Origin of the sequence: Schaalia hyovaginalis, assembly GCF_014208035.1 — a bacterium.
In the GTDB taxonomy this organism is placed as follows: Bacteria; Actinomycetota; Actinomycetes; order Actinomycetales; family Actinomycetaceae; genus Pauljensenia; species Pauljensenia hyovaginalis.
The window spans coordinates 918,703-1,149,388 of the sequence record NZ_JACHMK010000001.1 but is presented as its reverse complement, the minus strand read 5'-3'; the positions used below and the strand labels follow the sequence as shown (position 1 = coordinate 1,149,388).

General features: G+C 67.9%; 209 protein-coding genes and 1 tRNA gene (1 of these 210 cut by a window edge). 75 read left to right on the top strand and 135 right to left on the bottom strand.

Annotation, left to right across the window (positions count from 1 at the left end; translation table 11 throughout):
• Positions 1–147: 147 nt before the first annotated feature.
• From miaB to HD592_RS04925, 4 genes are all read right to left on the bottom strand, one after another.
• Positions 148–1,689, bottom strand: coding sequence for a tRNA (N6-isopentenyl adenosine(37)-C2)-methylthiotransferase MiaB (miaB, locus tag HD592_RS04940; RefSeq protein WP_184452345.1), 1,542 nt, complete (start codon positions 1,687–1,689; stop codon positions 148–150).
• A gap of 10 nt (positions 1,690–1,699) precedes the next feature.
• Complete coding sequence (locus HD592_RS04935) at positions 1,700–2,194, bottom strand: CinA family protein (protein WP_184452344.1); 495 nt, start codon at positions 2,192–2,194, stop codon at positions 1,700–1,702.
• Between the two features lie 148 nt (positions 2,195–2,342).
• A complete protein-coding gene (locus HD592_RS04930) occupies positions 2,343–3,707 on the bottom strand; it encodes a Na+/H+ antiporter NhaC family protein (protein ID WP_184452343.1) in 1,365 nt (454 codons plus the stop codon).
• A 122-nt stretch (positions 3,708–3,829) separates the two neighbouring features.
• Positions 3,830–5,152, bottom strand: coding sequence for an alpha-L-fucosidase (locus HD592_RS04925; RefSeq protein ID WP_221437815.1), 1,323 nt, complete (start codon positions 5,150–5,152; stop codon positions 3,830–3,832).
• A 133-nt stretch (positions 5,153–5,285) separates the two neighbouring features.
• Here HD592_RS04925 and HD592_RS04920 point away from each other — a divergent pair, with 133 nt between their 5' ends.
• Entirely contained in the window at positions 5,286–5,987 is a 702-nt protein-coding gene (locus HD592_RS04920; RefSeq protein WP_184452342.1) for a FadR/GntR family transcriptional regulator, read from the top strand.
• 18 nt (positions 5,988–6,005) lie between these two features.
• On the opposite strand, the gene HD592_RS04915 is transcribed toward HD592_RS04920, so the two are convergent.
• The 20 genes from HD592_RS04915 to rbfA form a co-directional block, all read right to left on the bottom strand.
• Positions 6,006–6,614 carry a regulatory protein RecX gene (locus HD592_RS04915; protein WP_184452341.1) on the bottom strand — a complete coding sequence of 203 codons (609 nt, stop codon included), beginning with the start codon at positions 6,612–6,614 and terminating at the stop codon, positions 6,006–6,008.
• A gap of 6 nt (positions 6,615–6,620) precedes the next feature.
• Positions 6,621–7,712 (bottom strand): recombinase RecA, encoded by a 1,092-nt coding sequence (gene recA / locus HD592_RS04910; protein WP_184452340.1) that lies wholly within the window; start codon positions 7,710–7,712, stop codon positions 6,621–6,623.
• Positions 7,713–8,013: 301 nt separating this feature from the next.
• Entirely contained in the window at positions 8,014–8,247 is a 234-nt protein-coding gene (locus tag HD592_RS04905; RefSeq protein WP_184452339.1) for a DUF3046 domain-containing protein, read from the bottom strand.
• A gap of 11 nt (positions 8,248–8,258) precedes the next feature.
• The gene (locus HD592_RS04900) at positions 8,259–8,573 is read right to left on the bottom strand and encodes a helix-turn-helix domain-containing protein (protein WP_184452338.1); all 315 of its coding nucleotides are present in this window, start codon (positions 8,571–8,573) and stop codon (positions 8,259–8,261) included.
• A gap of 169 nt (positions 8,574–8,742) precedes the next feature.
• Complete coding sequence (gene pgsA / locus HD592_RS04895) at positions 8,743–9,372, bottom strand: CDP-diacylglycerol--glycerol-3-phosphate 3-phosphatidyltransferase (protein ID WP_184452337.1); 630 nt, start codon at positions 9,370–9,372, stop codon at positions 8,743–8,745.
• A 23-nt stretch (positions 9,373–9,395) separates the two neighbouring features.
• A complete protein-coding gene (locus HD592_RS04890) occupies positions 9,396–12,131 on the bottom strand; it encodes an FtsK/SpoIIIE family DNA translocase (RefSeq protein WP_184452336.1) in 2,736 nt (911 codons plus the stop codon).
• Between the two features lie 62 nt (positions 12,132–12,193).
• Complete coding sequence (locus HD592_RS04885) at positions 12,194–13,141, bottom strand: PfkB family carbohydrate kinase (protein ID WP_184452335.1); 948 nt, start codon at positions 13,139–13,141, stop codon at positions 12,194–12,196.
• A gap of 24 nt (positions 13,142–13,165) precedes the next feature.
• Positions 13,166–14,857 (bottom strand): ribonuclease J, encoded by a 1,692-nt coding sequence (locus HD592_RS04880; protein ID WP_184452334.1) that lies wholly within the window; start codon positions 14,855–14,857, stop codon positions 13,166–13,168.
• Positions 14,858–14,903: 46 nt separating this feature from the next.
• The gene (dapA, locus tag HD592_RS04875; protein ID WP_184452333.1) at positions 14,904–15,800 is read right to left on the bottom strand and encodes a 4-hydroxy-tetrahydrodipicolinate synthase; all 897 of its coding nucleotides are present in this window, start codon (positions 15,798–15,800) and stop codon (positions 14,904–14,906) included.
• Positions 15,801–15,899: 99 nt separating this feature from the next.
• Positions 15,900–16,451, bottom strand: coding sequence for a GNAT family N-acetyltransferase (locus HD592_RS04870; RefSeq protein WP_320657865.1), 552 nt, complete (start codon positions 16,449–16,451; stop codon positions 15,900–15,902).
• Positions 16,448–17,188, bottom strand: a complete 741-nt coding sequence (dapB, locus tag HD592_RS04865) for a 4-hydroxy-tetrahydrodipicolinate reductase (RefSeq protein WP_184452332.1) — start codon at positions 17,186–17,188, stop codon at positions 16,448–16,450. The genes HD592_RS04870 and dapB overlap by 4 nt, the downstream gene beginning before the upstream one ends.
• A 53-nt stretch (positions 17,189–17,241) precedes the next feature.
• On the bottom strand, positions 17,242–18,561 hold the full coding sequence (locus HD592_RS04860) for a M16 family metallopeptidase (RefSeq protein ID WP_184452331.1): 1,320 nt from the start codon (positions 18,559–18,561) through the stop codon (positions 17,242–17,244).
• A 1,638-nt stretch (positions 18,562–20,199) separates the two neighbouring features.
• Complete coding sequence (locus HD592_RS04855) at positions 20,200–20,535, bottom strand: hypothetical protein (RefSeq protein WP_184452330.1); 336 nt, start codon at positions 20,533–20,535, stop codon at positions 20,200–20,202.
• Positions 20,536–21,113: 578 nt separating this feature from the next.
• Positions 21,114–21,794 (bottom strand): response regulator, encoded by a 681-nt coding sequence (locus HD592_RS04850; protein WP_184452329.1) that lies wholly within the window; start codon positions 21,792–21,794, stop codon positions 21,114–21,116.
• Between the two features lie 13 nt (positions 21,795–21,807).
• Positions 21,808–23,085 (bottom strand): sensor histidine kinase, encoded by a 1,278-nt coding sequence (locus tag HD592_RS04845; RefSeq protein WP_184452328.1) that lies wholly within the window; start codon positions 23,083–23,085, stop codon positions 21,808–21,810.
• Positions 23,086–23,376: 291 nt separating this feature from the next.
• Positions 23,377–25,731 carry a polyribonucleotide nucleotidyltransferase gene (locus HD592_RS04840; protein WP_184452327.1) on the bottom strand — a complete coding sequence of 785 codons (2,355 nt, stop codon included), beginning with the start codon at positions 25,729–25,731 and terminating at the stop codon, positions 23,377–23,379.
• Positions 25,732–25,983: 252 nt separating this feature from the next.
• Positions 25,984–26,253: a 30S ribosomal protein S15 gene (gene rpsO / locus HD592_RS04835; RefSeq protein ID WP_184452326.1), complete on the bottom strand. Its 270-nt coding sequence runs from the start codon at positions 26,251–26,253 to the stop codon at positions 25,984–25,986.
• 193 nt (positions 26,254–26,446) lie between these two features.
• Positions 26,447–27,436: a bifunctional riboflavin kinase/FAD synthetase gene (locus HD592_RS04830; protein ID WP_184452325.1), complete on the bottom strand. Its 990-nt coding sequence runs from the start codon at positions 27,434–27,436 to the stop codon at positions 26,447–26,449.
• The gene (truB, locus tag HD592_RS04825; protein WP_184452324.1) at positions 27,433–28,566 is read right to left on the bottom strand and encodes a tRNA pseudouridine(55) synthase TruB; all 1,134 of its coding nucleotides are present in this window, start codon (positions 28,564–28,566) and stop codon (positions 27,433–27,435) included. The genes HD592_RS04830 and truB overlap by 4 nt, the downstream gene beginning before the upstream one ends.
• A 2-nt stretch (positions 28,567–28,568) precedes the next feature.
• Positions 28,569–29,099, bottom strand: coding sequence for a 30S ribosome-binding factor RbfA (gene rbfA, locus HD592_RS04820; protein ID WP_184452323.1), 531 nt, complete (start codon positions 29,097–29,099; stop codon positions 28,569–28,571).
• Between the two features lie 438 nt (positions 29,100–29,537).
• Between rbfA and HD592_RS04815 the strand changes: the two genes are divergently transcribed.
• The gene (locus tag HD592_RS04815; RefSeq protein WP_184452322.1) at positions 29,538–30,566 is read left to right on the top strand and encodes a hypothetical protein; all 1,029 of its coding nucleotides are present in this window, start codon (positions 29,538–29,540) and stop codon (positions 30,564–30,566) included.
• A 763-nt stretch (positions 30,567–31,329) separates the two neighbouring features.
• On the opposite strand, the gene infB is transcribed toward HD592_RS04815, so the two are convergent.
• The 4 genes from infB to HD592_RS04795 form a co-directional block, all read right to left on the bottom strand.
• A complete protein-coding gene (gene infB / locus HD592_RS04810; RefSeq protein WP_184452321.1) occupies positions 31,330–34,203 on the bottom strand; it encodes a translation initiation factor IF-2 in 2,874 nt (957 codons plus the stop codon).
• Between the two features lie 107 nt (positions 34,204–34,310).
• Entirely contained in the window at positions 34,311–34,598 is a 288-nt protein-coding gene (locus HD592_RS04805) for a YlxR family protein (protein ID WP_184452320.1), read from the bottom strand.
• 45 nt (positions 34,599–34,643) lie between these two features.
• Positions 34,644–35,705, bottom strand: a complete 1,062-nt coding sequence (gene nusA / locus HD592_RS04800) for a transcription termination factor NusA (RefSeq protein WP_184452319.1) — start codon at positions 35,703–35,705, stop codon at positions 34,644–34,646.
• A 5-nt stretch (positions 35,706–35,710) separates the two neighbouring features.
• Positions 35,711–36,181, bottom strand: coding sequence for a ribosome maturation factor RimP (locus tag HD592_RS04795; RefSeq protein ID WP_277298467.1), 471 nt, complete (start codon positions 36,179–36,181; stop codon positions 35,711–35,713).
• Positions 36,182–36,255: 74 nt separating this feature from the next.
• Between HD592_RS04795 and HD592_RS04790 the strand changes: the two genes are divergently transcribed.
• Both HD592_RS04790 and HD592_RS04785 read left to right on the top strand, forming a co-directional pair.
• Positions 36,256–37,395, top strand: coding sequence for a hypothetical protein (locus HD592_RS04790; protein WP_184452317.1), 1,140 nt, complete (start codon positions 36,256–36,258; stop codon positions 37,393–37,395).
• 125 nt (positions 37,396–37,520) lie between these two features.
• Entirely contained in the window at positions 37,521–38,012 is a 492-nt protein-coding gene (locus HD592_RS04785) for a hypothetical protein (RefSeq protein WP_184452316.1), read from the top strand.
• Between the two features lie 144 nt (positions 38,013–38,156).
• On the opposite strand, the gene HD592_RS04780 is transcribed toward HD592_RS04785, so the two are convergent.
• From HD592_RS04780 to HD592_RS04770, 3 genes are all read right to left on the bottom strand, one after another.
• Positions 38,157–38,639 carry an S-ribosylhomocysteine lyase gene (locus HD592_RS04780; RefSeq protein WP_184452315.1) on the bottom strand — a complete coding sequence of 161 codons (483 nt, stop codon included), beginning with the start codon at positions 38,637–38,639 and terminating at the stop codon, positions 38,157–38,159.
• 119 nt (positions 38,640–38,758) lie between these two features.
• Positions 38,759–40,720 (bottom strand): DNA primase, encoded by a 1,962-nt coding sequence (dnaG, locus tag HD592_RS04775; RefSeq protein ID WP_184452314.1) that lies wholly within the window; start codon positions 40,718–40,720, stop codon positions 38,759–38,761.
• 154 nt (positions 40,721–40,874) lie between these two features.
• On the bottom strand, positions 40,875–42,146 hold the full coding sequence (locus tag HD592_RS04770) for a deoxyguanosinetriphosphate triphosphohydrolase (protein WP_184454451.1): 1,272 nt from the start codon (positions 42,144–42,146) through the stop codon (positions 40,875–40,877).
• A 116-nt stretch (positions 42,147–42,262) separates the two neighbouring features.
• On the opposite strand from HD592_RS04770, the gene HD592_RS04765 reads away from it, so the two are divergent.
• On the top strand, positions 42,263–43,414 hold the full coding sequence (locus tag HD592_RS04765; RefSeq protein WP_184452313.1) for a hypothetical protein: 1,152 nt from the start codon (positions 42,263–42,265) through the stop codon (positions 43,412–43,414).
• Positions 43,415–43,573: 159 nt separating this feature from the next.
• Here HD592_RS04765 and HD592_RS04760 read toward each other — a convergent pair whose 3' ends face one another.
• The 13 genes from HD592_RS04760 to HD592_RS11885 form a co-directional block, all read right to left on the bottom strand.
• Positions 43,574–44,653: a hypothetical protein gene (locus tag HD592_RS04760; protein ID WP_221437814.1), complete on the bottom strand. Its 1,080-nt coding sequence runs from the start codon at positions 44,651–44,653 to the stop codon at positions 43,574–43,576.
• A 47-nt stretch (positions 44,654–44,700) separates the two neighbouring features.
• The gene (locus tag HD592_RS04755) at positions 44,701–45,363 is read right to left on the bottom strand and encodes an ABC transporter ATP-binding protein (protein WP_184452311.1); all 663 of its coding nucleotides are present in this window, start codon (positions 45,361–45,363) and stop codon (positions 44,701–44,703) included.
• Positions 45,354–46,388, bottom strand: coding sequence for a peptidoglycan-binding domain-containing protein (locus tag HD592_RS04750; protein ID WP_184452310.1), 1,035 nt, complete (start codon positions 46,386–46,388; stop codon positions 45,354–45,356). Before HD592_RS04750 ends, HD592_RS04755 begins: the two co-directional genes overlap by 10 nt.
• Before the next feature lie 205 nt (positions 46,389–46,593).
• A complete protein-coding gene (locus HD592_RS04745) occupies positions 46,594–47,232 on the bottom strand; it encodes a hypothetical protein (protein ID WP_184452309.1) in 639 nt (212 codons plus the stop codon).
• Positions 47,219–47,656: a hypothetical protein gene (locus tag HD592_RS04740; protein ID WP_184452308.1), complete on the bottom strand. Its 438-nt coding sequence runs from the start codon at positions 47,654–47,656 to the stop codon at positions 47,219–47,221. Before HD592_RS04740 ends, HD592_RS04745 begins: the two co-directional genes overlap by 14 nt.
• Positions 47,657–47,733: 77 nt before the next feature.
• Complete coding sequence (locus HD592_RS04735) at positions 47,734–48,372, bottom strand: hypothetical protein (protein WP_184452302.1); 639 nt, start codon at positions 48,370–48,372, stop codon at positions 47,734–47,736.
• A gap of 30 nt (positions 48,373–48,402) precedes the next feature.
• Positions 48,403–49,002 (bottom strand): hypothetical protein, encoded by a 600-nt coding sequence (locus HD592_RS04730; protein ID WP_184452307.1) that lies wholly within the window; start codon positions 49,000–49,002, stop codon positions 48,403–48,405.
• 20 nt (positions 49,003–49,022) lie between these two features.
• Positions 49,023–49,223, bottom strand: coding sequence for a hypothetical protein (locus tag HD592_RS04725; protein ID WP_184452306.1), 201 nt, complete (start codon positions 49,221–49,223; stop codon positions 49,023–49,025).
• 238 nt (positions 49,224–49,461) lie between these two features.
• Positions 49,462–49,656: a hypothetical protein gene (locus tag HD592_RS04720; protein ID WP_184452305.1), complete on the bottom strand. Its 195-nt coding sequence runs from the start codon at positions 49,654–49,656 to the stop codon at positions 49,462–49,464.
• Positions 49,657–49,665: 9 nt separating this feature from the next.
• The gene (locus HD592_RS04715; RefSeq protein WP_221437813.1) at positions 49,666–50,295 is read right to left on the bottom strand and encodes a hypothetical protein; all 630 of its coding nucleotides are present in this window, start codon (positions 50,293–50,295) and stop codon (positions 49,666–49,668) included.
• Positions 50,296–50,528: 233 nt separating this feature from the next.
• On the bottom strand, positions 50,529–51,158 hold the full coding sequence (locus HD592_RS04710) for a hypothetical protein (RefSeq protein WP_184452303.1): 630 nt from the start codon (positions 51,156–51,158) through the stop codon (positions 50,529–50,531).
• Between the two features lie 77 nt (positions 51,159–51,235).
• Positions 51,236–51,874, bottom strand: a complete 639-nt coding sequence (locus HD592_RS04705; protein WP_184452302.1) for a hypothetical protein — start codon at positions 51,872–51,874, stop codon at positions 51,236–51,238.
• Complete coding sequence (locus HD592_RS11885) at positions 51,853–52,203, bottom strand: hypothetical protein (RefSeq protein ID WP_221437812.1); 351 nt, start codon at positions 52,201–52,203, stop codon at positions 51,853–51,855. Before HD592_RS11885 ends, HD592_RS04705 begins: the two co-directional genes overlap by 22 nt.
• 341 nt (positions 52,204–52,544) lie before the next feature.
• On the opposite strand from HD592_RS11885, the gene HD592_RS04700 reads away from it, so the two are divergent.
• Both HD592_RS04700 and HD592_RS04695 read left to right on the top strand, forming a co-directional pair.
• Positions 52,545–53,690 (top strand): sensor histidine kinase, encoded by a 1,146-nt coding sequence (locus HD592_RS04700; protein WP_184452301.1) that lies wholly within the window; start codon positions 52,545–52,547, stop codon positions 53,688–53,690.
• A complete protein-coding gene (locus tag HD592_RS04695; protein WP_184452300.1) occupies positions 53,687–54,424 on the top strand; it encodes a response regulator in 738 nt (245 codons plus the stop codon). Before HD592_RS04700 ends, HD592_RS04695 begins: the two co-directional genes overlap by 4 nt.
• A gap of 265 nt (positions 54,425–54,689) precedes the next feature.
• On the opposite strand, the gene aroD is transcribed toward HD592_RS04695, so the two are convergent.
• From aroD to HD592_RS04680, 3 genes are read right to left on the bottom strand one after another with little or no spacing between them, the layout of a single operon-like run.
• Positions 54,690–55,511: a type I 3-dehydroquinate dehydratase gene (gene aroD / locus HD592_RS04690; protein ID WP_184452299.1), complete on the bottom strand. Its 822-nt coding sequence runs from the start codon at positions 55,509–55,511 to the stop codon at positions 54,690–54,692.
• On the bottom strand, positions 55,501–56,736 hold the full coding sequence (gene dusB / locus HD592_RS04685) for a tRNA dihydrouridine synthase DusB (protein WP_184454449.1): 1,236 nt from the start codon (positions 56,734–56,736) through the stop codon (positions 55,501–55,503). Before dusB ends, aroD begins: the two co-directional genes overlap by 11 nt.
• A gap of 45 nt (positions 56,737–56,781) precedes the next feature.
• Positions 56,782–58,173 carry a glycine--tRNA ligase gene (locus HD592_RS04680; protein WP_184452298.1) on the bottom strand — a complete coding sequence of 464 codons (1,392 nt, stop codon included), beginning with the start codon at positions 58,171–58,173 and terminating at the stop codon, positions 56,782–56,784.
• Positions 58,174–58,485: 312 nt separating this feature from the next.
• Between HD592_RS04680 and HD592_RS04675 the strand changes: the two genes are divergently transcribed.
• Genes HD592_RS04675 through HD592_RS04655 form a run of 5 tightly spaced genes read left to right on the top strand, consistent with a single transcriptional unit; the run spans position 58,486 to position 62,216 of the window.
• The gene (locus HD592_RS04675) at positions 58,486–59,505 is read left to right on the top strand and encodes a metal ABC transporter substrate-binding protein (protein WP_184452296.1); all 1,020 of its coding nucleotides are present in this window, start codon (positions 58,486–58,488) and stop codon (positions 59,503–59,505) included.
• Positions 59,502–60,320, top strand: coding sequence for an ATP-binding cassette domain-containing protein (locus tag HD592_RS04670; protein ID WP_184452294.1), 819 nt, complete (start codon positions 59,502–59,504; stop codon positions 60,318–60,320). The genes HD592_RS04675 and HD592_RS04670 overlap by 4 nt, the downstream gene beginning before the upstream one ends.
• Positions 60,317–61,267 carry a metal ABC transporter permease gene (locus tag HD592_RS04665; RefSeq protein ID WP_184452292.1) on the top strand — a complete coding sequence of 317 codons (951 nt, stop codon included), beginning with the start codon at positions 60,317–60,319 and terminating at the stop codon, positions 61,265–61,267. The genes HD592_RS04670 and HD592_RS04665 overlap by 4 nt, the downstream gene beginning before the upstream one ends.
• Positions 61,268–61,284: 17 nt before the next feature.
• A complete protein-coding gene (locus tag HD592_RS04660; protein WP_184452290.1) occupies positions 61,285–61,677 on the top strand; it encodes a Fur family transcriptional regulator in 393 nt (130 codons plus the stop codon).
• Entirely contained in the window at positions 61,674–62,216 is a 543-nt protein-coding gene (locus HD592_RS04655; protein WP_343058734.1) for a VTT domain-containing protein, read from the top strand. Before HD592_RS04660 ends, HD592_RS04655 begins: the two co-directional genes overlap by 4 nt.
• 24 nt (positions 62,217–62,240) lie before the next feature.
• On the opposite strand, the gene HD592_RS04650 is transcribed toward HD592_RS04655, so the two are convergent.
• The 11 genes from HD592_RS04650 to HD592_RS04600 form a co-directional block, all read right to left on the bottom strand.
• Positions 62,241–62,567 (bottom strand): DUF4176 domain-containing protein, encoded by a 327-nt coding sequence (locus HD592_RS04650; protein ID WP_184452289.1) that lies wholly within the window; start codon positions 62,565–62,567, stop codon positions 62,241–62,243.
• Positions 62,568–63,198: 631 nt separating this feature from the next.
• Positions 63,199–64,005, bottom strand: coding sequence for a hypothetical protein (locus HD592_RS04645; protein ID WP_184452287.1), 807 nt, complete (start codon positions 64,003–64,005; stop codon positions 63,199–63,201).
• A gap of 176 nt (positions 64,006–64,181) precedes the next feature.
• A complete protein-coding gene (locus HD592_RS04640; protein WP_184452285.1) occupies positions 64,182–64,496 on the bottom strand; it encodes a hypothetical protein in 315 nt (104 codons plus the stop codon).
• 183 nt (positions 64,497–64,679) lie between these two features.
• Positions 64,680–65,534, bottom strand: coding sequence for an isoprenyl transferase (locus HD592_RS04635; protein ID WP_184452283.1), 855 nt, complete (start codon positions 65,532–65,534; stop codon positions 64,680–64,682).
• Positions 65,534–66,268: a DNA repair protein RecO gene (recO, locus tag HD592_RS04630; RefSeq protein ID WP_184454445.1), complete on the bottom strand. Its 735-nt coding sequence runs from the start codon at positions 66,266–66,268 to the stop codon at positions 65,534–65,536. Before recO ends, HD592_RS04635 begins: the two co-directional genes overlap by 1 nt.
• A gap of 75 nt (positions 66,269–66,343) precedes the next feature.
• Positions 66,344–68,098 (bottom strand): 2-isopropylmalate synthase, encoded by a 1,755-nt coding sequence (leuA, locus tag HD592_RS04625; RefSeq protein WP_277298448.1) that lies wholly within the window; start codon positions 68,096–68,098, stop codon positions 66,344–66,346.
• A gap of 222 nt (positions 68,099–68,320) precedes the next feature.
• Positions 68,321–69,277 carry a carbamate kinase gene (gene arcC, locus HD592_RS04620; protein WP_184452281.1) on the bottom strand — a complete coding sequence of 319 codons (957 nt, stop codon included), beginning with the start codon at positions 69,275–69,277 and terminating at the stop codon, positions 68,321–68,323.
• 1 nt (position 69,278) lies between these two features.
• Positions 69,279–70,385, bottom strand: a complete 1,107-nt coding sequence (gene era, locus HD592_RS04615; RefSeq protein ID WP_184452279.1) for a GTPase Era — start codon at positions 70,383–70,385, stop codon at positions 69,279–69,281.
• 3 nt (positions 70,386–70,388) lie between these two features.
• On the bottom strand, positions 70,389–71,708 hold the full coding sequence (locus HD592_RS04610) for a hemolysin family protein (protein ID WP_184452277.1): 1,320 nt from the start codon (positions 71,706–71,708) through the stop codon (positions 70,389–70,391).
• Positions 71,705–72,154: an rRNA maturation RNase YbeY gene (ybeY, locus tag HD592_RS04605; protein ID WP_184452275.1), complete on the bottom strand. Its 450-nt coding sequence runs from the start codon at positions 72,152–72,154 to the stop codon at positions 71,705–71,707. The genes HD592_RS04610 and ybeY overlap by 4 nt, the downstream gene beginning before the upstream one ends.
• Entirely contained in the window at positions 72,147–73,184 is a 1,038-nt protein-coding gene (locus tag HD592_RS04600; protein ID WP_184454441.1) for a PhoH family protein, read from the bottom strand. The genes ybeY and HD592_RS04600 overlap by 8 nt, the downstream gene beginning before the upstream one ends.
• Before the next feature lie 166 nt (positions 73,185–73,350).
• On the opposite strand from HD592_RS04600, the gene HD592_RS04595 reads away from it, so the two are divergent.
• The 3 genes from HD592_RS04595 (at position 73,351) to HD592_RS04585 (ending at position 77,853) form a co-directional block, all read left to right on the top strand.
• Entirely contained in the window at positions 73,351–74,808 is a 1,458-nt protein-coding gene (locus HD592_RS04595; protein ID WP_184452273.1) for a L,D-transpeptidase family protein, read from the top strand.
• Positions 74,809–74,855: 47 nt separating this feature from the next.
• The gene (gene hrpB, locus HD592_RS04590; RefSeq protein WP_343058733.1) at positions 74,856–77,405 is read left to right on the top strand and encodes an ATP-dependent helicase HrpB; all 2,550 of its coding nucleotides are present in this window, start codon (positions 74,856–74,858) and stop codon (positions 77,403–77,405) included.
• A gap of 208 nt (positions 77,406–77,613) precedes the next feature.
• Positions 77,614–77,853, top strand: coding sequence for a hypothetical protein (locus HD592_RS04585; protein WP_184452271.1), 240 nt, complete (start codon positions 77,614–77,616; stop codon positions 77,851–77,853).
• Here the strand turns inward: HD592_RS04585 and HD592_RS04580 are convergent.
• Positions 77,850–78,731 (bottom strand): aldo/keto reductase, encoded by an 882-nt coding sequence (locus tag HD592_RS04580; RefSeq protein WP_184452269.1) that lies wholly within the window; start codon positions 78,729–78,731, stop codon positions 77,850–77,852. The two genes, HD592_RS04585 and HD592_RS04580, sit on opposite strands and share 4 nt — an antisense overlap.
• Positions 78,732–78,945: 214 nt before the next feature.
• Here HD592_RS04580 and HD592_RS04575 point away from each other — a divergent pair, with 214 nt between their 5' ends.
• On the top strand, positions 78,946–80,415 hold the full coding sequence (locus tag HD592_RS04575; protein ID WP_184452266.1) for a dihydrolipoyl dehydrogenase family protein: 1,470 nt from the start codon (positions 78,946–78,948) through the stop codon (positions 80,413–80,415).
• Between the two features lie 114 nt (positions 80,416–80,529).
• Here the strand turns inward: HD592_RS04575 and HD592_RS04570 are convergent, their stop codons facing one another.
• The 5 genes from HD592_RS04570 to HD592_RS04550 all read right to left on the bottom strand — a co-directional run bounded on the left by HD592_RS04570 (position 80,530) and on the right by HD592_RS04550 (position 86,635).
• Positions 80,530–81,885 carry a hypothetical protein gene (locus HD592_RS04570; protein ID WP_184452264.1) on the bottom strand — a complete coding sequence of 452 codons (1,356 nt, stop codon included), beginning with the start codon at positions 81,883–81,885 and terminating at the stop codon, positions 80,530–80,532.
• Entirely contained in the window at positions 81,882–82,919 is a 1,038-nt protein-coding gene (locus HD592_RS04565) for an ABC transporter permease (RefSeq protein WP_184452263.1), read from the bottom strand. Before HD592_RS04565 ends, HD592_RS04570 begins: the two co-directional genes overlap by 4 nt.
• Before the next feature lie 12 nt (positions 82,920–82,931).
• Positions 82,932–84,434, bottom strand: a complete 1,503-nt coding sequence (locus tag HD592_RS04560) for a sugar ABC transporter ATP-binding protein (protein ID WP_184452261.1) — start codon at positions 84,432–84,434, stop codon at positions 82,932–82,934.
• Positions 84,435–84,491: 57 nt separating this feature from the next.
• Positions 84,492–85,478: an ABC transporter substrate-binding protein gene (locus HD592_RS04555; RefSeq protein WP_246429984.1), complete on the bottom strand. Its 987-nt coding sequence runs from the start codon at positions 85,476–85,478 to the stop codon at positions 84,492–84,494.
• A gap of 104 nt (positions 85,479–85,582) precedes the next feature.
• On the bottom strand, positions 85,583–86,635 hold the full coding sequence (locus tag HD592_RS04550) for a LacI family DNA-binding transcriptional regulator (protein WP_184452260.1): 1,053 nt from the start codon (positions 86,633–86,635) through the stop codon (positions 85,583–85,585).
• A gap of 112 nt (positions 86,636–86,747) precedes the next feature.
• On the opposite strand from HD592_RS04550, the gene HD592_RS04545 reads away from it, so the two are divergent.
• A complete protein-coding gene (locus tag HD592_RS04545) occupies positions 86,748–87,821 on the top strand; it encodes an ATP-dependent helicase C-terminal domain-containing protein (protein WP_184452258.1) in 1,074 nt (357 codons plus the stop codon).
• 50 nt (positions 87,822–87,871) lie between these two features.
• Positions 87,872–88,813, top strand: coding sequence for an endonuclease III domain-containing protein (locus tag HD592_RS04540; RefSeq protein WP_246429983.1), 942 nt, complete (start codon positions 87,872–87,874; stop codon positions 88,811–88,813).
• A 1,493-nt stretch (positions 88,814–90,306) separates the two neighbouring features.
• Here the strand turns inward: HD592_RS04540 and lysA are convergent.
• Positions 90,307–91,752, bottom strand: a complete 1,446-nt coding sequence (gene lysA, locus HD592_RS04530) for a diaminopimelate decarboxylase (protein ID WP_184452254.1) — start codon at positions 91,750–91,752, stop codon at positions 90,307–90,309.
• Between the two features lie 5 nt (positions 91,753–91,757).
• Positions 91,758–93,437 (bottom strand): arginine--tRNA ligase, encoded by a 1,680-nt coding sequence (gene argS / locus HD592_RS04525; RefSeq protein WP_184452252.1) that lies wholly within the window; start codon positions 93,435–93,437, stop codon positions 91,758–91,760.
• A gap of 355 nt (positions 93,438–93,792) precedes the next feature.
• Here argS and HD592_RS04520 point away from each other — a divergent pair, with 355 nt between their 5' ends.
• The 7 genes from HD592_RS04520 (at position 93,793) to HD592_RS04490 (ending at position 101,527) form a co-directional block, all read left to right on the top strand.
• Positions 93,793–95,124 carry an ABC transporter substrate-binding protein gene (locus tag HD592_RS04520; protein ID WP_184452250.1) on the top strand — a complete coding sequence of 444 codons (1,332 nt, stop codon included), beginning with the start codon at positions 93,793–93,795 and terminating at the stop codon, positions 95,122–95,124.
• Between the two features lie 101 nt (positions 95,125–95,225).
• Positions 95,226–96,071: a carbohydrate ABC transporter permease gene (locus HD592_RS04515; RefSeq protein ID WP_154478331.1), complete on the top strand. Its 846-nt coding sequence runs from the start codon at positions 95,226–95,228 to the stop codon at positions 96,069–96,071.
• A complete protein-coding gene (locus tag HD592_RS04510) occupies positions 96,068–96,943 on the top strand; it encodes a carbohydrate ABC transporter permease (protein WP_184452248.1) in 876 nt (291 codons plus the stop codon). Before HD592_RS04515 ends, HD592_RS04510 begins: the two co-directional genes overlap by 4 nt.
• 3 nt (positions 96,944–96,946) lie before the next feature.
• Positions 96,947–98,449 carry a 4-alpha-glucanotransferase gene (malQ, locus tag HD592_RS04505; protein ID WP_184452246.1) on the top strand — a complete coding sequence of 501 codons (1,503 nt, stop codon included), beginning with the start codon at positions 96,947–96,949 and terminating at the stop codon, positions 98,447–98,449.
• A gap of 25 nt (positions 98,450–98,474) precedes the next feature.
• Positions 98,475–99,524 (top strand): LacI family DNA-binding transcriptional regulator, encoded by a 1,050-nt coding sequence (locus tag HD592_RS04500; protein WP_184452244.1) that lies wholly within the window; start codon positions 98,475–98,477, stop codon positions 99,522–99,524.
• Between the two features lie 9 nt (positions 99,525–99,533).
• Positions 99,534–100,217 carry a hypothetical protein gene (locus HD592_RS04495; protein ID WP_184452242.1) on the top strand — a complete coding sequence of 228 codons (684 nt, stop codon included), beginning with the start codon at positions 99,534–99,536 and terminating at the stop codon, positions 100,215–100,217.
• 50 nt (positions 100,218–100,267) lie between these two features.
• Positions 100,268–101,527 (top strand): Nramp family divalent metal transporter, encoded by a 1,260-nt coding sequence (locus HD592_RS04490; protein WP_184452240.1) that lies wholly within the window; start codon positions 100,268–100,270, stop codon positions 101,525–101,527.
• A 72-nt stretch (positions 101,528–101,599) separates the two neighbouring features.
• Here the strand turns inward: HD592_RS04490 and HD592_RS04485 are convergent, their stop codons facing one another.
• On the bottom strand, positions 101,600–102,055 hold the full coding sequence (locus HD592_RS04485) for a ribose-5-phosphate isomerase (protein ID WP_184452238.1): 456 nt from the start codon (positions 102,053–102,055) through the stop codon (positions 101,600–101,602).
• Positions 102,056–102,160: 105 nt separating this feature from the next.
• On the opposite strand from HD592_RS04485, the gene HD592_RS04480 reads away from it, so the two are divergent.
• Together HD592_RS04480 and HD592_RS04475 are read left to right on the top strand one after the other, a co-directional pair.
• Positions 102,161–102,233 (top strand) — tRNA-Arg (locus HD592_RS04480).
• 148 nt (positions 102,234–102,381) lie between these two features.
• A complete protein-coding gene (locus HD592_RS04475) occupies positions 102,382–103,782 on the top strand; it encodes a sodium:proton antiporter (RefSeq protein ID WP_184452236.1) in 1,401 nt (466 codons plus the stop codon).
• Positions 103,783–103,820: 38 nt separating this feature from the next.
• Here the strand turns inward: HD592_RS04475 and HD592_RS04470 are convergent, their stop codons facing one another.
• From HD592_RS04470 to HD592_RS04455, 4 genes are all read right to left on the bottom strand, one after another.
• On the bottom strand, positions 103,821–104,639 hold the full coding sequence (locus tag HD592_RS04470; RefSeq protein WP_184452234.1) for a glycerophosphodiester phosphodiesterase family protein: 819 nt from the start codon (positions 104,637–104,639) through the stop codon (positions 103,821–103,823).
• On the bottom strand, positions 104,636–105,499 hold the full coding sequence (locus HD592_RS04465) for a M23 family metallopeptidase (RefSeq protein WP_343058732.1): 864 nt from the start codon (positions 105,497–105,499) through the stop codon (positions 104,636–104,638). Before HD592_RS04465 ends, HD592_RS04470 begins: the two co-directional genes overlap by 4 nt.
• A gap of 108 nt (positions 105,500–105,607) precedes the next feature.
• The gene (locus HD592_RS04460) at positions 105,608–106,702 is read right to left on the bottom strand and encodes a CNNM domain-containing protein (RefSeq protein WP_184452232.1); all 1,095 of its coding nucleotides are present in this window, start codon (positions 106,700–106,702) and stop codon (positions 105,608–105,610) included.
• The gene (locus tag HD592_RS04455; protein WP_184452230.1) at positions 106,699–108,030 is read right to left on the bottom strand and encodes a hemolysin family protein; all 1,332 of its coding nucleotides are present in this window, start codon (positions 108,028–108,030) and stop codon (positions 106,699–106,701) included. The genes HD592_RS04460 and HD592_RS04455 overlap by 4 nt, the downstream gene beginning before the upstream one ends.
• Positions 108,031–108,337: 307 nt before the next feature.
• On the opposite strand from HD592_RS04455, the gene HD592_RS04450 reads away from it, so the two are divergent.
• A complete protein-coding gene (locus HD592_RS04450) occupies positions 108,338–112,072 on the top strand; it encodes a multifunctional oxoglutarate decarboxylase/oxoglutarate dehydrogenase thiamine pyrophosphate-binding subunit/dihydrolipoyllysine-residue succinyltransferase subunit (protein WP_184454432.1) in 3,735 nt (1,244 codons plus the stop codon).
• A gap of 16 nt (positions 112,073–112,088) precedes the next feature.
• Positions 112,089–112,688, top strand: coding sequence for a GDSL-type esterase/lipase family protein (locus tag HD592_RS04445; protein WP_184452228.1), 600 nt, complete (start codon positions 112,089–112,091; stop codon positions 112,686–112,688).
• A 63-nt stretch (positions 112,689–112,751) separates the two neighbouring features.
• On the opposite strand, the gene HD592_RS04440 is transcribed toward HD592_RS04445, so the two are convergent.
• The 3 genes from HD592_RS04440 to HD592_RS04430 are packed head-to-tail and all read right to left on the bottom strand — an operon-like array spanning position 112,752 to position 115,269.
• Entirely contained in the window at positions 112,752–113,531 is a 780-nt protein-coding gene (locus HD592_RS04440; RefSeq protein ID WP_184452226.1) for an ABC transporter permease, read from the bottom strand.
• Entirely contained in the window at positions 113,528–114,319 is a 792-nt protein-coding gene (locus tag HD592_RS04435) for an ABC-2 family transporter permease (protein ID WP_184452224.1), read from the bottom strand. The genes HD592_RS04440 and HD592_RS04435 overlap by 4 nt, the downstream gene beginning before the upstream one ends.
• A complete protein-coding gene (locus HD592_RS04430) occupies positions 114,316–115,269 on the bottom strand; it encodes an ABC transporter ATP-binding protein (RefSeq protein WP_246429982.1) in 954 nt (317 codons plus the stop codon). The genes HD592_RS04435 and HD592_RS04430 overlap by 4 nt, the downstream gene beginning before the upstream one ends.
• Before the next feature lie 130 nt (positions 115,270–115,399).
• On the opposite strand from HD592_RS04430, the gene HD592_RS04425 reads away from it, so the two are divergent.
• A complete protein-coding gene (locus HD592_RS04425; RefSeq protein ID WP_184452220.1) occupies positions 115,400–116,722 on the top strand; it encodes a histidine kinase in 1,323 nt (440 codons plus the stop codon).
• Positions 116,719–117,420, top strand: coding sequence for a response regulator (locus tag HD592_RS04420; protein ID WP_184452218.1), 702 nt, complete (start codon positions 116,719–116,721; stop codon positions 117,418–117,420). The genes HD592_RS04425 and HD592_RS04420 overlap by 4 nt, the downstream gene beginning before the upstream one ends.
• A gap of 139 nt (positions 117,421–117,559) precedes the next feature.
• On the opposite strand, the gene HD592_RS12585 is transcribed toward HD592_RS04420, so the two are convergent.
• From HD592_RS12585 to HD592_RS04410, 3 genes are all read right to left on the bottom strand, one after another.
• A complete protein-coding gene (locus HD592_RS12585) occupies positions 117,560–117,634 on the bottom strand; it encodes a 50S ribosomal protein bL37 (protein ID WP_407822404.1) in 75 nt (24 codons plus the stop codon).
• A gap of 89 nt (positions 117,635–117,723) precedes the next feature.
• Positions 117,724–118,035, bottom strand: coding sequence for an anti-sigma factor (locus HD592_RS04415; protein WP_184452216.1), 312 nt, complete (start codon positions 118,033–118,035; stop codon positions 117,724–117,726).
• Positions 118,028–118,642, bottom strand: a complete 615-nt coding sequence (locus tag HD592_RS04410; protein WP_184452214.1) for a sigma-70 family RNA polymerase sigma factor — start codon at positions 118,640–118,642, stop codon at positions 118,028–118,030. The genes HD592_RS04415 and HD592_RS04410 overlap by 8 nt, the downstream gene beginning before the upstream one ends.
• 144 nt (positions 118,643–118,786) lie before the next feature.
• Here HD592_RS04410 and HD592_RS04405 point away from each other — a divergent pair, with 144 nt between their 5' ends.
• From HD592_RS04405 to rsgA, 3 genes are read left to right on the top strand one after another with little or no spacing between them, the layout of a single operon-like run.
• Entirely contained in the window at positions 118,787–119,305 is a 519-nt protein-coding gene (locus tag HD592_RS04405; protein ID WP_184452212.1) for a DoxX family membrane protein, read from the top strand.
• Positions 119,302–120,606, top strand: a complete 1,305-nt coding sequence (gene aroA / locus HD592_RS04400) for a 3-phosphoshikimate 1-carboxyvinyltransferase (RefSeq protein WP_184452210.1) — start codon at positions 119,302–119,304, stop codon at positions 120,604–120,606. The genes HD592_RS04405 and aroA overlap by 4 nt, the downstream gene beginning before the upstream one ends.
• Positions 120,603–121,661 carry a ribosome small subunit-dependent GTPase A gene (gene rsgA / locus HD592_RS04395; protein ID WP_184452208.1) on the top strand — a complete coding sequence of 353 codons (1,059 nt, stop codon included), beginning with the start codon at positions 120,603–120,605 and terminating at the stop codon, positions 121,659–121,661. The genes aroA and rsgA overlap by 4 nt, the downstream gene beginning before the upstream one ends.
• A gap of 102 nt (positions 121,662–121,763) precedes the next feature.
• Here the strand turns inward: rsgA and HD592_RS04390 are convergent, their stop codons facing one another.
• Complete coding sequence (locus tag HD592_RS04390; RefSeq protein ID WP_184452206.1) at positions 121,764–123,581, bottom strand: glycosyltransferase; 1,818 nt, start codon at positions 123,579–123,581, stop codon at positions 121,764–121,766.
• 170 nt (positions 123,582–123,751) lie between these two features.
• Between HD592_RS04390 and HD592_RS04385 the strand changes: the two genes are divergently transcribed.
• Positions 123,752–124,066 (top strand): hypothetical protein, encoded by a 315-nt coding sequence (locus HD592_RS04385; protein ID WP_184452204.1) that lies wholly within the window; start codon positions 123,752–123,754, stop codon positions 124,064–124,066.
• Between the two features lie 113 nt (positions 124,067–124,179).
• On the opposite strand, the gene HD592_RS04380 is transcribed toward HD592_RS04385, so the two are convergent.
• Positions 124,180–124,332: a hypothetical protein gene (locus tag HD592_RS04380; RefSeq protein ID WP_184452202.1), complete on the bottom strand. Its 153-nt coding sequence runs from the start codon at positions 124,330–124,332 to the stop codon at positions 124,180–124,182.
• Between the two features lie 171 nt (positions 124,333–124,503).
• Here HD592_RS04380 and HD592_RS04375 point away from each other — a divergent pair, with 171 nt between their 5' ends.
• The 4 genes from HD592_RS04375 (at position 124,504) to HD592_RS12470 (ending at position 130,673) form a co-directional block, all read left to right on the top strand.
• Positions 124,504–125,394 carry an ABC transporter ATP-binding protein gene (locus HD592_RS04375; protein ID WP_221437810.1) on the top strand — a complete coding sequence of 297 codons (891 nt, stop codon included), beginning with the start codon at positions 124,504–124,506 and terminating at the stop codon, positions 125,392–125,394.
• 136 nt (positions 125,395–125,530) lie between these two features.
• On the top strand, positions 125,531–126,343 hold the full coding sequence (hisN, locus tag HD592_RS04370; RefSeq protein ID WP_184452200.1) for a histidinol-phosphatase: 813 nt from the start codon (positions 125,531–125,533) through the stop codon (positions 126,341–126,343).
• Between the two features lie 68 nt (positions 126,344–126,411).
• Complete coding sequence (locus tag HD592_RS04365; protein WP_184452199.1) at positions 126,412–127,620, top strand: exonuclease SbcCD subunit D; 1,209 nt, start codon at positions 126,412–126,414, stop codon at positions 127,618–127,620.
• On the top strand, positions 127,617–130,673 hold the full coding sequence (locus HD592_RS12470) for an AAA family ATPase (protein ID WP_184452197.1): 3,057 nt from the start codon (positions 127,617–127,619) through the stop codon (positions 130,671–130,673). Before HD592_RS04365 ends, HD592_RS12470 begins: the two co-directional genes overlap by 4 nt.
• A 78-nt stretch (positions 130,674–130,751) precedes the next feature.
• On the opposite strand, the gene HD592_RS04355 is transcribed toward HD592_RS12470, so the two are convergent.
• From HD592_RS04355 to HD592_RS04345, 3 genes are read right to left on the bottom strand one after another with little or no spacing between them, the layout of a single operon-like run.
• A complete protein-coding gene (locus HD592_RS04355; RefSeq protein WP_184452195.1) occupies positions 130,752–131,213 on the bottom strand; it encodes a DUF6912 family protein in 462 nt (153 codons plus the stop codon).
• Positions 131,214–131,217: 4 nt separating this feature from the next.
• Positions 131,218–132,537 carry a CpaE/TadZ family protein gene (locus HD592_RS04350; RefSeq protein WP_184452193.1) on the bottom strand — a complete coding sequence of 440 codons (1,320 nt, stop codon included), beginning with the start codon at positions 132,535–132,537 and terminating at the stop codon, positions 131,218–131,220.
• Positions 132,534–133,163, bottom strand: coding sequence for a hypothetical protein (locus tag HD592_RS04345; protein ID WP_184452191.1), 630 nt, complete (start codon positions 133,161–133,163; stop codon positions 132,534–132,536). Before HD592_RS04345 ends, HD592_RS04350 begins: the two co-directional genes overlap by 4 nt.
• 144 nt (positions 133,164–133,307) lie before the next feature.
• On the opposite strand from HD592_RS04345, the gene HD592_RS04340 reads away from it, so the two are divergent.
• Positions 133,308–133,520, top strand: coding sequence for a helix-turn-helix domain-containing protein (locus HD592_RS04340; protein ID WP_154478262.1), 213 nt, complete (start codon positions 133,308–133,310; stop codon positions 133,518–133,520).
• Between the two features lie 22 nt (positions 133,521–133,542).
• On the opposite strand, the gene HD592_RS04335 is transcribed toward HD592_RS04340, so the two are convergent.
• Entirely contained in the window at positions 133,543–134,109 is a 567-nt protein-coding gene (locus HD592_RS04335; protein WP_184452189.1) for a hypothetical protein, read from the bottom strand.
• A 120-nt stretch (positions 134,110–134,229) separates the two neighbouring features.
• Between HD592_RS04335 and HD592_RS04330 the strand changes: the two genes are divergently transcribed.
• Together HD592_RS04330 and HD592_RS04325 are read left to right on the top strand one after the other, a co-directional pair.
• Entirely contained in the window at positions 134,230–135,117 is an 888-nt protein-coding gene (locus HD592_RS04330) for a LysM peptidoglycan-binding domain-containing protein (RefSeq protein WP_184452187.1), read from the top strand.
• Positions 135,114–135,590, top strand: coding sequence for an Rv3235 family protein (locus tag HD592_RS04325; protein ID WP_184452185.1), 477 nt, complete (start codon positions 135,114–135,116; stop codon positions 135,588–135,590). Before HD592_RS04330 ends, HD592_RS04325 begins: the two co-directional genes overlap by 4 nt.
• A 34-nt stretch (positions 135,591–135,624) precedes the next feature.
• Here the strand turns inward: HD592_RS04325 and secA are convergent, their stop codons facing one another.
• The 6 genes from secA to mtrA all read right to left on the bottom strand — a co-directional run bounded on the left by secA (position 135,625) and on the right by mtrA (position 144,353).
• Positions 135,625–138,507 carry a preprotein translocase subunit SecA gene (gene secA, locus HD592_RS04320; protein WP_184452183.1) on the bottom strand — a complete coding sequence of 961 codons (2,883 nt, stop codon included), beginning with the start codon at positions 138,505–138,507 and terminating at the stop codon, positions 135,625–135,627.
• A 209-nt stretch (positions 138,508–138,716) separates the two neighbouring features.
• Positions 138,717–139,370, bottom strand: coding sequence for a ribosome hibernation-promoting factor, HPF/YfiA family (gene hpf, locus HD592_RS04315; RefSeq protein WP_184452181.1), 654 nt, complete (start codon positions 139,368–139,370; stop codon positions 138,717–138,719).
• Between the two features lie 199 nt (positions 139,371–139,569).
• Positions 139,570–140,274 (bottom strand): ComF family protein, encoded by a 705-nt coding sequence (locus tag HD592_RS04310; protein ID WP_184452179.1) that lies wholly within the window; start codon positions 140,272–140,274, stop codon positions 139,570–139,572.
• 104 nt (positions 140,275–140,378) lie between these two features.
• Positions 140,379–142,040: an LpqB family beta-propeller domain-containing protein gene (locus HD592_RS04305; protein WP_184452177.1), complete on the bottom strand. Its 1,662-nt coding sequence runs from the start codon at positions 142,038–142,040 to the stop codon at positions 140,379–140,381.
• On the bottom strand, positions 142,037–143,692 hold the full coding sequence (mtrB, locus tag HD592_RS04300) for an MtrAB system histidine kinase MtrB (protein WP_407822402.1): 1,656 nt from the start codon (positions 143,690–143,692) through the stop codon (positions 142,037–142,039). The genes HD592_RS04305 and mtrB overlap by 4 nt, the downstream gene beginning before the upstream one ends.
• Positions 143,673–144,353: an MtrAB system response regulator MtrA gene (gene mtrA, locus HD592_RS04295; RefSeq protein ID WP_184452175.1), complete on the bottom strand. Its 681-nt coding sequence runs from the start codon at positions 144,351–144,353 to the stop codon at positions 143,673–143,675. Before mtrA ends, mtrB begins: the two co-directional genes overlap by 20 nt.
• Before the next feature lie 147 nt (positions 144,354–144,500).
• Between mtrA and HD592_RS04290 the strand changes: the two genes are divergently transcribed.
• Positions 144,501–145,622: a DUF7847 domain-containing protein gene (locus tag HD592_RS04290; protein WP_184452173.1), complete on the top strand. Its 1,122-nt coding sequence runs from the start codon at positions 144,501–144,503 to the stop codon at positions 145,620–145,622.
• On the opposite strand, the gene HD592_RS04285 is transcribed toward HD592_RS04290, so the two are convergent.
• Complete coding sequence (locus HD592_RS04285; protein WP_184452171.1) at positions 145,619–146,095, bottom strand: DUF3499 domain-containing protein; 477 nt, start codon at positions 146,093–146,095, stop codon at positions 145,619–145,621. The two genes, HD592_RS04290 and HD592_RS04285, sit on opposite strands and share 4 nt — an antisense overlap.
• 73 nt (positions 146,096–146,168) lie before the next feature.
• On the opposite strand from HD592_RS04285, the gene HD592_RS04280 reads away from it, so the two are divergent.
• The gene (locus HD592_RS04280) at positions 146,169–146,588 is read left to right on the top strand and encodes a metallopeptidase family protein (protein ID WP_184452169.1); all 420 of its coding nucleotides are present in this window, start codon (positions 146,169–146,171) and stop codon (positions 146,586–146,588) included.
• 4 nt (positions 146,589–146,592) lie between these two features.
• Here HD592_RS04280 and HD592_RS04275 read toward each other — a convergent pair whose 3' ends face one another.
• From HD592_RS04275 to HD592_RS04265, 3 genes are read right to left on the bottom strand one after another with little or no spacing between them, the layout of a single operon-like run.
• Positions 146,593–147,993, bottom strand: coding sequence for a DUF5719 family protein (locus HD592_RS04275; RefSeq protein ID WP_184452167.1), 1,401 nt, complete (start codon positions 147,991–147,993; stop codon positions 146,593–146,595).
• On the bottom strand, positions 147,990–151,163 hold the full coding sequence (locus HD592_RS04270; RefSeq protein ID WP_184452165.1) for a glycosyltransferase: 3,174 nt from the start codon (positions 151,161–151,163) through the stop codon (positions 147,990–147,992). Before HD592_RS04270 ends, HD592_RS04275 begins: the two co-directional genes overlap by 4 nt.
• 8 nt (positions 151,164–151,171) lie before the next feature.
• Positions 151,172–151,441, bottom strand: coding sequence for a WhiB family transcriptional regulator (locus tag HD592_RS04265; protein WP_407822405.1), 270 nt, complete (start codon positions 151,439–151,441; stop codon positions 151,172–151,174).
• 161 nt (positions 151,442–151,602) lie between these two features.
• Here HD592_RS04265 and HD592_RS04260 point away from each other — a divergent pair, with 161 nt between their 5' ends.
• Positions 151,603–152,379 (top strand): hypothetical protein, encoded by a 777-nt coding sequence (locus HD592_RS04260; RefSeq protein WP_184452161.1) that lies wholly within the window; start codon positions 151,603–151,605, stop codon positions 152,377–152,379.
• A gap of 104 nt (positions 152,380–152,483) precedes the next feature.
• Here the strand turns inward: HD592_RS04260 and HD592_RS04255 are convergent, their stop codons facing one another.
• From HD592_RS04255 to HD592_RS04245, 3 genes are all read right to left on the bottom strand, one after another.
• On the bottom strand, positions 152,484–153,431 hold the full coding sequence (locus tag HD592_RS04255; protein WP_303773763.1) for a glycosyltransferase: 948 nt from the start codon (positions 153,429–153,431) through the stop codon (positions 152,484–152,486).
• Between the two features lie 3 nt (positions 153,432–153,434).
• Complete coding sequence (gene rfbB, locus HD592_RS04250) at positions 153,435–154,442, bottom strand: dTDP-glucose 4,6-dehydratase (RefSeq protein WP_184452159.1); 1,008 nt, start codon at positions 154,440–154,442, stop codon at positions 153,435–153,437.
• A gap of 105 nt (positions 154,443–154,547) precedes the next feature.
• A complete protein-coding gene (locus HD592_RS04245; protein WP_184452157.1) occupies positions 154,548–155,567 on the bottom strand; it encodes a glycosyltransferase in 1,020 nt (339 codons plus the stop codon).
• A gap of 169 nt (positions 155,568–155,736) precedes the next feature.
• On the opposite strand from HD592_RS04245, the gene HD592_RS04240 reads away from it, so the two are divergent.
• Positions 155,737–157,509 (top strand): N-acetylmuramoyl-L-alanine amidase family protein, encoded by a 1,773-nt coding sequence (locus tag HD592_RS04240; RefSeq protein WP_184452156.1) that lies wholly within the window; start codon positions 155,737–155,739, stop codon positions 157,507–157,509.
• A 200-nt stretch (positions 157,510–157,709) separates the two neighbouring features.
• Here HD592_RS04240 and HD592_RS04235 read toward each other — a convergent pair whose 3' ends face one another.
• From HD592_RS04235 to rfbA, 7 genes are all read right to left on the bottom strand, one after another.
• Complete coding sequence (locus HD592_RS04235) at positions 157,710–158,897, bottom strand: ABC transporter ATP-binding protein (RefSeq protein WP_184452154.1); 1,188 nt, start codon at positions 158,895–158,897, stop codon at positions 157,710–157,712.
• Between the two features lie 2 nt (positions 158,898–158,899).
• On the bottom strand, positions 158,900–159,808 hold the full coding sequence (locus HD592_RS04230; RefSeq protein WP_343058730.1) for an ABC transporter permease: 909 nt from the start codon (positions 159,806–159,808) through the stop codon (positions 158,900–158,902).
• Positions 159,809–159,924: 116 nt separating this feature from the next.
• The gene (locus tag HD592_RS12140) at positions 159,925–161,109 is read right to left on the bottom strand and encodes a polysaccharide pyruvyl transferase family protein (RefSeq protein ID WP_246429981.1); all 1,185 of its coding nucleotides are present in this window, start codon (positions 161,107–161,109) and stop codon (positions 159,925–159,927) included.
• A gap of 160 nt (positions 161,110–161,269) precedes the next feature.
• A complete protein-coding gene (locus tag HD592_RS04225; protein WP_184452150.1) occupies positions 161,270–162,238 on the bottom strand; it encodes a glycosyltransferase family A protein in 969 nt (322 codons plus the stop codon).
• Positions 162,228–163,154, bottom strand: a complete 927-nt coding sequence (locus HD592_RS04220; protein ID WP_184452148.1) for an NAD-dependent epimerase/dehydratase family protein — start codon at positions 163,152–163,154, stop codon at positions 162,228–162,230. Before HD592_RS04220 ends, HD592_RS04225 begins: the two co-directional genes overlap by 11 nt.
• The gene (locus HD592_RS04215) at positions 163,147–164,433 is read right to left on the bottom strand and encodes a rhamnosyltransferase WsaF family glycosyltransferase (protein WP_184452146.1); all 1,287 of its coding nucleotides are present in this window, start codon (positions 164,431–164,433) and stop codon (positions 163,147–163,149) included. The genes HD592_RS04220 and HD592_RS04215 overlap by 8 nt, the downstream gene beginning before the upstream one ends.
• Positions 164,434–164,509: 76 nt before the next feature.
• On the bottom strand, positions 164,510–165,376 hold the full coding sequence (gene rfbA, locus HD592_RS04210; protein WP_184452144.1) for a glucose-1-phosphate thymidylyltransferase RfbA: 867 nt from the start codon (positions 165,374–165,376) through the stop codon (positions 164,510–164,512).
• A 198-nt stretch (positions 165,377–165,574) separates the two neighbouring features.
• Here rfbA and HD592_RS04205 point away from each other — a divergent pair, with 198 nt between their 5' ends.
• The 4 genes from HD592_RS04205 (at position 165,575) to HD592_RS04190 (ending at position 169,648) form a co-directional block, all read left to right on the top strand.
• On the top strand, positions 165,575–167,008 hold the full coding sequence (locus HD592_RS04205) for a sugar nucleotide-binding protein (protein ID WP_184452142.1): 1,434 nt from the start codon (positions 165,575–165,577) through the stop codon (positions 167,006–167,008).
• A 23-nt stretch (positions 167,009–167,031) separates the two neighbouring features.
• Positions 167,032–168,423 carry a hypothetical protein gene (locus HD592_RS04200; protein ID WP_184452140.1) on the top strand — a complete coding sequence of 464 codons (1,392 nt, stop codon included), beginning with the start codon at positions 167,032–167,034 and terminating at the stop codon, positions 168,421–168,423.
• Positions 168,424–168,527: 104 nt separating this feature from the next.
• Positions 168,528–169,277, top strand: coding sequence for a glycosyltransferase (locus HD592_RS04195; RefSeq protein ID WP_184452138.1), 750 nt, complete (start codon positions 168,528–168,530; stop codon positions 169,275–169,277).
• Positions 169,274–169,648 carry a DUF2304 domain-containing protein gene (locus HD592_RS04190; protein WP_184452136.1) on the top strand — a complete coding sequence of 125 codons (375 nt, stop codon included), beginning with the start codon at positions 169,274–169,276 and terminating at the stop codon, positions 169,646–169,648. The genes HD592_RS04195 and HD592_RS04190 overlap by 4 nt, the downstream gene beginning before the upstream one ends.
• Positions 169,649–169,709: 61 nt before the next feature.
• Here HD592_RS04190 and HD592_RS04185 read toward each other — a convergent pair whose 3' ends face one another.
• Positions 169,710–170,825, bottom strand: a complete 1,116-nt coding sequence (locus HD592_RS04185) for a glycosyltransferase family 4 protein (RefSeq protein ID WP_184452135.1) — start codon at positions 170,823–170,825, stop codon at positions 169,710–169,712.
• Between the two features lie 150 nt (positions 170,826–170,975).
• On the opposite strand from HD592_RS04185, the gene HD592_RS04180 reads away from it, so the two are divergent.
• From HD592_RS04180 to HD592_RS04170, 3 genes are read left to right on the top strand one after another with little or no spacing between them, the layout of a single operon-like run.
• Positions 170,976–171,824 (top strand): LicD family protein, encoded by an 849-nt coding sequence (locus tag HD592_RS04180; RefSeq protein ID WP_184452133.1) that lies wholly within the window; start codon positions 170,976–170,978, stop codon positions 171,822–171,824.
• On the top strand, positions 171,817–172,695 hold the full coding sequence (locus HD592_RS04175; RefSeq protein WP_184452131.1) for a glycosyltransferase family 2 protein: 879 nt from the start codon (positions 171,817–171,819) through the stop codon (positions 172,693–172,695). Before HD592_RS04180 ends, HD592_RS04175 begins: the two co-directional genes overlap by 8 nt.
• Positions 172,696–172,703: 8 nt before the next feature.
• Entirely contained in the window at positions 172,704–173,954 is a 1,251-nt protein-coding gene (locus HD592_RS04170; RefSeq protein WP_184452129.1) for a lipopolysaccharide biosynthesis protein, read from the top strand.
• Positions 173,955–174,013: 59 nt separating this feature from the next.
• Here the strand turns inward: HD592_RS04170 and HD592_RS04165 are convergent, their stop codons facing one another.
• The 6 genes from HD592_RS04165 to HD592_RS04145 form a co-directional block, all read right to left on the bottom strand.
• On the bottom strand, positions 174,014–174,868 hold the full coding sequence (locus tag HD592_RS04165) for a LicD family protein (RefSeq protein WP_184452127.1): 855 nt from the start codon (positions 174,866–174,868) through the stop codon (positions 174,014–174,016).
• 151 nt (positions 174,869–175,019) lie between these two features.
• The gene (locus tag HD592_RS04160) at positions 175,020–175,943 is read right to left on the bottom strand and encodes a DMT family transporter (RefSeq protein ID WP_184452125.1); all 924 of its coding nucleotides are present in this window, start codon (positions 175,941–175,943) and stop codon (positions 175,020–175,022) included.
• Entirely contained in the window at positions 175,940–177,739 is a 1,800-nt protein-coding gene (locus HD592_RS04155; protein ID WP_425503078.1) for a MarR family transcriptional regulator, read from the bottom strand. Before HD592_RS04155 ends, HD592_RS04160 begins: the two co-directional genes overlap by 4 nt.
• A gap of 90 nt (positions 177,740–177,829) precedes the next feature.
• Positions 177,830–178,027 (bottom strand): DUF6541 family protein, encoded by a 198-nt coding sequence (locus HD592_RS12580; RefSeq protein ID WP_484592954.1) that lies wholly within the window; start codon positions 178,025–178,027, stop codon positions 177,830–177,832.
• Between the two features lie 28 nt (positions 178,028–178,055).
• Positions 178,056–179,387, bottom strand: a complete 1,332-nt coding sequence (locus tag HD592_RS04150; protein ID WP_184452121.1) for a nucleotide sugar dehydrogenase — start codon at positions 179,385–179,387, stop codon at positions 178,056–178,058.
• Between the two features lie 69 nt (positions 179,388–179,456).
• Complete coding sequence (locus HD592_RS04145; RefSeq protein ID WP_343058729.1) at positions 179,457–180,623, bottom strand: glycosyltransferase family 4 protein; 1,167 nt, start codon at positions 180,621–180,623, stop codon at positions 179,457–179,459.
• A 217-nt stretch (positions 180,624–180,840) separates the two neighbouring features.
• On the opposite strand from HD592_RS04145, the gene HD592_RS04140 reads away from it, so the two are divergent.
• Positions 180,841–181,986 (top strand): glycosyltransferase, encoded by a 1,146-nt coding sequence (locus tag HD592_RS04140; protein WP_184452117.1) that lies wholly within the window; start codon positions 180,841–180,843, stop codon positions 181,984–181,986.
• Between the two features lie 32 nt (positions 181,987–182,018).
• Positions 182,019–183,089, top strand: coding sequence for a non-hydrolyzing UDP-N-acetylglucosamine 2-epimerase (gene wecB, locus HD592_RS04135; RefSeq protein ID WP_184452115.1), 1,071 nt, complete (start codon positions 182,019–182,021; stop codon positions 183,087–183,089).
• Positions 183,090–183,129: 40 nt separating this feature from the next.
• Here wecB and HD592_RS04130 read toward each other — a convergent pair whose 3' ends face one another.
• Genes HD592_RS04130 through HD592_RS04115 form a run of 4 tightly spaced genes read right to left on the bottom strand, consistent with a single transcriptional unit; the run spans position 183,130 to position 187,671 of the window.
• The gene (locus HD592_RS04130) at positions 183,130–184,200 is read right to left on the bottom strand and encodes a glycosyltransferase family protein (RefSeq protein WP_343058816.1); all 1,071 of its coding nucleotides are present in this window, start codon (positions 184,198–184,200) and stop codon (positions 183,130–183,132) included.
• Between the two features lie 5 nt (positions 184,201–184,205).
• The gene (locus tag HD592_RS04125; RefSeq protein ID WP_184452113.1) at positions 184,206–185,387 is read right to left on the bottom strand and encodes a glycosyltransferase; all 1,182 of its coding nucleotides are present in this window, start codon (positions 185,385–185,387) and stop codon (positions 184,206–184,208) included.
• The gene (locus tag HD592_RS04120) at positions 185,384–186,676 is read right to left on the bottom strand and encodes a lipopolysaccharide biosynthesis protein (protein ID WP_184452111.1); all 1,293 of its coding nucleotides are present in this window, start codon (positions 186,674–186,676) and stop codon (positions 185,384–185,386) included. The genes HD592_RS04125 and HD592_RS04120 overlap by 4 nt, the downstream gene beginning before the upstream one ends.
• Positions 186,673–187,671: a glycosyltransferase family protein gene (locus HD592_RS04115; RefSeq protein ID WP_184452109.1), complete on the bottom strand. Its 999-nt coding sequence runs from the start codon at positions 187,669–187,671 to the stop codon at positions 186,673–186,675. Before HD592_RS04115 ends, HD592_RS04120 begins: the two co-directional genes overlap by 4 nt.
• 69 nt (positions 187,672–187,740) lie before the next feature.
• Between HD592_RS04115 and HD592_RS04110 the strand changes: the two genes are divergently transcribed.
• Positions 187,741–189,345, top strand: coding sequence for an asparagine synthase-related protein (locus HD592_RS04110; RefSeq protein ID WP_184452107.1), 1,605 nt, complete (start codon positions 187,741–187,743; stop codon positions 189,343–189,345).
• Positions 189,346–189,525: 180 nt separating this feature from the next.
• Here the strand turns inward: HD592_RS04110 and HD592_RS04105 are convergent, their stop codons facing one another.
• Genes HD592_RS04105 through HD592_RS04095 form a run of 3 tightly spaced genes read right to left on the bottom strand, consistent with a single transcriptional unit; the run spans position 189,526 to position 192,216 of the window.
• Entirely contained in the window at positions 189,526–190,512 is a 987-nt protein-coding gene (locus tag HD592_RS04105) for a Gfo/Idh/MocA family protein (protein ID WP_184454422.1), read from the bottom strand.
• Position 190,513: 1 nt separating this feature from the next.
• Positions 190,514–191,617, bottom strand: a complete 1,104-nt coding sequence (locus tag HD592_RS04100; RefSeq protein WP_184452105.1) for a DegT/DnrJ/EryC1/StrS family aminotransferase — start codon at positions 191,615–191,617, stop codon at positions 190,514–190,516.
• Positions 191,614–192,216 (bottom strand): acyltransferase, encoded by a 603-nt coding sequence (locus HD592_RS04095; RefSeq protein ID WP_184452103.1) that lies wholly within the window; start codon positions 192,214–192,216, stop codon positions 191,614–191,616. Before HD592_RS04095 ends, HD592_RS04100 begins: the two co-directional genes overlap by 4 nt.
• Before the next feature lie 100 nt (positions 192,217–192,316).
• Between HD592_RS04095 and HD592_RS04090 the strand changes: the two genes are divergently transcribed.
• From HD592_RS04090 to HD592_RS04070, 5 genes are all read left to right on the top strand, one after another.
• Positions 192,317–192,994 carry a glycosyltransferase family 2 protein gene (locus HD592_RS04090; RefSeq protein WP_184452101.1) on the top strand — a complete coding sequence of 226 codons (678 nt, stop codon included), beginning with the start codon at positions 192,317–192,319 and terminating at the stop codon, positions 192,992–192,994.
• 2 nt (positions 192,995–192,996) lie between these two features.
• Positions 192,997–193,464 (top strand): DUF2304 domain-containing protein, encoded by a 468-nt coding sequence (locus HD592_RS04085; protein WP_184452098.1) that lies wholly within the window; start codon positions 192,997–192,999, stop codon positions 193,462–193,464.
• Positions 193,436–194,734, top strand: coding sequence for an LCP family protein (locus tag HD592_RS04080; protein WP_184452096.1), 1,299 nt, complete (start codon positions 193,436–193,438; stop codon positions 194,732–194,734). The genes HD592_RS04085 and HD592_RS04080 overlap by 29 nt, the downstream gene beginning before the upstream one ends.
• A 188-nt stretch (positions 194,735–194,922) precedes the next feature.
• On the top strand, positions 194,923–196,257 hold the full coding sequence (locus HD592_RS04075; RefSeq protein WP_246429979.1) for an LCP family protein: 1,335 nt from the start codon (positions 194,923–194,925) through the stop codon (positions 196,255–196,257).
• A gap of 229 nt (positions 196,258–196,486) precedes the next feature.
• Entirely contained in the window at positions 196,487–198,868 is a 2,382-nt protein-coding gene (locus HD592_RS04070) for an N-acetylmuramoyl-L-alanine amidase (RefSeq protein ID WP_184452092.1), read from the top strand.
• Between the two features lie 95 nt (positions 198,869–198,963).
• Here HD592_RS04070 and galE read toward each other — a convergent pair whose 3' ends face one another.
• The 6 genes from galE to HD592_RS04040 form a co-directional block, all read right to left on the bottom strand.
• Positions 198,964–199,956, bottom strand: a complete 993-nt coding sequence (gene galE / locus HD592_RS04065) for a UDP-glucose 4-epimerase GalE (protein ID WP_184452090.1) — start codon at positions 199,954–199,956, stop codon at positions 198,964–198,966.
• A gap of 65 nt (positions 199,957–200,021) precedes the next feature.
• Complete coding sequence (purE, locus tag HD592_RS04060; RefSeq protein WP_184452088.1) at positions 200,022–200,585, bottom strand: 5-(carboxyamino)imidazole ribonucleotide mutase; 564 nt, start codon at positions 200,583–200,585, stop codon at positions 200,022–200,024.
• Between the two features lie 43 nt (positions 200,586–200,628).
• On the bottom strand, positions 200,629–201,783 hold the full coding sequence (locus tag HD592_RS04055; RefSeq protein ID WP_184452086.1) for a 5-(carboxyamino)imidazole ribonucleotide synthase: 1,155 nt from the start codon (positions 201,781–201,783) through the stop codon (positions 200,629–200,631).
• Between the two features lie 53 nt (positions 201,784–201,836).
• Positions 201,837–203,162 carry a HAMP domain-containing sensor histidine kinase gene (locus HD592_RS04050; protein WP_184452084.1) on the bottom strand — a complete coding sequence of 442 codons (1,326 nt, stop codon included), beginning with the start codon at positions 203,160–203,162 and terminating at the stop codon, positions 201,837–201,839.
• Positions 203,163–203,271: 109 nt separating this feature from the next.
• Positions 203,272–203,946 carry a response regulator transcription factor gene (locus HD592_RS04045; protein ID WP_184452083.1) on the bottom strand — a complete coding sequence of 225 codons (675 nt, stop codon included), beginning with the start codon at positions 203,944–203,946 and terminating at the stop codon, positions 203,272–203,274.
• Positions 203,947–204,034: 88 nt separating this feature from the next.
• On the bottom strand, positions 204,035–205,096 hold the full coding sequence (locus tag HD592_RS04040) for an adenylate/guanylate cyclase domain-containing protein (RefSeq protein WP_184452081.1): 1,062 nt from the start codon (positions 205,094–205,096) through the stop codon (positions 204,035–204,037).
• Between the two features lie 148 nt (positions 205,097–205,244).
• On the opposite strand from HD592_RS04040, the gene HD592_RS04035 reads away from it, so the two are divergent.
• Positions 205,245–205,970 carry a Maf family protein gene (locus HD592_RS04035; RefSeq protein ID WP_184452079.1) on the top strand — a complete coding sequence of 242 codons (726 nt, stop codon included), beginning with the start codon at positions 205,245–205,247 and terminating at the stop codon, positions 205,968–205,970.
• Between the two features lie 4 nt (positions 205,971–205,974).
• Complete coding sequence (dapD, locus tag HD592_RS04030) at positions 205,975–206,958, top strand: 2,3,4,5-tetrahydropyridine-2,6-dicarboxylate N-succinyltransferase (RefSeq protein ID WP_184452077.1); 984 nt, start codon at positions 205,975–205,977, stop codon at positions 206,956–206,958.
• Positions 206,959–207,065: 107 nt separating this feature from the next.
• Here dapD and HD592_RS04025 read toward each other — a convergent pair whose 3' ends face one another.
• The 3 genes from HD592_RS04025 to fdxA all read right to left on the bottom strand — a co-directional run bounded on the left by HD592_RS04025 (position 207,066) and on the right by fdxA (position 210,013).
• Positions 207,066–208,400 carry a citrate synthase gene (locus HD592_RS04025; RefSeq protein ID WP_184452075.1) on the bottom strand — a complete coding sequence of 445 codons (1,335 nt, stop codon included), beginning with the start codon at positions 208,398–208,400 and terminating at the stop codon, positions 207,066–207,068.
• Between the two features lie 140 nt (positions 208,401–208,540).
• Positions 208,541–209,668: a succinyldiaminopimelate transaminase gene (gene dapC, locus HD592_RS04020; protein WP_184452073.1), complete on the bottom strand. Its 1,128-nt coding sequence runs from the start codon at positions 209,666–209,668 to the stop codon at positions 208,541–208,543.
• Positions 209,669–209,671: 3 nt separating this feature from the next.
• The gene (fdxA, locus tag HD592_RS04015; RefSeq protein WP_184452071.1) at positions 209,672–210,013 is read right to left on the bottom strand and encodes a ferredoxin; all 342 of its coding nucleotides are present in this window, start codon (positions 210,011–210,013) and stop codon (positions 209,672–209,674) included.
• Between the two features lie 51 nt (positions 210,014–210,064).
• Here fdxA and HD592_RS12135 point away from each other — a divergent pair, with 51 nt between their 5' ends.
• From HD592_RS12135 to HD592_RS03960, 11 genes are all read left to right on the top strand, one after another.
• Positions 210,065–210,394, top strand: a complete 330-nt coding sequence (locus HD592_RS12135) for a putative acetyltransferase (protein ID WP_246429978.1) — start codon at positions 210,065–210,067, stop codon at positions 210,392–210,394.
• A gap of 179 nt (positions 210,395–210,573) precedes the next feature.
• Positions 210,574–210,858: a hypothetical protein gene (locus tag HD592_RS04005; RefSeq protein WP_184452069.1), complete on the top strand. Its 285-nt coding sequence runs from the start codon at positions 210,574–210,576 to the stop codon at positions 210,856–210,858.
• A gap of 7 nt (positions 210,859–210,865) precedes the next feature.
• The gene (locus HD592_RS04000; protein ID WP_184452067.1) at positions 210,866–211,657 is read left to right on the top strand and encodes an ABC transporter ATP-binding protein; all 792 of its coding nucleotides are present in this window, start codon (positions 210,866–210,868) and stop codon (positions 211,655–211,657) included.
• Between the two features lie 52 nt (positions 211,658–211,709).
• Entirely contained in the window at positions 211,710–211,994 is a 285-nt protein-coding gene (locus HD592_RS03995; protein ID WP_184452065.1) for a hypothetical protein, read from the top strand.
• A 1-nt stretch (position 211,995) separates the two neighbouring features.
• Positions 211,996–213,450, top strand: a complete 1,455-nt coding sequence (locus HD592_RS03990) for a hypothetical protein (RefSeq protein ID WP_184452063.1) — start codon at positions 211,996–211,998, stop codon at positions 213,448–213,450.
• A 41-nt stretch (positions 213,451–213,491) separates the two neighbouring features.
• Positions 213,492–214,235: a hypothetical protein gene (locus HD592_RS03985; RefSeq protein WP_221437808.1), complete on the top strand. Its 744-nt coding sequence runs from the start codon at positions 213,492–213,494 to the stop codon at positions 214,233–214,235.
• A gap of 160 nt (positions 214,236–214,395) precedes the next feature.
• Positions 214,396–215,223, top strand: a complete 828-nt coding sequence (locus HD592_RS03980; protein ID WP_184452059.1) for a sensor histidine kinase — start codon at positions 214,396–214,398, stop codon at positions 215,221–215,223.
• Positions 215,216–215,923, top strand: coding sequence for a response regulator transcription factor (locus HD592_RS03975; protein WP_343058728.1), 708 nt, complete (start codon positions 215,216–215,218; stop codon positions 215,921–215,923). Before HD592_RS03980 ends, HD592_RS03975 begins: the two co-directional genes overlap by 8 nt.
• A 121-nt stretch (positions 215,924–216,044) precedes the next feature.
• Entirely contained in the window at positions 216,045–217,094 is a 1,050-nt protein-coding gene (locus HD592_RS03970) for an ABC transporter substrate-binding protein (protein WP_184452057.1), read from the top strand.
• A 91-nt stretch (positions 217,095–217,185) separates the two neighbouring features.
• The gene (locus HD592_RS03965) at positions 217,186–218,931 is read left to right on the top strand and encodes an ABC transporter permease (protein ID WP_184452056.1); all 1,746 of its coding nucleotides are present in this window, start codon (positions 217,186–217,188) and stop codon (positions 218,929–218,931) included.
• Between the two features lie 25 nt (positions 218,932–218,956).
• Positions 218,957–220,108: an ABC transporter ATP-binding protein gene (locus HD592_RS03960; protein WP_184452055.1), complete on the top strand. Its 1,152-nt coding sequence runs from the start codon at positions 218,957–218,959 to the stop codon at positions 220,106–220,108.
• A gap of 99 nt (positions 220,109–220,207) precedes the next feature.
• Here the strand turns inward: HD592_RS03960 and gdhA are convergent, their stop codons facing one another.
• From gdhA to HD592_RS03920, 8 genes are all read right to left on the bottom strand, one after another.
• Entirely contained in the window at positions 220,208–221,569 is a 1,362-nt protein-coding gene (gene gdhA / locus HD592_RS03955; protein WP_184452053.1) for an NADP-specific glutamate dehydrogenase, read from the bottom strand.
• A 152-nt stretch (positions 221,570–221,721) separates the two neighbouring features.
• Positions 221,722–222,210 (bottom strand): hypothetical protein, encoded by a 489-nt coding sequence (locus HD592_RS03950; RefSeq protein ID WP_184452051.1) that lies wholly within the window; start codon positions 222,208–222,210, stop codon positions 221,722–221,724.
• A complete protein-coding gene (locus HD592_RS03945) occupies positions 222,203–222,619 on the bottom strand; it encodes a hypothetical protein (protein WP_184452049.1) in 417 nt (138 codons plus the stop codon). Before HD592_RS03945 ends, HD592_RS03950 begins: the two co-directional genes overlap by 8 nt.
• The gene (locus HD592_RS03940; protein WP_343058727.1) at positions 222,616–222,957 is read right to left on the bottom strand and encodes an ABC transporter; all 342 of its coding nucleotides are present in this window, start codon (positions 222,955–222,957) and stop codon (positions 222,616–222,618) included. Before HD592_RS03940 ends, HD592_RS03945 begins: the two co-directional genes overlap by 4 nt.
• 16 nt (positions 222,958–222,973) lie before the next feature.
• Positions 222,974–223,204: a hypothetical protein gene (locus HD592_RS03935; protein WP_343058825.1), complete on the bottom strand. Its 231-nt coding sequence runs from the start codon at positions 223,202–223,204 to the stop codon at positions 222,974–222,976.
• Between the two features lie 55 nt (positions 223,205–223,259).
• Entirely contained in the window at positions 223,260–224,162 is a 903-nt protein-coding gene (locus tag HD592_RS03930; RefSeq protein WP_343058726.1) for a type II secretion system F family protein, read from the bottom strand.
• Positions 224,159–225,019, bottom strand: coding sequence for a type II secretion system F family protein (locus HD592_RS03925; protein WP_184452045.1), 861 nt, complete (start codon positions 225,017–225,019; stop codon positions 224,159–224,161). Before HD592_RS03925 ends, HD592_RS03930 begins: the two co-directional genes overlap by 4 nt.
• Positions 225,016–226,230 (bottom strand): TadA family conjugal transfer-associated ATPase, encoded by a 1,215-nt coding sequence (locus HD592_RS03920; RefSeq protein WP_184454412.1) that lies wholly within the window; start codon positions 226,228–226,230, stop codon positions 225,016–225,018. The genes HD592_RS03925 and HD592_RS03920 overlap by 4 nt, the downstream gene beginning before the upstream one ends.
• A 197-nt stretch (positions 226,231–226,427) precedes the next feature.
• Here HD592_RS03920 and HD592_RS03915 point away from each other — a divergent pair, with 197 nt between their 5' ends.
• Entirely contained in the window at positions 226,428–227,519 is a 1,092-nt protein-coding gene (locus HD592_RS03915) for a phosphotransferase (RefSeq protein ID WP_246429977.1), read from the top strand.
• Positions 227,520–227,603: 84 nt separating this feature from the next.
• Here the strand turns inward: HD592_RS03915 and HD592_RS03910 are convergent, their stop codons facing one another.
• On the bottom strand, positions 227,604–230,686 hold the 3' portion of the coding sequence (locus HD592_RS03910; protein ID WP_184452043.1) for an ATP-dependent helicase. The gene runs 271 nt beyond the window's last position; the window shows 3,083 of its 3,354 coding nt (coding positions 272–3,354); the start codon falls outside the window, past its right edge; its stop codon occupies positions 227,604–227,606.

Genomic DNA, 230,686 nt, shown 5'->3' with positions numbered 1-230,686 from the left:
CCGGCGGAGCGGCCTCACACCGTTGTGAGAACCGCCGCAGTTAAAGGTAAGCCAGGCTCTCGACCGCGTCGGGCACTTCCGAGCGATCGTCACCGAATCGAAACATTCACCGTGCGGCGGGCATGCTCGTTCAGCGCCGCCCGAGCCTCAGGGCCGCCCGATCCTCAGCGTCGGCATTCCCAAGGAGACTCGTTCATCCGCCTCGGATGCTTGACGCGCCTCCCAGGCGTCGCCCGCCCGCGTCCTGCGGACCCGCCAGAGCCCGCCTTGCAGACCGGAGTCTGCGATGAGGTGGTGCGGTGCGCCGTGAGTGACGACCGCGTTCACGACGTCACCGGGACGCGGCAGATCGGAATCCGGCAGACCCGCGGGAATGCCGACGTGCACGAGGCGGTTGTCCCGGGCGCGCCCGGAGATGCGGCGGGTCGCCCCGTCCTTGCGCCCCTCCCCCTGCGCGATGAGCACTTCGACCTCGTGGCCTGCGAGGGCCGCATTGTCCTCCTCGCAGATCCTCTCCTGGAGCGCGATGAGGCGCTGATAGCGTTCGAGCGCGACCTGCGGGTCCACCTGATCGTCGCGATCAGCAGCCGGGGTTCCGGGCCGCGGCGAGTACAGGAAGGTGAATGCCGAGGCGAAACGCGCCTCTTCGACGACCTCGAGGGTCTTGAGGAAGTCCTCCTCGGTCTCACCGGGGAAGCCGACGATGATGTCAGTCGTGATCGCCGCTTCCGGGATCGAGGCGCGCACCCGGTCGAGGATGCCCATGAAGCGGTCGCGCCGGTACGAACGCCGCATCTGTCGGAGCACGGCGTCCGAGCCGGACTGCAGGGGCATGTGCAGGCTCGGCATCACCGTTTCGGTCTCGGCCATCGCGGCGATGACGTCGTCGGTGAATGCGGCCGGATGGGGGCTGGTGAAACGCACCCTCTCCAGTCCCTCGATGCCGCCCACCGCGCGCAGGAGGCCCGCGAAGGCGCCCCGTTCACCGAAGCCCACGCCGTAGGAGTTCACGTTCTGGCCGAGGAGGCTCACCTCGATGGCTCCTTGGGCGACGACCGCCTCGACCTCGGCGAGGATCTCCCCGGGGCGGCGATCGCGTTCACGACCGCGAAGATGCGGAACGATGCAGAAGGTGCAGGTGTTGTTGCAGCCGACCGAGATCGACACCCAGGCCGCGTAGGCGCTTTCGCGGTGCGTGGGCAGAGTCGAGGGGAAGACCTTGAGGGACTCCTCGATCTCGACCGCCGCCTCGCGATTGTGTTGAGCGCGTTTGAGCAGGGCGGGCAAGACGTCGATGTTGTGCGTTCCGAAGACCGCATCGACCCAGGGGGCCTTCTCGATGATGCCCTCGCGCATCTGCTGGGCGAGGCATCCGCCGACGGCGATCTGCATTCCCGGACGCTCGCGTTTGACGGCGGCGAGCTGGCCGAGGTTCCCGAAGAGGCGCGTCGCAGCGTTCTCACGGACCGAGCAGGTGTTGATCACCACGACGTCGGCACCCTGATCGCCCGCGTCCGTGGCCCGTCCGGCCAGTTCGGGGACTCGCGACACCGGTACGAGGCCGGCCTGTTCGAGCAGGCCCGCCATTCGTTCGGAATCGTGCTCGTTCATCTGGCATCCGAGGGTGCGGATGGCGTAGGTGCGCGGCATCCGGGGGGCGCGCAGGTCGTGGATCTCTTCGGCGTTCATCGCGAGCAGTCTAGTCGGCCTTCGCGCCATCTCCCGATCTGAGCGCTTCAGCGAGGAGCTCGAGGGCGCGATCCACGGTCCGTGCGCGGATCTGCGCCCGGGTTCCCGAGAGGGCCAAGAGCCGATGAGTGCTCATCGTCGGTGTCGCGATCGCGATGTACACGGTCCCGGCAGGGTGCCCGTCCTGCGGACCGGGACCCGCGACTCCCGTCGTGGCCAGTCCGAAGTCGGCTCCCATGAGGGCGCGGACGCCCTCGGCCATCGCGATCGCGACGCGCGGGTCCACGGGACCCGCGCTGTCCAGGACCTCCGGATCGACACCGAGGATCGCCGCCTTGAGGGGCGTCGCGTAAGTCGTCACACCACCCAGGAAGACCCTCGAGGCCCCGGGGACATCGACGATCCTCGCGGACAACGCTCCTCCCGTGAGGGACTCGGCCGTTGCGAGCAGCGCGCCCCCGGCCGCCAGTTCCCCCACTAATGCTCGAAGCTCCTCGTCGTTCATCCATTCAGCCTAGATCGTCGAACGCTCACACCCGCATTCCGCGGAGCCGTGATGAGAGCTCCCCGCCCGAGTCCTGGCGGATCGACCGACTCGGGCAGGGAACGCTTCAGACGGATGCAAACGGGGAGATCTGAGGGGCGAAGCGCTGTCAGCCCTCCGCTTTCGTCCGGCGAGCCTCGTTGTAGAAGCACCCGATCCCCGTGATCGCAAGGAGCGGCGCAATGATGAAGTTCGCCCATTGCAAGAACATGTAGGGCACGTATTCGGAATAGGCGACTCCCAGAGTGCCGATCATGTACACGCCGGTCGTCGTCCAGGGAAGCATCGGTTCGATGAAGGTTCCATAGTCCTCGATGGACCGTGACAGCACCTTGCGGGGGATGCCCGCTTCCTCGTACTTCGGGCCGAATGCCGTACCGACGATGAAGCTCGTGGCGTATTGGTTCGACGAGAAGCCGTTGATGAAGGCGGAGCTGATGAGGGAGGCGAGGATGATGCCCGGCCGCGACTTCACCCGTCCGAATGCCTTATCGACCACGGTGCCCATGGCCTTGATGAGATCGAGCGAGCCGATGTACATGAAGACGCACAGAGTGATGAGGACGGCACTCGCCATCGAGTACAGACCGCCCCGCTGGATGATCGCGATCGCCTGTTCTCCGACCTCAGCGCCGGTCATTTCGATCGTCACTCCGTTGATCAGCGACTGGATGACGTTCTCGAAGCTGAACCCCTGAGCGACAAGTGCGACGAGGGCGCCCGAGGCGGCTGAATACAGGAGCGTTGGCAACGGCGGCAGGCGAAGCGCTGCGCCGACGAGCATCACGAGCAGCGGCACCCACACGAGGATGTTGAAACTGAACGCCGTCGCGAGGTCCTCCGCAACCGGTTGAGTGAAGGACGAAACGTCCACGCCCGCGCTCCGAACAGGTTGAGCGAAACCGAATGCCGTCGTCAGGATGAGCGCGATGATGTATGCGGGCCCCGTGGTGTTGAGCATCGAACGCACGTGGGCGTAGAGAGGGACCCCCGCACCCATCGAAGCCATATTGGTCGTATCGGACAGGGGCGACATCTTGTCTCCGAAGTAGCCGCCCGAGATGATGGCCGCTGCAAGGAGACCGAGATTCGCGTCAGTCGCGACGCCTATGTTGATGAGGACGACGCCAATCGTTCCCACCGATCCCCACGATGTGCCGGTCAAGACGGAGAACAGGGATGTGAGGAGCAGGGCGACGACGTAGATCCACGAGGGATCGATCATGAGCATCCCGTAGTGGACGAGCATCGGGATCGTGCCGGATGCCGTCCAAGCTCCGATGAGCACGCCGATGGCCATGAGCATCCAGATGGCGGGGAGCGCCGTTCGAGTCCGGTCCGCCATCGCCTGCGTGACGTCTTCGAAGGAGAACCCCAGGTAGAAGAGCAGCAGCCATGTGCAGATCGCAGAGAAGAGGAAGGTGAACTCCAGGGGCCACGAAGGAAGGTCGAAGATGCGCGGGCCCAGAATCATGCCCCAGATGATGAATATCACCAGGAGTGCGACGGGGACGAGAGCGTGCCAGAAGCGCAGTGGTCTCGTCGCTCGCGCTTTCTTCAGCGGATCCGGCGATAGCTGATCTTCGGTGCGGGATTTCATGACAGTGTCCTTCCTTCCATCGTGCACGCCATTGCGCACGGGAGTTGTCTGTTGCGCTGGGGATGAATGCACCCTTCTTCGATCTCGATCGGCTCCCCGCTCGCAAGATCTTCAACGCGGGTGATGCCCTGCGGCAGTTCGAGCGCTTCCGGGCCATCGCTCGTGAGCAGGATGTAAAGCAAGCCATCGCGTTCCACTGCGTAAGCGCCTTCGGGCAGATCAAGATCGACCGGCATGGTGTCGTAGATCGCATCGCCGTTGGCCTTGAGCCATGATCCGATGTCGAGGAGGCGGCGCCGTTGAATCTCCGGGATCGTCCCGTCGGCCTTGGGACCGATGTTCAGCAACAGGTTTCCGCCGCGGCCGACGGTGCTGACGAGCAAATCGAGGAGTTCAGCAGCCGTTGAATAATCCTCCTCCGCTTCCGCCTGGTTGTAGCCGTAGGACTTACCGATGCCTCGGCTCTCCTCCCAAGGCTGGTGCGAGCCGTAACCTTCGATGTCGCAGTACTCGGTGGAGAAGTAATCACCGTGGTTCCCCGGCATGCCGACGTGCATGCGGTCATTGACGACGACTTCATTCCGATTCGGCGATTCCTCGTACAGCCATGTCAGAAGCTCCCGGGTGCGCGTGTACTCCTCATCGAGGTCCCATTCACCACCGTCCGTGTAAATCACCGATGGCGCATAGCGCTCGTTGAGCTCCTTCCACTGGGCGTGAAGGACCTCATCCGGATACGCGTCCGGATCGATCCCGAACTTTCTGGCATCGGCTTCGGGAATGAAGTACCCGCCATCGCAGCGGTGACTCCTGTGGGTCTCCCATTCGGGCATCGAGTAATAGAGCCCCATTCTCATTCCCTCAGCGCGGACGGCGCCGGCGAGTTCTCCGAGAATGTCCCGCCTGGGACCGACGTCCCCGGCATTCCAGTTCGTCTTGTGCGGATTGCTCGTCGGCCACATGCAGTAGCCGTCATGGTGCTTCGAGGTCAGAACGACGTAGCGGGCGCCGGCGTCCCTGAAGAGCGCCGCCCAATCATGGGGATCGAAGCGCTCAGCGGTGAGGAGAGGTGCGAAGTCGCGGTATGAGAAGCCCTCTCCCCACGTGCGCGCATGGTAGTCGCCATCGGCGTTCCGATAATTCCCGTACACCGAGGCGTAGTACCACTCCGCATAGCCGCCGAAGAGCTCGTCAGACGGCGTCCGCCAAGCGGGGACCGAGAAAGGACCCCAATGGATGAAGATTCCGAACTTCGCCGCGGGATACCACGGTGGGATCGGGCGAGCATCGAGTTGGTCCCAGGTCTGTGCCTCGATCATGCGGCGCTCCTCAACGTGCGTCTAACCTTGATTCGTTAGATTACCCACCTCTGTCCGACAAAAGCTAGATATTTCACACAACAAACATGGAATTATCGGATTCTTGTCCGACAATTCAAGCGAAAGGACTGTTTTGAGCGCCGTCGACGATGCACGATCCGCACTCTGCACGATGCTCGCGACGGGCGAGCTCGCACCGGGTCAACGCCTTCCGGGTGAAATCGAGCTCTCCGATCGTTTCGGCCTGTCTCGAAGCTCCCTGCGCGAAGCTCAAAAGATGCTCGTCGCCGTCGGCGTCCTTGAGTCCCAACCCGGCGGACGCCTCACCGTTTCGGACTTGTCCGCACCCAAGCTCATGACCGGCCTGTCAATGGTCGTTCCGCTCTTGCCCCTCGAGCGACTTCTCGAACTCTTCCCCCTCAGGCAGGTCCTGGAATCCCATGTCACGGCACAGGCGACGGTGCGCATGAGCGACGAGGAGCTTCGTCAGCTGAGCTCGCTCGCCGAAGAAGTCGCCGCTCTCAGCGTCAACGATCCTTCCTTCGAGGAACGGGATCAGGAGTTCCATTTGCGGATCATCGAAGCCGCAGGGGATCCCATGATTGCGGCGCTGCTCGGAGCCATCCACCACCGGGGAGCCGATTACCACCTTCTCGTTCACGGCGAGTTCAAGCAGCTGAGCGACGCGGCGCATCGCCGCATCGCCAAAGCGATGTCCGAGCGCGATCCCGTCCTCGCTTCAGCACTGATGACCGCTCATATCCAGGACTCGCTCGAGTGGCTCACCCACCTGCATCCCTTGCCCGATCCCACGCGCGGCGCGCGACCGCACTGAGCATCCGCGAAAAGACGATCAGTCGATCGTCGACCTTTCAAGGGCCTCCCGCATTTCCAGCGCCTCCGCGACGACTTCGCGACTGAGCCCGGGCGAGTAGCCCTTACGGGCCAGCATCCCGGCGAGGCGCCGATAGGCGGCCTCCCTCGGGACGCCGGGCATCGTCCGCAGCTTCTTGGCGACGAGCTCGGCGGCCCGCTCGCGGAGCTCCTCCTGGTCGATGGACGACATCGCACTCGCGATCGCGTCCTCGTCGAGGCCCTTGCGCCGCATCTCCTCAGCAAGTGCGCGCCCGGACTTGCCCGAACCGCGGAAGCGATCCGAGACGATCGCGCGGGCGAAGGCCTCGTCATCGATCAGCCCCACGCGCTCCAGGCGGTCGAGGACCTCGTCGGCGATCTCGGGGGCGAATCCCCTGCCTTCGATCGCCCGTCGCAGCTCCCCCTTCGACCGGGAGCGCGAATCGAGCTGCCGGAGGGCGACCTCGCGCGCCGCCTCGATCGCCTTCGCGCCCGACAGGGCCGCGTTGCGTTCGCGGATCCTCGCCAGCCGCTCGGCGGGATCCTTCCGCTTCCGCTCGGCCTCACCGAGCTCGGGATGATCCTCCGGATCGAGGTAGCGCACCATGAGCGATCAGAATCCCGCGTCCTCAAGCGGATCGATAGCGGGAACGGGATCGTCGGCGGGCCCCTCCGGCGACTCCAGGACCCCCAGGGCGACGAGGATCTTGTTCTCGATCTCATCGGCGAGCTCGGGATTGTCGCTGAGGAACTGCCGGACGTTCTCCTTGCCCTGTCCGAGTTGATCATCACCGTAGGTGAACCACGATCCGGACTTGCGGATGATCCCGGCCTCGACGCCCATGTCGATGATCGACCCCTCACGCGAGATGCCCTTGCCGTAGACGATGTCGAACTCCGCCTGCTTGAAGGGCGGCGCCATCTTGTTCTTGACGATCTTCGCCCGCGTCCTGTTGCCAACCGGCGCGCCCGATTCCTTCAGGGTTTCGATCCGTCGCACATCGATGCGGACCGAGGCGTAGAACTTCAGGGCCTTGCCGCCGGTCGTCGTTTCGGGCGAGCCGAAGAAGACGCCGATCTTCTCGCGCAGCTGATTGATGAAGATCGCCGTCGTTCCCGTGGCCGAGAGCGCACCGGTGATCTTGCGGAGCGCCTGGCTCATGAGGCGCGCCTGGAGGCCGACGTGGGAGTCGCCCATCTCGCCCTCGATCTCGGCCTTGGGGACGAGCGCCGCGACGGAGTCGATGACGATGATGTCGATGCCGCCCGAGCGGATGAGCATGTCGGCGATCTCGAGCGCCTGCTCGCCGGTGTCGGGCTGGGAGACGAGGAGGTTGTCGATGTCGACGCCGAGGGCCTTGGCGTAGACCGGATCGAGGGCGTGCTCGGCATCGATGAAGGCGGCGTTCCCGCCGGCCTTCTGGGCGCTGGCAACGGCGTGGAGCGCCACGGTCGTCTTGCCGGAGGATTCGGGACCGTAGATCTCGATCACGCGGCCCCGGGGCAGACCGCCGATGCCGAGAGCGACGTCGAGAGCCAGCGAACCGGTGGGGATGACCTGGACGCGGGGACGGGAATCGTCGCCGAGACGCATCACCGAGCCCTTGCCGAATTGCTTGTCGATCTGGGAGAGCGCGAGCTCGAGCGCCTTGTTCCGGTCATCGCCCTTCGACGCGGGCGAGCTCTTGCGGGGTGCGGCAGCCATGGTGTCCTCTCAACGGTTCGAGCCTCTCCGACTCACGGATCGTCTGGTCGGTGCGGCCTCCCCTCTCCGGGGAGACGCGACGACTGTATGCCTGACCATGGGCATCTGCGAGAGCCCCCTATCCGGACTGTGGATGGAGGATCCCGGAGTCGTCGCGCACGAGTCTACATGGAACAGGTGTTCGAGGTGCGTCGGGGCCCCGGCGTGGCGCCGGGCGCTTCCATTCCGCGGATCGATCCCGCGAGGCGGACGAGGCGACGCCCCGGCACCGCAGGAGCGGGGCCCGACGAGAGGAGGAGGGTCAGAGGAGGCTCCGCCGCGCCTTCTCATCAAGGCGATGAATCCACTTCGCGGCCTCGCCCGCGCCCGTCTCCTCGACGAGCGCGTGCCAGACCTCCAGAGGCGGCACGCCCCTTTCAAGGGCCTCGACGCAGGTGCCCGCCACGCCGGGAAGATACATGTCCGCCGCGTAGGAGCGGCCCAGACGCGGGCCGAAGACCGCGTCGACCGCGTCCCAGAATTCCGAAGACTTCACCCGGGGCGCGATCAGGAGATCAGGGTCACGGGGACCATGTCGTCGGGAACGGTGTCGGGCACGACCGTCCCCTCGAGGATCGCCATGCGATCGGACACCTCGCGCAGGACGAACCAGAGCGGAACGCCGAGGGCGGTCGCGATCGCCTCGAGGAGCTCGGACGACGCCTCCTTCTGACCCCGCTCGACCTCGGAGAGATAGCCGAGGGAGACCTGGGCCTCCAGGGAGACCTCCCGCAAGGTCCGCCCCTGGGCGCGACGGATGCCGCGCAGGACGTCGCCGAGTTCTGTGCGGAGAAGCGGCGCGGCGGCGGGAGTAGCGTTCATGGCCTCAACTCTAACCGCACATCCGGAGCATGCGCACACGGGGAGGCCATGTGAGACCGAGTGACTTCGAGCGCACCAGCCGACGCCCTCCGCACAATCGGCGAGATGCAGCCGTTTCGGGCACCTTTTTATTGAAACCTCAACCGCCTGTGAATTGCGTCCCCTCGACTCAACTCTGGGATTCGGCGCTCTTCTGAAGACGGCGCCCCTCCGCGATGTACACCCATCCGGACCACAGGGTGACGATGAGCGCGAGAACCGCAGCCGCGTACCCGAGGGCGAAACCGATCTTCGCGACGAGTCCGAGCGGGAACTCCGAGGCCCCGATGAGGTCCCAGGGGATGAGGAGGAGCCAGATCGCGAGGATCTGAAGGACGGTCTTGAGCTTGCCGCCCTTATTCGCCGCGACGACGACCCCCCTCTTGAGCAGGTCGGCCCGCCACCACGTGATCCCCAACTCGCGGATCGCGACCGGAACGGTGACGAGCCACAACCAGGGATGGGCGATCGAGAGCATGATGAAAGCCCCGAGAGTCAGCGCCTTATCGGCGATCGGGTCGACGATCTTCCCGAAATCGGTGACAAGACCCCTCGCTCGCGCAATCCTCCCGTCGAGATGGTCCGTGTAGGCCGCGACCATGAACACCGCGAGCGCCCACCAACGGGCCGAATGCGCACCGCTCACGAGGAGGAGGATGAACACCGGCACCAGGATGAGTCTCAAGACCGTCAGCGCATTCGGGAGATTCAGCGGGGAAACCCTGCGCTCCCTATCGACACGCGAGACGTTGTCGTCCATGCCCCTGTCCTTCCCTTCGATGCTCAGCGGCCCGTGAGCTGCCAGGCGTCCTCGTCTTCTTCGGGGTCTTCATCCACCCACTGGGGCGGCGCCCCGCCGAAGTCATGTCCAGCATAGGGATCCTCAGCCCCTCCGCGCGCATCGGTTCCGCCAGTCGCGCCCTCGTCCATCGCGGAGGAGGCAGCGGCCGCGGTCTCGACGCGCTCCGGCGAAGCAATCCCCTCGGACTCGCCGCGCAGCATGGCGAGCACCTCGGGGAGCTGCTCGGGCTGAACGAGCACCTGACGGGCCTTCGAGCCCTCCGAGGGCCCCACGATCTCGCGCGACTCCAGAAGATCCATGAGGCGCCCCGCGCGAGCGAAGCCGACGCGCAGCTTCCGCTGCAGCATCGAGGTCGAACCCAGCTGGGTCGAGACGACGAGCTCAGCGGCCTGGAGGAGGTCATCCAAGTCATCGCCGATGTCCTCGGCGACCTTGACGGTCTTCTGCTCGACGACGACGTCCTCGCGGTAGTGCGGCTCCATCTGGGCCTTCACATGGGCGACCACCTTGTGGATCTCCGATTCGGACACCCACGCGCCCTGCACGCGCATCGGCTTGGAGGCCCCGGCTGGCAAATAGAGCGCATCGCCCTGGCCGATGAGCTTCTCAGCGCCCGGCTGATCGAGGATCGTCCTCGAATCCGTGAGCGACGAGGTCGCGAAGGCGAGACGCGACGGGATGTTCGCCTTGATGAGACCGGTGACGACGTCGACCGAGGGCCGCTGCGTCGCCAGCACCAGGTGGATGCCCGCCGCACGGGCGAGCTGCGTGATCCTCTGGATCGACGCCTCGACGTCACGGGGCGCGACCATCATCATGTCGGCGAGCTCGTCCACCACGACGAGGAGGTAGGGGTAGGGCCGCAGCGTCCTGTCCAGACCGGGCTTGGCCTGCACCTGCCCCGAGGCGACCGCCTTGTTGAAGTCGTCGATGTGCTTGAAGCCGTAATCCGACAGGTCGTTGTAGCGCGCGTCCATCTCGCGCACCACCCACTCGAGCGCCTCGGCGGCCTTCTTCGGATCGGTGATGATCGGCGAGATCAAGTGCGGAATGCCCTCGTAGATCGTGAGCTCGACGCGCTTGGGATCGACGAGGATCATCCTCACCTGATCCGGGGTCGCGCGCATCATGATCGACGTGATCATCGAGTTCACGAAGCTCGACTTGCCCGAACCCGTCTGGCCCGCGACCAGGAGGTGAGGAGTCTTGGCGAGGTTGGTCACCACGTAACCGCCCTCGACGTCCTTCCCGACGCCGACGACGAGGGGGTGCTGATTGCGCATCGCCGCACCGGAGCGCAGCACATCGCCCAGGGACACGTTCTCGCGGTCGGTGTTCGGGATCTCGATGCCGATCGCCGATTTCCCGGGGATCGGGGCGAGGATGCGCACATCCGCCGAGGCCACCGCATAGGCGATGTTCTTCGACAGGTTCGTCAGCTTGTCGACCTTCACGCCCGAGCCGAGAACCACCTCGTAGCGGGTGACCGTCGGCCCGCGCGAGAAGCCCGTGACGCGCGCATCGATCTTGAAGTCCGCGAAGACCTGGCCGAGGGCGCGCACGACCTCGTCGTTCACCGCCGAACGCGTCTTGTGCGGCGGCCCCGCGACGAGCAGCGAGTCCTCGGGCAGCGTGTAGGAGATCGCCTCGGCGAGCTGGGGCTGGAAGCCCTCGCCGACGGGCGCCTCACCGATCTCGGGGACGTCCTGCTCCTCGGTCCCCGATTCGGGCTCCGCGTACGCATCCTCGACCGGGGCTTCAGGGACCACGGCCAGCGCCTCAGTCGGAGCATCGGCGGATTCGACGCGCGCGCGGGAGTCGGCGCGGGAGTCGAGCGGATGCGGCTCGGGGAGCGCCTCTGCTTGCACCGGAGGCGCCAGAACGGTCGTCGCCCCTTCGGTGATGTTGGGCGAGCGGAAGGACTCGTCCCCGTCGTACTGGTCGAGGAAGGGGTCGTCGCCGGCGGCCAGGCCCTCCCTCAACCGGCGCTTGGCATCACGGGCCTCTTCCGCGCCTTCGCCCTCGCCGCCCGGATCGCCGCCGCGGGAAGCGCCCGACAGGCGCGCCGCAAGAGCGCGCAGGCGATCGGGGATCTCGATGACCCTCGTGCGCGTGCCCAGCAGGAGCGAGTACACGCCCAGGAGCACGAGGATCGCCCCCGCGCCCCAGCCCGACAGCAGGAGCGCGAGAGGGCGGGCGATGAACCATCCCGCGAGCCCCCCGGCGGACTCGATCGCCGCGACGTCCTCCAGGGAGGGGTTCCCCGAGGAGACGTGCACGAGACCGCATACCGAAGCGACGAGGCCCAGTCCGCCGGCCACGTGGTGCGGCAGCGCGTGCTCATCCGTGTTCGCGCGGAAGAGTTCCACCGCGAAGGCGACGAGGGCGATCGGCACCACGACTGCGAACATGCCGACCGAACCGGCGGCCGCATGATGGATGAAGTCGCCCGCCTGTCCGGAGATCCGGAACCACTCGCGCAGGGCGACGAGGACGGCCGCCCCCAGGCAGATGAAGGCCAGGGCATCCCTCTTGATCCTCGGATCGGCCTGACGCCACGCCTGCCAGGCTGATCCGAGGCCAGCACCGATCGCGGCGAAGGCCCTCGCGAGCAACCCGGGTTGTTCGGGCTCAGCGGAGGGCGTTCGTCGGGTCGTCGCACGTGAGGAAGCGGAACCGCTCCCCTTCTTTGTCGAAGATGGGCGTTGTGATGCCATGGTGCTTCGACGCTACAGCGCCGACGCGCCGAGGGGCGGCTGCCGCGCCGGACTCGGCGCCATCAGGCGTCGTCGGACATGACCGAGCCCCGCGCGAGGACCTCTTCGATCTGCTTCATCGTCGGTACGGGCAAGGCGGATTCATGCGAGATCGCGATGGCCGCGGCCGCGTTCGCGGTGCGCAGGGCGTCGGCGATGTCCTTGCCCTTGAGGAGCTCGGCGCACATCGTGGCGATGTGCGTATCGCCCACGCCCGCGGTGTCGGCGACGCGCGTCTCGAAAGCGGGGATCGTCACGCGCTCGGCGCCCTTGGCGCGCTGGAGTTCGCAGCCCATGATGCCCGTGCGCCGCACGAGGGCGGCTTCGGGCTTCATCAGATGACGGATCCCGACCCCGGGTTCGTGAGTAGCGAGGATCGACGTGAGCGCAGCGGCCTCGCGGACGTTCATCGTCACCACGTCGGCGCGCTTGAGGAGCCTGCGCCACGACTCGACGGGCACCTGCTCGACCGCGGGCGACACCGCGACGACCAGGGTGACGGAGGGCGGCAGGGCGGCGCCCCAACCGGCGAGCACCATCGCCGAATGCGGGTTCGCCAGGTCGGAGGCGGCGATGTGGATGAGATCGCCGGGCTTGAGGACCATGCGATCCAGGGAGACCCGCGAGGGCTCCGACTCCACTCCGGCCGTCACCACTGAGGTCATGGAGCCGTCGCGTTCGATGAGTTGGATCGCCACCCCGATGTCGCCCACGAGCTCGGGGGTGAGGACCTCGACGCCGGCCTCGACGAGTTGCTGGCGCACGGCGAAGGAGTTCGGTCCTGTCCCGAGCGGCGAAGCCATCGCCGCCGCGACGCCCTGAGCCGCGACGGCCGACAGCGTGGTGAAGCCGCCGCCCGGCCTCGAGGTCGCGGCATCGGCGTGGACCGAACCGCCGCGCACGGGCGTGTGCGAAATGTGCATCGGCAGCACGAGGACGACCGAATGCGTCGAGATGAAACGACCTGCCATATCCAGCGCTTTCCTCGCCCCGGGCTACTGTTCGACGACGACCGGAACGATCATCGGGCGGCGGCGCAGCCTTCGCGCCACCCAGCGCCCGATCACGCGTCGCATCGCCTGCTGGAGGACATAGGGGTCCTTCCCGCCGGGTGCGGCCGCATCCTTCAATGCGGCATCGACATCGGGCAGGATCTCCTCGAAGACGGAGTCGTCCTCGGCCATGCCGATCGCCTTGATCGTGGGGCCCGACAGGACCATCCCGGAATCGTGCTCGACGACAGCGTAGACCGAGATGAAGCCCTCCGAGCCGAGAACGCGACGGATCTCGAGCTCCTCCTCGGAGATCTCGCCGATCGACTTACCGTCGACGAAAACGAGCTCGCAGGGGACCTGGCCGGAGATCCGCGCGCGCCCGTCCACGAGATCGACCGTGGTGCCGCCGTCGCCGAGGACCACGTGATCGGCGCCGACACCGGTGGAGACCGCGAGCTGGCCGTTCGCCACGAGGTGGCGCAGCTCGCCGTGGATCGGCATGACATTGCGCGGGGCGACGAGGTTGTAGAAGGTGAGCAGCTCGCCCTGGCAGGCGTGGCCCGACACGTGCACCTTCGCGTTGCCGCGGTGGAACACCTTGGCGCCCAGGCGGGTCAGATCGTTGATCACGCGGTTCACGTCGGTCTCGTTGCCCGGGATCAGCGAGGCCGCGATGATGACCGTGTCGCCGGCCTCGAGGTTCACGAACTTGTGCGACCCCGAGCTCATCCGGGCGAGGGCCGCCATCGGCTCGCCCTGCGAACCGGTCGCCATGTAGAGGCGTTCGTTCGCGGGGAGCTCCGCGAGAGTGCCGGCGTCGACGATGAGCCCCTCGGGGACGACGAGGTAGCCCTTCTCGGCCGCGATCCGCATGTTGCGCTCCATCGAACGCCCGACGAGGGCGACGCGGCGCCCCGCCTTCGCCGCCGCGTTCATCACCTGCTGAACGCGGTGGACGTGCGAGGCGAAGCTCGCCACGACCACCTGGCCCTCGGCCTCATCGACGATCCGGTCGAGGACAGGGCCGATCTCCCGTTCGGAGGGGATGAATCCGGGCACTTCGGAGTTCGTGGAGTCAATCATGAACAGGTCGACGCCCTCGGAGCCGATGCGGCCCAGGGCCGCCAGGTCGGTCTTGCGCCCGTCCAGGGGCTGATGATCGATCTTGAAGTCGCCGGTGATGACGACCGTCCCGGCGCTCGTGCGCACGCACACGGCGAGGGCATCGGGGATCGAGTGGGTCACCTGGATGAACTCCAGGTCGAAGGGGCCGACCTTCACGCGGTCGCCGGACTTCACGACGTGCATGTCCGCGGCCGGAAGGCGGTGCTCGCGCAGCTTCGGCTCGGTGAAGGCGAGGGTGAGATCGGAGCCGTAGGTCGGGATGTCGTCCCGGAGCTTGGCGAGGTAGGGGACGGCTCCGATGTGGTCCTCGTGGCCGTGGGTGAGGACGAGCCCGGCGACGTCATCGAGGCGGTCCGCGATCCATGAGAAGTCGGGCAGGATGAGGTCCACGCCGGGCTGGTAGACCTCGGGGAAGAGCACGCCGCAGTCCACGATGAGGAGCTTGCCCTCGAACTCGAGGACGTTCATGTTGCGGCCGACCTCCCCCAGTCCGCCGAGGGGGATGACGCGCAGTGCGCCGTCTTCGAGCGGCGCGGGTTCGGAAAGGTTCTCGTACAGGGGCTTCATGCTCCGATTCTCTCACGAACCCCGCCGGGCCCAGGCACGTCGGCGCTCAGAGAAGATCAAGATCGGCCATCACCGCGCGGAGTCGGGCGATCTCGTCCTCGGACGCCGGTACGAGCGGGAGGCGGACCGTCGGCGAATCGATGAGGCCCTGAAGATGGACGGCGTGCTTGGCCATGACCGCGCCCTGCCCCCCGCCCATGATCGCGTTCACGAGCGGGCGCAGCGAGTAGGACAGCTCCCTGGCCTCCCACACCCTGTCCGCGTCGAGGAGGTCGATCATCTCCCGGTACTTCGCGCCCGCCACATGCGCCACCACCGAGATGAAGCCCGAGGCGCCGCCGGTCATCCATGCGAAGTTCAGGCCGTCGTCGCCGGAGTAGTACTCCAGGCCCGTCCGGTGTATGCGTTCGACGCCCTGCTCGACGTTCCCGGTCGCGTCCTTGACCGCGCTGATCCGGGGATGCTCGGCGAGGAGGTCGAGGGTGTCGTCGCTGAAGGCGAGGCCCGTCCGCCCCGGGATGTCGTAGAGCATGATCGGCAGATCGGTGGCTTCGGCGATCGCGAGGACGTGCGCCCTCAGGCCCGCCTGGGAGGGGCGGTTGTAGTACGGGGCGACGACGAGCAGTCCGTCGGCGCCGTGGGCCTGCGCGCCCTCGGCGATGCGGACGGCATGGGCCGTGTCGTTCGAGCCCGCGCCCGCGAGGATGAAGGCGCGGTCACCGACGGCGTCCTTGACGGCTTCCGTCAGCGCGTTCTTCTCCGGCTGGTGGGTCGTCGGCGATTCGCCGGTCGTCCCGGACAGGAGGATCGTGTCGCAGCCGTCGTCGACGAGCTTCTTCGCGAGGCGCGCGGCCGAATCGAGGTCGATCGTGCCATCGGGCAGGAAGGGGGTGACCAACGCGGGGGCGAGGGTTCCGAACTGGCGGCGAGGGGTGTGGCTCATGCGGACCAGCATATGCGGGCGCGGCCCGCGCCACGGCGGATGTTCACCCGCTGGGAGGGCCTCGCCCGCCGGGGCGTCACCTCCGCCCCGCCGATCGCACTACGTCCGGCTCTCGAGCGCCGCCCACCACAGGTGCTGAAGGATCGGCTCGCCGCCCTCGGGCTCGAGGTAACGGCGCAGTCCCGCCGGCGCGAAGCCCGCGGATTGGAGGAACCGGAGGCGAGCCTCGTCCTCGGCGCCCGCCCAGATGCGCAGCGTCGCGGATCCGGAGGTGTCGGCGATCGCCTGGAGGAGGCGCGATCCGTGGCCCGAGCGCGCGAAGTCCGGATCGACGAGGAGTTCGGCGATTTCGCTCCCCTCCTCGATGCTCCCGGCCTCGAGCCCGAGGGCGGGAGCGGGCACGACGAGGGCGAAGCCGGCGACCGTGCTGGCGTGGAGGGCGACGAAGGTCCAGCATCCGGCGGGGGCGGGGGCCGACAGGGTCCTCCTCCATCGCTCCTCCAGCGCTGCGGCCTCCCCTTGCGAGAAGGCGGGATCGAGCCTGAGCAGCGCCCGTCCCTGGATGCGCGCGATCGCCCGCGCATCATCGACGAGGGCGGGGCGCACGGAGCGATCGGGGGCGCCGCGAAGATCGATGCCCACCGGGCTCACAGATCCATGAGGGCGTCGAGACCGATCGTCAGGCCCGGGCGCTCGGCGATCCCGCGGATCGCGAGGAGGACTCCCGGCATGAAGGAGATCCGGTCGAAGGAGTCCGTCCGGATGACGAGCTGCTCGCCCGGGTTGCCCAGGAGGATCTCCTCGGAGGCCGTAAGGCCCCGCAGGCGCACCGCGTGGACGGGAACGCCGTCGATCCTACCGCCCCTCGTCCCCTCCGGGTCGGACTCGGTGGCGTCGGGCATCGGGCCGAGGCCGGCCTCGCCCCGGGCGGCGGCGATGCCCCGCGCGGTCGCGGCCGCCGTGCCCGAAGGGGCGTCGACCTTGTTCGGGTGGTGCATCTCGATGACCTCGGCCGACTCGAAGTAGGGGGCCGCGAGGGCGGCGAACCTCATCGCGAGGACCGCTCCGATCGCGAAGTTCGGGGCGATGAGGACCGAGCGCCCCGATTCCTCGGCGTGGGAGCGCACGCGCGCGTAGGACTCCTCGGTCCACCCGGTCGTGCCGACGACGACGTCGACTCCGGCGTCGAGGAGGGCGTGGACGTTCGACTCGGTGACGCTCGGGACCGAGAAGTCGACCGCGACGCGGGCGCCCTTGAGGGTCTCGGCGCTGATCGCGTCCCCGGCGTCGAGCTCGGCGACGAGTTCCATGTCGGGCGCCGCGGTGACGGCGTCGACCACGGTCGATCCCATTCGACCCTTGGCGCCTGTGACGGCTACTGCAATCATGTCGTCCTCCTTCGCAGTCCTCTCCGATCTTGCCCGATCGACGAATACGGCGCTCACGAGTCCAGGGGCAGGACGAGGGCCCGGGACAGGGGCCGTGAGGCGAGCTCGCGCGCGAGGGCCGCGACCTCGTCGGCGGTCACCGCCTCGATCGCCTCGAGCGACTCGTCGACGCTCTTGTAACGTCCGACCAGCTCCGAACGGCCCAGGCGCATCATGCGCGACCAGTTGTCCTCGAGCCCCAGCGCCACTCCCCCGCGCACTTGGCCGCGCACGCGGAGCAGTTCGGCTTCGGTCGGCCCGTTCTCGGCGAGGTCGTGCAACTGTTCGAGCATGAGGCGCTCGACCTGGTCGATCTTGTCCGGCGAGGTGCCCGCGTACATGCCGAAAGCACCCGTGTCCGAATACGAGGACTCGAAGGCGTAGGTCGTGTAGGCCAGTCCCCGCTTCTCTCGGACCTCCTGGAAGAGGCGGGACGACATCGAGCCTCCGAGCACCGACAGGAGGACCGACATCGTCGGCCCTTCATCCGCAAGGGCCCTCAGGCCCCGTGTCCCGACCACCAGATGCGCCTGCTCGACATCGCGGCGCCTCACGAGCGAGGGCTCATGCTCGACCTCCTCCCAGGCGTCGCACGAGCGCCTCGCCCTCGGGGCCCGGCCGTTCGAGGGCGCATCCGCCCACGGCGACACCTCGATGGCCGCTTCGACCAAGTCGACCAGGCGCCCGTGATCGACGTCCCCGGCCGCGGCCACCACCAGGTTGTCCGGCGCGTAGTGGGACCGGTAGTGGGCCACGACCTCATCGCGCTGAGCGGCGCGGATCGTCTCGGGCGTCCCCCCGACCGGGCGTCCGAGGGGAACATCCCCGTGCACCGCGAGTTGGAAGGCGTCGTGGACGATCTCCGTCGGGGAGTCCTCGGCCATCGCGAGCTCATCGAGGATCACTCCGCGCTCCATGGCGAACTCCTCGGGTCCTATCGTCGCGTTCGACAGCATGTCGACGAGGACCCCGAGCGCCATCTCCAGGTCTTCGGACACGACCCTGGCCCAGTAGTTCGTGTGCTCCCGTCCCGTTTCCGCGTTCGACTCCCCGCCGACCCGATCGAAGGATTCCGCGATGTCGAAGGCCGAGCGCTTCGGGGTCCCCTTGAACAGGAGGTGCTCGAGGAAGTGCGTGGAGCCGGCGGCCTCGGGCGCCTCGTCGCGGGAACCGACGGGCACCCACAGGGACAGGGCGGCCGAACGCGTCGAGGGCGCGCGCTGGGTGAGGATCCGCGTGCCGCGTCCGGTCACCGAACGGCGCACCTCGCCCTCGTTGTCGTCGAGAAGAAGGCCCTCTTGGCGCACCAAGGGCAGATCGATCGGCGGAGTCATGGCGAACAGTTTAAATGCTGGGCTCACGGCACGGTGAAGGGCCGGGAGCGGATGCTCACGTCCTTGCTCCAGATCACCGGGATCGGGCCGCGCAGCGGCGTCGTGCCCCGTCGAAGGCCCCCTCCGAGCCCCCAGTCCCCGCGCGTGCCGAGGGCTCTTCGAGTCGGTTCACCCGTGTCCCCGACGCCTCGTCCCCGCGGACGGGGCGCTCACAGGGGGATGCGGGGGTCGGATCCTCACCCGGCTAGTTCTTCACCGTTTCTTCCCTTTCGGGCCCCACCCTCGCCGGCAAGTCCGAATGACCAGCGCCACGATCTGCGCCCCGAGGACGACCGCCATACCGTACATCCACGTCGTCCCATTTCAGACACACCCTCTTCGGCCGACTCATATGGTTCGTCGAACATAGCAGCGCGGTTCCCGGCGCGTCTATGGCTAATCCAGCCACATGGTCTTCAGCAAGATGAGCATTGCAACGCACGAAGGCCCACGACACTCACGATCCGCACTCGGAGAACCTATGCCGCTCTATCCTCCTTCTTCTTACGTCTTCGTCTCCTGTAGAGACGGACGCACAATGAAAACACCTGCGAGCTGAGGACGATGGCCGCGCCGTATACCCACGTAGATCCCATCACAGACAGACTCTCTTGGGCCAAGACGTATGATCAGCCCAATAGAGCAATGCATAGCCTGATGTACCCTCCCCGATGCCCAAGGCGTTCATGACTGCTCCCGCCGGAATCCCGACGATTGTTGCATCGACGAATCCGCCCGCACCGGCAACCAGGGCTCCATGTGCAATGAGGTACCAGCCGTATGCGACCACTGCCCACCTTGGGATCGAAATGCAAGCCCTCGCCTTGTGCCGAGCATCCGATGAAGAAGGTGACAGCCACGATATTGACGGCCCGTTTTCATTCATCGAACGATAGGCTCGCATTGCGAGCTCATATTCCTGAGCTGTGACAGCCTGTCTGTACTCTTCCTGAAGCTTCTCGACAGCCTCCAGCTGATTTGCACTCACTGCTGGAGGAAGGACACTCCCCGATGGAATCGGTTCCGCACGCGCTGACAACGGCAGAGCTAGAAGCAGGGATAGTGAAAGAACAACTGCTAGGAAAGATTTCATGAGCATCTCCCCCTCTGACGCGGATCTCAAAATAGAGCCGTGAGGACAACAATCCTTCCGACACCAAAACGCTAAACCGGACTCAAAGGAACAACTATCGACGAATGTCGAGATTCTCAACGTGGAACGGCCAGGATATACATGGCACACCACCGTTCCCGAGCCACTCTTAAATACCGGTTGCGCCGATTTAAAGAGCTTGATGCGGGGATCGAGAGTCTTGGATCCGGCGAGGCCGAACCCTTGTTGGCTGATCGTCCCTCGAGCAGAGTCCCTCAGCCTCGGCAGATGGGGCTGTTCGATGAATGCGTGTAGGGGTCCACTGGTTTTCGGTGAGTGGTTCTCTCGAACCTTCCAGCAAAGGTGATCGCGAACGCGTTCAGCGCGGACTTGCACCTGGCCATCCAGCGCACCGGCCCGCCACCGGCCCGGGCCGGGCCGGTGGCGGGCCGGTGCGACTGCGCGGCGGAACACAACGATTCGAGTCGCCCGTCACTCCCCCGCTCTCAGGCATCGCTTTCCTCGGCCTCACCGCTGCTCGTCAATCCGACCCCTCGTGTCATCATGACCAAGGCGAATACAGCCACTGCCGGAATGGCCCAGAAGGCGACGACCGACCCGGTCGCGGCCATGGCGTAACAGCAGGCGATCAGCAGACCGTCGCGAACCGCTCGACCGAGCGGCAGCACCCCCTTGCGCACAAGGAGGATCAACCATGCGACCAAGAGAAGAATGACGAGCCCGTGGATCGTGTAAAAGACCGCCGGTGCCTGTTCGTGGAATCGCTCGCGGACCTCGATCGCCGCGGCGAAGGAGAACCCGCCGACGACGCAATGAAACATTCCCGATCGATAAACGCGCATATCCCCACCCCGAAACTCCTCACCCGCAGAATAGCATCGACTCGATTCTCACTCGATCCTTGCCACAATCGGCGGAAATCCCCACTTCGCATAGAACGCAACTCCCTTTCCCTGTACGAGCGCCCCCGTGATCTTGACTGCGAGGTCCGCGAAGAATCCAATTCCCAAGAGCGATACACCCGCCGCTAGCGCACTTCCAACGGGACCGCCGATCATCGACGACACCGCAACGAACGCAGCTGCCAGCGCTTCTGGACTCGTACTCGCCGCGGTTGCAATGATGGCGAAGGCCCCGGCCTTCAGGTTCTGATTCGAAATATAGAATCGCGCCCCACTTGATGCGCTTGGTCATGCTGGGACATTCCCATTCAATGGGGCCACATGAGACTCGACAATCGGGCTTGGCGAAATATCTCCCTAGCACCAGCAGGGAGCCCGCATACCCGAAAGTCAATCGAACTCGCAGATCCCATCGCGAAAAGAGTATGGAGTAGGTGGCGATAGGAGAATCGACGTTTGTTGAGAGCTCGCCATCCGAGGCGGGCTCGCCCGCTTTCTCACTCATCCCCTAGGGCTGTCGAGGCCCGGAGAGCACGGACGGCGAGTTCGGTGCGCGTTGCACATCCGAAGGATTCGAGGAGGAAGGAGACGTACGTCCGCACTGTCGTCTCCGAGTAACCCGTTCTCGCAGCGATCTCCTTGTTCGTCGCACCTTCGATAAGATACCGGTACACCCTTCTCGACCCCTCGGAGAGACTCTCTTTTGTCTCCCGCCACCGATCTCCAGCGCGACGTTTCTCACCGAGGTCGTGAAGAATGCCGATCGCCGACGCGACGGCGCGAGGAGCAAGTGCCGGCCGTCCCTCAACCGCGTCTGCGATGGCGTCGACGATCTCGCGCGGCTCCATGTCCTTCGTAAGGAAGGCAACTGCCCCCGCCGAGAATGCCTCCATAAGTCGCGACTCGACCTCGAACGCCGTGAACATGACGATCTTCACCTCGGGATAGCGCCCTGAGATGATTCTTGCTGTCTCCACACCGTCAAGATCAGGCATTTCCACATCGAGGAGGACGACGTCTGCCCGGTGGAGTTCGAGAAGGTGAAGGACGCTCCTGCCGCCCTCCGCAGTTCCAACGATTCGAATGCGCGAATCAGCGGCGATCAATCCGGATATCCCCTCCAAGAGGGTGGGATCGTCATCCGCGTAGATCACTCGGATCACTTCAACGCTCGTCACTTCCGTCAAGTTCCTACTCATCGCGTTCTCCCCCCGGTTCACGAATGCGGGGGAGATGAAGGGAAATCATCCAATACCCGAGTACTTTGCCAGCGCTGATGTCGCCTCCTAGCGCTCGAGCCCGCGTTCGAATACCAGCGATTCCTAACCCGGAGGAGTACTCCTCGGCATTCCGAGCGTCGGAGCCCTCCACAGCGACAGATCTGACGAATACTTCGATGCGAGAGTCGCTTTCTTCCGATGAGATGACAATGGTTGTTCCTTCGTCTGCGTACTTCAGACAGTTGATCAGAGCCTCTTTGAGAAAAAGCTGCACGAAGCGATAGCCAACGTCGCCCAGAGTCCGATTGAGGGTCGTGTCATCGGCGCACGAGCATTCCACGGCGAGGTGACGGATCGTCAAACGGTTCGACATCTCGCGAACGACCTTGCAAACAGAGGACATCTCGTCCTTAGCGGAGGAGTCCACAATCTTGGCGGTCTGCCGAAGGCTGCGGAGCGCAGCGACAATCGATTCCTCGACCGCTCCGATGTCGGACGTTCGAGGTTCGTTCGCCCGGCTCCGCAGGGTGCGCGTGATGACGAGCGCTCGTGTCAGATCCGTGATCGCGGTGTCATGGAGGGCGAGCGCAAGTTGAGCTCGCGTGCGTTTGGCGACCTCTGCGACTTCCCGTTCGAGTGCGTCAACCTGTCGATCATGAAAGAGCATTGCCAATCCCAGAGGAATCGCGAGCAACAACTGGAAGACAACCGCCATCATGAGCGCCCATGTCGAGCGCACTGTCGGATCCAGCAAGTAGGCGCCGGCCAGCAAGAAAGCTGAGATTGTCGCCAGCGCGAATTGTCGCCTGGAGATTTGCTCCGCGATCGCCAAGACGATGAGGAATGGGGTGAGAATTGAACCGAATAGCCCAAAGGGCGACACGATCACCAGGCAGCTGACGAGGACGATGCCTGCACTGCCGACGACGGAGCGCCAGGCAGCGAGGATCGTCATCGCAGCGATGACTGCGGAGGCAGCAACATCTGTCAGTGGGGCGGACGCGTCGTTGATCCAGGTAGTGACATCGAACCCGAAGAATGCACTCGCCACAATCGGATAAATGATGTGCCGCGCATTCGCCGACGACACCGTCCACCGGCCCGGACGTCCGCGGCTCAGCCCGACGTTCACGGATTGTCGCGGCATCCGGGGAAGTTCGGAAACACCTGGCAGAACCGTTGGAGTGGCGAGTATTCGACGTCCGATCGAGGCCACGCGTTGACGAACGGCGAAATCGACGCACCGCATACCAAGGAGACTACCGCCATCGCCCCCACGAGGACACGTCTCACGGTCCTCCCTCCTTCCCTGAGCCGGTCATCGACCCCATACTCAACACCGCAGATCCCGAGAGGTCCATCGACGAATGTCGATGGACCTCGTCCCGTGTCGTATGTCGTGTATCGCGTGTCGAAAAGTCGTCGATGGCTGAGCACGAGGTCCGCCGAGCGCAAAACCAAACGCCGGGGGCCGGCGGGATCTCCGCCGGCCCCCAGGGTCGTTCATCGCTCGGGGCGCGCCCCGCAGCGGAGGGGAGGATCACTCCTCCGAGGCCTCCTCAGAGCCCTCGCCCTCGTCCTCGCGCTTGCGGCGCGTACGGGTGCGCGGGCGGCGCTCACGGCGCTCGGAACGCTCGCGGCGCTCCGCCCGCTCGGACTTCTCCTCGCCGGCGGCCTCGGCCTCGGCGGCGGCAGCGGCCTCATCGAGGACCGCGTGCAGGCTCAGCTTGCCGCGATCGCCGATCTCAGCGATCTCGACCTCGACCTGCTGGCCGACCTGAAGAACGTCCTCGACCGACTCCACGCGCTTGCCGCCGACCAGGCGGCGCACCTGCGAGATGTGGAGCAGGCCGTCCTTGCCCGGCGTGAGGGAGACGAAGGCGCCGAAGGAGGTCGTCTTCACGACCGTCCCGATGAAGCGCTCGCCGACCTCGGGCATCTGCGGGTTCGCGATCTGGTTGACCATCTGGCGCGCGGCCTCGGCGGACTCGCCGGAGGTCGACGCGATGTAGACGGTGCCGTCATCCTCGATCGTGACGTCCGCGCCCGTGTCCTCCTGGATCTGGTTGATCATCTTGCCCTTCGGGCCGATGACCTCGCCGATCTTGTCCACCGGGACCTGGACGGTGATGATGCGAGGAGCATTCGGGCTCATCTCATCGGGGCCGTCGATCGCCATGTTGATGAGGTTGAGGATCTCCAGGCGCGCATCGCGCGCCTGGGCGAGGGCACCGCGCAGAACCTGCGAGTCGATGCCGTCGAGCTTCGTGTCGAGCTGAAGGGCCGTGATGAAGTCCTTCGTGCCCGCGACCTTGAAGTCCATGTCGCCGAAACCGTCCTCGGCGCCGAGGATGTCGGTGAGGGTCACGGCCTTCTTCACGCCGTCGACCTCGCCGGTCATGAGGCCCATCGCGATGCCCGCGACGGGGGCGCGCAGCGGCACGCCCGCCTGGAGGAGCGACAGGGTCGACGCGCACACCGAGCCCATCGAGGACGAGCCGTTCGAACCCATCGTCTCCGAGACCTGGCGGATCGCGTAGGGGAACTCCTCACGCGAGGGCAGGACCGGGATGAGGGCGCGCTCGGCGAGATCGCCGTGGCCGATCTCGCGGCGCTTCGGGGCGCCCACACGGCCGGTCTCACCGGTCGAGAAGGGCGCGAAGTTGTACTGGTGCATGTAGCGCTTGGCGGTCACCGGCGAAAGGTTGTCGAGCTGCTGCTCCATGCGGAGCATCGCCAGGGTCGTCACGCCGAGGATCTGGGTCTCGCCGCGCTGGAAGAGCGCCGAACCGTGAACGCGCGGCAGGACCTCGACCTCGGCCGACAGCGAACGGATCTGACGCGGGGTGCGGCCGTCCATGCGGATCTCCTCGCGGAGCGTGCGCTGACGGATCGTGTACTTCTCGAGCGAGCGGAAGGCGGCCTTGAGCTCCTTCTCCTGCTCGGGGTGCGACTCGGCCAGAGCGGCGAGCATCTCGGCCTTCACGGCGTCGACGGCCTCGTCGCGGGCGAGCTTGCCCTCGGTGAGCAGCGCCTTCGCGAGCTTGTCGCCCACCCAGGACTCCACGGCCGCGTACTGCTCATCGGTGTAGTCGATGAAGAGCGGGAACTCGGCGGTCTCCTTCGAGGCCGACTTCGCGACCTCGATCTGCGCCTCGCACAGGACCTTGATGAAGGGCTTGGCGGCCTCGAGGCCGTCGGCCACGACGTCCTCGGTCGGGGCGGTCGCGCCGGCCTGGATGAGATCCCACTGGTTCTTGCCGCCGCCGGCCTCGACCATCATGATCGCGACGTCCTCGGAGCCGTCCTCGGCCGTCACGATGCGGCCGGCGACGACGATGTTGAAGACCGAGCGCTCGAGCTCGGACCAGCGCGGGAAGGCGACCCACTGGCCGTCGATGAGGGCGAGACGGGTGCCGCCGATCGGACCGGTGAAGGGAAGACCCGCGATCTGGGTCGACATGGAGGCGGCGTTGATCGCCAGGACGTCGTAAGCGTCATCGGGGTGGACGGTCAAGACCGTCTCGACGACCTGGACCTCATTGCGCAGGCCCTTGACGAAGCCGGGGCGCAGCGGGCGGTCGATGAGGCGCGCGGCGAGGATCGCCTCGGTGCCGGCGCGGCCCTCGCGGCGGAAGAAGGAGCCGGGGATGCGGCCCGCGGCGTAGGCGCGCTCCTCGACGTCGACGGTGAGCGGGAAGAAGTCGAACTGGTCCTTCGGGTTCTTGCCGACGGTGGTGGCCGAGAGGACCGTGGTCTCGTCATCCAGGTAGGCGAGGGCGGAGCCCGCGGCCTGCTTGGCGAGACGGCCGGTCTCGAAGCGCACGGTGCGCTTCCCGAAACGGCCGTTGTCGATAATCGCCTCTGCGGCGATGATGTCAGAGCCTTCCATCATGGTGGCTTTTCTCCTTTTCGAAGGGGGAAGGGACTTCGCGCCTCGCTTCGGCCTTCGATCGAAGTCCACGGCGTCGATCCCACCGATCCCAGGATCGGGGAGGTCCGTGAACCACTGTCGAAAACCGGCGGCTCGTGCGCGATCGATGAACGGGATTCGGCGGTACTTCTCCATGCGCCGGGCGCGCCGTTCACAGCGCCCCGCGCATAGTGTTCCGGCCCGGTCCCCGATGGGGGATCGGGCCGGACGGGCTCAGCGGCGCAGGCCGAGACGCTCGATGAGCGAGCGGTAGCGCTCGATATCGATCGAGGCCAGGTAGCCGAGGAGACGGCGACGACGACCGACGAGCAGCAGGAGGCCGCGACGCGAGTGGTGGTCGTGCGTGTGGTACTTGAAGTGCTCGGTCAGATCCTTGATGCGCTGGGTGAGCAGCGCGATCTGCACCTCGGGGGAACCGGTGTCGCCCTCGTGGGTCGCATACTCGGCGATGATCTGGTCCTTGACGTCCTTGCTCAGCGGCACGGGCTTCTCCTTCAGTCACTCGTTGCACGGAGCGCCGGGGCTTGTCCCCGCCGCTTGGAATCCGCGGCCGTTCTGACGGCCTTTCAAGGCTAGCACGGGCCCGGCGCCCGGTTTTGGCGCAGGTGACGCCCTTCACGGCCCAGAGCCTGTGCGATCCGACACTCGCGCGGGCGCACCGCCCTCGTCCCCCCGCTCAACGAGCGGTCACCGTAGCGGGATCCACGCGCGTCGCCACCGCGATCCCCAGGACGTAGGCCGTCTGCCTCAGATCGTCATCCATTCGCCGGAGCAGATCCTCAACGGAGTCGAAGGACATCATCGGGCGGATCCGCGCGACGAAGGTCACCGCGATCCTCTCCCCGTACAGGTTGAGATCCGAACGGCCCAGCACGTGCGCCTCGACCGTCCGCTCCACGCCCTCGAACTGCGGGTTCGTGCCCACCGAGATCGCCGCGGGGAGGAACTCCGCCGACTGGGTGCCCGGCACTGCCCGCACCAGCCACCCGGCGTACACGCCGTCACCGGGAACGACGCCCTCAATGCCGCCGCCCAGATTCGCCGTCGGGAAACCCAGCTCGCGCCCCCGTTTGAACCCGTGCTCGACCGTGCCGCGGATGCGATGCAGGTGCCCGAGCACCCGCGCGGCTCCCGCGACGTCACCGACCTCGAGCAGTTCGCGCACCCAGGAGGACGACCAGCGCCGGCCCTCCGGCGCCTCGATGTCCGTCACCATCGTCACGTCGAAACCGTAGCGGCGCCCCAGTTCGCGCAGGGTGTCGACCGTGCCCGAGTTCCCCCGTCCGAAACAGAAGTCCTGGCCGACGACGACTTCGATCGCGCCGAGGCGGTCCACGAGGAACTCCTCGACGAACTCCTCCGCCTCCAGGGAGTACACCGAGGCGTCGTAATGGACGACCAGGGTGCCGTCGAGGCCCGAGGCAGCCATCGCATCGAGCCTGTCGCGCAGGGGCGAGATGAGCTCGAGCCCCAGCTCGGGCCGGTGCACCTGGGTCGGATGCGGATCGAAGGTCACGGCCACGGCCTCGGCCCCGCGGCGGGCGGCGCGCTCCACGCAGGAGGCGACCACCCGGCGGTGCCCGTTGTGCATCCCGTCGAAATTGCCGATCGTCACCACCGAACGCTGGTCGCCCGGCACCTGTGCGAGCTCGTACCAGATCTTCATTGCGCCGCTCCTTGGAAGACGGTCAGTGTGGCGAAGCGCCCCTTGCGCGCCTCGAGCAGGCCGAGGACCTCTCCCGCCGCGTTGAAGGCGCCGATGATCCGCTCGTCGCGATGCCCGGCGATCGCGTTCGCGTCTCCTATGGGCCGCGATGGCGCCTGGCCGTGGGCGAAACGTCCCGCTTCCTCCTCATCGAGGACGAGGGCGGGGAAGAGCATCCGAACCGCATCGGCCAGAGGGATGAGTCCCGGAGCGGGCTCGGGGTCGTGCTGCGCGCCGCAGGGCGAGGGCTCTGCGCACGGGGCGGATGGGCGCGGTGCCCGAGCCCCGCCCTCGGGAATGGCCGTTTCATGGCCGGGAACGGCTGCTTCGGCGTCCGGAAGGGCTGCTTCAGCGCCGCCTCTCGCCTCCTCGTCGAGCGCGCGCCCGGCTTCCGCTTCGAGGTCCGAGAGCGGCCTCGCATCCTCGAGGGAGAAGACGCCGACGCGCGTGCGCCTCAGGGCCGTCAAATGCGCGCCGCACCCCAAAGCCTCGCCGAGGTCGCGCGCAAGCGCACGCACATACGTTCCCGAGGAGCACTCCACCTCGACATCGACATCGACCACCCCGATCGGCCCATCGGGGCCGTCGAGCACCGCGCCTCGCAGAGGCGAGACCCGTTCGAAACGGCGGATCGTCACCCTGTTCGCCGGCAGCTCGACCTCCACGCCCTCGCGGACCAGCGCGTAAGCCCTCTTCCCCGCGATCCTCTTCGCCGACACGGCCGAAGGGACCTGATCGATCGCGCCCCTCAGCTCCCCCATCGCCGACTCGAGCGCGCCCTCGTCAATGGACCCGCACCCGCGCGCCTCGACCAGCTCGCCCTGCGCATCATCGCTCAGAGTCGTCGCGCCGAAGCGGATCGTCGCCGTGTACGACTTCTCATGGCCCGTGATCCACGTCAGCAGACGGGTCGCCTTCCCGACTCCCAGGATGAGAACACCGGTCGCCATCGGATCGAGCGTGCCCGCATGACCCACCTTGCGGGTATGCGCCATCCTCCGCATACGTGAAACGACATCGTGGCTCGTCAGACCCGAAGGCTTGTCAACGACGACGATCCCGGGAACCGAGCGATCGGGGCGCTTCGCCATCGTCAGCGATCGCTGTCCTCGTGCGCGTCCGTCTCTTCGTCGTCCTCATCGGCCGTGTCGGCCTCATCCTCGTCTTCGTCTTCGTCTTCGTCTTCGGCGGCGTCCTCGGCATCATCGTCCTCGTGACGATAGGGGTCCTCGTCGCCGGCGTACCTCGCGCCTTCGGCAAGCTTGGCGATCTCCTCATCGCGAGCCTTCGCCACCGCGAGGGCGCCTTCGATCGCCGCGGCCGATTCCGGCAGCGCGTCGAGGAGGAACTCGATCGAAGGGGTCAGGCGAATGCCCAGCGCCTTGCCGATCTCGGAGCGGATGATGCCCTTCGCTGATTCGAAGGCGCGGGCCGTGGCTTTGCGATCCTCCTCATCCCCGAGCACGGTGTAGAAGATCGAGGCGTGCTGAAGATCGCCCGTCACACGCACATCGGTGATCGTGACGAAACCCAGGCGCGGGTCCTTGATCCGTCGGCCGAGCATACTGGCGACGGTCTGCTGGATCCTGTCTTGAACCTTGCGTCGACGCGATTCGTCCGCCATGTCTCCTCCTGGATAGCTGTGGCACCGGGCTCGAAGTTCCGAACCCCCATGGTACGGGCCCGCGCAGAAGTATTCATATTGCCTTTCCCGAGGGCAGGGCCTTGCTCGGGCCATCGGCCGGACCGGCGCTGGCAACAACTCGGACCCTCCCCCGGCCCGCCCGCCCTCACCTTGGCAACAAGTCGAACCCCACCCCAACCCACCCGGCCCCGCACTGGCAACAACTCGGACATTGACATGCATTTCTTCGGGTATTTCCCCAAATCCCCTTCAGTTCGTCCGACTTGTCACCACCTCCAAAATCCGGAAAGCCCGACTTGTCGCCAGACCCCGTCGGCAAAGGATCCGACTTGTCACCACCGCCTGGACGCCGGAACTTATCCACAGACGAGCGCACTCCCCTATCCCGCTTCTGTCATCCAGTCGCATCCTCGATGCATGGAAGCTCTCCCCGTCCGCGAGGTGCTTGAACATCTCCACATCACCGGTCGGTCACGGGAACGCCGAGACCGCATTCGCATCCCCTGCATTCGCATCGCTCGCGGCGCATATCTTGAAGGCCCTTATCTGGAATCCCTCGACTCCAGATGGAAGAAGCGCCGCGCCGTTGAAATCGCACGGATCTTCGCCGTTGCTCGTATGCGGCCATCGGCAATCGCCATCGGTCGCAGCGCGCTGCTCATTCACGGTCTTGACCTTCCCGAGCCTCTCGAGGCGGAGCTCCGCGGGAGCATCGCATTCGCTCGCTCATCCACATCCTCACGGGCGCCTCTCGAACTGCCCGCGGTCATCCTGGACACCGAAGTCATCGCCCTGAAGAACGAAGTGCGATTCACGGATGTCGCCCACACTCGAGTACGGGCGGCGCGCAAACACGGTATGCGCGTGCAGAGCATCGCGCACGCGACCTTCTCCGCAGCATTCCTGCACCCGCCGCGAATGGCATTCATCCTCGTCTGCCTCGGATACCGCGCACTGCTCGATCTTCGCCCCGGAGAACGGCCCCTACCAGAATCGACGCGATCCCTCAGAGCATCCGCGCTCGCCGCGCTCGCGCCTCTGCCCACTCGGTCCGCACGCGGCAAGCAGGCGAGAAGGATCCTCGCAACAGCAGACGCCGGCTGCGAATCGATCGGAGAGGCATGGCTTCTGTGGCTCCTCGTTGAAGCGGGAGTACGCGGGATCGAAACCCAAGTCCACGTCGAGGTTCGCGGGACGCATGCCTTCATCGACATCGCGATCCCCGCGCTCGGACTCGCAATCGAATTCGACGGACGAGGAAAATACGGCTCGACCATGGAGGAGGTCCACCGATCCGCAGAAGCTGAAAGGCGCCGGGAACGGCTCCTCGTCCAAGCCGGGTGGACAGTGATTCGCGTGCGCTGGTCAGACCTCCGTCACCCGGATGACGTGGTCGAGCAGATCTTGGACATCATTTCCGCACGCCGCAGGATCGCCCGAAGGTGACGGGTCGCGATAGAAACGGACTACCACTTCCACGAGTCTCGAAGCGATGAGGACTCCGTTACGCTCGTCCTCCCCGCCCGACCCGCGTCGGCAACAAGTCGGACACCTCCCCCGGCCCGCCCGACCCGCGTCGGCAACAAGTCGGACACCTCCCCCGGCTTGCCCATCCCCGCACTGGCAACAACTCGAACCTCGCTGCTCCCCTGTCCGACCCGCACTGGCAACAAGTCGAACGTTGGCATGCATTTCTTCGGGTATTTCCCCAAATCCCCTTCAGTTCGTCCGACTTGTCACCACCTCCAAAATCCAGAAAGTCCGACTTGTCGCCAGACCCCGCCGGAAGAGGATCCGACTTGTCGCCGGGCGATGACAACAGCACAGGCAAACTCGAGGGCGCGACGAGCCTGCCCGAAATGGCGAGTCGAAGGGGCTGAGCCAGACCGTAAACAGACGAGTCGGCACCCAAACGACACCCCGCCGCACCCAAATGACAGCCCCCGCCGCCCGAACAGACACCCCCGCACTCAAGGGGGGCGGAGCCCGGGGTGTCCTACAGCATCTCTGCCGAGCCACGCCCCGGCCCCAAACGGGCGGAGCCCGCTTCGCGGTCCATGATCCGGTGCAGTTCTCCGACGCCCCACCCCCGAACGGCCGGAGCCCGGTTCGCGGTCCATGATCCGGTGCAGTTCTCCGACGCCCCGCCCCCGAACGGGCGGAGCCCGGAGCACATCGTGCTCCGGGCTCCGCCGACCGATCAACGGGTTCAGTCGCGAGGCTTCTCGCGCATCTCCCAGGTCTCGATGATGTCGCCTTCGGTGATGTCCTTGAAGCCGAGGGTGATACCGCACTCGAAGCCCTCGCGGACCTCGGTGACATCGTCCTTCTCGCGGCGCAGGGACTGGATCTCGAGGTTCTCCGCGACCACGACGCCGTCGCGGACCAGGCGGGCCTTCGTTCCGCGCTTGATCGTGCCCGAACGGACGATCGAACCGGCGATGTTGCCGAACTTTCCGGAGCGGAAGACCTGGCGGATCTCGGCGGTACCGAGCGAGACCTCCTCGTAGATCGGCTTGAGCATGCCCTTGAGGGCCGCTTCAATATCGTCGATCGCCGAGTAGATGACGTTGTAGTACTTGATCTCGACGCCTTCGGCGTCGGCGAGTTCCGCGACCCGCTCGGCCGGGCGGACGTTGAAGCCGATGATGACCGCGTTGTCCACCGTGGCGAGGTTGACGTCGTTCTGCGTGATCGCGCCGACGCCGCGGTGGATGATGCGGAGCTGGACCTCATCGCCGACATCGATGCCGAGGAGCGAGTCCTCGAGTGCCTCGACGGCGCCGGAGACGTCGCCCTTGATGATGAGGTTGAGGGTGTCGACCTCGCCCTCCTTGAGGACCTTGTCGAAGTCCTCGAGGGAGACGCGCTTGCGGCGCTTGGCGAGCATGGCCTGACGTTCGGCGGCTTCACGCTTGTCGGCGATCTGGCGTGCCGTACGGTCATCGGCGGCGACGAGGAAGGAGTCGCCCGCACGCGGGACCGAGGTGAGGCCGAGGACCGCGACCGGGGTCGAAGGACCGGCCTCGGACATGTCGTTGCCGGAATCGTCGAACATGGCGCGGACACGGCCGTGAGCGGATCCCACGACGATCGCATCGCCAATGCGGAGGGTGCCGCGCTCGACGAGCATGGTGGCGACCGCGCCGCGTCCCTTGTCCAGCTTGGCTTCGATCGCCACGCCGCGGGCCGCGCTGTTCGGGTTCGCCTCGAGAGTGAGGGCGGCGTCCGCCGTGAGGAGGACCGCCTCGAGGAGCTCGTGGATGCCCTGACGCTGCTTCGCGGAGATGTCGACGAACATGACGTCGCCGCCGTACTCCTCGGCGACCAGACCGTACTCGGTGAGCTGGCCCCGGATCTTGTCGGGGTTCGCGCCCTCCTTGTCGATCTTGTTGACGGCAACCACGATCGGGACGTTGGCGGCCTGCGCGTGGTTGATCGCCTCAACGGTCTGCGGCATCACGCCGTCATCGGCCGCGACCACGAGGATCGCGATGTCGGTGACCTGCGCGCCGCGGGCGCGCATGGCGGTGAAGGCCTCGTGACCCGGCGTGTCGATGAAGGTGATCGGACGGGGCTGCCCCTCGTGCTCAACGACGACCTGGTAGGCGCCGATGTGCTGGGTGATGCCGCCGTGCTCGGTGTCGACCACGTCCGTGTGACGGATCGCGTCGAGGAGCTTCGTCTTGCCGTGGTCGACGTGGCCCATGACCGTGACGACCGGGGGACGCGCCTCCATGTTCTCGGCGTCGTCGAGTTCCTCGGCTTCGAGGTCGATGTCGAAGGACTCGAGGAGTTCACGATCCTCATCCTCGGGGGAGACGACCTTGACGTCGTAGCCGAGCTCGGCGCCGAGGGCCTCGAAGGTGTCCTGGTCGAGCGACTGGGTCGCGGTCGCCATCTCACCGAGGTGGAAGAGAACGGTGACGAGCGCCGCGGGATTGACGTCGATCTTCTCGGCGAAGTCCGCGAGGGACGCGCCCTGCCGGATCCTGATGGTCTGCCCGTTGCCGCGCGGAATCGACACGCCGCCGATGATCGGAGCGTTCTGCTGCTCGTACTCTTGGCGCTTCGCGCGCTTCGACTTGCGTCCGCGCTGGTTGCGACCGCCGCCGCGGCCGAAAGCGCCCGGTGTGGAACCGCGTCCGCCGCGACCTCCGCCGCGCGCGGGACCGAAGCCGCCTCCGGCGGGTGCTCCTGCACCTGCGCCGGCTCCCGCACCGGCTCCGGGGCGAGCGCCGCCGCGTCCGCCGCGACCTGCGCCGCGCGCGGGACGATCAGAAGGCCCCGATGCCGCATTGCGCGCGAAATTCGCCTGACCGGGCATCATGCCCGGGTTCGGGCGGGGCCCGCCGGCGCCGCCGGGGCGAGCCCCCGGACGCGGAGCGCCCGGACGAGGCGCACCCGAGCGCGCGGGGCGCTCTGCGCCGCCCTGACCGGGGCGAGGAGCACCCGGACGGGGGCCGGGGCGCGGTCCGCCGCTGCCTCCCGGACGGGGTCCGCCCGAGCCGCCGGGGCGGGGCATGCCCTGGCTGGATGCGTAAGGGTTGTTGCCCGGACGCGGGCCCGCGGGACGCGGACCGGGACGGGGACCGCCGGGGCGAGGGGCGCCCGGACGGGGCGCCGGGGCGTCCTGGGACTGGGCCTGGGTGCGCTGGGCGCCGGGCTTGGGGGCCGCGGGGCGAGGGGCGCCGGGCTTGGGGGCCGAGGGCGCGGGGGCATCGGCGCCATCCGAGAACGCCGGTGCCGAGCTCTGCGCGGCCTTCGCCGCTACGCCTTCGACGGAGGGCTGCTCCGCAGACGCGACGGTCGCCGCTTTCGCCGGGCGCGCCGCGCCCGGCTTGGGGGCGCCCGGCTTCGAGGCCGGGGCCGCCGCCTTGGGGGCCGTTTCCTTCGCAGCGGTCTCAGGCGCTGCGGCCTGGGCATTCGCTCCGTAGTGCTCGCGCACCGACCGGACGACCGGCGGTTCGAGCGCCGAGGACGACGCCTTCACGAACTCGCCGTTGTCCTTGAGGTAGGCGAGAAGTTCCTTGCTGGTGATTCCGAGCTCCTTCGCGAGCTCGTGGACACGCAACTTTGCCACTGTTCTCCTGTTCGGAAGCGCCTCCGAACGGAGACGCGTTACTGGTATTGCTGGCAGCTCATCGCTGGGTACTCATCGGGTGCCCATCGGCTTCCAACCCGCTTTCACTACTCGTTGTCGGGCGTCGATGACGCCCTGGACTTGACGACCTTCTCGAGCGCATCCCACAGGTCTTCCGGAGGGTCCTCCTGGAGGCGGAGCGCACGGCGCAGAGCCCGCGTTCGACGGGCTCGGTCGACGCACCGCGGATCCGGGTGGATCCACGCGCCCCGACCGGGTCGCACTGCTTCGGGATCGAGTGTCATGATCCCGTGTGACGCCGCGATTCGAATGAGGTCCGAACGCGACGAGCGCTTCGCGCATCCCACGCAGGTGCGCACAGGATCCGCTCCCATCGAGGCGGAAACTGTATTCAGCGCGGAATGCGTCACGTGCCCAGCTTAGTCGAGCGCCTCGTCATCTCCGGGATCGGAGTATGAGCGACTGGTCACGTCATCGGCCATCGAGGTGCGGGAGACGAGGCCCTCCTCGCCTTCTTCGGTGTCCGAATGGATGTCGATGTGGAAATCGGTGAGGCGCGCGGCGAGGCGCGCGTTCTGCCCCTCTTTGCCGATCGCGAGCGAGAGGTGGAAGTCGGGGACGATCGCCGTCGCGGTCTTGTTCTCCACGGAGTGGACGACGACGCGGGAGACCCGGGCCGGCGAGAGGGCGTTGGCGACGAAGCGCCCGGGATCCGCGGACCAGTCGACGATGTCGATCTTCTCACCGCCGAGCTCGGTCATGACGGCGCGGACGCGCGCGCCCATCGGCCCGATGCAGGCGCCCTTGGCGTTGATCCCCTCGCGGGTCGCGGCGACCGCGATCTTCGTGCGGTGGCCGGATTCGCGGGCGATGGCCTTAATCTTGACGAGGCCCTGCTGGATCTCCGGCACTTCGCGTTCGAAGAGTCCGGCGACGAGGCCGGGATGGGTCCTCGACAGGGTGATGCGGGCGCCCTTCTCGGTGCGCTCGACGTTGACGACGAAGGCGCGGATGCGGTCCCCGTGCCGGTAGGCCTCTCCGGGGACCTTCTCGGAATCCGGGAGGACGGCTTCGAAGTCGTCGCCGACCTTGACGATCGTGACCCGCCCGTCGCGCGACTGATCGACGATGCCCGTGACGACGCGCCCCTTCTGGTTGGCGAAGTCGCCGAGGACCTTCTGGTCGTCGGCGTCGCGCAGACGCTGCATGATGATGGAGCGCGCCGTGGCCTGGGCGATGCGGCCGAAGTTCTTGGGCGTGTCGTCGAACTCGCCGATCGGGTTCCCGTCCTCGTCCTCGTCGGTCGCCATGACGGTGACGCGACCGGTCTTCTTATCGATTTCGATGCGGGCCCGGGAGATCGCTCCGGGGATGTTGTGATAGGCCTTGAGCAGCGCTTCTTCGATCGCATCGACGAGCCGGTCGAGGGACACGCCCTTCTCCTGCTCGACCATGCGCAACGCCGTCATATCGATTTCCATGCGTCTCATTCCTCCGAACCGAATTCGACGCGGGCCCGCGCCTTCTTCATCTGTGCGAATTCGATCCTAGTCGCTGTGCCGTCGACGTCGAACTGGGCGCCCTCATCGTCGGCGAACATCACTTTTCCGGTGATGACGGATCCGTCGCGGAGTTTGACGCGCGCGGGCCTTCCGATCTGCTTGCGCCAGTGCCTGGGCTCGGTGAGTTCGCGCTCGGCGCCGGGGGTGGACACTTCGAGGAAGTACTCCGTTTCGATGGGATCGGCTTCGTCGACGATGGGCGAAACGGCGCGGGATACGTCTCCGAGCAGGTCGGAGTCGACGGATTCACCGGGAGCGGGCGCTTCGACGGTCACTCGGACGATCTTCATCCCGGATTCGTTGAGGGACACGACCGCATCGAGTTCGAGCCCGAATCCTTCGACGACGGGGCGAAGACGTTCTTCGAGCGCGTCGAGGCGCTGCGCGTGAGACACGATGTTCCTCCTGAGTTCCCGACACGGCACGGCGAACCCATCGTACCCGGCTCGGCGCATGGGATGATGCCCGGGTGTCGAATGCTCTTCCCTCGCCCTCCGCTCCAGTGCGCCGTGAAGGCCCGGTGGGACTGCGCCCTTCGCGCCCGATCCTTCCGGCTCTGGTTCTGACCGCCGCCCTCGCCCTGTCGTCGTGCACGCTCGGACCTGTGCGCATCGGCGCCGATGACACCGCCCTTCCCGCTTTGACGGCCATTGAGGCGATTCGCGATCAGGCGGCGCGGACGGAGGCGGCCGCGGCGACGAGGGCGGGGTCCCTCGCATCGGATACGGGCGAGTGCGAGTCCTGCCATGCGGTCTTGACCGCCGTCGAGGCCGATTCGAGACAACGCGAGACCGCGATCGGCGGAGTGTGGGACCCGTGGGCGGGGCGGCCTCCCGAAGGCGCGCAGGACGTCCCCGCGATCGCGGATGCGCCGGTCGAGGTGCCGGAGTTCACCTCGTGGCTCGCGCAGACGGCCAGGCGCGATCTGGCGATCGCTTCGGATCCGGCGCGCACGGCCCCCGAGGAGGCTCGTCTTCTCGCCGCCCTCGCCCTCGGCCGTTATCGTTCCGCGCTCGCCTTGGCGGAGGTTTACGGACTGGGGATCGAGGCCGGCGACGGACGCGTCGAGGACCTCAATGACCGGTTGCGCGCCATCACGGGGACGGATTCCCTGTCGCTCTTGGGCACCTGGGGCTTGGATTCGAAGGCCCTGGAGGAGTCGACGACGCTTCCCCCGTCGGAGCTCGAAGGGGCCCGGGAGGCCCTCGGCGGCTCCGAGGAGCTCCGCAAGGCGGTCGCCGCGTGGGATTGCGCGGCTCAGACCCTTCCTCGAGCGGCGCTCATCGACGGGTCGGCACCGGGGCCGACGCCTCGGATGAATGCGCTTTTCACCCGGGTCGATGCTCTGATCTCGGCGGGAGCCCCCGATGGACGGGCGCTGCGCTGCGAGCTCGAGGCGCGCGATGCGGATTCCTTGTCGATGACGCTCATCGCGGCGGATCTGTCGCTCTTGTCGAGTGATGAAGCGGCGGTCCGCCTCGTGGGCGCGCATGCGGCTCTCGAGGATCTTCGGGCGTTCCCGGTGGGCGCCGGGGCCTCTTCGCCGGCCCTGATCGGCGCCGAGGCGCTCCTTTCCGAATCGGCGCAGTCCGCAGCGGCCGGCGAGTAGGCGCCACTCGCGATCGGGGGCTGCGACGCCCGGTCCTTCCCGCCCTTGCGGCCCTCTGGTCGTTCTTCCGCACCCTTGCGCTCCCCGCCCGGCCCTTGTCGCCGGGGACTCGTAGAATCGGCGCCATGCCGAATGCCTCATCGTTGCCCGAGTCCGTGCGCGCCGCGCTGCCCGATTCAGACCGCAGGGCCCCAGTTGAGGCCCTCGAGTCCGGCGGCTGGGCGATCGTCGGCCGTCACGCGCTCATCGTCGCCGACGAGTCGGGGCCCGTCGATTCGGGCATGTGGTACGAGATCGCCCGGGCCTCGTGGTCCGGGCGGGATCGGGCCCTGGTCGTGGAGTGGATGGATCCGGCCCGCCCGCAGCTGAGGGTCGTCACCGAGTCGACGGATCCCAGGGCGTTCATGCGCCGGGTGTCGGATCGTGTGGATCATTCGATCGTGCGCCATCTGTCGATGCGCGTGTCGAATGGAACGCGCGTGACGGCCTGGATCCGCCGGCGCGAGGACGATCGGCTCTTCTCCGTCCTCACCGCCTTCGGCCCCTTGGATGAGCCGAGCCGCCGGGAGGCGGAGAGTTTCGAGCGCGCGATGCGCGAAGGGGTCGGCCTCGAGTAGCCCCGGTATTGCACCCCCGGTTCGGGCCCCGTCCCGGACTCGGGCCTTCCGGATGGATTCAAATCCTCGGCCCGGATCCCGGGCTCGGTCTTCTCGGCTTCGATCCGACCGCCGGGCCCGCGCCGTGGGGCGGCAGGAACCGGGTCAGGCCTCTTCCAGGGGCCTGCGCGCGAAGGGATCGGTCGAGAAGCCCTGGGCGAGGATCTTCTCGCACCATTCCTTGGCGCTGAAGAGGGAGTGGTCCCGGTAGTTCCCGCAGGAGACGATGTCGACGCCGGGAACGTCCTCCCAGGTCACGTCCTCGGCGATCGCGCGCAGCGAGGAGACGAGGGCGCGGGCGACCTCTTCGATGCCCGGGGTGCCCCACATGATGAGGTGGAATCCGGTGCGGCAGCCGAAGGGCGAGCAGTCGATGACGCCGCCGATCCGGTCGCGCAGCAAGGACGCGAGGAGGTGCTCGATCGTGTGGAGTCCGCCTGTGGGGATCTCGCCCTCGTTCGGTTGGACGAAGCGCAGGTCGAAGTTGGAGATGCGGTCCCCATTGGGGCCGGTTTCGACGCTGATGAGGCGGACGTAGGGCGCGAGAACGGCCGTGTGGTCCAGCGTGAAGCTCTCGACTTCTGCCATGGTGTCTCCTTCAGGTGCGCCCTTTCGCCCGGTGACGAGGGCGGAGGCGCCGGTCGGTCGGTCGGGGAATGCCGCGCGTGCGCATTCGTGGGTACCGTAGCCGAGCGGGGCGGGGACTGTCAGTCGCGTTCCGCGAAGGACTGTCTGCGCTGTTCGAGGATCATGAGCTCTCGGAAGGCCTCGGCGTAGGCGGGGTCGGTTTCGTCGAGGCGCTGCAACCGCGAACGCGCCTCCCCCATCTTGCGCGTGAGGTCCATCCGGACGAGGGCGCCGACGACGCCGCGGCAGTAGGCGCGCATCTCATCCTCGCGGTCCTGCGGGAGGGGCGCGACGGCGAGTTCGGCGACGGCTGCGCTGACGATCTGGCCCGCTTCTTCGCGCACGAGTTCGGCGAAGCGGCGGGTGGCGGCGTCTTTCGCCCGCTCCCCCTGGCCGAAGTGGGTTTCAGCGGAGCGCAGCAGCGCGGCGAAGGCGTCGAGCCCGCCGGTGGCTCGGACGGCGTCGTGGACGGCGCGATGCGTCGGGACGGAGAAGGAGGAACCGTCGAGCTCATCGAAGCCGGAACCGATGAGGTAGATCGGATGCTGGAGGACCGCTTCGAGGACTTGGCGTTCGAGCTTCGCGATCGGGTCTTCCGGGCCGCGCCTGGGCGCGGGGGCGGGAATGCCAGCCCCCGCCATGTCGTCGTTCTCGCCGTATCGGGGTTCGGGCGCGGGCCGCCCGGAGCGGCGGACCGAATCGGAGACCGAAGGCATGTCCATGCCGAGCCATCCGGCGAGCGAACGCGTGTACTCCATGCGCAGCGCCCGGTCCTTGATGGAGGCGACGATCGGGGCCGATGCGGCCAGGGCGGAGACCCGGCCTTCGGCGGTGCGCAGGTCGACTTGGCGGAGAACGGATTTGATGACGAATTCGAAGAGGGGGGCGCGGGAGGCGACGAGGTCGAGGACCGCCTGGTTGCCCCGGGCCATGCGCACTTCGCAGGGGTCCATGCCTTCGGGGTCGACGGCGACGAAGGTCTGCGAGGCGAAGTTCTGGTCCTCGTGGAATGCGCGGAGGGCCGCTTTCTGGCCCGCGGCGTCGCCGTCGAAGGTGAAGATCACTTCGGATCCGCGAGGACGGCCGTTCGACAGGAGGACGCCGGCGGCGGGGTCGGCGCTGTCCCCGAGCAGTCGGCGGACGATCTTGACGTGCTCGGACCCGAAGGCCGTGCCGCAGGTCGCGACCGCGCAGGCTTCACCGGCGACGTGCGCGGCCATGACGTCCGTGTAGCCCTCGACGATGACGACGCGGCGCTGCTGGGAGATCGCCTTCTTCGCGAGGTCGAGCCCGTACAGGAGCTGCGATTTCTTGTAGATGGGGGTCTCCGGGGTGTTGAGGTATTTCGGGGACTCCTTGTCCGCGTCGTCCAGGCGCCTGGCGCCGAATCCGACGGTCGCGCCCGTGATGTCGCGGATGGGCCACATGAGGCGACCGCGGAATCGGTCGTAGAGGCCGCGGTTCCCGCGCGTGGCGAGGCCCGCGATCTCGATCTCCTGGTCGGTGAATCCTTTCGAGCGCAGGTGACGCAGCAGCGAGTCCCAGGTGTCGGGCGAGTATCCGACGCCGAAGTGGGCGCACATCGCCTGATCGAAGCCCCGGCCGGCGAGGAATGCGCGGCCCGCATGGGCTTCCGGGGTGTTCAAGCAGGAGATGTAGTACTCCTCGGCGACGCGGTGGGCGTCGAGGAGGCGCTGGCGCCTGCCCGGTTCCTCGGTGCGGACCTGACGCCCTCCTTCCTCGTAGTGCAGGGTGATCCCGGTGCGCTGGGCGAGGAATTCGACGGCCTCGGCGAAGGACAGGTGGTTGATCTTCTGGACGAAGGAGATGACGTCCCCGCCCTCGCCGCAGCCGAAGCAGTGCCACATGCCGAGGTGGGGGCGGACGTGGAAGCTGGGGGTCCGTTCGTCGTGGAAGGGGCACAGGCCCTTCATCGAGCCCACGCCTGCGGACCGCAGGGCGACGTGTTCGCCGACGATCTCCTCGATCTTCGCGGCTTCGCGCACTGCGGCGATGTCCTCTTTACGGATGAGCCCTGGCACGAGGCGATTCTACCGGGGCCCGCCACCGCCTGCCGCCCCCGCCGAAAGCATCACCTTTCGCCGCTGAAAGCATCACCTTCCCCCGCCGAAAGCATCACCTTTCGCCATCGAGGGGATCCGGCCCCGCCAGCGGCCCCCACACGCCAGCGACGCCCTACAGCTGCGTCGACAGCATCCCGCACCAGCGCGCATGCCACTTCGACGCCGAGGCGTCGGTGAGCGAGGCGACCTGGTCGATGACGGCGCGCAGACGCCCGCCCTCGCCCTCGGCACTGCGCCAGGCGGCGGCGAACATCGGTTCGAGCGCGGCGGGACCGGCCTCCATGAGGGCGTCGACGAGGTCGGCGAGGAGCGTGCGCTGCTGGTAGTAGACGGGTTCGGACTCGCGCGGGCTCATGACGAAATGGACGGCGAGCCCCTTGAGGACTTGGATCTCGGCGCGCGTCGAGGGCGGGACGACGAGGTCGGCGCGGTAGCGCCCCAGCGCCCCCGGCCCGAATTCGACGCGCGTCGCGGAGACGGCGGCCGCGCAGAATCGGCCGATGAGTTCGCTCGTGAGGTCCTTCAGGGCCGCGAGGGCGGCGTAGGTGCCGTCGAATTCACGCACCCAGGCGTCGAGGCCGAGGAGGCGTTCGATCGCGCTCTCCAGGTCGGCGCGGGCGACTCCCGGCCCGTACCAGGCGATCGTCGAATCGATGACCTCGGAGAGGAGAGCGTCGTCGGCGAGCGATCCGACCGGGCACTTCCCGGTGGCGACCGCGTCCTCGACGTCGTGGACCGAGTAGGCGATGTCGTCGGAGAGGTCCATGATCTGCGCTTCGAGGCAGCGCCGACCCGCGGGCGCGCCCTCGCGCATCCACGCGAAGACGCCCAGATCGTCGCCGTAGACGCTGTACTTGCGCGAGGACTTCACCGGATCGGGGCCCTCCCCCTTCGCCCAGGGGTACTTGCAGATCGCATCGAGGGTCGCGCGGGTGAGGTTGAGGCCCGCGGCCTCGCCGCCTTCTCCGACGACCTTCGGTTCGAGCCTCGTGACCAGTCTGAGCGTCTGGGCGTTGCCCTCGAATCCCCCGCAGTCGGCGGCGAGATCGTCGAGGACGCGTTCGCCGTTGTGCCCGAAGGGAGGGTGGCCGAGGTCGTGGCTCAGGCAGGCGGCGTCGACGACGTCGGGGTTGGCTCCGAGCTCTTTGCCGAGTTCGCGCCCGACTTGGGCGACTTCGAGGGAGTGGGTGAGGCGGGTGCGGACGAAGTCGTTGGAGGCGGGCCCCAGGACCTGGGTCTTCTCGCCCAGGCGGCGAAGGCCCGAGGAGTGGAGGATGCGCGCCCGGTCGCGTTCGAAGGCCGTGCGCATCGCGGATTTCGCGGACTCCGCGACTCTGCGCGATTGGTCGGCTTCGGAGTAGACGGGCACGAGTCCGGTTTCGATGAGGGGGCGCTTGGGTGAGCTCACGGTGCCAGCCTATCCTCCGGGCGCGCAGCACACCGGAGGCGAAGCTGTGACACGATGGACCCGTGGTGGAACAGCGAGGTGTGGAAGAGTCCGTGCGCACGTCCCTCGTGCATCGTGCGACGCGGGGTCCGGCTCCCTGGTGGCATTCGAGCACGATCTTCGTACCGCCGCAGATCATGTCCGAGCGCAGCATGAACGAGGTCGAGGACTCCTGCCGGCTGGCGGTCTCCATCGGTTTCGACGCGGCGCTCCTGTCGCCTGCGGTTTCGCTGTTCACGACGACGACCGATGCTCTGCGCGCCCTCGTCGATCGGGGGCACGCGGCAGGCGCGCGGGTCATCCTCCGCCTCCCCGATCGGGTGTTCGAGGGGCTCGGCGATCCGGAGCTGGATTTCGATGCGCGTCGGGCCGCCGTGCTGGTCCTCGTGCGGGGGGCCGTTGAGGCGGGCGCCGATGGCGTGGATCTTCATGCCCGTGCGGATGGCTTGCACGGTTCAGCCGAGACGGTCCGGACCGCCCGCGGGCGTTTCAGCGAGCTCGTCCGCTTGGTGGAGGCCGAGGCGGAGGCCGCAGGAGAGGCTCCTCTGATCGTGACGGCCGCGATCGAGGGGGCGGATGCGGGCGAATTGCGTTCGCACTTGGAGGAGGAGTGGTTCCACCACCTGCGCTGGGATGCCCTGCGCGACGTCGCATTCGAGTCGGCGGCGCTTGAGGAGGCGCTCGTCGATTCTTTGGATGCCCACGACCGCCTGGGTGCGGTCACCGCGTGGGCGGTGCCCCTCCCCTGTGCTGCGGATGCCGAGGGCGCTGCCCGGTTCCTTCATGCGGTGTCGCTTCCCGGTGCTTTGCGCGCGCACGGCCTGTTCCCGATCGCCGAGGGCGGGGCGGGCGCCTCACAGGCGCAGGGGGATTCAGCGCCGGAGTCGGCCGCTTGCCCCGAGTTGACGATCATGGGGCGCGCTCTTGAGATCCGGGCGTCTGCGAAGCTCGCGACTGGTTCGCTCGGCATCGTCGAGGGCCTGCCGTGGAGCCGCGAGGGCGTGTCCGTGCATTTGAACGGCCCGGTCATGGTGGTTCTCAATTCTTGCGCCGAGCCGGTCGCGGTCCCGCGGACGGCCGCACTGCTCGTGAGTTCGGCGCCCGCCGAGACGACGGATGATGGACGGACGCTGGTTCCGCCGTGCGCCTGCGCATGGTTCGAGGCGCCGCGGGTCCGCCCGGTCGCCGCGCAGTTCTGGGACTGAATCGCGGTATCCGCGCGATCGCATGACGCCATTGCGCATTCCGCCGAGCGGAATTCATGCCTCGTTCCGAAGATCGTCGAGCCCGTCGCGGGGGGGGCGGAACCGGCCTGGCGCTCGACGATTTGAATGCGCGCCTTCCGCTTCATCGCCCGTCCTCCGCTACCGCGTCTTGAAGTAGTCGAAGAGCTTCTTCTCCCGGAGCGCCAGAGCGACGAGGAGGGCGCCCAGGAGCAGGCCTGATGCGCCGACGAGGCCGAGCAGGCCGGCGTGCGCCCACAGGGCCGGTCGGTCAGCCTCGGGAACGCGGAGGATCATCCCCGTCAGGACGGGGACGCTCAGGATCGCGGCGAAGAGGGCGATGACGGCCGTATGGAGTTCCACCTTGGCGACGAGGTCCGTTCTGGACACCCCGGCGTGCAGGTCGGAGGCCAGTTCGAGGCGGCGCCTGCGCACCGAGAGCGCACCGATGCCGAGCCCGAGCGCGAAGAGGATCCACGCGATCGGGGCGGTGATCCTCCCGGCGTAGCGCCCGGGCCCGTCGAAGGCGGCGCCGAGGGAGGCGTTCACCGAGTAGGTGTCGACCTGCTGGTGCTCGTCGCCGGGGATGACGGCGAGCCGCATGAGAGAGTCGACGGCGGGGTTGAGCGGCCAGAGCCTCACCCAGCAGGCGTCGAAGCGCCCCCGGGCGGGCACGGGCACGAGCGCCGAGTACGCGTAGCCGGTGCGGCGCCCGTCGTTCTCATCCCAGGCGTACACCCCCTTCACCGGTGTCGACGCTCCGGATTTCAGGGCGGCCTCGTCGTCGGCGGCGATACCGAGGGCGCTCGCGACCTGCTCGGCGAGGATGATGCCGGAAGCCGCCGGGTCGTGGGAGGTCATGTCGAAGACGCCCTCGATGCCACCGGTGTACTCCCAGGTCTGCAGGGATGCGGAGGGTATGGCGGCGGGGCTCAGCGCCTCTGGCGCCTTTCGGATCGCGATCGCCCCCTTCACTCCGTCGAGCTCGGCGAGCGCCCGGCATGTCGCCCCGTCGATCGCCTGGTTCGATTCGACGACGCGAACGGAGGCGAGGGAGGCTTGGTAGTCCGCTGCGGCCCTGGCTTCTCGGGCGATGACCTGCACGTCGAGGCTGATCCCTCCGCCGAGGAGGAGGGCGGCGAGGATCGTCCATATGCCGATCCAGGCGGTGCCGCTCGTCATGTCCCGCCAGGTTTCGCGCGCGAGCGCCCCGATGCTCATGCGGGCCCGTCGCCCGCTCCGGGCGCGCACTCGGGCGCTTCGGGGCCTCATCGCTCGGCCTCGTCTTCGGGGGTGTAGGCGGCGAGGTCGATGACGCGAGTGCAGCGGTCGCGCACGTGGGGGTCGTGGGTGGCGATGAGGACGACGAGCCCGCGGTCGTGAAGGGCGGTGAGCGTGTCCGCGACGTGGGCGGCGGTGCGCTGGTCGAGCTGTGCGGTCGGCTCATCGACGAGGAGGACGTCCGCTTCGGTGGCGAGTGCGCGCGCGAGGAGCATGCGTTGCGCTTCACCGCCGGACAGCGTTTTGAAGGGGCGGTCTGCGACGCGGTCGAGATGGAAGTCGGCGAGGAGGCGCCGGGCCCGCTCGTCCGCGTCCGAGGGCGCGGCTCCGCGCGCGAGGAGGGGCAGGGCGACGTGATCGAGGACGCTCCGGCCGGGTACGCCGTGGGGGTTCTGGAAGACCCAGGCGATCCGCGCTCCGCCGGGTCGGGCGCCGGTCCCGCCCTCGTCCCCCGCTGGCGCGGTGAGGTCGATGCTCCCCTCGGCGGGGGCCGCCCATCCGGCGATCATCGACAGGAGGGTCGACTTGCCCGAGCCGGAGGGGCCGACGAGGGCGACCACTTCTCCTTCTCCGATCGTCTCCGTGAGGCCGCGGAAGAGCCAGGGCCCGTCGCCGAAGCGGTGGCCGAGGGTGCGCAGGCTCACCGGCATGTGAGCCCCTCGGTGTGGAGGTCGACCGCGGTGAGGGGATCGTCGGAGGTGATGTAGGACTGTCCGAGCTGCGAGCCGATGATCTGCACCCTGTGGATGTCACCGTTCTGGGCGATGCAGGCGTCGGCGCCGACGATTCCGAACAGGGACGAGGGCGGGACGACGAGTGCGCTGATCGGGGTGGCGAGCGACCAGGGGACGGTGAAGACGCCTTCGCCGTCCCCGAGGGCCGTGGAGAAGGCTCTGTACTGGTCGGAGTCCTTGATCGCCTTCAGGGTCGCGGGGTCGGTGATGACGCCGTCTGCGGGCACGGGGAGCGCGCCCGTGGACAGGGTGAGGACGCGGTCCCCTGCGATCGCCTCTTCGGGGAGGGTGAGGACGCCGCGCTCGGAGGAGTCGGTGACGGAGAGCATGGGTTCGGCCGGATCGAGGGATTGTCCGAGGGCGATGTCGAGGGAGGCGACGGTGACCGAGGGGGCCGGGATCCAGACGACGCTCTCGCTCGGAATCTCGGCGGGTACGCCGCCGGTGCCGTCCTCGATGCCGAGGAGGTCGGCGAGCGCCCATTGGGTGTTCCAGTCGACGGTTCCGGTGACGGAGAGGGTGTAGCCGAGGCGGGCAAGTTCTTCTTGCAGGGCGGTGACGTCGTCGCCCTTCAGTCCGTTCGTGAGGGGCCGGTACAGGGGGGTTGAGGTGGCGAGGGCGATGAGGGGGCGTCCATCGATGCGCGCGATCTCGTGCCCGGATTCGAGGGGGCCTGCGAGGTTGACGGCGAGGGCGGTGACTTTCCCTTGGATCGGGGCGGAGATGCTCGTCGTCTCGCCCGTGATGAAGGAGAGGGGGATCGTCCGCGCATCATCGATGACGCGGGTTTCGACGGGGGCGGAGTCGAGTGCGGGAGGGGCGTCGAGTGAGGCGGGGACGGGCGGGGCGAGGACGAGGGCGCCGAGGGCCCCGCCCCCTGCGGCGCACAGGAGACAGGCGAAGGCGCCGATCGCGAGGGGGCGCAGCGGGATCGTCGTCATCGTCTTCTCCTTCACCACCCGTGGACGCCTCATCGCTTCCACAGGACCCACGTTAGATGGATGGAGGAGCCTCGCACACGGCTTTCGGCATTGACATTCGTCAACACTCCTCGTTGGTCATCATGAACTCCGGAATTCATCTTACACCTGCCCATGCCGGCCAGTCGCCTCTCCATCCGGCCAGTCCTCGCTCAGGCAGGAGCGGTCATCCAGGAAGGGCCTGGATCTGCACGGCCGTCAGCGACTCGCATTCCCGGTACGCGGCCGCCCCCGCCTCCTCATCGTGGAAGGCGATCATCCTTTCAGGATCTCCTTGGCGTTCCGATTCGGGCAGCGTGAAGTACCGTTCGAGGTCGCGCCCGTACTGGTCGCCCGAGTACGACGGGTCGACGGCGCCCTTCTTCACCAGGCACAGTGCCATGAGCGAATAGGGATCGATGTTCGTCGGATTGTCGCGCATCATCTGGGCGTACATCGTGAGCGTTCCCGCTCCGGCGACTTCCTCGCAAGCGTGAGTGATCGTGCGGTATTCCTCGGTATTCATCGCGGGGCCCGAGAACTCCCAGCCGCCGTCGTCCAGACTCGCAGCGCTGAGGCGCCCCGATTCGTTGACACAGGTGATGAAGCGCTTCCTCGCCTCGGCGAGCTCCGCCTCGGTGATGAGGTCGTCATCGAGTACCTCTCGGAGGAAGTCCGATTCCGTCGTTTCGCGTATGTCCGCAAAGGCGTCGGAGTATCCGGGACCTTCCAGCGCTCCCGTTTGGCTGCTGGACGTGCAGCCTGCGAGTGTGAGGAGGAGCGGGGTCACGGCGGCGATCGCGGCCCCGCCTTTACCCGCTCTCACTGGTGTCCCCGCTCGTCGGGTCATAGGAGCATTCCATGAACACCCGGATCCCCTCCTCCCGATCCCCCAGATACGTGAATGCCTCACCAGGGCTCCCGATGATCTGCTCCCCGTCATCCATCGCCTTTCTCGCGTCATTGAATCGGTCATCTGCGATCCCCCTGGAGAATCCAGTGGAACCGGTGATCGAATCGAAATAGAGACCGGGGAATCCCTGATCGGCCACGCACGAAACATATGCGTCGTGCAATTGCTCGATCTCAACTTCGTCAAGCCGATAGTCCTCAAGGATGCTTGCCGCCGGCTCGTCATCACCGACCTTCGCGATGAGTTCTTCGAACTCCGGGCGATACCGCTCTTCGGGAGTGGACGCCTCGCGAGCCGTACAGCCGGCGAGCGAAACCAGGGCGATACCAAGAAGCACTAAGGCACGAGAAGCAGCCCGCGAGGCGCCACTCCCACGCATCAGTACTGAACTTTCACCCACGGGCCGTCGCCGAGTCATTCGGTATTCGGGGTGATGGAGGGGTCGATCATGCACTCGGTGTGCATCCGCTCACCCTCCGCCTGATCGCTGTACGAATGCGCTTGGCCGGGATCACCATGGATGACTCCATCGACTCTCGGAGCACTCGCGATCCATTCCTCCTCTTCACGCATGAACTCGTCGGCCGTGAGTCCCGGATCGATGAGTTGGAATCGCTTGAGGCATTCGAGCGTCGCCTCCCCCTGCGACAGATTCTTCGGATTCGTCCGCATCCCCCAGAAGACGCCGTGAATTCCACTAAAAAATGTCGATTCCGAGCAGTCGGCGAATGCAGCGGAAGAATCGCTTCCATCCGCCGGCATTGGGATTCCGACATTCCCAGCAAGATCTTCGACGATCGCACCAGGAAACCCTGCATTCTCAACGCACGAGATAAACGCCTTGTCAACCTCTGCGATCTCCGCTTCAGTGATCACACGATCTTTCAGGATAGAAGCCGCCGGCTCAACCCCTTCCGAGCGTGCGATCAGATCATCTAACTCCAGCTTGTACGGCTCGGCCGCGCCCGTCTGCGCGGAACACGCAGCGAGGGCGAGGCCGAGCGCGAACAGGCTCAGACGGCGCCACGTCATCAGTAGGTGACCTGAATCCACGGTCCCTCCATCATTCTCGCCACCTTGCATTCACTCATCATCCGGAGTGATCGAGGGGTCGCTTTCGCATTCGCGGAACAGCTCGAGCCCCTTGGCCCGGTCGGTGTAGGTGTGCGCCTCGTTCGGGCCGCCTTGAATGACGCCGTCGATCGTCGGCGCCGACTCCATCCATGCGTCCTCCTCACGGCTGAACTGCTCGACAGTGTAATTCGGATCGATGACGTCGAAGCGCTTGAGGCAGGCGAGGATCGCTTCATCCTGGGTGAGATGCTCGGGATTCGTCCTCATCGCCCAAAAAACATTGTGGATATCAGTGAAGAGCGTCGACTGCGAGCAGTCGGCGAATGCAGCGGAAGAATCGCTTCCATCCGCCGGCATTGGGATTCCGACATTCCCAGCGAGGTCGTCAACGGTCGCACCAGGAAACCCTGCATTCTCAACGCACGAGATAAACGCCTTGTCAACCTCTGCGATCTCCGCTTCAGTGATCACACGATCTTTCAGGATAGAAGCCGCCGGCTCGATACCCGCCGAACGCGCGACGAGGTCATCGAGTTCGGCTTTGTAGGCCTCCGCCGCTCCCCCCGTCTGGGCCGAGCAGGCCGACAGGGTGAGGAGAAGGGCGGACAACCCGATCAGTCTCCGTGCCATCAATACCTGACCTGGATCCACGGTCCATCGATCACTCGTCCGACGCCCGAGTCGTTGCGAGTGCTCGAAGCGACTCCGGCGCGCTGCACCGTCGAGTGATTCATCGTCGCATGCCCCGAGTTCACCCTCGAGTGTGGCGAGGATGGGCGTTCGAGGACAACAGGAGCAATCGCGAGGGGGCGCAGCGGGATCGTCGTCATCGTCTTCTCCTTCACCACCCGTGGACGCCTCGTCGCTTCCACAGGACCCACGTTAGATGGATGGAGGAGCCTCGCACACGGCTTTCGGCATTGACATTCGTCAACACTCGAGTCTCCGACGGCCTCGGCTTGTCGTTCGTTCTCAGCGAAGATCCATCATCTGTTTCAAAGGTTGATGTCAAGCCTCCGAGGAAGCTGCCGTCCACACCGAGCCGCGTCTCGACTTCCTACGAGAATGTCACTTTTCTTTCGGATTCCCTTCGGAACTGCGCGCATACAGCATCATCCAGACTCCATGTGAAAGCAGAAGCCCGATCCCGAAGAAGAAGAGATTGAACATGTCAATCCTTCCGGAGACGAGCCAGACCATGAAAGCGACACAGGCGCACCACACGGCACCGATGAAAACGCCTTTGATGAATGCTCGAAGCATCTCCTCACCTCACTTGCACGACGCATTGAAATCCGGAAGCAGCCCAATCGCAAAGAATACGCCATCGCAGACGAATCCGGGAACCCCTCCAGCAAGATGCAACGGACCGCAAGTCATCCCCTGTGCAGCGAAATATGCAAACGCTGCAAGCCAGCCCCGCCAACAGGTTGGAACATCACGATCCTGATACAGCCTACCTTCCTCAAGGCTGATCGAAGGAGAGTTAACGGTTCCCTGAATGACAAAATGCTTCCCTTGAGTCGATTCAACAAACCGCTCAACGTCAGCTCGAGTCGAATGCTCAGCAAAGAAAATGAGATACGCATCGACGATGTCTTGATCCGAAGCTCCTATGAACAAGGACATCAATGCATCACTCTGTTGAAGCAAAGCCATCTTCTCCATCGTCACCGTAGAAATATCCTCTTTGGAGTCGAACAAGGAATAAGACAGACTAGCCCCATCACAATAAATCGAAGAGTGCGCCGAAATCGCATCTTCACGAAAACTCTTCGCGCGCGCACCAATAGGCGATATGCATCCGCCAGCAGAAGGCAGTTCCTGCACTGCATACACAGGGCACGCCGACATGATCGAAATCGTCATAGTGACAGCGCACACAACGAATAATGCCTTCATCCGAGACATCATTGCCTTTCCCTTTTACGCCATGTGAAAGCCTCCTTACTTCCACAGAGCCCATTTTAGAGGAACGAAGCGTCGTTGCACAGGGCTATCAATATTGACAAAATTCAATATTTCTCGCAGCTCACCCGAACGGCACTGGAGGCCCCGACTATTCCCCGACGAGGCAAGGACCAAAAGCTCACGCGAGAGCTCGTCCCGTCACGACATCAGACTCGCGCTTCCCATCATCCGCTCTCACTGGTGTCCCCGCTCGTCGGGTCATAGGAGCATTCCATGAACACCCGGATCCCCTCCTCCCGATCCCCCAGATACGTGAATGCCTCACCAGGGCTCCCGATGATCTGCTCCCCCTTCATCGTATGGGGCTGCGCGATCCACGCCTCGAGTTCCTTTTCAAAACGCTCAACCGTATACGACTGATCCAAAACCCCTCGACGCACCATGCAATCGATCACAACCTGATTCGGATCTTCCTTCTCAGGATTCTGGATGAGCTGAGCATAAAGATAGGTCACATCACTCGAATGAGTCGAGGTATCGCAGTCATCCATCGCCTTTCTCGCGTCATTGAATCGGTCATCTGCGATCCCCCTGGAGAATCCAGTGGAACCGGTGATCGAATCGAAATAGAGACCGGGGAATCCCTGATCGGCCACGCACGAAACATATGCGTCGTGCAATTGCTCGATCTCAACTTCGTCAAGCCGATAGTCCTCAAGGATGCTTGCCGCCGGCTCGTCATCACCGACCTTCGCGATGAGTTCTTCGAACTCCGGGCGATACCGCTCTTCGGGAGTGGACGCCTCGCGAGCCGTACAGCCGGCGAGCGAAACCAGGGCGATACCAAGAAGCACTAAGGCACGAGAAGCAGCCCGCGAGGCGCCACTCCCACGCATCAGTACTGAACTTTCACCCACGGGCCGTCGCCGAGTCATTCGGTATTCGGGGTGATGGAGGGGTCGATCATGCACTCGGTGTGCATCCGCTCACCCTCCGCCTGATCGCTGTACGAATGCGCTTGGCCGGGATCACCATGGATGACTCCATCGACTCTCGGAGCACTCGCGATCCATTCCTCCTCTTCACGCATGAACTCGTCGGCCGTGAGTCCCGGATCGATGAGTTGGAATCGCTTGAGGCATTCGAGCGTCGCCTCCCCCTGCGACAGATTCTTCGGATTCGTCCGCATCCCCCAGAAGACGCCGTGAATTCCACTAAAAAATGTCGATTCCGAGCAGTCGGCGAATGCAGCGGAAGAATCGCTTCCATCCGCCGGCATTGGGATTCCGACATTCCCAGCAAGATCTTCGACGATCGCACCAGGAAACCCTGCATTCTCAACGCACGAGATAAACGCCTTGTCAACCTCTGCGATCTCCGCTTCAGTGATCACACGATCTTTCAGGATAGAAGCCGCCGGCTCAACCCCTTCCGAGCGTGCGATCAGATCATCTAACTCCAGCTTGTACGGCTCGGCCGCGCCCGTCTGCGCGGAACACGCAGCGAGGGCGAGGCCGAGCGCGAACAGGCTCAGACGGCGCCACGTCATCAGTAGGTGACCTGAATCCACGGTCCCTCCATCACATACCCGACACCCGAGTAGTCAGGGCTGTACGAGTAGACCCCTGGGGCCTGGTTCTTCGAGAATCGAGGACCTGAATATCCCGAATTGAAGTAGATCTGGGCCTTGGCATTGTGGCTACTCACTCCGGATGCCGCGCTGCAGTACGACCAGAATACGGTTCCACTGTCGTTTACCCCCACTGAGCATCCGGCGACCGCCTGCGCCGGCGCGATCGACGCGCCTGTGATCGCCATACTCACTGCACACACACCGAGGAGTGCTGTCATTCGAGACCTCATCGTCTCATCCTTTCCTTCACCGCCGAGCATCCTCATGCCCGCACGCCCAGTCTAGGAAGACGGCGACACCGACAACAGGCCGAGCGCTATCGCAGAATGTCAACACTTGCGTTGATCGAAGCCGACCACGCTCCGTATCGGCCGACGGCCCTCTATGCTGCCGAAGCAGGAGGCACGATCGGCGAAGCCGGTCCGCGCGCATGATCCATCACGGCACCGGGAGGCACAGTGCATTCGATTCTTGTCGCTTCGCTCATCTTCTTGTCGACGCCTGCGCCCGCATATGCGATCACTCCGGCACCGGACCTCGCCTCCGTTCAACTGAGGGATGGTAATCCTCTGATCTGCGCACTCTTCCCCTGGCTCCCCGACTGCCGATGAGCCGATCCCTTCACGGCACCCACCAGGTGGAGCCGAGTCGCTTCCTCCGCGCTTTTCCCTTCCCCGCGCTGGCAGTCCTCCTCTTCCTGGCCGACGTGTTCTTCTATCCGCCCACGACCGCCGCATCGACTGCATTCCTCGCGATGATGTGCGTGGCATTGGGGTTCGCCGGACGATTCCCTCGGCTCTCAAGCGCCTCATTCCTCATCCTGCTCTTCGCCGGTCTGGCCGCACCCCACGAGCTCGCATCGATCGGCTTGAGCGCCCTCGGCGTCTACGCCGTCGCCGCACTGTGGATCTACAAGGGCTGGTACATCACCGCCGCACTCGCCCTCGCCACCTACGGGGCGATCCACCTCCCGGGCCCCTACCTTCGCGCAGGCCTCCTCGAACTCGCCATCGGGGCCTTTCTCAGCGTCCTCATCGCAGTCAGCGGCAGACGATTCACCGCGCGCCTGCGCACCGCCGATACCGCGCTCGCCCTCGAGAAGGAACGCTCGCACGCGCTGCTCGCCGAGGCCCGACAGTCGACGGCCCAGATCCTCCACGACACCGCCGCAGCGCACCTCGTTCGAGCGATCGCCGCACAGGAAGAGGCGCTCGCCACCACGAGCGACCCTCGCCTCTCCCTTCAGCTCAGGGCCGCGCTCGACGCCACACGAGCCGCGATGACCGACCTCCGCTTCGTCATCGACGCCTCGCCCGCCCCCTCCCCCGCCCCCGATACCCTGAGCGGCCTCCTGCGCGACAGCGAGCGAATGCTCGCCTCTCACGGCATCGCCCTCGACGCCGACGTCGAGGGCGACCTCGAAAACCGACTCGACGTTGAGAGACGAACGCTCCTGCTCACCCTCGTCCGGGAGGGGTGCGTCAACGTCTTCAAGCACGCGCCGAAGGACTCCACCGCCTCGCTCATCATTGAAAGCATCGACCTGCCAAGCCGGGCGGGCCTCGAACTCACCCTCATCAACGAAGTCGGAGCGAGTGCCACGACCGAGGCCTCGAGTGGACTCGGCCTGCCCGGCCTCGCCCGCCAAGCAGCCGTTCTCGGAGCGCGACTCGAAACCCACGTCATCGCAGATCGCTGGGTCCTGTCCGCACGGATCCCGCTCGCTCGAAGCGAAGACGAGGAGGAACGATGACCGCGCCGCTCACCCTCCTCATCGCAGAGGACGACGCCGAACTGCGCGCCAGACTCATCGACCTGCTCGGCCGCCACTCGGGCCTCGACATCATCGCAGCGGTCGGCGACGGTGCGGCCGCCCTCGATATCGCCCAAGACCTCCAGCCCGACATCGCCCTTCTCGACGTCCGCATGCCCGTCCTCGACGGGATCTCCACCGCCGAGCGGCTGCGCGAACTCGCACCCGGGGTCGTCGTCGTCCTCTACACGGCATTCGCCCTCCCGGATCTGTGCTCCAGAGCGCTTGCGGTCGGAGTGAACGGCATCCTCTCCAAGGATCTCCCGCCCGAAAGCCTCGCCGCCAACCTCCTCGCAGCCTATTCGGGAACCCGCATCATCTCCCCCGCCCTCGATGCGCCGCCCTCCCTCGTCCCCGCCTCGACCACCGACGGCAATTCAGCCTTCGCCTCCGCCCTCGATCGTTTACCCGATCGGCTTCGCCCCGTCCTCGTCGAGCTCGCGCAGGCGAAGTCGAATCGAGAAATCGCGAAGTCGCTCAACATATCCGAGGGCTCGGCCCGCACCTACGTGAGTCAGATCCTCAAGCACCTCGGCTGCTCATCGCGGACCGAAGTCGCGATCCGCGCACAGCGCTGCGGGATCGGAGCAGATGCCGGTGCCCGCCGAAGCGAGGGCGATTCATCCCCCCTCCCACCGGGAGCGAGGTGCCCGAGGGCGTCCTCGGAGCACTGATAGACGAGCTGCGACTGGCTGCCGCCCCCCTGGGAAAGCCACAGGCCGTTCATCTCCTCGGCCGTCCCTGCAGGAAGAAGGCCCTCCTTCACCGGGCGATCGCGCCCGCCAGCCGAGTGATCGGCATCGTCCGGATTGCATCGCGACGCGCCGTACCGGATCTGCGTCCGGGCGAGGCCCGTCGACGCTTCACGCTCATCGTGGAGGCGAAGCGACCCATCGCTCGCAGATATCACGGCTCAGGGAAGAGACCGACCGATTGGTCTCAGCCCCGCTCAAGAAGATCAAGGACTCCCCGCGTCTCCTCGACGCTCAACTGCCCGGGCGCGGAAGCCGCCCCGAGGCTCGCGAAAGTCGCCGCCGATCCGAATCGTGAGCCCGCGATGCGGGTGAGCGCGCCGACCCCGCCCATGCCGATCGCGATGATCGGACGGGAGAATTCGGCGCGCGCCCGCAGCTGCACATCGAGCAGGCGGAGCGCGTCCTGCGCGTCCCTCGCCCGGCAGGCGATCTTGAGGACGTCGGCGCCCGCCGCATCCATGCGCGACAGCACCCCGAAGACCGCCTCGCTCGGCGCAGTCGCAGAGAAGTCATGGTGCGAGGCGACGACGATCGCCCCCGCGGCCCGCGCCCCGGCGATGAGGTCCTTCGCCCCCGCACGGTCGATCTCGACATCGACGGCATCGGCGAGACGGGCGAGCACGCCGACGAGCTCGGCGTACTCCACCGCGTCCAGCGAGGCCTCTCCGCCCTCGTCGATCGTCCGGATCGTCGCGAGGACGGGCAGCGGGCTGAGACACACCGCCTGCTCCCAGGCTCGCGCGATCTCGGCTGCGGCGTCCGCCCCCGCGGGCAGCGCGGCGAGCAGCGAGTCGACCCGCCATTCGACGATATCGACCGCCGCCCCCTCGGATCCGGCGAGAAGCCTCATCTCGGCGTCCAGGGCCTCACGATCCGCGCCGAGGACCGGCGCGATGATCCGGGTGCGCCCGCCGAATCCGACGGCCCCGCGAGGCGCCCCCGCGCGTCCGATCATGACGATCCGCGAATCCGCGGACCTCGCCGTCGCATTCATCTCAGCCTCCATCCGCCCCGTCCTCGGCCAGGCGGAGCTGGGAGCGCTCGGCCTCGGTGAGGAAGGGCGAGTCGAGCCAGCCGTCGGGCAGGTGCGGGGCCTTCTCCCCGCCCGCCCGCCCGCGCGGCCCCTCGGCCGCCTCGGGGAAGGGCTGATCCAGATCGAGACTCATGAGCCGTTCATGCAGCTCATCCAGACTCGACACCATCGACAGGGCGTGCCGGGCGGACCCGCCCACCGCGAATCCTCGCAGGTACCAGCCGATGTGCTTGCGCATCTCACGCATCGCGCGCACCTCGTCGCCCTGATCCGCGACGACCCACCGCGCGTGCCGCTCGATGATCCCGGCGATCTCGCGCAGGTCCGGATCACAGAACTCGGGCCCGCCCATGAGGGTCGAGACGATGTCGGCAAAGAGCCACGGACGCCCCTGGCATCCGCGACCGACGACGACCGCGTCGCAGCCGGTCTGCGCCATCATCCGCGCCGCATCCGCCCCGGAGAACACGTCCCCGTTGCCCAGGACCGGAACCGAGACCGCCTCCTTCAGCCGCGCGATCCGCTCCCAGTGGGCATGGCCCGAATAGTGCTGGACCTGCGTGCGGGCGTGCAAGGCGATCGCGGCGACGCCGCGGCGCTGGGCGATCCGGGCCGCATCGAGGAAAGTCACATGCTCCTCATCGATGCCGACCCGCATCTTCACCGTCACCGGGACATCGCGCCCCGCCCTCGACCCCGCGCGATCCGCCGCATCAACGACCGCGTGCACGAGATCGTCGAAGAGGTCCTTCTTCCACGGCAGCGCCGCTCCCCCGCCCTTGCGCGTCACCTTCGGCACCGGGCAGCCGAAATTGAGATCGAGATGATCGACGAGATCGCGTCCGACGAGGATCTCGGTCGCCTTCGCCATGGCGGCCGGATCCACGCCGTAGAGCTGGATCGATCGGACGCGCTCGACCGGGTCGGGCCGCACCATCTCCCAGGTCCGGGCATTCCCCTCGACGAGGGCGCGGGAGGTCACCATCTCCATGACGTAAAGGCCGGCCGGCGCATCGACGCCCTTGACCGGGACGGGAGCCCCGCCCTCGTGCCCCCGATGGCCTGAAGACGCCGCGGGACGCAGGGCGCCGGGCAGGCCCTGCTCGCCGAACTCGCGGCACAGCCTGCGGAAAGGGGCATCCGTCACCCCCGCCATCGGCGCGAGGACGACGGGCGACCAGACGCGCACCGGCCCGATCTCCAGCGGGGAGATCGGGCGCGGCGCGGGCGAGGACTGGGTCACTCAGCAGGCTCCGAGCTTCTCGATGAGCCAGGTCTTCACGCTCTCGAGCGGGATGCGCTCCTGGGCCATCGTGTCGCGGTCACGGACGGTGACGGCGCCGTCCTCAACCGAATCGAAGTCGTAGGTCACGCAGTACGGGGTGCCGATCTCGTCCTGGCGGCGGTAACGGCGGCCCACCGCGCCCGCGTCGTCGTACTCGACGTTCCAGACCTTGCGCAGCTCGGCGGCGAGCTCCTTCGCGGGCCCCGTCAGCTGATCCTTGCGCGAGAGCGGGAAGACCGCGACCTTGACCGGCGACAGGCGCGGGTCGAGCTTGAGGACCGTGCGCTTGTCGACGCCGCCCTTCGTGTTCGGGGCCTCGTCCTCGTGGTAGGACTCGACGAGGAAGGCCATGAGCGAACGGGTCAGGCCCGCCGAAGGCTCGATGACGTAGGGGGTCCAGCGCTCGCCGGTCTCCTGATCGTAGTAGTCGAGCTTCGCGCCCGAGTGCTCCGAGTGGGTCGTCAAGTCGAAGTCGGTCCGGTTCGCGATCCCCTCGAGCTCGCCCCACTCACTGCCCTGGAAGCCGAAGCGGTACTCGATGTCGACGGTCCGCTTGGAGTAATGGGAGAGCTTCTCCTTGGGATGCTCGTAGAAGCGGAGGTTGCCCGGATCGATGCCGAGGTCGACGTACCAGTCGCGGCGGTAGTCGATCCAGTACTGGTGCCACTCCTCGTCCGTGCCCGGAGCGCAGAAGAACTCGAGCTCCATCTGCTCGAACTCGCGGGTGCGGAAGATGAAGTTGCCGGGGGTGATCTCGTTGCGGAAGGACTTGCCGATCTGGCCGATGCCGAAGGGCGGCTTCTTGCGGGCCGAAGCCGCGACGTTCGCGTAGTTGACGAAGATGCCCTGGGCGGTCTCGGGGCGCATGTAGTGCAGGCCCGCCTCGTCGTCGACCGGGCCGAGGTAGGTCTTGAGGAGGCCGGAGAAGGCGCGGGGCTCGGTCCAGGCGCCGGGCTGGCCGGTGACGGGATCGGGCACCTGATCGAGGGTCACGGTATCCGGATCGAGGCCCTTGCGCTCGGCGTAGGCCTCGATGAGCTCGTCGGCGCGGTAGCGCTTGTGGGTGTGCAGCGATTCGACGAGAGGATCGGTGAAGGCCTTGACGTGCCCGGAGGCGACCCAGGTCTCGCGCGGCAGGATCACGGAGGAGTCGAGGCCGACGACGTCCTCGCGCCCTCGGACCATGTACTGCCACCACTGCTTCTTGATGTTCTCCTTGAGCTCGACGCCGAGCGGCCCGTAGTCCCAGGCGGAACGGGTGCCGCCGTAGATCTCACCGCAGGGGTAGACGAAGCCCCGCCGCTTGGCGAGGGAGATGACGGAATCGAGACGGGAGGGGGCCTGTGCCACTGCTGCTCCTTGGGTTCGGTCGCCGCACCTGGCCGGCGCGGACGTGGTGCGTCGAGTCTAGCCGACCGGCCCGCACTCTCGCGTGGGGCATCCATCAGCGCTTCCCTGCGGGCGCGAGCGATCCGGCGCCCCGGCGGGTGCGACAGGGGCATGGGAAGGCGAGGCGGCGCCTTCGATCCCGCGGCCGTGCTGCGCCGCCCGGGGCGTTGCTCCCGAGCGCCCGCGCGTCTCGCCCCCGGCGGAGGGGGGAATGACGGGAGGCGCTCCTCACACTCTTTTGACAACGATTCCCAATAAAATGAGACTGGAGCCATGAAGATCTCTCGTCCCATCATCGCCGCAAGCACCCTCGCCCTCATGGCCTCGCTGTCCGCGTGCTCGCCGAGCAACAACGCGAACCCCGCGACCGAAACCGCCGAGTCCGCCGCGAAAACCGCGCTCACGGTCAAGGCCTCCTTCTACCCCCTGAAGTACCTCACCGAGCAGATCGGCGGCGACCGGGTCGCAGTCGAATCCCTCACCCCCGACGGGGCCGAACCGCACGACCTCGAGCTCTCCCCCGCCGCCCTCGACTCCCTCGCCCGCGCCGACGCCGTGGTCTACCTCAAGGGCTTCCAGCCCGCCGTCGACGAAGCGATCGAGCAGTCCTCGCCGAAGAACGTCATCAACGTCTCCACCGCGGTGCAGCTGGTCGACGTCGAAGAAGTCGGCAACCATGCGGCCGAAGAGGAGGAGCACGAGGGCGAAGCCCACGAGGAGGCGGCCCACGACGATCACGCCCACGAAGGCGAGGAGGCGCACGCGCACGACCACGGCACGACCGACCCGCACTTCTGGCTCGACCCCGAGCGCATGGCGCAGGCCGCCACGGTCATCGGACAGGCCCTGGCCACCGCCGATCCCGACAACGCCCAGGAGTACGCGGCGAACGCCGCCTCCACCGCGAAGTCGATGAAGGACCTCTCCGCCGAACTCGTGACGGCGACCTCCAGCTGCGAGCTCACGACCTTCGTCACCGCCCACTCCGCCTTCGGATACCTCGCCGATCGAACCGGACTCACCCAGGTGGGCATCGCCGGGATCGACCCCGAATCCTCCCCCTCGCCCGCGCGCCTCAAGGAGATCGAAGAGGTCATCGCCAAGGAGAAGGTCACGACGATCTTCACCGAGACCCTCGTCGACCCGAAGGTCGAAGAGACCCTCGCCCGCGACCTCAAGGTCTCGACCGCGGTCCTCGACCCCATCGAGTCCCAGTCCGATCCCTCGAAGGACTACGCGGCGGTCATGCGCGACAACATCACCGCACTCAAAACGGCATTGAAGTGCAAGTGACCCCAGCAGATCCCGGTCGAGCCGGCACCGCCCCCGCGGCGGTGCCGGCCGTCGCCGTTGAGAACCTCCACGTCGCCTGGGACGCCAACCTCGTCCTCCACGGCGTCTCCTTCAGCATTCCCGCCGGACAGACGGTGGCGCTCACCGGATCGAACGGCTCGGGCAAGTCGACGCTGCTGCACGCGATCCTCGGCACCGCCCCCATCACCCGGGGAAGCGCCTGCGTCTTCGGAATCGACAACGCGAAACCCTCGCAAGTCCCCTGGCACCGCATCGGATACGTCCCCCAGCGCTTGAACTCCTCCGGAGCGATCACCGCATCCGCACTGGAGACCGTCCTCACCGGAACACTGGGCAGACGCAAATGGTGGACGAACCGCAAGGACGAGGAACGGGCGATGAACGCCCTCAAACGGGTCGGCCTGGCCCACCGCGCCAAGGACCCCCTCGCCATCCTGTCCGGAGGGCAGGCCCAGCGGGTCCTCATCGCACGCGCAATGGTCCGCAACCCCGAGCTCCTCATCATGGACGAGCCCATGGCAGGCATCGACCGCGCCTCGCGCGAACGCCTCGCGGAAATCGTCACCGAGGCGAAAGACGCCGGAACCACGATCCTCGTCGTCCTCCACGAACTCGGCGAGCTCGCGCCCCTCCTCGACCGGGAGATCCGCATCTCGCGCGGGCACCTCGACTACGACGGGCCCGCGCGCCCCGAAGGCGAGCACCGGCCCGGCCTCGAGGACTGCCATCACCGCGCAACCCGACCGCCCGTCCCGCCCTCGTTCGTCGACGGCGCACTGAAGGAGAAGCGATGACCGGTCTCATCGACGCGATCGTCTCAATGGCGGCCTCGCCCCTCATGCAGCGCTCGCTCATCGCCGCCCTCCTCGTCGGCATGGCGGGCCCGGTCGTCGGCACCTACCTCGTCCACCGCCGCCTCGCGATGCTCGGCGACGGCATCGGACACGTATCCCTCACAGGCGTCGCCCTCGGATGGCTCGCGGGAACCGCCGCCAACATCACCCCGAAGGACGCCTGGGCGCTGCCCGGCGCCCTCCTCGTCTCCCTCCTGGGGGCCGTCGTCATCGAACTCGTCCGCCAATCGGGCCGGACCAGCGCCGATGTCGCCCTCGCCATGCTGTTCTACGGCGGGATCGCAGGGGGCGTCCTCCTCATCGGGATCGCGGGCGGGACCTCCGCCCAGCTCAACTCCTACCTCTTCGGCTCGATCGCCACCGTGTCGTGGAACGACATCCTGCTCATCGCCGTCCTCGCGCTCGCGATCCTCATCATCGGCGTCGGCATCGCGCCCGGCCTGTTCTCCGTGACGAACGACGAGGAATTCGCCCGCTCCACCGGCCTTCCGGTCAAGGCGCTGTCGATGATCATCGCGGTCCTCTCGGCGTTGACGGTGGCCGTGGCCATGCGCGTCGTCGGCTCGCTCCTCGTCTCCGCGCTCATGGTCATCCCCGTCGCCATCGCGCAGCTCGGCGCGAAGTCCTTCACGACGACGATGCGGCTCGCCATGGGGATCGGCGCCTTCGTCTGCCTCGCAGGCCTGTCCCTCACCTACTTCATAGACCTGTCCCCGGGGGCCGCGATCGTCGTCCTCGCCATCGGCATCTACGCGCTGGCCTTCCTCATCAGGACCCTCGTCGACTCCAAGCAGCGGAACAGGCGGATGCGAGCCGTCGTCTCGGAGGCCCCGCACCCCGAACGGCGCTCACCGCAGGACATCGGCTATTCTGCGACAAGCATCTGAACCGGGGGAGGACGCACATGCAGCGAATGACGAAGCAGCGCCAAGCGGTGTTCGCCGAGCTCGCCAGGGTCCCCGATTTCCGATCGGCCCAACAGATCTTCGACGCCCTCAAATCCCACGGCGAGAAGGTCGGACTCGCCACCGTCTACCGCAACCTCCAGACCCTCGCCGAGGACGAGCGCGTCGATGTCCTGCGCTCTCACGACGGCGAATCCCTCTACCGCCTCTGCGAGACCCCGCATCACCATCACCACCTCGTCTGCCGTGAATGCGGCAGGGCTGAGGAGATCGAGCAGGACGGCATCGAGGCCTGGGTCAAAGAAGTCGGAGCATCGCACGGATTCACCGAAGTCGAGCACTCCATGGAGTTCTTCGGCCTGTGCGAGGACTGCGCGAAGGCCGGGCGGTGATCCCCCACTGGGCCTCCTCGGGCCCTCCGCTCATGATCTTCCTCTTCTTCGTCGTCTTCTTCCGCGCTCAGGGGACCTATTGGCTCGGCCGCGCCGCCGCCCGCGGCGCCCTCGCCTCCTCGGGCCGCAACGGCTTCCGCGGCTCGCTGGCGCGCTGGTTCGACGGCCCCGTGCCCAGGCGCGGCGCAGCACTCCTCGACCGCTGGGGGCTCATCATCATCCCCCTGTGCTTCCTCACCGTCGGCGTGCAGACGGCCGTCAACGCGGGAGCCGGCCTCGTGAGGATGAAGTGGCGCACCTACACGATCGCGATGATCCCCGGATGCGTCGCATGGGCCCTCATGTACGGCCTCGGAATGCTCGCCGTCTGGACGGCGGCGGTCACGGCGATCGCCGGCTCCATGGGCGGCCGGATCGTCATCGGCCTCCTGCTCCTCAGTGCCGTGGGCTTCGTCCTCCTGCGTCGCTTCGGCCGTTCCTCGCCTCGCGTCCAGGGGAACGAGGGCGGGGCTGGAAGGCTCCGCCGGTCGACGGATTGACTCCAGCCCTGTCGGCAGCTTGGGTTAGGAGCGGACGTCGGCGATACTCAGTCGTTGATAACCGATTCCTCCTGAAGCCAGGGCGGACGCATACGCCGTTTGAATTGCCTGGTCGTCCTCATCAGCGAAGCCTTGAAAAAGGACCTGCGCGATATCCTCGGCGTTGAAGTATGCGATTGAATCCTCGGTGAGGCCGACGGGATACTTCACAGCCATATAGTCGAAGTAGCCAAAGCGGCTCTCGTCTCGGTAGAGGGGGACTCGTCCGATGATCATGAGCTTAATCTCGCCGTTTCGGAGAACAACGACGGACCCAAGGGGCAAAAGGGATCGCTCGGTTGAGATGGACATGACAGGTCCTTTCGGCTCGACGTTTATGAGGGTTGGACGCTCGCCAGCCAGCGGCGCGCCCATTGGCGTCTATGCTTCGCGGCGCGCGCAGCATAGACAGACATAGGGATGAGGCCGAGCGCAAAGGCGGCGCCAACCATATAGTTCGCGCGACCAGTAGAAGCCGCGAGTGAGGATAGAACCACCAGGAGAGCAAGGTGAGCAGGTGCAAACAGAGCAAGGATCCGACCCTGTCCACGTGAACGCTCCTGCAGGTCCAGAAGGGCGCGAGGGTCAAGCCTGGAACGCTCAAGCTCAAGGCGCTGTCGAACCGCTCCCAACTCGACGACCGCTGCAACTGGAAAAGCGGCTACGCAGATCACAAGAAGGACTGCTCCAACGGAAGGTGTACCTCCGAGGAACAGCGATGCAAGAAGTGAAAGACCAGGAGTTAGAATAAGCGCGCCGATCCATGCGCCGGCCATGGCTGCACGGTTCCCCGAGGATGTGCGGCTTTGCGGAAGCAAATACGGCACGCCGTCCACTGCGCCGACCAGAACCGCTCTACCGTGGAACTCTCCAAGTGGAAAAAGACCCGTTCGCCGAAGCAACAGCCGACCGGTCTCGGAGCTCGAATAACTGTTCAAAGGCTTCATCTCCACAACCCGACGATTGCATCTCCGATGCCCTTCCAGCCTCCGACTGCGTCATAGGCCGCGTCGAAGAGGCCAGACCCAGCGATTGACAAGACCGATCCAACGACGGCACCGCCGATAGCTCCGACAACAGTTCCAACTCCCGGGAAGACAGATCCCATGAGCGCACCGGCCGCCACCGCTGAACCGATGCCTATACCAGTATGGGCTGCCGTCTTGATGACGGCGTCACCAACGTTCTGGTCCCCTGCCTCGACTGCCTGCATTTGCCCCGCGAAATCGATTGCCGCGCCGATCACAACCGCACCGTGCTTCAGGACACCGCCCGCAGTCTTGACAAAGGCAGGATCTGGAATGGAAATCGTGGCAACACCCCCGCCGACGAGCGCGCCAGCGGCCGCCCAGGACGGAGTCGCGGCGGCGATCGCTGCCGCGATACCTTCGGCAATCTTCTCGGCGACATGGTCCTGTACAAGCACCTTTCCCAGTTCGAAAAGGAAGCTCCTCACCACCTGAGCGAACTCGAGACACGTTGAAGACTTGAGGAACTCAAAAGCAGAGTCCATCGCTCTTTGGACCATGCGCGCGCAGTCCTTGAGCTTGACCTGGAGAATCGCCATGTCGGCACTCACCGTCGCAGAGACGACTGACCCATCAGCATCGATCAATAGGCCGTGGGCAGAAGCGTAATCAAGCGCGCTTTGAACGTTGGACCTCGTCACTGCGACGAGCGCAGCATCCGCATCAAGGTCCCCAGCCGTCTTCTCAATGCGTGATGCGAGCTCGTCAAGAGCATTAGACAAGTCCGTGAGTTTACGATACGCAGCATTTGCACTCTGACCGCTCCACCCGTCGGCGGCCGGCCGCGCATTCGCCACATCGTCTGCAGCCGCACGGATCCTTCGCCCCAGCGCCGTCAATTCCGCTGAGCCACCGCGTAGAGGCTCCGGATCCCAACTGAGGAGGTCACTCCACGAAGTCACTGGCCGTCCCTCATACGCTGGAGCAGCGCATATCCGCGCCTTTCGATCTCGCTGTCTGCAGCCTCCATATCTAGCTCGAAGGCAGTGATCGCGTCGATGATCTCCACGAGCCGTGATGCTGACTGCGACACGAGCTCCGCGATGGCATCACGCACTCCGGCGTACTCACCGTCCCTACCTGAACCGGGAGCGGCCGCGAGAACCTCGACGCCAAGGTCCGGGACACGGAGCGAATGGAGCTCATCTGCAGCACTCTCCAATGCGTTCCGAGTACGCGCGAGCGCCGACCCGTCAACGATGAGTTCATCCATGCGTTGACAGTATCTCCGAACGGGAATTGGCTCAAGCCGGACCGAACATCGCCTCACTGAGTGCCTTGAAAGCGACCTCTCACCTATCTATCGCACTAGAACGGGCGAACCCAAAAGAGCGCGCCAAGGCTCGAATCGGGGACGTTCGCCGAGACTCTGAGAGAGCCCGCGAGCGCCACCCCCTCAGGAACCGAGGGCGTCGACCGCGCCTCCGAAGCGTCGTTCCCGGCCCGCATAGGTGAGCAGACAGTCCCACAGCGCCTCCCGGTCGAAGGCCGGCCAGGGGGTGTCGACGAACATCATCTCCGAATAGGCGAGCTGCCAGAGCAGGTAGTTCGAGATGCGCTGCTCACCCGAGGTGCGGATCATGAGATCGACATCGGGGACGTCGGACAGGTAGAGGTGGCGGGCGAAGGACTTCTCCGTCACGCCCTCGGGCTTGAGGCGGCCCGCGCGCACCTCACGCGCGATATCGCGCGCCGCATCGGCGATCTCTGCGCGCCCCCCGTAATTCACGCACATGACCAGATCCAGGGTCGTGTTCGCGCGAGTCGCCTCCTCGGCCTCCCCCAGGGCCCGGATCACCGACTTCCACAGGCGCGGCTCGCGCCCCGACCACCGGACGTGGACGCCCCACTCCTTCAACTGGCCCGTCCGCCGCGCGAGTACATCGCTCGCGTACGACATGATGAATCGGACTTCAGCGGGGGAACGCTTCCAGTTCTCCGTCGAGAAGGTGTAGACGCTCAGATAGCGCACGCCCGCATCGATCGCGCCCGCGATCGTGTCCATGAGCGCGTATTCGCCCGCCCGGTGCCCCTCGGTCCGCGTCAGTCCCCTCGTATTCGCCCAGCGCCCGTTGCCGTCCATGACGAGGGCCACGTGCGCGGGCGCATCCCCCCTCGCGAAGGACGGAACAGGACCGGGCCACTCCCCCGGACCCATCAGCCGCCCGAAAGGGTCCGCTCCTGCCCGCTCCATCGGACTGAGGGCGCGCAGTTCCTCCAAGGAACGATCGGGCCCGGCGAAGGCGACCATCACCTGCTCCTTTCCAGAACACCGAGGGAGCGGATGCGCCGCTCGACGTGCCATTGAGCATACGAGGAGACGAGGGCGTGCGCCTCGCTCCGGGCGAAGACCTCGGACAGATCGGCCCTCGCCCAATCCCCCGAGAGCAATTCGCCCATGAGGGTCATCGCCTCGACCGAGGGCGCCGCGCACCCGGCCGGCCTGCAGTCCTCGCAGACGGCGCCGCCCTCGTGAATGGAGAAGGAGGTGTGGGGCCCTGCCGCCCCGCAGACCGCGCAATCGAAGAAGGATGGCGCCCAGCCTGCGATCGCGAGGGCCCGGAGCAGATAGGAGGTGAGCACGAGGGAGGGATCGTGGCGCACGTGCGAGAGGGCGAAGAGGGCGCCGACGAGGAGCAGGTACTGGGAGCGGGCGCCCTCGTCGGAATCCTGCGTGAGCCTCTCCGCCGTCTCCGCCATGACGGACGCCCTGGCGAAGAGGCCGAAATCGGCGGCGAGGAGGTCGCCGTGCGCGATGATGACCTCCACCTGCGTGATCGTGTCCAGGCTGCGCCCCTTCGCAAGCTGCACATCGACCACCCCGAAGGGCTCCAAGCGGGAGCCGAACTTCGACGAGGTCCGCCGCACACCCTTGGCAACAGCCCTGACGAGCCCGTGATCCGAAGTGAGGAGGGTGATGATCCGATCGGCCTCCCCGAGCTTATGGGTGCGCAGGACGATCGCCTCATCCCGGTACGTCCTCAACACGCGACCATCTTCCCACGACGCGGCGCGCCCGTCCTCGTCAGCGGACAGGACGGGCGCGCCGAGGGGCAGGAGTCAGCGCAGGGCCCGGTTGACCGCCGAGATGACCGCCTTGTAGGTGGCGCGCGTGATGGACGAATCGATGCCCACGCCCCAGACGATCTGCCCGTCGACCGCGGCCTCGACGTAGGAGGCGGCCTTCGCGTCGCGCCCCTGGCTCATCGCGTGCTCGGAGTAATCCAGGACGCGGACGTCCAGGTCGAACTCGTGGAGCGCGGAGACGAAGGCGTCGATCGGGCCCGAACCGCTCGCCTTCACCGTCACCGTCTCGCCGCGGTCCTTGAGGATCGCCTCGAGCTCGACGTGCTCGTCATCGGAGCTCGAGACCTTCGAGGCCCCCAGTTCGAAGCGCCCCCAGGGCGTCAGACCCGCGGCGGCCGAGTTCGGCAGGTACTCGTCGGCGAAGATCGTCCACAGGGCGTCGCCGTCGATCTCCCCGCCGAAGGAATCGGTGTGACGCTGAACGATGCGGGAGAACTCGATCTGGAGGCGGCGCGGCAGCTCGAGGTTGTGCGCCGTCGACATGAGGTAGGCGACCCCTCCCTTGCCGGACTGGGAGTTGACGCGGACGACCGCCTCGTAGGAACGGCCGACGTCATGCGGGTCGATCGGCAGGTACGGGAGCTCCCACACGACCGCGTTCTCATCGCCGCCGGCCTCGGCCACCTTCTTCTTGCGCGCCGAGAAGCCCTTCTTGATCGCATCCTGGTGCGAGCCCGAGAAGGAGGTGTAGACGAGGTCCCCGACGTAGGGCGCCCGGGGCGAGGTCTCCATCTGCGTGCAGAACTCGACGGTCTTGCGGATCTCATCGACGTTCGACAGGTCGACGCCCGGATCGACGCCCTGGCTGAACAGGTTCAGGCCCAGGGTCACCAGGTCCACGTTCCCCGTGCGCTCCCCCTGGCCGAGCAGGCAGCCCTCGATCCGGTCCCCGCCCGCGAGCAGGCCGAGCTCCGCCGCGGCGATGCCGGTGCCGCGGTCGTTGTGCGGGTGCAGGGAGATCGCGATGTGCTCGCGGCGGCTCAGGTTGCGCGACATGTACTCGATCTGATCGGCGTACACGTTCGGAGTGGCGCGCTCGACGGTGGCGGGCAGATTGAGGATGATCTCGCGCTCGTCCCCGGGCTGCCACACGTCCATGACGGCCTCGCAGATCTCGAGCGCGAAGTCGAGCTCCGTGTCGACGAAGATCTCGGGCGAGTACTCGAAGCCGAAGACGGTCTCATCCCCGAGCCGTTTCTCCGCCTGCGCGACGACCTCGCGCGCGCCCGACACGGCCAGGTCCACGGTCTGCGCCCGGTCGTTGCGGAAGACGAGCTCGCGGAAGAGCGGCGAGGTCGCGTTGTACAGGTGGACCGTCGCGCGCGGGAAGCCGACGAGGGCCTCCAGGGTGCGTTCGATGATCTCGGGGCGGGACTGGGTCAGGACGGAGATCGTCACGTCCTCGGGGACCGCATCGGCTTCGATGAGGGAGCGGACGAAGTCGAAGTCCGTCTGCGAAGCGGCCGGGAAACCGATTTCGATCTCCTTGTATCCGCGCGCGACCAGAAGATCGAACATCTTGCGCTTGCGCAGCGAATCCATGGGTTCGATGAGGGCCTGATTGCCGTCGCGCAGATCCGTCGACATCCAGCGCGGGGCCTTCGTGATCCGATTCGAGGGCCAGCGCCTGTCGTCGAGGCGGACGGGATTGGATTCGAGGAAGGGCCGGTACTTGCCGAAGGGCATTCCGGAACCTGTCGGGGTGGGGACTGAAGCGGTGGTCTTCACGAAGATGGCTTTCTCTCGTCGTGGGCGCGCCCTCGGGGGGCTTCGGGCCGGACACGACCTCAGCCGCGACGAGGAGCCGGCCCTTTTAGGCCTCGTCGCGGCGAAGAAGAAGGAGCTGATGCGCCCTGAGCATGCCCTCACTGTAGAGCAGGCGGGCGCATCGAACGCAAGGGGCCCCGCAATGCGGACGCCCGGGCGGCCCGTCGGCTCACGAGGACGGCCTCAGGCCGTGATGAGCGTGCCAACCTCACCGCTCAGCGCCCGCGAAGCATCGGCGAGGGCGCAGATGATCGCGCGCCTGGCCCCCTTCGGAGCGCCCTCGACGAAATCGAGCGCCGCCTCGACCTTCGGACACATGGACCCTTCCGCGAACTCACCGGCCTCAACCAGGGCCCGACCGCGCGCGGCGTCGAGTGCGCTCAGCCATTCCTGACGCGGGGTGCCCCAACCGGTGGCGACCCTGTGCACGGCGGTGAGGATGACGAGGCAGGAGGCGCCGAGGTCCGCGGCGAGGAGGGCCGCCGAGCGGTCCTTGTCGATCACCGCGTCAACCGCCCGCATCGAATCGCCCGATCGCACGATCGGGATGCCCCCTCCCCCGCCTGCGACCACGAGGAAGCCCTGATCGGCGAGGGCGCGGACGGCCCCGAGCTCCAGGATCCTCCTGGGAAGCGGCGAAGCGACGAGCCTCCTGAATCCTCGGCCGGCGTCCTCGGCGTACACCTGGGAGGGGTCCTCCGCCATCCTGCGCAGCGCCATGTCCCGATTGAGGAACTGCCCGATCGGCTTCGTCGGATTCGCGAACGCCGGGTCGTCCCCGTCCACCTCGACCCGGGTGACCAGGGCCGCGACCCGCCCGGCGCGCCCCCTTAGCGTCAGCTCCTCGTCGAGGCTGCGCACGAGATGCTCGCCGATGTACCCCTGGGTCATCGCTCCCATCTCGGGAAGATCGACATTCGGGACGCCCGGATCGGCAGCCGCCCCGAGGGAGAAGGCGCGGGTGATCTGCCCGACCTGCGGCCCGTTCCCGTGCGTGACGATCAAGGGCCCGGCCTCGGCGATGTCGACCAGCGCGCCCGCGCATCGGCGCAGGAGGCGCAGCTGATCGTCCGGCGTCTCACCGAGGGCGTTCCCACCGAGGGCGACGACCGTCGTGGACGCTCCCGTGAAGATGCTCATCTCAGAAGCCGAGCCTCCCGAGCATCTTCGGATCCGACTGCCAATCCTTCGCAGTCCTCACATGCAGGTCGAGGTAGACCCGCTTGCCCAGGAGATCCTCGATGAGGGGGCGCGAGCGGGATCCGATCTCCTTGAGCCGGCTCCCCTTCCTCCCGATGATGATGGCCTTCTGCGAATCGCGTTCGACGTACACGTTCACGTGGACGTCGACGAGCGGGGGGCGCGCATCGCCCTCGCGCCGCTCGCGTTCGACGATCTCCTCGACCTGGACGGCGAGCGAGTGGGGCAGTTCATCGCGCACGCCCTCCAGTGCCGCCTCCCGGATAAACTCGGCGATGAGCGTGTCGCGCGATTCATCGGTCACCTCCCCCTCGGGATACAGGGGCGGCGAGAGCGGAACAGTTCGGCGCAGGACGTCGAGGAGGATGCCGATCCCCTCGCCGCTCTTGGCCGACACCGGGACGATCACAGCGAATTCCCCCATCTCGTCGATCGAGAGGAGGTGCTTCATGAGGCGATCACGCGGCACGAGATCCGCTTTCGTGGCGACCGCGATGATCGGGCGGCGCACGTCCTTGAGCTCGCGGGCGATGAAGCGGTCGCCCGGACCGATCCGCTGGTCGGCGGGCAGGCAGAAGACGACGCAATCGACTTCGGCCAGCGCCTCGCGGACCATGTCGTTGAGGCGCTTGCCGAGCAGAGTGCGCGGACGGTGGTAACCGGGCGTGTCGACGAGGACGAGCTGCGACTTCTCAGCGTGAACGATCCCCCGGATGTTGTGACGGGTCGTCTCCGGACGCCCCGAGGTGATCGCGATCTTCTTGCCGACCAGCGCGTTCGTCAGCGTCGACTTGCCCACGTTCGGACGGCCGACGATCGAGACGAAGCCGGCGCGGAAGTCCTCCGGGTAGTCGGGCATGAGCAGGCCCGCGCCCGCGTTCGCGTCCTTGCGCAGCCCCTTGAGGTCCTCGAGCCTGGCGAAGGCCTCCTCGGGATCGAGCTCATCCCATTCCTCCTCCTCGTCGAGGAGGTCCTCATCGATCTCGATCGGATCGGGGCCCAGGGCGTTCGGACCGGCCATGAGCTCGTCGTCACTGGGGAATCTCATCGTCTAGTCCTCACTGCTCGTCTCGGATGGTCCATTATCCTCCTCCGCGCGGGAGCACAGGACGGTCCCCACCTGACGGCGACGGCCCCGCGCCTCTTGCGCCTCCATCCGGATCCCCCCGAGGACGCCCACGGCGCCCGGCAGGGGCACCCGGCCGATCGCCTTCGCGAGGAAGCCCCCGACCGAGTCGACGTCCTCGTCCTCGAGCTCCATGCCGAAGAGCCCGCCGAGTTCACCCAGCGGATAGCGGGCGGGCACGCGCCACACCCCTCCTCCGAGGTCCTCCGCTTCGAGGACGACGCGATCGTGCTCGTCGGTGAGCTCGCCGACGACCTCCTCGATGAGGTCCTCGAGAGTGACGAGTCCCGACACGCCGCCGTACTCGTCGACGACGATCGCTTGGTGGAAGTGCTCGTCGCGCATCTGGCGCAGGAGGTCATCGGCGTGCTTCATCTCGACGGTGAACACCGCCGGACGCATCATCTGCTCCGCCACCTGATCGAGATCCGGGCCGTAGGTCTCCAAGCGCTGCACGACGTCCTTGAAGTAGAGCACGCCGCGGATGTCGTCGACGTCGTCGCCCTCGACGGGGATGCGCGAGAATCCCGAGCGGACGAAGAGCCGCAGGGCCTTGCGGGCGGGGAGGTCGACGGGGGCCGTCACCATCTCCGTGCGCGGCACCATCACCTCGCGCACCAGGGTGCGCCCGAGGTCGAGGACGCTGCGGAGCATCTCGCGGTCCTCGTCCTCGAATCCCTCGGTCTCACCGACCTGATCGACCATCTCGCGCAGGTCGTTGGCCATCTCGGCCCTCGCCTCGGCCTCCGTCTGAGCGGATTGGGGGAGCCGCCCTCGTAAACGGCTCACGAGCGGATCGAAGAAGCGCGAGGAATCCACCAGCCTGGACGCGAAGGGCGCGCCCCGCAAGGCGATCCGTTCGGGCCTGCGCGAACCGAAACGCGTCGGGATGACGGAGACGAGGACGAACTGGAGGACCGAAATCGCCGCCAGGGCGATGAGACCGGTCGCCCACCACGCCAGCCCCGCCCCCGCGATCGCCAGGGTGAGGGACACGGCGAAGACGACCTGGAAGAAGGTCCGCACACCGCGGACCGTCAAGGTCGTGCGCTTGCGGTGCTCGAGGAGCCCGGCGAGCAGGACCGCGTTCGGTCGCCCTTCTTCGACGAGGTCCTCAGCGGTGGCCACGGACATGCGTTGGAAGGCGACGTCGAGCGCATGGATGAGGGCTGCGACCGCGAGCGCGAGAGCCCCGATCGCGACGAGCGCGGGGGCGGGGATCGACTCGGCCCAGGACGCCGTCATCGGGTCGCGAGGAAGGTGAGGAGAAGACGGCGCTGAAGGGCGAACATCTCTTCCTTCTCGGCCTCTTCCGCATGGTCGTAACCGAGCAGGTGCAGCATCCCGTGGGTGGCGAGCATGAGCATCTCCTCCACCGTCGTGTGCCCGGCCTCCTTCGCCTGGGCCTCGGCCACCTGCGGGCAGATGCAGATGTCCCCGAGGGTGCCCGCAGCGGTGGGCTGCTCGGCGCTGCCCGGTCGGAGCTCGTCCATCGGGAAGCTCATGACATCGGTCGGACCGGGCAGGTCCAGCCAGCGGATGTGGAGCTCCTCCATCGGCTTCGGGTCGATGAAGAGGATGTTGAGTTCCGCATCGGTCGCCACGTGCATCGCCGTCAGCACGTGGTCGGCGAGGGCGGCGAACTCCGCTCCGTCGATCTCGTAATCCGTCTCGTTGATGACCTCAGTCATGAGCGCCCTCCTGGCCAGTTCGATTCCGATGAGCACGTGAGCGCGCATTCATCGCCCGCGTCCGCTCCTTGTGCTCCTCCCAACGGGAGTAGGCGTCGATGATCTCGCCGACGAGCTCGTGCCGCACGACATCGGCGCTGGTGAGCCGGCAGAACTCGATGCCGTCGATCCCGTCGAGGATGCGGGAGATCGCGGCGAGGCCGGATTGGCTTCCCCCCGGGAGATCCACCTGCGAGGAGTCGCCCGTGACGACGATCTGCGAATTGAATCCGAGCCGGGTCAAGAACATCTTCATCTGATTCGCCGTCGTATTCTGGGCCTCGTCGAGGATGATGAAGGAGTCGTTGAGCGTCCGGCCCCGCATGTACGCCAGGGGCGCCACCTCGATCGTGCCCGCCGCCATGAGCTTCGGGATCGCCTCGGCGTCCAGCATGTCCTTCAAGGCGTCGTACAGGGGCCTCAGATAGGGGTCGATCTTGTCGGTCAGCGTGCCGGGGAGGAAGCCGAGGTTCTCCCCCGCCTCCACCGCCGGTCGGGTCAGGACGATCCTGCGCACCTGGCCGGCGAGGAGCTTGCGCACGGCGACCGCCATCGCCAAATAGGTCTTCCCCGTTCCCGCCGGTCCGATCCCGAAGACCACGGTCGAGCGTTCGATCGCCTCGACGTAGGCGGCCTGCCCGGGCGTCTTCGGCCGGATCGTCCTGCCGCGCACGGTGAGGATGTCCTCCGTCGCGGCGGCGTTGAGGCCGCTGGAGGCCAGGAGCGAGATCGCCCGGTCCACGGCGCTCGCGTCGAGGGCCTGCCCCTTCGATGCGAGGGCGATCAGCTCCTCGACGAGCTCGCAGGCGAGATCGACCTCAGCGGGAAGGCCCGTCAATGAAACATCCCTCCCGATCACGCGGATCGCGACCCGGGGGAAGCCCTTCTCCAAGGAGCGGAGCACCTGATCGGCGGTTCCGAGGACGAGGATCGGATCGACGGTCGCAGGAATGACGACATGGCGCGTCGAACCGGCGGCGCTCGCCGCCATCGGATCACTCACCTGGCAGGCCCTTTCTCTCGTCCCTCTCCTCCGGGCAGTCTAGCGAACGGCGCGGCGCGAGCGCCCGGCTCGTTGATCCGCCGTCCCGGATCAGGGGGACTCCGGGATCTTTCGGGGTTCAGACGCGGTTTTCGAGCCGATAGAGTCGTGTTCCATGACCGCTGTTCCGCTTCACTCCGCATCGCCCCGGTCTTCCCGGTGGCGCTGGTGGGCATTGGGCCTGTGCCTTCTCGCAAGCTGCGCCTCGGCGATCGCCGTCGTGACCCTCACCTGCACGGGACGGGTCCTGCCCGGCCGCACCCTCGCAGGCCACGAGCTATCGGGAATGACCCGCGAAGAGGTCGTGGAGTTCGCGGATGCGCGTTTGAGAAGCGCCACTGTCACGCTCGTGGTCGATGGTGAGGAGCTGCGCGCGCCGCTCGCCCAGACGGGCGTCGTCGTGGATCCCCAGGCCCTCGCCGACGCCGCCCTGAAGGGCTCGGGCGATCCCATCGCCTCCGTCCTCTCCCTCGTCTCCCTCGGCCGCGCGCAGGAGGTCATCGTCCCGACCTCGATCGATCAGTCCGCCTTCCTCTCCTTCGCGGCGAAAGCGGACGCCCTGACCGGACGCGCCCCCGTTCCCGCGTCGGTCGACCTCTCCGAGGACGGGACGCGTCATGTCGCGATCGGAGGGAGCCCTGGCCAGGGAGTCGATCGCGACACGCTGCGCGAGAGGCTCGTCTCGGCGGTCTCGCGCCTGGAGAGCTCCTCGATCTCGCTGCCGTCCTCGCCCCTCGAAGCCCGTCCGACGATCACGCAGGCCCAGGAGGCCGCTCAACGGGCCGATGAGATCGCCGCGACGCCGATCTCCCTCACCGGCCCGAACGAGACCTTCACCCCGGAGGAATCCGAGAAGGCGAAATGGGTGAAGGTCGAGGAGAAGGAGGGGCGACTCGTCCCTTCGGTCGACCGGGAGGCCGTGACCGCCTGGGTCGATTCGATCGTCTCCCAGGTGGATCGTCCCGCCATCAACGGCATCAACGCGGTCGACCCTCAGGGGGTCCTGCTCCGACTCGCGCGCCCCGGGAAGGAGGGCAGGGCGGTCAAGAACGCCCAAGCCCTGCGCGAGGGGATTCTCAACGCCCTCGACGCGCATTCGGAGTATTCGGGGACGATCGAATGGGATCCCATCGCCGCGGGCATGGAGGAGCGGGTGACCCCGGCGGGGCTCGCGGGCCTGGCCTACCGTCCCTCGCCGGGCGAGAAGTGGGTCGAGGTCAACCTCACGGACTCGACTCTGACTGTCTTCCGCGGTCAAGAGGTCGCCTACGGGCCGATCCTCATCAATCACGGGGGCGTCGGTCATGAGACCGTGACCGGGACCTATCGCGTCTATCTCAAGTTCAAGGCCCAAGACATGGGCTGCACCCCGGAATGGCCCTATTGCGAACGCGGGGTCCCCTGGGTCGCCTATTGGCACCAGAGCTACGCCCTTCACGGAGCGCCGTGGGTCAAGGAGTTCGGGATCGGCACCGATGAGTCCTCGCACGGCTGCATCAACATCCCCGTGGAGGATGCGCACTGGATCCACGATTTCGTCGAGATCGGCACCGTCGTCGTCACCCACTACTGAACCCCGGGCGCCGGATCGCCGGCACGGGGGCGGGTCATACTGGAGGGGTGGATCCCTTCGCCCGTCTGCTCGCCGCTCCGCCCGCCCTCCCCGTTGCCTCCGGTCTCGGACGGATCGGAGAAGTCCTGGCCCCCGGACGCGCCCTCGTCCTCTCCGCGCCTCCGGGATCGGGCAAGACGACCCTCGTCCCCGCCCTCCTCGCCCGCGAATTCAAGGGGAGGATCCTCGTCGCCGAACCCCGCAGGATCGCCGCGCGGGCGGCGGCGCGCCGCCTCGCCCATCTGCTCGGGCAGGACCTCGGCGATCTCGTCGGCTTCGCAGTGAAAGGCGAGGCCAGAAGGTCGGCGGCCACTCGCGTCGAGTTCGTGACCCCCGGCGTCCTCGTCCGACTGCTCCACTCCGATCCTTCGCTCGAGGGGGTGTCGGCGGTCCTCCTCGACGAATTCCACGAACGCCACCTCGACAGCGATCTGGCGCTCGGCATGCTGCTCGACGCCCGATCAGTGCTACGCGAGGACCTCCACCTCTGCGTCGCCTCGGCCACGCTCGATGTCGGGAGGATCCGCTCCCTGCTGGGGACGAGGGTTCCGACGGACGCCGTCGAGGTGCCGGGAGCCGCATTCCCCCTCGAGCTGCGCTACGCCCCGCCGGCCCGTGGGGTCGAGCCACTCGAGGCCGATCCTTGGGGAGCGGTCCGCGTCCCGCGCGCATTCCTCGCGCACGTCGCCTCTTGCGCCGCGCAGTGCCTTCGGGGAGGCGAGGGCGATGTCCTGGTCTTCGTCCCCGGCGTCAGGGAGGTGAACGAGGTCGTCGCCCGCCTGCGCGAGGGATCCTTCGGGGAGGGCGCGCACGACTTCGAGGTCCTCGCGCTGCACGGAACCCTTCCGCCCGCACTTCAGGACGAGGTCCTCAGCCCTCCGGCGACGGGCCCGCGCCGGATCATCGTGGCCACGCCGATCGCGGAGTCCTCGCTCACGGTTCCCCGAGTCTCCTGCGTCATCGATTCGGGCCTCGCCCGTGAACCGCGCCTCGATCTCGCGCGCGGCGCTTCAAGCCTCGCCACCGTCCGCGCCGCGCGCTCACGGTGCGAGCAGAGGGCCGGCCGTGCGGCCCGCCTCGGTCCCGGCCTCGCGATCCGCTGCTTCGATGAGGTCGACTGGGCCAGGCGCGCAGCGCACGCCCTTCCGGAGATGCTCGTCGCCGACCTCAGCGATGCCGAATTGCAGGCTCTGCGCTGGACGCCGAAGGGGCTTGCGGGGCTTGCGCTCCTGGACGCGCCTCCCTCGGCGGCCCGGGAGGCGGCGCGCACGGCCCTTCACGCCCTCGGCCTTCTCGAAGAGGGGCGCGTGACGCCCCTGGGCGAGACCGCGGGGAGCCTGCCGATCGATCCCGCCCTCGGCGCCGCCCTGCTGCGCACCGCGCCCCGCATCGGCCTCGAGCGGGCGGCCTCCTTCGGCGCGCTGCTCGCAGAAGGCCCACGGGTCAAGGACGCCGATCTCGCGACCTTCGCGAGGCGCATGGCACGCCTCGATCCCGCACTGGCCAAGACCGTGCGCCGAGGCGCAGCGCGCTTGAAGCGGCAGATCGCGCCGCTCATCCCGCCGAGCCCAGCGGGCCTCCAAGCCCCGACAAGCGACGAGGACGCCCTCGCGGCCGTCGTCGCGCACGTGAAACCCTCTTGGATCGCACGCTCGCGACAGGGCGGACGCGCCTACCTGCTCGCCGATGGCCAAGCCGCTGCACTCCCCGAGGGCTCGCCTCTGGAAGGCGTCGAATGGCTGGCCATCGCAGAACTCACCAGGTCTGCGAGCGCCGACGGATTCATCCGGGCCGCAGTTCCCCTGGCACCAGACGAGGCCCTCGTCATCGGCGCGCCGCTCGTGACCGAAGTGCGGACTTGCACCCTGGAATCGGGAAGGATCCGGGCGGTCTTAGCGCGCTCCCTCGGCGCGATCCCCCTCGGGGAGCGCCCTGTCGAGGCGAGCGCGCAGGAGGCCCTGGAGACGCTCCTCAACGCCCTGCGGGACTCGGGCCCGCCGATCATGACGTGGTCCGATTCGGCCCGCTCCCTGCGCTCGCGCATCGGCGCACTACACGGGGTCAATCCCCGGCTCTGGCCCGATGTCGGCGACGAGGCCCTGATCGCCTCGGCACCCGTCTGGCTCGCGGCGGAGCTGGACTCGCTCGCCAGTGGGGCGCCGCTGGCATCGGTGGACATGGCGGCCGCTATCCGCTCCCTCCTCGACTGGTCGGCGCTCCGCCGACTCGATGCGCTCGCCCCCTCCGAGATCGAGATCCCCACAGGAGCAAGGCGGAGGATCGATTGGTCGAGCGGACGCCCCGTGCTCGCCCTACGCGTTCAAGAGGCCTTCGGATGGGTCGACACCCCCGCATTCGCCGACGGGCACCTCCCCCTGGTCCTCCACCTCACCGACCCCGCCGGACGCCCCGCAGCCGTCACCTCGGATCTCGCGAGCTTCTGGACGGGCCCGTATCAGCAGGTGCGCGCGCAGCTGCGCGGGCGCTACCCGAAGCACCCCTGGCCGGAGGATCCCTTCTCCGAAAGGCCGACCTCGCGGGCCAAGCCGCGGCGCTGAGCCACTCCTCCGGTGCATGCGCACGCGGAGGGCCCCGAAAGCGTGAAGCTCCTATGCCGTGATACCCCGGTGCGCGAACACGCCCCGCCGGAGCGCCGCGCGGGGGACACTGGGAGCGGGCCCGCATCCCCGGGTCCGGTCCGCGTCCCGCGTTCGCCCTCGCGTTCAGGGACGGGGCCAGGGACATTCTCGACGAGGAGGACTCCTCATGACCCGCGCACAGCTCGACGACCTGCGCTCCGACCACTGGTGGGATCAGCGCCACCGCTCACCGGGCTTCGCGATCGCCGCCGCCGTCGCGAGCACCCTCCTCGTCATCGCGTGGGGCGTCACCGGATGCCTCGGGCAGGCACATCCGCTGCTCGCGTTCGTCTCAGCCGCCTTCTTCACCGCCAACGCGGTGCGGGAGGCGCTCCTCGCCCGTCGTCTCCTCGCCGAACGGTCCTAGTCCTCCAGGGATTCGCCGCGGGCCTTCATGTCCTCGAGGGTCTGCGGGAAGGCGAAGGTCGCGGGGTCGCCTCCGACCCGGCCCTCCTGCGAATGCAGCGCATCGAGCGCCCCGAGTTCCGCCGCCCCGAGGTGGAGCGAGGCCGCGCGGAGGTTGAGCGCCATGCGCTCGGCGTTCACCGTCTTCGGGATCGCGACGTGCCCGCGGGCCACGTGCCAGGCGAGGACGACTTCCGCGGGCGAGACCCCGTGCGCCTCAGCGATCCCGGCCACCGTCGGCTCCGCCAGATCCCGGCCCTGGCCGAGCGGGGAATAGGCTTCGATGGCGATGCCTAGTTCGACGCAGCGCTCGCGCAGCGCGGGACGGTGGAACAGCGGATGGGCCTCCACCTGATCGACTGCGGGGATCACCCCGGTCGCCTCGACGATCCGGTCGAGGTGCTCGGGGAGGAAGTTCGCGACCCCGATCGAGGAGGCGAGCCCCTCGTCCCTCAGCTCGATGAGGGCCTCCCAGGTCTCGAGGTAGAGGTCCCGCGCGGGAACCGGCCAATGGATGAGGTAGAGGTCGACGCGATCGAGGCCGAGCTCCTCGAGCGAGGAGGCGAGCGCCCGGCGCGCCGACTCGCGGCCCTGGTCGGCGTTGCGGAGCTTCGTGGTGACGAAGAGGGCGTCGCGGTCGAGTCCGCTCGAGCGGATGGCCTCGCCGACCCCGGCCTCGTTGTAGTACCCCGCGGCCGTATCGATGTGGCGGTAGCCGATCTCGAGGGCGCGACTCACCGCCTCCGCCGTCGCCGAGGGCGGGATCTGGAAGGTGCCGAAGCCGATCTGGGGGATGCGGACGCCGGAGTTGAGGAGGAGTCGGGGAGTCGGAGCGCTCATGGCACGAGGCTACACCCTCGCAGGCTGTACGGTGGCGTCCGCCACAACTCGCGCGCCGGGGGAATGCGCGGTGCCTCCTCGGCGTTGGAGATGCGCGGACGAGGATCCGGTGGCCCCGAAGCCCGATCCCTCACTCCCGCCCCACCCCTATTCGTCTCCCCGACCCACCCCTGTTCCTCTCCCCCGACCCCGCCCGAGCCCCCGAAGGATCCCCATGAACGACCAGCCCGCCCTCGCCGCCGCCCCCGCGCCCCCGGCCTCCGCCGCGCATGCACCCGGGGCCCCTCCCGCCCCCGCCGCACTCGAAGAGGTCGACCTCCTCGTCGTCGGAGGGGGCAAGGCCGGCAAGTCCCTCGCGATGGACCGCGCGAAGAAGGGCATGCGCGTCGCGATGGTCGAACGCCGCTACATCGGCGGCACCTGCATCAACGTCGCCTGCATCCCGACGAAGGCCCTCGTCGCCTCGGCCCGCAGGCTCGAAGCCGCCCGCTCTGATGCGCGATTCGGCGTCACCGGCACCGGGGCCGCCGCCGTCGACCTCGAAGCGCTGCGCGCGCACAAGGAGGGCATCGTCTCGGCGATGGTGGCCGCGCACGAGACGATGTTCGCCGCCCCCGGCCTCGACTTCCTCAAGGGGGAGGCCCGCTTCATCGGCGAACGGAGCGTCGAAGTCGCCCTCGATGAAGGCGGGACCCGGTGCATCCGGGGCGAACGGGCCCTCGTCAATCTCGGATCGCGGCCCGCCCGCCCGGAGATCCCCGGACTGTGGGAGGCGGGGGCGATGACGAGCGAGGAGATCCTCCGCCTGGAGGCCCTCCCCTCCTCGCTGGCGATCATCGGCGCCTCCTACATCGGCGTCGAATTCGCCTCGATGATGGCCGCCTTCGGCGTCGAGGTCGTGCTCATCGCCTCCGGCGCCCACGTCCTGCCCCGCGAGGACGCCGATATCGCGGCCGAGACGGAGGCGGGCCTGGCCGAGCTCGGCGTCGAGATCCGCCGCGGCGCCCGGGTCGTAGCGGCCGCGAAGGAGGAGGGGCGCATCCGCCTCGCCCTCGACGACGGAGGGTCCCTCGCCGCCGAGGCCGTCCTCGTCGCCGCCGGCCGCGTGCCGAATACGGAGGGGATCGGCCTCGAGGAGGCGGGGATCCGCCTCAACGCCTCGGGTTTCATCGCCGTCGACGACTCCCTGCGCACGAGCGCCCCGGGGGTGTGGGCGGCGGGCGATGCCGCGGGGACCCCGATGTTCACGCACGCCTCCTGGTCGGATTTCCGGATCATCCGCGCCCAGTTCGACGGCGCCGAGCCCGCCTCGCCCTTCGCCTCGACCACGGGCCGGCTCCTCCCCTCCGTCGTCTTCACCTCGCCGGAGCTCGCGAGGATCGGCATGAGCGAGGGCGAGGCCCGCGCCTCGGGGCGCGAGGTCCTCGTCGCCTCCCTCCCCGTGCAGGCCGTCCCGCGCGCCAAGACGATGCGCGCGAGCCGCGGGCTGTGGAAGGCGGTCGTCGACGCCTCGACCCATGAGATCCTCGGCGCCGCGATCCAGGGGCCCGAGGCCGGCGAGGTCATCGCCGCCGTCCAGGTCGCCATGCGCGCCGGCATGCGCTACGAGGAGCTCCGCTTCCTGCCGATCGCCCATCCGACGATGGCCGAGGGCCTTCAGCTCCTCCTCGATCAGCTGCCCTGATCCGACCGCCGCTCGAGCATTCCGAGCGGCCCGGCCCGTCCGGGGCCCTCGATGCGCGCAGCGCCCGGCCCCGGGCCGAGAACCCGGGACCGGCCGCTCCTGGCGGATCGGCGCTCACCGCGTCGCGACGCGCACCTCCGGGGGCGCGCCCAACTGCGCGGCGACCCTTTCCCAGGTGCCGGCGAAGCGGCCGTAGGCGGTCTTGATGAGCGCGCCGACGGGCAGCTCGGGGCACTCGTTCTCGCCGTTCGTCCCCCAGTTCACCCAGCCGGATTGGCGCCGCTGAACGATCTGGAACTGTCCGGAGGGCTCGGAGGTCCACCAGATCATCGCGCGTCCCTGCTCGGAGTGGTATTCGACGCTCGCCTGCGCGGCCCCGGGGAAGATCGTCTCATGGGGGACTCGCTGGACGTCGACGGCCTCCCGGGCGATCCTCCACGGACGCTCCGGCAGATCGGCGAGCCGATGCGAGGCGGCGCGCACGCGCCCGAGGCGCTGAGCGATCTCCTCGTCGGAGAGCGCGCCCTCCCATGCGCTGAAGAGCCGCCAGTAGAGGTCCCAGTGCGCGGACTCGATGTCGTCGGTGAGCGCCTCGCGGAAGGCCCGGAACTTCTCATTGCGCGCCCCCGGGGCCGCCAGGGTCTCGGCGACCATGCCCGCCAGCTCCCCCGCATAGGGGTCGCCATCGCGGTAGCGGACCCCTCCCGGGGTGTCGAAGCGGTCGAAGACGAGTTCGCCCTGCCCGCCCTCGAACTCGTCGCCGACGGTGATCTTGTTGACGATGGAGCGCCCGTTGATGACCGTTGCGAAAGGATCGACGAGATAGCGGCGGGAGAACCAGGGCGTGCCGTAGGTGAAGCGCCATTCGATGGAGAAGCTCTTCCCCTTCAGCTCCTCGAGCAGGCCGTCGGGGATCGTGCCCGTCATCCGGAGGGCGACGAGCACGGGCCCCCATTCGAGGACCTCCACCGTGACGGGGGTGTGCTCGGGCGGGTTGATGAGCCCGTTCTCGGGGGTGAAGAAGGGGCCGTAGAAGCCGCCGATGGCGTTGTTCCCGGAGGGCAGGAGGTCGATCCCCTCCTCCCGCGTGGAGAAATGCCGGATCCCCCATTTCGAGGCGCCGTCGCCGCGGGCGGTCCCGGTGCACAGTTCGAGATCGAAGTACCCGGTGTCGAGGCGCGCGTAGGCGTCGGCCTCGCGGGGCTCCAGGGCGGTGATCCCCTCCGTCGGCGTCCCTTTGGGCAGGGGCTCCTCGAGGGTGAATTCGAGGCGGCCGTCGACGGAGGCGACGGTGATGAAGGAGGTGGCGCCCTCCCGCTCCTGGTGCTCGAGCCGTTGGCACAGCAGTTCGGCGCCGCTGTCGGTGCGCGCCCTCCACAGGGCGCCCTCGAGCGCTTCCTCGACGGTGAACTCGATGGGCTCGTTGAGCCTCGGGCCGAGGGGATCGGTGATGACGATCGTCCGGCTCATCGCGCGCCTCCTTCCTTCGCCGCCGCATCGAGGAGCGGTCGGACCGCCGCGGCGGTGGACCGGTGCTTGAGGGAGTCGATGGCGACGGCGAGGATGATGACGATTCCCTTGATGAGGAGCTGGGTGAAGAACTGCACGTTCATGAGGATGAGCCCGGTGGTGAGCACTCCGAGGATCACGGAGCCGACGAGCGTGCCGAGGATCCGCCCCTTCCCGCCGGCGAGGCTCGTCCCGCCGAGGACGACGGCCGCGATGGCGTCGAGTTCGTAGCCGTTGCCGGCGGTGGGCTGGGCCGAGACGACCCGCGCCGCGAAGATGACGCCTGCGAGGCCGGCGAGGGCGCCGGCGATGACGTACACGGAGGTGAGGACGCGCTTGACCCTGATGCCCGCGAGCCGGGCGGCCTCGGGGTTGCCGCCGACCGCGTAAACGTGGCGTCCGAACTTCGTGCGTTCGAGGACGAGCCAGGACACGAGGTAGACGCCGATCATCACGACCACGGGGACCGGGATGCCGAGGAGGTAGCCGTTGCCGAGATCGCGGAAGGACAGGGCGCTGTCGACGATCGGCTGCCCCTCGGTCATCGTGTAGGCGAGACCGCGGAGGAAGGTCATGAGTCCGAGGGTGACGATGAAGGGCGCGAGGGCGAGATAGGCGGACAGGGCGCCGTTGACCAGGCCGGCGAGCGCTCCGGCGCAGACCCCGATGAGGATCGCGATGAAGGAGGGCATTCCGGTCATCGCCGCGAGGACGGCGGTGACGCCGGCGACGGCGACCGTCGAGCCGACGGAGAGGTCGATCCCGGCGGTGATGATGACGAAGGTCATCCCGGCCGCGATGATCGCGTTGATCGAAATCGCCCGGGCGATGTTGAGGAGGTTGTCGACGGAGGCGAAGTTCGGTGCGGCGACCGCCATGAACACGGTGAGCAGCACGAGGACGGCGAGGATCCCCGCACGGTCCCACCATGTCGCGAAATCGAAGTGTCGGGGGTGCACGCGGAGCTGTCCCGCTCCGGAGGCGTGGTTGGTCATCGTGATCGGTTCCTACTCGGCTGTTCCTGTGGCATGGCTCATGACGTCTTCTTCGGATGCGGTCGCGGACGGGAGGTCCGCGACGATCCGCCCGTGACGCATGACGAGGATCCTGTCGGAGCACCCGATCGCCTCGGGCAGGTCGGAGGAGATCATGATGATCGCCTTGCCCCGGCGGACCAGTGCTTCGATGAGTTCGTAGATCTCCCGCTTCGCCCCGACGTCGACCCCTCGGGTGGGCTCATCGAGGATGAGGAGATCCGATTCGGTGAGGAGCGTCCGGGCGAGGACGGCCTTCTGCTGGTTGCCCCCGGACAGGCTGCGCGTCGGCAGCCCGATGGCGGTGCAACGCAGGTGGAGGAAGTCCATCATGTCGAGGACGGCCGCGCGGATCCGCCCGCGCCTCAGGACGCCGCCCCGGGAGAAGCGGTCGAGGGAGGACAGGGCGATGTTGTCCTCGACGGAATGCTCGAGGAACAGCCCCTGCTCCTTCCGGCTTTCCGGCACCATGGTGACGCCGCTGCGGATCGCCGATCGGGGGTCCGGCGCCTCGTAGGGCTCGCCGCGGAGCCGGATCGTGCCGCCCTCGGGCCTCTCGGCGCCGAAGATGAGGCGCGCGACCTCGGTGCGGCCGGATCCGATCAGTCCGGCGAAGCAGACGATCTCCCCCGCGCGGACGCTGAAACTCACGGGGCCGACGCCGTTGCCCTTCAGGCCCTCCGCCTCCAGGACGGTATCGCCCGGGGGCCGGGACTCGTGGACGTACAGATCGCGGATGTCGCGCCCGACCATCATCCGCACGATGTCGGTGGGCTCGATGTCGGCGCGCTCATGGGTGCCGACGAGGCGCCCGTCCCGGAAGACCGTCACCCGGTCCGCCAGGCGCCAGACCTCCTCCATCCGATGCGTGATGTAGATGAGGCCGACCCCCGTCGAGCGCGCCTGCTCGATGATGCGGTAGAGCTCCTCGGTCTCCGCGCGCGACAGGGCCGCCGTCGGCTCGTCGAGGACGAGGATGCGCGCCTCCTCGCTCGCGGCTCGGGCGATCTCCACCATCTGCTGCATGCCGATGCTCAGCGAGCCGAGCGGACGGGAGGGGTCGACGCGGAGCCCGATGAGCGCGAGTTTGCGCTCGGCGTCGCGCCGCATCGCCTTCCGGTCGAGGAGCCCGAAGCGCGTGGTCGCTTCGGCGCCGAGGGCGAGGTTCTCGGCGACGGTCATGTCGGGGACGGTGCTGATCTCCTGATGGATGATCGCGATCCCGTGCGATCGGGCGTCGGCGGGGTCGGCGATCTCCACCGTGCGGCCGTCGATGAGGATCTCGCCCCCATCACGCGCGATGTTGCCCGCGAGGATCTTCATCAGCGTCGACTTGCCCGCGCCGTTCTCGCCCATGAGGGCGTGCACTTCACCGGGGCGCAGGTCGAAGGAGGCTCCGTTGAGCGCCATCGTGGCGCCGAATCGTTTGCTGATCTCGCGGAGCTCGAGCAGCGGCGGACGGGTTGATGTGGTCATGGATCGTCTCCTCGGGAATCGGGCGGGGCGGGCGCGACGCCGCCCCGCCCGTTCGCGTCACCAGCCGGGGTATTCGTCGACGGAGTCGCGCGTGACGATGACGCTCGGGATGAGGATCGTCGTGTCGGCGGGCGGGTTGCCGTCGACCATCTGCTGGGCGACGGCCACGGCCTGACGCACCATCTCCGCCGGGTTCTGCGTGGCGGAGGCGATGAAGGGCGAGCCCTCCCTCTTCAGTTCGGCGACTCCTTCGGGGCTCGCGTCGATTCCGACGACGATGATGTCCGAGGCCCGTCCGGCCTGTTCGACGGCGAGGGTCGCGCCGAGGGCGGAGGGGTCGTTCATCCCGAAGATGCCCTGAACGTCGGGGGTCGCGGTGAGCATGTCCGTCGTCACCGTCAAACCGGAGGCGCGGTCGTTGCGCGAGGCCTGATGCCCGACGACGGTGATGCCGGGGAATTCTTCGAGGACCTTCGTGCAGCCGGTGATCCGGTCGATGATCGTCTGGATCGGGGTGCCGTCGACGATGAGGATGTTGCCCTTGCCGCCCATCTGCTCGAAGAGGTGGCGGCAGGCGACTTCTCCCGCTTCGACGGCGTCCGTCATGACGACGGCGTCGGCTCCCACCGCGGGGGTGTCGACGGCGATGACGATGACGCCGGCAGCGCGGGCGCGCTCGATGGCGGGCGCGATGCCGTCCTCGTCGACGGCGGAGATGACGATGAGGTCCACGCCCTGCTGGATGAAGGCGTCGATCTGCGTGTTCTGGTTGGCGAGGTCGAGCTGGGCGTCCTGGACGTTGAGGGTCGCGCCGAGCTCGGCTGCCGCCTCTTCGGCGCCGGTGGTCATGGCGGAGAAGAAGGGGTTCGACATGTCCTGGACCATGAGCCCGATCGATTCGATCGCGGAGGGGAGGGCGGCGCCCTCCGCCCCCGTTCCGCTCATCGCCCCGGCGTTCGGGGAGTCGCCGGAGGTGCAGGCGGTGAGCGCGAGCGCGAAGGTCGCGAGGATCGAGCCGGCGATGGCCGTCGTGGTGTGCTTCATTGCATTCCTTCACTGGGTGGGGCCGCCGATCGGCGGCTCCGTCTTCGGAGCCGCGGCCTGGGCGGCGGTGATGATGCCGGCGTCGCCGAGGACGCCGACCGCGGTCAGCAGCCGCAGGAGTGGCGGACGAGGAGGGTCGCTGTCACCTCCTCGCGGTCCTCCGCGGTGTAGCTCGGCACCACCGACGCCGCCTCCTTGTCGGAGCTCGTGCGGGCAATGATGGCGAGGAGTTTGCGGGCGGCGAGTTCGCCGATGGATCGCGAGTCCTCGTCGATGACCGTCATCGGCGGATCGAGGAGGGGGGCCCAGGCGAATTCGTCGAAGCCGATGACGGCGACCTCGTCGGGGATGCGCAGCTCCCGTTCCCTCAGGGCGGTCAGGGCTCCCTGCAGGAGGGGGTTGTTGCCCGCGACCAAGGCGAATCTCCCGCCCGTCCCCCGTTGCGCGAGATGCGCGTCGAGGACCTCGCGGGCGGAGCGGGCGTCGTTGTCGCACTCGAGCACGGTGAGCCGCGCGCCGTGCTCGTGCGCGGCCGCGCGGAATCCGCCCTCGCGGGCGGCGCGCGACGACCACAGACGGGGGTAGATCATCAGCACCCATTCGTCGAGGCCGTGGAATGCGAGATGGCGTCCGATCTGGGCCGAGGCGTCGGCGTTGTCGGTGGTGACGGATGCGGCGCCGAAATGCGAGTCCGGAGCCTGCGAGTCGACGAAGACCGCGGGGATCCCCCATTCCGTGAGCTTCTCGTAGTTGTCGGGGCTCAGGGTGAGGGTTGAGATCACGCCCTTGGCCCGCGACTGCATCGCCTCCTGGATCGCGGCGTCCTCGAGATCGCGGTCGAAGCGCCCCGAAGGGGCGACGTCCGTGAATCGCATCGCCGTGTTCGCCTCGCGCAGTCCCGACTGGATGCCGTCGATCATGTCGATGTAGTAGGAGTTCGATGTGGAGGCCGTCATCACCATGACCGGTCCCGGCATCTGCGTGCGCAGGGCGCGGGCGGCGGTGTTGGGCACGTAGCCGATACTCCTCGCGGCCTCGAGCACTCGCCGTCGGCTCTCATCGGAGACCCCCTCGGCGCCGTTGAGGGCGCGGGAGACGGTGAAGATCGACAGGCCCGACTTCGCCGCCACATCGTTCAACGTGGGCTTCTTCGCCATGATGAGCGCTCCCATCCAATTGACCTAAAGGTTTAGGAATCTGTCCGACCTCGATGTCGAGGACTCCTAAACGATTAGGCGCCAATTTAGCACCGGAGCGTCCGCACTGTCAATGCCCCGTCACCGCACGCGATCGCTTCCGGGACGGCCCCCGCCCTCGCCGATGCGGCGCACCCGCCGCCGGGAGCCCATCAGCCGCTCAAGACGATTCCGCAGCCCCCTCGGCCCGGACGGCGGCGGCGCGCTCTCCGGACGGATCCTCGCCCTCATCCCGCCGCTCCTGCGCATCGATGAGCATGCCGAGATCGAGGCCGCCCGGGGCGAGAAGAGCGTCGAGGCGGCGCCCGCCGCATGGACCGCTGAGGCGAGCGCCCCGAGGGCGCTCATCCAACGCCCGGCGCGAAGAGCCCCTGAGGAGTGCTCCCCGTCGCACAGGAGGCCCCACCTCGCGAGCACCCAGAGCGCGGAGTTCCACGCGAGGATCAGCACTCCCATCGCCCGGCTCTCCGTCCGATCGGCGGCGAGGAGCGCCGATGCCGCGATCCCCCTCGGGGAGCGCCCTGTCGAGGCGAGCGCGCAGGAGGCCCTGGAGACGCTCCTCAACGCCCTGCGGGACTCGGGCCCGCCGATCATGACGTGGTCCGATTCGGCCCGCTCCCTGCGCTCGCGCATCGGCGCACTACACGGGGTCAATCCCCAGCTCTGGCCCGATGTCAGCGACGAAGCCCTGATCGCCTCGACACCCGTCTGGCTCGCGGCGGAGCTGGACTCGCTCGCCAGTGGGGCGCCGCTGGCATCGGTGGACATGGCGGCCGCTATCCGCTCCCTCCTCGACTGGTCGACGCTCCGCCGACTCGATGCGCTCGCCCCCTCCGAGATCGAGATCCCCACAGGAGCAAGGCGGAGGATCGATTGGTCGAGCGGACACCCCGTGCTCGCCCTACGCGTTCAAGAGGCCTTCGGATGGATCGACACCCCCGCATTCGCCGACGGGCACCTCCCCCTGGTCCTCCACCTCACCGACCCCGCCGGACGCCCCGCAGCCGTCACCTCGGACCTCGCGAGCTTCTGGACGGGCCCATATCAGCAGGTACGCGCGCAGCTGCGCGGGCGCTACCCGAAGCACCCCTGGCCGGAGGATCCCTTCACGGAGCGCCCCACGTCCCGGGCCAAGCCGCGCCCTTGAGCGGGCCCCAGCATAGACTCACGGCATCGGCCACCGACAGGGAGGATGCGATGAATCGATCGCCTATCGCCGAGCCGGGCTCCGGGCGTCCTCGGACGGGGCCCGCGCTCGCCGGGCGCGGTGCGATGCGGGAGCTGTTCACCGCGCTCTTGGAGCAGATCGATCCCGGTCCCTGGTGGTCGGCCGATACTCGCTTCGAGATCCTCGTCGGCGCGATCCTCGTCCAGAACACGGCGTGGACGAACGTCGAACGCGCCCTCGCCCGCATGAGGTCCGCAGGCCTGCTCGACCCCGAGGGGATCGAGTCCTCATCCCCCGAGCATCTCGCCTCCGTCATCCGCCCCTGCGGGTACCACCGCGCGAAGACGGCTTATCTCAAGGAGGCGACGGCATGGTTCCTCCGTCGCGACGAGGAGGCGAGGAGGTCTTCGACTCCGGATCTTCGCGCCGAACTCCTCGCGATTCGCGGGATCGGGATGGAAACGGCCGATGTCCTGCTCCTCTACGTCTACGAGCGCCCGCTCTTCATCTACGACGCCTACGCCCGTCGGCTCCTGAGCGCCGCGGGCATGGGCGCTCATCCGGATTACGCGAGGGCGAAGACCGCCCTCGATCCCCTCGTCGACGAGGCGGGGTTCAGCCTTGAGGAGCTCGCCCTCTTCCATGGCCTCATCGTCGAATCGGGGAAGATCGCCCGGATGCTGGGCGGGTGGGAGGAGTGCCCCCCTGCTCGAATCCGGCCGCCTCGGGGCCGCGGCACGGGCAGGGGGACGCGCGCTTCAGTCGAGCTGATCGCTTTCTTCGCCGCTCTTCGAGGACTCGAACTCGACGAGTTCGCCGAGGGCGAGCCCTCCTCCGGCGAGGGTGTCGTTCAGACGGCGCACCGCGTTCGCGCGCGATGCGCGCAGGTCCTGTTCGAGGCGGAGCGGGAGGAGGCCGACGAGGCGCGCAAGGCGGGTCTGGGCGGGTGCCCGGCCGACCGGGGCCGATGAGTTCGGCGCGCCGAGCCTGAGCCGCGCCGAGGCCGCTTCGAAGACGAATGCGGGTGCGAGGAGCAGCACGATCAGGAGGATCGTCGTCGGAGTCGGGCCGAGTCGGCCCATCAGTCGGGCCGCCGCCGCGATGAACCCGAAGCAGGCGATGAGGCGCCCGGCGCGAAGGGCTCCCGAAGCCCAGCGCTCGTCCCGCAGCGCGCGGCGGCCGAGAAGCATCCACATCGAGACGTTCCAGGCGACGAGGAGCGCATCCGGATTCGACTGCGACGAGATGAGGAGGCCGCCCCCGAATACGAGGATTCCGATGAGGAGGGGCGCGCAGGCCCAGGAGATGATCCCGGTGGAGCGGCGTCCCGCTCGCTCGTCGAGGGCGGAGGCGTCGGCGTGCATCCGCTTGAGCCATCCGAGCGGATCGTTCACCCCGCGCCAGGCCCCGTGGCCCTTGAGAACCGCATGCCAGAGGGGGAGGAGTATGAGGAGGAGGCACGCGATGAGGGGCGCAGCGATCATGACGACGCCCTCATCGATGGTGGACAGCGGGGAGGAGAAGATGAGGACGAGGCCCGCAGCGAACCACAGTCCGACGAGGGTCATGACCCTCGAGGCGAAGTCGGAGCGCGAAGAGAAGAGGAGGAGGGGCTCCTTGCGCTCGGCGATGAGGATGAGCGGGGCCCACAGGGCCGACTGGATCGCCGCGGAGGCGAGGCCGGCGCCGATCCCGCCCTCCCTTCCCTCCATGACGGCGATGCCCGCCGCGCCGAGGAGCAGGGGGGCCGCTTCGAGCGCGAGGAGGCGCGCGCGGGGCATGCGCCTCTGCGAGCTCAGGGAGTGCCAGGTCGCGAGGATCTCGAAGCGCCGCAGGGCCGTTCCCAGGGTCGGCGAGGAGTCGAGGTCGAGTTCGGCGCGGACGGTGAGCATCGTGGCGAAGACGCCGATCCCCGCGGACAGGAATGCGGTGATGGTCTTGCCGCCGCTCGCGAGCACCCAGGCGGACAGGTATGCGAGTGCGGAGACGAGGACGAGGCTGAGGAAGGTCGGGTAGGCCAGCCTGTCGTAGGCCGAGAAGCGCCTCCAGTCGACTCCGCCGTGATCGGTGTCGGCGAGGTCCTTCGCCTCGCGGTCCGCGATGGGCTCCACGAAGCGGTTCGTTATGGTCCCGACTTCTCCGAGGAGGACCGCTGCGGGGAACATGATGGCCGTGAGGATGCCGAGCAGGCCGAAGGCGCGCTCATCCGAATCGAACCATGCCGAGATCGTCGAGAGGATCCTGTGGAGGCGTTCGATCGGGGAGCCCCCCGGGGAGGAGGACGAGAGGGAGTCCGAGGCGAGGGCGAGGGCGAGGATGACGAGCGCGCACACCCCGGTCATGAGGAGGGAGCGGGTGAGCGCGGCGCGCACATCGACCCGGCCGCGTCTTCTCAGTTCCTCGACCCGCGCGGCCGCGCGGATCTCCTCCTCTCGGATCCCCTTGTGCACGACGGGCGCTCCCTTCATCGGCATCCCGGGTCGAGGGCGAGAAGGTCCTCGATCGACTGGGGACGCATGATCCATTCGGCCTCACCGTTCTCCACGGCGAGGACCCCGGGCTTGGTGAGCATGTTGTAGTTCGAGGCCATGGAGTAGCCGTAGGCGCCGGTGACCGGGACGACGAGGAGGTCGCCGGCGGCGGTGTCGGCGGGAAGATCGACGTCCCAGACGATGACGTCTCCGGATTCGCAGTGCTTGCCCACGATCCGCGAGCGGACGGGCGGGGCGTCGGAGACGCGATTCGCGAGGGTCGCCGTGTAGCGGGCGCCATAGAGGGCGGGCCGGATGTTGTCCGACATGCCGCCGTCGACGGCGATGTAGCGACGGCGTCCGTGAAGGGCCTCGGCCGCGTCCTCGCCGAGGGTGGCGTCCTTGACGGCCCCGACCCTGTAGAGGGAGACCATGGCGGGGGCGATCGTCGAGCGTCCCGGCTCCACCGAGACCCGGGGGATCGGCATGCCCAGCTCCTCGCAGGCGCCCCTCACCGCAGCGGCGATCGCGCGGGCCGCCTCGACCGGGGAGGTCGGGACGGGGTCGTCACCGGTGTAGGCGACGCCGACTCCCCCGCCGAGGTCGATCTCGGGCAGGGGGCGGCCGATGCCGGTGCTGATCCTGGCGGCGAGTCCGCAGATGATGCCCGCGGCCTCCTCGAAGGCCGCGGTCCCCTGGATCTGTGAGCCGATGTGGGAGTGCAGGCCGCGCAGCTCGAGGTGGGGGGATGCTTCGACGGCCGCGATCACCTCGTCGAGTTGGCCGTCGAAAGCGCCGACGCCGAATTTCTGGTCCTCGTGGCCGGTCGAGACGTACTCGTTGCCTCCCGCGTGGACGCCGGTCTTGACGCGGACCATCACGCGGGCGGTCGTGCCGAGGGCGGAGGCGATGCGCTCGATCTGGGCGACTTCGGCGAGGGAGTCGATGAAGATCCGCCCGATTCCCGCGCCGTCGCCCGCGGTCAGGGCGAGTTCGATCTCGGAGTTGAGCTTGTTGTTGCCGTGCAGGCCGATTCGGGAGGGTTCGGCGCCCGCGCGCAGGGCCATCGTGAGCTCGCCGAGGGAGGCGGTGTCGACCCCCATCCCCTCGCCGGTCACGGTGCGCACGACGTCGGAGCTGAGGAAGGCCTTGCCCGCGTAGAAGGCGTCCGCCCCGGCCATGCCGTATCCGTCCCAGAACTCCTCGGCCATCGCGGTCGCCCACACGCCCGCCCGCCCGCGCAGGTCGGCGCGGTCGAGGATGAAGGCGGGGGTTGCGAAGTCCCGTGCGAGATCCGGCAGGGCGGCGCCCCCGATCTCGAGGGCGCCGTCCTCGCGCCTGCGCGCGCTCCACGGCCACAGGTCCGGACGCTCATCCGGTTCCGGGCAGAGGAGGTCGCCGAGGGGACGGTGGTCCATCGACTCGGGGGCGCCGCTCATCGCCGTCACATCCTTTCGGGGGCGGCGACGCCGAGCAGTCCGAGGCCGGTCGCGAGGACCTGCGTGACGGCGTCATTGAGCCAGAGGCGGGCGACGTGCCCGGTGTCGACCGGGTCGTCTCCGCGCGGGGTGACGCGGCACTGGCCGTACCAGGTGTGGTAGGCCGCGGCGAGAGACTCGAGGTAGCGGGCGACCCGGTGGGGTTCGCGCAGTTCGGCGGCCTGGGCTACCTGTGCGGGGAACTGGGCGAGGACGCCGAGGAGTTCGGCGTCCGCGGGGGCGTCGAGGGCGGCGGGGTCGAAGCCTGCGTCGCGGGAGACTCCGTGTTCGGCCGCGTTCCTGGCGACGTTGCGGGTGCGCGCGTGGGCGTATTGGACGTAGTAAACCGGGTTCTCGTTCGTGTGGGACGCGAGCAGATCGAGGTCGATGTCGAGGTTGGAGTCCATGGAGACGCGCACGAGGGCGTAGCGGGCCGCGTCGACCCCGACGGCGTCGACGAGGTCGTCGAGGGTGACGATGGTGCCGGCGCGCTTGGACATGCGGACGGGCTTGCCGTCCTTGACGAGGTTGACCATCTGCCCGATGAGGATCTGCATGTTGACGCCGGGCTCGTCGCCGAAGGCTTCGCACATCGCCATCATGCGGCCGATGTAGCCGTGGTGATCGGCGCCGAGCAGGTAGATCGCCGCGTCAGCCCCGCGCTGGCGCTTGTCGAGGTAGTAGGCGACGTCCCCGGCGAAGTAGGCGGCCTGGCCGTCGGATTTGATGAGCACGCGGTCCTTGTCGTCCCCGTAGCTCGTCGTGCGCAGCCACACCGCGCCGTCGCGGTCGAAGACCTCGCCGCGTTCGCGCAGGGTCTCGATGGCGCGCGCGACCGCTCCGGAGTTGTGCAGGGAGTCCTCGTGGAAGAAGACGTCGAATTCGGAGCGGAAGTCGCGCAGGCGCTCCTTGATCTCGCCGAACATGAGCTCGACGCCGCGGGCGCGGAAGGCTTCGACGGCTTCGGCCTCGGGCAGGGTGACCGGGTCCGGCTCGCCGGCGGCCGCGGCATCGGCTCGGACCTGGTCGGCGATGTCGGCGATGTACTGCCCGCCGTAGCCGTCCTCGGGGGCCTCGCGGCCCATGGCCCGGGCGTAGAGGGAGTTCGCGAAGCGGTCGATCTGGGAGCCGTGGTCGTTGAAGTAGTACTCGCGGACGACCGCGGCGCCCGAGGCGCTCATGAGGCGCGCGAGGGAGTCGCCGACGGCGGCCCAGCGGGCGCCGCCGAGGTGGACCGGTCCGGTCGGGTTCGCGGAGACGTATTCGAGGTTGATCGTGGTGCCCGCGAGGCTCTCGTTCGTTCCATAGACGGATCCGCCCTCGACGATCGTCCGGGCGAGTTCGCCCGCGGATGCCGCGCCGAGGCGGATGTTGATGAAGCCGGGGCCGGCGATCTCGACCGCGTCGATCCCCTCGGCCTTCGCGAGGGAGTCGGCGAGGATCTCGGCGAGGGCGCGGGGGGCCGTGCCCGCCTTCTTCGCGAGCTGCATGGCGACGTTGGTCGCCCAGTCGCCGTGTTCGCGGTTGCGGGGGCGTTCGACCTTGACGGTTTCGGGGACCGCGCCGGTTTCGAGGGCGAGGCGCCCCTCCTCGATGGCGGTGAGGATCGCGGCGCGGATGACGAGTGCGAGTTCTTCTGGAGTCACGTTCCCTAGCGTATGGCGTGGCGGGCCCGCGGGGCGAATGCGCGTGCGCGCGCGAGGGCGTTTTCACAGGGGCGTTGCTCCAGGTCAGATCGGAAACGTTACCGGAACGTCACATCGAGCATCCTCCGAACGACAGGAGGCGGCGAGCAGAAATCGCGGAAATTCAAGGATTCTTTGTAATCGAATTGTGATCATGTTCACCCTCAACCCCTTGCGCGGCCGCACCCCGGCCTCCTATAGTCCTCAGTAACGGAAACGTTACCGGTCCACTTCCGGACCGCAGCGCTCCGCAATCGCACCCCCGCTCGAGCGAAGTCGCAAGAGCACACACACTGTCCAAAGGAGGACATCAGCGATGTCGAAGTTCATGAAGGTCGCGGCGGCTTCCGTCGCCGCAGCCGCCGCGCTCACCTCGCTCGCGGCATGCTCGTCGGGCTCGGACAAGGCCGCCGACGACAAGGGCTCCGTCTACTACCTCTCCTTCAAGCCCGAGCAGGACGCCATCTGGCAGGAGGTGGCCAAGGCCTACACCGCTGAGACCGGCGTCGAGGTCAAGGTCGTCACCGCCGCCTCCGGCACCTACGAGCAGACCCTCAAGTCGGAGATCGCCAAGTCCGACGCCCCCACCCTCTTCCAGATCAACGGCCCCATCGGCCTGAAGAACTGGAAGGACTACACCGCCGACCTGACGGACACCGATTTCGCCAAGGCACTCCTCGATCCCTCGATGGCCGTCACCGCGGACGGCAAGGTCTACGGCGTCCCCTACGTCGTCGAGGGCTACGGCATCATCTACAACCAGAAGATCATGGACGCCTACTTCGCCCTCGACGGCGCCAAGGCCAAGTCCATGGACGAGGTCACCAACTTCGAGACCCTCAAGGCCGTCGCCGACGACATGCAGGCGAAGAAGGACCAGCTCGGAATCGACGGCGTCTTCGCCTCGACCTCGCTCAAGCCGGGCGAGGACTGGCGCTGGCAGACCCACCTCGCCGACCTCCCGGTCTACTTCGAGTACCAGGACAACAAGGTCGACGACATGACCGACCTCACCTTCTCCCACAACGAAGAGTTCAAGAACATCTTCGACCTCTACCTGACCGATTCGACGATCGATCCGAAGCTCGCCTCCTCGAAGGCCGTCACCGACTCCATGGCCGAGTTCGCCCTCGGCAAGGCGGCGATGGTTCAGAACGGCAACTGGGCCTACGGCCAGATCGCCGAGGTCGCCGGCAACACCGTCGCGGCCGAGGACGTCAAGATGCTCCCGATCTACACCGGTCGCGAGGGCGAGGACAAGCAGGGCCTCAACATCGGCACCGAGAACTTCTTCTCGATCAACTCCCAGGCCTCCGAAGCCGACCAGAAGGCCTCGATCGACTTCGTCAACTGGCTCATCTCCTCCGAGAAGGGCAAGAAGTTCATGGTCGAGGACCTCGGCTTCATCCCGCCGTTCAACACCTTCACCGAGGCCGAGCAGCCGACCGATCCGCTCGCCAAGGAGGTCATCCGCTACATGTCCGACACCGAGAAGGAAACGGTTCCGTGGGTCTTCACGACCTTCCCGAGCCAGACCTTCAAGGATGACTTCGGCGCCGCCCTCTCCCAGTACGCGGCCGGCCAGATGGACTGGGACAAGGTCGTCGAGCTCTTCAAGACCGAGTGGAAGGCCGAGAAGGGCGCCTGATCGCCCCTTCGAGTCCGACCTGATTCCTTAGGAGGCGGGTGCGCGGGCAATCCCGCCCGCGCACCCGCCTTTCCCGTACCCAGCCCCCAGGAGCAGCGACCATGCTGAAGAGCCTCAAGAGATTCGGGCCAGTCTTCCTCGGCCCCACACTATTCGCATTCACCCTCGCCTTCCTCGCCCCATTCGCGATCGGCCTCTACCTGTCACTGTGCAAGTTCACGACGGTGACGAACGCGTCCTTCGTCGGCATCGCCAACTACATCGACGCCTTCTCCGCATCGCAGGGCTTCGTCCGCGCGCTCATCTTCACCGCCGCCGTGACGATCCTGTCGGTCATCACCGTCAACGTCTTCGCCTTCGCGATCGCCTACGCCCTCACCCGCAAGCTCAAGGGCACCAACTTCTTCCGCACCGTGTTCTTCATGCCGAACCTCATCGGCGGCATCGTGCTCGGCTACACCTGGCAGACGATCATCAACGCGGTCCTCCTCCACTGGCAGACGACCCTCGTCACGAACGCGACCTACGGCTTCATCGGCATCATCATCCTGCTCAACTGGCAGATGGTCGGCTACATGATGATCATCTACATCGCGGGCCTGCAGGCCGTGCCGAAGGACCTCATCGAAGCCGCCGAGATCGACGGCGCCGGCAAGTGGCTGATCCTCAAGAACGTGACCATCCCGATGGTCATGCCCTCGATCACGATCTGCCTCTTCCTCACGCTGAGCAACTCCTTCAAGCTCTACGACCAGAACCTCGCCCTCACCAACGGCCAGCCCCTCGACATGACGGAGATGGCCGCACTCAACATCGTCAACACATTCTTCTCGCGCGTCGGATACGAGGGCGTCGGCCAGGCCAAGGCCGTGGTCTTCTTCCTCATCGTCTCCCTCATCGCATTCATCCAGCTGCGCGCCACCCGAGGCAAGGAGGTCGAGGCATGAGCGCCGTCACCGCATCCGCAATCCCCAACAAGACGCGGAGCAACCCCGTGGGCAAGGCAGTCCTCTACCTCGTCCTCGTCGCCCTCACGCTCGTCTTCATCGGGCCGCTCCTCTTCATCCTCAACAACTCCTTCAAGGGCCGCTTCTTCATCTCCGACGACCCCTTCGCCCTCCCCCTGAGCGAGTACTGGGTCGGCGTGGAGAACTACATCAACGGCCTGAACACGACCAACTTCTTCGCAGCCGCCGGCTGGTCCTTCTTCATCACGATCGGCTCGGTCATCGTCATCGTCTTCTTCTGCGCGATGACCGCCTACTACATCACCCGCGTGAAGACCTGGTGGACGAACGCCCTCTACCTCCTCTTCGTCTTCTCGATGGTCGTCCCCTTCCAGATGGTGATGTTCCCGACCGTCAAGATCGCCGACATGCTCCACCTCGACAACCCGCTCGGCATGATCCTCCTCTACCTCGGCTTCGGCGCCGGCCTGTCGACCTTCATCTTCTCCGGCTTCGTCAAGTCGATCCCGGTCGAGATCGAAGAGGCCTCGATGATCGACGGATGCGGGCCGCTCCAGAACTACTTCCGCATCGTCATGCCGATGCTCAAGCCCGTCATGATCACGGTCGCGATCCTCAACGCGATGTGGGTGTGGAACGACTACCTCCTCCCCTACCTCATCATCGGCCTGTCGACGCCCTACAAGACGATCCCGGTCGTCGTCCAGCAGCTCGTCGGCTCGCACGGCTCGAACGACATGGGCGCCCTCATGGCGATGCTCGTGCTCGCGATCATCCCGATCGTCGCCTTCTACCTCTCGAGCCAGAAGTACATCATCGAGGGCGTCGTCGCCGGCGCGGTGAAGGGCTGAGAGGTGTTCGAGGCACGCCGTTCCGGCATTCTCATGCCGATCTCCTCCCTGCCCGGGCCGTGGGGAATCGGATGCTTCTCGGCAGAGGCCGAGGGCTTCATCGATTCCCTCGCGGCCGCGGGCCAGGAGATCTGGCAGATCCTGCCCCTCGGTCCCACCGGTTACGGGGATTCGCCCTACTCGAGCTTCTCCACCTTCGCCGGCAACCACTACTTCATCGACCCCGAGCGCCTGGTCGAAGCCGGTCTGCTCGTGCCCTCGGAGTTGGAGGGGATGGAGTGGGGCGATGACGTCGAGCGCGTCGACTACGGCGCCCTGTACGCCTCGCGCAACGCGGTCCTGCGCATCGCCTTCTCGAGGGCGCTCGACCTCGGCCTCAACTGCGAATTCCTCGAATTCGAGGAACGCGCGAGCGCCTGGCTCGACGACTTCGCCCTCTTCATGACGGCCAAGGGCCTGAACGATCAGGCCCCGTGGACGACGTGGCCCGAGGGCCTTCGCCACCGCGATCCGCGCGCGCTCGAGGAGCTGCGCAACGATCATCCCGAAGAGATCCGCTACTGGAAGTGGCTCCAGTGGGTCTTCGACTGCCAGTGGCGCTCCCTCCACGCGCGAGCGGCGGCGGCCGGCGTCAAGATCCTCGGCGACATCCCGATCTACGTCGCCGCCGACTCCGCCGACGCATGGGCCCACCCCGAGCTCTTCGACCTCGATGAGGATCTGGCGCCCCGGCGCGTCGCCGGCGTCCCGCCGGACGGATTCTCCGCGACCGGCCAGGTCTGGGGGAACCCGCTGTACGACTGGGAGCGCCACCGCGAACAGGGCTATTCCTGGTGGATCGAGAGGATGCGGCGCCAGCTCGAACTGGTCGACGTCGTGCGCCTCGATCACTTCCGCGGCCTCGAGTCCTACTTCGCCGTTCCGGCGGGCGAGGACACCGCGGCCAACGGGGTCTGGGAGGCGGGTCCCGGCATGGAGCTCTTCTCGGCGCTCACCTCCGCCCTCGGCCCCCTGCCCCTGATCCTCGAGGACCTCGGCTACCTCACCCAAGAGGTCATCGACCTGCGGGAGGCCTCGGGATACCCGGGTATGCAGATCCTCCAATTCGCCTTCGACTCGCGCGAGCCCGCCGACTACCAGCCGCACCGCTTCCCCCGCGATTCGGTCGTCTACACGGGAACCCACGACAACAACACCCTCGTCGGCTGGTACCGCACGCTCTCCCAGGCGGATCGTGAGAAATCGATCGTCTACCTCAACAACGCACGCACGCCGGAATCCGAACGGCCCTGGGACTTCATCACGAGGGCGATGACCTCGGTGGCGAATACCTGCATCGTGCCCATGGCCGACTATCTTTGCCTCGACGGCGACGCCCGGATGAACACCCCCGCCGTCCCCGAGGGCAATTGGCAGTGGAGAATGGCCCCCGGGGCCTTCGACGAAGCGCTCGTCGACAGAATCCGCGCGCTCACCGAGGTGAGCGAACGCGCCGCAGGGAACTGACGAGGAAGACGGAAGGAGACGCGACGTGCCCCCCGAAGTGAAGCGACCGACGATCAAGGACATCGCCAAGGCCGCAGGAGTCGGCGTCGTCACCGTCTCGCGGGCCCTCAACGACAAGCCCGATGTCTCGGAGGCGACCCGCGGGCGGATCCTCGCCCTCGCCGAGGAGATGGGATACCGCCCGAACCGGCATGCGCGCTTCCTCAAGCTCACGCACAACCCCGCCATCGCCGTCATGATGAAGGGCATCGACAACCCCTTCTTCGGCCGGATGCTCGACACGATGGAGACGGCCGTGCGCGAGCGGGACCACCTCCTCACGGTCGTCAAAGTCCCCCACTGGGGGGACGAGGTCGAGGAGGCGATCACCCTGGTCGATGAGGAGATGGTGGCGGGGGTGATCTTCCTCGGGGGGTCCTTCTCGCACGAGGCCCGCGTCTTCGAGCGCATGCGCGTGCCCTTCGTCCTGTCGACGGTGTCGCGCCTCGACAAGGTTCCGGACGGCATGTACTCCTCCGTCTCGGTCGACGACGAGCTCGAGGCGGCGAGGGCCGTGCGCCATCTCATCGACCTCGGCCACCGGCGCATCGCGGTCCTCGGCGTCGACCCCGCGGACGTGTCCGTCGGCGCCCAACGGGTCTCAGGGTACCGCCACGCCCTCGAGGAGGCGGGGATCGCGGTCGACGAGGAGCTCGTCCGCTACGAGGTGCTCGACCAGGAGGACCCCTACACCTTCGAGCACGGGTACCGCCTCGCCCAGCGCCTCCTCGCCGAACGCCCCGATGTCACCGCGGTCTTCGCCATCGCCGATGTTCTCGCGATCGGCGCCCTGCGGGCGATCAGGGAGGCGGGTCGGCGCGTCCCCGAGGATCTTTCGATCATCGGCTTCGACGGCATCACGATCGGCGACTTCGTCGAGCCGCGCCTGACGACCCTCGCCCAGCCGCCCGAGCGGATCGCGCAGCTCACCTGCGACATCCTCTTCGATCAGATGGCCTCCGGCCCCGTCCAGCACGTCTTCGTGCCGGGGATGATCCGCGAGGGCGGATCGACGGCCCCCGCCCCCGCGCTCTAGGAGGAGCCCATGGCCTCGCGCCTCGGACCCGATTCCCCGATCCATGCGACGCTCAGCTGGATCGCAGCGCTGATCCTCGCGAATCTCGTCTGCGTCGCAATCTCCCTCCCGATCCTCACGACGGGCATCGGCCTCCTCCTCACCGCCGTGGTCGCCGTGCGCCTCATCGATTCGGAGTCCACGGCGGTGCTCCCCGCGCTCGTCCGGGTCGCGCGCGGGGCCGGGCTCGCCGCCTCGCTCCTCTTCCTCGCAGAGGCGCTTCTCGCATTGCTGCTCGCCTGGGAGTGGGTCCTCGCCTCCCGCCTCGCCGGCGGCCCCGCGCCCCTCCTGGCACGCGCAGTCGTCGTCTTCGTCGTCTTCGCCCTCGCGATCATGCACGTGTGGGTGTGGCCCCTCATGGCGTATCGCCTCATCGAGAAGGACCGCATCGCGGTGCGCGAGCTCCCGATGCTCGTCCGCGCCTCGATGATCGTCGGCCTGGCGAAGATCCCGCGGACGATTCTCGCCCTCCTCGTGACCGCGGCTCCGATCGTCCTGGCGACCGTCTCCCTCCCCTGGGCCATTCGCGCGGCCTTCTGGTTCGCGGTCTTCGGGATCGCCTTCGCGATGTACGTCTCGGTCCTCGCGGCGCATCCGGTTCTGCGCTCGGCGATCACTCCCGATGAGGATCCGCACCCCGATTCCCGGGAGTAGTCCGCATCCGCTCCTTGGCGCGATCCCGTGCGGGCGACTAATGTTTCGGTGTGCCGAAGTCTTCTGCTCCGCGGTCAGCGCCGCCACCCAAGGACCGACGACTCCTCCCCCTCCTCGGCCCCGCCTTCGTCGCCGCCGTCGCCTACGTCGACCCCGGTAACGTCGCCGCCAACATCACGGCGGGCGCCAGATACGGCTACCTCCTCGTCTGGGTCCTCATCGTCTCCAACATCGCGGCGATGCTCATCCAGTACCTCAGCGCGAAACTCGGGCTCGTCACCGGCGACTCCCTCCCCCGCCTCCTCGGCGAACGCCTCGGACGCCCCGCGCGCCTCGCCTTCTGGATCCAGGCCGAACTCATCGCCGCCGCCACCGACCTCGCCGAGGTCATCGGCGGCGCGCTCGCGCTCCACCTCCTCTTCGGCACCGACCTCCTCCTCGGGGGGATCATCGTCGGCGCCGTCTCCACGCTCCTGCTCACCTGGCAGGGCAGAGGGCGCCAGCGCCGCTTCGAAGGCATCGTCATCACCCTCCTCCTCATCATCACCATCGGCTTCCTCGGCGGCCTCGTCGCCGCCCCGCCCTCGGCGAGCGGAATCGCATCCGGGATCGTTCCGCGCTTCGCCGGGCCCGACTCGGTCCTCGTCGCCGCCTCGATGCTCGGCGCGACCGTGATGCCGCACGCCGTCTACCTGCACTCATCCCTGGTCAACGACCACCACGAGGACCGGCCCCCGCAGGAGGCCCTTCCGCGCCTCCTGCGCGCGACCCGAATCGACATCGGATGGGCGCTCGGACTCGCAGGACTCGTCAACATCGGTCTGCTCCTCCTCGCCGCCTCCGCCCTCGCGGGCGTCGAGGGCACCGACACCATCGAAGGCGCGCACGCCGCGATCTCCTCGGCCCTGGGCCCCGCGGTCGCAACGGTCTTCGCGATCGGGCTGCTCGCCTCCGGACTGGCCTCGACCTCCGTCGGCGCCTACGCCGGCTCCGAGATCATGTCCGGCCTGCTCAAAGTCCGCATCCCCCTGGTCTGGCGCAGGCTCATCACCCTCGCCCCCGCGCTCCTCATCCTCGCGCTCGGCGCCGAACCCACCTGGGCGCTCGTCGTCTCCCAGGTCGCCCTCTCCTTCGGCATCCCCTTCGCGATCATCCCCCTGATGGCGCTCACCCGCGACCGGCGGCTCATGGGGGAATTCGCGGATTCACGGATCATCCGGATCGGCGCCGACCTCGTCGCCGCCCTCATCATCGGGCTCAACCTCCTCCTCATCGGATTGACCCTCGCCCCGGGCTCAGGGGCCCCGTAACCCGAAACACGACGCGCCCGAAACACGACGGGACCTCCCCTTGCGGGGAGGTCCCGTCCGTGGCGCGGCGCCTCAGGCGCGATGCGACTCCTCGTAGGCGCTCATGAGGTCGATGCGGCGCTGATGGCGCTCGTCCTCGGAGAAGGGCGTTTCGAGGAAGGCGTCGATCAGGGCGAGGCACTCCTCGACGGAGTGCTGACGCGCGCCCACCGACACGACATTCGCGTCGTTGTGCTCGCGGGCGAGCCTGGCCGTCGACTCATTCCACACCAGGGCGGCGCGCACGCCCTTCACGCAGTTGGCGGCCATCTGCTCACCGTTGCCCGACCCGCCGATGACGACGCCGAGCGAACCGGGATCGGCGACGACGGCCTCAGCGGCTTCGAAGCAGAACGGCGGGTAGTCGTCGAGGGAGTCGTACTCATGGGCGCCGTGATCGACGACCTCATGACCCGCGTCCCGCAGATGAGCGACCACGCGCTCCTTCAGCTCGAACCCGGCGTGATCGGTTCCAATATGAACTCGCATGAAAACCCTTCCTTGGGTGGATGTGGCGATCAACACTTCCATTATCGCATCACCGGACAGGTGCGACACGGGACCGGGCAGCCCTGCTAGACTGTCCGACTGTTGGCCCCGATAGCTCAGTGGATAGAGCGTTCGCCTCCGGAGCGAAAGGTCGCAGGTTCGAATCCTGTTCGGGGCACTCTGTGACCTCCCGGAATCCCGTTCGGAGAGCTCCCCCTCCCCGCGCCCCTGCGATGCGCCGATCCCGATGGAACGCCCGGACTCGGCCCGCCCCGGAGCGCTAGGGTGAATCCGTCCCTAGCGATCGTTGACGGAACAGGTGTCCCATGACCTTCCCCTGGTGGTCCCTCCTCCCCTTCGTCGCGATGCTCGCCTGCATCGCCCTCCTCCCCATCATCCCCGCGACCTCGCACTGGTGGGAGAAACGGTCCAGCCAGCTCATCATCGCACTCGCACTGGGCATCCCGACCCTCGTCTACATGCGGATCATGGCCGGAACCGGGGCGCTCATCGAAACCGGCGTCGAGTACGTGCAATTCATCGCCCTGCTCCTCGCCCTCTTCGTAATCTCGGGCGGCATCCACCTCGAGGGCGACATCGAAGCCACTCCCCGGAACAACACCGCCTTCCTCGCCGTGGGCGGCGTCCTCGCCTCCTTCGTCGGGACCACGGGCGCGGCCATGCTCCTCATCCGCCCGATCCTCGCCACCAACAAGGAGCGCGTCAACCGAGTCCACACGGTCCTCTTCACGATCTTCGTCGTCGCCAACTGCGGCGGCCTCCTCACCCCCCTCGGCGACCCGCCGCTCTTCCTCGGCTTCCTCCAAGGGGTGCCCTTCACATGGACCCTCGGACTGTGGAAGGAATGGCTCTTCGTCCTCGTCCTGCTGCTCGTCTCCTACTACTCCATCGATTCCATCGCATACGCCGCCGAGCCCTCCACCGCGATCGAACGCGATGAATCCGAAGTCACGCCGCTGCGCCTCGAAGGCGCGGTCAACCTCGTCTTCTTCGCGGCGGTCATCCTCGCGGTCGCCTTCGTCCCCTCGTGGGACGGCAAACTCCTCGCCGAGGGCCACGCGCACGGCGCCCAGCTCGTGCCCTGGAGGGAGATCGTGATGCTCGGCGCGGCCGCCGCCTCCTACGCGCTCGGCGACTCGAGGGTCCGCTTCGAGAAGAACGCCTTCACCTGGGCGCCCATCGCCGAGGTCGCAACGCTCTTCATCGGCATCTTCTCGACGATGGCGCCGGCGCTGCGCTTCCTCGAGCAGGTCGCCCCCTCGCTTCCGCTCAGCAGGATCACCTTCTTCCTCTTCTCCGGATCCCTCTCCTCCGTGCTCGACAACGCGCCCACCTACCTCACCTTCTTCGAAATGGCGAAGTCCCTCGGCGGGCCCGAACCGCTCATCGCCGGCGTGCCCGAGCACTTCCTCGTCCCGATCTCGCTCGGCGCCGTCCTGTGCGGCGCCATCACCTACATCGGGAACGGCCCGAACTTCATGGTGAAATCGGTCGCCGAATCCGATGGGGTCCCCATGCCCTCCTTCGGCGCCTACGTCGTCAAGGCCTTCGAGCACCTGGTGCCGATCCTGGCGGCCATGACCCTGATCTTCGTAGCGGAGACGCCCGTTCCCCGCATTCTCGGAGTCGTCATCGCACTCGCGATCCTCGCGCTCGCGGGAGTCCGGATCGCGCGCGCAAAGCGGTCGACCCGCCGCGGGGCCTGAACCTGAGGCGGAGAGGCCGCCGGCCCGGGTCGGTCGCGTCAGTCGCGGGCGCCCTGGCCCTTCGGGGCACCCGGAGGGGCGGGCCGGTCCCACAGTCCGCGTTCGGAGAGGAAGTCGCGCACGAAACGGGGGCGGTTCGTCACGATGCCGTCGACGCCGAGGCCGATGAGGCTCATGATCTCCTCGGGCTCGTCGACCGTCCACACATGGACCGCGAGCCCCAGGGAATGCGCGGCGGCGACGAAACGGCGATCGACCACGGTGATCGGACCGAAAGACTGCGGGACCTGGGCGGCGACGACACCGAGGTGGGGGCCGGGCACGCGCCAGCGCGCGGGATGCGAAGCCGTCTTCGCGGCCCCGACGAGGCGCACGACCGCACTCATCCCCAAGGAGGTGGCGACGCGGGCCCGGGTCGCCTCGCGCATCCGCCGGACCCGTGATTCATCGAAGGAAGTGACGAGCACGCGATCGAGGGCCCGATTCTCGGAGAGCACCTCGAGCAGCGGCCCCTCGACGCCCTTCGCCTTCGCATCGATGTTGAAGTACATCGCCGGGAAGGCCGTCAAGGCCTCGGCGAGCAGGGGCATCTGATGGCCCTGGGCGTCGCGCAGGCGCGAGATCTCCCGGTAGGTCATGTCCGAGATCCTCGCCTGCACGCCGAAGCAGCGCTCGAGGGTCGGATCGTGACTCACCACGACGAGCCCGTCGGCCGTGAGGTGCACATCGGTCTCGATGTGCCGGATCCCCAGTGAATACGCGTAGGAGAAGGCTTCGAGCGTATTCTCCGTGGCCTTCTCATCGCCGCCCCTGTGGGCGAGGATGATCGGTCCGACACGCGAAGCGACGGGGATCATGAACAAGCCTCTTGGTTGATGTCGATCGCCCCGTTGGCGGCGAGCCACGCATCCGGATCGACCGGATCATCGGAGGCGTTGTGGATCTCCAGGTGCAGGTGAGGTCCCGTGGACCTGCCGTTCGAACCGACCGCGCCGATCACCTGGCCCGCCTCGACGTTCTGGCCCTTCGTGACGACGATCTGGTTCGCGTACTGATGCAGGTAGAGGGAGTAGAAGACCGTGCCGTCCGGGAACTCGTGACGGATCTTGACAATGTCACCGCCGTAGGGGTCGAAATAGACATCGGCGACCACTCCGGAGTACACCGCGTGCAGCGGGGTCCCCAGGGGGGCGGCCATGTCGGTCCCCGTGTGGAAAGTCAACGAGCCGTTCACGGGATGGATGCGCGGCCCGAAGGGCGAAGTCGACTGGAAGCGCCCGACCTCGATCGGCATGTAGACGGTCCGCCTCTCCACCGCGACGGAGCGCTCGCCGTTCGCCGAGGTCTCGACGGGGATGCACTGGGTGACGGTGAGCGGCGCGCGGAAGCGCGCCCGGGACACGGCCGTCGCCGAACCCGCGAGCGAGCTCGACATGACCGTGCGCGTCCCCTGCATCCAGGTGGTGCCGACCGCCGTCCCCATCGCGCGCGACGGCAGGGAGATCGACGCGTCCGAACCGACGAATCCCGACAGGGGGACGACGACGGTCATCGCGAGCAGCGACGTGAGCACGCCCGCTTTGGCGACGGCGAAGACGGACGACCCCTTCGGGCTCCGGGAGGACTGCCGCGCGGAAGCGCTCGAAAGCCGACTCGCCTCACGTTCGCGGATCTCGCGGCGCGAGGGCAAAGGGCACGGGTCAACGGCCTCTGACACGCCTTGTTCCTCCAGATCGACGTCGACGGCCGCGCTCGGCCCGGACTCCCAACAAAATACCCCGGATCGCCCCGGGCGCGCCAGGCCTCCGCGGATTCGGAAGAATGATCACAGGCGGGCGCCGTCGGAGAAGGGGCCCGCCTCGGCCTCGCGCTCCCAGGCGGATTCCTCGCGCTGAAGCGAATCGCGGACCTCGCCGACGAGTTCTTCGAGGACGTCTTCGAGGAAGAGCACGCCGATCACCTCCCCCGCGTCGTCGGTGACGAGGGCGAGGTGGGCGCCCGTCGCCTGCATGTGGCGCAGCGCGTCCTCCACTTCATCCGCGGCGCGGACGGCGCCCATCTTCCGGATCCGCCACGGCGTCACCGGCTGGTCGCGTTCATCGGCGTCGGCGTAGAGGACGTCCTTGAGGTGCAGGTAGCCCCGGATGCCCCCCTGCTCGTCCGCGACGGGGAATCGCGAGAATCCCGTGACGGCGACCTCCCTCTCCACCTTCGCGGGGGTGATCGACGAGGGCAGGACGACGAGGTCCGACAGCGGGACCATCGCCGAAGCGGCGGTCTCCTCGGAGAACTCCAGAGTTCCCGAGAGCAGCCCGAGGTCATCGCTCAGCGTCCCCTCCGCCGCGGACAGTTCGACGATCGAGGCGACCTCCTCGGCCGTGAAGGTCGCGGCGATCTCAGCCTTGGGCTCGACCCCGCGCCACCGCAGGATCGCATTCGCCACATGGTCCATCGCGTGGATGATCGGGCCGACGAGGCGGCCGATCGCGACGAGGGGCGGGGCGAGGAGGAGCAGGAGGCGGGCGGGGGCGGCCAGGGAGATGTTCTTCGGGACCATCTCGCCGAAGACGACGTGGAGGAAGAGGACGATCACCAGGGCGATCGCGAATCCGAAGACGTGGCTCGTCGCCGAGGACACGCCGAGGCGCTCCAGGGGGCCCTCGAAGAGACGGGCGATCGCGGGTTCTGCGACCACGCCGAGCGTCGTCGAGGCGACGGTCACGCCCAACTGGCAGATGGCGAGCATCAGGGACACGTGCTCGAGGGCGTACATGGCGTGGGCGGATCCTCGCGCGCCCTCGGCGCGCAGGGGCTCGATCTGGGAGCGCCGCGACGAGGTCGTCGCGAATTCCCCGGCCACGAAGAAGGCGTTGAGCGCGAGGAGGAGAAAGGTGATCGTCAGTCCCCAGCCGATGCTCACAGTTCGACCTCCTCGTCTCGGACCCCGATCGGCGGTGTGACCGCGATCTGCGTGATCCTCCGCCCCTGCATGGCGATGACCTCCAGGGCCGCGCCTTGCGCGGCGAAGGCGTCGCCGACCTGGGCGACGCGCCCGAGGCCGGACATGATGAGGCCCGCGATCGTGTCGTAGGCCGGGTCCTCGGGCAGGGCGATGCCGGTGCGTTCGAAGAGCTCATCGGGGCGCAGGGTGCCCGGGATGAGGATCGCCCCGTCCGGACGGGTCCGGATGCCGAGCCTGCGCCCGTCGTGCTCGTCCGACACCTCGCCGACGATCTCCTCGACGACGTCCTCGAGCGTGACCACCCCCGAGACCCCTCCGTATTCGTCCACGACGATCGCCATCTGGAGCCCCTCCTCGCGCAGCTGGACGAGGAGCGGGCCGATCGGCGCGGTCTCGGGGACCGAGGGCGCCTCGGCCATGAGGGAGGCCGAGACGACCGGGACCTCGGAGCGCTTCTCGTAGGGGACGCCGATCGCGCGGCGCAGGGAGACGAGGCCGAGCACGTCATCGGAGTCCTCGCCGATGATCGGGAATCGGGAGTGCCCGGTCTCGTGCGACAGGGCGACCACGTCCTGGGCGGAGGCCCGCGAGTCGAGGAAGTGGACGCGCCCGCGGTCGGTCATGACGTCGACCGCGGTCAGGCCCGAGATGCGCATCGAGTTCGTGAGGAGCGAAGCCGTCGAGGTGTCGAGCGTCCCCTCTTCAGCGCTGTGGCGCACCATGGCGGCGAGTTCGGAGGCCGAGCGCGCCGAGGAGAGCTCCTCCTGCGGTTCGATGCCGACGAGCTTGAGGACCGCGTTCGCCGATCCGTTGAGCACCACGATGATCGGCTTCACGAGCGTCGTGAAGGCGGCCTGGAAGGGGACGACCAATCCCGCGGTCCTCAGGGGATGCGCGAGGGCGAGGTTCTTCGGGACGAGCTCGCCGAAGAGCATGGAGAAGGCGTTGATGAAGACGGCGGCGATGATCACCGCCGCGCCCGCGGCGATCGCCTCGGCGAGCCCGACCGCGCCGAGGGCCGCGTAGAGCAGGTCCGAGATCGTCGATTGAGTCGTGTAGCCCAGGAGGATCGTCGTCAAGGTGATCCCCACCTGGGCCCCCGACAGCTGGGTGGAGAGCGTGCGCGTCGCCTTGAGGACCGATTCCGCGGACTTGTCGCCCGCACTCGCGCGCTTCTCGACGACCGCCTGGTCGAGGGCGACGAGCGAGAACTCGGCGGAGACGAAGATGAAGGTGCCCGCGGTGAGGACGACGCCGAGGAGGAGCATCAGGACGTCAACGATCATCGCGACCTTAGGGCGTGCGCGAATCGGGCGGGCGGGGAGGAGGGCAATCGGCCCGTACTGTCAGAGTCCATCGTGGTGGCAGTCTACAAGGAAGGGGCTCCCGAGTCCCGGCCGGGGGCATTGCCCTCGCTCACGCGGGTGCGGGCCGACCGCGCGGGGACCTTCGCCAATGAAGGGTTTTCACTCGGGAAAGAATCCCTCCTGAGCTCATCGAATCTCGACCAAGTCGGGCCTAAAGGCCTAGAAGGGTTCTACACTTGGCCCGATGGTTCGATGACGAGCAAGGGAGGCGGCCCGCGTGGCACCCATGGACTCTCAACCCGAGGCGGAGAACTGGTACGTCGCTTCAATGCGCGAACTCTTCCTCCGCGATCCGAACGCCCTCGATGATTCCTGGCGGCGCTACTTCGAGACCGAGGACGCGCCGCTCCAACTGCGGAGCCGACGCCCCCCAGTTCCGCCCGCCCCCTCGAGCGCGCAGGTCGCCGCCGACGCCGCCCTCCCCGCCGACGATCCCGAACGGGCCCCCCTCGACGTCCCCAACACCGAATCCGTGACCCGCTCCGATCTGCCGCCCGCCCCGCCCTCGGCGATCGCCGAAGCCACTTCCCCCTACACGCGCCAGCTCCACGGGCGCCCCGCCACCGCCCGGCAGGCCGAAACGACGACCGAGGACGGGGCCCTGGCGCTCAAGGGCGTCGCCCGCGCCACCGCGAAGAACATGGACGACTCGCTCTCCATGCCGACCGCCACCTCCCAGCGCCAAGTCCCGGCGAAGCTCCTCATCGAGAACCGCACCCTCATCAACGCCCACCTCGCGCGCACCACCGGCGGCAAGATCTCCTTCACCCACCTCATCGCCTACGCGATCATCGAGGCCCTGTGCGAGATGCCGGACCTCAACGTCCGTTACGAACTCGACGGGGGCAAGCCCCTCATCCGCCGTTTCGCCCACGTCGGCATCGGCATCGCGATCGACGTGACGAACAAGAAGGGCGAGCGCACGCTCATGGTGCCCGTCATCCGCGAAGCCGACACCCTCACCTTCTGGGAGTTCGTCGACGCCTACCAGGACCTCGTCGCCAGGGCCCGCAAGGGCGAGCTCGGCGCGGCGGACTTCCAGGGCGCGACCGTGTCGCTCACCAATCCCGGCACCCTCGGCACGACCACCTCCGTGCCGCGCCTCATGCGCGGACAGGGCCTCATCATCGGCGTCGGCGCCACCGACTACCCTGCCGAATACCGCGGCGTCTCCCCCAGGAAGCTCGCAGCGCTGGGCATCTCGAAGACGATGTATATGTCCTCGACCTACGACCACCGCATCATCCAGGGCGCGGCATCGGGGCAGTTCCTCGCCCTCGTCGACAAGAAGCTCTCCGGACTCGACGGCTTCTACGAGCGGGTCTTCACCTCCCTGCACGTCCCGCACTACCCCTACACCTGGGAGCAGGACCACGAATACGATCCCGAGCGCGAGAAGGGCAAGCCCGCCCGCATCGCCGAGATCATCCACGCCTACCGCTCGCGCGGGCACCTCGCCGCCGACACCGACCCCCTCGCCTACCGGGTGCGCCGCCACCCCGACCTCGACATCACCCGCTACGGATTGGGCGTGTGGGACCTCGAGCGCTCCTTCCCCACCGGCGGCTTCGGCGGCGAGGACCACATGGTGCTGCGCGACATCCTCGCCCGCCTGCGCGACACCTACACGCGCTCCGTCGGCATCGAGTACATGCACATCCAGGACCCCGAGCAGCGCACCTGGGTCCAGCAGCGCATCGAGGGCCCCTACGAGGCGCCGACCGCACAGGAGCAGCGCCACATCCTCGACACCCTCATCCGCGCCGAAGCCTTCGAGGAGTTCCTCCAGACGAAGTTCGTAGGCCAGAAGCGCTTCTCCCTCGAAGGCGGCGAGTCCCTCATCCCCCTGCTCGACGCGATCCTCGCGACTTCCGCGAGGAGGGGCATCCACGAAGTCGCGATCGGCATGGCGCACCGCGGCCGCCTCAACGTCCTGGCCAACATCGCGGGCAAGTCGCTCGCCCAGATCTTCTCCGAATTCGAGGGCACCGAGGACCGCTCGACCGTCCAGGGCTCCGGCGACGTCAAGTACCACCTCGGCACCTGGGGGGTCTACTCGCTCGACGACGGCGTCGCCACGAAGGTCTACATGGCCGCGAACCCCTCGCACCTGGAGGCCGCCGACGGCGTCCTCGAGGGCATCGTGAAGGCCAAGCAGGACCAGCTCGGCGACGACGACCTCCCCATCATCCCCGTCCTCATCCACGGGGACGCGGCCTTCATCGGGCAGGGCGTCGTCCAGGAGACCCTCAACATGTCCCAGCTCACCGGCTACAAGACCGGCGGCACGATCCACGTCATCGTCAACAATCAGATCGGCTTCACGACCGGCCCCACCGCCGGCCGGTCCACCCGCTACCCGACCGACCTGGCGAAGGGCCTGCAGGTGCCGATCCTCCACGTCAACGCCAACGATCCCGAAGAGGTCGTGCGCGTCGCCCGCCTCGCCTGGGAGTACCGGCAGACCTTCCACAAGGACGTCATCATCGACCTCGTGTGCTACCGCCGACGCGGGCACAACGAGGGCGACGACCCCTCGATGACCCAGCCCGTCATGTACGGGCTCATCAACCGGATCCCCTCGACCCGCGCGGTCTACATCTCCAACCTCGTCGGCCGCGGCCGCCTCACCGAGGACGACGCCCGCGACCTCACGACCGAGTACGAGAACGAACTGTCGCGCATCCTCGGCGAAACCCGCGAGAACGGCGGATGGCGCCCCGCCCCCGCCGCCGACGGCGCCTCCCCCGATTGGGTCATGCCCGAATCGCAGCTGCCCGGCCAGGGCATGATGATCGGCTGGACCTCGGCCACCTCCCTGGAGGAGATCCGCCGCATCGGCGACGCCCACGTCAACTTCCCCGAAGGATTCACCCCCCACCCGAAGATGGCGCAGCTGTGCGAGCGCCGCCGCGACATGGCCTACGGGAAGCGCCCCATCGACTGGGGCTTCGGGGAGCTCCTCGCCTTCGGCACCCTGCTCATGGAGGGCACGCCCGTCAGGCTCTCCGGCGAGGACGCGCGCCGCGCGACCTTCGTCCAGCGCCACGCGGTGCTCCACGACCACCTCGACGGGCGCGAATTCACCCCCCTGCAGTTCCTCACGCCCGCCCAGGCGAACTTCGACGTCCTCGACTCGCCCCTGTCCGAGTACGCCGTCCTCGCCTTCGACTACGGCTACTCCGTGCAGCGCCCCGAAGCGCTCACCCTCTGGGAGGCGCAGTTCGGCGACTTCGCGAACGGCGCCCAGACGGTCATCGACGAGTTCGTCTGCTCCGCCGAGCAGAAGTGGGGACAGCGCTCCTCGCTCGTGATGCTCCTCCCCCACGGCTACGAGGGCCAGGGGCCCGACCACTCCTCCGCCAGGATCGAGCGCTACCTCCAGCTGGCCGCCGAAGACAACATGCGGATCATCCAGCCGTCAACCCCGGCGAACCACTTCCACATGCTCCGCATCCAGGCCTACTCCCGCCCGCGCAAGCCCCTGATCGCGATCACGCCCAAGCAGCTGCTCCGTCTCGGAGCGGCGACCTCCTCGGTCGAGGACTTCACGCACGGGACCTTCCTCCCAGTCATCGGCGAGACCGACCCCTCGATCGACCCCGCGGCGGTCACGCGCGTCCTCATGTGCACGGGCCGCGTCTACTATGACCTCGTAAGAGAGCGCGAGGCCCGCCAGGATCGCCGTACGGCGATCATCCGGCTCGAACAGCTCTACCCCCTGGCCAACGACGAGGTCCTCGCGGCCCTCGCCCCCTACGGATCGGCCGAACTCGTGTGGGTTCAGGACGAGCCGAAGAACCAGGGGGCATGGCCCTTCCTCGCGCTCAACATGTTCATGGAGTGGTCGGAGCCGGTCCGCCTCGTCTCGAGGCCGGAATCCGCGACGACCGCGGCCGGACGCGCATCGCTTCACAAGGAGCAGAACGCCGAGTTGCTGCGGCGCGCCTTCGACCGCTGATCCGAAGGGGGGCGCCATGCGCTTGGCCGTCATCGGCGACGAACTGGTCGCCGGGACCGGGGATTCGCGCGGTCTGGGCTGGGTCGGACGTGTTCTGGCACGCTCGGAGTTCACCGATCCGCCCACCCTCATGCCCCTGCCCTGGCCGGGTGAGACGACCCGGGAGCTGTCCGCGCGCTGGGAGGGCGAAGCGGCGGCGCGCCTCGCGCAGGGCGGCCCTCGGGGCCTGATCGTCGGCATCGGCGCCGCCGACGTCACCGCGGGCACGAGTTCAGCGCGCTCCCGCCTCAACCTCGCCAATATCACGGATCGCGCGACGACCCTGGGGATCCCCTGCTTCGTCGTGGGCCCGCCTCCCCTGGCGGGGGCGGACTCGCAGGCGACGAAGGAGCTGTCGCGCTCGTGCGCGGAGGTCTGCCTCAGGCGCGGACTGCCCTTCGTCGACCTGTACGCGCCGCTCGTCACGCACGATCAATGGTTCGAGGACATGGCCGCCTCGAGGGCCCGCACGGAATCTGGCGTGACCCTTCCGGGCCAATCCGGCTACGCCCTCATGGCCTGGCTCGTCCTGCACTCGGGGTGGTACGAATGGACGGGAGCGGCCCCGCGCGAGTGAGGGGCCCGGCGCCCCGCCCTCGCCCCCCGAACGCGGGGCGCCGCCCTAACGCCTGAGCGACCCTCAGCCGCGCTTGGGACCGCCCACCAGGGCGAGGAGCCCCCAGCACACGAGGCTCGAGGCCGCGCTACCGGCGAGGACCGGGGCGATGCCCGCCCAATCGAGGCTTCCCGCATCGGAAAGGGCCGAGGAGCCGAGGGTGAGGGCGCTGGTGAGCAGGGAGGGCGGCCAGAGGAACGCCGCGATGAGCCCCTTGCCGAGCATGCCGACGCCGACGACCGCGCCCACGAGGCCTGCGGCCGGGGAGGCGATGAACACGGGCAGGCGCGAGGCGACGGCGGACTGGAGGGCGATCAGGGGGAGTGCCGCGAGGACGCTGATCGCATTGGCGCCGACGAAGGCGAGGGGCATCGTCCCGTCGATCTCGAAGAGGAAGGTCCCGACGGCCCAGGTGAGTCCTGTGAAGACGACTTGGGCGAAGGCGAAGGGCACGAGGACGACCAGGCTCTTCGCCCCCACGAGCGCCCAACGCGGGTGCCCGGAGGAGGCAACGAGGTTCCACGTGCTCGTCCGATGCTCGGGGCGCCACACCGCGGCGGCGAGGAGACTGATCGTCAGGGTCGCGAAGACGAGTCCGTAGAAGAGGGTCGTCTGGCTCGTGTAGGCCACCCACGTGGCCTCCAGGTGAGCTCCGGCGTTCTGCGAGAAGTTGATCGCGCCCGTGGCGACCGCCATCGCGGGGATGAGGGCGGCGAGGAACCAGGCCGGGCTGCGGCGCAGTTTGAGGAGCTCTGCTCCGACGAGGGAGGCCGGCCGGGCGCCGGCGCGGGGAACGGGGGTCATTGGGTCACCTGCTTGCGATCGAATCGGGCGCAGACGGCGAAGAAGACGACTGCGATGAGGATGAGGTATCCGGCGATCCAGGGCCATTCGGGCTCGACGAGGACGACGCGGGCCGCCCCCGCCCCCTCGTAGACCATGGAGGTCCGCGAGATCATCGCCCAGTAGCCCCAGGGCAGGAGGCGGGCGACGCCGGAGGGGAAGAGGAACATGTAGAAGGCGACGAGGGAGCCGATGAATCCGATGCCGACGCTCACGACCTGGTTGTCGACGGCCGCAGACAGGAGGATGTGGAGGGCCGCGAGCGCGAGGTCGACGCCGATGAGGCACGCCGTGTACCCCGCCCACACGCCCGCGTCGAGGGGCTGGACGCATCCGAGGGCCTTGACGATCCCGACGAAGCCGAGGCTCTGGATGCTGACGCCCGTCGCCACGAGCAGGGCGAGGAGGGCGAACTTGATGCGGCACAGGCGCCCGATGCCGACCCCCTGGGCGGCGTGGAAGGTCCAGCCGCGCCCCGAATGCTCGACGTCGACGAGGCGCGAGGAGACGAACGAGATGAGGATCGGCGAGATGAGGCTGTTCATGATCGTGTAGGACATGAGGAGGCTCTGCCAGATGTCCGGTTCGAGCAGGCGCGCCCGTTCGGAGGGGCGCAGCGGCAGGGAGAGCATGTAGCCGACTGCGATGCACACGGCGATGACGAGGGGCAGTCGAAGACGCCGGCTCTTGGCGGCTTCCGAGGCGAAGAGGGCCCGCCCGGAGGGCAGGGCACGCGTCGAAGCGCTCATCGCAGTCCGCCCTCCGCTCCGGTGAGGTCCATGAAGACCTCCTCGAGGGTGCGCCCGGCGCGCCGGGCCTCGTACACCTCGACACCGGCGAGGGCGAGGCGGCGCAGGAGCTCCGCCCCGCCCTCGCGCGTGAGATCGGCCAGCCGGACGCCCTCGTCCTCGTCGGGCACGATTCGCCCGCCCAGACCCGCGAGCATCGCGGGGTCTGCGACTAAGACGGGGTCGGAGGAGACGATGACGAGATCGGGGATGGAGCGGGACATGAGTTCGGCGCGAGTGCCCTGGAAGACGAGCCGCCCCTGGGAGAGGATGCCCAGGACGGTGCAGGTGCGGTCGATCTCATCGAGGAGGTGGCTGGACACCATGATCGTCACCCCCTCATCGGCGAGGCCCCTCAAGAGGGCCCGCATGTCCTCGATGCCCGCGGGGTCCAGGCCGTTGGTCGGTTCGTCGAGGACGAGGAGATCGGGGCGGTGGGCGAGCGCCATGGCGATGCCGAGGCGCTGCTTCATGCCGAGGGAGTACGCCTTGACGAGCTTGCGGCGGTGCTCGGACAGGGAGACGAGGTCGAAGGCGCGGTCGATATCCGCGTCGCTCAGGCCGCGCAGGCGCTGGACGATCCTGAGGTTCTCCTCGCCGGTGAGGTGCCCGTAGCCGGGCGGCTGCTCGATCATCGACCCGGTGCGGGCCATGAGGGCGGGCAGGGTGCGCCTGTCGACGCGTCCGCCGAATGCCTCGACGTGCCCGGAGCTCGGGTTGAGGAGGCCGAGGAGCATCTTCATCGTCGTCGACTTGCCGGAGCCGTTGGGGCCGATGAAGCCGTAGACCGCGCCCCTCGGGATCGTCAGATCGAGGGAGTCGACGACGGTCCTGCCGCCGAAGGCCTTCGTCAGGCCGTGAGTGGTCAGTGCGGGGGCGCCGATTCGCGGCGCTGCGTCGTGTTCGTTCATGCCTCCCATCCAAGACGCCCGGCCGGCGCGGGTCATCGGACGGGGGTCTGATCTTCGCCCTCCCCTTTCTGCGCGCTTCTCATACCGGGGGATGAGGAGAGCGGGTGCACGAGGGGCTAGCGTAAGGGGCGTGCCCCTGCCCCGCCTCCCCCGCCTGCGCACCGCGGACCTCGTGACCGCGTGCCTCTTCGCCTTCGTCACCGCGGCGAATCCGCGCGCCTTCATGCCCGACGGCACCTCGATCGCCGCAGCCCTCGGCTCGACGGGGGCCATCGGCTGCCTGTTCTGGGGCTTCACCCTCACGTGCTGCGCCGCGACCGCGGTGCGCACGAGGCGGCCGCTGCTCAGCGTGATCGCCGTCGAAGCGGCCCTGGCCGCCCATCTGCTCCTCTTCGACTCCCTGTCGGTCCTGGCGGTCGCGAGCTGCCTCGTCGCGGCCGAGACCATCGGCTCGAGGATCTCCCGCCCGTGGTCCTGGGGCCTGCTCGCGGTCATGGCCCTCGGCTCGGCGGCGACGGTGCTGCGCATCTCCCCGCTGTTCAACGAGGAGGTGGAGACGTGGTCCAGGCTCATGTTCGTCCTCGTCACCGCCTGGTCCCTCATCGGAGCCGCCTACCTGTGGGGCCTGAACCGCAGACGCGCGCGGGACCGCGTGGAGCAGATGATCGCCCGGGCCGAAGAACTCGCCGTTCACGCCCAGGAGACCGCCGCTCACGCGGAGGACCGCAGGCGCCTGGCGGTCATCGAGGAGCGCCAGCGGATTGCGCGCGACGTGCACGACGTCCTCGGCCACTCCCTGGCGGTGATCGGGATGCAGGCCGAGGGCGCGAAGGCCGTGCTCGGGAACGACCCGGCGCGGGCAGAAGCGGCCCTGACGACCATCGGGGAGATGAGCCGGGTCGGCGTCGACGATGTGCGGCGCCTGGTCGACGTGCTGAGGGATGACGCGCCCGGGACGGCCCCCGATCCGCGCTCTTCGACCGGGGCGGACGCCGGATGCGAAGAGGAGGGGGCTCTCTCCGCCTCCCCTCCCCCGGCGCCGCGGAACGGGCTCGCCGAGCTCATCGTCCTGGCGGAGGCCCTCCGCTCGGCGGGCCGCGAGGTGATCCTCCGCATCGGGGCCTCAGCGCCGATCCCGGCTGTTGCGGAAGACGCCGTCTCGGGGATCCTCCGGGAGGCCCTCTCGAACGCGGCGAGGCACGGCGCTGACCCGATCATCGTCGATCTGCGCGTCGACGATGCCGGGATCGAGCTGTCCGTCTTCTCCGAAGAGAAACGATCCCCCGGGGCCTGCGCACCCGCTGCGAGGGCCGGGGCGGGCCTGGAGACGATGCGCGAGCGCGCGGAATCCCTGGGCGGGTCGCTCCACGCGGGGCGCGGCAGCGATGGCCGTTGGCTCGTTCACGCCCGTCTTCCCGTCCCGGGCCCGGCGACGGCGGGGGTGAGGGGATGATCCGTATCGGAATGGCCGACGACGAGCCGCTCTTCTCCGCCGGACTGGCGATGCTCCTCGACGCCCAGGAGGGCATGGAGGTCGCCTGGCAGGCGCGCGACGGCGGCGAGGCGCTCGAGTTCGCCGCCCGGACGCCCGTCGACGTCCTCCTCCTCGACGTGCAGATGCCCGTCTGCGACGGATTGGAGGCGACCCGGGGCGTCGTCGCCAGGGGCCTTCCGGGCAGGATCGTCATCCTCACGACCTTCGACACCGAGGGCTACGTCCTCGGCGCCATCGAGGCGGGGGCCTCGGGATTCCTCCTGAAGAACACTCCCCCGGCCGTCCTCATCGATGCGATCCGCACCGTCGCCTCCGGCGACTCCGTGATCTCGCCCGGGCCGACCCGTCGTCTCATCCGGGCGATGCGGGAAGCTCCCCCTTCGAGCACCGGAAGCTCGGCCCGGGTGCGGGCCGCCGGGGGCGAGGCCCCCTCCGAGGACCTCACCGAACGGGAGCTGGAGGTCCTGAGCCTCATCGCTCAGGGCTTGACGAATCAGGAGATGTGCGACCGGCTGTGGGTGTCGATGCCGACCATCAAGACGCACGTCTCGCATCTGCTCCTCAAGACCGGGGCGCGGGATCGCGTCCAGCTCGTCCTGTACGCCCTGCGCACCGGCGTCGTGGATCTCGATGCGCTCCTGATCGGCAGGCCCTGACCCCTGGCGCCTGTTGCGGGCGTGGCGCAGAAGCGGGACGAAGGGCGCCAAAGGAGAGGAGCGGCGATCCGACGGGCTGGGCCGGATATGCGAAGACCCGGCGACAAGGGTCACCGGGTCCTGCGCGATCCTCTTCGGCTCAGGCGTTCGGACGCTTGCCGTGGTTCGCGCCGCGCTTGCGACGATCGCGACGCTTGCGGCCCCTCTTCGACATTTCGATCTCCCATCGGTCGGATTCAACCCGGACAGTGTCCCACATATCGCGACCCGAGGCCAACAGCCCGCGCCCCGCGGCGACGCACATCACTGGAAGGATTCCGCGCCCGCGCCTTCGGGCATCGCGCTCAAGCGGGCGAGGATCCTCTCTTCGAGGTCGCTCGGCCCGGCCTCCGCCAGGCAGGAGCGCACGAGACCCCGCAGGTGCCTCTCGGCCTCAAGCGCGTCCGCGCAATCCGGGCAGCCCCGCGCGTGCGCGAGGAGCAGGAGGCGCTGAGACGAAGAAACGCCCTCGAGCTCCCCGGAATCGAACAGCGCCGCCGCATCCTGGCACTCCTCGCAATCGACGATGTCCTCGAGCGCCGCACGGAGCTGCTCGCAGGGGTTCGCGTCACTCATCGCCGTCTCCTCCGATCCCGTACTCCCCGGCCAGGCCCGCCAGCGATCGCCGCAGATTCGCCCGCGCCCGATGGAGGCGCGACATCACCGTTCCGAGCGGGATGCCCAATGCGGACGCGATCTCCCTGTAGCTCAGGGAATCGACATCGGCCAGCACCAGGACCGCCCGCTGGTCCTCGCTGAGCGAGAAGATCGCCGAACGTATCGCCTCGGCGGGCATGCGGGCGAGCGCCTCCACCTCGGCGGACTTGAGGCCGATCGGATCGTGGGAGGCCGCTTCGACGAGCTGCCAATCCTCCAGGCCCTCGTCCGAGGCGATGAGCGGTCCTCGTTTCTCCTTGCGGTACGCCGAGATGAAGGCGTTCGTGAGGATCCTGTACAGCCATGCGCGGATGTTCGTCCCCTCCTCGAAGGTCTCGAACCTCGAGAACGCCCTGAGGAAGGTCTCCTGCACGAGGTCCTCGGCGTTGTGGGGGTCGCGCGTCATCGTGAGCGCCGCCGCATACAGCTTGCGGGCGTGCGGGAGCGCTTCGCGGGCGAAGCGCTCCCGCAGCGCGCCGCGGCCGTCCCCGGGCGAGGCTCCCCCGTCCTGACTGATCTCCTTCATCGCGCTTCAGCCTAGCGCCCGTCCCGCGGCGGTTCACGGTCAGCGGATCCCTCATGCCCCGTGAACGCCCCGGCCCGCGCCCCTATTCCGCGCACGCGCGCGTTGTGGTCGACGAAACAGCCCCGGGGGCTCGACAATGGAGGCATGAACATCCTGAGAACCGTTGCGCGCCCGCTCCTGGCCGCCCCCTTCATCCACGACGGGATCTCCGCGCTGCTCAACCCCGCCGATCACGTCGCCAGGGCCTCCTTCGTCCTCCCGATCGCCGAGCGCATCGCCCCCGGGGCCGGGCTCGAGGAAGAGGATCTTCGCCTGATGACCCGCGTTCTCGGGGCCGCGTCGATCGCGGCGGGCGTCGCCTTCGCCACCGGCCGGGCACCGCGGACCTCCGCGGCCCTCCTCGCCGGGATCGGTCTTCCCATGGCGCTCGTCAACGCCCCCGTGTGGAGGGGCGAGAACCGCGAGGAGCGCGTCGCCCTCGCCTCCGAACTCGCGCGCCGCCTCGCCCTCGTCGGCGGCCTGGCGATCGCCTCGACGGACCGCGTCGGCGAGCCTTCGGTCGCATGGAGGATGTCGAACCGGAAGGTGCAGCGCGAGCGCATCGCGGCGGTGCGTGAAATCGAGCGACGCCGCTGCGCCCCGCGCGCGGAAGCGGCTCGATGACGCACTGGACGGCGCCGGCATCCCAGGGCCCGATCCGCGCGACCGTGCGCCTGCCGGGCTCGAAGTCCCTGTCGGCGCGCGCCCTGCACCTCGCGGCGATCGCGAGCGGCCCCTCCCGCCTTCACGGCGTCCTCGACTCGCGCGACACGCGCCTGTTCGCCGCGGGCCTGGAAGCCCTGGGGGCCGTGCTCTCCCCCGTCGGCCGCGATCCGCTCAGCGTGACGCCCCTCGACGGCGAGCGCGAGGGGAGCGCGAGCATCGACTGCGGCCTCGCGGGCACGGTCATGCGCTTCCTTCCCCCCCTCGCCGCCCTCTCGGCGGCCCCGGCCCGCTTCGACGGGGACAGTGCCGCCCGTGAACGCCCCCTCGCCCCCCTCCTCGCCGCCCTCGAGGACCTCGGGGCGCGCATCTCCTTCGAAGGCGCCCCCGGGCGCCTCCCCTTCACGATCCGAGGGCCGCTGCGCGTCCCGGAGTGCGGATGGGTCGAAGTGGACGCTGGGGAGTCCTCGCAGTTCCTCTCCGCCCTCCTCCTCACCGTTCCGCTGCTCGACGCGCCCCTGGAGGTGCGCGCCCCCGGGCGCCTGGTCTCCGCGCCCCACATCGAGATGACCGTAGCCGCCCTCGTGCGCCGCGGCTGCCGGATCGAGAGGATCGCCGCCGAACCGCACTCCGCCTGGCGCGTCGAACCGGGCCGGCCCGCCCCCCTTGACGAGGTCATCGAGCCGGATCTGTCGAACGCCGGGCCCTTCCTCGCTGCGGCGATGGTCTGCGGAGGCGAAGTGAGGATTCCCGACTGGCCCGAAGCGACGACGCAGGCGGGCGACGCCTGGAGGCGCATCCTCACCGCGATGGGGGCGCGCTGCGAACGCGAAGGGGCCGGGCTCGTCCTGCGCGGCCCCGAGGCCGATGCCCTGACGGGGATCGACATCGACATGTCCGACATCGGGGAGCTCGCGCCCTCACTGGCGGCGATCTGCGCCTGCGCGAAGACCCCCTCGCGACTGCGGGGCATCGCCCACCTCCGCGGTCACGAGACCGACCGCCTCAAGGCCCTCGCAAGCGGATTGCGCGCCGCGGGCGCGCGGGTCGTCGAGCACGATGACGGACTCGAGATCGCCCCCGGCCCCCTGAAGCCCGCCGCGCACCGCGCGTGGGGCGATCACCGGATGGCGACCTTCGCCGCGATCCTCGGCCTTCGCGCTCCGGGGACGACCCTCGACGACGTGGCGGCGACCTCGAAGACCCTCCCCGATTTCCCCGAGCTCTGGCGGGCGTGCGTGTCATCCGGGAGGAGCGCATGAGGCGCGATATCGGAACCGATGATCCGCGCGTCAAGGTCCGGGCGGGCAAGTCCTCGCGTCCGCGCACCAAGGTCCGTCCCGATTGGTCGCGCGAGCCGCTCGCCCGCGTCATCGGCGTCGATCGCGGCCGCTACACGCTTCGCCTCGAGGAGTCGGAGGTCCGCGTCTTCGCCGTCCGCGCGAAGGAGCTGCGCCGCGGTTCGGTCATCATGGGCGACCTCGTGCGCGCCACGGGCGATCTGTCGGGCCGCCACGACACCTTGGCCCGGATCGTCGCCGTCGAGGAGCGCGCCTCGGTCCTGCGCCGCTCCTTGGAGGACGCGCCCGACGCGAAGGGCGAGAAGGCGATCGTGGCGAACGCGGAGATCATGTGCATCGTCGTGGCCCTGGCGGATCCCCCGCCGCGCACGGGCATGATCGACCGCTGCCTCGTCGCGGCCTACGAGGCCGGTCTGGAGCCCCTGCTGTGCCTCACCAAGGCCGACCTCGCCTCCCCCGACGGGCTCCTCGACGCCTATTCCCCCTTCGGCCTGCGCACGATCGTCACACGTTCGGACGCGCCCGGGGAGGGGCTCGAGGACCTGCGCGGGGCTTTGAAGGACCGCTTCTCCGTCCTCGTCGGCCATTCGGGCGTGGGCAAGTCGACCCTCATCAATGCGCTGGTGCCGGACGCGAATCGCGCCGTCGGGCACGTCAACGAGGTGACGGGCCGGGGGCGCCACACCTCGACCTCCTCGCAGGCCTTCGAGCTTCCCGAGGGCGGCTGGATCGTCGACACGCCCGGCGTCCGCTCCTTCGGCCTGGGCCACGTGGAGGTGTCGGACGTCCTCGGCGTCTTCCCGGAGGTCGATGAGGCGACCCGGTTCTGCCTCCCGCTGTGCTCCCATGCGGCCGAGGAGCCGAGCTGCGCGATCGACGCCTGGATCCGCGGAGACGCCCCCTGCGCTGCGGCGGATCCCGCTGAGAGCGCGCGCAGGTCCGCCCTCGCGGCTTCGGTTCGGCGCCTCCTCGAGGCCGTGGCGACCGCCGAGGCCTCGGCGAAAGCGGCCCGCTGACCCCGCGCCCGCGGGCGCCCCACTGCTGCGGGCGCTGAATCCCGGCGGCGGGGCGCGATCACCCGGCGGGCCCCGATCCGAACGGGCTCAAGCCGACGGGCTCTACCGGAACCAGACGATCCTGCCGACGTTCTGATACAGGGCCTTGCGAAGGGACGCGGGTACCAGACGGTAGCCGCCGCGGACCGCGACGTTGCGCGCCCACCGCAGCGGTCCGATGAGGCCGCGCTCCACGAGGAGGCGCTGGAGCGCCATCTCGGATCGGAACATGGACGCCCCGCCGCGGCGCGTGTAGGCGCCGTCGCCGATCCGGTAGAGGACGAGAGGCTGCTGGATGTTGCAGCACGCGGCGCCCCCTAAGACCATTCGGGCGAAGAGCCAGTAGTCCTCCATGCGGTCGACGTGCTCATAGCCCCCGGCCTTCGCGACCGCGCTCTTCGTGTAGACGACGGTCGGATGGTTGAAGGGATCGCGCACGGTGATCGTCTCGCGGATCTCGCGCGCTTCGAGCGGCATGCGCCGGACCAGGCCGGTCTCGGCCTCATCGGCGTCGAACTCGGCAATCGCCGAGCCGATGAGTTCGAACCCCTCCTCGATGAGCGGCAGCTGCATGGCGAAGCGATGCGGGAGGGAGACGTCGTCGGCGTCGACTCGGGCGACGACCTCGTAGGGGCAGGCTTCGAGGCCCTTGTTGAGGGCGTTCGCCAGCCCCCGGTTCTCGGCGATGCGGACGACCTCGACCGGGACTCCCCCGGTGAGATCCTCGCGCGCCCCCGACTGGCAGTCGGACAGGATCTCGTTAATCCTCGCGTCGACCGGCCCGTCGGCCACGATGAGGAGCAGGGACGCCTTGCGCGTCTGGTCGGCGCCGACCGATCGCAAGGAGCGCTCGAAGTACTCGGGGGCGTCCCCCGCCCACACGGGCAGCAGGACCGCGAAATCGACGGGGCCCTGGGCCCTCCTCGGCGGGATCCGCGTGGCGGCCCCCGCTTCGAGGACCGCGGCCTGGCGGCCGACGGGCGTGTTCCAGAGAACCTCAGCGGTCGGCCGGGGCGTCCTCGACCCCCTGACGATCCCCTCGCGCAGGTCGCGGAGCCTCTCGCGGCGCTGCGCGGACTTCGCGATCATCCGGATCCACCGCAAGGCGGTGGCCGGGCCGAAGACGAGGGTGTCCACCGGGCTGAAGGCCCTGGAGCGGGTGAAGGCCCAGACCTTGTTGCGCACCTCGTTGACGAAGCGCGGTCCCGGATCGACGTCCGTGGAGTTGGCGAAGGCGTTCGTCCGGTGCTCGACTCTGGCCGCATCGACGTAGAGCCCCACGCGCCTGCGCAGCAGGCGCGCCGTGTACTCGAAATCGTCGTTCCAGAGGAAGTAATCGGCAACGGGCAGGCCCTCCTCGCGAATCGCGCGCGCGTCGATGAGGATCGCGACGAAGGAGGCCGTGCGGATCTGCCGGGCCCCCGCGATCGCCGCGCGCCGGCGCAGGAGCGGGTCGACGAGGAAGCGCTCGCGCAGCGTGTTCATGGGGTGCTCGCGGCCGTCGATCCAATCGGCGCGGCAGGCGAGGACCGCCGGTTGACCGGGGTAGTCCCTGTGCGCGCGGCACAGCTCCGCCAGGGCGGTCGGCGAGGGGACGGTGTCGTCGTCCATGAGCCACACGAATTCGGCGCCGCGCGCGATCGCCCGCGCGATTCCGACGGCGAAACCGCCGGCCCCGCCGATGTTGCGCTCCATCGGCACGACGTCGGTGACGACGCGGTGCCCGCGCGCGACCTGGGCGGACTCGTCCGAGGAGGCGTTATCGACGACGATGACGTCATCGAGTCGCCGTGTCTGGGCCGCGAGCGCGTCGAGCGTGTCGCGCAACATCGTGGCCCGGTTGAAGGCAACGACGACCGCCGCGATCGAAGCATGGGTCATGCGTTCATGAGTATCCATTCGGGCCGCGGATTCGTCGCACAACGCGGTTTTTCGGACGTGCGCCCCGATTCGCAACCGTTCCGTGATCGCTTCCCTTTCCGGGAGCGCGGGGCCCTCCCGCGTATAATCGCCGGAGGTTCCGTCGTCGGGAAGGGGCCCTGTTCGCTCCTATGGTTACTCGTGTCCTCCCGCCCCTGGCCTCCTCCCGTTTCGAGGTCGTCGGCGTCTCCTGGGAGCGCGTCCTCCTGCGCATCGACGTCCGCATGGCGCCCCGGGCTCGGGCGCATGACGAGGCTCCGCGCGCTCCGGACGACGAGCTGGACGTGGATCCGGTCGTGGAAGCCGCCCCTGCGGCTTTCGGCCTCCGACGCGAGTGCGACGCCCTCCGCCCCGTCGAAGCGCATCGGGTCGATCCCGATACATGGCACCTCACGATCAATGTGACGAACTTCGAGCAGCGCAAGCCCCTTCCGGATGCGACGTGACGGATCGCGGCCTTCGACGGCGAGGGCTGGCACCGCGTCGGATGCGACTTCGCCCTGCTGGGCTCCCTCGACGATGCCTCCCGGCCCTTCCTCCACGATGCGAACCGCCGCGCCTACGTGGTCGAACCGGGGATCGGAGCGCTCGAACCCGAGTTCGTCCTGCGCGTCTTCTCCTTCGTCCGCCCGCCCGCCGGCTCCGCGCTTCGGACGAGGGCGGGGCTCTTCGCCGCCGGGGCCTGGAGGGCCGTGAAGCGCTCCTGCCTCATCGCGGCCTATCGCGCCTCGATCGCGCTCCACCCGGATCGGGGCGGGACGATCCTCTTCGCCTCCGAGGCCCGCCCCGGCCTTCAGGGGAATCTGCGGACGATCCGCGACCGGATGTCGAGCGGGACCTCGACGAGCGCTTCGAGTTCCTCTACTCCTTCCGCACCGAGGCGATGTCGGATCGCAAGTCCGCCCTCAGGCTCGCCTGGCTCATGGGATCGGCGGGGACGATCATCGTCAACGACTACTTCGTCCTCCTCGATTCCTTCCCCGTCGACGGGAATCACACGATCATCGAGGCGTGGCACGCCGGATCGGGGTTCAAGGACGTCGGCTATTCACGCTTCGGGAAGTGGGGGTCGCCGAACCTCACGAACGCCCACCGCCACTACACCTATGCGATCTGCGGATCCGAGCCCCTGCGCGACGTGTCCTTCACCGTGGAACCGGGGGAGGCCATCGGCGTGGTCGGCCGCAACGGCTCGGGCAAGTCCACGCTGCTCAAGCTCGTCGCGGGCGTCATGATCCCCGACGAGGGCACGATCGAGGTGCGCGAGGCGACCGCGCCGCTCATCGAGATCACCGGGGGCTTCGTCCCCGAGCTCACCGGGAGGGAGAACATCTCCTTGTCCGCGGGCCTGCACGGGATGAGCCCGAAGGAGATCGCGGAGCGATTCGACGAGATCGTCGAGTTCTCCGGCGTCGGGGAGTTCCTCGACACGCCCTTCCGCCACTACTCCTCGGGGATGAAGGTCCGTCTCGCCTTCTCCGTGATCTCGAGCCTGGACGCGCCGATCCTCATGGTCGATGAGGTCCTGGCCGTCGGCGACCAGGCCTTCAAGGACAAGTGCTACGCGCGGATCCAGGAGCGCCTCGATCAGGGCTGCACCCTCTTCCTCGTCTCCCACTCGGCGAAGGACCTCAAGCGCTTCTGCACGCGGGGCCTGTACCTCAAGGGCGGGAGCCTCGTTCACGACGGCCCGATCACCGAGGTGATGGCCCGATACGAGGGCGACACCCTGGACAGGGGGGGAAGTGAGCGGACCGCCCTCGCCCGCCCGTGATCGCCTTCTCGGCGCCCTTCGCGGGCAGTCGGCCGCCGCGTCGAGCGTTTGCCGATCCGGCTCCGGCTCCTCGCGATCTGCGGCGTCATCGGCGCTTGCGCGAGGGCAGCGGGCCCGGAGGCGCTAGCGTGAGGGCATGAACACCGCGCCGTACAACGACGATCTTCGGCTCGCCCACGTCCTGGCGGACCAGGCCGACAGCATCTCCCTCGCGCGCTTCGGCGCATCGGACCTCGTGGTGGAGGCGAAACCGGATCTCACGCCCGTGACCGACGCCGATCGCGCGGTCGAGGACGCCTTGCGCAAGCAGTTGTCGCACGCGCGCTCGCGGGACGCGATCCTCGGTGAGGAGCGCGGCGTTTCGGGGCGCTCCTCGCGCCAGTGGATCATCGATCCGATCGACGCCACCAAGAACTTCGTCCGCGGGGTTCCGGTCTGGGCGACGCTCATCGCCCTGGTGGAGAACGGGGAAGTCGTCGTCGGAGTCGTCTCGGCTCCGGCGCTCAAACGCCGCTGGTGGGCGGCGAAGGGGCAGGGCGCCTGGACGGGCACCTCCCTGTTCACGGGCAGGCGCATCTCGGTCTCCGGCGTCGCGAGGGTCGAGGACGCCTCGCTCTCCTACTCCTCCCTCGACGGGTGGCTGCACGCCGATCGCGGATCGCAGTTCCTCAGGCTCCAGTCGGCGTTCTGGCGGACTCGCGCCTACGGGGATTTCTGGTCCTACATGCTGGTCGCCGAGGGCGCGGTCGATTGCGCGATGGAGCCCGAGCTCGAGGTGTACGACATGGCCGCGCTCGTCCCGATCGTCGTCGAGGCCGGCGGGCGCTTCACGTCCTTGGACGGCCAGGACGGCCCCTGGGGCGGATGCGCGCTGGCGACGAACGGCCTCGTGCACGACGAGGTGCTCGCGGCCCTCGATTGGCCCTCGCGCGAGCGCGCGGAGGACTGAGCGCGCTGCAGCCGGGCCGGCGCATGCGCGGTGCGGCAAATGCCCATGGCTTGGGCGACACTTGGGGCATGCGGATTCTCCACACTTCGGATTGGCACATCGGTCGGACCCTCCACGGCGCCGACCTCGCCCGATCCGTTGACGCCTTCTTCGCCCAGCTGCTCGAAGCCGTCGAGGAGCGCGCGGTCGACCTCGTGCTCATCAGCGGCGATCTCTTCGATCGCGCGGTCCCTCCCGTGGAGGCGATCTCGCAGACGAACGCCCTTCTCGAGCGCCTCACCGGGCGTGCCAGGGTCATCATCACCTCGGGGAATCATGACGGCCCGGCCAGGCTCGGGCTCTTCGCGAAGCTATTGTCGGATCGTCTCGTCGTCGTGACCGACCCCGAGACGATCGGCACGGCGGTCGAATGCGGGGACCCGGACGACGGCTGCCTCGTCTACCCGATCCCCTATCTCGAACCCGACCTGGTCCGCCATGTCCTGGCCGATCCTCCGTCCTCGGAATCGGAGCGGCCCGATCCGCTCCCGCGCTCCCACGAGGCGGTCGTGTCCGCGGCCCTGCGCAGGGTCCGATGCGATCTCGTGCGGCGTCGCGGCCTCGGCGATGCCCGGCCCGCGGTCCTCATGGTCCACGCATTCCTCACCGGGGGGACCGCTTCGGATTCCGAGCGCGACATCGAGGTCGGCGGGGCATGCGCGGTCCCCGCGGCCGTCTTCGACGCCCTCGGCGGCGAGGAGCCCGTCGACCTCGGGGTCGTCTACGTCGCGGCGGGTCACCTCCATCGTCCTCAGGAGATCCGCGGGGCCTCCATGCCGATCCGCTTCTCCGGCTCGCCGATCGCCTATTCGTTCTCGGAGGCGGGCGCGGACAAGTCGATGGTCCTCATCGACACAGGCTCCGCGCCCGTGACCCCCGAGCTCATCACCCTTCGCGCGCATCGCCCGGTCGTCCGCCTCCAAGGATTCATGGACGACCTCCTGGCCTCCCCCGATCCTCAAGCGCCTCGCGCCTACTGCTCGATCAGCGTGCTCGACGCCGCCCGGCCGGAGAACATGATCGCGCGTCTGCGCGAGGTGTACCCCCATGCGCTCGTCATCCAGCACCTCGGCTCCGCCGATCCCCAGAGCGCCCCCCGAGCCGCTCGCAGCGACCGGGAGCCCTCCGAGGTCGCCTCCGAGTTCTTCGCGACGGTCGGCGGGCGTGCGCTCAACGATGAAGAGGCCGCCGTTCTCGACGGCATGTGGGCCCGCATCCGCATCGGGAGGACCAAGTGAAGCTCCACCGCCTCGCCTTCACCGCGATCGGCCCCTTCGCCGGCACTGAAGTCATCGATTTCACCGCTTTCGACGATTCGGGCCTCTTCCTCCTGGAAGGGCCCACGGGGGCCGGCAAGTCGACGCTCATCGATGCGATCACCTTCGCCCTGTACGGCGACGTCGCGCGTCTGAAGGATTCCTCCAAGGACCGGCTGCGCTCCGATCTCGCGGCGCCCAGCGTGCACTCCGAGGTCGATCTCGTCTTCGAGGTCTCCTCGGGGATCTATCAGGTGCGCCGCTTCCCCTCCTACATTCCGAAGGGCCGCAAGAGCCCCAGAAATGAGCCCGTGACCCTCGTCAGGGTCGTGGAGGATCCGGACGCGCAGGACGGCTTCCGCACGGTCGGGGCCGTCGAGCGCGGTGCACGCCAGGTGGACCCCGCGATTCGCGACCTCGTCGGCTTGAGCAAGGAGCAGTTCCTCCAGACGGTGGTCCTCCCCCAGGGGAAGTTCGCAGAATTCTTGACGGCCTCCTCGAAGGACCGTGAAGCGGTGCTCTCCGATATCTTCGACACGCGCATCTACAGGGAGCTGCAGCGCGATCTCGTCGCCGCCGGAAGCAATTCGAAGGCCCTGGTCGCCGATGCGGAAGCGCGCTGCCTCAACGCCTTCCTCCACGTGATGTCCCAGGCCGGGGGCGGTGAGGACGATGCGCCCCCTGAGGCCGGCCTCGCCCTCGCCCAGGACGGCGAGCCCTCACGCCGGGCGGCCGCCGGCGTCGCGCGATCCGCGAGGGAGCGCGAAGCCGCGGCGCGGGCCGAGCTCCCCCGAGCCCAGGAGCGCCTCGACGGGGCCCGCGGCGCACTCAGTGCGGCTGAGGCCCTCAACGCCCTGATCGTCCGGCGCGCCGAGCTCGAGGTGAAGAAGGAGGCGCTTGAGAGCAGGACGGAGCGGGTCAACGCGGCGAGGGCGGCGCTCGCGCATTCGCGTTCAGCCGCCCCGATCATGCCCCTGCTCGATGCCGAGGAGAGGGCCCGCGAGCGCCATGCGAGTTCGGCCGCCGCTCTTGACGAGGCGATCGAAGCAACGCATCGCCTCGCCCCCGAGGTGCTTCTTCCCGAGGGCGCTCCCGATGCCCCATGGGCGGAGTCGGCGCGTCGGACGATACGGGAGTCATCCCTGCGAAGGACCGAGCGCCGCAGCGCGATCCGCGAGCTCCTCGGACTCGAAGCCGGGCTCGCCGCACGCCGCGATCAGGCGGATGAACTCGATGCGCTGATCGTGAAACGCGAAGAGGAGAGGCGCCGCATCGCCGAAGGACTCGAATCGATCCCCCTGGTGCTCGCTGAACTCGAGGCCCGGGAGCGCGCCCTTCGACTCGAGCGCACGAGCCTTGAAGGCGCCCCCGAACGCCTCAAGAGCCTCGCCCCGCGCGTGCAGGCGGCGGAATCACTCCCCGGCCTGCTCGAGCGCGTAGAAGAATGCGCTGCGGGTAGCGCCGCCGCCCGCACCGCCTCTCGCGAGGCCGCGGCGCGCGCCCACGAGGCCCACGAGGCCTGGCTCCGGCAGACGGGCGCCGTGCTCGCCGCCGAGCTCGAAGACGGCGAGGCCTGTCCCGTCTGCGGTTCGACTGCGCATCCGGCGCCCGCGGCCCCCATCGACACGGCGCTGCTCACCAGAGCCGATCTCAAGGCCCTGGACCATGCGCGCGATGAGGCGGACGCCGCACTCGGCGAAGCGAATCGCCGCGAGGCCGAGGCGAGGAGCGAAGCCGCATCGGCCTCGGAACGCGCGGGAGCGCCGGCCGAGGAACTCGCGCGACTCGCGGCGGACGCCGAGGCCGACTCCGCGCGTCTGAACGCGATCGATGAGCGTCTGAGCAGCATCGCCGAGGAGCTCGCATCCCGGCGCGACGCGGTCGAGAAGCTGCGCCCCGAGCTCTCAGCGGTGAGCGAGCTCCTCGTCGAAGAGCGCACGCGCCTTCAGGCGCTCCGCGAGGGCATCGACGAGGACGCCGCGAGGTGCGCCGCCGCTCACGAGGGATTCGACTCGCTCAGCGATCTCGACGAGGGACTGTCGGGAGTGCTCGCTCAGCTCGAAGGCGCGAACGGGGCCATCGACGAATGGTCGCGCAGCGCCGAGGCGCGCGATACCGCGAGGGCTGATGCGGCCCGCGTTCTTGAGTCTTTGGGCCTCGCCGATTCCGAGGAGGGCCGGGCCGAGGCCAGGAGCAGGGTCCTCGATCCCCCACGCCTCACCGAGCTCGAAGCGCTGATCTCGAACTTCGAGGCCGAATCCGCTGCGGTCCGCGAGGCCCTCGCCTCCGAGCCGCTGCAAAACATCCGCGACGCGGAGCCCGTGGACACGGCGCCCCTTCAAGCGGCGCTCGCCGAGGCGCGCGGCCTGCAGGAACGGGTGAGCATCGAGTTCGGCAAGCTCTCGGAGGCCGCCGATTCCGCTCAGCGCGCCCTGGACGAGTTCCTGGCCGCGCGCGCCGACCTCGAGGCCGCGCGCGCCGAGGCCGGCCCTATCCGGCGTCTCGCGGGCATCGCGGACGCCTCCTCCAAGGAGAATCTCATGGCGACGCCGCTCGCCTCCTGGGTCCTCATCTCCCGCCTCGAAGAGGTTCTCGCGGCGGCGAATCCGCGCCTCCTCGCGATCTCCGCGGGGCGCTACGAATTGATCGGCGCTGCGGACGACGGCACGAGTTCGAGGCGCCTGGGATTGGGGCTCAAGATCCTCGACCACGAGACGGAGGAGGAGCGCGCGACACGGACCCTGTCGGGCGGCGAGACCTTCTACACCTCGCTCGCGCTCGCCCTCGGCCTCGCGGACGTCGTCGCGTCCCAAGCGGGCGGCATCGAACTGCGGACGATGTTCATCGACGAGGGATTCGGCTCCCTCGATTCGGCGACGCTCGACCTCGTCATGGCCCAGTTGCACGCCCTGCGCGATTCCGGGCGCACGGTCGGCGTGATCAGCCACGTCGATGAGATGGCCCGTCAGATCCCCGACCAGATCCGCGTCTTCCGGAAGGGGGAGCGCGGATCGACGCTCGCCCTGCGGGTGTGAGGGCGCCGGCCGGGTCGGGAACGGACCCGCTCAGGAGAAGGGCTGATCAGGAGGGGGAGCGGTCAGAAGAGGATCCGCTCAGGAGAGGGACCGGGCGATGAAGCGAGCCATCGATTCACGCTCGGAGACGTCGTACCAGCCGAGGGAGAACTCCCAGAGATCGGCGACGGCGGCGTCCGCCTCATCCTGCTCCTCGGCGTCGAGGACTCGTCGTACGGCAGGCGCAGCCTCAGGCTCATCGGAGAGGATCGCGGCGACCGCATCCCAGACGATCGCGAAGTCGCCGGCCTCCACGACCCCCTCCCCCTTCGGCTGCGGCGCGTTGACGTCCTGGGCGACCACCATGCGCAGCGGCCTCTCGCCCTCCTCTTCACGCATGAGCGAGAGCGCGAGAAGGGCCGCCTCGGTCTGGGCATCGTCCTCGAGGACCTCCACGCCCTCACGATCGCAGTCAGCCGGCGCAACGACGGTGAAGCCGCTGCGCGGACGGGGGGAGTCGTCGAGGAGTTCAGAAGGGAGGAGCGGAAGGTAGACGCGCATGCCCCTAGTGTTTCACACGCCGGCCACGACGTGTTCCCCGCGGAGCACGCGCCCCCGCCCCTCCGAGGCTTCGCGCCGCATCGGACAGCGCCTGCGCCGCGGGGGACTTCGGAGAGGCCGCGACAACGCTGCGCCCTTTGAGGAGCCCCTTCGCGACCATTGCGTCCTCGGGGATCAGGTGCGCGCTGCGCCCCGGGATGATCGCCTGCAGCGCCGCCCCGATCGCGCCGGAGGGCCTGGGACCCGTCGCCGCCGAGTCGACCCTGTTGATCACGATGCGCGGCTGCGCCGAGGCGCCCAGTTCCTCGAACCACGCGAGAGCGTGCGCGAGACGTGAGATCCCGAGGACGTCCGCCCTCGCCACGCAGAGGATCTCGTCGGCCCGCCGAAGGATCGCGGCGGTCGTGTCGTCCCGGTCGCCGATCTGCCGGGTCTCATCGGCCACTTCGTCGAGGCTCACCGCCGCGAGATCGACGACCACCCAGGGGCTCATGCGCGCGGCCGCCGTGACGATCGCGTCGAGGGCGGCGGGCCCGACCTCCCTCCACCTGTGAGGGGTGGTCAATCCGGTGAGTATCGAAAGATGATCCGTATAGGGGGTCAGCGCGCCCTCGAGGCCGAGGCCGTCGAGGGCCCCGCGCAGGGCGGCGCGGGAAAGCGCGGCGATGCCGGAGGAATCGACGGGGATCCCGGCCATGTGCGCGAGGGAGGGATTCCTCAGATCGCCGTCGATGAGGATCGTCGGAGAGTCTTCGGCGAGCGCGTGAGCGATTCCGAGGGCGAGCGTTGAGCGCCCCGGCGCGCCCGAGGTTCCCCATACGGCCACGATCCTCCCCTGCGGCCCTTCCGTCCCGGCCTTGTCCGAAGGCGGGGCATCAGGGCCGAGTCCGGCGTCAGAGCCGAGGTCGCGCGCCGGGCATGCGGCTTCTTCGAAGGGGTCGGGCGGCATGGAATCACTCGTCACCAGGCCGATCCCACCGCGAATGCGGGCCTCCAGCGCCTCGACGATCCCTTCGGCGTCGTCCTTTAGCGCGAGCGCGTCGGCTCCCAGGCTGCGCGCCTGCGCCCGAGTCGACGCATCGACGAGCAGGACGACACCGGCTCCGCCGATGCGGAGCTCTTCGATCACGAGGGCGTCGAGGTCGGGCTCGGCCGCGCGAAGAACGACGAGGTCGGCGATTCCGGCCCGTACTGCCGCTCGGACTTCGGGAAGGTCCGCGCATCTGCGCACCACCTTCAGATCGGCCCGCGCGTCGACGGCTTGAACGATGCGGCCCTCGTCCTCGGGATCGGCGAGGAGGGCCACGGAGTGCCGCGGGCTCATGCCGGACCGATCGGCACGGCTGCGAGGACTCCCCGACCGCTCATGGCGTCGAGCACATTCGGCAGATCCGAGGATTCGACGAGGACTTCGATCCTCGAAGCGCTCCTCGTCAATGACGAGTCGGACTCGAGGATCTTCACGAGTGTGACGGAGGCGGCGATCCTGACGGATCCGGGGCGCCCCTCCTCGTGACGCTCATCGACCGGCAGGGACCACAGCTCGAGCGCATCCCCGGGTGAGGCGCTCGAGGGCAGGCCCTCGGCGACCGCGATGACGAGTCTGCGCGTGCGCGAATCCGCTTCCGTGGTGACCGCCGATTCCGCGAGGAGCTCCTGAGCCCCCATCGAGTGCGCGGCGAGGGCGCCGTCGGGCAAGGCGCCCTCGAGGACGTAGGCGCTCGATTCGGTCCGGGCGTCGACGATCTCGATGTTCGTTTCGTCGAGCCTCTCGCCGATCGCGATCGCCCTCGTCGTCCGGTACACGGCCTCGCCGGCGCGCGCATCGGCGACGAGCCATGCGCAGGCGAGAACGGACAGGGCGATCAGTGCAATGCCGCCGAGGAATCGCGGGTCGCGCCGCAGTCGGCGCGGTGCGGATACGCGCAGAACGCTTCTTCGAGTTCTCACGGGGTCAATATTGATCGAAATGCGCGCCTCGCGCCGACATTCCACAACGTGAATTCCCGGTAGGCTCGATCGGGGCGAACGCGCACCATCCACACCCAACGCGCCCATACGGCGCGGACTTCGACGAAGTGGGATAATCGGATCATGAGCCCTCGATTCCTCACCCTGGCCGATGTCGCCGAGACGCTGAACCTCACGATGTCGGCGACTCGTTCGCTCGTCTCCTCGGGGGAGCTGCCCGCGATTCAGGTGGGCGGCAAGAAGGTGTGGCGCGTCGAGGAGTCCGCTCTCGAGAAGTACATCGAGGACCAGTACGCCGCGACGCGCTCACGGATCGAGGAGAACCTCTCGGTCTGAGAGACGGGCCCGTCTCGCGGGCTCACATGTCGATGTAGCTCCTCACCCCCGCGGTCCGCACGTACCTGATCCCGCTGTGGGCGAGGCCGAAGCGGCCGCCCGGACTCCGATCGCGCGAGTCGATGACGGTCTCGGGGGCGTTGGCCTCCATGTCGAAGTGATCGGCGAAGACGCCTAGGATCACTCCCGCGTGGCGTCCGGCGTCGTGGTCGACGACGACCGGCATCCTCTCGTTCGCGAGCGCGCGCAGGACGGAGGAGATCGCGATGCCCGCGGTCGCGCGCGAGCAGTCCGCGCTCATCCCGAGGGGGCTCGCCGCGACGATCGCGCTCAGGGGGATCAGCGCGTCCCCGAGATCGTCGCGAAGGAGGATCCAGCCCTTCCGCGCGCGCACGAGCAGGCCTTCGAGGGGTTCGCCTCCGCGCACGATGACGCGCAGGGCCTCGCCTTCGCGCGCGGCGATCCGATCGGCGAGGGCGAGGGCGACGCGCTCGGCCTGCGCGAGTTCATCGACCAGGGCATCGGCATCGGCGCGCCGTCGCGCGTCGAACTCGGATTCTAGGGAGCGCAGGAAGAGGTCGAGGTCCACGGGTACAGAGTGCCACTGAGAAGACCTTCCGGGCGGCTATTGACAGTCGACGAATCCTGATTCACACTAAGTGATACGAACCGATTCGTTCCGATACGTTAATGCAGCAAAAGAGGCGATATGATGCCGACTGATCGATCTCGCGACCTGAGGATCGCCGCCGCGACCGCGGTGCTCGGGGGCGCCGGAGCCGCAGTCCTCCTCCTCGGGGCGCACTGGGTCCGGCCCCTGATCTCCTATGCCCGCCCCGAGCTCGCCCTCGCGTTCCTCCTGGCGCTCGTCGGAGCGGTCGTCCTGGCCTGGAATGCGCTGTGGGCGATCGCGGCCCTGCTGTCCCAGGCGCATGCGCTTCCCGAGCGCGCCCGAAGGGGCCTCCTGAGGGCGGCGAGGGCATGCGGAACCGGACGGGCCCGAAGGATCATCTCCCGCTCCCTCGCCTCTTCAGCGATCGGGGCGAGCGCCCTGGGCCTGGGGATGGGCGCAGCTGGCGCGGAGCCCCGGAAGGAGCCGGCGCCTGCGGATCCCGCATCACTCACGTGGATCTGGGAGGCGAGCGACTCCGCAGACGCTCGGGCCCGCGACTCCGGGGCAGCGCACGACTCCGAGATGAGCGCCGGCTCGCAGTCGAGCGCCGCCCCCGCTGCGCGCCCGGATTCCGCCCCCGCATCTGCCCCTGCCCCGTCGGGGACGCGCACTCCCCCGGCGCCCTCCGGGGGCGAGGGGAGGCCCACGGACGAACGGCGTCCCACGGCCGGGCGGGGCGCCCTCAACCCCGAGGAGGGATCCCCCGACTCCGAAGAGGGATCCCCCGCCGCGCCCACCCGCATCGTCTTGCCCGGCGACAGCCTGTGGGAGATCGCGCGCGCCCAGCTGCCTCCCGGGGCCAACGCGGCGACGATCGACGAGACCTGGCGCGCGATCTACGCGCTCAATGCCGATGCCATCGGTTCCGACCCGAATCTCATCCGCCCCGGACAGACCCTTCTTCTTCCCCAGGAGTCGAAATGAGCGGCCCTTCCCGCGCGCGATCCCTCGATCGCTTCACTCAGACCAGGCGCACCTTCCGCTGGGACATGACCCAGGACGTCTCCGCGACCGAGCTCGCCGACATGAGGCTGTGGCTCGACTCCCGATCCGAGGGCGGTCGGCTCGACCCCGACGTCCCGGACGCGTCGACGTGGTCGGCGGGCCTCGCCCGGGCGATCGTCGAGTCCCTGCTCGGGATGCGCGACAGGCGCCAGCTGGAACGCTGGATGATGCCCTCCCTGTACGCGGCGCTCAAGCACCTCCGCCTCGACTCGGCCTCGACGGGGCGTTCACGGCGCTCCTGCTTCCCCTCGGCCTGGCGGAGCGATGAAATCGCACCGGGCGTCGCGGAGTCCGCGGTCGTGGTGCGCGGCCCGCAGCGCTCCTACGCCGTCGCTCTGCGCCTCGAGGCGTTTCGAGGGCGATGGATGACCACCGCCCTCGAAATCGCCTAGCGCGCCGCGCCGCCGCGCGCGTTCACGAAGATGCTCAACGCCGCTTCCGCGCCTTCTTCGCCGCCGCACGACGCTGCTCACGGTTCGACGACCCCTGCGAAGCAGCAGGAGCGCCCTGAGCCGAGGCCTCGCCCTCGGAGGAGGAGTAGCGCAGGGCCGCGGTCGTCCTCGCCTGGCCGAGGTCGCCCATGACGGAGGCGGCGCGAGCCGTTCGCGCCCGCTGCTCGGCGTGCTTGGCGGCCTGCACGGCCTTCTCGGCGGCCTTCGCCTCAGCCGCGGCCTCAGCCGCGGCGACAGCGTCGAGGGAGGGGGAATCCGAGGCTTCGGGCGCGGTCTGCGCCCCCTGATCGAAGAGGCCCTTGTCCCGGGCCTGCTCGAGCGCCTTGTCGAACTGCTTGGCGAATGCGAAGACCTGCTGAACGGACTCCTCGCGAATGCGCTCCATCATCGCCTGGAACATCTTCGCGCCCTCGTCCTTGTATTCGACCAGGGGGTCGCGCTGGCCCATCGCGCGCAGGCCGATGCCCTCCTTGAGATAGTCCATCTCGTAGAGGTGCTCGCGCCAGAGGCGATCCACCGTCGCGATGACCACGCGGCGCTCGAGGTTGCGCATCGGGTCCTCGCCGAGCTGGGCGAGCGCCAGGGGGTTCTCCTTCAGGGCGTCCTCCGCGTCCTCGTACACGGCGTGAATGTCGCCGACGAGCTCCGTGATGAGGTCATCGCGGACGAGGGAGCCCCGACCGCCGTGCTCGGCCTCGACCTCGGCGTAGGAGACCGAGGGCGGGTAGTACGCGCGCAGCGTGTCCCAGATGACGTCGAGATCCCACTCGCGCGGGGACAGGCCGCCGGTCTTCTCGTCGACGATCCCCGCGATCAGCGTCTCCATGAAGGACTTCATCTGCGGTTCGAGATCCTCGCCCTCGAGGACCCTTCGGCGCTCCTCGTACACGAGCTCGCGCTGACCGGTCATCACGTCGTCGTACTTGAGGACGTTCTTGCGGATCTCGAAGTTGCGCGCCTCGACCTGATGCTGCGCGGACTGGATCGAACGCGAGACCAGGCGGTTCTCCAACGGGAGATCCTCGGGGTAGGCGCCCGAGGCCATGATCCGCTGCGCCATGCCCGAGTTGAACAGGCGCATGAGGTCGTCTTCCATCGACAGGTAGAAGCGGGATTCACCCGGATCGCCCTGACGGCCGGACCGGCCCCTCAGCTGATTGTCGATGCGCCGGGACTCGTGGCGCTCGGAGCCGAGGACGTAGAGCCCGCCGAGTTCACGGACCTCCTCGCGCTCGGCTTCAACCGCGGCATCGGCCTCGGCGAGGGCGAGGGGCCAGGCGGCGCGGTACTCCTCGGGGTTCTCCTTCGGATCGAGCCCCTGGGCGGCGAGGTTCGCCTGCGCGATGAACTCGGAGTTGCCGCCGAGCATGATGTCGGTGCCGCGCCCGGCCATGTTCGTCGCAACGGTCACGGCGCCCTTGCGGCCCGCCATCGCGACGACGGCCGCTTCACGGGCGTGCTGCTTCGCATTGAGCACCTGGTGGGGGATCCGCTTCTCCTTGAGCAGCTGCGAGAGGAGCTCGGACTTCTCGACGGAGGCGGTGCCGACGAGGATCGGCTGGCCCTTCGCGTGCCGCTCGGCGATGTCCTCGATGATCGCGTTGAGCTTGCCCCGTTCGGTCGGGAAGACGAAGTCGGGCTGATCGACGCGGATCATCGGCTTGTTCGTCGGGATCGGGATGACGCCGATCTTGTAGGTCGAAGCGAATTCCGCCGCCTCGGTCTCCGCGGTGCCCGTCATGCCCGCGCGCGAGCCCTCGGGGTAGAGGCGGAAGTAGTTCTGGAGCGTGATCGTGGCGAGGGTCTGGTTCTCGGCCTTGATCTCCACCCCCTCCTTCGCCTCGATGGCCTGGTGCATGCCGTCGTTGTAGCGGCGCCCCGGCAGGACGCGGCCGGTGTGCTCATCGACGATGAGCACCTCCCCCTGATCGACGATGTAGTCCTTGTCGATGTGGAAGAGCTCCTTCGCCTTGATCGCGTTGTTGAGGAAGCCGATGAGCGGGGTGTTCGCCGCCTCGTACAGGTTCTCCACGCCGAGCTGGTCCTCCACCGCGTCGATGCCGGGCTCGAGTACGCCGATCGTCTTCTTCTTCTCGTCGACCTCGTAGTCGACGTCGCGGGTGAGGAGCTTCGCGATGCGCGCGAATTCCACGTACCAGCGGTTGACGTCGCCCGATGCAGGGCCGGAGATGATGAGCGGGGTGCGGGCCTCGTCGATGAGGATCGAGTCGACCTCGTCGACGATCACGTAGTTGTGGCCGCGCTGGACCATGTCCTCGACGCGCTGGGCCATGTTGTCGCGCAGGTAGTCGAAGCCGAACTCGTTGTTCGTCCCATAGGTGATATCGGCTTCGTACTGCTTGCGGCGCTCGTCGGGGCGCTGGCCGACGAGGACGCAGCCGGTGGTCAGACCGAGGAAGGTGTAGACGCGCGCCATGATGTCGGACTGGTACTTGGCGAGGTAATCGTTGACCGTGACGACGTGGACGCCCTTGCCGGTCAGAGCCCGCAGATAGGCCGGCATGGTCGCGACGAGGGTCTTGCCCTCACCGGTCTTCATCTCCGCGATGTTGCCCTGGTGCAGGGCGATCCCGCCCATGACCTGCACGTGGAAGGGCCTCATGTGGAGGATACGCCACGCGGCCTCCCTCACGGTGGCGAAGGCCTCGACGAGCAGGTCGTCCAGGGTCTCGCCTTCGGCGAGGCGGGCCTTGAACTCCTCCGTCTTCGCCTGGAGCTCCGCGTCGCTCAGCGCTTCGAAATCCTCTTGAAGGGCGTCGACCTGACTGGCGAGCTGGTCGAGCTTCTTGAGGGTGCGTCCCTCGCCTGCGCGAAGGATCTTGTCGATGAAGGACACGAGGACTCCTGTGGGTTGAATCGGGGCGAGGGCCCCGTGCGCGTGGCGCGCACCCGTTCAGTTTACGGAGTTCGCGGCCCGGACTCGACCTGACGCGGGCGCGACTCGTCTCATTCGCCTAACTTCCGGAGGCGAGGAGGGGGATCCCCGCACTCAAGGGCCCGCCGGAGAGCGCTCCGGCGGGCCCTTGGGCTCAGCGGACGAGGGGTTCAGGCCTTGATCGTCGTGTTGAGCCTGAGGACGCCGTAGGTCCAGCCGTGGCGGTGGTAGACGACGCAGGGCTGCATCGTCTCCTTGTCGATGAAGAGGAAGAAGGGGTGCCCGACCATCTCCATCTGGTCGAGGGCCTCGTCGACGCTCATGGGTTCGGCTTCATGGACCTTCTGCCGCACGATGATCGGCGAGTCCCCGAGCTGTTCCTCGCGGGCTTCGCCGACCTTGAGGTCTTCTGCGGAGCGCAGCGACGCGGGGGCGGGAGGGGCCTCTTCGGGGGCCCCGCCGTCGAGGGCGACCTCTTCGAGGAGTTCGACGTCCTCGATGTCGCGGGGGTAGCGCCGACGGTGATCCTTGTCGCGGTCGCGCATGCGGCGCAGACGTTCGAAGAGCTTGCCCGCAGCGATGTCAACGGCTGCGTAGCGGTCGGCGGACTCCGCTTCAGCGCGGATGATCGGCCCCTTGCCGTAGACGGTCAGCTCAATGCGCTCCGCGGTGTCGGCTTGGCGGGGGTTCCGCTCGTGGGTGAGTTCGACGTCCACCCGCTGAGCGCGGGGGTAGAACTGGGTGACTTTCGAGACCTTCTCTTCGACGTAGGCGCGGAAGTTCGGGTGGATCTCCGCATTGCGCGCGACGACAGTGATGTCCATGTTTCCTCCAGAGGAAGTCGGCGGGCTCCTTCGCCCGCGAATCGAATGCCCGAACGCATCGCCGCTTCGGGCCGTGATCTGAGCTATCACCTCCTCCGATCGCGCGGGGAGCGGTTTTCGTCTTCACCGCCTCCCGCGCGGTGGCTATGGGAGGAGTCTACCCCAGAACGTGATGCGCGTCATAGGATGCGCATTCCTTTCACCTGCTGCGACCCGCCCCCGCCTGCGCGAGAACGGCCCCGGCCCGGGCTCCTGCGCACACCCGCGTAAGCTCCCTCAGAGTCGCACCGGTCGTGATGACGTCGTCGACGAGGATGATCCTGCCCGGATCGGGCAGGCGGACTCGGGCCCGCATGATCCCCTCGCGCCCCCGTCTTCGCGCCGCCCCTCCCCTGCCGGCCTGCGAATGGGCGCCGATCCTCACGGCGATCGCATCGACGACGAGGACGCGGGCGCCGCTCGCGCAGGCGAGGCCGCGCGCGACGCCGCGCGCGAGCACGTCCGTCACCCGAGTCCCCGCCAGCCGGCGTTTCCAGCTCGGAGGCGCGGGAACGACCCACCACGGCTCGCCCGAGCGGGGATCCTCCCCCTCCCGGAGGGCGACGATGCCCGCGAGCGCGCGGCCGAGGGTGAAACCGGCTTCCTCGAGGAAGGCACTCCCGTCGAACGCGGGCGAGTGCTTCGCCGCGAGCAGGATCGAGCGGAGCTCGCCCTCGTACGCGCCGGAGGCGATGAGGGGGATCGACTCGCCCGCCCGGGGCGCGTCCTCGAGGAGGCCGACGACGGGCGGCCTCCTGGCGAGCGCCGCGCAGGCGGGGCACACGACTTCGTCCCAGGCCCCGCAGCCGAAGCACTGGGTCGGCCACAGGAGCCCCTGAGCGGCCCTGAGGAGCGTCGCGGTCATGCCCCGATGCTCGCACCGGGATGCGTCCTGGGCGGCGCGGGGCGGGGGCGCCTGTGGACGGGCCGGCGATCCCGACGCCCCTGGATGAAGGCGCCGGGTCCTGCTCATCCGGGGAAGCGGATCTCCTTGAAGGTCGCGGGCACGTCCTGCCAGAGCGCCCCGGATCGGCAGTGGACTCCCCCGCGCGAGTCGAGCATGCACAGATTCATCGCCGATGAGCCGGCGCTCAGCGAAACGATGTCCTCGGGGGTGGAGATCGCCGATCCGAATCCCCCCAGGTCGACGTCGATGAGGCCGCTCCCGCCTCCGCGAGCCTCATCCGCGCGGGCGACGGCGACCACGAAGGAGGTGCCGTCCGTCCAGGCCGCGTCGATCACGCCCGTCGCGTAGGAGCCGCCCGACTCGAGTCCGACGATGCTGCGGGGCGCCCCCTCGGTATCCCGCAGGACGGCGCCGATCCACAGCGCGCCGCCTTCTTCGCCCTCGCGGACGATGAGGGCCCTCGCCCCGTCGGGCGAGATCGCGACCGAGCGGACGGGGACGTCCTCGCCCCCTTCAACGGGGACTTCGATGACCGACCCGTCCGAGCGCGCGGCGATCGCTCCCGCCGACGCTGCGGCCCAGACGTAGCCGAATCGGTCGATCGAGGGCGCTCCCGAGGACTGGTGCGCCACCCGGGCGCTCTCGGGTTCCGCCCCGCCTTTTTCGATGCGCAGCTCGCCCTCGTGCCGCCACGCGACGAGGTCGTGAGTGACCGGGGACATCGCCGGGGAGCCCGCCCCCTCGAGAGGCTGTTCGGCGAGGTTGAGGGGGACCACCGTCATCGCCGAAATCGTGCCGATCGCGCTCTCATTGAGCCCGACTCGCGTGTCGAGGGAGAAGGCGGGTCCCTCGGGCAGGGGCGAGTCGCTGAGGTCGATCCCCGAGACCTTCAGTTCCACCGCGGAGATCGAGGCGTCCTGGGCCAGGGTGCGCGCGATCTGCCAGTGGAGGAGGGATCGGGCCGTGGAGCTCTCGGGGACGGGCGCTTCTAGGGAGACGCTGGCGACTCCTTCGCGCACCTCGATCCCCTGGGAGGGGATGGTCGTCCCACCGGGGATCGCGTTGGTGACCGCCTGGGAGATCCCCTTCTCGGGCCCGCCGACGAGGCCCTTGAGGAGGTGCGTGGACAGGCGCCTCGACGGGTACCAGCGCGGATCGGGGACGAGGGCGTCCCCCGTCGTTGCGGGGAAGTAGAGGTTCGTCAACTCGTACGAGGCGCTGAAGGAGGCCTGGGAGATGATGTAGGCGTTCTCGGGGGCGTCGATCCGCCACTGCCCGTTCTCCTTGACGAGGGCGAGGCTCGCGGTGATCTGGGAGTCGGTGCTGCGCGTCAGGATGCCGTTGGCGTCGACGGAGGCCACGCCCTGGGCGCTGACGGTCACTGAGACGCGGTCCCCGTCCTCCGCCCCGCTCTTGACGAGGGGGCGCGTCGCCGTGTCGTAGATGAGGACTTGCTCCGCCGGATTCCATTCCTGGGCGCTCCCCGAGGTGAGGAAGAGGCGCGCCGTGGCGAAATCGTCGTTCGCGCCCGCGGCGCATGCGAGGAGGAAGTCCGTGACGAGGGTGCTCGGATCGGAGTCGGGGGACGGACCGTCCGCCGCGAGTTGGATCGGCGCGGAATCGGGGATCGACACGTCGAAGGGCTGCGGGGCGGAGGCGTCCGGCAGGGAGGTGCACCCCGTGAGGAGCAGGAGGGCGAGGGCGAGGGCGAGGAGGCGTTTCATGCGTCCTCCCACAGGCCGAGCGGCCCCGGTCCGATGGGGGCCCCGGGTTCTTTCGGGATCGTCATGAGGAAGGAGGAGCCGTTGCCGGGCTCTCCCCGAGCCGTCAGGATCCCCCCGTGCAGTGCGACGTCCTCGGCGGCGATCGACAGGCCCAGGCCCGTGCCGCCCGTGGTGCGCTTGCGCGAGGCGTCGGCCCGGTAGAAGCGGTCGAAGACGCGGGCCGCCGTCTCCTCGGTCATGCCGACCCCGTGGTCGCGCACGCGCACGGCGACCGCCTCCTCGTTCTGGGCGATGGTGATGTCGACGCTGGTCCGGTCGGCGAACTCGAGGGCGTTCACGAGGAGGTTCCTCAGGACGCGTTCGATCCGACGCGCATCGATGGATGCGGCGCAGCGGTGATCGGGCTCGCGGACCGTCACTTCGACCCCCAGTCGCTGGGCGAGTTCGGCGTTGGCCTTCACGACCTTCGCGACGACGGCGCGCAGATCGGTGAGCTCCGCGGCGAGATCGGCCGATCTCGCGTCGTAGCGGGAGATCTCGAGAAGATCGGTGAAGAGCGAGTCCATGCGGTCGGTCTGCTCGTGGAGGAGTTCCGCCGAGCGCTTCGCGGCAGCCGGGAGCGATTCGCGATTGTCCCAGATGATCGAGTCGGCCATGCGGATCGTCGTCAGCGGCGTGCGCAGTTCGTGCGACACGTCCGAGACGAAGCGCTGCTGGAGTTGGGAGAGTTCGTCGTATTCCTCGATCTTGTCCTGCAGGGAGGCCGCCATGTCGTTGAAGGCGCGGGACAGGTCCGCCATCTCGTCTTCGCCGTGGACGTCGACTCGCGCGTCGAGGTCCCCCGAGGCGAGGTGCTTGGCGGCGTCGGCCGTGCGGCGCACCGGGAGGAGGAATTTGTAGAGCATCCAGAACACGGCGAGCGGGAGGCCGAGGACGATGGGGATCGCCGCGACGAGGAGGACCCGCATCGCCATGTCGACCTGGCGCTGGTCCGAGGCGAGGGAGTAGACGATGTAGAGCTCGTGCGGGCCGGCCCTGGGGATTTCGACCTCCATCCCGACGAGGATCCCGGGGGCCCCGGAGGAGTCGCTGAGGCGGATCGAGACGGACTGCCATTGCGCGGAGCCGGAGTCGCGGACAGCTTGCCTCATGGTGCGGTCGATGAGGTCGAGGACGTCGGCGTCGACGATCTGGTTGATGCGGAAGGAGGTGAGGGAATCGGGCGAGCGGAGGAGTGCGACTGAGACGGCGCCCGCGCCCGCGGCCGAGGAGCGGATCGATTCGACGACCTGTCGGGCCGTTTCCTGAACCTGATCGGGGGTGCTCGCCGTCGATTGATCGAATGTCTGCCGGGCCGAGGAGAATCGGACCGCCGCGTCGTCGAGGACCAGGTCCTTGCGGGATTCGAATGCGGAGGTGCGCAGTTGCGCCGAGACGGTGAGCGCGAAGACCGACATGAGCGCCAGCGCGGCGGCGGTGACCGCGAGGGCCGAGCGGATGGACAAGGACCTGCGCACGGCGGAGGCGGGCTTCGATGAGAGGAGGCGGGCTCCGACGCGGGAGCGCTTCCACGCGCCGACGAGCGGGGCGAGCAGGCGCCGTGACGGGACCGAGCGCGCGCGCCCTCCCGATTCAGGCCCCTGTTCCCGCACGGTACCCGACGCCCCTGACGGTGACGACGATCTCGGGGTTCTCCGGATCCCGTTCGATCTTCGAGCGGAGCCTTTGGACGTGGACGTTCACGAGTCGTGTGTCGGCCGCGTGCCTGTAGCCCCACACCCTCTCGAGCAGCTCTTCGCGGGTGAAGACCTTCCAGGGCGCGCTGCCGAGGGCCACGAGCAGATCGAATTCGAGGGGCGTGAGGGCGATCGGCTCCGGGCCCCGATGGACGGCGTGCCCGGGCACGTCGATCACGAGGTCGCCGAGGACGAGGCGCGCGTCCCCCGATTCCTCGCGGCCGCGCAGACGGGCTCGGATGCGCGCGATGAGCTCCTTCGGCTTGAAGGGCTTGGGCACGTAGTCGTCCGCGCCCGCTTCGAGGCCCGCGACCACGTCCGCCGTATCCGAACGGGCCGTGAGCATGACGATCGGAACGTCGGATTCACGTCGGATGAGGCGGCACACCTCGATGCCGTCGAGTCCGGGCAGCATGAGGTCGAGCAGAACGAGATCGGGCGTGCTCCGATGGAAGGCGTCGAGGGCGAGGGAGCCGTCCGGGCAGGTGTCGACGGCGAAGCCCTCAGCCCCGAGGACGATTCCGATCATCTCGGCGAGCGCCGCATCGTCGTCGACGACGAGGATCCGCGAATTCATGTCACGATAGTGTCACGAATTGCGTGATCGCGGGGGCAGACTCGCGGACTTGTCCGACCCAGAGGCGGGAAGCCCCGGGCCGCTCCCCGTGGACACCCCGCTGCCCATGCGCAAGACTGAGGGCGACCCGGACCAGGAAGGACTGTCGTGACCGATCCGCAGATCCACCCGCTGAACGACTCGTATCACGTCGAGGGGGCGCCGGGCTGGGGGCCGGCGGTGCCTCCGGGGGCCTCTTTCGGCTGGACGCCCTCGGCCTCTCCCGAGGCGGGGGAGCCGGAATCCTCGGGGATCATTCCGCTCCGCCCCCTGTCGATCGCGGATATCTTCTCGGGCACGCTGAACGCGATTCGCGCCAACCCGCTGCTCCATCTCGGCCTGACCGCCTGCGTGATGGCCCTCGTCGGGGCGGCAACGGGCATTCAGGTCGCGGGCGTGTCCCGGGCGCTCCGCCTCGTCGAGCACGCGTTCGTCGTTTCGAGCGGCGCCGATCTCCTCGGGGGTCTCAGCGGCGTCCTCGTCCCCTCCCTGTCCTTCTTCGCACTCACCCTCATCCTCTCGATCCTCGCGTCCGTCCTGCTCACCGGGATGCTGTCGCTCGCGGTCGCCGATGCGGTGATCGGTCGCAGGCCGACGGCGCGCGAGACCTGGGACCGGCTGCGGCCGCGCCTCGCGCCCCTGCTGGGGACGACCCTCCTCATCTGCCTGCTGTCCTTCGCCTTCGTCGCGCTCATGACCGTGCTCATCCTGACGGCAGTCTTCGGGGTCCTGGCCCTGGCCCCTGAGTTCGAGGGCTCCGTCTTCGCCTGGATGATCATGCTCGCTCTCGTGTGCCTCGTCATCATCGCCGTGTCCTTCGCCGCGCTCGTCGCCCTCGCCGTCCGGCTGTTCTTCGCGCCGATCGCCTGCGTCCTGGAGGAGCGCGGGCCCGTGGAGTCGATCTCACGATCGTGGGCGTTGACCAGGGGCGCTTTCGCCCGCCTGCTCGGGCGCTACCTCCTGATGATCCTGGTGGTCAACACCCTTGTCGGCGTCCTGGTCGGGGCGGTCACCGGGGTGATGACGAGCATCATGATGCTCCTGAACTCCCCGGTGTTCGACGGCGCGGCCAGCGGCTTGACGGTGGTGCTCGCGGGCATCGCGATCCCGGTTCAAGTGGCGTGCACGGTGCTCATGTACACCGACGAGAGGATGCGGACCGAGGGCCTGGCCCCTGTCCTCGCGGCTGCGCGGGCGAGTGCGGCCGGCCGCTCCCCGATGGGCTCCTAGTCCTGCGATTCCGGCCCTTCGGCGTCGATGACCCGGAAGCGGGCGCGCCGCTTCGCGAAGGCCGACTCGGGATCGAGGGGGTTGTCTTCGGCGGCCCGCGCCCGGGTGGGGGCGAAGGGCCCCCGCTCGGGCTCCCCGGCCCGGCCCGGCTGGGGAGCCGCTTGCGCGGCCGGACGGGCCGCCTTGTCGGTTTCGGGGGTTTCGCTGGCCGCGCGTCTCACGGCGTCGACGAGGGCGAGCAGGTCGTCGCCCGTGGGAGCGGCAGGCTCGAAATGCGTTTGGAGCCGGACGACCTGCCATCCCTTCGGCGCGGTGAGCTGCTGGGCGTGAATGTCGCAGAGATCGTAGGCATTGGGTTCGGCGACCGTTGCGAGGGGTCCCAGGACGACCGTCGAGTCGGAGTAGTCGTAGGTGAGCGTCGCAACGCCGGGGCGCTGGCACCCGGGCTTGGAGCAGTGTCTGGCCGAAATCACTGGACCAGAGTACGGCACGGCGGGCGCGCCTTGCGATTGAGCGTTCGGTGCGTCACCTCGCTAGGCTGGGCGGGTGCCCCTTGCTATTCATCGTCCCGCGCGCGACCGTCACGGCCGCGGCCCCCGAGGCCCCCTCTTCTTCCCGGGCACTCCCGCATGGCGGACCCGCCGGGAGGCCTTCGACGAGCTCGTGGGGACGATCGTCGATGAGTTGACGCGCAGGTGGCCGGCGGTTGCGCGGATCGAGTTCGCCACCGAGGACGTCCCGCCCTCCGATCCGGCCCCGTGGGAGGATCATTCCGAAGTGCTCGCCCGCGTGTTCTTCGCGGATCGGCGCCGCGGCCTTTCCGATCGGATCGTGGTCTACCGCTTGCCGATCGTGCTGCGTTCCGAGGGCGGGGATTACGCGGAGGCGGTGCGGCGCGTCCTCGTCGAGCGCATTTCGCACGTCATCGCGCTCGGCCCCGACGAGATCGACGACGCCTTGAGGTAGGGCCTCACGGGCCCAGTCGGACCTCGGCTTCGCGCGCGACGAGCCCCGCGGTGCCGATCGGCCAGGCGGAGTGCAGTGCGCCCGAGGGGGTTTCGACGCTGATGAGGAGCGCGGCCCGGACGGGGCCGTCGGCGCGGAGCCGGGCGCCCTCTTCACCGAGCCGGATCAGCGCCGAAGCGCCTGCTGCAAGGTCGAGGCGCTCGGATCCGAGGCTCACGGCGACGGGCGCCCCGCCCTCGGGCGCCGGGTTCGCGATGAGCAGGGAAGCGTCGACGCTCCCGCTCCCGGAGGGGGTGGCGATGGAGGTGGCGCGCAGCGGTTCGGCCAGGAGCTGCTCATCGACCAGCGAGCGCAAGGAGGCCAGGCCGGGCAGATCGGCCGTCATGACCGCGGATGCGGGAACGAGCGAGGAGATCACCTCCCGCCGCTCCTGCGACCCGGGCCAGGCGGCGGCGATCCGGGTCTGGATCGCGGTCGCGACGATCGCCTGGTCGGAGTCGATGCGGATCCCGATCGCGTCCGTCGAGGCGCCGGTCAGGGGGATCGAGAGCACTCCCTTGGCGTCGATCCTCACGTCCCCGCCCTCGAGGGCCCGGGGGCCCGAGGGGGTGAGCAGGGTGATCGACAGGGCGGCGGGCTCCTCGCCGGGAACCGCGACGAGGAGCGAAGAGGAGTCTTCGCCGCCGACGCCGAGGATCGTCGTGCTCTTGAGCGGCGTCGTCGAGGGGATCCAGGTCGTCCCCTTGGGGATCTCCCCGTCCATCTTCGATACCTGCGCGAAGGCTGCGACGCCTGCGCCGTCGGCGCGGACGCGCAGGACGAGCCTTTCCTCGTCTGCGAACCATCCGGCGGGCAGGAGCGCCACGGAGGAGTTCGCGGGCACGGTGACGGCCTGGCCCGCCTCGCCGAGGGGCCCCAGGGCCCCGTAACCCTCGATGGTCACCTGGGAGGGGGTCGGCGTCGGGTTGGACAGGAGCAGGACGGCATCGGATCCGACGGTGGTCGGACCGATCGCGAGCCATTGGTCGAGTGAGGGGACGGCGCAGCCGGTGGTCGTGAGGCCGAGGAGGTCGCCGCCCCCCTGGCCCGCGAGGATCATCGCGCTCGGGATGGTCAGCGCCTCTCCCCCTCCGGCTTGGGCGGTGAGGGTCTCCGGCGCGTTATGGCCGGCGTCGAGTCCCGTGGACGACCAGATCCCCGCTAAGGCCCGCCGGGTCGTGTCGAAGGGGTCGATGGTGCCGGTGGGGCAGGCCAGCGCGACGCTCCTCGCGTTCGCTTCGACGAGGGCGGCGGGCGCCTCTCGAACGGGTTCCGCGGGCAGGACGGCGTCCGTCAGGGCGGCCGCGCCGAGGAAGACGGTTCCGAGGAGCACGAGCCCGAGGGGGATGATGCGTGCGGGTCTCATTTGCCGGACCTCCAGGGGATCGCGGCGAGGGCCGTCAGAGCGAGGACGAGCAGGACGGCGATCTGCCAGGTGAGCGTCCGGGCGCGGGCGTAGGAGACGACGAGCGTCCCCGGGCCGAGATCGGTGAATCCCTGGGCCCAGCCGTCGACTGTGGTGGGGGCGAGTTCGACGCCGTTGAGGCTCGCCCGCCATCCGGCATCGGCGCGTTCGGCGAGGACGAGCGTGCCCTGCGCCTGCCCGTCCAGTTCGACTCGGACGCCCTCGGCCGTCGAGTCGACGGGCTCCGGCCCGCCCTGGGCGTCGATGCGGACGCGCGAGGGGGCGGTTCCTCGCGGTCGGACCCGCCAGACGATCCCGGCATCGGTCTGGCCGATGCGTTCGAGGCCGACGGCGCGATCGAGGCCTCCGGCGATGAGGGGCAGTCCCGGTGAATCCGCGGGGACCAGGACCGTATCGACTCCGTGCGCGGCGATGTCGGCGACGACGTCCTCGTCCGGGTAGACGACGAGGGCGAGGGCGGCGCTTTCGAGAGCGGCGGTGGCGGGATCGGCCTCCGTGCCGCCGACGAGCGCACGGGCCCGGGAGAGGGGGGTGGAGTCGGTGAGGGAGGGACCGGCTCCGCGCCACAGGGCGATGTCGAGGCGGGCGAGGCCCTCGTCGGCGTCGAGGACGAGGACGCGGGCCTGACGCGAGGAGATCTGCCCCTGCTCGCTCACGGCGGCGATCAGGGGCGCGGAGGCGTGGACGCCTCGGGAGAGGGGGGCGCTCGCGTCCGAGGGGGCGGAGGCGGCCCCGACGCGGTCGATGAGGGGGGTCGCCCCGGCCGCCAGGGCGCACAGGGCGAGCAGTGCGCCGAAGCGGCCGGCGCGGCGCATCCCGGGCGCCCCGATCTCCGGCAGGGTGGGAACGGCGAGGAGTCCCGCCGTCATGAGAGCGAGGGCGGCAAGTGAGAGCATCGGCGAGATCCACGCCGTGGTCACCTGCGAGTCGACGACTCCCGCGTCCACGCGGCGCACGACGGCCGCGAGGAGGAGGAAGAGGGCGGCGAGGGCGACGAATGCGGGGGCGGAGGCGAGGCGCGCGGAGTCCGTCTTCGCCCTGAGCGCCCGCGGCATGAGGAGGCAGGCCGAGATGAGGAGGGCGACCATCGGGATCGCCTGCAGGATCAGGCGGAGCGGGTCCGATTCGAGGACGGGGAGCCCGAGGAGCACCTCCCACGAGCGCGCCATCATCGTCGCGGCGTCGGGGCCCGCGACGGTCGCGAGGGCGCGCCAGGATCCGGGGCTCGTCACCGCATCGACGGCGAAGGGCGCGAGGAGCACTAAGGAGGGGATGAGGACGAGGAGGGCGAGTCGGCCCCCGCCCCGCCGCAGGAGGACGATGACGGCGACGAGCACGAGGAGGAAGGCCCAGGGGACGCAGGCGACGAGGGCTGCGGAGAGGATCGCGAAGCGCGCGAGGCGGCCCGAGCGCTGCCCCGGTTCGAAGGCGACGGTGCCGAAAGCGCCGCGCAGGCGCAGCGGGATCGCCGGTGCCGCGAGGCCCGCCCAGACGCCGGCGGCGAGGGGGAGCAGGACGTGGAAGAGGGCCGGGGCGAGCCTGCCCTGCTCGAGGCTGAGTCCGAGTGCGGGCAGCGCCGCCCAGGTCAGGGCCGTCGCGCTTCGAAGGCCCGGACTGCGCGTGAGACGGCATGCGAACACCCAGGCGGTCCCCGCGGCCGCGGGGATGGCGAGGACGAGGATCCATGCCAGCACCGCGTTCATGGGGACGCTTGCGAGCCCGAGGGGGACGAGGACGAGGGCGATCGGGAGGAGGAAGGGGTCGGGGGCGCCGGCGAGGCCGTCTCCTCCTGCGATCCACCATGAGAAGGCCGCGTGCCACAGGTCTGCGGGCGCCGTCGGGGCGGCGGCCCAGGCTCCTCCCGCGAGGGTCGGGCCGATCCCCCACCAGCGCAGGAAGGCGAGGGCGGAGGCGAGGATGAGAGTGGCGATGAGCACCCAGGCGTTGCGGGCGGCGTAGGAGGCCCTGGCCCTCACGACGATCGGATCGTCGAGGTCCTCGGAGGAATCATCGGCGCGCTTGAGATCCTTCTTGAGGGCGCGCAGGCGTTTGCCCCGGACTTCGAGGGGGTGCAGCGCGGAGCGGGGAACCCGCGCGATCCGCCGCATGCGCAAGCGCTCGACGAGCAGATGAGGGGTGAAACGGATGAGGCGGAGCCAGGCCGCGATCTCGGGCAGGAAGAGGCGCCCGCGACCGCTCAGGAGGCGCGCGAGGGCCCGCAGGGGCGTCCAGAGGAGCAGCCACGCCATGAGGAGGGGCATGAGGGCCGAGGGCGCCGCCTTCGCCCAGTTGTACAGCTGGGCGAAGCGCCTGGCGCCGAAGCTCGGGTCCGCCGGATCGCCCTTGGGAGTGCGCGCTCGCACCGCCGAGTCGGGGCCGGCTCCCCGGCTCGCGCCCTCGGCGGGGGGTGAAGCGGGGCCGCGCGGGACCAGGGAGGCCCTGGCGTGCCGGATCCTGGCCCCGGGGACCACGACGACGCGGAAGCCCGCGCGGTGCAGGCGGCGCGAGAAGTCGAGGCCGTCGCCGAAGGGGCCGAGGGCGGGATCGAAGCCTCCCACCGCCTCCCAGGCCCCGGGGTCGACCAGCATTCCCGCGGTGCCGATTCCGAGGACATCGCTGCGGCCGTCGTACTGGCCCTGGTCGATCTCGCCGGGGAGGATCGATTCGAGGCGGCGCGCGCTCGCCGTCGCCTCGATGCCGACCTCGAGGATCCTCACGCCCCGCGCGTCGAGCTGCTTGGGGCCCGCGGCCGCGATCGTGCGACCGAGGTCGGCGACTTCCCACAGCCTCTCCAGGCAGGTCGCCTCGGGCTCGGAGTCGTCGTGAAGGATCCACCACCAGCGGGCGGACAGGAGGCCGGGGTCGACCGCGCGCACTGCGGTGTTGAGCGCGTCGCCGAGGTTCTTCGCACCGGGGGTCGCGATGGTGCGCACGGGGGGATCTGCTCCGTCGATGCGCGCCGCCGCGGGCGCGCCGGGAGAAGCGGACCCGGAGCAGTCGAGGATGAGGATCTCATCGGGTGCGAGCGTCTGCTCGCGAGAAGCCTCGAGGACACGCGATGCCGAATCGGAATCGCGTGCGACGATGAAGGCGAGGATCCGGGGCTTCACCAGATGGCTCAGCCCGCCATGCGACGAATCCGGCGCCGCTCCCTTTCGGAGAGCCCGCCCCAGATGCCGAAGCGCTCATCGTTGGCCAGCGCGTATTCGAGGCACTCCTCGCGGACCTCGCAGGATTGGCAGACCGCCTTGGCTTCGCGCGTGGACCCGCCTTTTTCAGGGAAGAAGGCTTCGGGATCCGTCTGCGCGCACAGAGCATGCTGCTGCCACGCGAGGGGACCGTCGACGAGGGCGAAGAGGTCGGCGTCGTCGGCTCCCGACCATGCGATCGGGCCGTCGCCCAGGATGTTCCACACCGCGCCGTCTCCTCACAATTCGTGCATCGATATGAGAATTACACGCGTGTCATACGCCTAAGTCAAGCCGGAAGGAGTAAATGAGAAAGTCTTTGCAATCGCCGATCAGAGGGCGCGCGGCTATTCTTCCGAGCATGACCGACCTGTCGGAATTCGTCACTCAGATCACGAATCGACCGTCTCCCCTGCTTACCGTGTATTCGACGGAGCGCGTCGAGCTCAACGGCGCGGTCGTGGCCCGCTGGTTCGCCAAGATCGCGAATCTCCTCGGCAATGAACTCGGAGCCGACCTCTTCTCCGGAGCCGATCCCGCGGGGGCGCCCGGCGCCTTCCGGATCTCCCACGAGCTCTGGGCGCAGCTCGTGTGGGGCGTCCCCCTGCGCGCGATGGGGTGGACCCCCCTGGGGGCCGAGGAGGAGCCCGGCCCCTCGGATCTGCTCCTCACCGCCGCGATCGACGAATCTGCGCTCGAGGCCATCGGAGCGGGCGCCTGGGTTCTCGCCCAGTCCCGCGAGTACCTCTCCTTCTCCTGGACGGGCTCCCCCCTGCCCGCCGGGGCCCTGGACGCCCTTGCGGAGACGATGGCCCAATCGGATGCCCTGGAGGTCGCTCCCCCGCCGTCCGCCCCCTCTCTCGAGGAGGTCGTGCGCGCATGCGGATCCGCGGACGCCCGGGCGCAGCGCGGGGCGCGCGACGGACGCGATGCGGGGGCCGACGCCGCTTCGACCAGGACGGGGAGGCGCCTGATCACGGTGGACCGGAGCGAGGGCCCCTCCGCCCCGCCGCAGGTGATCGGCGAGTGCCTGCGCGCCTGGCTCGAGGGCGCCTCCGTCGTCCTCGTGGATTCGGCGCTGTTCGGGCCCGAGGAGATCGCGCGGATCGCCGAGGCCGAGGGGGCGGCGTCGGCCTAGCCGCCGCGCACGGGCCTCGTCACCGCCGACGGCGGGTCACCACGGGTAATGGGGGCGGGTCACCACGGGCAATTGGGGAATCCCTGTCGCCGTCGCGCTCGGGCTCACCACAGCGCCGCGAGGCGCGCGCCTGCGAGTTCGAACCCTTCGAGGCGACTGCGGCGGATCTGGGGCCAGCGCGCGAAGAAGGCGAGTCGGGAGGGGAAGGACCCGGATTCGAGGAGGCCCAAGAGGCGCTCGAGATCGCGGCGCTCCCCCTCGGAATAGGTGTTGATCCGCCGCACCGCCCTCGCAGTGAGGATGAACTGCCGCAGGTAGAAGCCGTCCTTCAGCTTCGACACGCGCGCTCGGCGCGCGGCCGTCCCCGAATTCGCGCCCTGAACGTTGCCCTCGTGCTGCCGGTAGTCCAGCGTCGGCTCCGACAGGATGCGCCACCTCAGTCCGATCGCCCGGGCGAGGGCGTAGAGGTACCAGTCGTGAACGCCGATCTCGGAGTAGTCGAGCTCCTCCAGGACCGCGCACAGCCGCGAATGAGCCTCGGGACTGAAGACGTATGTCGATCCCGGGCCCGCCGCTTCGAAGATGTGATCCCACTTCCGCTGAGGACGCGACTTGCGGATGAGGCGACGCGTTCCATCGGCTTCGACGGCGACCACATCCGATGAGCAGACCTCCGCCTCGCCTCCGAGGAGGGGGGCGAGTTCCCTGATGAGCTTGTCGGCGTGCCAGACGTCATCCTGGTCGCAGAAGGCGACGAAGGAAGCATCCGGCACGTGGCGGACGAAGAGATGGAGGAAGTTCGCCGTGACCCCGGGAGGTCCTTGCCGCGGCTCGAGCACCTCGATCCGCGGATCGCGCGAGGCGCGTCCGAGCAGATGCTCCCGGGTGCCGTCCGCCGAGCCGTCATCGGAGACGACGAGGCGGACATCGACGTCGCGCTGCCCGAGGATCGAATCGACCTGGGCATCGATCCACCGCCGACCGTTGAAGGTCGCCATGAGGACGGTGACGCGCGGACGCGATCCCGTCGCGGCGGAGTGTGCCTCGGTCACCGATCAGTGCCCCTCGGCCGCGTACTTCGCCTCGACCTCGTCCTTCAGCGGGGCCCACCAGGACTCGTGCTCGGTGTACCAGGCGATCGTGTCGGCCAGGCCCGAGCGGAAGTCCGTGAAGAAGGGCTCCCAGCCGAGCTCCTCGCGCAGCTTGGTGTTGTCGATCGCGTAGCGCAGATCGTGACCGGGACGGTCGGCGACGTGATCGAAATCGTCTGCGGGGAAGCCCATGAGCTCGTTGAGGATCTCGACGACCTCACGGTTGTTGGTCTCCCCGTCGGCGCCGATGAGGTAGGTCTCCCCGATGCGGCCGCGCTGGAGGATCTCCCACACCGCGGTGTTGTGGTCGCGCACGTGGATCCAGTCGCGCACATTGAGGCCGTCCCCGTACAGGCGGGGGCGCACGCCGCGCAGACGGTTCGTCACCATGCGCGGGATGAACTTCTCGATGTGCTGGTAGGGGCCGTAGTTGTTCGAGCAGTTCGAGATCGTCGCCTCGACGCCGAAGGAGCGCACCCAGGCGCGCACGAGCATGTCGGAGCCCGCTTTCGACGCCGAATAGGGCGAGGAGGGGTTGTAGGGGGTGGTCGGGGTGAACTTCGCCGGATCGTCGAGTTCGAGATCGCCGTAGACCTCGTCGGTCGACACGTGGTGGAAGCGGACCTTGTGCCTGCGCACCGCCTCCAGGAGGGTGAAGGTGCCCACGAGGTTGGAGCGGATGAAGGGCGAGGGATCGATGAGCGAGTTGTCGTTGTGCGACTCCGCGGCGAAGTGCACGACCGCGTCGGCGTCGGCGACGACGCCGTCGACGACGTCGGCATCCGCGATATCGCCCTCCACGATGCTGAGGCGGGCCGCCTGCTCCTGCGTGACGTCCTCGAGGGAGCCCCGATTGCCCGCGTAGGTGAACTTGTCGAGGACGATCACGTCGACATCGCCGTGATCCTCAAGCAGCGTATGGACGAAATTCGCGCCGATGAACCCGGCACCACCTGTGACCACGACCTTCACGACGACTCCTCACGATGACTCGGTCTGTTCCCCCCCCATTATGCCGCACCCCGTTGCTCACGCACGGCGAGCCGGGCCGGTCGGCCCCGATACGGCGATCCTCACTCACTTGACCTGGAGAAGATCGCGGCAGAAGGTGAGAAGGCCCCGGGAGCATCTTCCGTATCGGCCGCTCAGCCCTTCTGCGAGGATCGCGGGGATCCTCTCGATTCGGCCGCTCGGCATGAGCGAGCGAGCGCGCTGATGCCGCGCCGCTTCCGCGATCCGCGCGCGGTCGGACGCGCTCCCCCGCCCCGTGCGCGAGGCGAATTCGGAGGCGCTGAGCGCTCGGACGAGTCTGCGCCTGTCGTCATCGGGATCGGGGGCGAGCATCCGCATGACCCGATGGATCATCGACTCCCGACGAGCGCCGATCTGGTTGTTCGCATGCTGTCGGTACGAGGTGAGGCCTTCGGGGAGCAGGCGCAATGAACGGTCGATCGCGGCGAGCATGCCGAGCCATTCATCGTGGATCCACCCCTCGGGCACCGGCATGGCCGCACGGGCGAAGTCGCCCCTGACCGCCGCCGTCGCACCGGTGACGAGGTTCCGTTTGAGGAGCACGGCGAGCGCATCGCCGCGCTCGAGGTTCTCCCTCTCCCACGCGGAGACGCGGAGCTCGCCCAGGAGCGTCGTCCCCAGGGGCGCCCCATCGGAGTCGATGAGCACGGCGTCCGTGTGCACCAGTTCGACCTCGTCAAGGTGACGGACGAGCCGTTCGGCCTTGTCGCGCGCCCACACGTCGTCTTGATCGCACAGGAGGATCACGTCGCCCGTCGTCGAGGCGATCGCATCCGAGAAGTTGTCCTTGACCCCGAGGGCGGGGCGGTGACGCCGGATCACCAGATCCACCGGAGCATCGGCGAGCATGGATTCGACGATGCGGATCGTCGTCTCATCCGGGGAATCATCCCCGAGGACGATCTCATCAACGGGGAGGGTCTGATCGAGGATCGATGCGATCTGATCGGCGATGAAGGCCTCCCCTCGATAGGTGCACAGGGCGACCGAAATACGAGGAGGCCGCGGGATCCCCGGGAGGGGATCCGCATTCCACCCGGCGCTCTCCGACTTGCCCTGAACCATGCCGCCCTCACCTCGACCTTCAACCGCGGACAGCGGGAACCCTACCGGAGCCCGGCCCATCGGGAGAAGCGGGGCCCGGGCGGGAAGCGGGAGCGCCTACACAATCGCCTCAGTTCATGATAGTTTACATGGGTCCGCCTCAGGCGACTCAAACGAAACAGGAGCATCAATGCGGCGCACCGCTTTCACCCGATTCGGCACCGCCCTCGTTCTCGGCGCGGCTTTGTCCCTCGCCCCCGCGTGCCTGAGCCCGGCCCGCGCCCATCAGGGGATCGCCTCGGCCCCCGCCCATGCGATCGTCCACGAGCCGGCCCGTCCGGCCTCCGCGCTCCGCTCAGCCGCTCCTCCCGCGCCCTCCGGCCAATGGGTGTTCTCGGGGACCTCCTGGTACTGGCTGATGCAGTCCGGCGACTACGCCCGCGAGGCGTGGTACGAGATCAACGCGAGGACCTACTCCTTCGCCGCGGACGGGACGATGAGGACGGGATGGCATCACCTGTCCGGCGAGTGGTACCACTTCGCCGATTCCGGCGCCCTCAGCCGGGGCTGGGTCAACGACCGCGGCACCTGGTACTACCTCGACCCCTCCTCGGGAGCGATGAGAACCGGCCTCCTCAGCGAGTCCGGGTCCACCTACTACCTCGAAGCGAACGGCGCCATGGCGCTTTCCTGGCGGCTGATATCCGGGAGCTGGTATTACTTCGACCCCGATCGCGGAGGCGCGGCGGCGACGAGTCGCATGAGCATCGCGGGAGCCGTCTATTCCTTCAACGCCGAGGGCCGGATGATCACCGGCTGGTCCTCCTCGCCTGAGGGCTGGCGCTACTACGGCGCGAACGGACCCGAAGCGAAAGGATGGCTGAACCTCGGCGCCTGGTACTACCTCGATCCCTCCACGGGCCTCATGCGCACGGGCGAACTCCGCCTGCCCTCGGGCGTCTACTTCCTCTCCGCATCGGGATCAATGGTCACCGGCTGGAACCCCGAAGAGGGCTCGTGGCGGTACTACGACTCCTCGGGGCGCAGATCCTTCGGCTGGATCAGCACGGGCGGCGCCTGGTACTACCTCGACCCGTCGAACGGACTCATGCAGCGGGGGTGGGTCGCGGTGCGGGGCGTCTGGTACTGGTTCGACGACTCCGGCGCCATGGCGACCGGCTCACGGTCGATCAACGGCGAGATCCACCGTTTCGCAGCCTCCGGCGCATGGATCCCCACCGGTCAGACCGAAGCCTTCACCCCCGGTCTCATCATCTCCGACGCGAACATGTTCGACTCCTCGAGCATGACTGCGACATCGATCCAGGCCTTCCTGCAAGCCCGCAACCCCTCCTGCCGGAGTGGAGCCGATGGGACACCCTGCCTGTCGCGCTATCGGGTGACGACGCAGACGATGGACACGCCCTACTGCGCGCCCTACGTCGGCGCAGCGAATGAGACGGCGGCATCGGTCATCGACAAGAGCGCCCGGGCCTGCGGCATCAATCCGAAGGTGCTCCTCGTCATGCTCCAGAAGGAGCAAGGACTCGTGACGGCATCCGGAGCGAGCCTTAAATCCTACGACCCCGACCTGAGTCGCTACGATAAGGCGCTCGGCTACGCCTGCCCCGATTCGGCCCGCTGCAGTCCGACCTACCGCGGCTTCGCGAAGCAGCTGTATCACGCTGCTTCTCAGCTCGTGAAATATGGCGAACGCCCGGAGGCCTTCCGCTACAGGGCGGGAGCAACCTCAGCGATCGCCTACCATCCCAATGCGGCTTGCGGATCATCGCAGGTCTACCTTGAGAACCGGGCGACCGCGGCCCTGTACAACTACACGCCCTACCAGCCGAATGCCGCGGCACTGGCGAATATGCGCGGAATCGGCGATTCCTGCTCCACCTACGGCAACCGCAATTTCTGGAGGATCTACAAGGACTGGTTCGGCGATCCTCGTCGTTGAGCCCGCCTGAGCCCGCCGTGCAGCGGCGACCTCGGCGCCCTGGATCGAGCACCTCGGAGTCCAAGAGAACCCGAACGGCACCGGATGGGCGACCGCGAAGAACTACGGCTACGACCTCGTCTCGATGATCGACGCCTATTTCTGAGCGGGGGCCGGGGCGGGTGCGGCGGGATTCCGGGCGCACCCTGCCAGGGGGTGCATCATTTCGAGACGCTGAGAGTCGGGGTCATGGCGATCGGACCGGTTCCCGCGTAGGGGCCCGCGACGACCAGGTCCCAGGCCCCCGCCTTCCTGTCGAGGGTGCGTCCGACGTGATCGCCGATCCCGACGTTGATCCGGAAGGACCCGTCGCCCAGAGGGAGGTCGGGGATGGTGAAGCTCACTATCGCCGCACCGTCGATGGGGGGCAGAGTCATACCTGCCGCCTTGGAATCGAATCGGAAGAGCGACTGACCGAGATTCGTCTCGATGGAGAAGGCCGCGACCCAGTGGTCGAGTCTCTCCGTCGAGGAGACGTGGATGCGCGCCGACAGGGTCTGGCCCGTCGACACGGTATGCGCGGGCGCCCCCGCCGAGTCGACCACCTCGACCCGGTCGATCGTCACGAGCCCCCTGCCGGGATGAGCGTCACCGGCCTGGAGACGGCGGGCCTCCTTCTCGAAGCCCTCCCGCAGAATATGGATCGCGTCGGGGGTCTCCCCGTCGTAGACGACCTTCCCGTGATCGAGGACGATGCCGCGATCGCATACGGAGCCGACTTGTTCGGCCGAGTGGGACACCAGGACGATGGATCTGCCTTCGCCTTGGAACTCGCGGATCTTGTCCATGCATTTGCGCTGGAAGGGCTCGTCTCCGACGGCGAGGACTTCGTCGACGAGCAGGACGTCCGGATCGGAGTGGACGGCGACGGCGAAGGCGAGCCTCACGTACATTCCGGAGGAGTAGAACTTCACCTGGGAGTCGATGAAGGGCTCGATGCCGGAGAAGGCGACGATCTCATCGAACTTCGCCGCCGTCTCCTTCTTCGACATTCCCAGGATCGAGGCGTTGAGGAAGACGTTCTCCCGTCCGGTGAGGTCCTGGTGGAATCCGGCGCCGAGCTCGAGGAGGGCCGCCATTCTCCCGCGCGTCGTCACCCGGCCCGTGGTGGGCTGGATGATCGACCCCATGACCTTCAGCAGGGTCGACTTGCCCGATCCGTTGTGCCCCATGAGTCCGACGGTCGAGTTGAGGGGGATCGACACCGAGACGTCGTCGAGCGCGGTGAACTCCTCGACGTGCTTGCGCGAGGATCTGATGATGCGCTCCTTGATCGAGGTGTCCCTGTGGAGCTTGAAGACTTTGGAGACGTTCTCAACTCGGACGACATCGGGGAATTGCTGAGTCATGATCACAGCTCCTGTGCGAAGTTGCCCTCGAGTCGGATGAAGATCCGGTGCGTTCCGAAGAGCAGGAGGAGGCCGACGAGGAGGGAGACCCCCATGCGCATGAGCATATGGGAGGGGTAGGGCTGGTCCGCGCCCGCGGCCCAGAGGGATCGTTGGAACCCGAGGACCGCCAGCGTGACGGGGTTCGCGAGATACGCCTCGAGGAGCCAGCCGGATACGGCGTTGGCGACGTAGGCGTAGCTGTAGACGATCGGCGACGCCCAGAAGGCGAGGAAGGTCGCGACCTCGACGAGGTGCTGGATGTCGCGCATGTACACGTTGAGCGCGCTCAGCGCGAGGGCGGCTGCGAGCCCGTAGATGATGAGGAGGAGGATCGCCATGGGGAGGTAGGCGAGTGAGCCGAGGGCCGGGATCTGCCCGGTGACGAGGACGGCGACGACGAGGATGGCGAATTGAACCGCGGAGTTGACGGCCGCAGTCCCCACAGTGGCGAGGGGGAAGACTTCCCTGGGCAGGTAGACCTTCTTGATGAGCCCGGCGTTCGCCACGAGGGTCCCGGTCCCGCCGTTGACCATTTCGAGGAAGAAGCCCCAGGCCGTGAGCCCGGAGAAGACGAAGATCGCGAACTGCGGGATGTTGCGGGCCACGCCGAGGAACTGGCCGATGACGATGAAGTAGATGAGCAGTTGCGCCAAGGGCTTGACCATCGACCAGGCGAATCCGACGCTCGAGTCCTTGTACCGGGCTTTGAATTCGCGGTTGATCAACAGGCCGAGCAGTTCGCGGCGCCGCCAGATGTCGAGGAGCGCGGTCCTGGTTCCGCGGATGGCGCCCTTCTTGTCGCCGAGCTGCTTGAGCGGTTCGAGCGCCAGGCGTTGCGCGCGTTCTTCAACGATGGTCTGTGAACTCACCACTGAAGTATTCCACACGGTTCGCGTGCTGCAGCGGAGGTGAAGCGGTGAGATGCGAGTCGGAGCGGGTGACCGGGATGCGGCCTCCACCGTCCGTGTCCGACGGCTCGCCCGGCTCAGGGCCTTCTCCTCGTCCTTCCCCTCATGGTCTTCTTCGCGGCTGCCAGGAGTTCGCGGGTGCTCAAGGGACGTTCGAGCTCCTCGATGAGGCGCGCATTGCCCGCCCTCTCGCCCTCGAGGAGCAGGCGCAGCGCATCCCGTTCGGCGCTGGCGTGAATGAGGCTGTTGATGAGCATGTCCCGGCCGGAGAGCACGTGGGACACCTGCTCGAGGCGCAGCTCCCATCGCGTCTGCTCGGGATCGGCGGACATGGGGGCGAGGACGACCCGTTCCGCGAGCCGGTCCTTGAGGATCCGTGCGATCGCGGAGTACTCGTCGACGACTCGAGTCGCGTCCTCGCGTCCGATCCTGGCGATCTCCTCGCCCATCGACCCCGCATTCGCAATGGCGCGCTCGAGTGAGTCGTCGTCGGTGAAGAGCAGGTCCCCGAGCCCGCGGTCCTCGAGATAGGCGCGGACTTTCGGCTGCCCGTAGGAGATGAAGGGGATGCCGGCTGAGAGGGCGAAGAGCGTGAGGTGCAGGGAGGAGGCGACGATGAAGGACATGCGGGCGACTGCGCCGCGCAGTTGAACGGGAGTGAGCGCCGTTGAGAGCCATACGTTGTCCCGATCGCCGATGGGCAGGGCGCTGAGGAAACTCGCGTCGTGGAGGTACCTGGTGAAGGGGATCATCACCTTGCGCCCGGGAATCCCGTTGAGGCGGGTGATCAGCGAGGGGACGTCCCGCAGGGAGGAGGGGACGACGTGAATGCCGATGAGGGCCTCATCCCCGGGCAGGTCGACGGAGCGGTCATCCGTCGGCAGGGCCATCGTCGGGCACGGCAGGACGGCTGCGGACGCCCCTGAGCGGGCGAGCACATCGGCTTCAACGCGGGTCCTGGCCGAGACGAAGTCGTAGCCCCTCAAGTAGTCGAGGTCGTCGGCGTCCTGCCATACGCCAACGGCGGCGAGGACTGTCGCCTCCTCTTGACGGAAGCGGTCGTAGAAGAGGCTCCCAGTCGGGCGGATCAGCTCCCCCCCGCCGATGAGGACCGAGGAGTAGGACTGCTCGGAGGTGGCGAAGAGATCCACCGGGACGACGTCGTCGACTCCGTGATGGGCGAGGAGGCTCCGGTTCGCAGCCAGCATCGCGATGTCGCCGACGTTGTCGGAGAAGGAATCGAAGAGGATTCCCACACTCATGCTGCGGCCCTCCGGAAAGATGCACGAAAGACGCGACGCTCGTTCAAGCGACGTGCCAGGCGCTCGCGCGGGGATGTCAGTCGATCATAGCGCACGGCGGAAGGTCGACGAGGTGTTGTGAGCGTGGAGCGGACTCCACGATCACGCGGCCTGGGGCCGTTCAGCCCCCGTAGCGCTTCAGGGGCGAGCGGACTCCCCGCCTCACGCCGCGCCAGCGCTGGATGTGATAGGCGGGATTCACCGCCAAGCCCCAGAGCTTGCGCTTGACGGACAGCTCGCGGTCGCGGACGAGTCGTGCGGCATCCCTGAGGACTCCGCCGACGACCATGCGCGTCACCGTTGTCATCGAGGGCATCGCGACCTCGATGCCGACTTCGCGCAGGCCCTGAGTCTCCTCGAACATGCGATCGTCGTATTCCCTGACGCTCAGCTCGTTGGAGTGCAGCACCAGGGCCCTGGGCGCATAGGCCTTGATGAGGCCCGCGTCGATGACGTCGCGCCCGAGGAGCTGGTCCTCCGCATAGGAGACGTCCCGATAGGGGATGTCCCCCGTGAGGATCGATCGGCGGGCCGCGGAGTTGACGTCGGAGTAGAAGGTGACGGCGTTGCGCACGCCCTCATCGCGGATGAAGTCGTCGTCGTAGAACAGGGTCGTCCCGTAACCGGGTCCGAATCCGGAGAACATCGTGCGGATCTCATAGCGCAGCAGCGGGAAGGCGTCGGGGCGGGGGGCTTGGGCCCCCATGACGGCGACGATCCTGTCGCTGATCGCGAAGGGCGCGGTGATCTCGTGGAGCCACCGGTCATGGGCGGGGGTCGCATCATGGGTGAGGTAGACGACGATCTCCCCCTTGGCGAGGTGGGCGGCGAGGTTGCGGGTCTTGCCGTGCCCGAATTCGCTGTTCGGGATCTGATGGAGCCTGACCCCCGGGTGCTTCGCGATGATGTCGAGGGTGGAGTCCGTCGAGCCCGAGTCGATGACGAGGGTTTCGAATCGTCCTTCGTAGCGCTGCGCTTCGAGGGAGGCGAGGATCTCGTCGATGTGCTGCTCACCGTTGTAGGTGAGGATGACGACGGTCGCGTCGATCTGCTCGGTCGTGCCGATCTGCTCGCTCGTATCAGAAGCCATGGTCTTGGATCTCCTGCCAGGTTCGCATGATCCCCTCGTCGAGCCCCGTCATGGTGAAGGGCCCGAACTCCTCGGTGATCCGGGTGATGTCGAGTACTGATCCGTGCACATAGGTGGAGGGCGTGGGGAGGTGCTCGATCCGCGGCTTCGCCCCCGTCACCCGGATGATCGAGTCGACGATCTCATTGACGCTCGTCGCGCGTCCCGAGCCGAGGTTGTACACATTGGAGGCGGCCCCCTTCGTCACCATCGTCGCGACGATCCGGGCGAGGTCATTGACGTAGATGTAGTCGCGGTACATCGTGCCGTCGCCCATGACCGTCAGGGGCTGGTCGTTGAGGATGCTGCGCAGGAAGATCGGGATGATCCCCTGTCGCTTGTGGGGGTTCTGCCTCGTCCCGTAGGGGTTGGCGATCCTCAGGATCGTCGATCTCAAGCCGTGGGCCCGCTCGAAGAAGCCCATGTAGTTCTCGATCGCGACTTTGCCGATCCCGTAGGGCGACACGGGCGCGGTCGGATCGTCCTCACGGAAGGAGGCCGCTGAGCGATCCCCGTACACGGTGCCGCCGGAGGAGGCGAAGTAGAGGTGCTCGACCCCCTCGTCGACGCAGATCTTGAAGAGTTCCACGGAGCCGAGGATGTTCGTTCGGATGTCGAGAGTCGGATCGTTCTCGGCGGTGGCGGGGTCCGTCGTCGACAGGAGGTGGAGGACGATCCGGTGCCCCCTCACCGCACTGCGCAGATCGCCGACGTTGAGGAAGTTCCCGTCGATGACGCGGATCCCCTCCGAGGTCCAGTGGATGTCGCCGGTGAACATGTCGAAGGCGGAGATCCGGTGCTCGGGATTCGCGGCGAGGGCGTCGACGATGTGGGAGCCGAGGAAGCCGTTGCCGCCGATGACGAGGATGTCAGCCACGCATTGCCTCCTCGAAGGCGCCGATGAATTGGCGGCCCGAATCCTCCCAGGAGAGGTCTCCGACGGATCGGGCGGCGAGTCGCGAATGCTCGACCTGCTCGGGGTCGTCGAGGATCTCGATGATCCGCCTGGCGAGGGCGCCCGCCGACAGGGGGGTGTAGGCGATGTTCGGATTGTCGGAGACGAGGCGGTTGTTCGGCGCGTCGTTGACGACGGGGATCGTCCCGCAGGACAGGAGTTCGAGGGGCAGCAGCGACATGTTCGTCAGCGACATGACGAGGGCGGCCGCGCACTCGTTGTAGAGGGGGCTGAGCTCGTCGATCGTCATGGCCCCGTGGTTGACGTAGTCGAAGGGGATGTCCCAGTCCGCAACATTCCACCCCGCCATGTGGATCCTCGTGCGGGGCCGGAGGCGCTTGACCTCGGCGAGGGCCATGATCCCCAGTTCGAATCCGCGGCGGGTCGTGACGGGCCTCGCGTAGAAGAAGACGTCGTCGCGCCGCGAATCGTTGCTCCGTTCGTAGAGACCGGGGTCGGTCGCGAAATCGAAGGGGTGCGTCGTCATCATGTAGTCGTCGGAGAGCTTCTTCGCGAGCCATCGGCCGGCGGTGAAGCCCTCGAATCCGAAGCGGTAGGAGTTCTCCGCGAGTTGATTCTCAGACCCGACGGGGTAGAAGGAGGGCTCGAAGTCCTGGACGAAGTAGCAGCGCTTGGCGTCCGAGGGGTCGAGGTAGGCGGGGTAGGCGGTCTCCCAGCCGGTGGCGAACAGGGCGTCGACGTCCGGACCGACGCCGACCTCGGGCCGGTACGCCTCGATGGAGGCCTTGAGATCCGGGTAGGCGACGGATGCGGAGAGCATCTCGCGCAGGGCCTCCATGTCGATGGGCATCGGGTCGGTGGAGTAGAGGAAGATCTTCACGCGATGGCCCGCCCCTTCGAGGAAGGAGAGGAATCGGAAGATGTTCTGGTGCCCGCCGGAGGATTTCCCGGGCGGGGACATGATCCACGCAGTGGTGTACGGGCCCTCGCCGAGGCGACGGGGGTGTTCGCGCCACGGCGGCGTCCTCGTCCAGTCCACCGCTGCGGCATCCGTGAAGGAGACGAGCATGTGGAGTGGCCTGCGCCTGGGGTGCCCCTTGGCGGGGGCGGACGGGCGGGGCTGCGAGAGGCGGGATCCGAGGCCGAGGAAGAGGCGGGCGGCCGTCAGACGCGCACCGTTCTTCTTGAAGTAGGCGGCTCCGCGTCTCGCATAGCTCCCCACGCTGTCAAATGCAGTCATGAAGGTCATCCTATCCGCCCGACCGATGTTTCAAGCCATCGGCGGCGCACCGACCCTGCCTCCGCGCCGTCCGCGGTCAATCCCGGTTGAGAAGATCGAGGAGGTATTGGCCGTATCCGGACTTGACGAGGGGTTCGGCGCGTTCGCGCAGCCCCTCGTCGTCGATGAAGCCCATGCGCCAGGCGACCTCTTCGGGGGCGCCGATCTTCATGCCCTGGCGCGCCTCGACGGTGCGCACGAATGCGGTGGCGTCGGCGAGGGAGTCGAAGGTGCCGGTGTCGAGCCAGGCGGTGCCCCTGGGGAGGACCTCGACCTTGAGCCTGCCGGCCTCCAGGTAGGTGCGGTTCACGTCGGTGATCTCATACTCCCCGCGCGCCGAGGGCTTGAGGTTCTTCGCGATCTCGACGACGTCGTTGTCGTAGAAGTACAGGCCGGGCACCGCGTAATTCGACTTCGGATGAGCGGGCTTCTCCTCGATGGACAAGGCGGTGAAGTCCTCGTCGAATTCGACGACGCCGTAGGCGCTCGGATCGGACACGTGGTAGGCGAACACGGCGCCCCCGTCGGGGTCGACGTGGCGACGCAACTGGGTGCCCATGCCCGGCCCGTAGAAGATGTTGTCACCCAGGACGAGGGCGGCCGCCTCGGAACCGATGTGCTCGGCGCCCAGGACGAAGGCCTGGGCGAGGCCGTTGGGCACCTCTTGAACCGTGTAGGTGATGTTCACGCCCAGTTGCGAGCCGTCCCCCAGGAGGCGGTGGAAGCTGGGGGCGTCGTGCGGGGTCGTGATGACCAGGACGTCCTGGATGCCTGCGAGCATGAGAGTCGACAGGGGGTAGTAGATCATCGGCTTGTCGTAGACGGGGACGAGCTGCTTGGAGGTCCCCAGAGTGATCGGGTTCAAGCGCGTGCCCGAACCTCCGGCGAGGATGATGCCCTTCATCGTGCGGCTCCTTTTCAGCGTCAACGGGTCGTGGGGGTCGTGAAAACCATTATGCCCAGCTCGGGTGGGGGCCGGACCCGTCGGGTTCGGCGAGTCCGGCGCCGACCGCGGAGTCTTCACCGGCTCCGGGCGAGTCCACTACTATCCTGGGATAGGTTCTGCCGCGTCTGGAGCGGCCGATGTCGTCGAGGAGTGTTCATGTCTGATTCCATCACCGGGAAGCCCCTCGGAATCGAGGAGACGCCGATCCCCGGCTTCTTGAGGATCGACCTGACGGTTCACGGCGACAACCGCGGGTGGTTCAAAGAGAACTGGCAGCGCGAGAAGATGGTGGCACTCGGATTGCCGGATTTTGGACCCGTGCAGAACAATATCTCCTTCAATGACGAGGTCGGCGTCACCCGGGGCATCCACGCCGAACCCTGGGACAAGTTCGTGTCGGTGGCGACCGGCCGGGTCTTCGGCGCCTGGGTCGACCTGCGCGAGGGCCCCTCCTTCGGGACCGTCTACACGACCATCATCGACCCCTCGGTCGCGGTCTACGTGCCCAGGGGCGTCGCCAACTCCTATCAGACCCTCGAGCCGAACACCGCTTACACCTACCTCGTCAACGACCACTGGTCGCCCGAGGCGCGCTACACCTTCCTCAACCTCGCCGATGAGACCGCGGCGATCGACTGGCCGATCCCCCTTGAGGAGGCGATCATCTCCGACAAGGACAAGGCCCACCCCCGGCTCGGGGACGTGACCCCCTTCCCCGCCCCCGCGCCCGCGGGCAAGAGGGTCCTCGTCACCGGCGCGAACGGGCAGCTCGGCCGCGAGCTCATGCGTCAGCTCCCTCGAGCCGGATTCCAAGCGAGCGGCGTGGACCTGCCCGAGGTCGACATCTCCGACGCGCGCGCGATGAGCGCCTTCGACTGGTCCCGTTTCGACATCATCATCAACGCCGCAGCATGGACGAACGTCGACGGCGCGGAGACGCCGGAGGGACGGCCGCTCGCCTGGCGCGCCAACGCCACCGGTCCGGCGAATCTCGCCAGGGCCGCCTCCGTTCACGGCCTCACCCTCGTCCACATCTCCAGCGAATACACCTTCGACGGGACGAAGGAGATCCACTCCGAAGACGAAGACCCCTCCCCCCTGGGCGTCTACGGCCAGTCCAAGGCGGGCGGGGACGCCGCGGTCGCCTCCGTCCCCGCGCACTACCTCGTGCGCACCAGCTGGGTCGTCGGCGACGGCAAGAACTTCATCAAGACCATGGTCGGCCTCGCCGATCGGGGGATCCGCCCCTCGGTCGTCTCCGATCAGAGGGGGCGCCTCACCTTCACCACGGACCTGGCGGCGGGAATCATCCACCTCCTGTCCTCCCGCCCCGATTACGGCGTCTACAACATCTCCGGCGAGGGTCCCGTCGTCTCCTGGGCCGAGGTCGCCACGCGCGTCTACCGGCTCCTGGGGCACGACCCCGACGAGGTCTCCCCCGTCACGACTGCGGAGTACTACGAGGGCAAGGAGGGCATCGCCCCCCGCCCCCTCAACTCCGCCCTCGACCTGTCCAAGATCGAAGCCACCGGCTTCACCCCCGGAAACTCCATGGATCGTCTCGACTCCTACGTCGAGACCCTGGGCTGAGTCACGTCGGCAGCCTTGCAGTGGTGAGAAACATGCTTCCTTCCCTGTCCGCACTGGAGGACTCGGCCGCAGCCGTCTCCTCGACGATCACGAGACGGATCGAGCGCCGCCCGATGTGGGTGAGGACCCTCGTCCTCGCCCTCGTGTTCACCGTCCTGTCGACAATCGTCGCCTATCGATTCATCGCCGCGCACGCCGCGCTGTCGTTCCAGGACGAATACGTCTACCTCGACGCGGTGGACAAGGCAGCACGTGGCATCGTCACGAGGACCAACGCGACGGTCGACGAATACGCGATGCGCATCATCTCGTGTCGCGGAGTCGAACTCTTCGGCTATCAGGGGAGCGCATGCGGCGCCCCCCTCGATCCCGCTCAGTTCCCCTACGACGGTTATACGACGGCGCCGATCCACTCCCCCCTCTACTTCTTCCTCACCGCCTGGCTGGCGAAGGGCATTCTCTTCTTCTTCCCCGGCGAGGAGCTCGTCCAGGTCGCCCGAGTGACGGGGGCCCTCTGGCTCGGCCTCGGGCTCACCGCCTCCTGGCGCTTCATCCGGGCATTGAAGGGCAGCCGAACGATGGCGCTAACCCTGTGCCTGCTGATCCTCGCGAGTCCTCAGATCCGCTGGTCGAACTTCTACATCACGCCCGATGCCTTCAGCCTCCTCGCGGGCGCCCTCATCATGCTCGCGGCCCTCAAACTCGTGCGCGGCGAATGGTCGGCGTGGCCCCTCGTGCTGATCTCGCTCTTCATGACGATGATCAAGTTCCAGATGGTCTTCGCCACCGGAGCCGCGCTCCTCTTCGTCATCGTGTGGCAATTCCTTCACCGTGCGGATCGGCCGCGCTGGTGGAAGCCGATCGCCTGGTCCGGCCTCGCCACCCTCCTCGCCCTCGCCGCGCAATTCTCATACCAGAAGCTGCGCTACGTGTATGCGCTCCCCTACTCCGGCGACAACGACCCCGTTGATCCCGTCGGGGACTATTCGCTGCGCTTCGCCGCCGAGCAGCTCGACAATTTCATCCTCAATCTCTACATGGGCACGGGGGCGCGGCATCAGGCCTACACCTTCTACGTCGGGCTCCCCCATGCGATGGTCACCCTCGCCGGTCTCCTGCTGGTTTCGGGCGTGGTGGCCGTCTGCTTCTTCCGGATCGAAACCTCGCGGGAAGTCCGTACTCTCGCTCACACGCTCCTGTTCAGCACGATCATCATCGGACCGCTGTTCTACACCTATATCAATGTGACCACGGGATCCGAGTTCGATCTGCCGCCCCGGTACGCCGAGGCCCTCTTCCCCCTCTACTGCGTCGGACTGCCGATGGTGGTGAAGAATCGGTGGACGCAGTGGGCCATGCTCGTCTTCTCGCTCCTGGTCCTCGCCTCCGCCCTCATCACGAACGACCTCCTCTGAGGCCCGAGGGCGGCTCATCCCGGCTGACGCGCCGGACGCCCCTGGTGATCCCCGAGGCGCCCCCGCGATAAGATCCACGTGTCGTCATCGTCGTTGGGAGCACCGTGTCCAAGACAGAGCCCCGTCTCCTCGTCATCATCCCCGCGTGGAATGAGCAGGCCGTCATCGGCCCAGTACTCGGCGAAGTTCTCTCAAGCGTCTCCGGATTCGCCGATGTCCTCGTCGTCTCCGACGGTTCGACGGACGCCACAGCCCGGATCGCACGCGAGGCCGGGGTCGAGGTCCTCGACCTCCCCCTCAATCTCGGCGTCGGCGGCGCCATGCGCGCAGGATACCTGTACGCCTTCCGCAATGGCTACGACTACGCCGTCCAGCTCGACGCGGACGGTCAGCACGACCCCGCCGAGATCCCGACCCTCCTCGAACGCGCTCGCCAAGAGGTGGCCGACCTCGTCGTCGGGGCGCGTTTCGCGGGCAAGGGCGACTATTCCGTGAGGGGGCCGCGCATGTGGGCGATGAAGCTCCTCTCCGTCATCCTGTCGAAGGTGTGCCGCACGCGGCTGAGCGACACCACCTCCGGCTTCAAGCTCTCCGACAGGCGCGCGATCGCCCTCTTCAGCCGTGATTACCCGGCCGAATACCTCGGCGACACGATCGAGGCGCTCGTCCTCGCCTCTCGCCGCGGCCTCGTGATCCGCCAGGTGCCCGTCGAGATGCGCCCGAGAGCGGGAGGGGAGCCCTCACACAATCCGATCGAGGCGGCGGTGTTCCTCTTCCGCGCATTCCTCGCCCTCGGGGTCGCGCTCTCGCGCCCCCGGCAGTCCTCTCCCGTCGATCCGGAGGTCCGCGGATGAGCTCGACCTATTGGCTCGGAGTCCTCTTCGGCCTCATCGTCCTGGTGGCCGTCTTCCTCAGGATGCGCAACTCCGGGATGAAGGAGCGCTACGCGACCTGGTGGATCGTCATCGCGATCGGAGTCGCCGCCCTCTCGATCTTCCCCGGCAGCCTCAAGGCGATCGCCTCCCTGATCGGCGTGCAAGTCCCGCTCAACCTCGCCCTCGTCATCGCGGCGACGGTCCTCCTGCTGCTCACCCTGCGTTTGAGCGTCGACCTCTCGCGTGGGACGGAGGAGCGCAGGCGCCTCGCCGAGGAACTCGCGCTGACGAACAACCGTGTCGAGGGGCTCACCGCCAGGCTCTCGCGACTCGAGGACGAGCAGCGCTGAGCCTGAGGACGCACTCCCGCGTCCTGCGCGCCCGAGTGCTTCCGCCTCCCGCCGACTGCGCCTAGTGCTCGCCGCCTCCTCCGGCGAGCACCTCCTGGGCGATTCGCGCGTACTGGCGGGAGCGCACCGGCCAGGTCCACTCCGTGATGAGCTCCGCTGATGCGGGCGCAGCGGGTTCGGCGAGCATCCCCTCGAGGGCCTCGACCAGCGATTCGCTCGTCTTCTCCGTGCAGATGACGACGGGCGCCCCGGAGTCGCGCAGGAGCTCCGCGCCGGGAACGGAGTAGGTGGCGACCCGCCCCCGCTCCGCCAGGGCCTCCAGGAGGGTCGTCTGGAACCCTTCGGAGAGCACCGTCGGATTGACGAGGGTCGCGCCCGCCAGACTGCGGCGCACCTCCTCAGCGGGCACGCGTCCGCGCAGCTCGACGACTCCGCCGAGCCCCAGCTCATCGCGCAGAACGCGCGCCTCCTCCAGCATCGGCCCCGTGCCGAGGATCTCCCCGTCCACGTCGTGCCCCCGTTCGCGCAGGACCGCGACCGCCCGGAGGAAGTCGTCCCAGCCCTTTCCCTCGACGATCCTCCCGACGAAGACCAGGTGGCCGGGCCTGTCGAGGCTCTCCCCGTGCACCGCGGGCGGCGTGATCGCGTTGTGGAAGACCTCGGCCCTCACCCCGCCGAGGCGCGAGGCGAAGGCCGCGGCCTCGGCTGAAACGCCGAGGACCCTGTCGGCGTGCCGCAGGACGTAGCGCCCGGCAGTCACATCAACGGCCCGGGAGCACCATGAGATCAGAGGGGATGAGGAGGCGACGAATCCTGAGCCGTGCTCGGTATGGATCACGGGAATGGAGCAGGCGCGCGCCGCCCTCACTCCGATGAAGCTCATCGGGAAGAAACGGGTGTGCACCGAGACGAGGTCGATGGCGTGGTCTCGGAGGAAACGGCTGATGGAGCGGCGCGAGCCGAGGGAGGGGAAGGAGATGACATCGGCGATCGGCAGGTGGGCGCGACCGGTGAGGACTTCGACGCCCCCCTCCACCCGGCGCCCCGGCTCCGAGGAGATCGTCAGGACCCACACCCTGTGCCCCTGCGCGACGAGGCCCTCGGCGAGGTTGAGGAGGTGGGATTCGAGGCCCCCGAGCCTGGGGGGATAACTGTTGACGATCATGGCGATTCGCATTGTTGCTCCGATCTCCACCACGTCCCGTTCTACGACTCGTAGGCTACACCAGGGCTGAGAACAGACGTGCTCCTCACGGCGCGGCACGAGCGGCTCACTGTGTACGCGTGGGACAATAAGCGTTCGTTATGTGATCGGGAGAGGAGCGCCATGGCCGAGTTGTCTGAACAAGAGATTAAGCGCGTCGAACTCGGGATCCTCACTGAACTCGACCGCGTCGCCCGTGAGCACGGACTCGACTACGTCCTCGCCTATGGAACCCTCATCGGTGCGCTCAGGCACCGTGGCTTCATCCCCTGGGACGACGACATCGACGTCCTCATGCCCAGAGAGGATTACGAAAGACTCTACGAACTCGCGCAGTCCGGAGTCTTCTCCCCCCGCTACAAGATCGCCACCTACCGCGACGAGTCCTCGATCTACGGCTTCTTCAAGCTCGTCGACACCCGCACCCGCGCCTGCGAGTCCTTCATCGATGAGAAGCACGCGCTCGGCCTCTGGGTCGACATCTTCCCCCTCGAACGGGTCGATATCACCTCCCCCCGCCTGAAGCGGATCAAGAAGAAGGCCTATCGCCTCGTTTCCCTGCGGGGCTACGCGGCCTCCGATCCGCGATTCGCGACATCCCGGATCGCCCGCGTCGTCAAGCGGCTGATCCACCCCATCACGAGGAGGCTCGACCCCTTCGCGATCGCCCGCTCCACCGACGACCTCGCCCGATCCGCGAATCTTCCCGTCGGCTCCGATGATGCGAACACCCGTCGCGTCCTCCTCGTCGACGATGCGATGGACAGGAACATCTTCACCCCGGACCAGCTCTTCCCCGTGCGCCGCTGCGAATTCGAGGGACGCCGCTTCCCGATCCCCGCACGGGCCGAGGAGCTCCTTGAAAACTACTATGGGGACTGGCGGACGATCCCCGCTGAGCAGAATCGTCCGCCCCGGCATCTTCGCGCCGTGAACTGGGTCGACGACTTCCAGGAGAAGACCGATGGCTGAACCCCCCTCGCTGTGCGTATTCACCCCGACGTACAACCGCGCCTACATCCTCTCCGTCCTCTATGAGAGTCTCCTCGCCCAGACCTCGGCGGACTTCTACTGGCTGATCGTCGACGACGGCTCAACCGATGAAACGCAGGAGCTGGTCTCAGGCTGGATCGAGGAGGGGCGCCTGCAGATCGACTACGTGAAGACCGCCAACGGCGGGAAACCGCGGGCGATCAACACGGCGGTCGAGCGCTGCGCCTCCCCGCTCTTCTTCGTCGTCGACTCCGACGACCATCTCATGCCGACAGCGGTCGAACACATCCTCGAGGTCTTCTCTGACATCGCCGAGGATCCACAGTACGCCGGCGTCGTCGCCCTGCGCGGCACCGATGAAACGACGCCCATGGATACGTGGATGCCCGAGGGCGTGACCGATGTGAAGTACTGGGACCTCTTCGAGACCCTCGGCTTCAGGGGCGATACCTCCTTGATCCACAAGACTGAGGTTCTGCGCCGCTACCCCTACGACGTCGCCCCCGGGGAGATCTTCATCGCCGAGACCTCCGTCTACTACAGGCTCGACGACGAATACCTGATGAGGACCGATAACACGATCCTCACGATCTGCAACTACCTCCCCGACGGGCTGACCACGAACTTCGTCCAGAACGCGAAGCGCAACCCGATCGGCTATTGGAAGCACAAGCGCTACTGCGCGTCTCGCGCCACCCTTCTGAAGAACCAGTTCCGCGAGACGATCCTCTACATCATCGGATGCCAGCTCGCCCATCAGCGCGGCATCATCGCGATGAGCCCCCACAAGCTCATCACGGTCCTGTCCCTCCTGCCCGCCACGATCGCGCGCTGGACACTGTTCAGGTAGTCCCGCCGATGACTCCGCAGTCACTGCCCCTCAGGACGAATATGCTGTGGAACTCGATCGGCTCGATGTTCCGCCTGGTCTGCAACTATGCGATCACCATCGCGGTGGTCCGCCTCTCATCCGGGTTCGACGCGGCGGGCGCCCTCGCACTGTCCATGTCGATAGCGAACCTCATCAACCCCTTCGCGGACTTCCGACTGAGGACCCTCCAGGTCACGGACGTCCGCAACGAGCGGACCTCGGGCGAATACATCGGCCTGAGGCTGTTCACCTCCGTCCTCGCCTTCTCGATCGGCTTGGTCTACTCCTTCATCACCACCTCCTCCCAGTCCCTGCTGGTCGTCGCCCTGTACCTCGTCTACTCCCTCATCACGAACTTCATCGAGGTCTTCCACGCGATCGACCAGCGTCATATGCGCATGGACTACTCCGGGCAGTCCTACATCCTCCAGGGGCTGTCGAATCTCCTCGCCTTCTCCGCGATCCTGTGGTGGACGAATTCCTTGATCTGGGCGGTCATCGGACTCGGGGTCACCACCACGGCGGTTCTCCTCCTCTTCGACATCCCGCGCACCTCGCGCCTCGAACGCCTGTCGATGAGCATCTCCGCGCCCGCCATCGCCTCCCTGACGAAGCTCCTGCCGCTGGTCTTCGCGCAGGTTGCGGCGAGTGCGGTCCTCACGATCCCCAAGCAGTACCTCGAGGCGCAGCTCGGCTCTGAGGCGCTCGGCATCTATTCCTCGGTGGCCTCGCCCGCATTGATCGTGCAGATGGGGGCGACCTACGTCTACAGCCCCCTGATGGGCGAGTTCGCCGAGAAGCTCGCCCACGACAAGAGATCGGCCCTCGTGCTCCTGCGCCGGACGGTCCTCGCGATTCTCGGCGTCACCGCGGCGGCCTCGCTCCTCCTCGTCATCATCGGCCGCCCCCTCCTCGTCTTCCTCTTCGGAACCGGGATCAGCGAGCACGTCGGCCTCATGCAGCCGGCGCTCCTGTGCACGGCGATCACGGCATTCGCCTGGTTCATGAACGACCTCCTCCTTGCCGCGAGGGACTTCGGCGCGAGCTTCCTCGGCAACATCGTGGCGAGCATCGTCACCTTCCTCGGCTCGCAGTCCTTCATCACGCGTTTCGGGATGAACGGGGTGTCGTGGATCGGCGTCCTCGCCTATTCGACCTCCGTCGCACTCCTCGGCCTCCTCTTCTGGAGGGACTACCGGCGCCTGCCGAGACGGGGGGAGGCCATCGCGGAGGACTGAAGCCCCCCTATTCACGTTCGGAGGGCCGAAGCGGGCCTCAGTGGAGAGGGGCTCGAGGATCAGAACTCGTGCTCCCCGAAGTCGATGCGAACGGGGGCGTGATTCACCCGTTCCTCCTCGGGGGGAAGGCTCATGTAGTCGCCGTAGCCGCGGGTGAGGATCGTATCGTAGGAGCGAGGCAGTTCCACCTGGATGTCCTCGAAGGGGACGCGCACGGTCGGGAAGATCTCGTCCTCGCGCGCCGACCATCTCAAGGGATCCTGAGTCGAGTAGTCGCCGAGGACGGGCGAGCCGGAGTCGTTGTACCGTCGCGCCGCGGCCTCCCACTTGCGATAGATGGCGCGCGGACTGATGCGGAGCGCGTGAAGTCCGACGTGCACGCCCAGGAAGACCGCATCCGCCGCCGTGCCGAGGGCGCCGTCGAGTCCCGAGTCCGGAGTCGCGGAGCCGTGGAGGAACATCATCCTCCCCCACACCCAGGCGCGGCGGTTCTGGCGCGTATAAGCCCTGCGGTCGCGGGGGACCCGGTCGAGGGGGAAGAGATCGACGCCGATCGGCATCCTGTAGTCGCGTTGAGCGGCGGCCCCCGGGACGAACTCGGTCCCCACGAGCCCGAGGATCCCGAAGGTCTTCGGATACTCCGGGTCGATCTCCTGGCTGAGGAGGACGTAATCGGGGCCGAGCAGCGCCGGGCCCTCGACGATCAGGCGATCGTAGTCCTCGCGGGGCAGACACGCGTCGATATCATCGTCCCAGGGGATGAAGCCCCTGTGGCGAACCGCCCCGATCGCCGTCCCGCCGTAGACGGCGTAGCGGATGCCGAGTTCGTGGCAGACCCGGTCGAGCTCGTGGAGGACCCGGGTGGTGGCCTTCTGAATCGCGGCGAGCGTCGCTGCGGCTCCGGAGTCTGTCATGTCCCATCACGGCCTCTCGCTCGTGGGAGCGGACGTCCCGCTCCTCCTTCCGGCTTCATCGTAGAAGACAGCTCCTCCGCTCCGGGGAAGGCGGGGCTGGAGGGAACCCAACGGTGGTCCGCCCCGTCGGGGCCTCCCGTCCCGGCGGAACTCACCACCCGCTGCGCAGCTCCTTCCAGTTCGGCGTCGCGGCGAGGACCGTGCCCACGAGGATGACCATGCAGCAGACGATCTGGAGCACGGAGGGGACCGTGCCGATGAGGGGGAGTGCGAAGATCACCGCCCAGGCCGAGTAGGAGATGTTGAGGGCCATGCCCCGTGAAGCGCCGACCGTGTTGATGGCCGTGTAGTAGAAGAGGTAGGAGGCGGTGCCCGCGAGGGCCGCCAGGGCGATGACCCCGGTCCCGAGGGTGGGGATGGCGCGGATGCCGAATCCGAGGACCCCGGCGATCGGCGCGACGACGAGGAGGTAGACGAGGGCGGAGGTCGTCTCCCTGATCTGGAGGGCCGAATCCTCATCGACTTCGTCGTCGCGCATCCCCCATGCGAGGATCACGGCTTCGGAGCCCCATCCGAGGACGCAGGCGAGGGCCGCCACGATGCCGAGGACCGCGTTGCCCGAGGCGGTGCTGCCCGTCGAGGAGTAGCCGATGAGGATGATCGCCCCGAGGGCGACGAGGAGGGCGAGGATCTGGCGCGGACGCATGCGCTCCTTGAGGAAGACGTACGCGAGGAGGGTGCCGACGGCCGGGTAGAAGGTGGAGATGATCGCGGTGTACCCGGGGCCGATGTTGTTGATCGCGATGAGGTAGCCGGTCATGCCGAAGGGGCCGCCGAGGATCGCGCCGAGGGCGATGGTTTTGCCGGAGCGTGTTCGGATCGCCGCCAGGGTGCGGCCGAGCCGTCCGCGCGCCCCCATGTAGATGAGGAGGATGATCGCGCAGATCGCGTCGTGGAGGAAGGCCGAGGCCATCGAGGCCTGGGAGGTCCCTGCGAAGGGCGCCATCGCCAGGGCGATTCCGAGGATGACTGTGTCAAGGCCCCAGAGGGCTCCGGAGAAGACTCCCCATCTCATGCTCGGACTCCTTCCTCATCCGCGGCCCCGTACTCGGCGAGCAGGCCCGAAACGTAGTCGGCGGCGTGGCGGTAATAGACGTAGAGGACTTCGCCGACGTTGTCCCCTTCGGCCTCTTTGAGGAGCGCCCAGACGTACCAGCACCATCCCGCGAAGACGACGTAGGACCAGAAGTGGCGCTTCTCCTGCTCGGTGGGGGTGCGTCCGAAGTAGTACTCGAGGGCGGTGTTCGCCCGGTCTTCGTCCATCGCCTCGGTGCACACGACCATGGTGCCGAAGTCGGCGGCGATGTCGGACATTCCCGCGTATTCCCAGTCGATGAGGTCGATCCGGCCGTCGGTCCCGACGAGGAAGTTCAGGGGGAAGAAGTCGTTGTGCGAAGGACCCAGGCCGAAGCCGTCGGCATCGGCGAGCTCTTTGAGGCGCAGGACCTTGGCGCGCAGCTCCCCGTATCCGGGAACCTCGATGGGGCCGAATTCCTCGAGGAGGGATTCGTAGCGCAGCCCCTCCTCGATGAAGTCGAAGCGCCGCCCGAGGATCCGGCCCGATCGATGGAGCTCTCGATCCATGCGCATCGCGGTCGCGAGTTCCTCGTCGTTCGCGACGTCGAGGATGCGGCTGTTCGGTATGAAGCGGGAGATCTTCCATCCCTTGAGCGGATCGGAGGCGAGGAAGGTCGTGTCGATCCCGATCTCGCGCGCGAGTTCGAGGGCCTCGGTCTCGGCGAGGCGGTTGACGATCTTGCCGGTACCGACGCCGGGGTGGCGGTACACGTACTCCTCGTCCCCGACGCGGAAGTGGCACGACAGATTGGTGATGCCCTGTTTGAGGGGGTAGAAGTCCGTGATCGCGTCCTTGGGGCACCCCAGCACCTGCGAGATCGTGTCGAAGACCTCCGAATCGACGTTCTCCATGAACTTCGGGTCGAAGGAGCGCAGTTCGTCGACGGAGTCGAACTCGTAGATGACGCCCGCCGGATACTTGCGGATCACCATGTCGAGGTCCTTGACGTGGTCGAGGTAGATCGATTCCCACAGCTTCCCGGCTGTTTCGGGCATGAGGTAGACGTCTTCGAGGATCGCGCGGAAGCGCGCGGAGAAGGCGCGGTCGAAGTAGACGTGGCCGAGCATGGTCCACGCATCGGCGCCGCCGACGGTGGCGCCGGTGATCCGTCCTCCGGGCCCTGTGGCGATGCACCATTCGGTTGTCGGCCCTTCGGCGTATTCGGCCGAGTAATAGGCCGTGTATACGTGGGATTCGAAGGGGTTGGAGGTGAAGTAGTCGTCGGAGGAGCAGATGTAGGTGTTGGCGAGCCTGTCGCGGACGAGCCACAGGGAGCCGTTGTTGTTGCGCGTCATGTATTCGCGGTTGACGACGATCTTCACCCCGAATTTCTCGACGAGGTAGAAGAAGTACTCCTTCTTGTACCCCACGACGACGGTGATGTCGGTGATCCCGGCTTCATGGAGCTGACGGATCTGGCGTTCAATGAGGATTTCGCCGCGCACCCTCAGCGTGCCTTTCGGGCGCTCGTAGGAGATGGGGGCGAAGCGCGAGGAGAGTCCGGCGGCCATGATGACGGCGTTGTCGACCCTGTGGGGGTCGAGGGCGCGTCGCCCGTCCTCGGTGAGCCGGCGGTTCTCGATGAAACCGCGGGCCTCGCATTCACGGACGGCCGCGTTCACGCGTCCGAGGGACATGCCCGTCGCGTCCTTGAGTTCGCGCTGGGTGAGCGCGCCCGGCGCGCGGAAGAGGGCGAGGAGCACGTCGAATTGCGCGCGGGAGAGGGAGGCCATCACACACCTGTTCATTCTTGGAGAACGAGAAGATGCGTTCAATCATAACGACAGTTTAATGATTTGTGAACACCATGTGTCGCACTCCCCTCACCGGCACAGCTCGATCCGCCACACCTCCGCCGTGCCGAAGCTCGCGATCTTCGTGAAACCCGAAGAAAGATCGAGATCCGCGTATCCCGGATAGAAGTACTCCACATCGTCGCGCCAGACATCGGAATCCGTGTACAGCAGCGCGGTCCCGCCCTCGTCGCGGATGATCCGGCAGACCTGCGGATCGGAGCGGATCTGCGAGAAATGCAGCGCGAGATAGCCTTCATCCGAAGACGCCGGAGGCGTGGACGAGATCTTGTGATAGGCGCCCGCCCCCGATGGTCATACGGGGGATCCCCTTCCAACGGGCGGCCTCCGTCACCCGACGCCCGTCGAACAGGAGCCTGATCCCGGGGAAGTCCGTCGGAGCGAGATCCTCGTATGCGGCGTGATCGGCCTGGACGATGACGGCGTCAACCGCTTCGCCGAGGTGGTAGGGCTCCCACCCGAAACCCGCGAGCTCCTCATCGGTGTACATCGGGTCCTCGACCACGACCCGCGCGCCGCGCTTTTCGAGGGAGGCGACGGTGTCGAAGATCCCGGAGAACGCAGTCTCCTTCACACCGCCGCGGTAGGCCGCGCCGAGGACCGCGATCTTGAGATCCTTGAGATCGCCCAGCACGCCCTCGAGGCGCGAGACGACGTATTCGGGCATGTCCGCGTTGAACCAGCGGGCCGTCGAGACGACGCTCGCATCGGGATCGGTCGAGAGGTAGAGGCGCGGGTAGACGGGGATGCAGTGCCCGCCAACCGCGATCCCGGGCCGGTGGATGTGGCTGTAGGGCTGGGAATTGCAGGCGTCGATCACCCGGTACACGTCGATGCCCGCCTTGTCGGCGTAAACGGCGAACTGGTTGGCCAGACCGATGTTGACGTCCCTGTAGGTCGTCTCGGCGAGCTTGGCCATTTCGGCGGCCTCGGCGCTGCCCATGTCCCAGACGCCGTTCGGACGGGGCAGATCGGGGCGCTCATCGAAGTCGAGGAGCTGCTCGTACAGGGCGATACCGGCTTGCGCGCCCGCCTCGCTCAGGCCGCCGACGAGCTTCGGGTAGCGGCGCAGGTCCTCGAAGACGCGACCGGTGAGAACGCGTTCGGGCGAGAAGACAAGGTGGAAGTCCTCGCCCTCGTGCAGACCGGAGATCTCCTCGAGCATCGGCTTCCAGCGATTGCGGGTCGTGCCGACCGGAAGAGTCGTCTCATAGGACACGACGGTACCCGCAGTGAGGTGCTCGGCCAGCGACTTCGTCGCGGCGTCCATCCACCCGAAGTCGGGCTTCGAGTCCGCGTCGACGAAGAGCGGAACGACGAGGATCACCGCGTCGGCGCCGGGGATCGCCTCGGAGTAGTCGCTCGTCGCCCTCAGCCGCCCCGCGGGCACGAGCTCGGAGAGGAATTCCTGAAGGCGCGCCTCACCCGGGAAGGGCTCCTTCCCCTCGTTGACGAGGGCGACGGTCCGCTCGCAGACGTCAACGCCGATGACCTCGTGCCCCTTGTTCGCGAATTGGACAGCCAGGGGGAGGCCGATCTTGCCGAGGGCGACGACCGCGATGCGCATGCGTGAATCTCCTGAAGTCGGGGCTTTCCTCGCGCAAGTGTAGCCATCGCGGCGCGCGGGGGATCCGCATTACCGGACGGCCCGGAGAAGGACCTCGGCGGCTCGACGCCCCGTCGATTCGATCGAACGATGATCGACGACCCACGAGTGAAGGCGCTCCCGTTCCTGGCCAACACGCCGCTTTTGAAGCGCCGCGGCCATCGCCTGCGCGGTTTCGCGGGCCTCATGGGCGACGGCCCATCCCAGATCAGCCTCCCGGATGTCCTCGCGCGCGGGCCCCGCACCCGAATACACGACCGGGCATCCGCATGACAGAGCGGCCAGCACCTTCGTCGGATATGCGAAGTCGTATCCGATCCCGGGTTTGATCGACACGAGCGCCGCAACGGCTCCGCGTTGCCATTGAGCGGCCTCGTCCGGGGGAACCGAGGGGACGAAGACGACGGCGGGGCGCCCCTGTGCGCCGGGAATGCCCGCCGCCATCTCAGCGAGGCGGGGCCATGCGGACCCCTGTCCGAGGAAGACGATCTGCGCCGAGGGGTGCTGGCGCCTCAGGAGCTCAAGGGCCTCGATGAAGACCTCGGCGCCCTGCCACTCGGATGCCGTGCCCGCGTAGACGAAATAGTCGTCCCCGATGCCCAAAGCGCGTCGGACGGCATCCGGGGGCGCGTCCCCCCCGACGCCGAAGACCGCAGGGTCGATGCCGTTCGGGACCACGACGACCTTAGACGCGCCGAGTTCGCGCGCACGGCCCGCCACTTCGTCATTGATCGCGATCACGGCGCGCGCGCCCTTCATGGCGAAGGACTCCATCGCCCGAACCACCCGTTTGACGACTCCCGGAGCATTCGTGGCGGCGGTCGCATCGGACCACACGTCGGGGGCGTACCACACGTACGGGACGCGTTTGAGCGCGAGCGCGCATCTCGCGACGACGCCGGTGGTCGGCGGCGGCTCGATCAGCGCCCCCCTCGCCCGACGCGCGACGAGGATCCGGAAGAAGGCCGGCACGTCGAAACTCATGTACGGGAGATACCCCCGCAGGTACCCGCTCTTGTCGCGAAGCGCCGGCCAGCGCGACACCTCGACGCCCGGGTCGTCGTCGCCGGATGCACCCGGCGGAGGCGCGGTCGTGAGGACGCGGACGCGGGCGCCCGCCGCGACGAGCGCTCTTTCCACCGCTCTGAGGCGGAAGGAGGCCGCCGAGCTCTCCGGCATGTGAATGCGCGAAATCACGAGGATGTCATGCGATTCCTTCGCCAAAGGGGTCAACACCGGGCACTCACCGTCACCAGGATTCGATACGGATGCTCGGATCATACCCGGTAGCGGCTGACGGGGATGAGGCGCCCCACGCGCTCATTCGAGGGGATCGGACAAGCGCCTTGATAGCATCGACGAGGGCGAGGAGGCCTCGAATCGCCCACAGCGCTGGACTGCACGAGAGGACCTGATGCGCATCCGAACGCCCCGGACGCCCGGCTTGAACCTCCTCATCTACCCTTCCCCGCTCGCCGGCCCCGGAAGGGTCTCGAAGATCGCGAGGAGCCTCCAATCGAGCGGCCGCTTCACGGGAACGCGGATCGTCGGGGTCGATTCGACGGACTTGCCCTCCCGTCAGGATCTGGGCGGAGGGGTCGAGCTCATCCGGATCCGGGGGGCGAACTTGAAGGATCGCTTGGGCGCCCTGAGAATCCTCACGCTATGGCAGGCGCGCGTGTATCGGGCGTTCCGGAATCAGAAGGTGACCGCCGTTGCCGCCCAGAACCTCTTCGTCCTTCCGATGGCCCACGCGCTCGCGCGTCGAACCGGCGCCGTGTTCGCATACAACGCTCACGAACTCGAGACGGAGACGATCGCTTCGAAGGGCTTGAGACGGAAGGTGCAGCGCCTCATCGAGCGCAGCTACATCCGCAAGGCCGATGTCGTCTCGGTCGTCAACGAACCCATCGCCCAGTGGTATCGGAGCGCTTACCCGGGCGTCGAGCCCGTTGTCGTGACGAATTCGCCGGTCGATTCAGGGGAGCGCGTGGATCTGCGGACGAGGCTCTGCGTCCCCGATGACGCCCTCCTCTACATTCATGTCGGCTTCATCACCACCGGAAGATCCGTTCCGCTCATCCTCGACGTCTTCTCGCGTCATCCCCAAGCGCATGTCGTGTTTCTCGGGGACGGGGCGCTGCGCCCCGAAGTCGAGCGGGCCGCGAAGGACTTCCCGAACATCCATTGGCTCCCCTCAGTCGCCCCCGACGACGTGGTGGCGCACGTTCGGGGGGCCGATGTTGGTTTGTGCCTCATCGAGCAGCCCTGCCTCTCGATGGCGCTTTCGACGCCGAACAAACTCATGGAGGCGCTGAAGGCGGGGATCCCCCCGCTCTGCTCGGATCTGGTCGAGGCGCGTCGGATCCTCGGGGATTCCGCTCGGACCTGGGTTCTCGAGGACCCCTCTTCACAACTCGAATCGGCGATCGCGCGGATCACGCCCGCCGATGTTGAGCGCTTCAAAGCGGATCCGCCGAAGATCCCGACCTGGGACGAACAGGCGGTCTCGCTCGTCGCCTCCTACGCAAGGGCGCTCGACGCCCCCGATCCCCGCTGATCGGCCACGCCGTCATCCACGAAAGGAACGCCATGCGCGTCGTGTCCGTCGTCGGGGCCCGTCCCCAGTTCGTCAAGCTCGCGCCCATCGATCACGCCTTCAAGGCCTCCGGGATCGACCACATCATCGTCCACACGGGCCAGCACTACGATCCCCTGCTTTCCGACGTCTTCTTCACCGACCTCGGCATCTCGGCCCCCGAGGTGCACCTCGGCGTCGGCTCGGGATCTCACGGCCGCCAGACCGGGGCGATGCTCTCCGCTCTTGACGAAGTCCTTGAGACCCGCAGGCCCGACTGGGTCCTCGTGTACGGAGACACCAATTCGACGATCGCCGCCGCCCTCGCAGCGGTGAAGCTCCATATCCCGGTCGCTCATCTCGAGGCCGGGCTGCGCTCCTTCAACAGGCGGATGCCCGAGGAGATCAACAGGGTGCTGACCGATCACGCCTCCGACCTCCTCCTCGCCCCCACCGCCGTGGCCGCTAAGCACCTGGCTCACGAAGGCCTCGCCGAACGCAGCGTCGTCGTCGGCGACGTCATGACCGATGTGCTGCTCAAGATCCGCGACGAAGCGGCCTCCCGCATCGAATCCCCGATCATGAGCGCTTTCGGCTATGAGGCCGGCTCTTACTCGCTCGCGACCATTCACCGGCCCGACAACACCGACGATCCTGAGCGCCTTCAGTCGATCCTCGATTCGCTCGCCTCGATCGATCACCCCGTCGTTCTCCTCGCCCATCCGCGTCTCATCGCCAAATGCGAGTCCTTCGGGATGACGATCGATCGGGGGAACCTCATCGCGCACGAGCCTCTGCCCTACCCGGAGCTCATCGCCTCCGCGATGCGCGCCCGGGGCATCATCACCGATTCCGGCGGCCTTCAGAAGGAGGCCTTCCTCCTGCGGGTGCCGACGACGACGGTCCGTCCGCAGACCGAGTGGATCGAAACGGTCGAACTCGGGTGGAACGCCCTCGTCGAACCGGGCGAGGCCCTCATCCGCGCAGCCGAAAGGACCCGACCGGCCGATACCGACGCGGCCCCCTACGGCGACGGTCGCGCCGCCGAAACGGTCGCGCGCGTGCTCCTCAATCGATCACGATGACATGGACGCGGGACGAGGAGCCGGGAGCCCCGGCCCGCGATCATTCGAGGAGGGCTAACGCCGCTTGACGCGCGCGGGCCGCCCATGTCGTCTCCTCGCGAACCCTCAACGCGGACGTTCGGGCATCGGCGATCCCGGACGGATCAGCGATCACTCGCGCAAGGACGTTCCCGATGCCCTTGCGCGAATACTCCGGAGCCCATCCGGCCCCCGTCTTCTCGATGAAATCACCGGCGTAGGTGCCCTTGCTGGCGAGGACGGGAAGACCGCGACCGAGATACTCGAAGAGTTTGATCGGCGCCGCGAAGGAACGGTATTCGATCGGCTTCATCGCGAGGACACCGATATTCGCCTGAACGAAATAGGGCTCCAATTCAGCGCCCCGTCCATGAACAACGCGAATCCGATCGCAAAGGAATCGCTCATAGTCCTCCCGGTGCGCCTCCCACTGCGCCGGGGGCACGCACATCGTGAGCTCCGCTTCCTCAGTCTGCGCGACCGCTGCAACGCATTCGGCGAGATCGTAGAAGCGCCCCAAACCGCCCACGTAGAAGAGGCGCACCCCCTCTTCCGGAGGGCCGAGCGGCGCAATCGGCGCCCCGGGTGGGAGCTCCCGGAACTTCTTCGGATCGACCACGGGGATGTAGTCCCCCATCCGCATCGAGGGCAGGAAAAGAACGTCGACCGTCTGGGCGAGCCGACGCAGGTCCCTCTCGTAGTGGTAGCGCATCGCGAGCCGGTACGGCAATCGCCGCCATTCGAGGAAACCGGGGAAGCGCCAGTAAACGTCCCGGTAGAAGGCGCCGACGGGGACCCCGGCGGATCGGCAATCGGCGAACAGTTGGAAATCGTCCCTCGGATCGACATGCGAAGACCGCGGTTCCGACATCGCGATGGGACTCGACGAAAGCTCGGAGTAGCAGAAAGCCACGTCGCCGGCGCGAAGGGCCCTTCGCGCCGCGATCGCCTTCTCACGTCGCTCGACCGCCGTGCCCGTGACATCGATGACGTCATACCCTTCCTGCCGGAATGCCTCGAGCATCCGATAAGGACGAATCGCGGAGCCGACCGCGCCGTCGGCAGCCACCCGCATCGGGGAATGGAAGATCACCTGCGTCAAAGCCCGGTCCTCTCCTTGCCTGCAGCCGACTCCTTGAGAACGGCGTCGTACATCTCGGTCCATCGCTTCGAGAAGGCTGGCGTCGAATAACGCTCCCGGGCAGCGCGCCTGATGTCTTCCGGAGAGTCGTACTTCTCCCCTTCGATGATTCTCCGCATCGCGGCGACGAGCGCAAGGTGATCATCGACCGGAACGAGCTCGCCGTTTCCCTCACGGACGGCGAACTCCCCGGCCCACGTCGTAGAGGTTACAAGGCGAAGTCCTGCTGCCTGCGCTTCGGACAAGACGGTCCCGCCCGCCTCAACCGCGCTCACCAGGACGAAAACGTCCGATTCGCCAAGAGCCCGGGCCGTCTCCGCCCGGGTCCGCACGCCGAGGAATTCGATCCGGACTGAAGAGGAATGCCCGGCGAGCGACCTCTGGACTGCCGCTATCGCTTCAGGAGTACCGCCAACGACGGATAGTGCCGCCCGCTCCGGATCTTCGGCGAAGGCCTCTTCGAATGCACGGCACATCTCAATGACGCGTTTGTTCTCGTCGATATGCGAGACGTGAATGAATCGAACCGGCCCGCCCTCGCCTCGAGGCGGCCTTTCGACGCCGAAGAAGAAGTCCGGAACGGGCAACTCGACGGCAGCCCATCGCGTTCCCGAATACCGGCGAGCCAAAGCGGAAGCGAATCCGGATGAGACCGTCGTGAGGAGCGAGGCGCCTTCGACTGCGGCTTCAATGACCTTGCGTCGTCTCAAAAACGCATCAGCGCGGATCGAAGAGGGCCGGTGCTCGGTGAGAACGTAGGGAATCTTCCAGATCTCCGAGAGCAGGGCAGCGCTCGTTCCACCTGGAAACACCGTGTGCGCGTGAAGAACATCGGGGCGAAGGTCCGGACGAATGATCCTCACGGCGCGGGCAAGGAGTGAGCGGTGGATTCTGCGTTCGAGTGGCACCAGCACCGGCGGCAGCGTCGGCAGCGCCACCCGAAGCACGGGGATTGCGTCTTCATCGACGATCTCAGGGCGCTTGCGCCATGCGCGCGACTCGATGCCGACCGGGAAAGCGACGACGACGAGAAGTTCGATCCCCGAATCGAGGAGCATGCGCGCCTGCTCCCGGAAAAAAGACCCGTTGTATTCCGATCCGGGGGCGGGGTACCACGACGGTACGAAGCAAACTCTCATGCGGAGCGCCCCCCACGATCGAAGTCCCGTGCCGTTTTGATACTCATGAGTACGAGCACCCCGAGCATAGCGGCCATCAAGAAGCCGAGAACCGTCACGGTCTCCACAAGCCCGAAGGAGGAGAACTTGAGCCAGGCGAGCGGAACGGCGCAGTAGAAGAGCGAGAAGACGAGCATTCGCTGTTGATTCTCGGTGATGACGAAGAGGTTCGAGATCGGCGAGGTGAGGACGTTCATGTAGAGCCACGGCGTGAGGGCTCGTGCGAAATAGCCCGCCTGCTCCCATTGCGAACCGAAGACGAAGGGGAAGAGCCAGGGCGAGACGATGTAGAGGAGGAGGAAGGGGAGGGCCGCGGCGAGCGCTGCGCTCTTCAAGGTCTTCACGACGAGCGGCCTCATCGAGCCGCGAGGCGTATCCGACAGCTTCTTGAGGAAGACCTGGCCGACGCTGCCCGCGATCAGCCCCACCGGGACCTGCATGATGTTCCACGCGAGTTGGAACTGGCCGAGGGAGGCGATCGTCACCGCCCCGATGAGGAGGTTGATCCCGCTGTTGCGGAGCGCGTCGACGAGGGCGTTCGGACCGTTGAGGAGCGGCATCCTCCGGTAGCGATGCGCGACCGCTCGGATCTTCGGCTCGCCGATCTCCTTGGAACGCGAATCCTTCGTCTTGCGCCGGAGGACGATGAGGACGACGAGCTGACCGAGAATGGTGCCCGACATGAGCGCTGCGAGGCCCCCGTGGAAGACGAGCCCCAGGATCAGCTGGAACCCCGCGATCGCGAGGGCGTTGACCACGCTCACCGTCGCGATGTCGGCGAATCGTCCCTTCCGCGTGAGCCAGAAGCGGAGATTCTGCGCCTGAGCGACGAGGAATACGGTGATCCCCGCCCCCATGAGCCACTTCCCGAGCTCCGGGGAGTGGTGGTAATGCTCGGTCAGCCACCGCGATCCGAGGATGAGGACGAGCGAGGTGAGGAGGGAGACCGCGATGATCGATCGCGATGCGAGTCGCTGGACGACTCTCGCGGTCCGATCATCATCGGGGAGCATGACCGCCAGGTCGAAGCGCAGGGCCGCGACTGTGATGACGAAGGCGGTCACTGAACCGTAAACGCCCAGCAGCCCCTTGTCGAAGTCCGTGTAGGTCCGCGCGATGAAGATCTGAAGGACGAGGGTGATGCCCTGTGCGATGAGAGTGCCCGACATGAGGGCGAGCACCCCGCGGAGGAGCGGACTCGAGGTGAGAACCCCGTGGAGATAAGCCGCCGTCCGCCTCGCCCGATTCATCTGCCGGCCTCCCATCGTCCGTAGGAGGCGAGCAGCGAGTCCACGGCCTGACTCGGCCCGTGGTGAGCGGCGACCCAGGATGCGGCCTCCGTGGGCGCCCGCAGTCCCATCCCCTCACCGACCGCCTCGCGAACCGCGGCGGGGATGTCGTCGAGCCGATCGACCCTCTCCGCGACGACGGGGACGTCGCGCAAGGAGGGATGATCCCCCGAGTACCACCGCGCGAGCAGCGGCATGACCAGGGGAATTCCGATCGTCATCGCCTCGAGCTCCGATGCGCCCATCACGCCGGTCGCCTGTCCGACTGCGAGGCGCCCCGTCGATAGCCAAGACAGATACCCATCGTGACTCATGCGAGGCACGAGGCGCACGCCGAGCTTAGCCGCCTCCCCCGCCCGATCCCCCCAATCGACGCCCTCGATCCTCGCCTCGGGCGCCGCGCTCCGGACTGCGCGGAGCACCTCGAACAGGCGGTCTCCGCCCTTGGAGTCATCCCAGCGCGAGGGGAAGACGATCGGCCCCGTCTCGGGGAGCTCCCTCACGCGGGGGGCGGCCGCGGCATCGACGACCACGGGATGGAGCAGTGCATCCGGACGCAGATCGAGCACGTGCTCGGCGAGATCCGGTGTCGTGTAGAAGACGAGCCCCGCCCTCGTGATCGCCCGTTCAACGCAGCTCCGGCGAGCGAGATCGTATCGCGCGATCCTCGCGTCCGAACCGTGAAGATGGAGGGCCATCGGCCTGGGAACCCACCATGTGTGCGCATCGACCGTGGCGCCGTGAACATGGATGAGATCCGAGGGAAGCGCCTTCGCGCAGAGCCGCAGCTCCCAGGCCGCTCCCCGGAGGGCCCGTCGTACGGGGCGCATCCGGGGCGACCACGCGGGATCGACCCGGGCGATCGGCAGGAGATCCCAGTCCAGGCCGCGACTGCGCGCTTCGCGCACCAGATGGGTGCCGATGCTCGCGATGTCGTTGACGTGGAGAACGCGCATATCGCCATTCAATCAGACCCGTGACCGCGTCATAGAATCCACGTACCGCCCATGCGATGAGGGGACTCCATGCATCCGCCGATTCTTCTGCTCACGACGCCCGGATGGTCGACGTCCGAGGACGGCTCGGCCCGCGCGTGGTCGCCTGTGGCGGGCCTCGGGCCGAAACCGGCCCATTTGAACGCCGAAGAATTGTCGAAGACCACCGGACACTGGGCGCTCGTCGAGACCGACGGTCCGCGAGCCGTCATCAGCGTCGACAGGATGCGCTCCCTCCCGATTGTTTTCACGCGCGTCGACGGCCAATGGATCATCGCCGACGACATCGAATCGATGCGCACGATGCTTCCGTCATGGGAGGCCGACGTCGAGCAGGCCCGTCTCTTCGATCATCTCGGATACGCCGTCGGCGGCGAAACCCTCGTCGCGGGCGTCCACTCCCTGGAGGCCGGGCAGCGGGTGACGCTCCACCCGGACGGCACGATGACGCGAGTGCACTACGCCCCCTACGCGCGCACTGCGCGCTTCTCAACGCCCGAGGAATTCGATATCGCCTTCTCCGGAGCCCTGGACTCGACGATCGACAGGCTTCTCGAGGCTTCAGGCGAGCGGCAGCTCGTCGTCCCCCTCTCGGGCGGCCTCGACTCCCGGCTCCTCCTGGCCTGGCTCGTGAAGCGGAAGGCCCCCCGGATCCTCGCCTTCACATACGGCAGGAAAGGATCGTCCGAGACCGCGATTTCACGGCGAGTGGCCCAAGCGCTCGGTGTTGAATGGTTCAGCATCGAACTGGTGCCCGAAGAGATGCGACGCGTATGGGCCTCCGCAGAGGGAGCGGCCTTCCGGAAGGCGAATTGGAGGGGGACCTCCCTTCCGCACATCCAGGATTGGTTCGCATTGCGCCAGATCCGCGAGCGGTCCCTGGTCGACGACGACGCGATCTTCCTCCCGGGGCACACGATCGTCGGCAATATGCACGACGACGATCGCCTCCTCGCCCCCGGCGTTCGCGCAGCCGGAATCGCCGAGACGATTGCCCACCACCACGCCTGCGCCCACGGGAGCCCCGATGCGCTCGACGGGATCGGCGCCTTCGCCGATGCGATCCGGAGCGCCGGACGCGAAGCCGGGTACGACGGATCGCCCGAATCCGTCCTGTCCTGGGTCGAATGGTTCAATGTTCGCGAACGGCAGGCGAAGTACATCAACAACTCGATGCGGCCGTACGAGTACTTCGGCTTCACCTGGGCGGCCCCGATGCTCGACCTCGAGGTGTGGAACACCTGGCTCGACGGATCCGTCGAGCTCACCCGCGATCGGAAATGGTATGCCGGATTCACTGATCGCATCTACGGCGAAGTGACTCGAACGGACGCCGCGCCCGAATACTTCGACGGAGCATCCAACAGCCACGGGCTTCCGCCACGCGCGCATGAGGCGCTGCTCCGCGGGATGCGGCTCGCACGATTGGACCGGGTCCTCTCACGGTACCGATCGATCCGCCGCATGCTCACGCACCCGATGGCCTTCGAAGCATTCGCCCACCCGGCCTCGCCCGTCGAGCAGGCGATCTACTTCGCATCCGGCGGAACCTCCGTCGGCTTGTGGGCCCGCCTGTTCCTCGAGAATCGCTGGGGAAGCGACGCGAAGATCGTGCCCGAACGCGCACGCGGCTGACTCAGGCGCCCGTCGCCCGACTCGGGGCCTCCCGGGGCTCGCGGTCCCGCACTCCGCTCGAGGGCGAGGCGAAGACCGTCCGAGCGGCCCCTCGACGACTGAGGGCGACGGGGGCGAAATCCTCCCCCCATCAGTCGCGGGTCGGCGCCGAAGACGGGCCCTGACAGATCCGACCGGGTCTCAGAGACGAACCGACTCCCCCGTCTTGGCCGACTCGAGGATCGCCTCGAGAACGCGGAGCGTCGTGAGGCCCTCGTCCATCGAGACGTGCTCGTTCGAGACGCCGAGGATCGCGTCGCGGAAGTGCTCGTGCTCGACGGCGAGCGGCTCGCGCTTCGCGAGGGCGTAGCGCGTCACCTCGCCCTCGGACACGCCGCGGAAATTTGCGATCTGATCCCACTCGACCGGGAAGGAGCCGTTCTCGTAGAAGGTGAGGTCGCCCATCGCGGTATCGGCGACGAGCGCTCCGCGCTCACCGGTGACGATCGTCGTCCGGTCCTTGTACGGGCTCAGCCAGTTGACGAGGTGATTGACGAGGACGCCGTTCGCGAAACGGCCCGAAGCGGCCATCATGTCCTCGTGCTCGCGTCCCGAGCGGTACGCGGTCTGCGCGTAGACGGTCTCGTAGGTCGATCCCGCGACCCAGGCGGCGAGGTCGACATCGTGCGTCGCGAGATCCTTGACGACGCCGACATCCGCGATGCGCGCCGGGAAGGGCGACTGCCTGCGGGTGATGATCTGGTAGACCTCGCCGAGCTGGCCGCCCCGGATGCGCTCGCGCATCTCCAGGAGCGCCGGGTTGCACCGTTCGACGTATCCGACGGCGCCGATCAGGCCCGCATCGGAGAAGGCCTTCGCGATGCGCTCGCCGGATTCGACCGAGAAGGAGAGCGGCTTCTCGACGAGGGCGTGGACGCCCGCCTCGGCGAGCTTGAGCGCCGCCTCCTCATGGAACACGGTCGGCACGGCGACGATCGCCGCATCGACGCCCTCGGCGATGAGCGCATCGACATCGGGCAGGACCGCAAGATCGCCGGCCACGCCGAACTTGTCGCCGTCCGGATCGGCGAGGGCGACGAGGTCGAAGCCCTTCGTGCTCCTCGCGTTGCGGACGTGATGACGGCCCATCGAGCCGATGCCGAGAATGCCGACGCGGATGTCCCCCATCTCAGGCACCCGCCTTCGCCAGCGCGTTGACGGCCTCGACGATCCGCTCGAGATCGGCCTTGGAGAGCGAGGGGTGGACCGGAAGGGAGACGACCTCGCGGGCGGCCTTCTCCGTCGCGGGAAGCTCGAGCCCCGGCGCGTAGGGGGCGAGCGAGGGGAGGCGGTGGTTCGGGATCGGGTAGTAGACGCCCGACCCGACCTGCCACTCGTCGCGCAGCGCCTCCATGAAACGATCCCGGTCGGTGCCGACGACGCGGATCGTGTACTGGTGGTAGACGTGGACGGCGCCCGGTGCGACCGGCGGGACGACGACCCCCTCGAGGTGCGCGTCGAGGAAGGCCGCATTCGCCTGGCGCTGCTTCGTCCAGGCGTCGATCTTGGTGAGCTGGACGCGCCCGATCGCCGCATGAACGTCGGTCATGCGGTTGTTGAGGCCGACGACCTCGTTCGCGTAGCGCTTCTCCATGCCCTGGTTGCGCAAGAGCTTGACGCGGCGCGCGATCTGCGGGTCCGAGGTCGTCACCATGCCGCCCTCGCCCGAGGTCATGTTCTTCGTCGGGTAGAGGCTGAAAGCGCCGAAGGAGCCGAAGGAGCCGACCCGCCGGCCCTCGAGCGAAGCGCCGTGGGCCTGCGCGGCGTCCTCGAAGACGAGGAGGTCGTGACGCTTCGCGATGTCGAGGATCGCCGTCATGTCCGCCGGGTGACCGTACAGGTGAACCGGCATGATCGCCTTCGTCCGCTCGGTGATCGAGGCTTCGATCGACTCCGGCGACAAGCAGAAGGACTCGTCTTCGATATCGGCGAAGACCGGGGACGCGCCGGTGAGGGCCACCGAGTTGCCGGTCGCCGCGAAGGTGAAGGAGGGGACGATGACCTCGTCGCCCGCGCCGATGCCGGCGGCGAGCAGGCCGAGGTGGAGCGCCGAGGTCCCCGAGTTCACGGCGATCGCCTCGGTTCCGGGGACGAGCCGGGCGGCGAACTCCTCTTCGAAGGCTGCGGTCTGCGGCCCCTGGGCGATCATCCCGCTGCGCAGGACGGCGGAGACGGCCTCGACTTCCTCTTCGCCGACGATCGGCTTGGCGGCGGGGATCATGTGGCGGGTCATTCCGCGTCCTTCGCAAGGGTGTCCGTGTCGATCTGACGATAGCGCGCCCCGGTGGAGGGGCAGACGAAGACGCCCGGCTCGTCGGCCCCTTCCAGCTTGACCCCCGCCTCTCCGACCCAGCCGATGCGGCGAGCGGGAACGCCGGCGACGAGGGCGTAAGCGGGGACGTCCCTGGTGACGACGGCGCCGGCGGCGACGGTCGCCCATTCGCCGACCACGACGGGGGCGACGCAGACCGCCCGGGCGCCGATCGACGCGCCGTCGCGGACCGTCACGCCGACGGGCTCCCAGTCGTGGGCGGACTTCACCGAACCGTCCGGATTGACCGCGCGGGGGAAGTGATCGTTCGTGAGGACCGCCGCCGGGCCGATGAACACGCCATCGCCGAGATTCGCCGGCTCGTAGACGAGCGCGTAGTTCTGGACCTTGCACCCCTCGCCCATGCGAACGCCCGCGCCGATGTAGGCACCGCGCCCGACGATGCAATTCGCACCCATGACGACGTCCTCGCGGACTTGGGCGAGGTGCCAGATGGCCGAGCCGGAGCCGATGCTCGCTCTGTCGTCGACGTCTGCGGATTGAGCGATGCGCACGTCCATTCCAATCCTCCTGGATACCGGGCTGCTTCCCGTAGCATAGGGCACCGCGAAGGCGAAGCCGCTCCGCATGACCGGTCCCGCCTCATGAGATACTGGCCGCATGCTGACGATCGAGGACACGTGGGTGATCATCCCCCTCTACAACGAGGAGGAAGTCATCCAGGAAGTCGTCACTCAGGTGAGGAGCGTCTTCCCCCGAGTCGCCTGCATCGACGACGGCTCCAAGGACGCCTCCGCCCGACTCGCGGAAGCGGCCGGCGCGATCGTGATCCATCATCCGATCAACCTCGGACAGGGCGCCGCCCTTCAAACAGGATTCGAGTTCTTCCTGTCCCAGACGGACGGGCGCTTCCTCGCGACTTTCGACGCCGACGGCCAGCATCGATGCGAGGACATCGTCTCGATGCGGGACAAGGCCCTGGCGGAGGACCTCGCGGTCGTCCTCGGCTCACGCTTCCTGACCGGCGCCTCGCAGGAGATGTCCGGCCTGCGGCGCTGCGTCTTGAAACTGGCCACCGTCTTCACGCGGATGCGCACGGGCGCGAAGCTCACCGACGCCCACAACGGCCTGAGGCTCCTCCGCCGCGACGCCGTGGAGGCGATCGAGCTCAAGCACAACAGAATGGCGCATGCGAGCGAGATCGTCGAACAGCTCATCGACACCGAGATGAGGTGGGCCGAAGCGCCCATTCGCGTGAGATACACGGACTACTCGCGTTCCAAGGGCCAGTCGAGCCTCAACTCCGTCAACATCCTCGTCGAGCTGCTGCTGGGGTGAACATGACGTCGTATTGGCTCCCCAAGGTCCTGATCCTCCTCGGCCTGGTCCTCATCACCAGACTCGTCCTCAGGCGGCCCAAGAGCGCGTCCCATCTCGCGGTGAGGCGCCTCGCCATGCTCGTCCTCATCGTCTTCGCCTGCTTCGCCGTGGTCTTCCCCGCGATCCTCAACTCCCTCGCGCATCTGATCGGGATCGAGAAGGGGATCAATCTCCTCGTCTACGGGCTCGTTCTCGCCCTCTTCGCGCAGATGGCCACGTCATATCGTCGTGACATCGATGCGGAGATCAGGCTCACCCGGCTCGCGCGGGCGGTCGCCCTCGCAGATGCGCAGCGACGCTTGGCGCAAACACGCGAAGGCCGGGGCCTCGGCGCCGAAGTCGCCGACGAGGGCGCCGCTTCGATGGCGATCTTTGAGACACAGGATACGATCGACACCGATGAGTACACGCACGAACGCCACCAGTAGAGGGCTACGCCCGATCCAGCACGCTGCGACGAACCCCTTTCGCTTCGGCGCGATCCGCTCGGTATTCGCGGCGCTCTTGACGGTCGTCCTCTTCGTGGGTTCAACCGGGGCCTTCGTCTATCACAGCCTCGCCGCCCAGGTGAGGGACGCCGCCCTTGACATCTCCCGATTCACGGCGGCACAGTCCGGGGGCGAAGCGGTCGAGCCGACGCCGATCGACCAGTTCAACGGCCGTGCGATCACTTTGCTCGTCTCGGGCGTGGATTCCCGTTACAACCAGGACGATGCGGGCTACGGCTCGGCGGAGGAGCTGTCCACCATCCAGTCGGACACGACGATGGTGGCGCGCATCTCCGCGGATCGTTCGACGGTCACCGTCATTTCGATCCCGCGCGACCTCATCACCCTCATCCCCCCGTGCATCACCCAGAACGGTTCGAGCTACGCCTACGAGGGGATGTTCAACTCGGCCTTCTCGACCGGCGCGGTCACCAATGACCTCGCCGGGGGCGTCGCCTGCACCAAGACGACCGTGGAGGAGATGACGGGGCTGACCATCGACGCCTTCGTCGTCGTCGATTTCGCGGGCTTCAAGGGGATGATCGACGCCCTCGGCGGCGTGTGGTTCGACGTTCCAGAACCCATGCAGGACTACTACTCCGGCTTGAACGTCGATGCGGGCTGCCAGAAGTTCGACGCCTACACGGCCCTCGCCTTCGCCAGGGCGCGGCACGATGTGGGCGACGGCTCGGACATCTCGCGCATCGGACGCCAGCAGCAGCTGGTCTCGGCCATGCTCCGCGAAGTCCTGTCGAAGAACTTCGTCACTGACCTTCCCGCGCTCCTCTCCTTCCTTCAAGCCGCGATCGGCTCGCTCACCGTCTCACCGAATCTGGGCGATATCAGGGGCGATGCGGGGCTCTTGCTCTCGCTGCTCAACATCGACAAGGCGAACATCCGTTTCGTCACCCTCCCCTGGTCCCCCTCCCCCGCGGATCCGAACCGCGTCCTCGCCGTCGAGCCCAATGCCTCCAACCTCTGGGCGGCCCTCGCCAATGATGCGCCCCTGCCGATCGGGACCGAGTACACCGACGGCAATGGCGTGACTCAGATCGTGCCCGATCCCGCCCTTCAGACGACCACGACGGAGCAGAACGGCGACGAACCCGCTGCCGCTGAGGCGCCCGCGGATCCTTCGACGGCCCTCGCGCCCGCCGCTCCCGCTCCTGAACCCGCGCCCGCTCCCCAGACCTGCCCCCCGACGCAATGAGCCCCACTCCCCCTTCCTTCAGCCCGCAACCGCGCAAGGCCAGGCCCGGATCCAGGGGGGCGAAGTCCCTCCCCAAGGCGCCGTCCCCGGCAGACCAGGTGGAGCGCAGGGCGCTGCGCGACCCGTCTCGGGCGAAACTGCAGGCGCCGCGCGGCCCCGTCCTGGCCCCCGGGGAGAAGCCCCGGGTCATGGGAGTCGCTAAGGACGACGCCGCGCCGCGCCAGTGGCGCGTCGACACCGGCGGCGACGGCCTCGCCCCGGAGCCCGTCCGCAGGCTCATGCCGACCACGGCCGATCAGCCTTCGAAGGAGCAGCCCCCCTCCTTCGCGCCCAAGAGGCTCCGGGAACTGCGGGGCGGCGCCTCCCCCCGGCCCGGAGCAGGCGCCCCTGACGCTCAAGCATCAACGAGGACGGCGCCTCCCTCGTACGCGCCCCGCTCGCAACAGCCCGGCGGTATCCGCACGCAGTCGGCCCCCTCGTCCCGCCCTCGGGCGCAGGCGAGCGCCCCGCAGTGGCGGCCTGCGCAGGCTCCCGTTCCCCCTTCACCGCAGCGGCGCCCGGCGGCGCGTCCGCCGCGCAAACGCCCTCGGACCGCCAGGAGGCTCCTCGGCCTCGCGGCGCTCCTCCTCGCGGCTCTCGTCGCCTGGGCCTCCTTCCTCGTCTGGGATGCCAACGGGAATCTCGGCAGGGTCAACGCCCTTTCGGGGGCCGCCGATACGCCGGGAACGACCTACCTGCTCGCCGGTTCGGACTCTCGCGATGACGGTGCCGTTCAAGACGGCTTCACGGATTCCGCGCGGACCGACTCGATCATGCTGGTGAACGTCGCCCCCAACGGCCAGGCCGCCGTCGTCACGATTCCGCGCGACACCCTTGTCGAGATCCCCGACTACGGCTGGGACAAGATCAACTCCTCCTACGCGCTCGGCGGTGAATCCCTTCTCGTGGCGACCGTGGAGAATCTCACGGGACTGACCGTCGACCACTACGTCCAGGTCGGCATGGGCGGCGTCGCCGACATCGTCGACGCCGTCGGCGGCGTCAACCTCTGCTACGACGGCGATGTCACCGACGACCCTTCGGGCCTCGTGTGGAGTGCGGGATGCCATGATGCCGATGGCGCGACAGCGCTCGCCTTCTCGAGGATGCGCTACTCGGATCCGACGGGCGATATCGGACGCACGCTCCGTCAGCGCCAGGTGATCTCCAAGGTCATCGGCAAGGCCGCATCCCCGTCCTCACTCCTCAACCCCTCGCGCGCGCTTCGCCTCGAACGCGCCGGTTCGCGGGCCTTCACCGTGGACGAGTCCGATTCGATCGTCGACGTCGCGAAGCTGGTCCTCGCGTTCCGCTCGGCCTCGGGTTCCGGGATGATGGGCACTCCGCCCATCGCGGCTCTCGACTACCTCACGGACGCGGGCGGCATGGCCGTGCTGCTCAGCGATACGACCGCACCGGATTTCTTCGCCGCACTGCGCGATGGGGGGCTCACCGCCGACGATTTCAATGCGCTTCCCCAGTGAAGCCCTGATCTCCCTCGTTCGACCCCCGTATCGGAAGCGGGATCCCCCCGCGTTCTTGAAGGACGCCTTCGGGCCGGAGTCCCTTTCACCGGGCCCGCGCATACCCTCTTCGCACCCTCGGGAGGGCGCAGTGCCGTAGCTCCTCCTCCGCCCCCACTACACGATCGACTCAGTTCGTGCTAGTTTGCATGTGCATACCTCATGAACAACTGGAGCCACTTTGAGCACCTTGGCATCATCAATCGGGTCGATCCTGATCGCCTCGCTCGCATTCGGCGCATCCGCGCCCGCCCGGAGCGCTCAGCCCTCCGACCCGCAATCGCCTCAACCGATTCAGGCCATCAGGCTGACCGATGCCCAAGGCGAACCGACCGAGGTCGGCGAGAGCGCCCTGGTCCCCGTGGAGGTCGGCGTCGGCAAAGGCGCCAAGCCCCTGACGCGCTCCGGGCTGTGGAAGACGAAAGACGGTTTCGATCCCGGTCAAGGCGCCCGGCTCTTGACGGAACCGCTCGCCGTTGATTCCTACATGGTGACGGGATTGACCTGGCGAGGGGGCATGGATGAGGCCTCGACGGCTTCCGTGCTCATTCGAGTGCGCGAGAACTCGGTCTGGAGCGACTGGTATCTTCTCGAGGCGGATGAATCGGGCGGACGCGACGGCGAGCGCCCGACCTTCGGCACCGATCCCTTCGTCACCGCGGGCGCCGACGGCATTCAAGTGCTCATGAGCGGTTCGGGCGAGTTGCCTGCGGACCTGTCCATCGAGCTCGTCCCCTCCAACCCCGAGGGCCGTGAAGTGCTCGCGCCCGATGAGGTCGAGACGACGACGGCGAACGCCACCGGCCTCGATCAGGCCTCGATCGCCGCCGGCGAGGACCAGGAGTTGAAGGAGGTCCTCGCCGAGGCGAACCAATCCGCGCCCGCCAACGCCCTTCCTCCGAGCGGGAGCGGAGCCGAGCCTGACGACCGGAGCGACCCGGCGTCCCCCCGGACGACCACGAGCGGCGCCATCGCCGGAGGGATGTCCGTCAACGCCCCCCTCAAGAAGATCCTCCCGGCTGCGACCACCGCGAACGGCCTCCCCGTGCCGGTCGTCACTCGGAGCGAGTGGGGAGCCGGCGCTTCGAGCGGAGGCTGGACTCCCGAATACGTCCACGCCCCCTTCGTCGTCGTGCATCACACCGCCGGGACGAACAACTACACCTGCGCGCAGTCGGCGGATATCGTGCGGGGGATCTACTCCTACCACGCCAATTCCCTCCGCTGGGGCGACATCGGGTACAACATCCTCGTCGACAAGTGCGGTACGGCATTCGAGGGGCGCTACGGCACGCTCGCCTCGCCCAAGGGGTCGATGGTCGTCGCCGGCCACTCCTACGGATTCAACTCGGGCACCATGGGGATCTCGCTCCTCGGGGAGTACACCTCGACCGTCCCCTCCGCGGCCTCGCTCTCCACGGTCGGCAAGCTCGCCGGATGGCAGTTGAAACGGGCGGGCGTCTCGCCCACCTCGACCGGCACGTTCATCTCCCAGGGGAACAGCAAGTACCCCCAGGGGACGAGGGTCAATTTGCCGAGGATTTCAGGCCATCGCGACAACGGCTACACGGCCTGCCCGGGCGACGCCGTCTACTCGCGGATGGGCACGATCCGTTCGATCGCGGAGGGCGGCGCGAGCACCGGAGCGGATCCGGGCGTCTCATCACCCGAATCACCGGCGCAGCTCACGGGCAAGGGCACGTGGATCCTCGACTCCAACCATTGGCGCTGGCTGAACTCCGACGGCTCCTACGCCGCGGACACCTGGGCGTCGATCAACGGAAGCACCTACTACTTCGGCGTCGATTCGATCATGCACGAAGGATGGCTCGCCTTGGGCTCGCAGTGGTACTACCTCACGCCGAGCTCCGGCGCACTGGCGCGCGGCCTGCTCAGCCTCGCCGACGGCGTCTACGACCTCGGGTCCTCCGGCGCGATGCGCACCGGATGGGTCAGGTACTCGAACGGGTGGAGGTACTACGACGATTCGGGTCGGCAGGTCACCGGCTGGCGGATCGTCTCCGCCTTCTGGTACTACCTCGAGCCGTCGACGGGCATCATGAAGACCGGATGGTTCACGTCCAGGGGCTCCACGTACTACCTCGACCCCGCCACTGGCGCCATGGCCGCCTCGTGGACGACGATCAACGGGCAGCGGTACTACTTCGACCCGACGAGCGGCGCGCTCCTCAAGGGAGGGTTCGCAACGATCTCGGGCGGCAGGTACTACCTGGATCCCGCGAGCGGAGCGGCGCGTTCGGGCTGGACGAGGATCGGCACCACCTGGTACTACTTCGAGCCCTCAACCGGAGCGATGCGCACCGGCTGGCTCCTCGACCGCAACACCTGGTACTACCTCACCCCCTCAACCGGAGCCATGCACACCGGCTGGCTCCTCGACCGCAACACCTGGTACTACCTCACCCCCTCAACCGGAGCCATGCACACCGGCTGGCTCCTCGACCGCAACACCTGGTACTACCTCACCCCCGGCACCGGAGCGATGGTGACGGGGGCGCAGAACGTCAACGGCACGCGATACGTCTTCAACTCTTCGGGCGCACTGCGGTAGGAAGGCGAAACCCGGGAGCCATCGTCCCGCCGACGCGGAAGCGCCCGCCATGAAGATTCATGGCGGGCGCTTCCGCTTTCAGCCGGCTGTGAGCCTCATTCCCGGATCGCGATCCTTCTGGGGCCGGCCTGCCAGCCCTCCCAGGCCGACTTCAGGATGTCGTCCAGACCTCGGTGAGCGCTCCAGCCGAGTTCCTCGTTCAAGCGCTTCGGATCGCCGATGAGATGCGGCGGATCCCCGGCCCGGCGATCCTCGACGAGCACCTCGAAATCGATCCCGCTCACCTTCCGCAGGCCGTCGATGATCTCGCGGACCGAAGTGCCCCGTCCCGTCCCGACGTTGAAGACCCGGTGCTCCGGCGCGCGACCGGCCTCTAGGGCGTCGAGGGCGGACACGTGCGCCTCGGCCAGGTCGAGGACGTGGATGTAGTCCCTGACGCAGGTGCCGTCCTCGGTGGCGTAGTCGGCGCCGAAGATCCGGGCGGGTTCGCCCTTCTCGATGCGATCGAGCACCATGGGGATGAGATTGAGGATCGCGGGATCGGCCAGGTCCGCCCATCCGGCGCCGGCGACGTTGAAGTACCTGAGTCCGATCCACTTCAGCCCCCAGGCGCGCTCGGCATCGGCCATCATCCATTCACCGATGAGCTTCGTCTCCCCGTAGGGATTGATCGGGCGGCATTCGGCGTCCTCCGCAACGACTCCGACGGGCGGCACGCCGTACACCGCGGCGGAGGAGGAGAAGATGATGTGCTCGACCCCCGCCTCGTTCATCGCGGTGAGCACATTCGCCAGCGATCCGATGTTCTGCCGGTAGTAGTGGATCGGCCGTTTCACCGACTCGCCGACCTGCTTCTTCGCCGCGAAGTGGATCACCGCCGTGACGTCTTCATCGACCATCGTGTTCGCGAGGACGGTGACGGCCCGATCCTCCGCCAGGTCGAGTTCGATGATCCTGGCCCCCTCGACGCGCTCGGGCGCGCCCGTGGAGAAGTCGTCGGCGACGACGACATCGTCACCGCGCTCGAGAAGAATGCGGACGACGTGCGCGCCGATGTAGCCGGCGCCTCCGGTGACGAGAATGCTCATGCCACGATATTAGTGGCCCGGGCCACTTCCTTCAGCGCGAGTCCCAGAATCCGCGGGTCCTCGATTCAGTGCGAGTCCTCGATCCGGCGCGCAAGCGCCTCGCCCTTCGCAGCCGCGAGATCGCGCAGCGACTTCTGGAACCCGCGCATCCGCTCGCGCAGATCCGCGGCGAAGTCGCCCTCTCCGGCCGAGAGGATCCTGGCGGCGAGCAGCCCCGCATTCCTGGCGCCGCCGATCGAGACGGTCGCCACCGGAACCCCCGCGGGCATCTGGACGATCGAGTGCAGCGAGTCGACGCCGTCGAGGTGCTTGAGCGGCACGGGCACGCCGATCACGGGCAGCTCGGTGAGAGCGGCGAGCATCCCCGGCAAATGGGCGGCCCCTCCCGCCCCCGCGATCACGACGCGGAGTCCGCGAGCGGAAGCCGAACGCCCGTAGGCGACCATGTCCTCGGGCATCCTGTGGGCCGAGACGACACCGACTTCGCAGGCGATTCCGAATTCGGCGAGGGCCTCGATCGCCGGGGCCATCGTCGGCCAGTCCGAGTCCGAGCCCATGACCACCCCCACGAGGGGCCCCTCCCCCGTCGAGGACAGGCGGATGCCGAGTTCCATCGGGACTTCACTCATGTCGCGCTCCCTTGCCGTGCGTGCGGTCGCCCTCGCAACCGTATCAGCGATCGCCGCGCAGGAGCGCGACCACCGTCTCCGCTTCCCTCCTGGCGCGAAGCGGATCCTTATCGACCACCGTCACGTGACCGAGTTTGCGCCCAGGGCGGACCTCTTTGCCGTAGAGGTGGATCTTCGCCTCCGGATGCCCCGCGAGCGCCCGGGGCAGGGCGAGCGCCGGGTCCGCGTAGGCCGAACCGAGGAGGTTCACCATCACCGAGGTCGAACCCGGAGCCTTGATCGCGGTCGAGCCGAGGGGAAGGTCGAGGACTGCGCGCAGGTGCTGTTCGAATTGGCTCGTCACGGCGCCGTCGATGGTCCAATGACCCGTGTTGTGGGGGCGCATCGCCAATTCGTTGACGAAGACGCGCTCGCCCTCGGCGCCCTTCACGACGAACATCTCGACGGCGAGGACGCCCGTGACGCCGAGCTCGGCGGCGACCCTCTCTCCGATCTCCTTGGCGCGTTCGGCGGTGCTCGGCGAGATCCCCGGCGCGGGCGCCGTCACAACCGAGCAGACCCCGTCGACCTGTTCGCTGCGGGCGAGGGGCCAGGAGGCGATCTCACCGCTGGGGCGCCTGGCGCACAGTGCCGAGACCTCGAAGTCGTAGGGGACGAGCTCCTCGGCGAGAAGGGGCCCCGAGGCGAACCAGTCGGCGACTTCGCCCGCGGAATCGATGACGCGCACGCCGTGTCCGTCGTATCCGCCCCGGGGGGTCTTCACGACGAGGGGGAAGCCGATCAGCTCGCCGAAGGCGTCCAGAGCCTCTTCGTCCTCGACCTTCGCCCACCTCGGGCACGGGATCCCCAGGTCACTGAGGCGTTCGCGCATCGCAAGCTTGTCCTGGGCGTAGAGCAGTGCCTCGGGCTTCGGCTCGATGGGGAGTTCGCCTTCAAGGGCCGCGAGGAGGGGCGCGGGAATGTGCTCGTGTTCGAATGTGAGGACCGAAGCGCCATCGACGAGGGCGCGCACTTCATCGGCGTCGGCGGGGGTCCCCACGCGGGAGGCGACGACGACCTGCCCGGTCGATCCCCCGGGTTCCTCCACGAGCGGGCGCAGCTCCAGGCCGAGGGCGATGGCGCTCTCCTGCATCATGCGAGCGAGCTGCCCGCCTCCGATCACGGCTACGACGGGACGAGCAGTCGAGAAGGACTCCATGGGCACAAATCTAGCCCCTGGCCCCGGCCGGGGCCTCATCGCCCGCGCATCGGTCAGAATCGTCGCGAGCGCCGGCCCATCGACACGACGGGCCCCTGGGGCATCACCTGGTCAGGATCGAGGGAGGCGGGGATCGCGGCGAGGGACAGGGTGAAGACGGGCGGGTGATTGCTCGTCAGCTCGAGTCGTCCTCCCATCGCACCGGCGAGGTCCCTGGCGAGGGCGAGGCCGATGCCCGTCGAGCCGTGACCCGACACCCCCTTCTCGAAGATGTCCGGAGCCAGATCGTCCGCCACGCCCTCGCCCTCGTCGGAGACTTCGATGACCACGCCCCTGCTGTTCGCGGACTTGCGCGCGACGACTCGGGTCGTGCCGTTCCCGTAGTGCAGCGAGTTCTCAATGAGGGTGGCGAGGACCTGGGAGAGTTTCGGCCCGTCGGCGAGAACGGGAAGCGCGGCCTCGTCCGTGAAGACGAGCTGGCGCCCCGACTTCTCGAAGGCCTCCTCCCATTCCTCGCGCTGCGTGTTGAAGGCCTCGAGGATGTGAATCGCCTCGGTCTGCCCCGCCGAGCGCGCATTCGCATCGAGGAGGTCGGCGACCACTCCGGTCAGGCGCTCCACCTGTTCCAAGCAGGTGCGGGCCTCTTCTTGGACCTCCTCCTCGGTGGAGATGAGTTCGATCTCCTCCAGGCGCATCGACAGCGCCGTCAAGGGCGTGCGGAGCTGGTGGGAGGCGTCGGCCGCGAACTGGCGCTCCGCGGCCAGGCGGCCCGCCATGCGTTCGCCCGTGCGGACGAGCTCCTCCTGGACGAGGTCGATCTCTTCGATCCCCGAGGGCTTGAGCTGGGCGCGCACCTGACCCGAGCCGATCTGCTCGGCCTGCGCGGCGAGGTAGATGAGGGGGGCGGAGAGGCGCCGGGAGAAGGAGCGCGCCAGTGCGAGACCGACGAGCAGGCAGATGCTCATGCCCGCGATGAAGAGGCCGCACACCGCTGCGACGCGCTTCAAAGAGGGGATCGCCGAGATCTCCGTCTTGATGGCCGTTCCCGAGGGCGAGGAGATCCTCACGATGTGCGTCGGGCCCTTCGGGGTCTCCCCGATGAAAAGGGGGCCGGTCGCCCTCGTCGTGATCGCCGAGGACGCCTTGCCCAGATCCAGGGATTCGGGGGACAGGAGGGAGGCGATGAGGTGTTCGTCGACGGGGTCCTCATTCGCGATCCTGCGATCGATCGTCCGCACGACCGCCTCGACGCGGGCCTCGGCGCCCTCCTGATCGGCGGCCCACACGAGGTAGGAGGAGGCGGCGGCGCCCGGTATGCCCATGAGCAGGGCGACCACTGCGACGGCCGCGAGGATCATGTCTGTCGCTCGTCTGCGCATGCCCCACCCTTCCTGTCATGTCGCGGATGATCGCGACGCCGGGCCCGGGAACAGGCTACCCGCGCCGCCGGTTCGGCGGCGCGGGTGGCGCGGGCTCTTCGTACGGGGGCTATCGGATCTCGAATCTGAAACCCATGCCCCGAACGGTCGTGATGTAGCGCGGGCTGGCGGCGTCGTCGCCGAGTTTGCGGCGCAGCCACGACACGTGCATGTCCAGGGTCTTCGTCGATCCGGTCGGATCCGAGCCCCAGACTTCGCGCATGAGGGCGTCGCGTTCGACGACGGTCCCCGCTTCGCGGACGAGCACGCGCAGCAGTTCGAATTCCTTCGCGGTGAGTTGGAGTTCCGCGTCACCGGCGAAGGCCCGGTGCGCATTGACGTCGACGCGGACGTCCTGGGCGAGCAGGTCCCCCTCGGAGTTCTCCGCACCGGTCCGGCGCAGGAGGGCGCGGACCCGGGCGAGGAGCTCGGCGAGCCGGAAGGGCTTCGTCACGTAGTCATCGGCGCCGGTGTCGAGGCCGACGACCATGTCGACTTCGTCCGTGCGGGCCGTGAGGATGAGGATCGGGACGGTTTTGCCCGAGGCGCGGATCTCGCGGGCGACGTCGAGGCCGTCGATATCGGGAAGCCCGAGGTCGAGGACGACGAGATCGACGCCGTCAACCTCGGCGAGAGCGCCGCGGCCGGTGCCGTGCGCGCGCACCTCGTACCCTTCTCGGCCCAGTGCGCGGGCGAGGGGTTCGGAGATCGCGGGATCATCTTCGACAAGCAGGACGGTAGTCACGGGCTCATCATATCCTTTCCAAAGCAAGTCTTTCATCTTCCTTGACCCTTTCGGGTGCAGTGCGGCCCATTCCCCCTTGAATCAACCGCTATTCCCTCGCCGTGAGGAGGTAGGGCGACACCTGGCCGAAGCCGCGCAATTCCGCCATCGGGAACTCCTCGAGGCGATAGCCCTCTCCGCCCTTGCCGGCGGCGACGGCGGCAGCGGTCGCCGGATCGGTGAGGATCCTGCCGACCGGCGCGATGTCCACGAGACGAGACGCGAGGTTCACGGTCGGGCCGAAGACGTCGCCCGATCGGGAGAAGACATCGCCGCGCACGAAGGAGGCGCGCACCGGCAGGATCCGGTCATCGGCGTTCAGGCGCTCGATGAGCGAGGTGACCACCTGCAGGCCAGTGGCGAGGTCATCGGCGATGTACAGGACCGCATCGCCGATGGTCTTCACCACTCGCCCGCCGGCTTCGGTGATCGCCTGGCGCGACTCGTCCTCGAAGCGCTCGATGAGCTCGACGACCGCTCCCCCGAGGATCTCCGAGGACGAGGTGTAGGACACCATGTCCACGAAACCGAGCGAGCGGTTCAAGGGGAATCGATCCTTGGAGACCTGACGGCCCCGCTGCGAGACCTCCTTGTCCAGACGGGCGAGCAGCGATTCCATCTGGCGCCGCCACGAATGGACGAACATCTGCTCGAAGGCTCCGACCCGCTCGCGCATGTGGTCGAGCACGTAGATCCTAGCGGTCGTGTCATCGAGCTCGAAGCGGCGCACCGCGTCCTCGACCAGGGCCTCGAACTGCCACAGGCTCAAGCGGTCGGCGAGGTGGGAGTTGGCGCGGAGCAGCGAACGGCTCGTCGCCAGGTCGATCGCCCCGGAGTCAACGAGCTCGTTCCACGAGCGGTACACCTCGAGATCGCGCTCGGTGAAGGTGGGGGCGTCCGGATCGGGTCGCCTGAATCCCATCGACGACCAGTAGTCGGCCACGCGCTCCAGGGTGGTTCCGGTCCGTTCGGCGAGGTCGCGCGCGCTGATGACGACCGGGCCGCCGAGCAGGCGCGGCAGATACGCCGAGATGGTGCCGTAGTCGCGGGGCTCCTCGTCGGGAGCACCGGTACGGCGGGGCGATGAGCCCCGGGTCGCCTCGACGCCCATCTGCCCTCCCTCAGCATCCTCCAGGTTGAACGGCCCGTCCTGATCGCGAAAGCCGCCGCACACCATCCTAGTAGCGCACATCACGTTTGACACGCTGAACGCACGTCCGCATCTCACGGCGAGCGGCCCGAGGGGAGACAATACGCCCATGCGCCTTCTCCTCGCCTCCAAGTCGCCCGCACGCCTGACGACCCTTCTCAACGCCGGCATCACCCCCATCGTCCGCGTCGCGGGCGTCGATGAGCCCCGCGTCCTGCGCGAGCTCGAGGAGGCCCGGGGCGCGACCCCCTCCCCCGCGACCCAGGTGAGCGCCCTCGCGACCGCGAAGCGCGACGCGATCACCGCCGAACTCGCCCGCCCCGCTTCCCTCATCGACGAGGACGGGGCCGACGAGCTCCTCGTCATCGGCTGCGACTCCATGCTCGAAATCGGCGGCCGCATGCTCGGCAAGCCCCGCACCCCCGAAGTCGCGCGCGCCAGGATCCGTCAGATGCGTTCGAGCCGCGCGACGCTGTGGACCGGCCACGCGCTCGCGCGCATGGCGATCGCTGCTTCCGGCGATTCCTACACGACGATCGGGGCCGTGGAGCGCTCGGCCTCCACGCGCGTCCTCTTCTCCGATATGAGCGATGAGGAGATCGACGCCTACGTCGAGTCAGAGGAACCGCTGCGCGTCGCGGGATCCTTCACGATCGACGGGCTCGGCGGCCCCTTCATCACGGGAGTCGAGGGCGATCATCATTCGGTCGTCGGGATCTCCCTGCCCCTTCTTCGCGAAATGGCTCGCGACCTGGGAGTCTTCTGGCCCGACCTGTGGGATTGGCGCCGAAGCGCAAACGCGGCGAGTGCGCCTTCACCAAGCAACGTAAAGTAATCCTATGGATACAACCAAGGCATGGGGCATCGGCCTCGCAACAGTCACGAAGGACGGACGAACACTCGACGTCTGGTACCCGCGTCCCCACCTCGGCGAGATGAAGCCCGGTGACGATGCCGACCTGCTCGACACCCTCTCGCGGATGCAGAAGCACGACGACGCCCGCGGCGTGCGCACCACCGTCGTCACCTGCAAGTCCGACCTCAACGACCAGCCGCATTCGACGGCCGGAACCTACCTGAGGCTCCACCTCCTCTCCCACCGCCTCGTCCAGCCCAACACGATCAACCTCGACGGCATCTTCTCGCGGCTCCCGAACGTCGTATGGACCGCCGAAGGCCCCTGCGCCGCCGAGGACTTCGAAGAGACGCGCCTGCGCCTGCGCGCCGCCCACGGCCACCCGGTCGCCGTCCTCGGCGTCGACAAGTTCCCGCCGATGGTCAACTACGTCGTCCCCTCCGGAGTCCGCATCGCCGACGGCGCGAAGGTCCGCCTCGGCGCCTACCTCGCCGAAGGCACGACCGTCATGCACGCCGCCTTCGTCAACTACAACGCCGGCACGCTGGGCCGCTCCATGGTCGAGGGGCGCATCTCCCAGGGCGTCGTCATCGGCGACGGATCCGACGTCGGCGGCGGCGCGTCCACGATGGGCACCCTGTCCGGCGGCGGACGCCAAAGGGTGCGCCTCGGCAAGCGGTGCCTCCTCGGCGCGAACTCCGGCCTGGGCATCCCCCTCGGCGACGACTGCGTCGTCGAGGCCGGCCTCTACCTCACGGCGGGCGCCAAGGTCGCCGTCATGGAGGCGGGCGGCGTCGTCCCCGGCAACAACGGCCTCTTCGCAGAGCCCCGCACCGTCGCGGCCCGGGAACTCGCCGGAGCCTCCAACGTCCTCTTCCGGCGCAACTCCCAGTCCGGACGCATCGAAGCCCTCGCCCGGGGCGGCAAGGGGATCGAACTCAATCCCGAACTGCACGCGACGAACTGACGACGGCCCCCGGTGGCGCAAGGGGCGGCTCACCTCGAAAAGGTGAGCCGCCCCTGCGCGTCCGGCCCCGCCGCCCCTTTCCGATGAACGGCGGGGCAGCTGAGCCCTCAGTCCTCGAGGATGCGCACCGAGCGACGGCGCAACGGCACATAGTCGCGCTCGACCTCGCCGATGTACACCTGGCGCGGACGGCCGATCTTCGTCTGCGGGTCCCGCGTCATCTCGACGTACTGCGCGATCCAGCCGGGAAGCCGCCCCAGGGCGAACAGGGGCGTGAACATCTTCGTCGGGAAGCCCATCGCCGAATAGATGAGCCCCGTGTAGAAGTCGACATTCGGGTAGAGGCGGCGCTCCTTGAAGTAGTCGTCGTTGAGGGCGATGTCCTCGAGCTCCATCGCGATGTCGAGCAGCTCATCGCGCTTGCCCAGACGGGACAGGACGTCGTGGGCGGTCTCCTTGACCAGCGCCGCGCGAGGATCGTAGTTCTTGTACACGCGGTGGCCGAAGCCCATGAGGCGCACCCCCTCGGCCTTCACCTTCACCTTGTCGACGAAGGACTGGACGGGCTCGCCGGTATCGCGGATCTGATGCAGCATCCGCAGGACGGCCTCGTTCGCGCCGCCGTGCAGCGGCCCGGCGAGCGCCCCCACCCCCGCCGCCACCGAGGCGTACAGATTCGCCTGCGAGGAGCCGACGAGGCGGACCGTCGAGGTCGAGCAGTTCTGCTCGTGATCGGCGTGGAGGATGAGGAGCATGTCGAGGGCGCGCACGAGCGCCGGATCGATGTCGTAGGCCTGATAGGGCATGCCGAAGGTCATCCGGATGAAGTCCTCGGTGTAACCGCGCGCCGAATCCGGGTAGAGCAGCGGCAGGCCCGCCGCGCGCTTGGCGATGTAGGAGATCATCGTCGGCACCTTTGCGAGCAGGAGGACGAGCGCGATGTCGAGCTGCTCCTTGTCACGCGGATCGAGCGTGTCCTCGTAATAGGTCGCCAGACCCGCGATGCCCGCCTGGAGGATCGCCATCGGGTGCCCGCGATGGGGGAAGGCGGTGAAGAAGGCCTTGAAGTCCTCATGGAGCAGGCGATGCCGCTGAATCGAACGGATGAAGGCCTCCAGGGTGGAGGCGTCCGGCAGCTCCCCGTGGATCAGCAGGTAGGCGACCTCGAGGAAGGAGGAGTTCTTCGCGAGCTGCTCGATCGGGTAGCCGCGATACCTCAGGATCCCGGCGTCGCCGTCGATGTAGGTGATCGACGAGCGGCAGGAGGCGGTGTTGGTGAATCCCGGGTCGAGGGTGACGACGCCGCCCTCGGCGAGGAGGCGCGAAACGCCGAGGCCGTCGTTGCCGACCGAGGCTCGGCTCCGGGGCAGGGTGATCGAAGCATCTCCGACGCCGAGAACGCCGTCGGGAAGGATTTCAGGTGCGAGCACCTCATCGGTCATGGGAACTCCTTCACGTACGAGGGCACCGGCGCCCTCTCTCAAGGGCGGCAGGGCGATCGACGCGATGCCACCCGGGACTAAAGTCTGTCTTCTATCTCACTCTATACAGACTGCCCGATCGACGCAGGAGATCGCCTCCTTCATCCGAAGAGCGGACCAGCGGCCTCGATCCGCTCCGCAGCGGAGGCGATCCGCTCATCAGTCGCCGTCAGAGCCATGCGCACGCGCCCCTTCGCCGCCTCCCCGTAAAAATCGCCCGGGGCGACGAGGATCCCGAGCCCCGCGAAGGCATCGACCAGCTCCCACGAATCCGAGATCCGCGGATGGGAGAGCCACAGGTACAGGCCCGCCACCGAATTCCCGTCATTGCGCAGGCCCGCCGCTTCGATCGCGGCCAGGAGGCGCTCGCGCCGCCTCCGGTAGCGCTCCTTCTGCTCCGCCACGTGCGCGCCGTCGACGAGGGCGAGGGCCATCGCATGCTGCACGGGGGCGGGGACCATCAGCCCGGCGTGCTTGCGGGCCTCGACGATTTGAGCGATGAGGGCGGGATCGCCGTAGGCCAGGGCCGCCCGATACCCCGCGAGGTTCGACTGCTTCGACAGGGAGTACAAGACGATGAGGCCGCTCGGATCCGAATCGCACACGCGCGCATCGAGCAGGGAGGGGACCTCATCGGCGGCGGGCCCCTCCCAGCCGAGCGCCGCATAGCACTCGTCCGAGACGACGATCGCGCCCCGGGCGCGCGCCCATTCCCGGATCGCCCGGAGCTGCTCGAGAGTCAGCACCGATCCGTCCGGATTCCCCGGGCTGTTCACGAAGACGAGGCGCGCGTCCGGCCACGATGCGGGGTCGCGCGGGTCGACCGGGATCGGCGTCGCGCCGGCGAGTCGTGCGCCGATGTCATAGGTCGGGTAGGCGACCTCGGGAACGAGGACCGCATCCCCGGGGCCCAATCCCAGCAGCAGCGGAATCCAGGCGACCGCTTCCTTCGAACCGATCGTCGGGATCACCCCGGCGAGGCCGACATCGACCATGCGCCGCCCTCGTCCCCATTCCAGGATCGCCTCACGGACTTCGAGGGTCCCGATCACCTGCGGATAGGCGTGCGCATCGGAGGCCTCGCCAAGCGCGTCGCGGATGAAGTCGGGAGTCGGATCCACCGGCGTCCCCACCGAAAGATCGCAGATGCCCTCCGGATGGGAGGCCGCGCGCTCCTTCGCGGGGGCGAGCGCATTCCACGGGAACTCGGGCAGGGCGAGGGAGGCCATGAGTCACTTCAGGGAGTCGAGGTATTCCGCGTTCTGCGGCGGCAGCGCGGCGATCATCTCATCGTCGAAGCCCTGCGGCCCCGTCTTCTGGGCGCCGCCGGGAGACCCGAGGTCCTTGAAGAAGTCCGCATTCGCTCGGAAGTAGTCCGACCACTCGTCGGGCAGATCATCCTCGTAGAAGATCGCCTCGGTCGGGCAGACCGGCTCGCAGGCGCCGCAGTCGACGCATTCCTCCGGGTGGATGTAGAGCGTGCGGGCCCCCTCGTAGATGCAGTCGACGGGACACTCGTCGACGCAGGCGCGGTCCTTGACATCGACGCACGGCTGAGCGATGACGTAGGTCATTGCTTCTCCTCTCCACGGATGAATGCATAGTGCTTCCCCTATTATCGCCCCATGACCAGCGATGCCGACCAGACGAATCCGAGCGGTGCGACACACGGGTCCGGCATCCCCCGGGAGCGAACCGCTTCACCCCAAGCGCCGACGCTCCCCTGGCTCGAATGGGCGCCCGGAGAACGGGTCGTCCTGCGCTATCGCCGGCCCGACGGACTCCACGACGCCCTCGGAATCCTCGTCGAAACCGCGATCGACCACGTCGTCATCGACACCCGGCGGGGCCCCGTCCGCGTCGAGGCCTCCACGATGGTCACCGGGAAGAAAGTGCCGCCTCCCCCCATGCCGCCTTCGGGGCGCTCGACATCCCCGGGCGGTACCACCGCATAGAGGAACGATCCGCGTCGACCGTTGAGGACGAATCGTCGGCCCTCAGCCCCTTCCGCCCCTCTCAGCGCCCATCGCCCTTGCACGGCTTCACATCGCACCCTTGACAAATATCGCAACACATTTTTAGCGTATTAAGCGACGGACAGAAGGAATACGACGTTCGACAAGGAGGTCGACTCATGCCCACCGCGATGTTGGCGCGCGCCGAAACGAAGCTGTACGAGGGACTGATCGCCACCGGAGAAGGGGTTCTGCGATGGAGCGCCTTCGCCGACGAACACAGAAATGCTGAGAGCCGTGTTGCATGGTTCGCCATCGTCATTCCACTGGTGGTTCTCGCAGGGCTCGGCATTTTCGCCTATCTTACCGTTCAATGCTGGAATCGCGGATATTCCGGGTTCACAGGCCAATGGTCCATGACTCAGGGCTGGACGAGCGCGACGATCAAATTCGGCTGCGCGTAGCACCTCGATGTCCACTGGAGAAACAGCCCCCTCCGCCCGCGCTCTCATCGTGAGGGATCTGAAGAAGCACTACGGGAGCCGCCGCGTCCTTCACGGAGCGTCCTTCGCCCTTGCAGCAGGGCGAATAGTCGCCCTGCTCGGAGCCAACGGCTCGGGCAAGTCCACCCTGCTTCACGCCCTGACCGGAGTCGTCGCCCCTTCATCGGGCGAGGTCATCATCATGGGCGAAGACCATCGAACCCCGCAGGCCAAGGAGCTCATGGGGTTCGCTCCCGACGCCCTTCCCCTCCCCGCGAACCTCACGGGCCACGAGTACCTGGAGCTCGTGAAAGCCCTGCAACCGAGGCATGATGCGGCCCTGGCGGCGAAGCTCGCCCGTCTTCTCGACGTGCCGATCGAATCACGACGCCTCGTCTGCGAATACTCGCACGGCATGAAGAAGAAGCTTCAAGTGGTCGCCGCCCTCGCGCACCGGCCGCGCCTGCTGATCCTCGACGAGCCCTACAGCGGACTCGACCCCCTGTCCTCCTCGGCGCTGCGCGCACTCGTGCGCACCTTCGCAGCGCAGGGGGGCAGCGCGCTCGTCGCAACGCACGATTTATCGGCGGCCGAGGAGCATTGCGACTGCGTGCTCATCTTGAACGAGGGGAGCATCATCGCTTCAGGAACTCCGAGCGAGCTGCGCGAAGAACACGGCTCCCGCAGCCTCGAAGAGGCGTTCTTCCACCTGCTCGGAGGCGAATCCCCTGCTCAGCAGCTGACGAGCGCCCTCGAACAGATCACTCTCACCACGCGATGACCCTCATACATCCCGCCCAGCCGCTCCTCCCCTTACGAGGTCTTTGAGAATCATGCGACGCAGTTATGCGAATACCGTCATTTCAGCATCGATCATCGCACTGCTCGTCGAGCTGCTCGCCATCATCGGGACGATCGTTCTGGCCCTTTCAACTGACCGGCGCATCGCCATCCCCCACCTGATCGGAGCGGCCCCCGGCACCGGAGCCGAGCTGCTCAGCCTCACCATCGAGCCGATCGGCGCAATCGGCTGGTTCGCCGTCACAGCCGGGGCATTCACACTATTCGGCATCATCCTCATGCCTGCGCGCACTCGAAAAGACGATCAAACGGAATAGCATGTCGAGCATTCTCGCAGTAGCACGCGCGGTCTTGCGCTCCTGGCGCCACAGCACGATACGCGCCCTGGGTTCCAGCATCGTCGCCTACCGCTCACTGAGCGCCGCAGCGCTCCTCATCATCGCGCTGTGGGAGTACGTGGCCTTCTCAGCGCTGAAGGAACTGGATCTTGATGCTTTTGCAGTACAGGGCCGTGTCGGCCTCGTCATCCAGCTGGCCCTGCTGATCGTCGTCAGCAATTGCTTCGCCGTATCGATGACCTTGAAGCTGTTGGAAAGCGATGAGACGGCTTTCACCACGCTTCTGTCTTTCATGCCCGAGCGGCCCGTCATCAGAAGACTCGCGATCGACTCACCGACTTTAATGATCTCAGCGTTCGTCTCTGCGCTGATGTCCTTTCCCTTCATCGTCGCAGCGGTTCCGCGTCTTGCCACTTTCTGGCATTCCTCTCTCATCACGCTTCTGACAATCGAACTCGCCTTCTCCGCCATCCTCATCGGCGTCTCCGTGCCGAGGATCGCCCGTTCTCTGCTCAGCACGTGGATCGCCCCGCCCCTTGCGCGCGCGATGGGAGTTCTCCTGGCTTCCTCAGCATTGGGCTACGAGGTATTCTCGGACGCCTCCGAGCTGAGTTCAGGGACGGCCCTTCGCGCTTTCATCAGCTTCATCGGGGCGGCTGCACACGGCAGTAGCGTCGTCGAAGCGACGATCAGCGTACAAGGAATCCTCATCATGGCCGGAGCGGCGTACACGGCGCTGGCTCATCACGGATTCCACGAAGATGCGAGCGGCGTCAACGGCCTCCATATGCGCATGCGTCTATTAAGGGGCATCCCTTCAACCTTCGTCAGGATCCAGGTTCTCCAATTGATTCGCACTCCTGCGCACCTTTCACTAGCCGTCCTCTTCGTCTCCGCCGCGGTGCTTCTCGCAAGCAGCAGCACTCTTCGCAGCCTCGTCACGTGGCCCATGAGCGCAGGGGCGCTCGCCGCTTCCGGAACCTACTTCGCGCTCGTCTCCTACGGTGTCACATGGAGATTCCACTGGATCTACCGCACGAACCCCGCGAAGAAGTGGGGGTGGATCCCTTCGATGTGGATGGCGACGGCGGGGCTTTCCGCAACAGCACTCGTCTCAGCGCTCGTCCTGCTGGCCCTCTCACCGGGAATCGATTCCTCCGCCCTCTCACTGCTATCGAGAACCCTCATGATCTTCAGCATATGCATGGTGTCGGGGGCGGCACTGCCAGCAGACGAAAGGCAACCCCTATCCGCCCTCATCTCCCTCTTCTTCGCCTCCGCATCGACCCTCGCCCTTCTGCAGGCGGTCGACTTCATATCGAAGGGCCATTGGATTCCCGAAGCGCTCCTTGCAACAGCGATCCTCGCCGTCAGCATCTTCATGTATCGAGCCCTCGTGACGAAACGGGAGCCAAACCTGGCCTTCCCCGAATGATGATCAGCCTGCCCCCCGGCGTCCGAATCGACCCGCCCCGCATGAGGGCGATCGACGAAACGACTGATCGCATCGTGGCACTGAACAGCGAAGAACTCTGTCTTCTCGGCCGCCTCATCGATTTCGGCTCTCATCGGAATGGGCCGATCGACTCAACACCCTTCTCCTTGGAGGACTCTTCGATACGCCATCTCGCAGGGCTCGGACTCGTCAATATCCGGATGAGACCACGATTCCTCCTGAAGTCGTTCCTCACAGGACGCTTCAACATCCTTCAGTCGATATGGAGGATGGGAACCCGTCGTCTTCCTGCGGGCCCCTCCCTCATCCACTCGGCGCTCTCTTCCATTCGAGCTGCTATTTCAGCATTCTGGGCGCCGACGCTGATTTTCAGCATCGGATTCGGAATGATATCTCTGCATTTGAACATGGGAGGAGAAGAATTCTTTGGGGCTTTGATTGCCCCGATGTGCTTCACCGCCTCTCTCGGCGTTCATGAATTCGCCCATCTGCGCGTTCTCAGAAGAATCCTGAAAGACAATCGTCGCGGCGCTCTTCTCGTCGGCCCCCTGCGACTCGCCGTGACCCGTCCGCAATTGCAGGGGCGGCCACTCCGCCTCGTGGCACTGGCAGGGCCTGTAGGAGGTATCGGAGCCGGCGTAGCGATTGTCGCCATTCCCACGCCATGGTGCACTTTCGTCGGCTTCTTCTCGATCTGCTACCACCTGGCCAATGCGTGGCCCTGGGCGCACGACGGGCGGCACATCTGGACGGGGAAGGAATAGCGCCTCCCTCGGATCGAGGACGAATCCGGAGAATCGAATCTTAGACAGCGGCCGCAGATTGCGCTGCTCCCGCAAGCAACATCGAAGGTTTTGCAAGAGGCGCTCTGCAATTAACCTTGGCTGGAAAGAGAGCTCAGTGAAGCGACGGAGGCGAAGGACGATGGGATGGCTGTGGGCCTGGGCGCTCCTCGCCCTCATCCTCGTCGCCCTCGCCGGATACGCGTGGCGCACGCGCCGGGAACTCGACCGCGCGCGAGCGGAACTCGCGCGCCTGAGACGCCTCCACGAAGAACGCATCCGACGCCCCTCCGTCCTCTCACACGAACTGCGCACGCCCCTCACCGTCGTGCGCGGCGCAGCCGAACTCCTCCTCGACGAAGCGGCGGGCCCCCTGAACCCGACGCAGAGGACCTTCGCCAAGACCATCGCGGAGAACTCCAACCAGGTCATCGACATGGCCTCCGACCTCCTCGCCGAAGCCAGCATCGAGTCCGAGCTCTTCAAACTCCGCCTCGATCGGGTCGACATGCGCACCGTCGTGCGCGAATGCGTCGTCGAGATGCGCCGCGTCCACTCCACGCCCATCCGCCTCGACAACCACGGCGCGCCCGTCTCCATGCGCGCCGACAAGCGGCTCATCAGCCAGGCCATCACCAACGTCATCAACAACGCGGCGCGGCACGCCGGAGAAGGCGTCTCGATCCGCGTGAGTCTGGCGGACTCCGACGAATGCGCCACGATCTCCGTCTCCGACGACGGCGCCGGAATGAGCGCCGAGGACCGCGAGCGCCTCTTCGTCCCCTTCGCGACCGGCGGCTCACGGCGCCCCGGAACCGGACTCGGCATGATGGTCACCCAGAAAGTCGTCGACCTTCACGGCGGACGGGTCCTGGTCGACACGATTTCAACGAAAGGCACCACCGTCTATCTCGTCCTTCCCCGCGATCCGAATACCACCATGCTCAAGGAGGCTGAGACCCGTGGATGACGCGGCGCGCACCACCAACCCCAGGGCCCTCATCGTCGATGACGAGCCCCAGATCCTCATGATCATGCGTTTCGCCCTCGAAACCGCCGGATTCGACATCGTCGAGGCCAACGACGGAGCGAAGGCGTGGAGCGCCTTCACCTCCGCGACCTTCGACCTCGTCCTCCTCGACCTCATGATCCCCACCATCGGAGGCGTGAGCCTCGCGCAGCGCATCCGCGCCGTCTCCGACGTGCCCATCATGATGATCACCGCGCTATCGGAGGAATCCGACAGGATCCGCGGTCTGGAAGCCGGAGCCGACGACTACATCACCAAGCCCTTCAGCCCGAAAGAACTCTCGCTGCGCGCCAAAGCCCTCGTCCGCCGATGGCGGGGCCGGGAGAACGAGGTCCTCGTCAACGGCGGCCTCCTCATCGACATGCGTGAGAACCGCATCGAACTGGGCGGACGCATTCTCGAGATGCCCGACACGGAAACGCGCTTCGTCATCGCCCTCGCCCGTCATCTCGGGCAGCCCGTCTCCTACCGCACCCTCCTCAACGAAGTGTGGGCCACGCACGACGCAGCCGGGGCGAAAGACATGATCAAGATGACCGCGTACAGGGCGCGCCAGGGACTCGGCGAACACGGGCGCACCTACATCCGCTCCGTGCGCTCCGTGGGCTACACCATGCCCCGCCTCCACGAGGAACGGTAACGAAGGCGTTACCCCTTGTTGCCGAGCCGCGACCACGCGCGCCCCGCGCTCCGCGACGATGGGGGCATGGCACGGGGTCAGAGTCGACCCAGCCGCGTGTCGATATTCAAAGGAGAATCCCATGACCAGGACCAGGACAGCCCTTCTCGCCTTCGCCGCGGCGGGCGGCCTCGCACTCACCGGATGCGCGGTCGACCAGACCCAATCCGGCACCGCCGAGGGCACCGGCTCGATCACCGTCGCCTGCGGCGCGATGGAGGACCTCTGCCAGAAGTGGACCGAGACCTTCACCGCGGCCACCGGCATCGACGCCACCTACGTCCGCCTCTCCTCCGGCGAGACCGTCGCCCGGCTCGACTCCGCCAAGGACAACCCCGAATTCGACGTCTGGCACGGCGGCCCCGTCGACGGCTACGGCGCAGCAGCGGAGAAGGGCCTCATCGAAGCCTACGACTCCCCCAGCGCCGCGCCGATCCCCGACAAGTACAAGGACGCCGAGCACTACTGGACGGGCGTCTACGTCGGAGTCCTCGGATTCTGCTCCAATCAGACGGTCCTCGACGGCCTCGGCGTCAAGGTCCCCACCACCTGGGACGACCTCCTCAACCCCGCCCTCAAGGGGCAGATCTCGACCGCGCACCCCTCCACCTCCGGAACCGCCTTCACCACGCTGTGGACGCAGCGCACGCGCCTGGGAGGCGAGGACGCGGCCTTCGAGTACATGTTGCAGCTCCACAACAACGTCCTCCAGTACACCAAATCCGGCACGGCGCCCGGCCAGATCGCGGGCCGCGGCGAAGTGGGCGTCGGCCTCGTCTTCTCCCACGACTGCGTGAAGTACCGCGAAGAGGGCATGAAGGACCTCGTCGTCTCCTTCCCCGAGGACGGGACCGGCTACGAGATCGGCGGCGTCGCCCTCGTCGCCAATTCCAAGAACAAGGAAGCCGCGCAGAAGTACATCGACTGGGCCATCTCGCCCGATGCGCAGAACGTCGGCCAGACCGTCGGCTCCTACCAGGTCCTCACGCACCCCGACGCCAAGACCGACGAGCGCATGGTGAACCTCGACGACGTCAAGCTCATCGACTACGACTTCGGGGCGGCCGCAGCCGCGAAGCCCGCGCTCACCGCGCGCTTCGACGAGGAGATCGCCGCGCAGCCCAAGGAGTGACCGAGCTCGGGGCCCGGGCGCGCGCCCGGGCCCCGAGCCGCCCGCCCCAGGCTCATCCGACCGATTCGGCCCTCACTCGAAGGGAAACCCCATGTCCGCTCCCGCAGCCCCGCGGCTCGAAGACTCCGTCGGGGGAACGCGCACGACGCGCCGCTCGACACGCGTCCGCCGTGATCCCACGACGATCGCCCTCGTCGCCATCGTCTTCGTCGTCCTCTTCCTCCTCGTCCTCCTCCCCCTCATCACGATCCTCTCAAGGGCCTTCTCCTCCGACGGCCTGTCAGTCCTCACCTCGATCTTCGCCAGTTCCACCAACCGGACGATCATCCTCAACACCGTGATCCTCGGCGTCGTCGTCGGGCTCGCCGGAACGCTCATCGGCTTCTTCCTCGCCTTCATTCAGGCGCGGGTCGCCCTGCCCGGCAAGAAGATCCTCCACCTCATCGCCCTCATCCCGATCGTCTCCCCGCCATTCGCAGTGGCGACCTCGTCCATCACCCTCTTCGGGCGCAACGGGATCATCTCGACCCAGGTCCTCGGCCAGCAGTGGAACATCTACGGGCTCCCGGGGCTCACGCTCGTCCTCACCCTCTCCTTCTTCCCCGTCGCCTACATGAACATGCTCGGCATGCTCCGCAACCTCGATCCGGCGATGGAGGAGGCCGCGGCCTCCCTCGGAGCGTCCCAGTGGAAGGTCTTCCGCTCCGTCACCCTCCCCATGCTCATCCCCGGCTTCGCCGCATCCTTCCTCCTCCTCTTCGTCGAAGCGATCGCCGACCTGGCGAATCCGCTCGTCATCGGCGGCGACTTCACCGTTCTCGCCTCACGCGCCTACATCGCGATCAACGGCGAGTACAACACGGCCGCGGGCAGCGCCTACTCGCTCATCCTGCTGGTGCCCGCGCTCCTCGTCTTCCTCATCCAGCGCTACTGGGCGGGACGCTCCTCCGCGGTCACCGTCACCGGCAAGCCCGCCGGCCGGGTGCGCCTCGTCCGCGCCCCCGTCGCCCGCATCCTCCTCGGAGCGGGCACCGCACTCGTCGCGCTCTTCATCGTGACGATCTACGCCACCGTGATCGTCGGCGCCTTCGTCAACATCCTCGGAGTCGACAACACCCCGACGCTCGACAACTTCCGCTACGTCCTGTCCGGCATCGGCAACGACGCGATGATCGACACGACGATCCTCGCCCTCATCGCCACCCCCATCGCGGGCATCCTCGGCATGGTCGTCGCCTGGCTCGTCGTCGTCCGCCTCAAGGCGAGCGCGGGCGTCATGGACTTCCTCGGCATGCTCGGCCTGTCGGTCCCCGGCACCGTCCTCGGCATCGGCTACCTCATCACCTACAACCAGCCCATCATCTTCGCCGGACGGCAGTACATGCCCGCCCTGGCGGGGGGGAGCGCGGTCTTCGGCGGCGCGCTGGCGATCATCCTCGTCTACGTCGCACGATCCATGCCCTCGGGCCAACGCTCGGGCATCGCCAGCCTCCAGCAGATCGACAAGTCGATCGACGAGGCCTCCACCTCGCTCGGAGCCTCCGGATTGCAGACCTTCGCCCGCGTGACCATGCCCCTGATCCGCCCCGCATTCATCGCGGGCCTGACCTACGCCTTCGCGCGTTCGATGACGACGCTCTCCCCGATCATCTTCATCACGACACCGAAGACGAAGATCATGACCTCGCAGATCCTCTCCGAGGTCGATGCGGGGCGCTTCGGCAACGCCTTCGCGTTCTGCACGATCCTCATCCTCATCGTGATGGCCGTGATCGGCCTGACCAACATCCTCGTCCGCGACAACGCACCGGCCGCCCAGAACCGCGCGGGCCTGTGAGCGCCCCACACCTTAGGAAGACGAAATGACTGATAGCACTGCACTCGAGGCCCCTGCACCGACCGGACGCCTTTCACTGGTCTCCCTCACGAAGACCTTCGGCGAGGGCGACAACCGGGTCACCGCGGTCGACCACATCGACCTCGACATCGAACCCGGGGAGTTCATCACCCTCCTGGGCCCTTCGGGCTGCGGCAAGACGACCACCCTGCGCATGATCGCGGGCTTCGAGGACGCGACCTCCGGAGAGGTCCTCCTCGACGGCGAGAACATGGTCGTCATCCCCCCGAACAAACGCCCCATGTCCATGGTCTTCCAGTCGTACGCCCTGTTCCCCCACCTCTCGGTCCGGGACAACGTCGCCTACGGCCTCAAGCTCCAGAAGATGCCCGCAGCCCAACTCGACGAGGCCGTCGACGTCGCCCTGGCCTCGATGAACCTCACCGCCATGGCGAACCGGGCGCCGTCGCAGCTCTCCGGCGGCCAGCAGCAGCGCGTCGCCCTCGCCCGCGCCATGGTCGTCCGTCCGAAGGTCCTCCTCTTCGACGAGCCGCTGTCGAACCTCGATGCGAAGCTGCGCGTCAAGATGCGCATCGAGATCCGCCGCATGCAGAAGCGCCTCGGCATCTCCTCCGTCTACGTCACTCACGACCAGTCCGAGGCGATGGCGATGTCCGACCGGATCGTCGTCATGAACGCCGGGCGCATCGAGCAGGCGGACACGCCCTCGGAGATCTACCTCCACCCGGCGTCCGTCTTCGTCGCCGACTTCGTCGGCCGCGCGAACTTCCTCAGGACCGCGGTCCTCGATGCGATTTCGCAGGAGAGGGTTCGCGTGCGCGCGCTCGGCGCGGAGATCCTCGTTCCCTCCGAGCCCGGAGCGCGCGCCGCTGCCCTCGCCGGCGAGGAGGTGGTCCTCATGGTCCGCCCCGAGTCCCTGCGCCTGCGCCCCGTCGACGACAAGCCCCAGGCCCTCACCGGCGACCTCGGCCAGATCATCACCAGCGTCTTCTACGGGGACACCATCGAGTACGAGATCGAGACGGAGTTCGGCACGGTCATCTGCGTCGTTTCGGATCCTCGCGAGGACGAGCTCCTGGACGAGGGCAGGATCGTGCGCCTCTCGGTCGAGTCGGACAAGGCCTGGCTCTTGCGCTCAGAGCACGCCACGGTCTGAGCGCGGCGAGAGCACGGCCCGAGCGCGGCGTTCGGCGCGCGATGCACGATCGGGGGTGGCCCGGGAGGACCCGGACCACCCCCGACGGCTGCGATCGGATCAGATGAGGCCGAGGTCGACCATCGTGTCGGCGACCTTCTTGAAGCCCGCGAGGTTCGCGCCAGCGACGTAGTCCCCGGCCACGCCGAACTCCTCGGCGGTGGCGACCGAAGCCTCGTGGATGTTCACCATGATCCGGTGGAGCTTCGCGTCGGTCTCCTCGAAGGCCCACTGGGTGCGGCCCGAGTTCTGCTGCATCTCGAGCGCCGAGGTCGCCACGCCGCCAGCGTTCGAGGCCTTGCCCGGGGCGTAGGCGACGCCCGCGGCCTGGAGCGCTTCGATGGCCTCGGGCGTGGTCGGCATGTTCGCGCCCTCGGCGACGAGCTGGACGCCGTTCTTGATGAGGGTGTTCGCGGCCTCGACGGGGAGCTCGTTCTGAGTCGCGCAGGGAAGGGCGACATCGCAGGGAAGATCCCAGATCGAACCGCCGGACACGAAGCGCGCCGAGGGGCGCTCGTCCGCGTAGTCGGAGACGCGGCCGCGCCGGACCTCCTTGACGTCCTTGAGCAGGGCGACGTCGATGCCCGCCTCGTCGACGACGTAGCCGGAGGAGTCGGAGACGGCGATGACGGTCGCGCCGAGCTGCTGGGCCTTCTCTGTCGCGTAGATCGCGACGTTGCCCGAGCCGGAGACGACGACCTTCTTGCCGTCGAAGGAGGTGCCGCGGGCCTTGAGCATCTCCTCGGCGAAGTAGACGAGGCCGTAGCCGGTCGCCTCGGTCCGGGCGAAGGAGCCGCCCCAGTTGAGGCCCTTGCCGGTGAGGACTCCGGCGTCGTAGCGGTTGGTGATCCGCTTGTACTGGCCGAAGAGGTAGCCGATCTCGCGGCCGCCCACGCCGATGTCGCCGGCGGGGACATCGGTGTCGGGGCCGATGTGGCGGGAGAGCTCGGTCATGAAGGACTGGCAGAAGCGCATGACCTCCGCGTCGGACTTGCCCTTGGGGTCGAAGTCTGAGCCGCCCTTGCCTCCGCCGATGGGCAGGCCGGTGAGGGAGTTCTTGAAGATCTGCTCGAAGCCGAGGAACTTGATGATCGAGAGGTTGACCGAGGGGTGGAAGCGCAGGCCGCCCTTGTAGGGGCCGATCGCGGAGTTGAACTCGACGCGGTAGCCGCGGTTGACGTGAATGCGGCCGGAGTCATCGGCCCAGGGGACGCGGAACATGAGCTGGCGCTCGGGCTCGACGACGCGGTTGAAGATCGCGAGATCGGCGTACTCGGGGTACTTCTCAGCCAGGGGCGCGATCGTGAGGAGGACCTCGTAGACGGCCTGGTGGAATTCGGGCTGCGCGGGATCGCGGTCGAGGACGGCCTGATAGACCGGGCGAAGGGTGTCGGACAGTCGTGACAGATCAAGATTGCTCATACGCGAAATAGTGGCAGTCATCGCCGACTGATGACACACCCTTTCCACATGTTGACCACCGCATGTCTTTCAAGCGGATCACTATACCGATCATTGACCGTCACCATAGACGCTCTTCACCCATTCAAAGCCTGCGCCCCACCTGAAGGCGCTCAGGGGTTCATGGCGACCCTCGCCGTGGACTCGCGCACGAGAACCGGTGCGCCCACCCCCTGCAACACCCCGGGCACGATCGGCAGAACCGCCCGAGCCCGCACCCCGACCCGGACCCGCGCCGCCTCCCGCTCGACCTCGACGATCGACACCCCTGCGCCGACATCGCACACCGACCCTTCGAGCGCCTCCAGCGCCCGCTCCGCCGCACCCCGCGCGGCACGCGCCGACACCACCACTTCGACGCGGCCCGCGCCGCCGTAATACGCGGAGGCGTCGATGATCCCCGCCGTCGCCACCGACAGTCGATCCGCGCAGGCGAGGAGGCGGCGATCCTCGATCGCCACAGCCGTCACCGTCGCCGAAACGAAGAGGAACGACACGACGATGAGGAGGCAGACGCCCATGAGCAGGCCGATCCGGCCCGCCTCCTCCTCCCCTCGGCCCCCGATCCCCCCGAAGCCCACGCGCCTCCCCCTCTCACTCATCGAGGCGCACGCCCTCGACCAGGGTCGCCGAACGGGCCTTGATGGGGATCGCCAGGCGCGTCTGAGCCCACCTCGGGACGAAGGGAAGGGGGACGAGCGCCGACACTTCGACTTCGACGTCACGATCGGCTCCGGAGCACACCCGGCACCCGAAGGAGGCCCGGGGGCTCGAGGCCACATGGAAGTCGTCGAAGGCCAGGTCGATCTGGGCGAGCGCCCTCGCCTCGTCCCCCGAATCCTCCGCGAGGATCCGCGACGCCTCCCGGGCCCCCGCCTCAGCGGCGAAAAGAGCGCCCTGCACCTGCGCGAGACTCACCACGAGGTAGACGACGGGGACGACGAGCAGGAACACGAGGCCGACGAACTCCACCGTCGCCTCACCGTCCTCCTGGGCCCAACGCCTCATCATCCCTCCTCGATCAGAGAAGAACCGGAGACCGTGAGCCACTGCGGCCCCCATGACACGAGGATCGGGATCCTGGTCGTCACCGTCACCACGAGGACCTCGGCCCCGTCGACGCCCTTCCGCTCCGCTCTGATCCGGGCATCGTGAGCACCGGCCAAGTCCGTGAAGAGCGCCCTCGTCCGATCGACCGCCTCGGCCTGAGAGCCCCCGAGGAGCCCTCCCCGACGAGCGCCCTCCCCCGCTGCCGCGATCGCCATGTTCCGCGTGTGCAAGGCGAAGGCCAACTGGAGGAGCGCCAGGACCACGATGAGGACGATGACCTGCACGAGGGCGTGGGACACGACCTCGGAGCCCTCCTCAGATCGCAGAGAGCGAATCCATCGCACGGTTGAAGATCTCCACGAGTCGATCCGAAGCCACTCCCCAGATCACGACGACCAATGCCGCCGTCATCAAGGTGATGAGCACCCAGCCCGGCACGTCCCCGCGCTCGGGGTCGCCCTGCGTCCTCGCCCGGGCGAGGACGCCATCGCGGAACGCCGTGAGCAGTCCTCGCGCACGGGCCCCGATCCCGTTGAACTCATTCATTTACCATCTCCTTATCCTCCCCGGACGGGGAATCACGAAGCCCCTGTCCACGGACCTAGGGCATCAGTTCGAGAGCCATCAGCCCCGGATACAGCGCGAAGAGCACTGTGACCGGGAGAATGAGGAAGACGACCGGCAGGAGCATCGCGATCTCCCGTTTGCCGCCCTCCTCCAAGAGCCTTTGGCGCGACGCCTCACGTATGTCCCTCGCCTGATCGTGAAGCACCCGGGCGAGCGGGGAGCCCCGCTCGATCGCCGTGATCAGCGTCTGGCACAGGCGATCCAAAGGGGCCGAGTCATTGCGCGCGCCCAGTTCGCCGAGCGCCCTCGTGCTCGGCAGCCCCAATCTGATCTCCGCAACGGTCACCTCGATCTCATGAGCCAAATCCGAGTTCGAGATCCGCGCCACCCGCTCCAGAGCGGCAGGAATCGACTCCCCCGCCCCGACGGCCAGGGCCAGGAGCTCCGAGGCGTCGGGCACCTGCGCGTCGATCCGGCGCTGGCGCGCATTCGCCCGCACGGTGAGGAGACGATCCCACAGGGCGACGCCCGCCAAGGCGCCGAGCGCTCCGAGGACGATGAGCGAGGCGAGACCGCTCGCCCCTCTCGACCACGCGAAAGGCGCGCCGAAAGCGACCGCGCACCCCATTCCCGCACCGCCTGCGAGCGCCTGGCGCAGACGGAAGGGGGCCGGATCGGGATCCGCGCCCAGGAGAACCAGGCGCCGCACGACCGTCGGCGTCGTCGACCCGAGGGAATCCGCCAGAGCCGCGAAGACGGAGGATCCCCTCCCCCTCCCCGGAGCGCGCATGCTCGCAGGACGGCCGGCCGCCACCCGCCGGGCGAAGTTCGGGCGCCCCGCAGCGATGGCCGCCGCGACGAGCACGACCCCCGCCCCGAAGGCGAGACCGACGAGTGCCGGACTCGCACCGCCCAGGGCCCCCATCACGCCCTTCACCGCAAAGTCCTCGGATCGGACGACAAACGCCCCACCGCGCGCATCGCGAGGTAAGCGATCACGCAGACCCCCGCGCCCGAGACGAGGATGAGGATCCCCGCGGGGGTGTTCCACACGGCCGCCGCCCTCGGCTGCGCGGAGATCATCACGAGAACGAGCCACGGCGCGACCACCGCCAGACGCGCCGCATTGACCGTCCAGGACTGGCGGGCTTCGAGCTCCCCGCGCACCCTGGCGTCCTCGCGCAGCAGGACCCCCAGATCCCGGAGCAGCACCGAAAGATCCGCGCCGCCCACCTCCCTCGCCAGGCGCAGGGCCTCGACGATCCGATCGGCGACCGGATCCGCCAAACGCCCCTTGAGCCGTGTCAGCGCCGTGTCGAAGCGGCCCTCCGCCCGATAGTCGAGGGCGAACTTCGCGAAAGCAGGGCGGAGCTCCTCCGGGCCCGTCTCACCCAGCTCCGCGAGGAGTTCCGGCAGCCCGGACCCGGCGCGCACGCCCGACACGAGCGAATCGATGACCTCGGGCCAGGCCTCGCGGGACTTCTTCGCCCAGGCGCGGGCCCTCGCCGCCACGAGCATCTGCGGCACCGGCGCGCAGATCGCGCAGACGATGCCCGCCACGGCCGCCACGCCCGTCCACGCGTAGACGACCAGCGCGATGACGAGCATCACGGCGGCACTGACGCCCACGAGGCGAAGCGGCGTCAATCCCGTGATCCTCGCCCTCGTCACCTGATCGGCCCAGGCCGGATACCACCCGGGCGCGGGCGGGGAGAAGGCCGGGGCGCCGAAGAGGGCGCTCAAGATGAGGACCCAGCCGACCCCCATCACCAGTCCCACGAGATAGGCGCTCATGCCTCGGCCCCCAGGAGGGACGACAGGTCCGCGCCGGCGGCCGCGAAGCGCTCATGCAGCTCAGCAGTTCCCGAACCGCGCTTCGCGCGGACGCCGTCGAAGGACCACAGGAGCGAGGTCTCGATCCGATCCGCCTCCACCCTGCCCGGAAGATGAAGGATCTCCGTCACGCGGCGCCGCCCCGAAGAATCCCGATCCACATGGCACACGAGGTCGACGCTCGCCGCGAGCGTCGGGACGACAAAGTCGGAGCGGACGTTCTCTCCCGCGAGCAGGGGCAGCATCGTGAGCTTGGACAGCGCCTCCTTCGCGGAGTTCGCGTGCACCGTCGCCATCCCGGGCACGCCCGCATTGAGGGCGAGCAGGAGGTCGAGCGCCTCGGCGCCGCGCACCTCTCCCACGACGAGGCATTCGGGCCGCATCCGCAGAGTCTCGCGCACGAGGTCGCGCAGCGTCACTTCGCCACGTCCCTCGAGATTGCCCGGTCTGGTCTGCAAGGACACGCAGTCCCGATTCGAAAGCCCGAGCTCGAAGACCTCCTCGCAGGAGATGACGCGCCGGGTCCTCGGCACCTCGCCGAGCAGCGCCCGCACCAGCGTCGTCTTGCCGGCCTGGGTCGCCCCCGACACCACGATCGACAGCCCCGCCACCACCGACGCCCGCAGGAAGGCCGCCATCGCCGAGGACGCCATGCCCGCCTCGACGAGATCGGCCAGAGATCGGGCCCTCTGGACGTGCTTGCGGATGTTGACCGACCAGTGGCCCGCCGTCACCGGCGGGATCACCGCATGGAGGCGCTCGCCTCCCGAGAGCATCGCGTCGACGAAGGGGCTCGACAGGTCGAGCCTGCGCCCCGAATGGTGGAGCATCCGCTCCACGAGATCGCGGACCTCCTGATCGGACAGGATCACCGTGGTCAGCTCGGGCACTCCGTTGCGCGCGACGAAGACCCGGGAGGGCGAGTTCAGCCAGATCTCCTCCACGCTCGGATCGTCCAAGAGTGGCTGCAGGGGCCCGAGCCCTACGATCGCGGCCTGCAGGCTCCGCGCCAGATCCTCGCGTTCGGGCACGGACATCGGGCCCGAGAGCATGTCGATCGCGTCGTCGATGATGCGATCGATCGTCTCGGGCGAGGTCGCCGGATCGACTCCGCCCGCCGCAAGCCGTTCCCGGATCCAGTCCAGGTGGTCATCAATGGCCTCATCCGCCATAAGCACTCCCGAATGAGATGTCCCACTCATCGAAACCGTCAGCTTCGACGCGCCTTCGCATCGAATGCTCGGAAAGTACCAAATCCGGGGCCGTGCGTGTGGCCGTTTCGCCCGATTGTGGACGGAGGCCGATGCGCGTCCGCATATTCGGGGTCTTCGTCTCGCCGAGGCCCTCGGGCATGTACCGTGGAAGCGTGATGCGCGCGAAGACCCCCCTCGAACTCGCAGCCCTGGCGACAGCCGCTGTCCCCGGACTCCGGGTCGCCGGGCTGCGCCCCCCGCAGTTCTCAGACGAAGTCATGTCGGTGACCGGCATCGTCGACGTTTCCGGCAACAAGTGGACCGTCGTATGCCCGCATGACACGGTCGGCGGACTCGACCTCGACGCCGAGTCCGGCGTTCTCTCGCGCCTCGCGAAGGCGAAGGACGCCAAGCGCATCCCCTTCGACGTCCCGAGGATCCACGGGACCGCCCTCACTCCCGAGGGCGACCGGGTCATCGTCCATCAAGACCTCGGCGGGGCGATGATGGAAGCCGAGGATTTCAACGACCCCCATCTCCTCCCCGCATCGCTCGGCAAGGCCCTGGCCTCCCTCCACAATCTGCCCGATGCCGTTTACACCGGCATCCACCTGCCCGCATACACCACGCAGGAATGCCGAGATCGCCTCTTGGCCCTGCTCGACGAGGCCGCCACGCAGATCCTCATCCCCGCCAATCTGTGGAACCGTTGGGAGGCGGCGCTCGACGAGGTGTCGCTGTGGCGCTTCGCCCCCGCCCCCATCCACGGGGATCTGCAGGGGAACTCGGTGATCGTCGAGTCCGGTACGGTCAGGGCCCTCACCGGCTTCACCTCCGCCCATCTCGGCGACCCCGCTCAGGACATCGCCTGGGTGCTCGCCCAGGCCTCCGACGCCTTCCTCGAGCGTTTCAAGGAGGCCTATTCCCTGGAGCGCAGCCGGAGCGACCTCCAGCTGTTCACCCGCGCCCAGCTGCTCTCGGAGCTCGCCATCGTGAGATGGCTCGTCCACGGCCTTCATGCGGAGGATCGTTCGATCATCGCTGATGCGCGCGAGATGCTGTCGGAGCTGAGCCGCGACCTCGGAGATGCGGATCTGATCCCGCGAAGGCGCGCGCTGAGCGATCCTGTTGACGACTCGGATTCGTCGGCGGCGCACAGTGCTTCATCACCGGAGGCGAGCAGTGCTTCGTCGTCGGCGATGCGCAGCGCTTCCGAGGATGAGGCTCCCACGGAGCGCCTCGACCTCAACGACTTCGACCGGGATTAGGGCCCCGTCCCCCCTCTCGCATCACGCATCTTGATGAGCCCGCTGCGGTTCCACCCGCAGCGGACCGCAGTCGCTCCTCCTCGTTCACTCCTCGTCGGACGAGCGCCCCTGGGATTCGAGGGCGTGCCTGACGAGTTCCTCGATCGGAACCTCGGGGTCCACTCCCGCGAGCCCCTCGATCGTCGGCAGATCGATGACCTCACCCGTTGCGACGAAGGCGAGCAGCGCATCGACCTCGCTCTCGGGCACTGAGCGGACGCGCGCCCATGCGGCCCGATAGAGCCTGAGCTGCGTCGCGAAGTAGCGGAGCTTCGCCGGATCCGTTCCCGGATTCGGCGTCATCCCCGACTTCCAGTCGACGATCACGGTGCGCCCTTGCGCATCGGAGAAGACCGCATCGATGCGGCCCGCGATGCTCATTCCCGCGAGCTCGAGGCAGAAGGGCTCTTCGATCGCGATCGGCGAACCCGTCCTGACGATTTCGAGTCGGACGAAGTGGTCCGTCATCTTCTGGAAGCGGGCGCGCCCGGCTTCGTCGAGGGATTCAAGGCCCGTGATCGGTTCCTCCCACAGCTCGCCCGAAGCTTGATGGAGCTGACGCTCCGCCCAGAGGTGGAACAGCGTGCCGAGTGAGGAGTTCGCCGCGGGCGGGGTCGGCATCGGGCGGCGCGCTTTGAGCGCGAAGGAACGCGGATCCTCCAAGAGGGAGGAGACCGAGGTCGCGGGAATCCGGTCCCTCCAGATCACCTGCTCGGATTCTTCAGCGCGAAGGCGACGCTCCTTGAGCAGGGCCGTGACATCGCGCACCCGTTCCGTGTCCCCCATGTCCAGGAGAACGGCGAAGACATCCGCGTCCGAATGCAGCTGGGATCGAGCGCGGCGGACCCGTTCGGCCGACTCCGCGACGAGTTCGCGCGAGGGCCCCGGCGCGACGGGGAAGAGCGGATCCTCGCCCTTCGCGCGCAGGTTCTCCAGTTCCTCGTCTTGCGGACAGGGGGGGACGGCCGACTCGAGCTCCTTGAGGCGGCGGTCGAGGGTCTCGGCCGACTCATCGTCCAGGTCCTCCCTCCTCCCGTTCGCGAAGGCGATCTGCCGGGTCTGGAGGACCGTCCTCGCATCGTCGACGAGGGCGAAGCGGGCCTCTTCGAGATAGCGCGACGGCGGATGGGGCTTCGTCGCGGTATCGAACCAGGATCCGATGAGGAGCTCGTCGTGCTTCGCCCTGGTGAGGGCCACGTAAGCGAGGCGACGTTCTTCGCGTTCGGCGTGCCTGCCGAGCGCAGGCTTGTAGCTACCCTCCAGCCAATTCTTGAACGCGGCCGCGGGAGTCCTCCCGGCGGTGAGGTCGATGCTCGAGTCGGGCAGATCGATCGCGTCCCCGCGGAGATGGTGCGGGAGCTCCCCCGGGTTATTCACCCACCCTGAAGTCGCCGGGGGCTCATCGCGCCACGTGATGCTCTTGGATGAGTCGTGCGAGGGGAAGGATCCGTCAGTGAGGCCGAAGACGATCACCCCGTCCCACTCCAGGCCCTTCGACTGGTGGACCGTGAGGATCTGGACGGCGAGAGGATCCGCCTCGACCGCGGGGCCCGCCAGGCCCCTCTCGTTCTCCTCGGCCGCCGCGAGCCAGGCGAGGAGCCCCGAGAGAGTCGGTGACTCAACGGATTCCTCGAAATCGGCGATGACGTCGATGAAGGCGTCGAGGGCCTCGCGCGCCCCCACCCCGAGGGGATCGGCGATCGCATCATCGGAGATGGACAGCAGGCTCATCGCACGTTCGGCGAGATCGACGAGTCCGCGTCCTCTCAGGGAGCGCAGCGCCCTGAGGCGGGAACCGAGAAGACTCACCCGTCGCCACGCCGTTCCGGTGAAGGCGGGAGACTCCTTCGAGCGCCGCCATCCGGGTTCGGGCGGATTGTCGACGGCTTCGAGGAGGAAGGCCGAATGCCGGTCGCGCCCCTGCCGGACCGCGAGCTCCCCGGCCCATTTGCCGAGGATCGCCAGATCGGCCGCTCCGAGATCGAGTCTGACGAGGAGGCGGAGGAGCGCGGGGGAATTCTGGACGTCCTCGGTGATCTCGAGGGCCGATCTCAGGTCGGAGACGGCGGGCTGGTCGAGCAGACCGCCCAGACCGATGATCTGCGTCGGGATCCCGCGATCGCGCAGGGCGTGATCGATGGGGAGGAAGTGCTTGCGTTTCCTCGCGAGGACCGCGATCGAATAGTCCTCGCCCCGATGCGCGCGCCTGAGTCCTTCGATGTACTCGGCGACCTCGGCGGCTGCGGTTTCAACCGTTGAGGAATAGGCGACGCGCGCATCCCCCTCGTCGGCGAAAGGCGATTCGACGAGCAGGGGCGAGGGGGCGGTGCGCGCGCTCCGCCTCAGCGGCTCGGCGACCCGGTTCGCCGCGGTGAGGATCCGGCGGTCGTTGCGCCACGCCGTGGACAGGGCGAGCATCCGCCCCCCGGCGCCCTTCGCGGAGAACCTGTCGAGGAAGGAGTCGAGGGAGGAGGCCGAAGCGCCCCTCCACCCGTAGATCGCCTGATTGGGATCTCCGACGGCCGTCACCGGATGGTCGTGGAAAAGGGCCGACAGCAGACTCATCTGGATGACCGAGGTGTCCTGGAACTCGTCCAGGAGCACGAAGCGGTGCTCGCCCCTGATCGAGGCGACCGCCTCGGGCGACGAGTGCACGATCCGCGTGGCGAGGACGAGCTGATCGGAGAAGTCGAGGACCCCCATCCGCCTCTTCCGGCGCTGGAATTCCCCGATCGGGTCGAGGAGGGCGATGCGCCGTCGATTCGCGCGGATCGCGTTGCGGATCGCATCGTTGCTCGCGGGGATCTCCTCGAGCTCCGCCGAGTACTCCTCGAGGCGTGCGCGCGCCGTCTCGAGGTCGTACTCGTGCTCCGCCAGCTGCCCGGAAAGGCTCAGGGCCTGATTCACGGCGGTGGCGATCGACATCTCCGTATCGATGGCCTTCGGCCAGGCCATGAGGATGTCCGTCATCAGCTGGACGCAGCCGGCTTCACCGAGCATGCGGAAGTCAGGATCCACTCCAATGCGCAGCGCGTGCTCCCCGACGATCCGCTGAGCGAAGGCGTTGTAGGTGAGCGATACCGGGGCTTCCGCAGCATCGATCCGCGGCACCGCCTTCGCGAGGAGGC

Bases quoted from the DNA above. Each gene is read 5' to 3' on its own strand.
- miaB (WP_184452345.1), bottom strand. From the start codon at position 1,689: ATGAACGCCGAAGAGATCCACGACCTGCGCGCCCCCCGGATGCCGCGC.
- HD592_RS04935 (WP_184452344.1), bottom strand. From the start codon at position 2,194: ATGAACGACGAGGAGCTTCGAGCATTAGTGGGGGAACTGGCGGCCGGG.
- HD592_RS04930 (WP_184452343.1), bottom strand. From the start codon at position 3,707: ATGATTCTGGGCCCGCGCATCTTCGACCTTCCTTCGTGGCCCCTGGAG.
- HD592_RS04925 (WP_221437815.1), bottom strand. From the start codon at position 5,152: ATGATCGAGGCACAGACCTGGGACCAACTCGATGCTCGCCCGATCCCA.
- HD592_RS04915 (WP_184452341.1), bottom strand. From the start codon at position 6,614: ATGGTGCGCTACCTCGATCCGGAGGATCATCCCGAGCTCGGTGAGGCC.
- recA (WP_184452340.1), bottom strand. From the start codon at position 7,712: ATGGCTGCCGCACCCCGCAAGAGCTCGCCCGCGTCGAAGGGCGATGAC.
- HD592_RS04900 (WP_184452338.1), bottom strand. From the start codon at position 8,573: ATGAACGCTACTCCCGCCGCCGCGCCGCTTCTCCGCACAGAACTCGGC.
- pgsA (WP_184452337.1), bottom strand. From the start codon at position 9,372: ATGGACGACAACGTCTCGCGTGTCGATAGGGAGCGCAGGGTTTCCCCG.
- HD592_RS04890 (WP_184452336.1), bottom strand. From the start codon at position 12,131: ATGGCATCACAACGCCCATCTTCGACAAAGAAGGGGAGCGGTTCCGCT.
- HD592_RS04885 (WP_184452335.1), bottom strand. From the start codon at position 13,141: ATGGCAGGTCGTTTCATCTCGACGCATTCGGTCGTCCTCGTGCTGCCG.
- HD592_RS04880 (WP_184452334.1), bottom strand. From the start codon at position 14,857: ATGAAGCCCCTGTACGAGAACCTTTCCGAACCCGCGCCGCTCGAAGAC.
- dapA (WP_184452333.1), bottom strand. From the start codon at position 15,800: ATGAGCCACACCCCTCGCCGCCAGTTCGGAACCCTCGCCCCCGCGTTG.
- dapB (WP_184452332.1), bottom strand. From the start codon at position 17,188: ATGATTGCAGTAGCCGTCACAGGCGCCAAGGGTCGAATGGGATCGACC.
- HD592_RS04860 (WP_184452331.1), bottom strand. From the start codon at position 18,561: ATGACTCCGCCGATCGATCTGCCCTTGGTGCGCCAAGAGGGCCTTCTT.
- HD592_RS04855 (WP_184452330.1), bottom strand. From the start codon at position 20,535: ATGTTTCATTGCGTCGTCGGCGGGTTCTCCTTCGCCGCGGCGATCGAG.
- HD592_RS04845 (WP_184452328.1), bottom strand. From the start codon at position 23,085: ATGCGGTGCGTCGATTTCGCCGTTCGTCAACGCGTGGCCTCGATCGGA.
- HD592_RS04840 (WP_184452327.1), bottom strand. From the start codon at position 25,731: ATGATGGAAGGCTCTGACATCATCGCCGCAGAGGCGATTATCGACAAC.
- HD592_RS04830 (WP_184452325.1), bottom strand. From the start codon at position 27,436: ATGAAGATCTGGTACGAGCTCGCACAGGTGCCGGGCGACCAGCGTTCG.
- truB (WP_184452324.1), bottom strand. From the start codon at position 28,566: ATGGCGAAGCGCCCCGATCGCTCGGTTCCCGGGATCGTCGTCGTTGAC.
- rbfA (WP_184452323.1), bottom strand. From the start codon at position 29,099: ATGGCGGACGAATCGCGTCGACGCAAGGTTCAAGACAGGATCCAGCAG.
- HD592_RS04815 (WP_184452322.1), top strand. From the start codon at position 29,538: ATGGAAGCTCTCCCCGTCCGCGAGGTGCTTGAACATCTCCACATCACC.
- HD592_RS04805 (WP_184452320.1), bottom strand. From the start codon at position 34,598: ATGGGAGCGGATCCTGTGCGCACCTGCGTGGGATGCGCGAAGCGCTCG.
- nusA (WP_184452319.1), bottom strand. From the start codon at position 35,705: ATGGAAATCGATATGACGGCGTTGCGCATGGTCGAGCAGGAGAAGGGC.
- HD592_RS04785 (WP_184452316.1), top strand. From the start codon at position 37,521: ATGCCGAATGCCTCATCGTTGCCCGAGTCCGTGCGCGCCGCGCTGCCC.
- HD592_RS04780 (WP_184452315.1), bottom strand. From the start codon at position 38,639: ATGGCAGAAGTCGAGAGCTTCACGCTGGACCACACGGCCGTTCTCGCG.
- HD592_RS04760 (WP_221437814.1), bottom strand. From the start codon at position 44,653: ATGAGCATCGGGGCGCTCGCGCGCGAAACCTGGCGGGACATGACGAGC.
- HD592_RS04755 (WP_184452311.1), bottom strand. From the start codon at position 45,363: ATGCCGGTGAGCCTGCGCACCCTCGGCCACCGCTTCGGCGACGGGCCC.
- HD592_RS04750 (WP_184452310.1), bottom strand. From the start codon at position 46,388: ATGACGACGATCCCGCTGCGCCCCCTCGCGATCGGCGCCTTCGCCTGT.
- HD592_RS04725 (WP_184452306.1), bottom strand. From the start codon at position 49,223: ATGACGACGATCCCGCTGCGCCCCCTCGCGATTGCTCCTGTTGTCCTC.
- HD592_RS04720 (WP_184452305.1), bottom strand. From the start codon at position 49,656: ATGCTTCGAGCATTCATCAAAGGCGTTTTCATCGGTGCCGTGTGGTGC.
- HD592_RS04715 (WP_221437813.1), bottom strand. From the start codon at position 50,295: ATGAAGGCATTATTCGTTGTGTGCGCTGTCACTATGACGATTTCGATC.
- HD592_RS11885 (WP_221437812.1), bottom strand. From the start codon at position 52,203: ATGAGGATGCTCGGCGGTGAAGGAAAGGATGAGACGATGAGGTCTCGA.
- HD592_RS04700 (WP_184452301.1), top strand. From the start codon at position 52,545: ATGAGCCGATCCCTTCACGGCACCCACCAGGTGGAGCCGAGTCGCTTC.
- HD592_RS04695 (WP_184452300.1), top strand. From the start codon at position 53,687: ATGACCGCGCCGCTCACCCTCCTCATCGCAGAGGACGACGCCGAACTG.
- aroD (WP_184452299.1), bottom strand. From the start codon at position 55,511: ATGGAGGCTGAGATGAATGCGACGGCGAGGTCCGCGGATTCGCGGATC.
- HD592_RS04675 (WP_184452296.1), top strand. From the start codon at position 58,486: ATGAAGATCTCTCGTCCCATCATCGCCGCAAGCACCCTCGCCCTCATG.
- HD592_RS04665 (WP_184452292.1), top strand. From the start codon at position 60,317: ATGACCGGTCTCATCGACGCGATCGTCTCAATGGCGGCCTCGCCCCTC.
- HD592_RS04660 (WP_184452290.1), top strand. From the start codon at position 61,285: ATGCAGCGAATGACGAAGCAGCGCCAAGCGGTGTTCGCCGAGCTCGCC.
- HD592_RS04650 (WP_184452289.1), bottom strand. From the start codon at position 62,567: ATGTCCATCTCAACCGAGCGATCCCTTTTGCCCCTTGGGTCCGTCGTT.
- HD592_RS04640 (WP_184452285.1), bottom strand. From the start codon at position 64,496: ATGGATGAACTCATCGTTGACGGGTCGGCGCTCGCGCGTACTCGGAAC.
- HD592_RS04635 (WP_184452283.1), bottom strand. From the start codon at position 65,534: ATGGTCGCCTTCGCCGGGCCCGATCGTTCCTTGGAGGAACTGCGCGCC.
- arcC (WP_184452281.1), bottom strand. From the start codon at position 69,277: ATGAGCATCTTCACGGGAGCGTCCACGACGGTCGTCGCCCTCGGTGGG.
- era (WP_184452279.1), bottom strand. From the start codon at position 70,385: ATGAGATTCCCCAGTGACGACGAGCTCATGGCCGGTCCGAACGCCCTG.
- HD592_RS04610 (WP_184452277.1), bottom strand. From the start codon at position 71,708: ATGACGGCGTCCTGGGCCGAGTCGATCCCCGCCCCCGCGCTCGTCGCG.
- ybeY (WP_184452275.1), bottom strand. From the start codon at position 72,154: ATGACTGAGGTCATCAACGAGACGGATTACGAGATCGACGGAGCGGAG.
- HD592_RS04600 (WP_184454441.1), bottom strand. From the start codon at position 73,184: ATGGCGGCGAGCGCCGCCGGTTCGACGCGCCATGTCGTCATTCCTGCG.
- HD592_RS04595 (WP_184452273.1), top strand. From the start codon at position 73,351: ATGACCGCTGTTCCGCTTCACTCCGCATCGCCCCGGTCTTCCCGGTGG.
- HD592_RS04585 (WP_184452271.1), top strand. From the start codon at position 77,614: ATGACCCGCGCACAGCTCGACGACCTGCGCTCCGACCACTGGTGGGAT.
- HD592_RS04580 (WP_184452269.1), bottom strand. From the start codon at position 78,731: ATGAGCGCTCCGACTCCCCGACTCCTCCTCAACTCCGGCGTCCGCATC.
- HD592_RS04575 (WP_184452266.1), top strand. From the start codon at position 78,946: ATGAACGACCAGCCCGCCCTCGCCGCCGCCCCCGCGCCCCCGGCCTCC.
- HD592_RS04570 (WP_184452264.1), bottom strand. From the start codon at position 81,885: ATGAGCCGGACGATCGTCATCACCGATCCCCTCGGCCCGAGGCTCAAC.
- HD592_RS04565 (WP_184452263.1), bottom strand. From the start codon at position 82,919: ATGACCAACCACGCCTCCGGAGCGGGACAGCTCCGCGTGCACCCCCGA.
- HD592_RS04560 (WP_184452261.1), bottom strand. From the start codon at position 84,434: ATGACCACATCAACCCGTCCGCCGCTGCTCGAGCTCCGCGAGATCAGC.
- HD592_RS04555 (WP_246429984.1), bottom strand. From the start codon at position 85,478: ATGAAGCACACCACGACGGCCATCGCCGGCTCGATCCTCGCGACCTTC.
- HD592_RS04550 (WP_184452260.1), bottom strand. From the start codon at position 86,635: ATGGCGAAGAAGCCCACGTTGAACGATGTGGCGGCGAAGTCGGGCCTG.
- HD592_RS04545 (WP_184452258.1), top strand. From the start codon at position 86,748: ATGCCCCGTCACCGCACGCGATCGCTTCCGGGACGGCCCCCGCCCTCG.
- HD592_RS04540 (WP_246429983.1), top strand. From the start codon at position 87,872: ATGAATCGATCGCCTATCGCCGAGCCGGGCTCCGGGCGTCCTCGGACG.
- lysA (WP_184452254.1), bottom strand. From the start codon at position 91,752: ATGAGCGGCGCCCCCGAGTCGATGGACCACCGTCCCCTCGGCGACCTC.
- HD592_RS04520 (WP_184452250.1), top strand. From the start codon at position 93,793: ATGTCGAAGTTCATGAAGGTCGCGGCGGCTTCCGTCGCCGCAGCCGCC.
- HD592_RS04515 (WP_154478331.1), top strand. From the start codon at position 95,226: ATGCTGAAGAGCCTCAAGAGATTCGGGCCAGTCTTCCTCGGCCCCACA.
- HD592_RS04510 (WP_184452248.1), top strand. From the start codon at position 96,068: ATGAGCGCCGTCACCGCATCCGCAATCCCCAACAAGACGCGGAGCAAC.
- HD592_RS04495 (WP_184452242.1), top strand. From the start codon at position 99,534: ATGGCCTCGCGCCTCGGACCCGATTCCCCGATCCATGCGACGCTCAGC.
- HD592_RS04485 (WP_184452238.1), bottom strand. From the start codon at position 102,055: ATGCGAGTTCATATTGGAACCGATCACGCCGGGTTCGAGCTGAAGGAG.
- HD592_RS04475 (WP_184452236.1), top strand. From the start codon at position 102,382: ATGACCTTCCCCTGGTGGTCCCTCCTCCCCTTCGTCGCGATGCTCGCC.
- HD592_RS04470 (WP_184452234.1), bottom strand. From the start codon at position 104,639: ATGATCCCCGTCGCTTCGCGTGTCGGACCGATCATCCTCGCCCACAGG.
- HD592_RS04455 (WP_184452230.1), bottom strand. From the start codon at position 108,030: ATGATCGTTGACGTCCTGATGCTCCTCCTCGGCGTCGTCCTCACCGCG.
- HD592_RS04450 (WP_184454432.1), top strand. From the start codon at position 108,338: ATGGACTCTCAACCCGAGGCGGAGAACTGGTACGTCGCTTCAATGCGC.
- HD592_RS04445 (WP_184452228.1), top strand. From the start codon at position 112,089: ATGCGCTTGGCCGTCATCGGCGACGAACTGGTCGCCGGGACCGGGGAT.
- HD592_RS04440 (WP_184452226.1), bottom strand. From the start codon at position 113,531: ATGACCCCCGTTCCCCGCGCCGGCGCCCGGCCGGCCTCCCTCGTCGGA.
- HD592_RS04435 (WP_184452224.1), bottom strand. From the start codon at position 114,319: ATGAGCGCTTCGACGCGTGCCCTGCCCTCCGGGCGGGCCCTCTTCGCC.
- HD592_RS04430 (WP_246429982.1), bottom strand. From the start codon at position 115,269: ATGAACGAACACGACGCAGCGCCGCGAATCGGCGCCCCCGCACTGACC.
- HD592_RS04420 (WP_184452218.1), top strand. From the start codon at position 116,719: ATGATCCGTATCGGAATGGCCGACGACGAGCCGCTCTTCTCCGCCGGA.
- HD592_RS04415 (WP_184452216.1), bottom strand. From the start codon at position 118,035: ATGAGTGACGCGAACCCCTGCGAGCAGCTCCGTGCGGCGCTCGAGGAC.
- HD592_RS04410 (WP_184452214.1), bottom strand. From the start codon at position 118,642: ATGAAGGAGATCAGTCAGGACGGGGGAGCCTCGCCCGGGGACGGCCGC.
- HD592_RS04405 (WP_184452212.1), top strand. From the start codon at position 118,787: ATGAACATCCTGAGAACCGTTGCGCGCCCGCTCCTGGCCGCCCCCTTC.
- aroA (WP_184452210.1), top strand. From the start codon at position 119,302: ATGACGCACTGGACGGCGCCGGCATCCCAGGGCCCGATCCGCGCGACC.
- rsgA (WP_184452208.1), top strand. From the start codon at position 120,603: ATGAGGCGCGATATCGGAACCGATGATCCGCGCGTCAAGGTCCGGGCG.
- HD592_RS04390 (WP_184452206.1), bottom strand. From the start codon at position 123,581: ATGACCCATGCTTCGATCGCGGCGGTCGTCGTTGCCTTCAACCGGGCC.
- HD592_RS04385 (WP_184452204.1), top strand. From the start codon at position 123,752: ATGGTTACTCGTGTCCTCCCGCCCCTGGCCTCCTCCCGTTTCGAGGTC.
- HD592_RS04380 (WP_184452202.1), bottom strand. From the start codon at position 124,332: ATGAGGCAGGAGCGCTTCACGGCCCTCCAGGCCCCGGCGGCGAAGAGC.
- HD592_RS04375 (WP_221437810.1), top strand. From the start codon at position 124,504: ATGTCGGATCGCAAGTCCGCCCTCAGGCTCGCCTGGCTCATGGGATCG.
- hisN (WP_184452200.1), top strand. From the start codon at position 125,531: ATGAACACCGCGCCGTACAACGACGATCTTCGGCTCGCCCACGTCCTG.
- HD592_RS04365 (WP_184452199.1), top strand. From the start codon at position 126,412: ATGCGGATTCTCCACACTTCGGATTGGCACATCGGTCGGACCCTCCAC.
- HD592_RS04355 (WP_184452195.1), bottom strand. From the start codon at position 131,213: ATGCGCGTCTACCTTCCGCTCCTCCCTTCTGAACTCCTCGACGACTCC.
- HD592_RS04350 (WP_184452193.1), bottom strand. From the start codon at position 132,537: ATGAGCCCGCGGCACTCCGTGGCCCTCCTCGCCGATCCCGAGGACGAG.
- HD592_RS04340 (WP_154478262.1), top strand. From the start codon at position 133,308: ATGAGCCCTCGATTCCTCACCCTGGCCGATGTCGCCGAGACGCTGAAC.
- HD592_RS04330 (WP_184452187.1), top strand. From the start codon at position 134,230: ATGATGCCGACTGATCGATCTCGCGACCTGAGGATCGCCGCCGCGACC.
- HD592_RS04325 (WP_184452185.1), top strand. From the start codon at position 135,114: ATGAGCGGCCCTTCCCGCGCGCGATCCCTCGATCGCTTCACTCAGACC.
- hpf (WP_184452181.1), bottom strand. From the start codon at position 139,370: ATGGACATCACTGTCGTCGCGCGCAATGCGGAGATCCACCCGAACTTC.
- HD592_RS04310 (WP_184452179.1), bottom strand. From the start codon at position 140,274: ATGACCGCGACGCTCCTCAGGGCCGCTCAGGGGCTCCTGTGGCCGACC.
- HD592_RS04305 (WP_184452177.1), bottom strand. From the start codon at position 142,040: ATGAAACGCCTCCTCGCCCTCGCCCTCGCCCTCCTGCTCCTCACGGGG.
- mtrA (WP_184452175.1), bottom strand. From the start codon at position 144,353: ATGAATTCGCGGATCCTCGTCGTCGACGACGATGCGGCGCTCGCCGAG.
- HD592_RS04275 (WP_184452167.1), bottom strand. From the start codon at position 147,993: ATGAGACCCGCACGCATCATCCCCCTCGGGCTCGTGCTCCTCGGAACC.
- HD592_RS04260 (WP_184452161.1), top strand. From the start codon at position 151,603: ATGACCGACCTGTCGGAATTCGTCACTCAGATCACGAATCGACCGTCT.
- HD592_RS04245 (WP_184452157.1), bottom strand. From the start codon at position 155,567: ATGGTTCAGGGCAAGTCGGAGAGCGCCGGGTGGAATGCGGATCCCCTC.
- HD592_RS04240 (WP_184452156.1), top strand. From the start codon at position 155,737: ATGCGGCGCACCGCTTTCACCCGATTCGGCACCGCCCTCGTTCTCGGC.
- HD592_RS04235 (WP_184452154.1), bottom strand. From the start codon at position 158,897: ATGACTCAGCAATTCCCCGATGTCGTCCGAGTTGAGAACGTCTCCAAA.
- HD592_RS12140 (WP_246429981.1), bottom strand. From the start codon at position 161,109: ATGAGTGTGGGAATCCTCTTCGATTCCTTCTCCGACAACGTCGGCGAC.
- HD592_RS04225 (WP_184452150.1), bottom strand. From the start codon at position 162,238: ATGGCTTCTGATACGAGCGAGCAGATCGGCACGACCGAGCAGATCGAC.
- HD592_RS04215 (WP_184452146.1), bottom strand. From the start codon at position 164,433: ATGACTGCATTTGACAGCGTGGGGAGCTATGCGAGACGCGGAGCCGCC.
- rfbA (WP_184452144.1), bottom strand. From the start codon at position 165,376: ATGAAGGGCATCATCCTCGCCGGAGGTTCGGGCACGCGCTTGAACCCG.
- HD592_RS04205 (WP_184452142.1), top strand. From the start codon at position 165,575: ATGTCTGATTCCATCACCGGGAAGCCCCTCGGAATCGAGGAGACGCCG.
- HD592_RS04190 (WP_184452136.1), top strand. From the start codon at position 169,274: ATGAGCTCGACCTATTGGCTCGGAGTCCTCTTCGGCCTCATCGTCCTG.
- HD592_RS04185 (WP_184452135.1), bottom strand. From the start codon at position 170,825: ATGCGAATCGCCATGATCGTCAACAGTTATCCCCCCAGGCTCGGGGGC.
- HD592_RS04180 (WP_184452133.1), top strand. From the start codon at position 170,976: ATGGCCGAGTTGTCTGAACAAGAGATTAAGCGCGTCGAACTCGGGATC.
- HD592_RS04175 (WP_184452131.1), top strand. From the start codon at position 171,817: ATGGCTGAACCCCCCTCGCTGTGCGTATTCACCCCGACGTACAACCGC.
- HD592_RS04170 (WP_184452129.1), top strand. From the start codon at position 172,704: ATGACTCCGCAGTCACTGCCCCTCAGGACGAATATGCTGTGGAACTCG.
- HD592_RS04165 (WP_184452127.1), bottom strand. From the start codon at position 174,868: ATGACAGACTCCGGAGCCGCAGCGACGCTCGCCGCGATTCAGAAGGCC.
- HD592_RS04160 (WP_184452125.1), bottom strand. From the start codon at position 175,943: ATGAGATGGGGAGTCTTCTCCGGAGCCCTCTGGGGCCTTGACACAGTC.
- HD592_RS04155 (WP_425503078.1), bottom strand. From the start codon at position 177,739: ATGGCCTCCCTCTCCCGCGCGCAATTCGACGTGCTCCTCGCCCTCTTC.
- HD592_RS04150 (WP_184452121.1), bottom strand. From the start codon at position 179,387: ATGCGCATCGCGGTCGTCGCCCTCGGCAAGATCGGCCTCCCCCTGGCT.
- HD592_RS04140 (WP_184452117.1), top strand. From the start codon at position 180,841: ATGCGCATCCGAACGCCCCGGACGCCCGGCTTGAACCTCCTCATCTAC.
- wecB (WP_184452115.1), top strand. From the start codon at position 182,019: ATGCGCGTCGTGTCCGTCGTCGGGGCCCGTCCCCAGTTCGTCAAGCTC.
- HD592_RS04125 (WP_184452113.1), bottom strand. From the start codon at position 185,387: ATGAGAGTTTGCTTCGTACCGTCGTGGTACCCCGCCCCCGGATCGGAA.
- HD592_RS04120 (WP_184452111.1), bottom strand. From the start codon at position 186,676: ATGAATCGGGCGAGGCGGACGGCGGCTTATCTCCACGGGGTTCTCACC.
- HD592_RS04115 (WP_184452109.1), bottom strand. From the start codon at position 187,671: ATGCGCGTTCTCCACGTCAACGACATCGCGAGCATCGGCACCCATCTG.
- HD592_RS04110 (WP_184452107.1), top strand. From the start codon at position 187,741: ATGCATCCGCCGATTCTTCTGCTCACGACGCCCGGATGGTCGACGTCC.
- HD592_RS04105 (WP_184454422.1), bottom strand. From the start codon at position 190,512: ATGGGGGACATCCGCGTCGGCATTCTCGGCATCGGCTCGATGGGCCGT.
- HD592_RS04100 (WP_184452105.1), bottom strand. From the start codon at position 191,617: ATGACCCGCCACATGATCCCCGCCGCCAAGCCGATCGTCGGCGAAGAG.
- HD592_RS04095 (WP_184452103.1), bottom strand. From the start codon at position 192,216: ATGGACGTGCGCATCGCTCAATCCGCAGACGTCGACGACAGAGCGAGC.
- HD592_RS04090 (WP_184452101.1), top strand. From the start codon at position 192,317: ATGCTGACGATCGAGGACACGTGGGTGATCATCCCCCTCTACAACGAG.
- HD592_RS04085 (WP_184452098.1), top strand. From the start codon at position 192,997: ATGACGTCGTATTGGCTCCCCAAGGTCCTGATCCTCCTCGGCCTGGTC.
- HD592_RS04080 (WP_184452096.1), top strand. From the start codon at position 193,436: ATGAGTACACGCACGAACGCCACCAGTAGAGGGCTACGCCCGATCCAG.
- HD592_RS04075 (WP_246429979.1), top strand. From the start codon at position 194,923: ATGGGAGTCGCTAAGGACGACGCCGCGCCGCGCCAGTGGCGCGTCGAC.
- galE (WP_184452090.1), bottom strand. From the start codon at position 199,956: ATGAGCATTCTCGTCACCGGAGGCGCCGGCTACATCGGCGCGCACGTC.
- purE (WP_184452088.1), bottom strand. From the start codon at position 200,585: ATGAGTGAAGTCCCGATGGAACTCGGCATCCGCCTGTCCTCGACGGGG.
- HD592_RS04055 (WP_184452086.1), bottom strand. From the start codon at position 201,783: ATGGAGTCCTTCTCGACTGCTCGTCCCGTCGTAGCCGTGATCGGAGGC.
- HD592_RS04050 (WP_184452084.1), bottom strand. From the start codon at position 203,162: ATGCGCAGACGAGCGACAGACATGATCCTCGCGGCCGTCGCAGTGGTC.
- HD592_RS04040 (WP_184452081.1), bottom strand. From the start codon at position 205,096: ATGGGCGTCGAGGCGACCCGGGGCTCATCGCCCCGCCGTACCGGTGCT.
- HD592_RS04035 (WP_184452079.1), top strand. From the start codon at position 205,245: ATGCGCCTTCTCCTCGCCTCCAAGTCGCCCGCACGCCTGACGACCCTT.
- dapD (WP_184452077.1), top strand. From the start codon at position 205,975: ATGGATACAACCAAGGCATGGGGCATCGGCCTCGCAACAGTCACGAAG.
- HD592_RS04025 (WP_184452075.1), bottom strand. From the start codon at position 208,400: ATGACCGATGAGGTGCTCGCACCTGAAATCCTTCCCGACGGCGTTCTC.
- dapC (WP_184452073.1), bottom strand. From the start codon at position 209,668: ATGGCCTCCCTCGCCCTGCCCGAGTTCCCGTGGAATGCGCTCGCCCCC.
- fdxA (WP_184452071.1), bottom strand. From the start codon at position 210,013: ATGACCTACGTCATCGCTCAGCCGTGCGTCGATGTCAAGGACCGCGCC.
- HD592_RS12135 (WP_246429978.1), top strand. From the start codon at position 210,065: ATGACCAGCGATGCCGACCAGACGAATCCGAGCGGTGCGACACACGGG.
- HD592_RS04005 (WP_184452069.1), top strand. From the start codon at position 210,574: ATGCCCACCGCGATGTTGGCGCGCGCCGAAACGAAGCTGTACGAGGGA.
- HD592_RS04000 (WP_184452067.1), top strand. From the start codon at position 210,866: ATGTCCACTGGAGAAACAGCCCCCTCCGCCCGCGCTCTCATCGTGAGG.
- HD592_RS03995 (WP_184452065.1), top strand. From the start codon at position 211,710: ATGCGACGCAGTTATGCGAATACCGTCATTTCAGCATCGATCATCGCA.
- HD592_RS03990 (WP_184452063.1), top strand. From the start codon at position 211,996: ATGTCGAGCATTCTCGCAGTAGCACGCGCGGTCTTGCGCTCCTGGCGC.
- HD592_RS03985 (WP_221437808.1), top strand. From the start codon at position 213,492: ATGAGGGCGATCGACGAAACGACTGATCGCATCGTGGCACTGAACAGC.
- HD592_RS03980 (WP_184452059.1), top strand. From the start codon at position 214,396: ATGGGATGGCTGTGGGCCTGGGCGCTCCTCGCCCTCATCCTCGTCGCC.
- HD592_RS03970 (WP_184452057.1), top strand. From the start codon at position 216,045: ATGACCAGGACCAGGACAGCCCTTCTCGCCTTCGCCGCGGCGGGCGGC.
- HD592_RS03965 (WP_184452056.1), top strand. From the start codon at position 217,186: ATGTCCGCTCCCGCAGCCCCGCGGCTCGAAGACTCCGTCGGGGGAACG.
- HD592_RS03960 (WP_184452055.1), top strand. From the start codon at position 218,957: ATGACTGATAGCACTGCACTCGAGGCCCCTGCACCGACCGGACGCCTT.
- gdhA (WP_184452053.1), bottom strand. From the start codon at position 221,569: ATGAGCAATCTTGATCTGTCACGACTGTCCGACACCCTTCGCCCGGTC.
- HD592_RS03950 (WP_184452051.1), bottom strand. From the start codon at position 222,210: ATGAGTGAGAGGGGGAGGCGCGTGGGCTTCGGGGGGATCGGGGGCCGA.
- HD592_RS03945 (WP_184452049.1), bottom strand. From the start codon at position 222,619: ATGATGAGGCGTTGGGCCCAGGAGGACGGTGAGGCGACGGTGGAGTTC.
- HD592_RS03935 (WP_343058825.1), bottom strand. From the start codon at position 223,204: ATGAATGAGTTCAACGGGATCGGGGCCCGTGCGCGAGGACTGCTCACG.
- HD592_RS03925 (WP_184452045.1), bottom strand. From the start codon at position 225,019: ATGAGCGCCTATCTCGTGGGACTGGTGATGGGGGTCGGCTGGGTCCTC.
- HD592_RS03920 (WP_184454412.1), bottom strand. From the start codon at position 226,230: ATGGCGGATGAGGCCATTGATGACCACCTGGACTGGATCCGGGAACGG.
- HD592_RS03915 (WP_246429977.1), top strand. From the start codon at position 226,428: ATGCGCGCGAAGACCCCCCTCGAACTCGCAGCCCTGGCGACAGCCGCT.